The 230,686-nt window shown below is 53.0% G+C and carries 218 protein-coding genes and 22 pseudogenes (2 of these 240 only partly in view); 137 read left to right on the top strand and 103 right to left on the bottom strand.

What is annotated here, in order from left to right; translation table 11 throughout:
* Window positions 1-254, bottom strand: the beginning of a protein-coding gene (locus JMJ04_RS29915; RefSeq protein ID WP_236038504.1) for a hypothetical protein. 1,087 nt of this gene lie to the left of the window's left edge; the window shows 254 of its 1,341 coding nt (coding positions 1-254); its start codon is at window positions 252-254; its stop codon lies beyond the left edge, outside the window.
* A gap of 420 nt (window positions 255-674) precedes the next feature.
* Here JMJ04_RS29915 and JMJ04_RS29910 point away from each other — a divergent pair, with 420 nt between their 5' ends.
* Together JMJ04_RS29910 and JMJ04_RS29905 are read left to right on the top strand one after the other, a co-directional pair.
* Entirely contained in the window at window positions 675-1,217 is a 543-nt protein-coding gene (locus JMJ04_RS29910; protein ID WP_201374031.1) for a Tn3 family transposase, read from the top strand.
* Window positions 1,218-1,562: 345 nt separating this feature from the next.
* Window positions 1,563-2,801, top strand: coding sequence for an IS110 family RNA-guided transposase (locus JMJ04_RS29905; protein WP_201371172.1), 1,239 nt, complete (start codon window positions 1,563-1,565; stop codon window positions 2,799-2,801).
* A 297-nt stretch (window positions 2,802-3,098) separates the two neighbouring features.
* Here the strand turns inward: JMJ04_RS29905 and JMJ04_RS29900 are convergent, their stop codons facing one another.
* The 5 genes from JMJ04_RS29900 to JMJ04_RS29880 all read right to left on the bottom strand — a co-directional run bounded on the left by JMJ04_RS29900 (window position 3,099) and on the right by JMJ04_RS29880 (window position 9,217).
* A complete protein-coding gene (locus tag JMJ04_RS29900; RefSeq protein WP_201374030.1) occupies window positions 3,099-3,512 on the bottom strand; it encodes a hypothetical protein in 414 nt (137 codons plus the stop codon).
* Window positions 3,513-3,534: 22 nt separating this feature from the next.
* Window positions 3,535-3,939, bottom strand: coding sequence for a PPOX class F420-dependent oxidoreductase (locus JMJ04_RS29895; RefSeq protein WP_201374029.1), 405 nt, complete (start codon window positions 3,937-3,939; stop codon window positions 3,535-3,537).
* Between the two features lie 33 nt (window positions 3,940-3,972).
* On the bottom strand, window positions 3,973-5,586 hold the full coding sequence (locus JMJ04_RS29890; protein WP_201374028.1) for an amidase: 1,614 nt from the start codon (window positions 5,584-5,586) through the stop codon (window positions 3,973-3,975).
* Window positions 5,587-5,637: 51 nt separating this feature from the next.
* Window positions 5,638-5,856: a hypothetical protein gene (locus JMJ04_RS29885; RefSeq protein WP_201374027.1), complete on the bottom strand. Its 219-nt coding sequence runs from the start codon at window positions 5,854-5,856 to the stop codon at window positions 5,638-5,640.
* Window positions 5,857-6,043: 187 nt separating this feature from the next.
* Window positions 6,044-9,217 carry a winged helix-turn-helix domain-containing protein gene (locus tag JMJ04_RS29880; RefSeq protein ID WP_201374026.1) on the bottom strand — a complete coding sequence of 1,058 codons (3,174 nt, stop codon included), beginning with the start codon at window positions 9,215-9,217 and terminating at the stop codon, window positions 6,044-6,046.
* Between the two features lie 770 nt (window positions 9,218-9,987).
* On the opposite strand from JMJ04_RS29880, the gene JMJ04_RS29875 reads away from it, so the two are divergent.
* From JMJ04_RS29875 to JMJ04_RS29860, 4 genes are all read left to right on the top strand, one after another.
* On the top strand, window positions 9,988-10,536 hold the full coding sequence (locus tag JMJ04_RS29875; protein ID WP_201374025.1) for an IS110 family transposase: 549 nt from the start codon (window positions 9,988-9,990) through the stop codon (window positions 10,534-10,536).
* Window positions 10,520-10,708: a hypothetical protein gene (locus tag JMJ04_RS29870; protein ID WP_201374024.1), complete on the top strand. Its 189-nt coding sequence runs from the start codon at window positions 10,520-10,522 to the stop codon at window positions 10,706-10,708. The genes JMJ04_RS29875 and JMJ04_RS29870 overlap by 17 nt, the downstream gene beginning before the upstream one ends.
* 31 nt (window positions 10,709-10,739) lie before the next feature.
* Window positions 10,740-11,057: a transposase gene (locus JMJ04_RS29865; protein ID WP_201374023.1), complete on the top strand. Its 318-nt coding sequence runs from the start codon at window positions 10,740-10,742 to the stop codon at window positions 11,055-11,057.
* A gap of 748 nt (window positions 11,058-11,805) precedes the next feature.
* The gene (locus JMJ04_RS29860) at window positions 11,806-12,972 is read left to right on the top strand and encodes an outer membrane protein assembly factor BamB family protein (RefSeq protein WP_201374022.1); all 1,167 of its coding nucleotides are present in this window, start codon (window positions 11,806-11,808) and stop codon (window positions 12,970-12,972) included.
* 464 nt (window positions 12,973-13,436) lie between these two features.
* Here JMJ04_RS29860 and JMJ04_RS29855 read toward each other — a convergent pair whose 3' ends face one another.
* Both JMJ04_RS29855 and JMJ04_RS29850 read right to left on the bottom strand, forming a co-directional pair.
* Entirely contained in the window at window positions 13,437-14,345 is a 909-nt protein-coding gene (locus JMJ04_RS29855; protein ID WP_201374021.1) for an alpha/beta hydrolase, read from the bottom strand.
* A gap of 163 nt (window positions 14,346-14,508) precedes the next feature.
* Window positions 14,509-14,811 carry a putative quinol monooxygenase gene (locus JMJ04_RS29850; protein ID WP_201374020.1) on the bottom strand — a complete coding sequence of 101 codons (303 nt, stop codon included), beginning with the start codon at window positions 14,809-14,811 and terminating at the stop codon, window positions 14,509-14,511.
* A 295-nt stretch (window positions 14,812-15,106) separates the two neighbouring features.
* On the opposite strand from JMJ04_RS29850, the gene JMJ04_RS29845 reads away from it, so the two are divergent.
* The 3 genes from JMJ04_RS29845 to JMJ04_RS29835 all read left to right on the top strand — a co-directional run bounded on the left by JMJ04_RS29845 (window position 15,107) and on the right by JMJ04_RS29835 (window position 17,034).
* Window positions 15,107-16,027, top strand: a complete 921-nt coding sequence (locus tag JMJ04_RS29845) for an MmyB family transcriptional regulator (RefSeq protein ID WP_201374019.1) — start codon at window positions 15,107-15,109, stop codon at window positions 16,025-16,027.
* A gap of 57 nt (window positions 16,028-16,084) precedes the next feature.
* Entirely contained in the window at window positions 16,085-16,459 is a 375-nt protein-coding gene (locus tag JMJ04_RS29840) for an ISAs1 family transposase (protein WP_268887387.1), read from the top strand.
* A 188-nt stretch (window positions 16,460-16,647) separates the two neighbouring features.
* Window positions 16,648-17,034, top strand: coding sequence for a PPOX class F420-dependent oxidoreductase (locus tag JMJ04_RS29835; RefSeq protein WP_201372516.1), 387 nt, complete (start codon window positions 16,648-16,650; stop codon window positions 17,032-17,034).
* A gap of 357 nt (window positions 17,035-17,391) precedes the next feature.
* Here JMJ04_RS29835 and JMJ04_RS29825 read toward each other — a convergent pair whose 3' ends face one another.
* Window positions 17,392-18,264 carry an LLM class flavin-dependent oxidoreductase gene (locus JMJ04_RS29825; protein WP_201374018.1) on the bottom strand — a complete coding sequence of 291 codons (873 nt, stop codon included), beginning with the start codon at window positions 18,262-18,264 and terminating at the stop codon, window positions 17,392-17,394.
* On the opposite strand from JMJ04_RS29825, the gene JMJ04_RS29820 reads away from it, so the two are divergent.
* The 3 genes from JMJ04_RS29820 (at window position 18,265) to JMJ04_RS29810 (ending at window position 21,784) form a co-directional block, all read left to right on the top strand.
* Window positions 18,265-18,504: a hypothetical protein gene (locus JMJ04_RS29820; protein WP_201374017.1), complete on the top strand. Its 240-nt coding sequence runs from the start codon at window positions 18,265-18,267 to the stop codon at window positions 18,502-18,504.
* 636 nt (window positions 18,505-19,140) lie between these two features.
* A protein-coding gene (locus tag JMJ04_RS29815) for an IS3 family transposase (protein WP_420799497.1) occupies window positions 19,141-20,260 on the top strand; the annotation gives its coding sequence in 2 pieces (ribosomal slippage) (window positions 19,141-19,415 and window positions 19,414-20,260; 1,122 coding nt in all).
* A gap of 360 nt (window positions 20,261-20,620) precedes the next feature.
* A complete protein-coding gene (locus JMJ04_RS29810) occupies window positions 20,621-21,784 on the top strand; it encodes an RNA-guided endonuclease InsQ/TnpB family protein (RefSeq protein ID WP_201374016.1) in 1,164 nt (387 codons plus the stop codon).
* Window positions 21,785-21,927: 143 nt separating this feature from the next.
* Here the strand turns inward: JMJ04_RS29810 and JMJ04_RS29805 are convergent, their stop codons facing one another.
* From JMJ04_RS29805 to JMJ04_RS29795, 3 genes are read right to left on the bottom strand one after another with little or no spacing between them, the layout of a single operon-like run.
* A complete protein-coding gene (locus tag JMJ04_RS29805; RefSeq protein WP_201374015.1) occupies window positions 21,928-22,200 on the bottom strand; it encodes a hypothetical protein in 273 nt (90 codons plus the stop codon).
* Window positions 22,201-22,205: 5 nt separating this feature from the next.
* Complete coding sequence (locus tag JMJ04_RS29800; protein WP_201374014.1) at window positions 22,206-22,628, bottom strand: hypothetical protein; 423 nt, start codon at window positions 22,626-22,628, stop codon at window positions 22,206-22,208.
* Window positions 22,625-23,476 carry an IS4/Tn5 family transposase DNA-binding protein gene (locus tag JMJ04_RS29795; RefSeq protein ID WP_201374013.1) on the bottom strand — a complete coding sequence of 284 codons (852 nt, stop codon included), beginning with the start codon at window positions 23,474-23,476 and terminating at the stop codon, window positions 22,625-22,627. The genes JMJ04_RS29800 and JMJ04_RS29795 overlap by 4 nt, the downstream gene beginning before the upstream one ends.
* 280 nt (window positions 23,477-23,756) lie before the next feature.
* Between JMJ04_RS29795 and JMJ04_RS29790 the strand changes: the two genes are divergently transcribed.
* Complete coding sequence (locus JMJ04_RS29790; protein ID WP_476630025.1) at window positions 23,757-24,995, top strand: IS110 family RNA-guided transposase; 1,239 nt, start codon at window positions 23,757-23,759, stop codon at window positions 24,993-24,995.
* A gap of 158 nt (window positions 24,996-25,153) precedes the next feature.
* Here JMJ04_RS29790 and JMJ04_RS29785 read toward each other — a convergent pair whose 3' ends face one another.
* Window positions 25,154-27,436, bottom strand: a complete 2,283-nt coding sequence (locus JMJ04_RS29785) for an FHA domain-containing protein (protein ID WP_201374012.1) — start codon at window positions 27,434-27,436, stop codon at window positions 25,154-25,156.
* Between the two features lie 668 nt (window positions 27,437-28,104).
* On the opposite strand from JMJ04_RS29785, the gene JMJ04_RS29780 reads away from it, so the two are divergent.
* Complete coding sequence (locus JMJ04_RS29780; RefSeq protein WP_201374011.1) at window positions 28,105-28,545, top strand: LexA family protein; 441 nt, start codon at window positions 28,105-28,107, stop codon at window positions 28,543-28,545.
* Window positions 28,542-28,730, top strand: a pseudogene (locus JMJ04_RS29775) (Y-family DNA polymerase); the annotation flags it as partial. The gene JMJ04_RS29780 and the pseudogene JMJ04_RS29775, both read left to right, overlap by 4 nt.
* Window positions 28,731-28,778: 48 nt before the next feature.
* Here JMJ04_RS29775 and JMJ04_RS47065 read toward each other — a convergent pair.
* The 5 genes from JMJ04_RS47065 to JMJ04_RS29755 all read right to left on the bottom strand — a co-directional run bounded on the left by JMJ04_RS47065 (window position 28,779) and on the right by JMJ04_RS29755 (window position 31,984).
* The gene (locus tag JMJ04_RS47065; RefSeq protein ID WP_236038502.1) at window positions 28,779-29,240 is read right to left on the bottom strand and encodes an alpha/beta hydrolase; all 462 of its coding nucleotides are present in this window, start codon (window positions 29,238-29,240) and stop codon (window positions 28,779-28,781) included.
* Complete coding sequence (locus tag JMJ04_RS47060; protein ID WP_236038500.1) at window positions 29,240-30,058, bottom strand: enterochelin esterase domain-containing protein; 819 nt, start codon at window positions 30,056-30,058, stop codon at window positions 29,240-29,242. Before JMJ04_RS47060 ends, JMJ04_RS47065 begins: the two co-directional genes overlap by 1 nt.
* A gap of 673 nt (window positions 30,059-30,731) precedes the next feature.
* Entirely contained in the window at window positions 30,732-30,920 is a 189-nt protein-coding gene (locus JMJ04_RS29765) for a hypothetical protein (RefSeq protein WP_201374009.1), read from the bottom strand.
* Window positions 30,921-30,949: 29 nt separating this feature from the next.
* On the bottom strand, window positions 30,950-31,396 hold the full coding sequence (locus tag JMJ04_RS29760; protein WP_201374008.1) for a tyrosine-type recombinase/integrase: 447 nt from the start codon (window positions 31,394-31,396) through the stop codon (window positions 30,950-30,952).
* On the bottom strand, window positions 31,397-31,984 hold the full coding sequence (locus tag JMJ04_RS29755) for a hypothetical protein (RefSeq protein WP_201374007.1): 588 nt from the start codon (window positions 31,982-31,984) through the stop codon (window positions 31,397-31,399).
* Between the two features lie 352 nt (window positions 31,985-32,336).
* Between JMJ04_RS29755 and JMJ04_RS29750 the strand changes: the two genes are divergently transcribed.
* From JMJ04_RS29750 to JMJ04_RS29720, 7 genes and pseudogenes are all read left to right on the top strand, one after another.
* Window positions 32,337-33,023, top strand: coding sequence for an AraC family transcriptional regulator (locus JMJ04_RS29750; protein ID WP_007921495.1), 687 nt, complete (start codon window positions 32,337-32,339; stop codon window positions 33,021-33,023).
* 204 nt (window positions 33,024-33,227) lie between these two features.
* A pseudogene (locus JMJ04_RS49005) lies at window positions 33,228-34,426 on the top strand (RNA-guided endonuclease TnpB family protein).
* Between the two features lie 372 nt (window positions 34,427-34,798).
* The gene (locus JMJ04_RS29740; protein WP_201374006.1) at window positions 34,799-36,583 is read left to right on the top strand and encodes a reverse transcriptase/maturase family protein; all 1,785 of its coding nucleotides are present in this window, start codon (window positions 34,799-34,801) and stop codon (window positions 36,581-36,583) included.
* A 374-nt stretch (window positions 36,584-36,957) separates the two neighbouring features.
* Window positions 36,958-37,545: a dihydrofolate reductase family protein gene (locus JMJ04_RS29735; RefSeq protein WP_007921493.1), complete on the top strand. Its 588-nt coding sequence runs from the start codon at window positions 36,958-36,960 to the stop codon at window positions 37,543-37,545.
* A 111-nt stretch (window positions 37,546-37,656) separates the two neighbouring features.
* Window positions 37,657-38,073, top strand: a complete 417-nt coding sequence (locus JMJ04_RS29730) for a hypothetical protein (protein WP_201374005.1) — start codon at window positions 37,657-37,659, stop codon at window positions 38,071-38,073.
* Window positions 38,073-38,588, top strand: a complete 516-nt coding sequence (locus tag JMJ04_RS29725) for a hypothetical protein (protein WP_201374004.1) — start codon at window positions 38,073-38,075, stop codon at window positions 38,586-38,588. The genes JMJ04_RS29730 and JMJ04_RS29725 overlap by 1 nt, the downstream gene beginning before the upstream one ends.
* Before the next feature lie 25 nt (window positions 38,589-38,613).
* Window positions 38,614-39,444, top strand: a pseudogene (locus JMJ04_RS29720) (ISAzo13 family transposase).
* Between the two features lie 321 nt (window positions 39,445-39,765).
* Here the strand turns inward: JMJ04_RS29720 and JMJ04_RS29715 are convergent.
* Both JMJ04_RS29715 and JMJ04_RS49000 read right to left on the bottom strand, forming a co-directional pair.
* A complete protein-coding gene (locus tag JMJ04_RS29715; protein WP_201374002.1) occupies window positions 39,766-39,981 on the bottom strand; it encodes a hypothetical protein in 216 nt (71 codons plus the stop codon).
* Window positions 39,982-40,267: 286 nt separating this feature from the next.
* Window positions 40,268-41,391 (bottom strand): IS630 family transposase gene (locus tag JMJ04_RS49000; RefSeq protein WP_420799516.1). Its coding sequence is split into 2 segments (ribosomal slippage): window positions 40,268-40,977 and window positions 40,977-41,391, totalling 1,125 coding nucleotides; the frame shifts between segments, so codons are not numbered across the junction.
* A 2,742-nt stretch (window positions 41,392-44,133) separates the two neighbouring features.
* Between JMJ04_RS49000 and JMJ04_RS29700 the strand changes: the two genes are divergently transcribed.
* On the top strand, window positions 44,134-44,670 hold the full coding sequence (locus JMJ04_RS29700) for a hypothetical protein (protein WP_201374001.1): 537 nt from the start codon (window positions 44,134-44,136) through the stop codon (window positions 44,668-44,670).
* A gap of 375 nt (window positions 44,671-45,045) precedes the next feature.
* Here JMJ04_RS29700 and JMJ04_RS29695 read toward each other — a convergent pair whose 3' ends face one another.
* The 5 genes from JMJ04_RS29695 to JMJ04_RS47035 all read right to left on the bottom strand — a co-directional run bounded on the left by JMJ04_RS29695 (window position 45,046) and on the right by JMJ04_RS47035 (window position 47,511).
* A complete protein-coding gene (locus JMJ04_RS29695) occupies window positions 45,046-45,531 on the bottom strand; it encodes an RNA ligase (RefSeq protein WP_201374000.1) in 486 nt (161 codons plus the stop codon).
* A gap of 66 nt (window positions 45,532-45,597) precedes the next feature.
* A complete protein-coding gene (locus tag JMJ04_RS29690) occupies window positions 45,598-45,801 on the bottom strand; it encodes a helix-turn-helix domain-containing protein (protein ID WP_201373999.1) in 204 nt (67 codons plus the stop codon).
* A 9-nt stretch (window positions 45,802-45,810) separates the two neighbouring features.
* Complete coding sequence (locus JMJ04_RS29685; RefSeq protein ID WP_201373998.1) at window positions 45,811-46,287, bottom strand: DUF2975 domain-containing protein; 477 nt, start codon at window positions 46,285-46,287, stop codon at window positions 45,811-45,813.
* Window positions 46,288-46,528: 241 nt separating this feature from the next.
* A complete protein-coding gene (locus tag JMJ04_RS47040) occupies window positions 46,529-47,161 on the bottom strand; it encodes an IS630 family transposase (protein WP_420799515.1) in 633 nt (210 codons plus the stop codon).
* The gene (locus JMJ04_RS47035; protein ID WP_236038494.1) at window positions 47,050-47,511 is read right to left on the bottom strand and encodes an IS630 transposase-related protein; all 462 of its coding nucleotides are present in this window, start codon (window positions 47,509-47,511) and stop codon (window positions 47,050-47,052) included. Before JMJ04_RS47035 ends, JMJ04_RS47040 begins: the two co-directional genes overlap by 112 nt.
* Before the next feature lie 739 nt (window positions 47,512-48,250).
* On the opposite strand from JMJ04_RS47035, the gene JMJ04_RS48995 reads away from it, so the two are divergent.
* Window positions 48,251-48,556 carry a DUF5372 family protein gene (locus tag JMJ04_RS48995; RefSeq protein ID WP_201374515.1) on the top strand — a complete coding sequence of 102 codons (306 nt, stop codon included), beginning with the start codon at window positions 48,251-48,253 and terminating at the stop codon, window positions 48,554-48,556.
* 1 nt (window position 48,557) lies between these two features.
* Window positions 48,558-48,761, top strand: a pseudogene (locus JMJ04_RS48990) (recombinase family protein); the annotation flags it as partial.
* 70 nt (window positions 48,762-48,831) lie between these two features.
* On the opposite strand, the gene JMJ04_RS29670 reads toward JMJ04_RS48990, so the two are convergent.
* Together JMJ04_RS29670 and JMJ04_RS48985 are read right to left on the bottom strand one after the other, a co-directional pair.
* On the bottom strand, window positions 48,832-49,560 hold the full coding sequence (locus tag JMJ04_RS29670) for a class I SAM-dependent methyltransferase (RefSeq protein WP_201373997.1): 729 nt from the start codon (window positions 49,558-49,560) through the stop codon (window positions 48,832-48,834).
* 340 nt (window positions 49,561-49,900) lie between these two features.
* Window positions 49,901-51,238: pseudogene (locus JMJ04_RS48985) on the bottom strand (ISL3 family transposase).
* A gap of 406 nt (window positions 51,239-51,644) precedes the next feature.
* Between JMJ04_RS48985 and JMJ04_RS29655 the strand changes: the two are divergent.
* Window positions 51,645-53,066: an IS110 family RNA-guided transposase gene (locus JMJ04_RS29655; protein ID WP_201373996.1), complete on the top strand. Its 1,422-nt coding sequence runs from the start codon at window positions 51,645-51,647 to the stop codon at window positions 53,064-53,066.
* A gap of 211 nt (window positions 53,067-53,277) precedes the next feature.
* Here JMJ04_RS29655 and JMJ04_RS29650 read toward each other — a convergent pair whose 3' ends face one another.
* A complete protein-coding gene (locus JMJ04_RS29650) occupies window positions 53,278-53,982 on the bottom strand; it encodes an N-acyl homoserine lactonase family protein (RefSeq protein WP_201373995.1) in 705 nt (234 codons plus the stop codon).
* A 91-nt stretch (window positions 53,983-54,073) separates the two neighbouring features.
* Window positions 54,074-54,205, bottom strand: coding sequence for a hypothetical protein (locus JMJ04_RS48190; RefSeq protein ID WP_268887386.1), 132 nt, complete (start codon window positions 54,203-54,205; stop codon window positions 54,074-54,076).
* A gap of 291 nt (window positions 54,206-54,496) precedes the next feature.
* Here JMJ04_RS48190 and JMJ04_RS47015 point away from each other — a divergent pair, with 291 nt between their 5' ends.
* Window positions 54,497-54,973, top strand: a complete 477-nt coding sequence (locus JMJ04_RS47015; RefSeq protein ID WP_201369692.1) for an IS5 family transposase — start codon at window positions 54,497-54,499, stop codon at window positions 54,971-54,973.
* A complete protein-coding gene (locus JMJ04_RS29645; RefSeq protein ID WP_236038367.1) occupies window positions 54,939-55,373 on the top strand; it encodes a transposase in 435 nt (144 codons plus the stop codon). Before JMJ04_RS47015 ends, JMJ04_RS29645 begins: the two co-directional genes overlap by 35 nt.
* A gap of 47 nt (window positions 55,374-55,420) precedes the next feature.
* Here the strand turns inward: JMJ04_RS29645 and JMJ04_RS29640 are convergent, their stop codons facing one another.
* Window positions 55,421-55,609, bottom strand: coding sequence for a hypothetical protein (locus tag JMJ04_RS29640; RefSeq protein ID WP_201373993.1), 189 nt, complete (start codon window positions 55,607-55,609; stop codon window positions 55,421-55,423).
* Between the two features lie 12 nt (window positions 55,610-55,621).
* A complete protein-coding gene (locus JMJ04_RS29635; protein ID WP_201373992.1) occupies window positions 55,622-55,837 on the bottom strand; it encodes a hypothetical protein in 216 nt (71 codons plus the stop codon).
* 1,238 nt (window positions 55,838-57,075) lie between these two features.
* On the opposite strand from JMJ04_RS29635, the gene JMJ04_RS48185 reads away from it, so the two are divergent.
* The 5 genes and pseudogenes from JMJ04_RS48185 to JMJ04_RS29615 all read left to right on the top strand — a co-directional run bounded on the left by JMJ04_RS48185 (window position 57,076) and on the right by JMJ04_RS29615 (window position 60,568).
* Window positions 57,076-57,207: a hypothetical protein gene (locus JMJ04_RS48185; protein WP_268887385.1), complete on the top strand. Its 132-nt coding sequence runs from the start codon at window positions 57,076-57,078 to the stop codon at window positions 57,205-57,207.
* 128 nt (window positions 57,208-57,335) lie between these two features.
* The gene (locus tag JMJ04_RS29630) at window positions 57,336-57,827 is read left to right on the top strand and encodes a DUF2867 domain-containing protein (RefSeq protein WP_201373991.1); all 492 of its coding nucleotides are present in this window, start codon (window positions 57,336-57,338) and stop codon (window positions 57,825-57,827) included.
* Window positions 57,828-58,255: 428 nt separating this feature from the next.
* Window positions 58,256-58,957 (top strand): annotated as a pseudogene (locus JMJ04_RS29625) (ISL3 family transposase); the annotation flags it as partial.
* Window positions 58,958-59,808: 851 nt separating this feature from the next.
* On the top strand, window positions 59,809-60,060 hold the full coding sequence (locus JMJ04_RS29620; RefSeq protein WP_201373990.1) for a helix-turn-helix domain-containing protein: 252 nt from the start codon (window positions 59,809-59,811) through the stop codon (window positions 60,058-60,060).
* A 49-nt stretch (window positions 60,061-60,109) separates the two neighbouring features.
* On the top strand, window positions 60,110-60,568 hold the full coding sequence (locus tag JMJ04_RS29615; protein ID WP_420799532.1) for a transposase: 459 nt from the start codon (window positions 60,110-60,112) through the stop codon (window positions 60,566-60,568).
* Window positions 60,569-61,753: 1,185 nt separating this feature from the next.
* Here the strand turns inward: JMJ04_RS29615 and JMJ04_RS29610 are convergent.
* Window positions 61,754-63,643, bottom strand: coding sequence for a baseplate J/gp47 family protein (locus JMJ04_RS29610; protein ID WP_201373988.1), 1,890 nt, complete (start codon window positions 63,641-63,643; stop codon window positions 61,754-61,756).
* 276 nt (window positions 63,644-63,919) lie between these two features.
* Here JMJ04_RS29610 and JMJ04_RS29605 point away from each other — a divergent pair, with 276 nt between their 5' ends.
* The 6 genes from JMJ04_RS29605 to JMJ04_RS29580 all read left to right on the top strand — a co-directional run bounded on the left by JMJ04_RS29605 (window position 63,920) and on the right by JMJ04_RS29580 (window position 68,031).
* On the top strand, window positions 63,920-64,171 hold the full coding sequence (locus JMJ04_RS29605) for a hypothetical protein (RefSeq protein WP_201373987.1): 252 nt from the start codon (window positions 63,920-63,922) through the stop codon (window positions 64,169-64,171).
* Window positions 64,172-64,651: 480 nt separating this feature from the next.
* Window positions 64,652-65,569, top strand: coding sequence for an aldo/keto reductase (locus JMJ04_RS29600; RefSeq protein WP_420799531.1), 918 nt, complete (start codon window positions 64,652-64,654; stop codon window positions 65,567-65,569).
* Window positions 65,570-65,726: 157 nt separating this feature from the next.
* Entirely contained in the window at window positions 65,727-66,131 is a 405-nt protein-coding gene (locus tag JMJ04_RS29595; RefSeq protein WP_201373985.1) for an MFS transporter, read from the top strand.
* A gap of 178 nt (window positions 66,132-66,309) precedes the next feature.
* A complete protein-coding gene (locus JMJ04_RS29590) occupies window positions 66,310-66,741 on the top strand; it encodes a hypothetical protein (protein WP_201373984.1) in 432 nt (143 codons plus the stop codon).
* 76 nt (window positions 66,742-66,817) lie between these two features.
* Window positions 66,818-67,651 (top strand): alpha/beta hydrolase, encoded by an 834-nt coding sequence (locus JMJ04_RS29585; RefSeq protein WP_201373983.1) that lies wholly within the window; start codon window positions 66,818-66,820, stop codon window positions 67,649-67,651.
* 179 nt (window positions 67,652-67,830) lie between these two features.
* On the top strand, window positions 67,831-68,031 hold the full coding sequence (locus tag JMJ04_RS29580) for a hypothetical protein (RefSeq protein ID WP_201373982.1): 201 nt from the start codon (window positions 67,831-67,833) through the stop codon (window positions 68,029-68,031).
* A gap of 400 nt (window positions 68,032-68,431) precedes the next feature.
* On the opposite strand, the pseudogene JMJ04_RS29575 reads toward JMJ04_RS29580, so the two are convergent.
* The 3 genes and pseudogenes from JMJ04_RS29575 to JMJ04_RS29565 all read right to left on the bottom strand — a co-directional run.
* Window positions 68,432-68,923, bottom strand: a pseudogene (locus JMJ04_RS29575) (IS200/IS605 family accessory protein TnpB-related protein); the annotation flags it as partial.
* A 186-nt stretch (window positions 68,924-69,109) separates the two neighbouring features.
* Entirely contained in the window at window positions 69,110-69,865 is a 756-nt protein-coding gene (locus tag JMJ04_RS29570; protein ID WP_201373981.1) for an alpha/beta fold hydrolase, read from the bottom strand.
* A 570-nt stretch (window positions 69,866-70,435) separates the two neighbouring features.
* Complete coding sequence (locus tag JMJ04_RS29565; protein WP_201373980.1) at window positions 70,436-70,636, bottom strand: hypothetical protein; 201 nt, start codon at window positions 70,634-70,636, stop codon at window positions 70,436-70,438.
* Between JMJ04_RS29565 and ltrA the strand changes: the two genes are divergently transcribed.
* The 8 genes and pseudogenes from ltrA to JMJ04_RS29530 all read left to right on the top strand — a co-directional run bounded on the left by ltrA (window position 70,630) and on the right by JMJ04_RS29530 (window position 78,640).
* On the top strand, window positions 70,630-72,429 hold the full coding sequence (gene ltrA / locus JMJ04_RS29560) for a group II intron reverse transcriptase/maturase (protein ID WP_201373979.1): 1,800 nt from the start codon (window positions 70,630-70,632) through the stop codon (window positions 72,427-72,429). The two genes, JMJ04_RS29565 and ltrA, sit on opposite strands and share 7 nt — an antisense overlap.
* A 327-nt stretch (window positions 72,430-72,756) precedes the next feature.
* The gene (locus tag JMJ04_RS29555) at window positions 72,757-73,365 is read left to right on the top strand and encodes an IS607 family transposase (RefSeq protein ID WP_201373339.1); all 609 of its coding nucleotides are present in this window, start codon (window positions 72,757-72,759) and stop codon (window positions 73,363-73,365) included.
* A complete protein-coding gene (locus JMJ04_RS29550; RefSeq protein ID WP_236038489.1) occupies window positions 73,334-74,791 on the top strand; it encodes an RNA-guided endonuclease InsQ/TnpB family protein in 1,458 nt (485 codons plus the stop codon). Before JMJ04_RS29555 ends, JMJ04_RS29550 begins: the two co-directional genes overlap by 32 nt.
* A gap of 481 nt (window positions 74,792-75,272) precedes the next feature.
* Window positions 75,273-76,088: pseudogene (locus JMJ04_RS48980) on the top strand (reverse transcriptase N-terminal domain-containing protein); the annotation flags it as partial.
* A 78-nt stretch (window positions 76,089-76,166) separates the two neighbouring features.
* Window positions 76,167-76,523, top strand: coding sequence for an HNH endonuclease (locus tag JMJ04_RS48975; RefSeq protein ID WP_420799530.1), 357 nt, complete (start codon window positions 76,167-76,169; stop codon window positions 76,521-76,523).
* Between the two features lie 970 nt (window positions 76,524-77,493).
* Window positions 77,494-77,637: a hypothetical protein gene (locus JMJ04_RS29540; RefSeq protein ID WP_201373977.1), complete on the top strand. Its 144-nt coding sequence runs from the start codon at window positions 77,494-77,496 to the stop codon at window positions 77,635-77,637.
* A 42-nt stretch (window positions 77,638-77,679) separates the two neighbouring features.
* Entirely contained in the window at window positions 77,680-78,213 is a 534-nt protein-coding gene (locus tag JMJ04_RS29535) for a beta-propeller fold lactonase family protein (RefSeq protein ID WP_201373976.1), read from the top strand.
* Between the two features lie 79 nt (window positions 78,214-78,292).
* Window positions 78,293-78,640, top strand: coding sequence for a zinc ribbon domain-containing protein (locus JMJ04_RS29530; RefSeq protein WP_268887384.1), 348 nt, complete (start codon window positions 78,293-78,295; stop codon window positions 78,638-78,640).
* Window positions 78,641-78,794: 154 nt separating this feature from the next.
* Here JMJ04_RS29530 and JMJ04_RS29525 read toward each other — a convergent pair whose 3' ends face one another.
* Entirely contained in the window at window positions 78,795-79,334 is a 540-nt protein-coding gene (locus JMJ04_RS29525) for an NUDIX domain-containing protein (protein ID WP_201373974.1), read from the bottom strand.
* Between the two features lie 10 nt (window positions 79,335-79,344).
* Window positions 79,345-79,644, bottom strand: coding sequence for a hypothetical protein (locus JMJ04_RS29520; protein ID WP_201373973.1), 300 nt, complete (start codon window positions 79,642-79,644; stop codon window positions 79,345-79,347).
* Window positions 79,645-79,705: 61 nt separating this feature from the next.
* On the opposite strand from JMJ04_RS29520, the gene JMJ04_RS29515 reads away from it, so the two are divergent.
* The 11 genes and pseudogenes from JMJ04_RS29515 to JMJ04_RS29475 all read left to right on the top strand — a co-directional run bounded on the left by JMJ04_RS29515 (window position 79,706) and on the right by JMJ04_RS29475 (window position 86,226).
* The gene (locus tag JMJ04_RS29515; RefSeq protein ID WP_236038487.1) at window positions 79,706-80,095 is read left to right on the top strand and encodes a phospholipase D-like domain-containing protein; all 390 of its coding nucleotides are present in this window, start codon (window positions 79,706-79,708) and stop codon (window positions 80,093-80,095) included.
* Between the two features lie 108 nt (window positions 80,096-80,203).
* On the top strand, window positions 80,204-80,728 hold the full coding sequence (locus tag JMJ04_RS47010; protein ID WP_236038484.1) for a hypothetical protein: 525 nt from the start codon (window positions 80,204-80,206) through the stop codon (window positions 80,726-80,728).
* A gap of 46 nt (window positions 80,729-80,774) precedes the next feature.
* Window positions 80,775-81,137, top strand: a complete 363-nt coding sequence (locus JMJ04_RS47005) for a hypothetical protein (RefSeq protein WP_236038483.1) — start codon at window positions 80,775-80,777, stop codon at window positions 81,135-81,137.
* A 245-nt stretch (window positions 81,138-81,382) separates the two neighbouring features.
* Entirely contained in the window at window positions 81,383-82,699 is a 1,317-nt protein-coding gene (locus JMJ04_RS29505) for an MFS transporter (RefSeq protein WP_201373972.1), read from the top strand.
* Between the two features lie 66 nt (window positions 82,700-82,765).
* A complete protein-coding gene (locus JMJ04_RS29500; RefSeq protein ID WP_201373971.1) occupies window positions 82,766-83,659 on the top strand; it encodes a WYL domain-containing protein in 894 nt (297 codons plus the stop codon).
* Window positions 83,660-83,762: 103 nt separating this feature from the next.
* Complete coding sequence (locus tag JMJ04_RS29495; protein WP_201373970.1) at window positions 83,763-83,999, top strand: hypothetical protein; 237 nt, start codon at window positions 83,763-83,765, stop codon at window positions 83,997-83,999.
* A gap of 39 nt (window positions 84,000-84,038) precedes the next feature.
* The gene (locus JMJ04_RS29490) at window positions 84,039-84,506 is read left to right on the top strand and encodes a response regulator transcription factor (protein ID WP_236038482.1); all 468 of its coding nucleotides are present in this window, start codon (window positions 84,039-84,041) and stop codon (window positions 84,504-84,506) included.
* A gap of 38 nt (window positions 84,507-84,544) precedes the next feature.
* Window positions 84,545-84,634: a hypothetical protein gene (locus tag JMJ04_RS48970; protein ID WP_307811756.1), complete on the top strand. Its 90-nt coding sequence runs from the start codon at window positions 84,545-84,547 to the stop codon at window positions 84,632-84,634.
* 11 nt (window positions 84,635-84,645) lie between these two features.
* Window positions 84,646-85,269: a phosphotransferase-like protein gene (locus JMJ04_RS29485; protein WP_201373969.1), complete on the top strand. Its 624-nt coding sequence runs from the start codon at window positions 84,646-84,648 to the stop codon at window positions 85,267-85,269.
* Window positions 85,270-85,333: 64 nt separating this feature from the next.
* Window positions 85,334-85,504 (top strand): annotated as a pseudogene (locus tag JMJ04_RS48180) (LysR family transcriptional regulator); the annotation flags it as partial.
* Between the two features lie 50 nt (window positions 85,505-85,554).
* Window positions 85,555-86,226 (top strand): LysR substrate-binding domain-containing protein, encoded by a 672-nt coding sequence (locus JMJ04_RS29475; protein ID WP_307811781.1) that lies wholly within the window; start codon window positions 85,555-85,557, stop codon window positions 86,224-86,226.
* Window positions 86,227-86,398: 172 nt separating this feature from the next.
* On the opposite strand, the gene JMJ04_RS29470 is transcribed toward JMJ04_RS29475, so the two are convergent.
* A complete protein-coding gene (locus JMJ04_RS29470) occupies window positions 86,399-87,046 on the bottom strand; it encodes a TetR/AcrR family transcriptional regulator (RefSeq protein ID WP_201373966.1) in 648 nt (215 codons plus the stop codon).
* 142 nt (window positions 87,047-87,188) lie between these two features.
* Here JMJ04_RS29470 and JMJ04_RS29465 point away from each other — a divergent pair, with 142 nt between their 5' ends.
* The 4 genes from JMJ04_RS29465 to JMJ04_RS46985 all read left to right on the top strand — a co-directional run bounded on the left by JMJ04_RS29465 (window position 87,189) and on the right by JMJ04_RS46985 (window position 89,472).
* The gene (locus tag JMJ04_RS29465) at window positions 87,189-87,692 is read left to right on the top strand and encodes a pyridoxamine 5'-phosphate oxidase family protein (RefSeq protein ID WP_201373965.1); all 504 of its coding nucleotides are present in this window, start codon (window positions 87,189-87,191) and stop codon (window positions 87,690-87,692) included.
* 300 nt (window positions 87,693-87,992) lie between these two features.
* On the top strand, window positions 87,993-88,196 hold the full coding sequence (locus JMJ04_RS29460; protein ID WP_236038481.1) for a hypothetical protein: 204 nt from the start codon (window positions 87,993-87,995) through the stop codon (window positions 88,194-88,196).
* Between the two features lie 71 nt (window positions 88,197-88,267).
* Entirely contained in the window at window positions 88,268-88,741 is a 474-nt protein-coding gene (locus tag JMJ04_RS46990) for a helix-turn-helix domain-containing protein (RefSeq protein ID WP_236038480.1), read from the top strand.
* Between the two features lie 143 nt (window positions 88,742-88,884).
* Window positions 88,885-89,472: a transposase gene (locus JMJ04_RS46985; RefSeq protein ID WP_236038479.1), complete on the top strand. Its 588-nt coding sequence runs from the start codon at window positions 88,885-88,887 to the stop codon at window positions 89,470-89,472.
* On the opposite strand, the gene JMJ04_RS29450 is transcribed toward JMJ04_RS46985, so the two are convergent.
* Both JMJ04_RS29450 and JMJ04_RS29445 read right to left on the bottom strand, forming a co-directional pair.
* Entirely contained in the window at window positions 89,469-89,681 is a 213-nt protein-coding gene (locus JMJ04_RS29450) for a helix-turn-helix domain-containing protein (RefSeq protein ID WP_201373964.1), read from the bottom strand. The genes JMJ04_RS46985 and JMJ04_RS29450 overlap by 4 nt on opposite strands.
* Window positions 89,682-90,028: 347 nt before the next feature.
* Window positions 90,029-91,039 carry a helix-turn-helix domain-containing protein gene (locus tag JMJ04_RS29445; RefSeq protein WP_201373963.1) on the bottom strand — a complete coding sequence of 337 codons (1,011 nt, stop codon included), beginning with the start codon at window positions 91,037-91,039 and terminating at the stop codon, window positions 90,029-90,031.
* Between the two features lie 186 nt (window positions 91,040-91,225).
* On the opposite strand from JMJ04_RS29445, the gene JMJ04_RS29440 reads away from it, so the two are divergent.
* Window positions 91,226-92,449, top strand: a complete 1,224-nt coding sequence (locus JMJ04_RS29440) for an MDR family MFS transporter (RefSeq protein WP_201373962.1) — start codon at window positions 91,226-91,228, stop codon at window positions 92,447-92,449.
* Window positions 92,450-92,688: 239 nt separating this feature from the next.
* Here the strand turns inward: JMJ04_RS29440 and JMJ04_RS29435 are convergent.
* The 3 genes and pseudogenes from JMJ04_RS29435 to JMJ04_RS29430 form a co-directional block, all read right to left on the bottom strand.
* Window positions 92,689-93,330: pseudogene (locus JMJ04_RS29435) on the bottom strand (transposase); the annotation flags it as partial.
* Window positions 93,331-93,372: 42 nt separating this feature from the next.
* Window positions 93,373-93,609, bottom strand: a pseudogene (locus JMJ04_RS49500) (transposase); the annotation flags it as partial.
* Complete coding sequence (locus JMJ04_RS29430) at window positions 93,576-95,213, bottom strand: zinc ribbon domain-containing protein (protein WP_201373960.1); 1,638 nt, start codon at window positions 95,211-95,213, stop codon at window positions 93,576-93,578. The pseudogene JMJ04_RS49500 and the gene JMJ04_RS29430, both read right to left, overlap by 34 nt.
* Before the next feature lie 841 nt (window positions 95,214-96,054).
* Between JMJ04_RS29430 and JMJ04_RS29425 the strand changes: the two genes are divergently transcribed.
* Window positions 96,055-97,026: a GNAT family N-acetyltransferase gene (locus tag JMJ04_RS29425; RefSeq protein WP_201373959.1), complete on the top strand. Its 972-nt coding sequence runs from the start codon at window positions 96,055-96,057 to the stop codon at window positions 97,024-97,026.
* Between the two features lie 212 nt (window positions 97,027-97,238).
* Here JMJ04_RS29425 and JMJ04_RS29420 read toward each other — a convergent pair whose 3' ends face one another.
* Window positions 97,239-97,790 carry a CGNR zinc finger domain-containing protein gene (locus tag JMJ04_RS29420; protein ID WP_201373958.1) on the bottom strand — a complete coding sequence of 184 codons (552 nt, stop codon included), beginning with the start codon at window positions 97,788-97,790 and terminating at the stop codon, window positions 97,239-97,241.
* 66 nt (window positions 97,791-97,856) lie between these two features.
* Between JMJ04_RS29420 and JMJ04_RS29415 the strand changes: the two genes are divergently transcribed.
* The 6 genes and pseudogenes from JMJ04_RS29415 (at window position 97,857) to JMJ04_RS29395 (ending at window position 101,329) form a co-directional block, all read left to right on the top strand.
* Complete coding sequence (locus JMJ04_RS29415) at window positions 97,857-98,135, top strand: hypothetical protein (protein WP_201373957.1); 279 nt, start codon at window positions 97,857-97,859, stop codon at window positions 98,133-98,135.
* A pseudogene (locus JMJ04_RS29410) lies at window positions 98,125-98,435 on the top strand (AzlD family protein). The gene JMJ04_RS29415 and the pseudogene JMJ04_RS29410 overlap by 11 nt, the downstream one beginning before the upstream one ends.
* A gap of 27 nt (window positions 98,436-98,462) precedes the next feature.
* On the top strand, window positions 98,463-99,773 hold the full coding sequence (locus JMJ04_RS29405; protein ID WP_201373955.1) for an MFS transporter: 1,311 nt from the start codon (window positions 98,463-98,465) through the stop codon (window positions 99,771-99,773).
* Between the two features lie 373 nt (window positions 99,774-100,146).
* Entirely contained in the window at window positions 100,147-100,545 is a 399-nt protein-coding gene (locus JMJ04_RS29400; RefSeq protein WP_201373954.1) for a nuclear transport factor 2 family protein, read from the top strand.
* 256 nt (window positions 100,546-100,801) lie between these two features.
* Window positions 100,802-100,873 (top strand): annotated as a pseudogene (locus JMJ04_RS48965) (hypothetical protein); the annotation flags it as partial.
* 3 nt (window positions 100,874-100,876) lie between these two features.
* The gene (locus tag JMJ04_RS29395) at window positions 100,877-101,329 is read left to right on the top strand and encodes an IS30 family transposase (protein ID WP_201373953.1); all 453 of its coding nucleotides are present in this window, start codon (window positions 100,877-100,879) and stop codon (window positions 101,327-101,329) included.
* 370 nt (window positions 101,330-101,699) lie between these two features.
* Here JMJ04_RS29395 and JMJ04_RS29390 read toward each other — a convergent pair whose 3' ends face one another.
* Complete coding sequence (locus JMJ04_RS29390) at window positions 101,700-102,224, bottom strand: GNAT family N-acetyltransferase (RefSeq protein WP_201373952.1); 525 nt, start codon at window positions 102,222-102,224, stop codon at window positions 101,700-101,702.
* A gap of 436 nt (window positions 102,225-102,660) precedes the next feature.
* On the opposite strand from JMJ04_RS29390, the gene JMJ04_RS29385 reads away from it, so the two are divergent.
* The 4 genes from JMJ04_RS29385 to JMJ04_RS29370 all read left to right on the top strand — a co-directional run bounded on the left by JMJ04_RS29385 (window position 102,661) and on the right by JMJ04_RS29370 (window position 104,980).
* Window positions 102,661-102,969, top strand: a complete 309-nt coding sequence (locus JMJ04_RS29385) for a hypothetical protein (RefSeq protein ID WP_201373951.1) — start codon at window positions 102,661-102,663, stop codon at window positions 102,967-102,969.
* 55 nt (window positions 102,970-103,024) lie between these two features.
* Window positions 103,025-103,525, top strand: coding sequence for a protein-tyrosine phosphatase family protein (locus JMJ04_RS29380; protein ID WP_201373950.1), 501 nt, complete (start codon window positions 103,025-103,027; stop codon window positions 103,523-103,525).
* 61 nt (window positions 103,526-103,586) lie between these two features.
* Entirely contained in the window at window positions 103,587-104,378 is a 792-nt protein-coding gene (locus JMJ04_RS29375) for an alpha/beta hydrolase family protein (protein WP_201373949.1), read from the top strand.
* A 335-nt stretch (window positions 104,379-104,713) separates the two neighbouring features.
* Window positions 104,714-104,980 (top strand): hypothetical protein, encoded by a 267-nt coding sequence (locus tag JMJ04_RS29370; RefSeq protein WP_201373948.1) that lies wholly within the window; start codon window positions 104,714-104,716, stop codon window positions 104,978-104,980.
* A 123-nt stretch (window positions 104,981-105,103) separates the two neighbouring features.
* On the opposite strand, the gene JMJ04_RS29365 is transcribed toward JMJ04_RS29370, so the two are convergent.
* The gene (locus JMJ04_RS29365) at window positions 105,104-106,405 is read right to left on the bottom strand and encodes an NAD(P)/FAD-dependent oxidoreductase (RefSeq protein WP_201373947.1); all 1,302 of its coding nucleotides are present in this window, start codon (window positions 106,403-106,405) and stop codon (window positions 105,104-105,106) included.
* Between the two features lie 76 nt (window positions 106,406-106,481).
* Here JMJ04_RS29365 and JMJ04_RS29360 point away from each other — a divergent pair, with 76 nt between their 5' ends.
* From JMJ04_RS29360 to JMJ04_RS29335, 6 genes are all read left to right on the top strand, one after another.
* Window positions 106,482-107,072, top strand: coding sequence for a TetR/AcrR family transcriptional regulator (locus tag JMJ04_RS29360; protein ID WP_201373946.1), 591 nt, complete (start codon window positions 106,482-106,484; stop codon window positions 107,070-107,072).
* Between the two features lie 43 nt (window positions 107,073-107,115).
* Entirely contained in the window at window positions 107,116-107,454 is a 339-nt protein-coding gene (locus JMJ04_RS29355) for an AAA family ATPase (RefSeq protein ID WP_201373945.1), read from the top strand.
* Window positions 107,455-107,545: 91 nt separating this feature from the next.
* On the top strand, window positions 107,546-108,676 hold the full coding sequence (locus JMJ04_RS29350; RefSeq protein ID WP_236038477.1) for an IS630 family transposase: 1,131 nt from the start codon (window positions 107,546-107,548) through the stop codon (window positions 108,674-108,676).
* Window positions 108,677-108,698: 22 nt separating this feature from the next.
* Window positions 108,699-109,220 carry a DUF488 domain-containing protein gene (locus JMJ04_RS29345; RefSeq protein WP_201373944.1) on the top strand — a complete coding sequence of 174 codons (522 nt, stop codon included), beginning with the start codon at window positions 108,699-108,701 and terminating at the stop codon, window positions 109,218-109,220.
* Window positions 109,221-109,767: 547 nt separating this feature from the next.
* Entirely contained in the window at window positions 109,768-110,601 is an 834-nt protein-coding gene (locus JMJ04_RS29340) for an AraC family transcriptional regulator (RefSeq protein WP_201373943.1), read from the top strand.
* A gap of 98 nt (window positions 110,602-110,699) precedes the next feature.
* Window positions 110,700-111,284 carry a dihydrofolate reductase family protein gene (locus JMJ04_RS29335; protein WP_201373942.1) on the top strand — a complete coding sequence of 195 codons (585 nt, stop codon included), beginning with the start codon at window positions 110,700-110,702 and terminating at the stop codon, window positions 111,282-111,284.
* Window positions 111,285-111,719: 435 nt separating this feature from the next.
* Here JMJ04_RS29335 and rpoB read toward each other — a convergent pair whose 3' ends face one another.
* On the bottom strand, window positions 111,720-115,211 hold the full coding sequence (gene rpoB / locus JMJ04_RS29330; protein ID WP_201373941.1) for a DNA-directed RNA polymerase subunit beta: 3,492 nt from the start codon (window positions 115,209-115,211) through the stop codon (window positions 111,720-111,722).
* A gap of 333 nt (window positions 115,212-115,544) precedes the next feature.
* On the opposite strand from rpoB, the gene JMJ04_RS29325 reads away from it, so the two are divergent.
* Window positions 115,545-115,859, top strand: coding sequence for a DDE-type integrase/transposase/recombinase (locus tag JMJ04_RS29325; protein WP_307811779.1), 315 nt, complete (start codon window positions 115,545-115,547; stop codon window positions 115,857-115,859).
* Window positions 115,860-115,973: 114 nt separating this feature from the next.
* Window positions 115,974-116,366: pseudogene (locus JMJ04_RS29320) on the top strand (zinc-binding dehydrogenase); the annotation flags it as partial.
* Window positions 116,367-116,946: 580 nt separating this feature from the next.
* On the opposite strand, the gene JMJ04_RS29315 reads toward JMJ04_RS29320, so the two are convergent.
* On the bottom strand, window positions 116,947-117,225 hold the full coding sequence (locus tag JMJ04_RS29315; protein WP_201373940.1) for a hypothetical protein: 279 nt from the start codon (window positions 117,223-117,225) through the stop codon (window positions 116,947-116,949).
* A 234-nt stretch (window positions 117,226-117,459) separates the two neighbouring features.
* Between JMJ04_RS29315 and JMJ04_RS48960 the strand changes: the two are divergent.
* Window positions 117,460-117,747: pseudogene (locus JMJ04_RS48960) on the top strand (pyridoxamine 5'-phosphate oxidase family protein); the annotation flags it as partial.
* Between the two features lie 55 nt (window positions 117,748-117,802).
* Here the strand turns inward: JMJ04_RS48960 and JMJ04_RS29310 are convergent.
* On the bottom strand, window positions 117,803-119,104 hold the full coding sequence (locus JMJ04_RS29310) for an IS4 family transposase (RefSeq protein ID WP_236038473.1): 1,302 nt from the start codon (window positions 119,102-119,104) through the stop codon (window positions 117,803-117,805).
* 282 nt (window positions 119,105-119,386) lie between these two features.
* Between JMJ04_RS29310 and JMJ04_RS29305 the strand changes: the two genes are divergently transcribed.
* The 4 genes from JMJ04_RS29305 (at window position 119,387) to JMJ04_RS29290 (ending at window position 123,116) form a co-directional block, all read left to right on the top strand.
* Window positions 119,387-120,421: an aminoglycoside phosphotransferase family protein gene (locus JMJ04_RS29305; protein WP_201373939.1), complete on the top strand. Its 1,035-nt coding sequence runs from the start codon at window positions 119,387-119,389 to the stop codon at window positions 120,419-120,421.
* Between the two features lie 725 nt (window positions 120,422-121,146).
* Entirely contained in the window at window positions 121,147-121,902 is a 756-nt protein-coding gene (locus JMJ04_RS29300; RefSeq protein WP_201373938.1) for a tetratricopeptide repeat protein, read from the top strand.
* Between the two features lie 163 nt (window positions 121,903-122,065).
* Complete coding sequence (locus JMJ04_RS29295) at window positions 122,066-122,260, top strand: hypothetical protein (RefSeq protein ID WP_201373937.1); 195 nt, start codon at window positions 122,066-122,068, stop codon at window positions 122,258-122,260.
* A gap of 247 nt (window positions 122,261-122,507) precedes the next feature.
* Window positions 122,508-123,116: a GNAT family N-acetyltransferase gene (locus JMJ04_RS29290; RefSeq protein WP_201373936.1), complete on the top strand. Its 609-nt coding sequence runs from the start codon at window positions 122,508-122,510 to the stop codon at window positions 123,114-123,116.
* 609 nt (window positions 123,117-123,725) lie between these two features.
* Here the strand turns inward: JMJ04_RS29290 and JMJ04_RS29285 are convergent.
* Together JMJ04_RS29285 and JMJ04_RS29280 are read right to left on the bottom strand one after the other, a co-directional pair.
* Window positions 123,726-124,124: a DUF4268 domain-containing protein gene (locus tag JMJ04_RS29285; RefSeq protein WP_201373935.1), complete on the bottom strand. Its 399-nt coding sequence runs from the start codon at window positions 124,122-124,124 to the stop codon at window positions 123,726-123,728.
* The gene (locus tag JMJ04_RS29280) at window positions 124,114-124,833 is read right to left on the bottom strand and encodes a Type 1 glutamine amidotransferase-like domain-containing protein (protein WP_201373934.1); all 720 of its coding nucleotides are present in this window, start codon (window positions 124,831-124,833) and stop codon (window positions 124,114-124,116) included. The genes JMJ04_RS29285 and JMJ04_RS29280 overlap by 11 nt, the downstream gene beginning before the upstream one ends.
* A 706-nt stretch (window positions 124,834-125,539) precedes the next feature.
* Here JMJ04_RS29280 and JMJ04_RS48175 point away from each other — a divergent pair.
* Together JMJ04_RS48175 and JMJ04_RS29275 are read left to right on the top strand one after the other, a co-directional pair.
* On the top strand, window positions 125,540-125,935 hold the full coding sequence (locus tag JMJ04_RS48175) for a DNA glycosylase AlkZ-like family protein (protein WP_268887383.1): 396 nt from the start codon (window positions 125,540-125,542) through the stop codon (window positions 125,933-125,935).
* Complete coding sequence (locus tag JMJ04_RS29275) at window positions 125,841-126,686, top strand: winged helix DNA-binding domain-containing protein (protein ID WP_307811778.1); 846 nt, start codon at window positions 125,841-125,843, stop codon at window positions 126,684-126,686. Before JMJ04_RS48175 ends, JMJ04_RS29275 begins: the two co-directional genes overlap by 95 nt.
* A gap of 398 nt (window positions 126,687-127,084) precedes the next feature.
* On the opposite strand, the pseudogene JMJ04_RS29270 reads toward JMJ04_RS29275, so the two are convergent.
* From JMJ04_RS29270 to JMJ04_RS29250, 6 genes and pseudogenes are all read right to left on the bottom strand, one after another.
* Window positions 127,085-127,702: pseudogene (locus JMJ04_RS29270) on the bottom strand (ABC transporter ATP-binding protein); the annotation flags it as partial.
* A 19-nt stretch (window positions 127,703-127,721) separates the two neighbouring features.
* On the bottom strand, window positions 127,722-128,591 hold the full coding sequence (locus tag JMJ04_RS29265; RefSeq protein WP_201373932.1) for a pentapeptide repeat-containing protein: 870 nt from the start codon (window positions 128,589-128,591) through the stop codon (window positions 127,722-127,724).
* Between the two features lie 15 nt (window positions 128,592-128,606).
* Complete coding sequence (locus JMJ04_RS29260; RefSeq protein WP_201373931.1) at window positions 128,607-128,936, bottom strand: PadR family transcriptional regulator; 330 nt, start codon at window positions 128,934-128,936, stop codon at window positions 128,607-128,609.
* Between the two features lie 353 nt (window positions 128,937-129,289).
* The gene (locus JMJ04_RS46980; protein WP_236038471.1) at window positions 129,290-129,469 is read right to left on the bottom strand and encodes a hypothetical protein; all 180 of its coding nucleotides are present in this window, start codon (window positions 129,467-129,469) and stop codon (window positions 129,290-129,292) included.
* A 39-nt stretch (window positions 129,470-129,508) separates the two neighbouring features.
* On the bottom strand, window positions 129,509-129,814 hold the full coding sequence (locus JMJ04_RS46975) for a hypothetical protein (RefSeq protein WP_236038470.1): 306 nt from the start codon (window positions 129,812-129,814) through the stop codon (window positions 129,509-129,511).
* 239 nt (window positions 129,815-130,053) lie between these two features.
* A complete protein-coding gene (locus JMJ04_RS29250) occupies window positions 130,054-130,911 on the bottom strand; it encodes a helix-turn-helix transcriptional regulator (RefSeq protein ID WP_201373930.1) in 858 nt (285 codons plus the stop codon).
* 348 nt (window positions 130,912-131,259) lie between these two features.
* Here JMJ04_RS29250 and JMJ04_RS29245 point away from each other — a divergent pair, with 348 nt between their 5' ends.
* The 4 genes from JMJ04_RS29245 (at window position 131,260) to JMJ04_RS29230 (ending at window position 134,951) form a co-directional block, all read left to right on the top strand.
* Entirely contained in the window at window positions 131,260-132,264 is a 1,005-nt protein-coding gene (locus JMJ04_RS29245) for an LLM class flavin-dependent oxidoreductase (protein ID WP_236038469.1), read from the top strand.
* A gap of 183 nt (window positions 132,265-132,447) precedes the next feature.
* On the top strand, window positions 132,448-132,660 hold the full coding sequence (locus JMJ04_RS29240; protein WP_201373929.1) for a hypothetical protein: 213 nt from the start codon (window positions 132,448-132,450) through the stop codon (window positions 132,658-132,660).
* Window positions 132,661-132,810: 150 nt separating this feature from the next.
* Complete coding sequence (locus JMJ04_RS29235) at window positions 132,811-133,764, top strand: transposase (RefSeq protein ID WP_307811754.1); 954 nt, start codon at window positions 132,811-132,813, stop codon at window positions 133,762-133,764.
* Window positions 133,765-134,567: 803 nt separating this feature from the next.
* Window positions 134,568-134,951: a hypothetical protein gene (locus JMJ04_RS29230; protein WP_236038468.1), complete on the top strand. Its 384-nt coding sequence runs from the start codon at window positions 134,568-134,570 to the stop codon at window positions 134,949-134,951.
* Window positions 134,952-135,069: 118 nt separating this feature from the next.
* Here JMJ04_RS29230 and JMJ04_RS29225 read toward each other — a convergent pair whose 3' ends face one another.
* The 3 genes and pseudogenes from JMJ04_RS29225 to JMJ04_RS29215 all read right to left on the bottom strand — a co-directional run bounded on the left by JMJ04_RS29225 (window position 135,070) and on the right by JMJ04_RS29215 (window position 137,642).
* Entirely contained in the window at window positions 135,070-135,705 is a 636-nt protein-coding gene (locus JMJ04_RS29225) for a dihydrofolate reductase family protein (RefSeq protein ID WP_201373927.1), read from the bottom strand.
* 163 nt (window positions 135,706-135,868) lie between these two features.
* Complete coding sequence (locus tag JMJ04_RS29220) at window positions 135,869-137,032, bottom strand: RNA-guided endonuclease InsQ/TnpB family protein (RefSeq protein ID WP_201373926.1); 1,164 nt, start codon at window positions 137,030-137,032, stop codon at window positions 135,869-135,871.
* Window positions 136,992-137,642 (bottom strand): annotated as a pseudogene (locus JMJ04_RS29215) (IS607 family transposase). Before JMJ04_RS29215 ends, JMJ04_RS29220 begins: the two are co-directional and overlap by 41 nt.
* Before the next feature lie 89 nt (window positions 137,643-137,731).
* On the opposite strand from JMJ04_RS29215, the gene JMJ04_RS29210 reads away from it, so the two are divergent.
* Window positions 137,732-138,136 (top strand): hypothetical protein, encoded by a 405-nt coding sequence (locus JMJ04_RS29210; RefSeq protein ID WP_201373925.1) that lies wholly within the window; start codon window positions 137,732-137,734, stop codon window positions 138,134-138,136.
* Window positions 138,137-139,061: 925 nt separating this feature from the next.
* Here JMJ04_RS29210 and JMJ04_RS29205 read toward each other — a convergent pair.
* The 11 genes from JMJ04_RS29205 to JMJ04_RS29165 form a co-directional block, all read right to left on the bottom strand.
* The gene (locus JMJ04_RS29205) at window positions 139,062-139,811 is read right to left on the bottom strand and encodes a phosphotransferase enzyme family protein (RefSeq protein ID WP_201373924.1); all 750 of its coding nucleotides are present in this window, start codon (window positions 139,809-139,811) and stop codon (window positions 139,062-139,064) included.
* Window positions 139,812-139,868: 57 nt separating this feature from the next.
* Window positions 139,869-140,081 (bottom strand): hypothetical protein, encoded by a 213-nt coding sequence (locus tag JMJ04_RS29200; protein ID WP_201373923.1) that lies wholly within the window; start codon window positions 140,079-140,081, stop codon window positions 139,869-139,871.
* Between the two features lie 368 nt (window positions 140,082-140,449).
* Entirely contained in the window at window positions 140,450-140,581 is a 132-nt protein-coding gene (locus JMJ04_RS46970) for a transposase (RefSeq protein ID WP_236038467.1), read from the bottom strand.
* Between the two features lie 194 nt (window positions 140,582-140,775).
* Window positions 140,776-141,540 carry an ABC transporter permease subunit gene (locus tag JMJ04_RS29195; RefSeq protein ID WP_201373922.1) on the bottom strand — a complete coding sequence of 255 codons (765 nt, stop codon included), beginning with the start codon at window positions 141,538-141,540 and terminating at the stop codon, window positions 140,776-140,778.
* 15 nt (window positions 141,541-141,555) lie between these two features.
* Window positions 141,556-142,503, bottom strand: a complete 948-nt coding sequence (locus JMJ04_RS29190) for an ABC transporter ATP-binding protein (RefSeq protein WP_201373921.1) — start codon at window positions 142,501-142,503, stop codon at window positions 141,556-141,558.
* A gap of 46 nt (window positions 142,504-142,549) precedes the next feature.
* Complete coding sequence (locus tag JMJ04_RS46965) at window positions 142,550-142,867, bottom strand: DUF1254 domain-containing protein (protein WP_236038623.1); 318 nt, start codon at window positions 142,865-142,867, stop codon at window positions 142,550-142,552.
* Complete coding sequence (locus tag JMJ04_RS46960; protein ID WP_236038663.1) at window positions 142,864-143,223, bottom strand: hypothetical protein; 360 nt, start codon at window positions 143,221-143,223, stop codon at window positions 142,864-142,866. Before JMJ04_RS46960 ends, JMJ04_RS46965 begins: the two co-directional genes overlap by 4 nt.
* Window positions 143,223-144,374 (bottom strand): DUF1214 domain-containing protein, encoded by a 1,152-nt coding sequence (locus tag JMJ04_RS29180; protein WP_201373919.1) that lies wholly within the window; start codon window positions 144,372-144,374, stop codon window positions 143,223-143,225. The genes JMJ04_RS46960 and JMJ04_RS29180 overlap by 1 nt, the downstream gene beginning before the upstream one ends.
* A gap of 142 nt (window positions 144,375-144,516) precedes the next feature.
* On the bottom strand, window positions 144,517-147,192 hold the full coding sequence (locus JMJ04_RS29175) for a winged helix-turn-helix domain-containing protein (RefSeq protein WP_201373918.1): 2,676 nt from the start codon (window positions 147,190-147,192) through the stop codon (window positions 144,517-144,519).
* The gene (locus tag JMJ04_RS29170) at window positions 147,138-147,614 is read right to left on the bottom strand and encodes a hypothetical protein (RefSeq protein ID WP_201373917.1); all 477 of its coding nucleotides are present in this window, start codon (window positions 147,612-147,614) and stop codon (window positions 147,138-147,140) included. Before JMJ04_RS29170 ends, JMJ04_RS29175 begins: the two co-directional genes overlap by 55 nt.
* Window positions 147,615-147,785: 171 nt before the next feature.
* The gene (locus tag JMJ04_RS29165) at window positions 147,786-148,379 is read right to left on the bottom strand and encodes a hypothetical protein (protein ID WP_201373916.1); all 594 of its coding nucleotides are present in this window, start codon (window positions 148,377-148,379) and stop codon (window positions 147,786-147,788) included.
* Window positions 148,380-148,799: 420 nt separating this feature from the next.
* Between JMJ04_RS29165 and JMJ04_RS29160 the strand changes: the two genes are divergently transcribed.
* Window positions 148,800-149,150: a hypothetical protein gene (locus JMJ04_RS29160; protein WP_201373915.1), complete on the top strand. Its 351-nt coding sequence runs from the start codon at window positions 148,800-148,802 to the stop codon at window positions 149,148-149,150.
* A gap of 283 nt (window positions 149,151-149,433) precedes the next feature.
* Window positions 149,434-149,676, top strand: coding sequence for a histidine phosphatase family protein (locus JMJ04_RS29155; RefSeq protein WP_201373914.1), 243 nt, complete (start codon window positions 149,434-149,436; stop codon window positions 149,674-149,676).
* A gap of 428 nt (window positions 149,677-150,104) precedes the next feature.
* Here the strand turns inward: JMJ04_RS29155 and JMJ04_RS46955 are convergent.
* A pseudogene (locus tag JMJ04_RS46955) lies at window positions 150,105-150,569 on the bottom strand (transposase); the annotation flags it as partial.
* A 208-nt stretch (window positions 150,570-150,777) separates the two neighbouring features.
* Between JMJ04_RS46955 and JMJ04_RS29145 the strand changes: the two are divergent.
* Both JMJ04_RS29145 and JMJ04_RS29140 read left to right on the top strand, forming a co-directional pair.
* Window positions 150,778-151,368, top strand: a complete 591-nt coding sequence (locus JMJ04_RS29145; protein WP_201373912.1) for a GNAT family N-acetyltransferase — start codon at window positions 150,778-150,780, stop codon at window positions 151,366-151,368.
* 42 nt (window positions 151,369-151,410) lie between these two features.
* Window positions 151,411-152,412 (top strand): glycoside hydrolase family 18 protein, encoded by a 1,002-nt coding sequence (locus JMJ04_RS29140; RefSeq protein WP_201373911.1) that lies wholly within the window; start codon window positions 151,411-151,413, stop codon window positions 152,410-152,412.
* Window positions 152,413-152,439: 27 nt separating this feature from the next.
* On the opposite strand, the gene JMJ04_RS29135 is transcribed toward JMJ04_RS29140, so the two are convergent.
* Both JMJ04_RS29135 and JMJ04_RS29130 read right to left on the bottom strand, forming a co-directional pair.
* Window positions 152,440-155,289 (bottom strand): membrane dipeptidase, encoded by a 2,850-nt coding sequence (locus JMJ04_RS29135; protein WP_201373910.1) that lies wholly within the window; start codon window positions 155,287-155,289, stop codon window positions 152,440-152,442.
* 159 nt (window positions 155,290-155,448) lie between these two features.
* A complete protein-coding gene (locus JMJ04_RS29130; protein WP_201373909.1) occupies window positions 155,449-155,868 on the bottom strand; it encodes a TetR/AcrR family transcriptional regulator in 420 nt (139 codons plus the stop codon).
* 456 nt (window positions 155,869-156,324) lie between these two features.
* Between JMJ04_RS29130 and JMJ04_RS29125 the strand changes: the two genes are divergently transcribed.
* Window positions 156,325-157,068, top strand: coding sequence for an N-acyl homoserine lactonase family protein (locus JMJ04_RS29125; RefSeq protein ID WP_236038466.1), 744 nt, complete (start codon window positions 156,325-156,327; stop codon window positions 157,066-157,068).
* Between the two features lie 1,194 nt (window positions 157,069-158,262).
* Window positions 158,263-158,451, top strand: a complete 189-nt coding sequence (locus JMJ04_RS29120) for a hypothetical protein (RefSeq protein WP_201373908.1) — start codon at window positions 158,263-158,265, stop codon at window positions 158,449-158,451.
* On the opposite strand, the gene JMJ04_RS29115 is transcribed toward JMJ04_RS29120, so the two are convergent.
* Complete coding sequence (locus JMJ04_RS29115; protein ID WP_201373907.1) at window positions 158,448-161,147, bottom strand: helix-turn-helix domain-containing protein; 2,700 nt, start codon at window positions 161,145-161,147, stop codon at window positions 158,448-158,450. The two genes, JMJ04_RS29120 and JMJ04_RS29115, sit on opposite strands and share 4 nt — an antisense overlap.
* A gap of 237 nt (window positions 161,148-161,384) precedes the next feature.
* Window positions 161,385-161,672 (bottom strand): hypothetical protein, encoded by a 288-nt coding sequence (locus tag JMJ04_RS29110; RefSeq protein ID WP_236038465.1) that lies wholly within the window; start codon window positions 161,670-161,672, stop codon window positions 161,385-161,387.
* Between the two features lie 70 nt (window positions 161,673-161,742).
* Here JMJ04_RS29110 and JMJ04_RS29105 point away from each other — a divergent pair, with 70 nt between their 5' ends.
* The 8 genes and pseudogenes from JMJ04_RS29105 (at window position 161,743) to JMJ04_RS29075 (ending at window position 166,751) form a co-directional block, all read left to right on the top strand.
* Window positions 161,743-162,249, top strand: a complete 507-nt coding sequence (locus tag JMJ04_RS29105) for a DinB family protein (protein ID WP_201373906.1) — start codon at window positions 161,743-161,745, stop codon at window positions 162,247-162,249.
* A gap of 153 nt (window positions 162,250-162,402) precedes the next feature.
* Window positions 162,403-162,645 (top strand): annotated as a pseudogene (locus tag JMJ04_RS46950) (IS6 family transposase); the annotation flags it as partial.
* Window positions 162,633-162,896, top strand: a complete 264-nt coding sequence (locus tag JMJ04_RS29100; RefSeq protein WP_201373905.1) for an ABC-2 family transporter permease — start codon at window positions 162,633-162,635, stop codon at window positions 162,894-162,896. The pseudogene JMJ04_RS46950 and the gene JMJ04_RS29100, both read left to right, overlap by 13 nt.
* A gap of 45 nt (window positions 162,897-162,941) precedes the next feature.
* On the top strand, window positions 162,942-163,571 hold the full coding sequence (locus tag JMJ04_RS29095; RefSeq protein WP_201373904.1) for an ABC transporter permease: 630 nt from the start codon (window positions 162,942-162,944) through the stop codon (window positions 163,569-163,571).
* A 76-nt stretch (window positions 163,572-163,647) separates the two neighbouring features.
* Window positions 163,648-164,190, top strand: a complete 543-nt coding sequence (locus JMJ04_RS29090) for a response regulator transcription factor (protein ID WP_201373903.1) — start codon at window positions 163,648-163,650, stop codon at window positions 164,188-164,190.
* A complete protein-coding gene (locus JMJ04_RS48955) occupies window positions 164,180-164,377 on the top strand; it encodes a winged helix-turn-helix domain-containing protein (RefSeq protein WP_420799513.1) in 198 nt (65 codons plus the stop codon). The genes JMJ04_RS29090 and JMJ04_RS48955 overlap by 11 nt, the downstream gene beginning before the upstream one ends.
* Window positions 164,323-165,465, top strand: coding sequence for a HAMP domain-containing sensor histidine kinase (locus JMJ04_RS29080; protein ID WP_201373902.1), 1,143 nt, complete (start codon window positions 164,323-164,325; stop codon window positions 165,463-165,465). The genes JMJ04_RS48955 and JMJ04_RS29080 overlap by 55 nt, the downstream gene beginning before the upstream one ends.
* Window positions 165,466-165,722: 257 nt before the next feature.
* Window positions 165,723-166,751, top strand: a complete 1,029-nt coding sequence (locus tag JMJ04_RS29075) for an RNA polymerase subunit sigma-70 (protein WP_201373901.1) — start codon at window positions 165,723-165,725, stop codon at window positions 166,749-166,751.
* Window positions 166,752-166,828: 77 nt separating this feature from the next.
* Here JMJ04_RS29075 and JMJ04_RS29070 read toward each other — a convergent pair whose 3' ends face one another.
* Window positions 166,829-167,371 (bottom strand): dihydrofolate reductase family protein, encoded by a 543-nt coding sequence (locus tag JMJ04_RS29070; RefSeq protein ID WP_201373900.1) that lies wholly within the window; start codon window positions 167,369-167,371, stop codon window positions 166,829-166,831.
* 69 nt (window positions 167,372-167,440) lie between these two features.
* Window positions 167,441-167,569 carry a hypothetical protein gene (locus JMJ04_RS48170; RefSeq protein ID WP_268887382.1) on the bottom strand — a complete coding sequence of 43 codons (129 nt, stop codon included), beginning with the start codon at window positions 167,567-167,569 and terminating at the stop codon, window positions 167,441-167,443.
* Window positions 167,570-168,025: 456 nt separating this feature from the next.
* On the opposite strand from JMJ04_RS48170, the gene JMJ04_RS29065 reads away from it, so the two are divergent.
* The 5 genes and pseudogenes from JMJ04_RS29065 (at window position 168,026) to JMJ04_RS29045 (ending at window position 170,746) form a co-directional block, all read left to right on the top strand.
* Window positions 168,026-168,439 (top strand): nucleotide triphosphate diphosphatase NUDT15, encoded by a 414-nt coding sequence (locus JMJ04_RS29065; protein WP_201373899.1) that lies wholly within the window; start codon window positions 168,026-168,028, stop codon window positions 168,437-168,439.
* 149 nt (window positions 168,440-168,588) lie between these two features.
* A complete protein-coding gene (locus tag JMJ04_RS48950) occupies window positions 168,589-168,807 on the top strand; it encodes a helix-turn-helix domain-containing protein (protein WP_201374542.1) in 219 nt (72 codons plus the stop codon).
* 66 nt (window positions 168,808-168,873) lie between these two features.
* A pseudogene (locus JMJ04_RS48945) lies at window positions 168,874-169,042 on the top strand (transposase); the annotation flags it as partial.
* Window positions 169,043-169,197: 155 nt separating this feature from the next.
* Window positions 169,198-169,551, top strand: a pseudogene (locus tag JMJ04_RS29050) (DDE-type integrase/transposase/recombinase); the annotation flags it as partial.
* 286 nt (window positions 169,552-169,837) lie between these two features.
* Window positions 169,838-170,746 carry a PhzF family phenazine biosynthesis protein gene (locus JMJ04_RS29045; RefSeq protein WP_201373898.1) on the top strand — a complete coding sequence of 303 codons (909 nt, stop codon included), beginning with the start codon at window positions 169,838-169,840 and terminating at the stop codon, window positions 170,744-170,746.
* A 147-nt stretch (window positions 170,747-170,893) separates the two neighbouring features.
* On the opposite strand, the gene JMJ04_RS29040 is transcribed toward JMJ04_RS29045, so the two are convergent.
* Together JMJ04_RS29040 and JMJ04_RS46940 are read right to left on the bottom strand one after the other, a co-directional pair.
* Complete coding sequence (locus JMJ04_RS29040) at window positions 170,894-171,082, bottom strand: hypothetical protein (RefSeq protein ID WP_201373897.1); 189 nt, start codon at window positions 171,080-171,082, stop codon at window positions 170,894-170,896.
* Window positions 171,083-171,794: 712 nt separating this feature from the next.
* Window positions 171,795-171,938, bottom strand: coding sequence for a hypothetical protein (locus JMJ04_RS46940; protein WP_236038464.1), 144 nt, complete (start codon window positions 171,936-171,938; stop codon window positions 171,795-171,797).
* A gap of 37 nt (window positions 171,939-171,975) precedes the next feature.
* Between JMJ04_RS46940 and JMJ04_RS46935 the strand changes: the two genes are divergently transcribed.
* Window positions 171,976-172,599, top strand: a complete 624-nt coding sequence (locus JMJ04_RS46935; protein ID WP_236038463.1) for a hypothetical protein — start codon at window positions 171,976-171,978, stop codon at window positions 172,597-172,599.
* A gap of 100 nt (window positions 172,600-172,699) precedes the next feature.
* On the opposite strand, the gene JMJ04_RS29025 is transcribed toward JMJ04_RS46935, so the two are convergent.
* The 3 genes from JMJ04_RS29025 to JMJ04_RS29015 all read right to left on the bottom strand — a co-directional run bounded on the left by JMJ04_RS29025 (window position 172,700) and on the right by JMJ04_RS29015 (window position 174,066).
* Window positions 172,700-173,146 (bottom strand): YybH family protein, encoded by a 447-nt coding sequence (locus JMJ04_RS29025; protein ID WP_201373896.1) that lies wholly within the window; start codon window positions 173,144-173,146, stop codon window positions 172,700-172,702.
* A gap of 171 nt (window positions 173,147-173,317) precedes the next feature.
* Window positions 173,318-173,566, bottom strand: a complete 249-nt coding sequence (locus JMJ04_RS29020; RefSeq protein WP_201373895.1) for a hypothetical protein — start codon at window positions 173,564-173,566, stop codon at window positions 173,318-173,320.
* Complete coding sequence (locus JMJ04_RS29015; RefSeq protein WP_201373894.1) at window positions 173,533-174,066, bottom strand: MFS transporter; 534 nt, start codon at window positions 174,064-174,066, stop codon at window positions 173,533-173,535. Before JMJ04_RS29015 ends, JMJ04_RS29020 begins: the two co-directional genes overlap by 34 nt.
* Before the next feature lie 564 nt (window positions 174,067-174,630).
* On the opposite strand from JMJ04_RS29015, the gene JMJ04_RS29010 reads away from it, so the two are divergent.
* The 4 genes from JMJ04_RS29010 to JMJ04_RS28995 all read left to right on the top strand — a co-directional run bounded on the left by JMJ04_RS29010 (window position 174,631) and on the right by JMJ04_RS28995 (window position 178,561).
* On the top strand, window positions 174,631-174,918 hold the full coding sequence (locus tag JMJ04_RS29010; RefSeq protein WP_201373893.1) for a MerR family DNA-binding transcriptional regulator: 288 nt from the start codon (window positions 174,631-174,633) through the stop codon (window positions 174,916-174,918).
* Between the two features lie 13 nt (window positions 174,919-174,931).
* Window positions 174,932-175,276, top strand: coding sequence for a helix-turn-helix domain-containing protein (locus JMJ04_RS29005; RefSeq protein WP_201373892.1), 345 nt, complete (start codon window positions 174,932-174,934; stop codon window positions 175,274-175,276).
* Between the two features lie 1,429 nt (window positions 175,277-176,705).
* A protein-coding gene (locus JMJ04_RS29000; RefSeq protein ID WP_201373891.1) for an IS630 family transposase occupies window positions 176,706-177,814 on the top strand; the annotation gives its coding sequence in 2 pieces (ribosomal slippage) (window positions 176,706-177,120 and window positions 177,120-177,814; 1,110 coding nt in all).
* 36 nt (window positions 177,815-177,850) lie between these two features.
* Window positions 177,851-178,561, top strand: coding sequence for an HAD family hydrolase (locus JMJ04_RS28995; RefSeq protein ID WP_201373890.1), 711 nt, complete (start codon window positions 177,851-177,853; stop codon window positions 178,559-178,561).
* Window positions 178,562-178,637: 76 nt separating this feature from the next.
* On the opposite strand, the gene JMJ04_RS28990 is transcribed toward JMJ04_RS28995, so the two are convergent.
* The 8 genes from JMJ04_RS28990 to JMJ04_RS28955 all read right to left on the bottom strand — a co-directional run bounded on the left by JMJ04_RS28990 (window position 178,638) and on the right by JMJ04_RS28955 (window position 204,351).
* On the bottom strand, window positions 178,638-179,864 hold the full coding sequence (locus JMJ04_RS28990; protein ID WP_201373889.1) for an MFS transporter: 1,227 nt from the start codon (window positions 179,862-179,864) through the stop codon (window positions 178,638-178,640).
* Window positions 179,865-179,913: 49 nt separating this feature from the next.
* Entirely contained in the window at window positions 179,914-181,020 is a 1,107-nt protein-coding gene (locus JMJ04_RS28985; protein WP_201373888.1) for a hypothetical protein, read from the bottom strand.
* Between the two features lie 66 nt (window positions 181,021-181,086).
* On the bottom strand, window positions 181,087-182,400 hold the full coding sequence (locus tag JMJ04_RS28980; RefSeq protein WP_201373887.1) for a D-arabinono-1,4-lactone oxidase: 1,314 nt from the start codon (window positions 182,398-182,400) through the stop codon (window positions 181,087-181,089).
* Window positions 182,397-183,335, bottom strand: coding sequence for a class I fructose-bisphosphate aldolase (locus tag JMJ04_RS28975; RefSeq protein WP_201373886.1), 939 nt, complete (start codon window positions 183,333-183,335; stop codon window positions 182,397-182,399). Before JMJ04_RS28975 ends, JMJ04_RS28980 begins: the two co-directional genes overlap by 4 nt.
* A gap of 57 nt (window positions 183,336-183,392) precedes the next feature.
* Window positions 183,393-190,718: an amino acid adenylation domain-containing protein gene (locus JMJ04_RS28970; RefSeq protein ID WP_201373885.1), complete on the bottom strand. Its 7,326-nt coding sequence runs from the start codon at window positions 190,716-190,718 to the stop codon at window positions 183,393-183,395.
* Window positions 190,715-193,849: a non-ribosomal peptide synthetase gene (locus JMJ04_RS28965; RefSeq protein ID WP_201373884.1), complete on the bottom strand. Its 3,135-nt coding sequence runs from the start codon at window positions 193,847-193,849 to the stop codon at window positions 190,715-190,717. The genes JMJ04_RS28970 and JMJ04_RS28965 overlap by 4 nt, the downstream gene beginning before the upstream one ends.
* Before the next feature lie 28 nt (window positions 193,850-193,877).
* Window positions 193,878-203,567 (bottom strand): non-ribosomal peptide synthetase/type I polyketide synthase, encoded by a 9,690-nt coding sequence (locus JMJ04_RS28960; protein WP_201373883.1) that lies wholly within the window; start codon window positions 203,565-203,567, stop codon window positions 193,878-193,880.
* Between the two features lie 556 nt (window positions 203,568-204,123).
* Window positions 204,124-204,351 carry a hypothetical protein gene (locus JMJ04_RS28955; protein WP_201373882.1) on the bottom strand — a complete coding sequence of 76 codons (228 nt, stop codon included), beginning with the start codon at window positions 204,349-204,351 and terminating at the stop codon, window positions 204,124-204,126.
* Between the two features lie 553 nt (window positions 204,352-204,904).
* Between JMJ04_RS28955 and JMJ04_RS28950 the strand changes: the two genes are divergently transcribed.
* The 5 genes from JMJ04_RS28950 (at window position 204,905) to JMJ04_RS28935 (ending at window position 209,934) form a co-directional block, all read left to right on the top strand.
* On the top strand, window positions 204,905-208,030 hold the full coding sequence (locus tag JMJ04_RS28950; protein WP_201373881.1) for a winged helix-turn-helix domain-containing protein: 3,126 nt from the start codon (window positions 204,905-204,907) through the stop codon (window positions 208,028-208,030).
* Between the two features lie 209 nt (window positions 208,031-208,239).
* Window positions 208,240-208,365, top strand: a complete 126-nt coding sequence (locus tag JMJ04_RS48165) for a hypothetical protein (protein WP_268887381.1) — start codon at window positions 208,240-208,242, stop codon at window positions 208,363-208,365.
* 175 nt (window positions 208,366-208,540) lie between these two features.
* Complete coding sequence (locus tag JMJ04_RS28945; protein ID WP_236038454.1) at window positions 208,541-208,984, top strand: DoxX family protein; 444 nt, start codon at window positions 208,541-208,543, stop codon at window positions 208,982-208,984.
* Between the two features lie 107 nt (window positions 208,985-209,091).
* Window positions 209,092-209,550, top strand: coding sequence for a carboxymuconolactone decarboxylase family protein (locus JMJ04_RS28940; RefSeq protein WP_201373880.1), 459 nt, complete (start codon window positions 209,092-209,094; stop codon window positions 209,548-209,550).
* Window positions 209,551-209,634: 84 nt separating this feature from the next.
* Window positions 209,635-209,934 carry a hypothetical protein gene (locus JMJ04_RS28935; protein WP_201373879.1) on the top strand — a complete coding sequence of 100 codons (300 nt, stop codon included), beginning with the start codon at window positions 209,635-209,637 and terminating at the stop codon, window positions 209,932-209,934.
* 952 nt (window positions 209,935-210,886) lie between these two features.
* Here the strand turns inward: JMJ04_RS28935 and JMJ04_RS28930 are convergent.
* Window positions 210,887-211,414 (bottom strand): SMI1/KNR4 family protein, encoded by a 528-nt coding sequence (locus JMJ04_RS28930; protein WP_201373878.1) that lies wholly within the window; start codon window positions 211,412-211,414, stop codon window positions 210,887-210,889.
* Window positions 211,415-211,776: 362 nt separating this feature from the next.
* Between JMJ04_RS28930 and JMJ04_RS48940 the strand changes: the two genes are divergently transcribed.
* Window positions 211,777-212,043 (top strand): histidine phosphatase family protein, encoded by a 267-nt coding sequence (locus tag JMJ04_RS48940; protein WP_201373877.1) that lies wholly within the window; start codon window positions 211,777-211,779, stop codon window positions 212,041-212,043.
* On the opposite strand, the gene JMJ04_RS28920 is transcribed toward JMJ04_RS48940, so the two are convergent.
* A complete protein-coding gene (locus tag JMJ04_RS28920) occupies window positions 211,997-212,380 on the bottom strand; it encodes a transposase (protein ID WP_236038452.1) in 384 nt (127 codons plus the stop codon). The genes JMJ04_RS48940 and JMJ04_RS28920 overlap by 47 nt on opposite strands.
* A 549-nt stretch (window positions 212,381-212,929) precedes the next feature.
* On the opposite strand from JMJ04_RS28920, the gene JMJ04_RS28915 reads away from it, so the two are divergent.
* On the top strand, window positions 212,930-214,411 hold the full coding sequence (locus JMJ04_RS28915) for a diacylglycerol/lipid kinase family protein (RefSeq protein WP_201373876.1): 1,482 nt from the start codon (window positions 212,930-212,932) through the stop codon (window positions 214,409-214,411).
* Between the two features lie 308 nt (window positions 214,412-214,719).
* Here JMJ04_RS28915 and JMJ04_RS28910 read toward each other — a convergent pair whose 3' ends face one another.
* The 4 genes from JMJ04_RS28910 to JMJ04_RS28895 all read right to left on the bottom strand — a co-directional run bounded on the left by JMJ04_RS28910 (window position 214,720) and on the right by JMJ04_RS28895 (window position 216,306).
* Window positions 214,720-214,971 (bottom strand): SMI1/KNR4 family protein, encoded by a 252-nt coding sequence (locus JMJ04_RS28910; RefSeq protein ID WP_236038621.1) that lies wholly within the window; start codon window positions 214,969-214,971, stop codon window positions 214,720-214,722.
* Window positions 214,958-215,161, bottom strand: a complete 204-nt coding sequence (locus tag JMJ04_RS28905; protein WP_201374541.1) for a hypothetical protein — start codon at window positions 215,159-215,161, stop codon at window positions 214,958-214,960. Before JMJ04_RS28905 ends, JMJ04_RS28910 begins: the two co-directional genes overlap by 14 nt.
* A gap of 24 nt (window positions 215,162-215,185) precedes the next feature.
* Window positions 215,186-215,419 carry a hypothetical protein gene (locus JMJ04_RS28900; RefSeq protein WP_201373874.1) on the bottom strand — a complete coding sequence of 78 codons (234 nt, stop codon included), beginning with the start codon at window positions 215,417-215,419 and terminating at the stop codon, window positions 215,186-215,188.
* A 305-nt stretch (window positions 215,420-215,724) separates the two neighbouring features.
* Complete coding sequence (locus JMJ04_RS28895) at window positions 215,725-216,306, bottom strand: TetR/AcrR family transcriptional regulator (RefSeq protein ID WP_201373873.1); 582 nt, start codon at window positions 216,304-216,306, stop codon at window positions 215,725-215,727.
* 291 nt (window positions 216,307-216,597) lie between these two features.
* Between JMJ04_RS28895 and JMJ04_RS28890 the strand changes: the two genes are divergently transcribed.
* The 10 genes and pseudogenes from JMJ04_RS28890 to JMJ04_RS48155 all read left to right on the top strand — a co-directional run bounded on the left by JMJ04_RS28890 (window position 216,598) and on the right by JMJ04_RS48155 (window position 223,890).
* Entirely contained in the window at window positions 216,598-217,278 is a 681-nt protein-coding gene (locus JMJ04_RS28890) for a DUF998 domain-containing protein (RefSeq protein ID WP_201373872.1), read from the top strand.
* 1,084 nt (window positions 217,279-218,362) lie between these two features.
* On the top strand, window positions 218,363-219,307 hold the full coding sequence (locus tag JMJ04_RS28885) for a phosphotransferase family protein (protein WP_201373871.1): 945 nt from the start codon (window positions 218,363-218,365) through the stop codon (window positions 219,305-219,307).
* 509 nt (window positions 219,308-219,816) lie between these two features.
* A complete protein-coding gene (locus JMJ04_RS28880) occupies window positions 219,817-220,305 on the top strand; it encodes a DUF1579 family protein (protein ID WP_201373870.1) in 489 nt (162 codons plus the stop codon).
* A 207-nt stretch (window positions 220,306-220,512) separates the two neighbouring features.
* Complete coding sequence (locus tag JMJ04_RS28875) at window positions 220,513-220,737, top strand: hypothetical protein (protein ID WP_201373869.1); 225 nt, start codon at window positions 220,513-220,515, stop codon at window positions 220,735-220,737.
* 609 nt (window positions 220,738-221,346) lie between these two features.
* A complete protein-coding gene (locus tag JMJ04_RS28870; protein WP_201373868.1) occupies window positions 221,347-222,063 on the top strand; it encodes an alpha/beta hydrolase in 717 nt (238 codons plus the stop codon).
* Window positions 222,064-222,399: 336 nt separating this feature from the next.
* Window positions 222,400-222,636 carry a hypothetical protein gene (locus JMJ04_RS28865; RefSeq protein WP_201373867.1) on the top strand — a complete coding sequence of 79 codons (237 nt, stop codon included), beginning with the start codon at window positions 222,400-222,402 and terminating at the stop codon, window positions 222,634-222,636.
* Between the two features lie 62 nt (window positions 222,637-222,698).
* Window positions 222,699-222,971: a hypothetical protein gene (locus tag JMJ04_RS28860; RefSeq protein ID WP_201373866.1), complete on the top strand. Its 273-nt coding sequence runs from the start codon at window positions 222,699-222,701 to the stop codon at window positions 222,969-222,971.
* Complete coding sequence (locus JMJ04_RS28855; RefSeq protein ID WP_201373865.1) at window positions 222,959-223,159, top strand: alpha/beta fold hydrolase; 201 nt, start codon at window positions 222,959-222,961, stop codon at window positions 223,157-223,159. The genes JMJ04_RS28860 and JMJ04_RS28855 overlap by 13 nt, the downstream gene beginning before the upstream one ends.
* Window positions 223,101-223,328: pseudogene (locus JMJ04_RS48935) on the top strand (ABC transporter permease); the annotation flags it as partial. The gene JMJ04_RS28855 and the pseudogene JMJ04_RS48935, both read left to right, overlap by 59 nt.
* A gap of 109 nt (window positions 223,329-223,437) precedes the next feature.
* Window positions 223,438-223,890, top strand: coding sequence for an ABC transporter permease (locus tag JMJ04_RS48155; RefSeq protein ID WP_201373864.1), 453 nt, complete (start codon window positions 223,438-223,440; stop codon window positions 223,888-223,890).
* An 80-nt stretch (window positions 223,891-223,970) separates the two neighbouring features.
* Here JMJ04_RS48155 and JMJ04_RS28840 read toward each other — a convergent pair whose 3' ends face one another.
* Entirely contained in the window at window positions 223,971-224,762 is a 792-nt protein-coding gene (locus JMJ04_RS28840) for a phytanoyl-CoA dioxygenase family protein (protein WP_201373863.1), read from the bottom strand.
* 110 nt (window positions 224,763-224,872) lie between these two features.
* On the opposite strand from JMJ04_RS28840, the gene JMJ04_RS28835 reads away from it, so the two are divergent.
* Both JMJ04_RS28835 and JMJ04_RS28830 read left to right on the top strand, forming a co-directional pair.
* Window positions 224,873-225,679 carry a helix-turn-helix transcriptional regulator gene (locus tag JMJ04_RS28835; protein WP_201373862.1) on the top strand — a complete coding sequence of 269 codons (807 nt, stop codon included), beginning with the start codon at window positions 224,873-224,875 and terminating at the stop codon, window positions 225,677-225,679.
* 147 nt (window positions 225,680-225,826) lie between these two features.
* Complete coding sequence (locus JMJ04_RS28830) at window positions 225,827-226,831, top strand: hypothetical protein (protein ID WP_201373861.1); 1,005 nt, start codon at window positions 225,827-225,829, stop codon at window positions 226,829-226,831.
* 177 nt (window positions 226,832-227,008) lie between these two features.
* Here the strand turns inward: JMJ04_RS28830 and iscB are convergent, their stop codons facing one another.
* From iscB to JMJ04_RS28805, 5 genes are all read right to left on the bottom strand, one after another.
* Entirely contained in the window at window positions 227,009-228,205 is a 1,197-nt protein-coding gene (iscB, locus tag JMJ04_RS28825; RefSeq protein WP_201373860.1) for an RNA-guided endonuclease IscB, read from the bottom strand.
* A gap of 305 nt (window positions 228,206-228,510) precedes the next feature.
* Window positions 228,511-229,314, bottom strand: coding sequence for a class I SAM-dependent methyltransferase (locus tag JMJ04_RS28820; protein ID WP_201373859.1), 804 nt, complete (start codon window positions 229,312-229,314; stop codon window positions 228,511-228,513).
* A gap of 19 nt (window positions 229,315-229,333) precedes the next feature.
* Window positions 229,334-229,759 carry a DUF4260 domain-containing protein gene (locus JMJ04_RS28815; RefSeq protein ID WP_201373858.1) on the bottom strand — a complete coding sequence of 142 codons (426 nt, stop codon included), beginning with the start codon at window positions 229,757-229,759 and terminating at the stop codon, window positions 229,334-229,336.
* A gap of 19 nt (window positions 229,760-229,778) precedes the next feature.
* Window positions 229,779-230,120 (bottom strand): YrdB family protein, encoded by a 342-nt coding sequence (locus tag JMJ04_RS28810; protein ID WP_201373857.1) that lies wholly within the window; start codon window positions 230,118-230,120, stop codon window positions 229,779-229,781.
* 42 nt (window positions 230,121-230,162) lie between these two features.
* Window positions 230,163-230,686 carry the 3' portion of a TetR/AcrR family transcriptional regulator gene (locus JMJ04_RS28805; protein ID WP_201373856.1) on the bottom strand. 55 nt of this gene lie beyond the right edge of the window, so the window shows 524 of its 579 coding nt (coding positions 56-579); its start codon lies beyond the right edge, outside the window; it ends in the stop codon at window positions 230,163-230,165.

Below are 230,686 nucleotides of genomic sequence, written 5' to 3'. Positions count from 1 at the left end.
GGAGCGACACGTTCAAAGAACGCCAATAACGTTCGTTCTCCACTCATTGCATACCCGAACAGAAGCGCGAAAAAATCAATTGGTTCATAGCTGCCGAAGCGTCCACGTACCAATTGGATGTGATGCGCAAAGGCTTCTAGGAGTCCTTTCGTGGTGAGATGCTGGGACACAATGACGACTTCGGCGAACCATGCAGGGATAGAAGGGCGATCCACAGGAGAGGTTTGAACTTCTATGCTCGCGTTCGGTATCATACCCAAAGAGACCTCCTCATGAGAGTGTGTTTTGTTGTTCTCTCATTAAAGGTCTCTTTCTCGTTCCACTGCTAGCTTGCTGTCAGCTCGTTGCGTATCCAGTGGGCAGATCCGAAGAGCAAGCAGGTTTTAAGGTGAAGAGTGAGCAATCAGCGCGAAGCATGAGTAGTGATGGGGGAATGTCTGAAAAAACCGCTCCCCATCTGGTATACTTCTCCTGAACGTTGTAAATTGCGTCTTCAGTCTCAGACTGACTGTTGGACGCTCCATAGATCGCTCTGACAGGCGAGATGCCAAAGCCCCAAAGCTCTCTTGTTGGCGAACGAGAGACAGAACAGGGCACACGAAGAACAACAAAGGCAAGGAGTCATGATCTCTTGGTGATCTCCTTACTCATCTTTGACCCAGGAGGAAATTTCAATGGGAGATGATCTTGCGGAAAGATTGGATGTTTCATCTCTGACCGATGCTCTTGCCACGACATTTCGTTCGCTGCCTCAGGTCCTCGCTGTTGTCCTGGCTGGTTCTCGTACAAGCGGGAAAGCTGATAGCCGCTCGGACGTGGATCTCTACGTCTATGCGGACAGCCCCCCTTCTCTTGAAAAAGGGGAAGCATTGCACGCGCTTGCTCGTCAGCTCTTCTTTGGCCGCTTGGGGGAACTGCGTGATCGAGCCCTGGAGGACCAGATCCACCGGGCTTCCTGTCTGCATCTGCTCGTTGCAGCCGTCGCAGCCTGGAACACGATTTATTTGACCGAAGCCTTTGCTACATTGCGCAAAGGTGGTGAGGACATTGCAGAAGCAACACTTGCTCACATTGCCCCATTGGGCTGGGAACATATTAATCTGATTGGGAATTATCATTTTGCGCCGCAGCCGGGACGCTCGTTAGAAAACCTCCGGCCTTTGCGTGTAGTAGAGTCAAAAGAAGAAAAAGAAGCCACCTCCTGGGTGGCTTCTTAAAGCTCCACAGTGCGTGTCAAATACGTTCGCAGCCTGTTGAAAAAGCCTCCAATGGATGAGCATATCCTACGATATCACTACCATTTATGCTCGAAGCAGCATGCCCCGTGCCGGGACACCACCAGGGATGAAAGAGGATATACTGGAGAGATCGCGGCCAGGTGAGAACGGACGCCCAGTTATGAACATGAGCGTGAGCCCGAAGCTGTCTCCAGGTACCCGTTTGCACCGCCAGTTGTCGCTCTTTTCCAGAAGCACGTAGAGGAATCTAACCTCACAGGCCGGGTACTTCCTGGTCGCTGATCGCTAACCATTGACCACAGCGTATCAGAAGGAGGAACCCTGATGGAAGTCCTGTATCGAAGCTGTTGCGGGATTGATGTCCACAAACAATTTCTGGTGGCATGTTTGCTCGCTGTCGATGAGAAAGGACAGCAACACAAAGAGCTGCGGCGCTTTTCGACGATGACGAGTGAATTACTCTCGTGCGTTGACTGGCTGAAAACAGCGCGGTGCCAGGCCATCGCGATGGAGTCAACCGGGGTGTATTGGAAGTCCCCTTTCAACCTCATGGAAGGGCACTTTGAGCAGGTCATGATTGTCAATGCCGAACATCTCAAACGCGTTCCAGGTCGCAAAACCGATAAAAAGGATGCGGAGTGGATCGCCGAACTCTTGCAGTTTGGGCTCCTCAAACCCAGCTTTATCCCGTCACCCCAACAACGAGAGCTTCGTGATCTGACCCGTCTGCGCACAACTCTGATCGCCGAGCGAACCCGGCTGGTGAATCGGCTCCACAAAACGCTGGAAGATACCAATCTGAAGCTCTCGTCCGTGTTGACGGATATCATGGGGAAATCAGGACAGCAGATTCTCTCGGCTCTCCTTCGCGGAGAGGAAGATCCAGCCGTGTTAGCAGATCTGGCTCTGGGACGTGCGATGAGCAAACGTGACGCGCTGGCACAAGCGCTGCGTGGACGCCTGAGGGACCATCACCGCCTCCTCTTGCAGGAACTGCTCTCCCTGATCGAGCGACATGATCGGGGAATTTCGCGCCTGGACAGGGAGATTGAGGAGCGCTTGCGCCCTCAGGAGGCGTTGATTCAGCGGCTCGATGCTATTCCTGGATGTAGCCGTCGAATCATCGAAGTTCTCCTGGCTGAGATAGGCTCGGATGTGTCTCCTTTTCCGGATGCCGCTCACCTCGCCTCCTGGGTGGGCATTTGTCCTGGCAATAACGAGAGTGGAGGCAAACGCAAAAGTGGACGCATTCGCAAAGGCAATCGCTGGATTAAAGCGATGCTGGTTCAAGCCGCCAATGCCGCCGCTCGAACCAAGCACAGCTATCTCTCGGCACAGTATCATCAGATTGCTGCTCGTCGTGGCAACAAACGTGCTGTCGTGGCGGTGGCTCACAGCATTCTGGTGATCTACTATCACATGCTCACGACTGGTGAGCCCTATCAGGAAAGAGGAGCAAACTACTTTTCGGAATTAGATCGCAAGCATGCTGAGCGACGGGCAACCAGGCAGCTTGAACGGTTGGGATATCAGGTGACGCTGACCCCTACTCAGATCGCTTAATCCTGCTTCCAGCATACGAGCTTGCGGATGAGGTTCTCTTGGGTCACTTGACCCACAGGGGGGTGTTTTTGTCTCTTTCTCCAGCTCTTTCAGAGGAATTGTGTGCTCCAAGGGTAAAATGATGAGATTATCTAGACTTTTTCAACAGGCTGGTTCGTTTAGTGAGATTCCAGATGAAACTCCACATTACATCTGGAATTGCCTCATCACGGGCATAACCAGTTCTGCGCGTTTTCGCAAAAAGGATGCAATGCACTCCCAACACACATGCAGATAGCTGCGTTGGGAGTGCATTCATTATCTCACGGCCTGGGGGGCAGACATCTGAGGTGCATCTTTTCCCTCGGCCTGCTTGAGCTTGAGATAGCGCGCACTCATGATACCAACAAACCCCATCGCACCTGCGCTTACCAGCAAGTGCGCCACCCGAACGAGCCAGTGCCAATCGCCAATGAGAAGCAGAAATTGATTCATCCCAAAGAGAGGTATGATCATCGCGTAGATGATGCCCAGTGCTCCAGCTACCCTCATTCCTCTGGTCAAGAGCAATACGATACTCAAGGCAAGCAGAGCCAACGTGACAACAAGACCGAACCACATATGTGCAGAAAGAAAGCTTATATTGGCAAACCAGTGCAAAAGTCCCAACACCAGCGCTCCTGCGCCCGCAATGTTACTTATCCAGTGGATGATGTGAACTGTTGTTTTCATCAAAAAATCCTTTTCATTGCTTCTATTGCCAGGTGATTTTCTTTGTGACAAACTGCCCATCTTGAAAGGCCAGTGCATCAACGCCCCAGCTCCAGGAGACTTTCGGCGTAATGACTATGTAGGTGCCGGGACCTCGATACCCTTGCTCAAGGGTGACAATCTCAGCCTCCCCATGAACCTTGATCGCACGTGGCACCAGTGGCTCAAGTGATGGCAGGTCATCAATGATGAGCGAGACCAGGGTGTGTCCGGAGGCGACATTTTTATACTTGCGTGAGCGCTCTAAGGCATAGCCGCTAATGTAGAAGCGCTCCCCATCAAATCCAAAGCCTACCGCGTCAACGTCAGGTTGACCATTTACCGCCACGGTTGCAAACCTCGCCAATGTCTGGCTTTGAAGAAATGCACGTTCCTTTTCCGAAAACATAAACTTCTCTTTCTTTTCAAAAAAAAACACTATCTATGATAGTAGAGCATCTCCCGAAACGGGTATGCATGGACCTGTATGCTCTTCCAGTGCGGCCATCAGCGCTAAGACGATATCCTCTCTCCAGGAGCGAGCTACCACCTGCACGCCTACTGGCAGACCTGCGCTGCCCATCTCAACGGTACGGGCTACACGCTCAACGCTATCTTTCCCAACGCTGCGCTCGCTCTCCTCACCTGGGTACACGTGGGTAACGGGTGCCACGCCAGCAGGCAGACCTAGCAAATTGTAGAGGATGGCATAGCTGCCAGCATTGGTCGGATTTAAGGTGCCACTACTGCCATGTGTCAGGGCTGGAAGCGCATGGGGTGGGCAGAGAAGAGCATCAAAATGGTCAGCATTAAGCGCAGCAAGGAAGCGCTCGCGATACTGATTGCGCTCTTCTACCAGATGCCAGTACGGATCGACCGACAACGCTCCACGAATAGACTGCAACGAAGACGCCATGTGAGCCTGTCCACTTCGCCTGAGCAGACCTACCAATGGCGCACGAACGATCCCAGGCAGGCTGCTCACCCGCATATTGAAGCTGATACGGCGATCACGGGGATCTCCTGCGAGATTGCGCTTATAGGTCGCAAAACCATCCGCACCCACCAGTCCAACATAGAGCCGGACCGCTTCCGCCACATTGGGCGGGTTCCAGGACTCAACGATAGCACCACGTGCGCGCAAGACCTGCGCCGCCTCCTCCACCGCACGACGTACAGCCGGAGCTACCGAAAAAACGCCATTATCGGTATACATGCCGATACGCAGACCTATAAGAGAGACGGTGGTGGGATCGGGCCAGGGAACAGGCGGCACTAATGGATCAACAGCGTTCAAGCCAGGAGCCGTTAGAATGTTCATTGCCAGGCGCAGATCCTCAACGCTGCGGGCAATGGGAGCAGGCTGAGCGATAATGCCTTCCTGCCCACCAACGTAGGCATGGGGGGCGGTATCGTGATGGGTCAATCTTCTGGCTGTGGGAAGCAAGCTATACAGACCACAGAAATGTGCGGGCACACGAATACTGCCACCGAAATCGCCTCCCAGGCCAAGAGGAGAGCCGCCAGCAGCAAGAATGGCGGCCTCACCCCCACTGCTTCCGCCAGGGGTACGGGCCAGGTTCCAGGGATTATTCGTCCGGCCATAGACCGGGTTATCAGATTCGTGATACATCAGCAGTTGGGAGACATTCGTCTTTCCTAGAATAATAGCTCCGGCCTGACGAAGCCGCTTCACGAGGGGACCTTCCTGCTCCATGAGCCGAGATTTCTGATGCAGAATACCAACCGTTGTTGGGGTTCCAGAGACCATAAATTGCTCTTTGAGGGTGATGGGCACGCCATGGAGAGGGCCAACGAGTGTTCCTTGCGCAAGCAGGCTATCAGCTTTGCGTGCCTCGGCACGCGCCTGTTCAAAGAGTGATACGACGACGGCGTTCAGACGTGGATTGACCGCTTCGATACGGCGAATATGCGCTTCAATGACCTCCTGCGAGGAAAGGCGACCCTCAGCAATATGGCAAGCAAGCTCCGATGCACTCAGACTGGTGAGGACGGCATCTTCATGGGAAGACAGTGTAGAGGAAGAGGGTGTCATGATATATGCTCCTTTCGAGATTACTTTGGTGGAATGGATGTGTAGGCTTCTTCAGGGCTGACTCGAAACGTCCTGGTCTTCCCGTTTCAGTGCCAGCAGGGGTAAAGCCAGGTCACGTACTTTGATCAGCACTCCATGCAAAGCGGCCTCATCTGCCAGAGGGCCACGCAGCACTGTGTGGTCTTCTTGATACGTGATCGTCAAGTCCTCAAACCAGGCAGACCAATGCTGATCAAGATGTCCCTGGACATGCAATTCGTAGATGGTCATCGCAGTGCGCTCCTTCGCCGTGCTATCTCTGTCGCGGCGTGTTTTCGTGATCTGTGCTGAGTATAGAGTAGGGAGTGGTTGGGAGGCAGGAGACTAAAGTGGATAATGAGGGTTGGTTTTGTGGTAGAGCGCAGGCAGGGCTGAGCCGCTGCCTCTACTATACCGCCCCACCTGCTGCGAGGCTATGCTAGAGGAGGTGAAGTGTTTGAGCGCGAATGACTGCCTGGGTACGGTTCTGCGCCCCTAGTTTCCCGGTAATGTTCGAGACGTACTTTTTGACGGTGCCCAGACTCACGACGAGGCGACGAGCAATCTCGCCATTGGATGCTCCCGAAGCTAAGAGTTGCAACACCTCGCGTTCGCGCCGTGTGAGGGGTTCGGCAAGTTCTCCCAGGTACGGAGGTTGTGAGTCGAGAGCCGTTGCCCCGAAGGAGGAAAGCAGCGTGGCAACGTAGTCAGGCGCAATGCCACGTTCCTGAGCCTGACGCAATAAGGTGAGTAGCGGTGTCCCCTCGTCAATGAAGAGGCGAATATAACCCTCTCCCGCGGCCTGTGCAAGGGCACGTCCCAGTGCGGTGAGGGCGCCTGATTGATCTCGCCTTGCATGGAGAGCCAACGCCTTCAGGATGAGGATTTCCAACACACTGCCCATGCGTGCTTTCGCCTCCGCGTCTTCGAGGAGGCGAGAGAGCAAGCGCAGAACATTGCCCAGCAGCGGCCCTGTCGGGTCGTTGCGTCCCTCTTCAATGCGGATTCGGGCCAGGATCAGGTATTCCATCTCACGTGGGTAGCTTACCTCGTCTTCGGTAGATAGGCCAGATGCATTCGCCCAGGCAACGGCACGCTCCAGATCGCTCTGTGCTAACAGGAGCTGCGCCCGTACTGCTGTTGCCAGCGCTCTGAGAGGGGATGGGAAGCAATCATGCTCAGTCAATTGAACCAGTTCTTCTATGGTAGCACGAGATTGACTGAACTCTCCTCGTGCCTGCTGTAAGCGAGCCTGCGTTGCGTATCCAAGCAGGGCGGTAATGGGTTCAAGAAAGATTCCCATCCTCATCGCCTCCATCCCTTTTGCCAGGATGCGCTCAGCCGCTTCCAACTGGTTGTGTTCGCGCAGAAGATGACTCCAATTGAGATAATAAAAGGCACTGGCACCTGAGGCGCGAAACTCCTCGGCCACCGGCAGCAGTTGTTCATAGATGGCAAGAGCCTCGCTGAGCCGACCTTGTAGCCCTCTCAAGCGTGCCAGTTGATGCGTGATGCGTAAACGTCCAAGAGGACCGATGGTAGGCACCAGCGCCATTGCAGTCAACACAGACTGTTCGTTTGGAGAGGTGACATCTCCGCTGAGTTGATAGGCACGAGCCACGTACATGAGCGCCCCGGCACGCAGAGGAGCCGCACCTCGCGTCTGTGGCAACAGGGAGAGCGCCCGACGTGCCATTGTGACGCTGCCCGCCAGATCATTGGAGGAGAGGCTGCTCAGTTCCGTACGACAGTACGCTATCCCACCTAGAATCATCTGTACATGTTCGTCAGGGTGGTCGAAAGATCGGCTGACTTCAGCATCACGCAGGCACGCCTCAGCCTGCTCAAATTGTCTGGCAAAGATGAGTCCGATCGCACGAATAAGAGAGAGCATTGGGCGCGTACGGATCATCTCTTCGGGAAGTCTCCTCATCCAGTTGAGAACGGTCTGATACTGACCGTTCAGCTCGATAGCTATGGCATCACGTTCAAGCAAGCGAGCCATACGCTCATCATCGTGAGCAGCCAGCGCATGGTGTACGGCCTCGATCACGAATGCATGCTCCTCGTACCAGATGCTGGCGCGGCGATGCAATTCAGGTACCATATTGGGCATCGTGAGCTTGAGGCGATTGGTGAGGGCCTCGGCAAAGAGGTGATGATAGCGGTACCACTCTCGCTTCTCGTCCAGTGAGACCACAAACAGGTTCGCTCGCTCCAGCGTTTCCAGTATCGCCTGACTTGCAGGCTCACCCGTGACGGCATCACAGAGCGGAGCAGAGAGGCGCTCAAGAATCGCCGTGTGTAGGAGGAACGACTGTATCGAAGCAGGTTGCCGTAAGAGTACTTCTTCGCTGAGATAGTCAAGCACGAAACGATGACTGCCGTTGAAGGCTGAGAGAAAGGCAGAGGGATCAGGATGCCCCGCCAGCGCAAGAGCAGCCAGTTGGAGGCCTGCGATCCATCCCTCGGTGCGGTTCTGGAGGGTCGTGATGGACTCTTCGGAGAGCGAGAGGTCCATCGTAGACTGGAGAAATGAACTGCTTTCTTCCAGGGAGAAGCGAAGGGCAGCAGCACGCACTTCCAGGATATGCCCATGCGCCCGGAGGCGGGAGAGCGGCAAGGGGGGGTCTGCTCTCGTAGCAAGGATGAGATGCAGCCTAGTGGGCAGATGCTCGACGAGCGTGGCAAGGGCACGATGAATGGACGGAGCTTCGATGACGTGGTAATCATCGAGCACAAGGGTAATATCCTCTCTTGCGTAGTGCGTCAGGTCATTGACCAGCAAGGTCATCACTGTTTCTGGTGACAGAGGTTCCCCTGTTTGGAGCAGGGCGAGGGCGTTCGCACCCAGGCGCCGATTAACGGTCTGCAAGGCAGCGATCAGGGAGGAGAGAAAACAGGTAGAATCATTGTCTTGCGCCTCCAGGGAAAGCCAGGCGACAGACATGGGCGGGAGATGCTTATGGTCGGCAAGCCATTGGGCAAGCAGGGTCGTTTTGCCGAAGCCAGCGGGTGCAGAAATGAGGGTGAGTCCGCGTTCCCTCCCCTGTTGGAGTTGCTCAACGAGACGGGTGCGCGACACCAACCGGACTCTTGGACGCGGCACCTGAAGCCTGGTAGAGAACAAGAGCGCGGGCTGTGTAGGCAACTCGGAAGGCAGGAGACGATTGGCCTCCGTTTCCACAGCTTGCATGGTTGATCCATCTACGCTCACGCCGCTTGCCCATGGGTTCTGTTCCCGTTCATCGGAGAGCGTCTCGCCAGAAACGTCATCAGGTGGGAAGGTCACATCACCACTGAGCTGAGCTGCCATCTCCTCCAGATGTATGAGCGTGAGGTCTGCTGTCCGTCCCAGATATCTCTTCATCAGCTTGGGACCGACGCGGTTGTAAGCGTACCAATACCCATGGCCCCATTGCCTGGACTCCTTCCGCACCGTCAGTTGTCCCTGCCTCCCGCGAAAGGCGAAGGAGGCAATCGTATCGAGCCAGGTAAACCACCCAGGTTCCCCAGGGGTGATCGTGAGGATGGGTCTCTCTCTCTGGTCGTGCAGTTCATAGTTCTCATGTTCGACATGCCAGGTCAGATGGTATGGGGCGGCTTTTGGCATACTCTCCTCATTGGTTTTTGTTACCCAAGGTCTTCTCTTTTCCTAGGAGTATACGCATTGGGTAACAAAAATGCAAGAGATTGTTGCGGCACAAAAAAGATCCTTTCTGTCAGAGGAAACGGATAGGTTTTTTTCGCCCTGTTGAGCAACGTTCCTCTTCCGACTTTGTGTTCCTCCTATCTATATATGACACAGACGTAGCGGAAGATGGAGAAGGAAGGACCTGGTTCCCCGCACAGTCTATCCGACCTCTTCCCTTCCCGAGAAACATCCGGAACATCTTCCTTCACATATCACAAAATCGACCGTTTTTCGGCACAAACTGTTCAGTTTTTCCAGGGGAGCTGCGCATCACCTCCGCAAGCGCGAAATGGACGCTTGACGAATCTCAAAACTTATATCAAAAACCAAAATGTCAAAACTATCGATCTTAGATGAGTAAGTGACACTTACAGCAGAGGTTCTATGAAGCTTGGCTATATCGGGGTGCTGACATTTTTCCGTACTGTTTTTGGCGCTAAGGCTGGCAAGAGCGCAAATGGGCCGGAATGTTTCCCGCTCATATAATAGGGACAGTGTTCCAGGATGGCAGCGAGATTGTTTTCCCGCCTGCGACATTGATCGCGTGGCGCGAGAGTAATCCCTGCCATTCTCGGCACGGCGGTAACCTGAACCGTCTCATGTGGCTCTGACCACGTATCATGAGCGTAGATGACAGCCTGCCAGGAACGAACAATACCATCGAGTCGAGCATACGAAAGGAGTGGACCATGCAAGCATGTGAACAGGTTGTTGAGTATCAGCTTTTCGTCGGCGTGGATATTGCAGCTCTTACCGCGACCGTTGCCTGGCAAGCTCCAAAGCAGAAGCCAAGCAAACCCATTATCATTGAACAGACTCCCGAAGGGTTCTCTTCTTTGCATCAGCGACTTCTCAGGACGGGAGCCAAGCCCGATCACATGCTTGTCGTCATGGAAGCCACAGGGATCTACTGGTTGGCTCTGGCGGCTTTCCTGGCGCGCCTTGGATACGCGGTCAGTATTGTAAACCCTGCCCAAGCGCATCATTTTGCCAAGGCTCTCCTCAAACGTGCGAAAACGGATGCCATCGATGCTCAAACGCTCACCCAGCTCGCGGCCCTCCTTCAGCCAGACGCATGGACGCCTCCTCCCGCGATCTACGAGGAGTTGGAGCAGCGGCTGACCCAAAGGGAAAGTTTGCTCGTGATGCGTGGTCGGGTGCGCAATCAACGCGCATGCTCTCCAACACAATCCGGTCGTGGTTCCCCACGTCCGCCAACGAATGGAGGCCCTGGATGAGACCCTCACCGCCCAGATTGCCCAGATCGAAGCAGAACTGGCCACCGTGTTGCCATCAGCGCAGGAGGAGGAACCCCTTCCTGGAGAAGACAACACGCATGCCCGGGAGTGGGCAAAGAATATTGCCAGGCTTCAAACAATTCCAGGTATTGGGCTCATCACGGCCACATGAATAGTGGTTGCTACCATGAATTTTACACTCTGTGCCGACGCCTCGAAGGCAGCCCGCCTATGCGGGTTTAGCTCCTCTGCCGAGAGCATCAGGAACCAGTGTCCATCAACGTCCCTGTATCGGCCATAGCGGGAATGGGCGTCTGCGAACAGCACTCTCCCTCGCAACATTGTCGGCAGCCCGCTTCAATCCTGTTATCAAGACCTTCTATGATCGGCTGAGAGCAGGAGGGAAGCCAGCAAAAGTTGCCCGTTGTGCAGCTGCACGCAAACGCTTGCATCTGGCTTTTGCACTTGTCACTTATCAGAAAGACTTTGATCCGCTCTATCGGCAACAGGATGCCGCCTAAACACTCGAGCACATCCTGGTCGCGTTCTCCAATACCCGAGCCTTTTTGCCTTTTGACAAGCTGAACTATTTCTCCCCTTGACAATCAATACCGTATCTAAGGCGTGTCAAAATGTCATTTATCAGAATAAAAGAGCCGTTTCTCAAGAAACGTGCCACGCAATGAGGCGCTTTTAGAGGATGGTGGTAGTAAAAGCTAAGAGTAGTCATATTTTCGGGTGAAGAGTGATCAAGCGGCACGAAGAGTGATCAGTTTAGCTATTGCCGGAGGAAAACCCGCTTGAGAGGCGGGTCGTCTTAGACCGTTTCTGTAAATTCGCACGTGAATTTGCCTGTTATAGGTAGTCTTCAGTAGCAAGCTGTCCTAGCAGTCTGTCGGAGAGAAGCTAGTGCCTCTGGCTTGGGGGTTGCCTCGAAGTTGGAAGCGAAATTTGGAGTAGCCTGCTGAACCAGGCTGTAGAGAGCTACGATAGCTCTCTCTGCCTGGATAGAAAGTAGTCGGTCTTACCGCTTTTCCCTCTCCATGCAAACACCATCGACTGCCTTCTCCTTCCTCTTCCTCCTTCTGGTCCCACCTCTGGGCAACCTCTTATCCGGAAGATACCTCTCCATCGCTCTGAAATTGATCAGTGAATGTCCAGGAATGAGGGAAAACAAGAGATAGAGATTGTCTCAGATCCGGCGCATGGGTCATTTGCCCCATGCATTTCGTTGCGTTATCTGTGGTACTAGCAGAAAAAGGGGGCAAAATGGAGACTTTTCTGATCAAGAATGGTCTGCGCAAATCCCAGGCGAAACGCTGGTTTGGGTTTTGTGCGGCTCTGGGGCTGATGTTGGTCGGCAGCCTGGCCTGTGGCCCGGCTTTCAACCGAGGTGTGCCGCCACCTCCCTATGATGCGGCGTTTGGTTCAAGCGGGGACTACCAATCGACAACGCTGGATCGGGCCGCAACCTCAGAGGTTCTCACGATGGTTGTCTCAAATGGGCCGAATATCACGCTTTGCGATTTAAATCCTTTGAATGGACTGCTGCGGGGACATACGGATCTCTCGCTTCACGGCAGCCCCATTGGTTATGCAGATGGTCTGCTCTATGTCAATGAACGAGGAGGGAGCGATGGTCACAGCCTTGCCCTCTGCGCGGTCGATATCTCTCACGGACAGGTACGCTGGTGTCAGTCACAGATTCAGGGAGCGCTTCAGGGAGTATTTGAGCCTTCTTATTTTTCACTCATTCTCGGCGCAAACGGCATTATTTACATGAGTATATTCTTTCGTATTATTTATCCTATTAAACACATAAATACTCCAACAACGCTCACATCTGCCGCTACAGTCACTCCTGGGCCTCTTGCTCCCACTTCTCCTGTAGCTACTGCTTCCCCAGCAGATTCCCGGCCCTACTCGGTCTTGTATGCTTTCAATGAGGCGAATGGAAGGATCGTGTGGCAATATTCTCTGGGTCATCTGTATTTCGAGAATCTCGCTCCTCCGCTGCTTCTGAAACTGGGTCAAGGCATGCTTTATACAGAAGTGCAAGGAAGCGATGATCACACTCGCATTTGCGCGATACGGGCGCGAGATGGCAAGCAGACCTGGTGCCAGGCTTTCGCGCACCCGATTCTGGATGGCATCACCCTAGGTTATGGGACGCTCTATGCGCGAACCTCAGACGACGAATTTTATCTGTCTCCTGGCGATGATACAGACGTGTACGCTCTGGATGCAGCCAATGGCGCGCTGCGCTGGAGCGTTTCCCTGGGTCCATCGACAACGGGGTCCTACGCTCCCTTGATCGAAGTGGCTGGGAACAGGGTGTATGTGAACAGGAGGAGGTGTGAGTGTGACAGCGCCCATCCATCAAGTGATGATGCGGATTACCTCTTTGCATTCAATGCCAGCAGTGGTTCACTATGAAATAGCTCATCTATTTTCTACGCGTTCCTTACTCAACGCCAAGATATGCGAGAAAAACGCCATGTTACGGTTTTTTATACGGTTCCGCAGATGGAAAAGGGAAATTCTTCCACCTGTGTCAAAAATGTTCCAGATTGTTGAAAAAGCCTATTGTAGAGCTTTAAGGGACAGAAAAACGTTACATGTTTCGCTCATTTGACGCCGATTCGCATTTTTTAAACCTCAGCGCTTTAGTTTTTCAACAGGCTGGTTCATTTCCTGTGACAAATATTCTCATATTCAATGGCACGGGCTTTTCCTGGACTGCAACTGCCGTGCCATTGAATGGAGAGCCATCCCTGATCCGCCTGGATGATGAACGCACGATCTTTCTTCGCGCAATACTCATCCAGACGGCAATGATACTCAGGCTTTTCACCTGTGTTCACACAGTCACGGCTTCGGTATCGAACGCGAAAGCAAGGTTATGGCAAGGGCTCAGGGGCGATCATGCTGTTGTGAACCCGGCACTCTTCGACAAAAGCGAGTTCACGCAGGTAAAACGCACGCGCCGCTAAGTGGGCACCAGGTTGATGAACAACGAAGCGTTGGCGACGCACATCCACAAATGGGGCTTGTGGGAAGAGCTGGCTCAGTTCGTCCAGCGCAGATGCAGAGGACTCCCAGACGGTGTCATGCTCTCCAAGGGTCATCTGGACGGGAACGCGCACATCCGCACTAATCTGGCGAAGATGCTCGGGAAAGCGAAGCACCTCACGCAACTCCGCCATCGGCAAAGGAGCTTGACTCTGCTTCAAACGTTCTCGGGCCTCATGAACCCAACTGTTGGCAGGTCCAAGGGACCTGGCGTTCTCGTCGAAAGGAAGCTCGACAAATGGGGCATTAGCCAGCAAGCTTTGAAAGCGTTGGAGGGCACCTGGCAACCAGCGTAATGCCGTCCCATGAGTGCTCACGCCAAGTAAAGGCACATCAGGCTGGCTGGCAGCCAGCCCAAGGACGATGAGTCCCCCGAAGGATTGGCCAAGCAGAACGATTCCTGCCTCGTCGGCTCCATACTGCTCCCAGGCCGCGGTCAGCGCGAGCCGCAGGAGGGCGATCTGGCCGTCAAAGGTGCTCAGATCTTCGGCGATCTGTTGGCTGGCCCCATAGCCCGGTCGATCCAGCGCCAGCACCGCGTACCCAAGAGCGGCCGCCGTATCGAGGAAGCCTGCTTCACCAGGGATGGTGTTATCAAAGATAGCGGCCGAGTTGCTGACCCCATGCAAGGACACAATCAGAGCGCGAGGAGCGCTCGAAGGTTTTGCGTACACTCCCGAGAGGTCACTCTGACCTGCTCGGATCAGAATGGGCTTCTTGGTTGTTAGACTGTTCATCTTTTCAATCGTTTTCATTTTTTCGGAAAGCACGTAGCTTCCAGCCAATTCAGGGCGGTGCTCATAGAACACTTACTGAAACCCCGCCAGGACCGGCGCGCTGGTCCTGGCGGGGTTTCAAACCACAGGTGTTTCCTTCAGCACGCGGCGATCGAAGCCGACTCTACCCAGGAAGCTTGGCCCCCAGGATATCAACCTTCTCCATGACCAGTGATCCTTCGACAAACAGGGCCTTCGCTCTCTCCTGCAACTGCGGCCAGCGGGCATTGTAGTGTGCGAGCCTCCTTTCTTCGTCTGGGAAGGCATCAAAGACGCCGAACGTCGAGGGTTCCAGGCGAATTAAGAAATAGGCGATCGTTTCCGGCTCCTCCTGGGCTGCTGCCAACGCTCCTTTGAGGGCGCGCTCGACATCCGCCTCTTTTCCGGGCTTTGCCTCGAATCGAATGAGAAATCCTGCAGTAACCATGTTGTATCTCCATTTCTTCTTGCATTTGCACGAGATGCCTGAAACCCGCATGAACGTGAGCTTGTCTTTCTCGCAAGAACAGCTCTCGCTCATTGGTAGGTGAAGCTTCTGCTGGTCCTCTTTGAGAGAGCCTCTTCCAGGCAGTCACGCGCATTGGGCCATTTTCTGCTCACAGGGAAGAGTATACTAGGGGAAATGTGTTGTACCAAGTGTAAAACTACACCTGGATTGGCAAGAGATCGTCCCGCCTGTTCGCGGATCGGGTCTCTCCCAGTTCCAACAGCAGGAGAGAGGTATGATGAACATCGAACCTGACGCTTCTCACACGCCAGATGTGCTGCGTGATATCCTGGAGGAGATTGAAGTCCTGAGGATGAAGAGACAGGAAGAGGTAAGGGACCGTCCTCATCCATTCCTCAAACGGTTTACTCAGCAAGAGTTAACCGATGAAGCGTGTCCCACCTATAAAAATTTGCTGGTTGGGCGCTCGCAACGGATTCCCAGCCGCCAGACGTTGATGCAAATCGCTGATTATCTCGAATGTAGCATTGAAAGCCGCAACAACTTGCTCTTGGCTGCTCGTTATCTCCCTGAAAGCCTCGAATTGGAAGGAGACGCGCTAAGGCTCACATTAGAACAGGCCAGGCAGTTGATGGAAACATTCCCCTATCCAGCCATGCTTGTGACGCACACCCTGGCAATCGAAGCTATCAACGAGCCTTTCCAGCGACTCTTTGCGTTTCCTCCACTCATGGCGCTTCCACGAACACAACGGTACGTCCTCCCCGTCTTTTTTCGAGAGGACTTGCCGATCCGAGAACGTTCGACCTTCAATGACCAGGCAGTCAAAGCCTGGCAAGCTGGGGTATCTCGCGGCATTCAGCTCTTTAAGCAAAGCAATAGGCTCTACCAATTTGAACCGTGGTATCATGAATTGGTCAAACAGTTTTGTGCCGTCGCCGATTTTCGTCGGTATTGGGAACGAACGCCTTCACTATTTGATCAGCATGATGTCCCATCAAAGCTGCTTCTGGGGAGAAATGCTACGACGGAAGAATGGTTGCCGATTCAACTCCAGCATATTCGTATTTCGGTCTGCAGCCACATGTATCCTTGCATTATGGCACTTCGCCCTTTGGATGATGCTGCCCGTGCCGTCTTTGCATCCCTGAGCAGTGCTAAGGGGTCTCCTTTCAATGCTGTGAGTAGACGCTAATCCTGGAGAGTAGGGGGCCACGTTCTCTCCCTTCAACCTCGTTGCGCATCCCGTGGGTTGGACTCCCAACAGCAGTGGAAAGGCTGGCAAGCCTTTGGCATGGTTCGAGCCGAACGACGCATCGAGGGAGAGGTTAGCCGAGAAACCCGCTACTTTTTGCTCAGTTTCTCCTCGGCACAGACCTTTGCTTACGCGGTCCGAAGCCATTGGGGGGTTGAAAATAGTCTTCATTGGGTGTTGGATGTGGCGTTTCGGGAAGATGATTGCCGTGTACGACTCGGTCATGCCAACGAAAATCTGGCCGTCTTACGCCACATCAGTTTGAATCTCTTGCGCCAGGAGAAGTCCTCCCGTGTTGGCGTCCATGCCAAGCAGCTTAAAGCCGGCTGGGACCACTCCTATCTTCTCCGCGTTCTTGATGGGGTTCATTAGATGCACTTGCCCTGAGTGCCTTCTCAGGCAAGCGCATCTAAATGGGAGGTGATAAAAGAAGCTCTAAAACTGCGGAGAAGTTGGAGTTTACAGAGCAACGAGAGGAATAAACTATGCAGATTATGGGGTTCTATTACCTGAAAGGCGATCACGCCTTTCAGCCAAAGTAATGTCGAGAGGTTATTTGCATGGCCGATTTGAATAGTCCCAAAGTTCAGAAGATACTCAACTCGAAAGCGTTCGCGCATCTTGCAACAATTGGCGCTAAGGGAGAGCCAAATTCATCAGTGATGTGGTTTTTGTGGGATGAGGAATACATCAAGTTTACCCATACCACTGAACGTCAGAAATACCAGAATCTCAAGCGTGATCCGCGTGTGGCTATCACGATTACTGACCCCGATGACCCCTACACTTATGCCGAGTTTCGTGGGGTGGTTGATAAGATCGAGGAAGATCCCACTGGAGCCTTTTACAATACCCTGGCAGAAAAGTATGGCTCCTCCTCGCGCTATCGTGGCGATCCGCGTGTGGTTTTGTGCGTAAAGGTTGACCGCATCCTGGGGTACGTGTAGGCGGTACAGCTCTCTCGTGTCTGCAACTTCTGCAACTGGCTGGTTGCAGAAGTTGCAGACACGAGTTTTTTTAGATGCAATTGCCCTGACACATACCTATACATCTTTCTCATGCATCTCACCTATCCATCGATCAGGGAAACACAGAAGCACTGCTTCTTGAACAATATGCCCCGTCATGCAGAAGACACGCCCTGACTGGGATCTCGCTCAACCCAGCCTGCGCGAGAACTGGAAGGGCGACAAGACCTTGCATCATCCCTACAAGGCAGCCAGGCAGTAAGCTTATAGAGAAAGAGGATGCCGTCCCTGACTTCATCAGGGGGGCATCCTCTTTCTCTATAAGCTTATTGCAACTTATTCACGGAGTGCGTATTTGTACCAGGTGTCGCGTCCTCGCTGGAGGCCAGTTCGCACATCTTCTGGATCGGTCTCAGGCCAGACGCTTTGCAGGCACCAACTCACGCCCGCGTCCTTGTAGTCGATTAAAAGCGCCTGAGCATCCTCATCATCATATGCGGCAAAGACATTGCTGCTTACGACTATATCCAGTGGTAGATCGGATTCACGGTGCTCATCCATAAAGGCTCGCAACTGGACAACCTCTTCTGGCAAGACTTCTCCAAAGGTTCCATCTTCGCGTTGGGCAAAGGCATTCACACCATCCCAGCGCGCGGCACGGAGCATAGGTCCCTTTCGCGGCCAGGTTCCAGCTATCCAGACTGGAATGCGCGGCTGCTGGAGAGGAGTGGGTAGGAAGGTGATCTCTTGCACCTGGTAATGTTCGCCACTGTAGCTAAACGGCTCTCCGCTCCATAAACCATTCAGGATATCCAGGCTTTCGTCGAGCAATTTGGCACGTGTGCGACTGTCTTGCTCCTCACCAAAATGGGTAAAGCCCTTATCACCCTCGTCGCCAGCACCTACGCCAAGAATCAAGCGGCCACCAGACAGGCGATCCAACGTGGCCGTTTCGCGCGCGACCTTCCAGGGGCGGCGGCGCGTCAGAGCCGTAACCATGGTACCGATGTGAATGCGCTCGGTGTTCAACGCGAGGGCCGTTAGCGCGATCCAAGGGTCACATACCTCCTGGCTATCGGCCTGGTAGTGGAGTGTGTCCCAGAGAAAGATACCATCCCAGCCATCCCTTTCCGCCAGAAACGCCAGGTCAACCAGCGTAGCAATATCACTATATCTGCCGACATTGGGCAACGCCAGACCAAATCGCATATGAAGTTGTTTCCTTTCCGTCCTCTTAAGCGAAAACGTACTGTTATCTGTATCGAATTGCCAGAGCATACAGCAAAAACCAGGGGAGGGATGCAGGGCATCCTCAAGGATGCCCTGCATCCCTCCCCTGGCAATCTCCCACTTAGCCTTGGGAAGATGTTGGTGGCGAAAGGACCACCACTTGCCGATCGACAATCTCCACCCCTGCATGGAGTTGGATTTCGTACGACCGGCTATTGATCATACCCACTACCTGGGCATTATCTCCAGTACTTGAGAGAGGGACCCATTCTCTTCCTTGCTCGGACAGAGATGCCAAATACTCAATCTCCCATGGCAAGGAAATGTGGACTGTCACTCCCTCTTGCCTCTTCATCAACCGCATGAGCCCTCCTTGTTCCATAGCCCCCCTTATTGTACCGCATTCGACGCCTCGCCTGACGCTCCTTTTCCTCGGCACAAATCCACGACTAGCAGCCATGACAAGAATTCAGCCCCAGATCACGCGACGGCTCTGTTCAGTGAGTAAAAGGGAAGAGATGTCAGCGAACCACCGAGGTTTCCACGCCACGTTGAGAGGAAGAACCGCTGGGGATCAACACGTGAATACCTGCATCTCCCTCACATTCCTCAGTCACTGTCGATGGGAAGAGATGTTTTGCAGGTGCTCGCACCGGGCTTGCAAATGCCTTTCCCTCCATTGGCACCAGACGCACGAGAAGCCAGGTCAGAGGACCCACCAGAGGCACCCAGAAACAGGTCAACAGGATGTTAAATCCAAGATGTGCCATAGCGACTTATAATGGGGGCGGAAAACTGGACAGGGAGATGAGATAAAATAGCAGGAGGGAGAGTACATCCACAAGGAGGCAGATTGTGGCAAGTTCGCCGAAGAAGTACAATAGTGACTTTAAAGTGAAAGTGGCCTTAGAAGCCATCAAGGGACAGAAGACCCTCAACGAGATCTCATCTGAGTATGGAGTTCACACCACTCAAATTACGCAATGGAAAAAGCAAGTGCTTGATGAACTGCCACAGATCTTCGCACGCAACGGTCATGAGCGGGCCAAGAGCGAAGAAGCCTTAATCGCCAACTTGTATCAAGAAATCGGTCAGCTCAAAGTCGAGCTCGATTTCCTGAAAAAAAAATCTGGTCTTTCCCGTTGAGCAGAAGCGGCTCCTCATCGAGCCTGAGCATCCTCACTTGTCGATCGTTCGTCAATGTGAGCTGTTGGGGCTGGCCCGTTCAAGTTACTATTATGAGCCTGTCCCTGAGAGCGAGGAAGATCTTCTCTTGATGCGCTTGCTTGATGAACAGTATACCAGGACGCCTTTTTACGGGAAGCGCAAGATGGTCACTTTTCTTGCCGAGCAAGGATATCAGGTAGACCGCAAACGCGTCAGACGACTCATGCAACGAATGGGGCTAGAGACGATCTATCCCAAACCACGGCTGAGCCGACCTGGCGAACCAAGCGTACGTTATCCGTATCTCTTGAGAGGAGTGAGTATCACCAGCCAAGATCACGTCTGGAGTAGCGATATTACCTACATCCGCCTGGCCCGAGGGTTTGTCTACTTGGTGGCCATCATTGATTGGTTTAGCCGCTACGTCCTGGCCTGGGAGCTCTCAACGACGTTGGACACTGGTTTCTGTGTCGATACGCTTGATCGGGCTCTGGGGGCTGGGCAACCCAAGATTTTCAATACTGACCAGGGGGTTCAGTTTACCAGTCACGAGTTTACCACTCGTCTGCTTCGCTCAAACATTCGCATCAGCTGGGATGGGCGAGGACGAGCCTTAGATAACGTGTTCGTAGAACGTTTGTGGCGCAGTGTGAAGTATGAGGAAGTTTACCTCAAAGACTACCAAACGGTTTCAGAGGCGAGGAGTGGACTGACTCACTACTTCCAGTTTTACAATCATGAGCGATATCACCAGTCGCTGGACTACAAAACACCTTTTGTGGTGTATCGCTCCAAACATTCGTCATGACTTTTCCATAATGCTGAGTTTACTCTCAAAATTGGCCCATTTCTGTCTAGACAAACGGTACCACCATACATCCTCAAGAAAGATCATTATCTTCCTCTCTGTCTATTCCTGGTCTTTTCCACAAGCTATCCACATCATGTGTCTCGAAATGTGGATAGCTTGTGGAAAACGGTTTCAAAACAACCTGTCCGCTTCCCGTCCGCGTATAGGTGCAGGGATGAAAGAGAATGCACCTGTTTCCAAAAAGGCGGGAAAAGGGATCAACCGTGGGCAAGACGCTACGCTTTTGGGGTTCTTGACAAACGAGGACACCTGTTCTACACTGAAGAAAACATCAGGCAGGAGAAAGAGCAGAACCGCATGATTCGCGCCCATAAGATCAGACTGCATCCCACCTCAGAACAGGCCAACTCCCTTGCATGCGCCGCAGGGGTGGCCCGCTTCGTGTGGAATTGGGCGCTGGCCGAGTGGAATCGGCAATATGAAGCCGGGGAGAAACCGACAGCCCTCAAGCTCAAGAAGCAATTTAACGCGATCCGACGGGAGCACTTCCCCTGGACCTGGGAGGTGACCAAGAACGCCTCTGACCAGCCCTTTCTCGATCTGGGCAAAGCCTTTACGGCGTTCTTCGAGGGCAAGGCTCGCCGTCCGAAGTTCAAGAGCAAGAAACGCAGCAGGCCGAGCTTCTATCTCGCCAATGACCAATTCGAGATCGGGGATCATCGCCTCTGGGTTCCCAAGCTCGGATGGGTCAATATGGCCGAGAAACTCCGCTTTCAGGGAAAAGTTCTGGGTGCACGCATCACCAGAACAGCCGATTGGTGGTTCGTGAGCATCCAGGTCGAACTCCCTGAGGAGATCCCGGTGGAGAAAGCGGCAGCGGTGGGCATCGATGTCGGACTGAACCGCCTGGCGACCTTGAGTACGGGTGAGCAAGTCGAGAACCAAGCCTTTCTCAAAACCGCGCTCAAGAAGCTGCGCCAGGCCACCAAACGCCTGCATCGCAGAAAACCGGGATCGAGGAATCGGGAAAAAGCGCGCAGGCAGGTGGCACGCCTGCACTACCAGATTGTGTGCTTGCGCCAGGATGTCCTTCAGAAGCTCACCACCAGGCTGGCGGACAGTTATGGAATCATCGGGGTGGAGAATCTGCATCTCAAGGGACTGCTCAAAAACCGACACCTGGCCCGCGCGTTCTCCGACGCCTCGCTGGGCACTCTGGTACGCCTGCTGGAAGCCAAGGTCCCCCAACGGGGTGGACAGGTGATCAAGGTAGACCGTTTCTTTCCTTCCAGTAAGACCTGCCACGGCTGTGGGTGGACCTGGGATCAGATGACCCTCAAAGATCGCATCTTTGTGTGCCAGAATCCCTCCTGCCCGTATGTTCACTTTCCCCAGGATCGCGACCACAATGCTGCACACAATGTCCTGCGGGAAGCCCTGCGCTTGATTGGGCTCGTTGATCAAGCCGTCTCCGGTACTGGCTCGGACGAAGACGGAAACTGGGCTGTGGACGCGGGGTAAGACCAAAAAGACCAGCCGGTCTTGAGGCACCTACGGATGAAGCAGCAACAACGAAAGACGCAGGAAGGCGATGCTTGCATACGTTTTCCTACATTAATCGGAGCAGAAGATCCTCTGTCCTGCGTGCATATCCGCTGCCCTCTCTAGTCGGCAATGACCTTGAACTGTTCAACGTGGGCGATCAGCGTCAGCATCGAGGCAAGAAAGAGGACACCCCCTAGAACCAGAAGCAACCATCGTCCTCTAGACAACCAGCGTGGGTGAGCGAGAGCCAACGGACTGATACACGCAGCCAGACCAAGGTACCAGTAGACCTGCGCCCAGGTGAGCGAATTGAAAATGGTCCGAATCAGCAGAGGATCACTCGCAGGTGGCTCTCCGACATGCGAATGGAAGATCGCTATGCCCAATGCCAACAACATCACCCCACCAATGCTCGCGATATGGCAAACCAGAAGGTGCCCAGCGCCATGGTGGCAGGCGAGTGAGCAGAGCGCTGAGCCAACACCGCAAGCATCAGAGGCTCGATCACCTCAGAAGCTGGGCGTTGTGGCGCTTCACGAGCATAGGCACGCACCTGCAACAAGCGCACGGCAAGTGGAGACAACACCCCCAACAAGCGCATCAGAGCGTCAATCGTTTGCAATTGCCGTTCCTCGATGCGACACCCGCTTTTGAGGCATTGGTGATACTCCTCGACCAGCCAACAATGCCGATACCAGTCCACACGCTCCCATGCTTGTTCGAGCGTCGTGGTGGGAACCGAGGTCAACAAGACCCACTCCAACGGTTTTTCACCTTTGGGAGCGAGTTCTTCCCAGACGCGGATGACCCAGACGGTCAAGGCTTCGTTGCTCGCTTGCGGCTCATTGCGTGGGGCAAGAGGGTCATTTGTCCGAAGGCAAGCTGAACCTGGGTCGAACGCGCTTTGTGTCCATGCCGAGCTGGCACCTCAAGCGGACGGCTCTGCCGACTTGGAAAGGCGCGGGCGCGATCCAGAGAATGCTTGATCTCTTCCTCGTCCGCTTCGGTACGCCGATTCTGAGCCGCTCGCACCAGAAAGTGCGTCTGGTTCGCTTGGCATGCGAGGAAAAACGGGAACATATCCACGCCTCGATCCCCAACATGGACCCAAGTGCTTCCTGGCTCAGGCGTCCCAATGGTACCTACCTGGCGCATCCAGACATCGGTTTCACGCTCTTGCCGTTTGAGCCGTTGGTGGCGTTGTTCCCCTTTGGGTGCTCGAATGCGTGCAAAGGGTTCTTGAGATATGCATCCAAGCACTTCCTTGGTAGGGGGACGTACTGCAAGCACCGTTTGCACGAAGAAACCACGCCCACGTTCATTGCCAATTTGCCCTGTCCCACTGACCTTGTGGCGATGCGACAGATCGATATCTGTGGTATCTTGTACCAGCAACATCACTGGAGAGGATACAGCTTGTTCTCTCGTCTGTTGAACATGCGGCTGCATCAAGGCAGCAAAGGTCACGTCTGGCTCGTTGAGCAAACGATACAAGGCTTTTGTCCCTTTCCAGTCGTGCATTTGAGCAGGCAGCGAACCCAGAGGATTCTCCGCCAGATTGCTGGCAGCCTGGATGGTGCGTCTCGTTCGACGTCTATCGTGCAGTTGGACATTCCCAAAGGTGTGCTCGGCCCAACTCTTGGCGTCTAATACTTCTTGCGTCTTCATCCTTGATTCTATCCCTTCCTAAATGTGGGTAAGCGCTATGACCTCTCTGCCAGAGAAGTGAATGAAAATGGGCTACAATAGCAGTGAGAGCGGTGAGTCAAGGCCAAGATTCACTGGTGCCATCGAGCCCGATGGGTAAGCTGACCTGAGTGTCTCCAGAAGAGAAGTGTGTTGCCCTTTGTAAAAAGGAGCACGTGAAGGAAACTTGTTTGTTCATGTTCACTCCTCATCGTTCTCTGTACACACGATGATCAGTTCAGATGAGAGAAAGGAAGAAGCGATGGAAGTGCTCTATGAACGCTGTTGTGGTTTAGATGTCCATAAGAACACCGTTGTTGCCTGTATCATGCTCACGCCACCAAACGGTCGGGTGCAGAAGACCGTGAGAACTTTTGGGACCACCACCGCAGAGATTGTGGCATTACGAGATTGGATCGATGCGCAACACGTGAGCCATATCGCCATGGAAAGTACCGGCATCTTCTGGCGTCCTCTTTACAATCTTTTAGAAGATGAACACACGATCATCCTTGTGAACGCTCATCATATAAAGTCGGTTCCTGGTCGGAAAACTGATGTGAAGGATAGTGAATGGATTGCTGATCTCTTGCGCCATGGATTGCTCAAGGCCAGTTTCATTCCCCCGAAGCCTTTTCGCGACGTGCGGGATCTCATGCGCTATCGAAAAAGCTTGGTCTATATGCGCACAGAGGAGATCAATCGTTTACAGAAAGTGTTGGAGACAGCGAACATCAAACTTGCATCGGTGGCGACCAATGTCTTAGGAAAAAGCGGGCGGCAGATGATTGAGGCATTGATTGAAGGTGAAGATGACCCTCACGTCCTCACCGAGCTTGCGGTAGGCAAATTACGAATAAAACTCCCACAATTGCAAGAGGCTTTGGAAGGACGAGTCGAGGCACATCATCGTCTCTTACTCAAAGAGATAGTTGCCCACATTGATTTTCTGGAACAGCAGATGGAACACCTGCTTGAAGAAATTGAAGCGAGAATGTACCCATTCAAAGAAGCACTCGACTTGTTGATGAGTATTCCGGGCCTCCAATTGCTAAGTGCGCTCACCATCTTGTCTGAGGTAGGCATCGACCTGAGTGCCTTTCCTTCCGACAAGCACTTCGCCTCCTGGATTGGCGTGTGCCCTGGCAACAAAGAAAGTGCAGGCAAACGGCTGAGCGGACATGCAACAAAAGGCAACGTCTTTCTGAGAGCAGCTTTAGCCGAGGTGTGTTGGTGCCTGAGCCGGATGAAAGGCAATTATCTTTCCACCCAACATCATCGCTTTGCGCGTCGAATGATCAAGCCCAAAGCCGCTGTAGCTACCTCACATAGTCTTGCAGTGATTGTTTATCATGTTCTCAAAAAGAAAAAGCCGTATCAGGACTTAGGGCCAACCTACTTGGATGCGTTAGATGGAGAGAGGGCAAAGAAACAAGCAATACGGCGACTTGATGTTTTAGGCTATGAAGTGGTCTTAACACCTAAGGAGGTGAGTGCCTAACTGCGATCTTTCTTTTCATCTCACCAGAGATGTCCTCCTGTACTCCTCATCAATATGAAGAGCACAGGAGGTTTGTGCCCCTTTTTCCAACGATCCTTTTCCCATTTTCGAAGGAAGAATCAGGGTTCAAACACAGGGGGTTTCCAGAAGCAGAGGTTCTATGACGGTGACCAGAGGTCAGGCAGTTCGCTTGTTCCAAGCAGGCGGAAGGTAACCTTGACCGAACCAAAGCTGACCACATCTCCGTCCTGGAGGACTTCTGGCTTGCGCGGGTTTAGCACCAACTCGCCCAGGCGTGTCTTATTTCGGCTATTCAGATCTTCGAGAGAGAAGCACGTTTGCTCTATGCGAATCTGTGCATGCTGACGCGAGACACTGCTCGATGTATCGAACGGCGTCAGGTCAATTCCTGGCGTGATATTACGTTTGGGATCGGCCCGTCCGATAACGACACACTCCTCTTTGATGGCAATGCGTTGCGCTACCTTTCCATTCTGCTGAATATCCAGAAATGCGTAAATTTTTGCGCTCTCCGGCGCTACTGGCCCAATGCTGAGTTTCGACCTGATGATCGTCTGCTCCCCCTCTGACAGTTCCTGATGTATACTGGACCGGGGCCGGAGAATGGTCTGCTCCCCTTCTACCAATTCCTCATCTAATTTAAGCTTCGCGCTCGCCTGGTTCACCATGGCTGGAAAAGACTTCATGACCGCAAGCAGGCTCGCCACACGCTCAGGACGCTGGAGGGGGTGTTCGGCCTCAAGTTCCGGCAGGACCGAGAGCACCCTCCCATTGCGCACGAATAATCTTCTCCAGTTGGATGGGTCGAGGGGAATGAGAGCATGGCGCTGGCGTCGCGCGGCGCCGATTGCGCTGGCGCGCGCGCTCGTGTCGATACCACTTGCTTTACTAATCTGTTCGATACGTTCGGCGCCGAAGTTGATCGGGGCCGCCTGGCTGTATTCCTGCGCACTCACCTGAAGCCAGGCGTAGGTGTCCTCTTTAATGCGATCAGCAAGTTGGCGAAGGGCATCAGTTGGTAAGGTACCCGCATCCCGAGCCTGCCAGTACTCAAGAACTCGGGCGCTGTGTCCAATCATCCCGGTCATCGCGCCACCACTAGTCAGGAAATGACCATTGCCAAAGGAATCGCCAGCGACCACGCCGTTGACTGCAATTAATGGATCATCGCCAACCCGCTCGACAAGGCTGAATAACGTAGGTCCATAGATCATCTGGACCTTCATCAACTCCTGCCTGGGAATGTCGAGAATCTCTGCGGCTTGCTTGATATAGTAGTCATAGATCAGTTGTTGGTAGGAAGCGAAGAACTCGGGCGAACCAGGGTCCGTTCCCGCTGGAAGGAGTCCCGCCTCGATGGGATCGAAGGTTGTAAAGTCTGGAACCTGAACCAGAACCCATCCGACCTCTGGATCATTCTCATGGCCCACAGCGATCTGCCGCACCCAGTATTCCTTGCCATTCTGGTCGAATGCTGAAGAGATTCTCCGCCGTAGGCGACCACCTACAAGCACCTCCACCAGGCCCGCCAGGAAATCCGCCTGCGCCACGACTGGCCCATACCCATCTCCATGGTCAACCTCGACATCATGTTGCTCAAATCCCAGGCGGTTCGCGTCAGTACTCTTAAATCCCTGGGCGATCATGAACAGTTCGGGAGTACCCAGGTCAATGATCTCACTATTCGGCTCCCTCACACGAACGAACTGCCCCTTGAAGTCGAATTCCTTAAGACTCTCGATGCGAATCCGCTTCCGGCCATCGGGACCATCAATGAAACCCTCACCCTCCTTCGGAACCACACGGTGATGCGTAAACAGTTGGACCCGAGGCTTGCCATTCGTCTCTCGATCCTTCTGTTCGATCATCTCCAGATAGCGACGCAGCAACTTCTGAATGGAGGCAGCCTCGGCCTGGAACGTCGACGGGCCATCGAGCACCTCCACCATCGAAGTGCGGATCTTGCGAGGGTCAGGCTGCTCTGGCGGCTTGGGTGGCTCTAACACCGTAATGACGCGGTTGGGCAGACCATCGCGCCAGCGGTCGTCAATAAATTCGACATTGTGAATGGTTCCTACAATATGCTGGTCCGCGTCAAAGCCATCGATGATCTCATCGGCGACGATATCTCCAGCGGAAGTATGAGGGCTGTAGAAGCACTCAGCGAGGCGAAATAATCGTCCATCCCCCCGACGAGGCAATCTGGCTTCGCCATATCGTTCAAGCATCATCTGGTCAATCAGGCCAAGTTGGTGATAAAAATCTGCACGGATATTCCAATGTACGCCAAGGAAGGGATCACCACGCATCTCAACACCCACTGCGGTCCGCCCCATTGCCACAGTCCACAATATGGCCATCATGTTCGTACCACCCAGACCCAATGCCAGAAAGTCTGGATTGCGTATCACGTCGCTCATAGATCGCGTTACCCTCCTCATAAACATGCATTCGAGTTTATATATGTTACAAATATCTCTTTTAGTCCATTTACGTTGTTACTCATCAGTTTTTGTCCACAACTTTTCAGAGTAGATGTATGGCCCTTTTGAGTGCCTACTTTTGCGCGGAGATCGCTGGAATAGAAAGGATAGGCAATGTGGCTTGAGCATTCTGCCATCCATCCTACCTTCTGCAAATTTGCGAGCCAGAAGAGCAAGGAATCCCATCTCTGGCAGCTTTCATCACCAGTATCCAAGCCAAAGTGCCATTAGTACTTGAGACATTCTATCTGGTATTTCTCGGGAAGGAAAGCAGATGCAGCCAATTTATTTCGCCTGGGGCTGGTAACAAAAAGTCATCCAGGCTTGCGCTATCATTAACGGGCCTGGGTGCTTCACTCACGATCGTACTATAAGCGGGAAAACAGCGTTGGAATGAGAGATTTTCCCATAGGCCAACACCATTTCTGACCACTCTACCAAACGGGTGAAAGAAAAGCAGGATATTTATCGACAGATTACTTGCTTCTTCGCTATACTGGTACTATAAATAACAGAACAAAGGTTCTCTTTTTGAAAAAAGAGAGGATGGGCATCGAGAGTAAGGTCGACTTTTTCAAAACACATCTATTTCTCAGGACAGACCGATGAAATGTTTTTATGTTGGCGAAGTGGGGGCGGGCTTTCCTTCGCCGGGAGAGCGCTGGCGTGAGCAGACGCTCGATCTAAATGACCTGCTCCAGGCGCATCCGGAGGCGACCTTCTTCATGCTGGTACGTGGCGAATCCATGAAGGGAGCGAATATTTTCGACGGAGACCTGGTGGTGGTGGACAGTGCGCTCCGGGCGACTCATGGGAGCATTATCATCGCGCTCGTCAATGGAGGCTTCTCGATCAAAAGGCTACATATCTTCCCTGATGGCAGCATGGAATTGGCCTCTGCACACCCCAGGTTCCCTCCACTGAAGATTACACCTCAAGTATCATTTGAGGTCTGGGGAGTCGTTATTTTTGTGGTGCGTAGTACCCATCCCACGACTCCGCTCAAAAGCAGGCTCCATCGCTTCCTGCGGCGGAGCAACCCATGAAGCCACATGTATTTGCCCTCGTCGATTGTAACAATTTCTATGTGCCATGCGAGCGATTGTTTCGTGCCGAGTTGCAAGATCGCCCCGTCATTGTCCTCTCGAACAATGATAGCTGCGTCGTGGCGCGCAGTAAGGAAGCAAAAGCCCTTGGGATCGCAATGGGACAACCACTGTTCCACCTGTGCATGAGGTGAGAAACTAGGCTCTGTTCATCGTTCCCATACAAAGGTGTGTCAACGATCAATTGCCCCATCCTTCACTTCTATCTCTGGTTCCTTGCCCACAAGTGCTAACAATCCATCTGCTAGTGAGCCGCGATGGGAAACGTGGTGGTGATATCCATTAAACTCGGAATAGTGAACCTCATAGCCCTTGAGAACGAGCACATCTCGCATATGCCGATTACAGCCAACCATATAGATCCATCTCCAATCCTCTTTCAAACCAACCTCCAGATAGAAGCGAAGGGGTAAGCGAGGGCTTGTGATAAATTGCTGAATAATGCTTTCTTGCTGAATATCCTCTTCCGGGTCTTTGTCCCACCAGAACGAGCCAGACTGCGCAAGTACATTTCCAAAGATTTCTGAGGCGCGCAAACCAACAAATGCGGCAGCTAATCCGCCATAACTCAATCCCCCAACAATAGTCTGGGCAGGATCAGCAGTGACATGATAATGCTCATGAACCCACGGCATCAGCTCCTTAGTGAGAAAATCAACAAAGGGTTGGTGACAGGGCAACTCGCGATTCCGTGTCTCATCATCTGGGTTATCAACGAGGACCGTGACCAACGGGGGATCATTCCTTCTCGCACAAGATTGTCCAGAATGGTTGGCGTCGGAATGCAGCCGATGTATGCCCATCCATCAAAGAGGAGCAAGAGACGGTATGGCTCACTCCTCTCTATGTAGTCGGCAGGGGTATAGACCCAGATACGACGTTCATTGTCGAGAATCTGGCTGCGTAAGCGATGGGCATGAAGTTTGCCCTTTGCTCCGTCCGGGTGAGGTACAATCCAGGTTTGAGCAGGGGCATTGGATAACTCAAGAATAGAGAAGACCACCTCTTGCGAATCGGGTTTCTCTTCGTCTTTGTGAGCCACAAACTGCTTGGGATTGAGTGGATCAGGGATAAAATGTGTGCCGAAATCTCCACTTTCCTGATGTGTCAAAGAAGCATTGATGGAGAATGTATAGACCCCGCGCAAGTCTGTTTGGATCCGGTATGTCTTGTACCAGAGATCAGTATTCAACAAGCGTGTCATCTGATGATCCTCTGGGTGGTCTAATCCTGCTGGCCCGCCCCAAATCACGACGTTGTGTGTGTCTCCGCTGTCTCGCCAGAGAAACGTGACCAGAGCATGCTTATCATCTCCTTCAATGGCTTCCATCAGGGGTGCCCCCTGTTGCGTAATTTCTTGCCAAAATGCGAGAAGCGCAGCAGTATTTCCCGAGAGAATCTGCTGCTGTAACGAGGTGATGCGCGGACTGGCCTGTGTTTGTTGAGCTTCCATACAAAACCCTTTCACTGTTCTGCATCGATTGATCATGAAGCAAGTCAGATGCCAGAGACATGAACAGAAAAGCGCATGCGTTGCATGAGAAGACAGGTGAGACAACGTGCAGGAAAAAGGCTCTCGACATGTGGAGGGGAATGAGGATCGTAAGAGATGGGATGCCTTCATCGTGACGTTGCTAACACGCTACTCAGAATGCTGGACAAAGCAAGAGAACTGTTGTCTGGATGCAACAGCATTGCTCTTCAGTCACATTCACTAGCAGGTGTTAGTACTGGTCAGGCATATCCCTCTCCTGGCTGCTGAATACGGATAACTCGCTTTTTCTCCATAGAAGCATACGCTATTTCTGTTTAATTTGCAATGGTTGCCCCGACGCATTCGTTCCTGGAGACGTACGATTTGAGCATCTTTGGCAGCCTCGCTTTTGCCTCTCCTTGGCGCTGGGTACTCCCCTTTCCCCTTGGGTGGAGTGAGATCACGTAATCGCCGAATTTCGGTTGCTAGATCAGCTTGTCGCGGATCATACAAAAACGTTTTCGAGACATGAGCAGCTTGGCACACGGCTGCAAAGGTGATCGATGCGCCTTGTTGTTGTAGTTCTTGCAAAGCCACGAGGACTCGTCTGTGGGCGTTGTGGCTCTTTTCTGCCGCTAAGCGAATGATGGCTTCAGTGTTCCGTTTCATTGATCGCTTTCCTCCCTCCCCAGCTCTTCGGGCGTTTGTCTGCAGGCAATTCGAGTCCTGCAAGCACCTGCTCCATGCCGCGAATTTGGTCCCCAAGGTCGTTTACAGACAATTCCCAGCCTTTTTCCTCAGCAATCTGTTTGCTTTTTCTCAGGTCCTCAAGCGTTGCCACAATGACCAGAGCATGCTCTGGTGTGGTGACTAGTTTGTGGCAAGGGCCGTTGTCCTTCGTAAAGCACATATTCTGCCCATAGGGACATTTAGGGGCCTTAGCGTGATACAAGCATTGCCCCAGGGCAGCGACAGCTTACGGAGGTTGGAAACCACCCAATCCAATTCACTCTCATCTCCTGCAGTAATTTGCTCCCGTAATGCTTGCAGAGCAATTCCTCCAATGGCTCGCCCGGAGAGAACCAGTTCCTTGAATTTACGCTTGAGGGTCTCGTCGTAGATCTGCGTGTAATTGCGCGTCATCTCGGCACTCTGATGGTCGAGGTATGTCATCACATCGGCCAGACCCATACCATTGTTGATCATTTCTGTACCCACTGTGTGACGGAAGGCATGCGGGCAAAAGTGAAACACCTTCCCGTTTGGCCCCAGGATAGGCCTATTATACCCGTCAGGGATGAGAGGCGTAATCTCCATTCAGATACTTCCTTTTCCTTCGCTTATGGAATAAAATATCGCTAAGTTCTTCCGTGATATCAGGTTCTTCTTCTGTGCTATTTTATTTACTGTCACAATCAAAGACACCTCGTGGCAATCATTCTTCAAAGAGAGATTCCTGATTAGTATTTTGTGAGCATTGCATTGGTTATAGCTGGTAGTATATGTGCCCCCGTAGGGTCTCACGGCTTCGTATTCTATGGGGCTTTCTTGCATCTGAAGCATCCATTCTCCTTCAGTCATCACCGCGAGATAGAAGGACCCAGGTTCCTGGAATGGTACGCGTCTTTCGTTTCCGTCGCAGGGCACAGTTTCGCGCAGTGCATGCCCTTGACGACCATCGATCGATCCATCGATCTGGAGGGTCAAGGAGGAGAATGTGCATCTCCAGGTCACAGTCCACTGTTGAGGCAGAGTAAAGCTTCCGAGAAGGCGTGAACCCTGACCGTGCATTGTGTAGATGCTTCGCCATAGGGCGAGGATGGATCGTGATGGCTCGCTCATCTGGAAGAAGATCACCCAGCCAAGGAGAAAAGCGAGAAGAAAAATTGCAAGATGCCGTTTCATAGCAGATCCCCTCCCATTCTACATGCCTTGAGGAACTCAATATATCGATATTGATGCATAAAAGCAACAAATAAGCACTTTTCTCTCGATCAGCCGAAAAACATGTTTCGGAGGTGAGACAGCTTCTCATCATGCAGCGCAGGCAAAGGAAAGTTATGTTCTTCTCAAAAGCTCCAACGTTAGAGATTTCACTTAGGGGATTTCCGAGAATAAATAGACAAAGAGAGGCCGAGATGATATGCCACACTATCTCACACCAGGCGTTCATACACTGTTTCCGTTTTTCTGGGCCTCTGTGAGAATGCCAGCTTAAAGCAAAAAGAAGGCATTGCGCTTTGCAGGGAGGAACCATTTGGAGACGTATTTTGAGGGGAGAGGTTCGGACTCTCCTTCTATTGAGGCAGTCTGGCGTGGCGGAGCCGGGCAAGGGTATACCCCTGTCTGCCCGGCCTCCGGACAATGGCATTTACTCTTTCTCAAGCGGTACGACAGGCTGCATATTTCTGTACAGGGACCGTTGACCAGAGCAACCCCTGTGGCTCAACCCGAAGGGACCGAGTGGTTCGGGGTCACGTTTCCTCTCGGCACTTTTCTGCCCGCACTCTCCATTCAACGCTTGCTGGATGAGCAGGCGTTCCTGCCCCTGGCCTCGCAAACATCCTTTCATCTGGCTGACTCCAGCTGGCCGATCCCTGACTATGAGAATGTTGAGACCTTTATTGAGCGCCTGGTTCGCCAGCATGTACTGGTCTCTGATCCCGTGGTGCAGGCGGTCCTGGCTCATCACCCGGTAGAGATGTCGTTGCGCACCATCAGGCGCCGCTTTGTCCTCGCGACCGGGCTCCCCTACAAGACAATTGAGCAGATCGAGCGCGCCAAACAGGCCACCGCGCTTCTGGGGCAGGGCGTTTCGCTGATCGACGCGGCATATCAGACGGGGTACGCGGACCAGTCCCATCTGACCCGGGCGCTGAAGCATTTCATTGGCTACACTCCCGCCCTCATTGCTCGGACTCAACATGGGCTGACGCTCCGCTAAAGAGTTTTATCAACAAGCGGGAGCCATAGAGACGCGGCTTGCCTGCCGCGTCTCTATGGCTCCCGCTTGTTGATAAAACCTTATCTAACCGCGCCAGAAGACCCCTGTTTTCAAACATGGGGATGAATGGCGCGCTCCTTTCTTGGGGTGGATAGGGCAGTGCAATTGTTGCATTTTTACACTGTAACTGCTATAATGTAGCCTATGAAACAGAAACGCGCTTTCAAGTACCGCGTGTATCCCGCGCCAGAACAACAGCAGATCCTTGCTCAAACCTTTGGGTGATGTCGCTTCGTCTATAACTGAGCATTGCGCAAGAAAACCGACGCCTATTACAACGATCATCAGCGACTCTATTACAAAGAGTTGAGTCTCCTGTTGACTGACTTGAAAAAGCAAGAAGAGACACACTGGTTGAACGCCGTTTCTAGCGTGCCCTTGCAGCAAGCTCTTCGTCATCTGGACAAAGCGTTTCTCAACTTCTTTGAAGGGCGTGCCAAGTACCCCACCTTCCACAAAAAACGCAACAAGCAATCCGCCACCTATACCGCCAACGCTTTTACCTGGCACAATGGAGCTCTCACACTCGCCAAGATGAGCGAACCCCTTGATATACGCTGGTCGCGCCCTCTGCCAAAAGACGCCCCCCTTCGAGTGTGACCATCTCCAAAGACTGTGCTGGCCGCTACTTCCTCAGCATCCTTGTGGAAGACGAGATTGAACACTTGCCTGCCAATGAGCAGGCGATTGGTGCTGATCTTGGTTTAAAGTCCTTTGTGGTCCTCTCGACAGGCGAAGTGGTGGGCAATCCCAGGTTCTTCCACAAGGATGAAAAGAAACTGGGCAAAGCCCAACGTTGTCATGCCAGGAAGAAAAAGGGCTCGAAAAACCGAGACAAGGCACGTCTCAAAGTAGCACGCATGCATGCCCGTATCGCTGATCGCCGCCGTGACTTCCTGCACAAACTGTCGACCCGACTCATACACGAGAACCAAGTGGTGTGTGTCGAGTCGTTGGCAGTCAAGAACATGGTCAAGCACCCAACCCTCAGCAAAGCGATCAGCGATGTGGGATGGAGCGAGTTTGTGTCCCAACTCGAATACAAGGCCAACTGGTATGGTCGCAACGTGGTCAAGATTGACAAATGGTATCCCTCCAGTAAGCGCTGTTTCGATTGCGGTCATCTCCTCGACTCCTTAGCGCTTGATGTTCGTCAATGGGACTGTCCGGAATGTGGTGTCCACCATGACCGCGATATCAATGCTGCCAAGGTGCGCCGTTTCGGTGCGTGTAAAGATCCTCTCTTGAAGAGAGAAAGGTTGAGAACAAGACCTTTAGGACAACCAACCTACTTAGAGGGGAAACCCAAAGAGGAAAGCAGCATGTTGGTAAAGCGGGTATGAGGGAAGATATGTACATCATGGCTCCGCAAGTCCTGTATGCATGGTGAAGCTGAATTGCTGAACCCAAGTTTCCAGTGGTCTAAGCATTGGCCCGTCACACCATATCTAAAGTGACGACACCGGAATACCTACCTTTTCTTGGCGGATAGGAAATGTTCTCTCCGGTGAACGACCAGTAAGGAACTGGTTCAAGGAAATCAAAGGGCACCTCCCCATACTACTACGTCTTTCACGCGCAAATACGGGATCGCCTACAAGCCGAAAGGCTCATGGCGACGGAGTTTTCATAGTACTCAAATGCTCAGAATAATATCTGAGACAAGGGGAAGGAAAACAGGGAACACCGAGAACTAACATAGGGAGGTGCGCGAGATGCGCTCTGCCACAACTATCTTAGGGATCATTCATGAACGAGGCAAACAGAGATTGCCATTGGAACGAGTGTCTAGGCTCCTGTTCAATCGCGATCTGTATCTGATGGCCTACGGCAAAATCTACAGAAATAACGGAGCCACAACGCCAGGGAGCACCCCTGAAACAGTGGATGAGATGTCCTTGCAAAAAATTGATACCATTATCGAAGCTTTACGCTCCGAACGGTACCGATGGGCACCAACGCGACGTGTCTACATTGAGAAAAAGAACTCGACGAAGAAACGTCCGCTCTCGATGCCCACTTGGTCGGACAAACTCTTTCAGGAAGTCATTCGATTGATCCTGGAGAGCTACTTTGAGCCGACCTTCAGCAACTTCTCTCATGGCTTCCGCCCTGGCAGAGGATGCCATACAGCGCTCAGGCAGATAGACGACAACTGGCACGGAGTCAATTGGTTCATTGAGGGAGACATACAAGCGTGCTTTGACAGCCTCTCACATGAATTCCTCATGCAAGCGTTGGCTGAACACATTCACGATGGGCGATTCCTTCGACTCATCCGAGAACTCCTACGAGCGGGGTACTTAGAGGAATGGAGATACAACGCCGCAGTCAGTGGCGCACCCCAGGGCGGGATTGTTAGCCCCATCCTTTCCAATATTTACCTCAGCAAATTCGACGACTACGTTGAAAATACACTCATTCCAATGTATACCAAAGGAGCCAGACGAAAGAAAAACCATGAGTACGATAACCTTCTGTGTCAAGGCTACCGATTACGAAAACGAGGACAATATACTCAGGCGATCAAAGCGCGCAAAGCCGCACAGAGACTCCCCTCAGTAGACCTCTATGACCCTGACTATCGAAGGCTCAAATTTGTACGGTACGCAGACGACTGGCTTCTGGGACTCACTGGTACAAAGAAAGAAGCTGAAGACATCAAAGAGCAGATGAAGACCTTTCTCCGTGAAGAACTCAAGCTCGAATTATCGGACGAGAAAACTCTCATCACTCACGCAAGGACCAAGGCTGCTCGATTTCTCAGCTACCACATTTCAGCTTCACAGGATGACACCCGTCAAACCAAGAAAAAACGGAGTAGCAACGGCCATATTCGGCTACGAGTCCCACCAGATCTCTTGCAAAAGAAATGCCAAAAATATCAGCGAAACAACAAGCCCGTCCACCGAAAAGAATTGAGCAACAACACGGAATACTCCATTGTTGCTCAGTACCAATCGGAATTTCGGGGTTTCGCGGAATATTACCAACTAGCAAATGACCTTCACAGGCTTAACAGCCTGAAATGGATAATGGAACAATCCCTAGCAAAAACGTTGGCAACGAAACTGAAAACGACCGTGAAAAAGGTCCACAAGAAGTACGGAGCCACCTGGACAGGAGACGGAAAACTCTACAGAGGGCTTCAAGTCATTGTCCCACGCGAAGGAAAGAAACCATTAACCGCCAAGTGGGGAGGCATTTCTCTCAAGAGAAAACTACACGCAATCCTCAATGACCACCCCCAACCTTTCTGGCCGAACCGGTCAGAACTAGAAAAGCGCCTCCTAGCTGATGCCTGTGAGTTATGTGGCTCAACAGATCGAGTGGAAGTGCATCATATTCGAGCCCTGAAAGACCTCGAACAGAAAGGAAGACGAGAAAAACCTTTGTGGGCAAAAGTGATGTCGGCCCGCAAACGGAAAACTCTTGTCGTATGTTGGTCGTGTCACAGAAATATCCATGCCGGGCGCTCTGTGACGATGCTTCAGACATGAAGTGGGTGTGACTGGAGAGCCGGGTGCATCGAAAGATGCAAGCCCTGGTTCGGAGAGGGACGGGCAGAAAAGGCCTGGAGACAGAACCTCGCTGGCCGTCTACTCTACAACATTGTGGCCGTGGGGCTCACGGTCCTTAACACCTGTGGAGAGTCTGTAAGACCTGGACGGGCTTTGTCTCGTTCTGGCAAGACTCAGACCCTAGAGGCGACTCTAGGAATCCCCTGGCTTGAGCCATGGGGAGGATGTCAATGGATGGCCATTTTCTTCAAGACGCTCCTCCTCTGTTAGAGCATACTCGTGTTGCTGACTCTTCATGTGAAGAAAGCGGCTACACTGGTTAAATCAGAGTTGAACGATAAAAGGAGCATGCTATGAGAAAAATCATTTCTCTGATCCATCTTTCGCTGAATGGCTTTACCTCGGGTCCCAACGACGAACTGGATTGGATTGCGTATGATCACGAATTGGAGCAGGATGCCCATTCCTTGCACGTGCTCACAGACGCCGTGATCTGGGGGCGCAGAACGTATGAAGGCATGGCCAGCTACTGGCTCACAGTGCCGGGCAATCCCGCCAGCACTCCAGCCGAACTCGAACACGCGCGCTTTCTGGACGCTGCCACCAAGATTGTGGTCTCGCGCACATTGGAGCGCGTTGCATGGAACAATGCACAGAATACCGTGCTGATCAAGGATCACATCGCCGAAGAAATTAATGCCATCAAACAGCAGCCAGGCAAGGATATCTGGTTCCTCGGCAGTCCCATGCTGGCGCGCACGTTTATGGAACTGGATCTGATTGACGAATATCGCATCAATATCAATCCAACGATCCTTGGCGAGGGCAAGGCCCTCTTTGCCGGCGTCACCCGTTCATTCCCGCTCAAACTGCTGGCCTCAAAGACCTTTCAGAGTGGAGTTGTGGCCCTGCGCTACGAACCGGATCGCTCGGCAAAGTAGCAGAAGGCAGACGCGGCATATATGAACGCTTGGTGTGAGTTAGAAAACGCTTGAAAAAAGGTATCCAGGCTCTAAAGTAAGCTGAAATCAAGAACCTTCAAGGAGCTTACAATGGAACACCTGGATACCTTTCTAACTGTACTCTACGTCATGGTCGATGACCTGTGCAAGCAGCATAGTTTGTCGATGCCCAGACACCCTGGGCCAGCCCCTAAGCTGGGCTTGAGTGAACTCCTCACCCTGGCATTGTTTGGACAATGGGCGCGATTTCCCAGCGAACAGGCCTTTTATCGCTTTGCGCAGCGTCATTTGAAAGCCGCCTTTCCGATGCTTCCCGACCACAACCAATTTGTGCGAGGTGAGCATGCTTGTGCGCAGTTGATCGAACAGATCGCTTGCCTGCTCGCCTCGCTCCGACTGGGCCAATCCGAAGAGCTATATCAGATCCTGGATGCCACCGGTGTCCCGGCTCGTTGCATCAAACGGCGAGGAGGAGGCTGGTTGGCCGGCGTTGCTGACAAAGGCTGATGCAGCCGCATCAGCTCGTACATGGGTTTCCACGTCCTGATGGCCATACCCCCACAGGCTTTTTGACCGGCTTTGGCTTCTCCCAGGCGAGCGTGCATGACACTCGCTTGGCCGAGACCTTTCTCGGTCTGCGGGCTCATCCCTCTGCTCGCTTATCAAGCCCTGGGCAAGCCTTTCCAACCTACGCCGCTGATCGCGGCTTCGCCAGCGAACCGCTGCAACTGCATTGGCTTCACGACGCTCATGCGGCTGTACTGACTCAATCGCACAATCGCAAGCCAGTCACTGAGCCCTCTCCCCGCTGGCGGCGCTGGATGCACGGCGTTCGCCAGGTGATCGAAAGTGTTTCCGGCAAGTTGCACTTGGCTTTTCGCCTGGCAACCGATCGACTTCATACGGTGCCCGGCTTTCGCGCTCGCCTTGCTGCCAAAGTGGGCTCCAACAACTTTTGTTGTTGGCTCAATCTTCTGCTGGGACGCCCGCCACTGGCTTTTGCCGACTTACTTGATTTCTAACTCACACCAAGCGTATGCTGATGGCATGAAGACGGGATCGAAACAACACATCTATCAAGAGATGCGAGCCTTACTCAACGAAAAGTAGTGGAGGCAATATCTTGCCATGGAAGCACAACAGAGAGGAAGCGTGGCAGAGGGTGCCATGGAAGCAGGAGCGTCAAGAAATACGGTAAAGCGAGGGCTGCACGAGTTGGAAACAGGAGAGTGCTACCGGCCTGGAGAGCGCCTTCGTCAAACTGGTGGAGGAAGAAAGAAAGCCGTGGAGCAAGATGCGACGTTGCAAGCAGATCTGGAAAGCCTGCTCGATCCCAAAGGTGATCCGATGAGTCTGGTGCGATGGACGACCAAGTCCCTGGCACAGTTGGTCAAGGCATTGGAAGCTCTGGGGCACCAAATCAAGAAATCAGCCTTGGCAGAATTGCTTCACGATCTGTGCTTCTCCTTACGTGCCAATAAAAAGAACATCGAAGGGGTCTCTCATCCTGATCGAGATGCTCAATTTCATCACATCAAAGGGCAATGCCAGGCGTTTGAACAGCAGGGCAACTCGATCATTTCTGCCGATTGCAAGAAAAAGGAGTTGATCGGGAATTTCAAGAACAATGACTCAACATGGCAAGCCAAGGGAGCGCAAACGGAAGTCAATGTCTATGACTTTTTGCCCCTCGCTGATGGCAAAGCCATTCCTTATGGGGGTTACGACCTGGTCCATAATCAGGGCTTCGTCAACGTTGGCCTGGACCATGACACAGCGGAATTTGCCAGCACGTTCTTTCAGCAAAGCCTGGAACGAGGCACTGCGTCAATCTGCTTTTCTCTGTTTTTTGGTAATCTGCTCCTCCACCTGGATTAGCCTTGTCTGGAGATCTTCTGCTGTCGTCAGTGCAACATGCAGAGTGAGTTTACCCAGTTTTTGTGGCGTGTTCGATATGAAGTACTCCATCATTTCTTCCCTTAAATTCGCACAAAAACAGGAAAGGCCCATACTGTATGCCCTATTGCCTCCTTGCTTGCTAATCGCTTTTCCCATCTAGACGCTCCCGACATCTAGATTGTTTCCCGCCAATATGTGATGCTAAGGACATCCGTGCAGATAACAATCAAGGTTTTGGCGCTGTTCAGGTTTCCTCGGCAAAAGAAGAGATATTCTTCCTTCTTCTCTTCAGGTACTCTTCTAAAGCGGGTCAATCCCACTCAAAAACAACCTGGGAGCAAAAGCTAAAAACGAGAGAATGCCCATTTGAATGGCTGTAGCGTGTAATGTGAGCGCGGCAGTAATGGGAAGGGCAAACACAGTTACTTGCGAGCCAAATGCAGAGATAGTTTCCCCTGTCCAGAATTTGAGAAAATCCTTGTGATGCCATAGTCCTTGTGGCAAGCGAAATCGCATAGAAAACTCCTTGAAAAGAACTTAGAGAGACCACCTACAGAAAACTGAACAGTGTGATACAATGCAGCATTGGTAGTAAAACACTCAATAAGTGAAGCGACAGCATCAGGTGGCATTTGATTACGGCAAAATAGGCCAACCGAATTGTTGCATAGCAACGCGCAAGTTTGCTCTGGTGATTCTAGATGATGTCGTCTAACCAGGCACACAACATATAACATTTCAAACTGACGAAGTAACTCTCATCCCAGTAGGGAACAATGTAAATTTCAAGACATCCTAGTAGTCAGTCCAGTTTGTTATTGATAACAGGATAGAGATCATGAAGCTTGTCACGAGCATCGTTGCAGGTAAAGCGCCAGGAAATGGTACAACGCTGAGCATTTCGCTCGGACTCCAAAGTCGCAATGCGTTGACGTAGCTCAGACAGACTTTGCACCCGACGCGAAAGACAGCCACGGGTAAAAATCCCAATCTCAATTTCAGCCATGTTAAGCCAGCTAGCATGTTTGGGCGTGTAATGGAATTCGATCCGTTGCAAGAGGCGTCTGGCCTCAGCGGGCTCAAACGTCTCATAGAGAGCCGCAGCGGTATGTGTGTTGAGATTATCCTGCACCAGACGAATGTACTCAGCGTGCGGATAGGCCTCATCAACGAGCCAGCGGATGCAATGAGCATAATCCCGTTTGGTCCTCTGTTGGGTCATCTCAACGTGACGCCAGCCTGCAAGCGGCTCCACAAAGAAAAACAGGTTGGCTGTGCCCAAGCGTTCGTATTCATAATCGATGCGTTCCACTTGCCCTGGTTTGGCTGGCACAGAAGGTCGCACATCGGCCTCTGGAGCCACCAACTTCTCATCGAAGCAGACAGTGGGAGAGTGTGGATCGTCCTCGACCTCTATGAGGAAGAGGACATCTTCCATCGTCGCGACAAACTCGGCTCCTACTGTTGGGATGCACCAGTGCTCGTGTTGCCAAGGTTTAAGTTCGTTTTTTTCAGGAGCTGGCGAATGGTTTCTGGCGAGATGGATTCGGCAAATCCCAGCTCGACAACCTTGCCAGCCAACAATCGCAACGTCCAATGGTCATGCCCATCAGGAGTGGGACTGCATGCAATGGCAATCAGATGAGCCGCTTGGCTTCCTGTGAGAGCCTGACGACGGCGCTGCTGCCGCTTGTCCTGCAAGACCGCTTCGAGTCCGCCTTGCAGATACAATTGCCGAACTCGAATGGAGGTATTGCGGCTGATCTGGAAGGTCTCGCAAATCTGCTGATCGGTCCAGCCATCGGCCGCTTTGAGCAAGGCGTGGGCTCGGGTAAACGTTCTGGCATTGGCTTTGCCTGCATGGATGAACGTTTGCAGCGAGGCACGATCTGTCTCAGTCAACGTGACAGGGATGGGATGTTTCATGGCAAGCTCCTGGGTTTTTCATGAGTATCTCACCCTTGTCAATTGCTAAATGGATTTACTACTAGTTTCTCTTTCCTTTACCTATTCATAAGTCTGGCCAGGCGGATACCTAGCCCCTAGATAGGCCCTCTTTTCGGCTGTGTTGCAAAAAAGAATGCTGATTTGATACAGTGGAGAAAAAACAAAAGAGCCTCCCGCAAGGTCTCGATTTTTGCCGCTTGTAATGCTACATTATGATGGAGGCGATCGAAATGACGCTCCTCCCGTATATTCTCGCATGGAGTTGAAGCGGCAGAAAACAGTTTGCAGGAAAACAATGATGAAATCTCGTTTTGCAAAAGGATGTTTCCTTGCTTTTCTCATCATTTTGTGGCTCACTGGATGCGGAGGAACAGGGCAGACTGAACGGACAACTAGTTCGAATATTTTACACGCCAGTGGAACAGGACAGACTGAAGAGACAACTGGCCTGAATGTTCTGTATGTCTTTCGCACTAACCCGTTACCAATACCAGGTGTTCATCACTTACCCCCTCTCAATAGAGTTATCGCAACGCAACACAAGTACAAAGTCTTTATGATGCTGCTCATGCTCTGAAAAAGATTCCACCAGGAGCAATGTTGGACTGCCCTGCCGATTTTGGCCTAGAATACCATTTGGATTTTTTGCGTGGTACCACATTTGTCCAACATATGGATTTGAGCGCAACAGGATGTGGGTTCCTTAACATCACTCCTTGCGATGGGCGTTTCACAACGCCTTCATTCCGTGCATTGCTCGCTAAGATACTCAACATTTCATCACTTCGCCCATCAGAGAATTAAAGTGAACTTTTATTGTTTTGATTTGCGAGGGCGTGTAAGATCCATTCATTGTGGCAAAGGGACGTCGAAAGAATGCTGTACCAGACAGAGAGAATGAAAAGGCCCTTACAGCGGGTGCTGTAAGGGCTGAATATAACGCAAACAAAAGCTTGTCAAATGCCAAGAATGTTGCTGTCATGCCAGAATTCCTGAGCAGGAGGAGCCTCATGAGAGAGTATCAGGTAGCGATCAGGCGAACGATAGAGAGACCGTGGACCAATATGGAACCGTTGCGTCTGGGAGGTGTCCCAAAGGGCCTTGGTACGCCAAATTTCTCCTGTACAGTTTCCTGTAAGGAAGAACCGTATCTTGAGGAAGAGCCGTACCTCCTCCTCTGCTTGTATGGAAGCTAATCGTATTTTGCTGATGCGCGGATCTGGCACCAATGGCTCGTCGTTGGCTTCGGAAGCTACATTTATTTTCTCTCACTGGAGAAGCCTTCTCAGCAGATTGTCTTTGGCATTGGATATTTTTGTACCCTCTATCCAGCTGGTGAGTATCTGCTTACCACTTCCATAAGCAATGTTTTGTGTTTTGATCAAGATCCTCAGCTTCTCTGGACGTCAGAAGGGGTAAGCGCGGATGGGGTGAGCATTTCTTCTGTCCAAGATGATCGCATTCTCGGCCTGGCTGAATGCCCCCCTTGTTACGATTCACTTGGACGAGGACCATTTCTCCTTTCCCTTCATATGGGAGAGGTCATTGAATAATCTGCTCGTTGCAAGTGCTTTATGAGTCGAAAGAACGCTATTCCCAACTGAGTGATAGAGCCAGCCCTTACGGCTGGTGCTATAAGGGCTGGTTCTACCTCCATTCCTCTGCATCGATGAGGTTTGCAGGTTTGTTTCCCCTCGGTCTGAGGTGTTATGAGCACACAAAAATACCCTCTTGCGCCGCTTCTCATGCTTTGTGAAAGGGTATTGAGTTCTTTATTGCTCACATTGTGTTATAGCTGTCAGCGCCGATAAAGTTCTGCGCCGATTTAGAACGGTCTGACTCAATGGCCCATCATTGAAGCGAAAAACGATGGAAGAGGAGAGGCTCTCCTCTTGCCATATGATGACCAATTAGTATATTGCAATGGCTACACCCAGTTGACGAAAGGCGTCCATGGAGATGTGGGTGATCCTCCTCTTGGGCTAGATAAGATCCTTGCTGTCCGATCTGCAAAAATTGATGTTTCATGTATGTACTGTTGCCACGACCCTTCGTGAATATGGCGATGGTTTTTGCAGCCTCTTTTTCTGCGAAGGGTGCATGCAAATCGCCTCTCAGGCCATGGGGTGGAATTAACACGTGTATCCTCTTTCTGGAGCGTCACATCAAGCCTCCTTGAAGGAAACCACTGTACAATTGCTCACAAGCTTCTTTCTGGAGAGATCAATGATGGTTCCTGCCGCTCCCAAGCTTCACCCGTGCAGATAACAATCAAGGTTTTGTTCGGTTCGTGATTTCTCTGCTAAAGATGAATACACTTACAGGGTTTCTGGCCGCAAGACGTTTCTGCACATCAAGAATGGGATGTGTAAAGTACGGTGAGAAATTGCACCAGAGCCCAAATAGAAACCGTATTTTACAGGATGGAAGGTCATGCTTCTGCTCAAGGGAAGTAAGCCAGCCTCACTTGAAAAGGCGCAAAGGATGCTGAGGTTCGAGACTTTGACAAGTGTGGTGTTTTTCATAGACAGAGAGACAAATATACTTTTATACTGAGTGGTAACGTTGCGTTGTCATGATGGAACGAGAAAACGATGGATACGCTCCTCTGATGAAAGGAAAAAGGAATGATTCTCCCCCCCTAGCAACTGCCTTGCCTGTAAGCGCAATGACCATGTTCAGAAAGTCCCGGCTATTCATCGCAATAGCTCCTTCACGAGGATGGAAACCCAGGTCACTACCTCTACTTCTGTCACCTATGATTCCGCAGGAAATCCTACCTACAACTCTGTCCCCCAGACGACAACCGTTCCAGTCACTCATCAGACGAGACTTGGGGCTTTACTCTTGCCTCCTCGGCGGAAAACGATTCCTCTTCCTGTCGGCGAGAAGATCATCCTCTGGCTTTGTCCTCTCCTTGCCATCGCTCTCTATCTCTCTCAATGGCTTTTCCCATCCTTTATGGCTGGCCTCCTTCCTGCTGATTCCAGCGTTGCTAGTATACTCCTGGTCATCTTGAGCATATGCAGTCTCTCTATCGGTCTACCAGTGCTCCTTGGGGTTTTGACTCATCGTGTATTTTTCCGTCAAGCGAACAAGCGCCGCCGTGAGCTACAACAGCAGGAGCAGGAGCGCTGGCAATATCTTATGCGCCAATGGGAGCAATTCTGCTACTGCCATCGGTGCGATTGCGTCTTCTCTGCGAGTACCGAGCAAATCGCTGCACCTGAGCAAATACAGCAACTCTATCGTCAGTAGTTGCCTGCACGGTTTACCATCCTCTTGCCATCTAAACTCCCAGAGCCTTGACCAGAGCATCCTTTGCGCCTTTTCAAGTGGGACTGGTTTGCTTCCCTTGAGCAGAAACATGGCCTTCCATCCCATTTTAGATGTGCAACGTCTTGTGGCCAGAAACCCTGACTTTATTCTTCTCTTCACTTCAGGTACTCTTCTAAAGCGGATCAACGTCACTCTTTCTAATAGCTCATCAAAAGACTGATCATTCCTGAGTGAATCCCAAATTGTTCAAGCGTTCACACCTGTTACTAACCGATGTAGTCTCACATGTTCATCAGACTTTACGTTGTACTTTTGACCAGACAAGAGGTGAGTAACGAAACCTTCTTGGTTATTTCATTGCAGCTCCTTAAGCTTGTGAACGTCAGTGATGCCATCGTAGAGCCTCACAATTGAAAATGCTGAACCTACTAACTTCTGAACATCATTGTATGAATATTCTCTGCCTGTCTTTGTCTCTATAATAGCTAACAGAATAATATCCTCCATCCCTTTATAATCAACGACAATGCGGTTAGCTAGATAGATAATCTCAAAGAGGTAAGTAAAATCTGGATAAAAGTATGCACTTCCATATCTCTCTTGAAATATCTTTGTTCCTACAAGCGCCTGGTTACTGGTAAAGCTGCCTCTTGTTGCTAGTCGTGGTTCACCATCCAACCAATACAAAATACCAAGTGAACCGTCGAGCTTTTCTGTAACTTCAAAGTCTTCTGCTGGAAGCTGCTCACCATTGGCGATTGCTTCATCGAGGTTGAAGAACTCGGGGAATGGTCGAGCGACTATATTGTGCTGCCGGACAGCGATTTTCACTATAGCCACAGCATTCAGAACCCTGTCAAATGACATTTATATAGGTGTAATTATACACCGCTTTAAGCCAGTTCGTTATTTCCTATATTCCAGAATGTCTCCAGGTTGGCAATCTAAGGCTTTACAAATCGCTTCCAAAGTTGAAAAGCGGATAGCTTTTGCCTTACCATTTTTCAGTATCGAAAGATTAGCCATGGTTATACCTACCTTTTCAGTAAGTTCTGTGACGCTCATTTTCCGCTTAGCCAGCATTACATCGATATTTATTATTATTGCCATAATTTAGCCTCATACTGTTAAGTCATTCTCTGATTTTATGTCTACCGCATTTTGTAGAAGCTTTTGAAAAACGGTAGCAGCGGTTGCAATAACAGTGGCTGCGAAAGATGCAAGAATTCCAAGTGCCGTCGGACCTGCTGGATCATCACCATGTGCAAAGAAACGGATATAAAACTCTGCTAATGCAATAAAACCGATAAGACTGAGGGAAACAAATTTCATATTCTTGAGTGTATTAACAGCACCTTGGGAAAAGGCTTTATCAGCATCAATGAGGTTTAATAATTTGAATGCCTGGTACAATCCAACAAAAAATGGAATTGAAGCCATATACCCATAGATAATAAACGGATCTGTATAAATACTGATGAGATCTAAGTTAGTAGCTCTTCCTTCAGTTTGAGGAAACCAAATCATGCCAGCAAGCGCGCCGATTGCGATAAGTAAAATAACAACTTTCAAGAATAATGTTGAACTTCGTTTCATAATTAATACCTCAATTAGTGCTAGATAATCATATCTTAGCACATGATTTATCGTTTGTCAATACATTATTATCGTTATTTGTTAATACACTGCGTATTTTCAAAAAGGTAGCCCAATCATTTTTTTGGCAAGAGAACATTCGCCTCAATCTTCAGTGATATTTTCTACCTTTATTTTTGATTTCCAGATGCCTTGAGCCCATAGCTGCGGTTCTATCATTCCGTATTTCCTACAGCGAGGATCAAAAGGCTTGAGCCTCAAACTGCTGTGATTCTGTAAAGGTGGGTTCCCCATCACGTGCCAGATACCCACAGTGCGTAAACCAGCCACGAGCATCCTGAGCCGTGATCACCTCCAGAGCTTGAGCAATCGCCTGGTACAGAGCTTCCCGTGTGCGAGCGCCTCTGCGCCGTAAGCAGGTTTTCAGCTTGGAGAATGCCTGCTCAATGGGCGAGAGATCTGGCGAGTAGGATGGCAAGTACAGCAAACGACATCCTCTGGCTTCGATTGCCTGACGAACATACCTGCCCTGGTGCGTGCTCAAATTGTCCATGACGACCGTTTGCCCATCGTGTAAGCTGGGAGCCAGAACCTGCTCGATGTACACTTCAAAGGCACAGGCATCCTCCGCGCCATCAAGTATGAACGCCTCACCCATCCCCTGTAAAGACAGCGAAGCGATCAAGGTGGTATTGGTTCCGTAGTTGCGGGGAACGTTGCCCACTGCCCGCACGCCTTTGGGAGCGCGGGCATACAAGGAGGTTAGAGCCAGATGGGTGGAGCATTCATCGACAAACACCCATTGGTCGTGCTGTTGTTGACCGGCCTGGACTCGCCAGGCTGCTCGCGCCTCCTCATCCCGCTCGGAGGCCACCAACGTCTTTTTTTTCGTGTCCAGCCCAGGCTCCTGATGGCACGGCCCATCGTCGCAGGACTGACTTGCTGGTCATGCGTGGCTTCCCAGATCTGGCAGTGTTCGGGAAGGGTCGCCTCCCGGTGGGCTTCCAATTGGCTCCATAACTCCGCTCGTAAGGCATCTCCTTTGGCTGCTGGACGACCGGGAATCGATTTTGGCGCCAGATCACCCGTTTCTCGTTGTTGGTTCACGTAGCGTTTGATGGTGGCGCGCGAAACCCCAAACAGATGGATGATTTCCTCGCGGGACCGGCCTTCCTCGACGGCGCGCACCACTCGTTCTCTCAGGTCTGTTGAATAGGCTCTCATGTATCTAGTCTACTCTTCGGTTCAAAACTTATGCGTACCGCTGTAGGGAAATCTTTTATTCGAACGCTAGCTACAAGTTCCGAAGTTTGAGGGTGTGAATCATGAGGGCAGCGTCGCGATGCTGCCCGTCTTGGCTGGCCGTCAAGGATAAGACTGCGACACTGGAGAGTTTCATTATTCTAGACTCTAAGATACTCAAAAACGAACGGATAATCTGTTGATGCCTGCTACCTGGCGGATTTTTATCTGCCAGGTAGCAGTAATGATAGTGGAAAAGGCAGGTGCAGACTTCTTCATCAACGTGTTTCGACGATTTGAGCCGCCTTTTTGTTCCTACGCTTCATTCGGTGAAATGTGAGCAAGATCTGAAAAGAGCCAGTAATAATCGCAACAATTGAAGCGAAGAGGCCAGCAGCGGTGGCCAAGAATGATATAATATCCAAGGAATCTTTCCTTTCAGTGCAACTGAGCAATGACCTACTTGAACGAGGAAGCTTCTGGGCTTCCATTCTTATGTTCCACCCCTAGTGATTGATAGATCAGGTTGCACTTACCTGGACATCGACTCCTTGAGCAAAAGTAACCCAGGCACCCAGAAGAAGAAAAAGCCTGTTTAATAGTGCTTACAAAGCATGAATGACACGCTGACGCAATAATGCAAAGCCTGCTCTGCCATAGCCCATCCTTTTGATGAGCTTGAGCTTATTCACTTTGCCCTCAACTAGGCCATTTAAACGAACTGTCAACTACACCTAATAACACGAATGGTGAACATTGCTTTACCATTACTCATCCCTTCCATCCTCTCAGCGGGCACAGCTTCCCCCTGCTCTCGCAGAACCGCGCCTGGGGAGAGGAGCGTGTCTTCTTTGCTGATCCGCAGACCCATCAGATCCGCTCGCTGCCCCTGGCCTGGACACCTCTTGCTCCTCCTGATCCTTTTCTGGTTGTTGCCACTGGAAAAATGGTACTTCGTTTTGAAGACATAGGACCTCTCAACCAGCTGCTCAACGTTCTCCCGGCACACCAGAAGGAGGATCAGTAAGATGATGCAGCAGGTCACCGCTCACCACCTTCGTCGTCTGGCATGTTTGTACGTGCGGCAAAGTACGCTCCAGCAAGTCTTTGAGAACACTGAAAGTACCGCTCCCCAATATGCGCTCCGTGAACGTGCGCTAGCACTTGGTTGGAACGAGGAGCGCATATTGGTGATCGACCAAGGTCTGGGCTATTCAGGCGCCTCAACAGAACCATGTATGGCAGAGCCGGATTGCCTTTGCTTCGGCAACGCGTGCTCCATGCCCTCTAACGAAAGGGACATCATGCTCCCTTTCGTTTGCGTAAGCGGAAGGCGATAAAGGCAGGCTGCTCCATCAGCTCACGATAGGTCTCAGGATCGATCTCTACCGCTGTTGGTTCGGGTTGCGGCTCAAGCAGTTGGTCGATGAAGAAACCTGCCTGAGAAAACTCATCGCAAAGGGTGGTCAAGGAAACCCGCCAAAAAGGCATCTGGAAGGCTTCGGATGAGCTGTTGTACCACGTGTCTTGGACCAGTTCGGTCGCAAAATACGATCCACCATGTCGCTTCCAATCCGCAAAGGGATGCGACGTGGACACGATCAAGCAACCGTCAGTCGTCAGGACGCGTGCCATCTCACGGAGTGCTGCTACGCGTGCCGTCACGTAATGAATCATCAGTGGGGCCACAGCGATGTCAAAAGACGCATCTGCAGCGAAAGGAAGCGGCTGGGAGATGTCATGCTGATAGAACCTTCCTCGTTCACCAACGCGCTGCCTGGCTCGTTCGACCATCTCACCGCTGATATCGAAGCCAACGACCTGTGCCCCATGCTCGATGAGCCAAGCCGCATACAACCCAGGTCCACACCCAATATCCAAGACCCGTTTGCCCTGGACGGGTGGAAGCAGACTCAGTACCGCTGGACGATCATAGTGAGCGTTATACACACTCTGAGTCGCGTGACTCTCGAAGTCCTGAGCTATAGAGTCGTAGATGGAGGAGACAGATGTGATGTCGGGGGTACTCATAGATCCTTCTTTCTATTCTTGTGTCATGCCTCTGAAAAGCAACGCTTTACTCTACAATTTTGAAGGAGTTCATGCAAGTGACACGCTTTTGTTCACATCCTTCTTTTCATCCGAAAGAAGAACAAGCAGGCGGACGGATTCACCAACGCTGTGTATGAACCATAACGTGTCCTGTGGTCTACTTCTCGAAAATAAGGCTCATTTTCACAGAAGTTGAGGGACTACTGGTCGCGGATATGGGTCAAAACGGACAGAATATGGATCTGTCCCGCTTTTGCTGATGCCAACCGATGGGCAGAGCTGCATATCCCTGCTTGTAAGCAAATCTTTGAGAGGTATCCTACAGAGCGTGGAGCACCCGTTGACGCAGGAGCGGAAAGGATGCTCGACCGTAGCCCATTCTCGCGCATGAGCTTCAACTTGTTCACTTTTCCTTCGACGATTCCATTGTTCGCAGGCAAAGTCAAACCAGCTTTCACCGCTTCTTTGTCTCGTATGACCCCGGCTACAAAACCCTGCAATTCACGAATTTGACTGTCTTTGACGCGGCCAAGCCAATCGTCAAGCTGCTCTCCGGTACGAGTGCGAAGCATCTGCGCAAACTGTCTGAAAAGGGCCGAGTACACTGCTTGTTTTGCCCTTCTGGAAAGGACCGAACGAGCCGCCTGTAGACAGAGTTGTACTGATGTAAGTAATCAACAGCTACGAGTTCCCGGTGCAACGCTGTGGGATGTTTTTGAGCGCATCACGCGCCAACATACTCTTGGCTCCTGTACTCCCTGCCACGCTTCACCATGCCCGCAGGTCTTGCGGCGCGTCGAGCTACACGCTTTCGCTCGTCACCGCTTTTCCTGATATACTGCTTTCCCCTTTGTGTTTCCACGCCAGGTAGATCAGATGACCTCTAGAATATCTCTTCAATTCTAGGCCGATGTTCGGTGATACCGCACTACGTTAGACGGCGCACGAGGAGGTGGAAACGATCTGCGGTTTGTGTGGCTGCTGGGACTGCTTTCCTGGCAGCGGCAGCGTAGTCTCCTCCTCGATCGCGACTCACGAGCTCAATTTCTGGGTGGGTTGCCATCCAGGCGGCTGAAGTATCAGCCGTGCGATCTGTGAGGAGGTCGAGTACCTGATGCGTTTGCAGATCCACAAGAATCGTCCCGAATGTGCGTCCACGTCGAAATGAGAAATCATCGATGCAAGGGATGAAACCTTCCCAATTGGCTCTGGAGGCAGCGCCATAATACGTCGAAGAATGGTCGTTTTGCTGGTCTGGATACTCAGGCGATCGGTCACGCGCACACCAAGCCTGCCCCCAGTAGCCAGACCAAGCGTCTGTACGATCTGGAAGAGACGTGCCGTCACACGTGCCCAGGGTGCCATAAAAGGAGTCAAACGCTCTGCGAAGACTTTCCTCTGACAAGTGGGCTCTTTGCAAAAACATTTACGCACGAGAACGCGCAAACGCACGAATTGACCTCCGCAAGGGAGGTCAGCGACCTGGCGGGTATACCGACTATGCACATGTACAGCGGGGGTGCCGCAGAGCGGACAACAGGGGGTTTTCTGGGTTGCGCACAGCAGTAATGGTGAGCCCCCCATCGGTTATCTCAATCTCTCTCACTTCTATGCTACTGGGCAAGGCGAGTGCTGGCTTCACTTCTCTGCTTTTCACACTATCCTTCTACAAAAAGAGGTTTATTCTTGTAGAACGATCTATTGATGCAACGATGGCAATCCAGCATCACCAAAAGCGGGACAGATCCATGTTTGAGGGCAAAAGTCGCTCACATGGTAGGTCATTTCATACAATATTTGATGATAAGCTATCGCTACCTGTTTGTTGATTGTTTTCCATATTTCAGGTACTCTTGCAAATGGAGAGGCACTGAGGAGTAGCTCCCCTCAGAAGAGGACTCGGAGAACCTTCAGGTCATTTTGAGGCACAACCTTTCGGTGGTAATTGGGGGGCGTGCGCGAAATCCTTCATACGCATTTGAAGGCCAGTACAACTTTTCGTATGTAACTGGGCAGGCCACGTCCACGGGTCTTTGCCTCTCTACCCACCAGGAGATATGACAATGACCAGCAGCAAACAGAGACGCGAAGTCCAGGGCCAGCCCACTCTCTCGAATGAGGCCCTTTACATTGGTATTGATATCGGCAAATTCAAGCATGTTGCTGGCTTCCTCTCGAAAACACTTTTAGAACGCCATAAACATTTTGATCATTGTCCTGCCTTCACCTTTGAGCAATCGCGAGAAGGGTTCCGGGCTTTTGTAGAGCGTATCCAAGCCTATTGTCCTCTTGAGCAGTGTTTCATTCTCATGGAACAAACGGGCCATTATCATCAATCGCTCCTCCAGTATTTGTTAGAGCTGGATCTTCCGGTTTTTGTTATCCATATTCAACGCCGTCAGGAGGGCATGGTCAAAACCGATAAACGCGATGCGTTAGGGTTAGCAAACCAGCTCTACACCCAACTTGAACTCGGTGCACAGGTTGCCAACACGCTTCAGGCAATTCGTCGGGCACTTCCTCCCTCTGAGGCCGCAGCCCAACTCAAAGGATTGGTGCGCCACCGCTATGAACTGGTGAACGAAGCCACTCAGCGGAAAAACAAGCTGACAGCCATTTGTGACGAACTTTTTCCCGAATTCACCCAAGTCTTTAAAGACCCGAATGCTGCTCTTGCCTTAGATCTGCGTGAGCATTTTCCTACGCCAAGCGCTATAGCTGCCGCGACTTCAGTAGAACTTCGAACAGTGCGAAGGAGAAATCATCCCTCCGAAGCCCAGTTCGTACAGATCCAGCAGCTCGCCAGGCAGAGTATTGGAACGAAAGACACCGCCCGACAAGACAGCCTGATTGTCGAACAAACCTTGTTGATTCAAGAACTTCGACACCTTCAAAACCATCTGGAGCAACTTGAAGAGAAAATCGGCCAGATCGTTGAGAAAAGTCGCGAGGGCCAGATTCTGACCTCCATCCCTCCCATTGGTCCGCTCTTTGCAGCGTCGATCATCGCGACTATCGGCTCTATTGGCAATTTTGAAGATGCAGCTCATCTCAAATCCTATTTTGGCTGGGCACCAATCAGAACGCAAACAGGTGTGTCTTTTGATCGCACTCGCCTCACAAGGGCGGGATCACGTGAGATGAAGAAAGTGATGTTCCTTGTGGCCTGGAAAGCGATCCAGATGGACACCGAATGGGCAAAGCTCTACAAGCGTTTGGTTCCTCGACTCTGTTTCTATGATGAGAGAATGCAAGCCTACAAAGGAAAAGGGAAGGCTTTGGGCCATATCATTGGCCGCTTAATTACACTGATCTTTGCGCTCCTCAAGAAGGATTACGAACTCCTCAACAAGCTTTCGCCTGGCGCGGAACCTCCTCCACTGACCCTTTATGACCCTGAACTGCATCACCGTCACCGGACAGGGCACTATTCCCCACTCCGCAAGGAAGGTCCAAAGAATCGGATTGTTCAGCACTCCTCGTGAAGATGGTTATCTCTGTTACATAGGTATTGAGCACGTTAGAGCGTTTTTCGGGTATTTGCTCCTCACTTCTCATACGCATTACCACCTCCGCCGCTTCGCAGGGGCAAGACATGTCTTGCCCTCTTATGAAACCATAACACTACCACTTACCATATAACCATTACCACTTTCTCGATCGGTACTCCGAACCGGGAAAAGGGTGCTTGCATCCTCACTCGTAATACTCCGGCAGCTTTTTCAGCCCTTCCCACTGCTCCTTGTCATGACCGAAAATCACAAGCCCGATATGCTCCCGTTCGACCAGATCAAGCAGTTTAATCGTACTGGCGCGGATCGCTTCAGCGTCCGGGTTGCTACCGTCGTCCTGCTCGTCACGGGTAAAGCCCTCGCCGAAGGGTACAGCGTCAATTGGCAATAAAATCGCCCCCGTTTTGAGCAGCCGCACCAGCACCGATTGATGTCCCGGCACATGCCCGCTCGTCTCAATCAGCTCCAGCCCCGGCAGCAGTTCCGTGTCCCCGTCCACCAGCCGGATGCGCTCGATTGGCTGATCCCATTGGGGTCGATTGGCAGCAAAACGTGGGTTGCTCGCCGCATCCAAATGATGCACACGCTGAACAACATATTGCGCCTTCGTGAATGTCGCGTGTCTTCCGGCATGGTCGATATCATAATGCGTCGAAATGACTGTATCAATATCGTCCGGTTTTAAGCCAATGCTCGCCAACTGCTCGATAACGTCCTGCCCATTCTCGAACTCCGATTCTCCTTCAGGCATAATCTCCGGTAGACCACTATCAATCAGAATATTCTTGCCGTCACCCGTTTGCACCAGATAGCACACAATCGGAATCTGGTATTCCGGCATGGACCCAACCTGCATCAGATAAAGACGCTTCATGGCATTCTGGCTCATAAACTCCTCCTCGGAATTGAAACATATATTCTATCATATCAATCGTGTTGGCATTCGTATCGGCCCGGCGTTAGCTTTCTGCTAACACAATCTAACAGCTCACGTTGGCCCGTTCATAGAGCGGGCCGAAGCTGATCGCCTCTTCCTGCTCATGTGCGAGAATCGCCAGGATGGGCTTTACAAAGGAGAGCGGCAAAGCCTGAATTGATGCGGCCCCGATCATAGCATGCTTGCTAGTTATCGGGTACATTAGATTTCGTCAGCAGAAAGCTAACGCCGGGTCTGTCAGTCTTGCGCACAAAGGTCTTCCGCTCCCTCATTGCATGCAAGACATTCTACTGTCAAACCTGCGCAAAAACTTCTCCTAACTTGCTCTTTTGGTCATGCAGCATTACCGCCTCGCATTCCAAAACAGTTTCTCAGATAGTGTTTGAAAGTGGTCATCTCGCCGAGAGGAAGAAGAAAGGGGTTGATGTAACGAGTCGAAGAAGCAGAAAGAAAGTGCAGAAGGCGTATGAAGGTGACACTGGGGAGGAAAGCCTATCCCTCCGATCTGACGGATGAGCAGTGGGAACTGTTGGAACCCCTGATCCCTCAACCATCCCTGCAGGGCCGCAAGCCGTTTGTCTCGCGGCGCGAGGTCGTCAATGCAATTTTGTACGTTTTGCGCAGTGGATGTCCCTGGCGCATGCTGCCCCATGAATTTCCCGCGTGGCAAAGCGTCTATTACAATTTTCACCGCTGGGAGCGCGAAGGCGTTTGGGATCGTATTCTGCAAACCCTACGCATGCGGATGCGCACCAGGCAAGGCCGAGAGGAAGAGCCAAGTGCGGCGATCATCGACAGTCAATCCATCAAAACGAGTGCGGTTCGGGGTCCTGAAAAGGGCTACGACGTCGGAAAAAAAAACGTGGGGCCGCAAGCGTCATGCATTCGTCGATACGCAGGGCAATCTGTTGGCTGTGAAGGTGACAGGAGCCCAGGCCTCTGATCACCAGGGCGGCACTGCCCTGCTCGAGCCACTCAAGAATGCGCTTCCCCGTCTGCAGCTCATTTGGGGCGATAGTCATTACGGCGGAACCTTTCTGACCTGGGTGAAAGAAACGCTGGGCTGGACGATTGAGACCATCCATGCAGTCACGCTCCCCAAACGAGGCCTGCTCGTGCCCGAAGGGGAGGAGGTGGACTGGGACGCATTGTTTCCCACAGGCTTGCGGCCTCAGCCCAAGCGATGGATCATTGAGCGCAGTTTCTCCTGGATCGTGCGCTGGAGGAGGCTTTGCCGCGATCACGAGGGGCTCCCACAGAGCAGTGAGGCCTTTATCAAGCTCTCTGCCAGCTACCGTATGCTCACCACGCTCGTGCCAGCTTTCCCATCGCGACCGTTTTAAAACACTATCTCAGTCTGGACCACTTATGAAATTGACCCATATCATGTCTAAGCTCTTTTGACCCATATTGTGTCCGAGGCGGCTAAAACTTTTGGCAAATCACAGAAGGGGTCATGTGCGCCCCAGTAGTTCTGGTGAGTGAAGAGGCTGAGATCAGCGAAGAAGACCTGGACAAGAATGGCTGCTGGAAACAGCCAGGCGTCGATTACATACAGTATCCGTATCCCTTTATACATATAGCTCCTCCTTTACAAACCTGACGGGCTTGATACTCTGTGAGATGTTGCCGAGAGCATCTGTTCTTTCTCGATCTGTATTCGTTTGTATCCCAGACGAAGTTGTACCGTTGCTATGTTTGCGTTGGTTGGATGATACGTTACTGCTATCATCTCCTCACCACCAGAGAGTGGCAGATTCACAACCTCACTTCCGATGTTTTCCGTCGCCCCGGTCACTAGGGTCATAGCAAACTCCTTTCATCTGTAGAGAGGGCTCTATGGTGCTTGAATATCAATACAGTTCATGCTCATACCGTAAGGAGAGACATGGTTGTGGCAACCATATAATTGTCATCACACAGAAAGAGGATTGAACTCTCCTTTTTGAGACAGCTTTTCTGAATGTGCCTTACTTGCGTCGTGATTGGATGGAGAAACCCTCTCTGATGGGTTTATTGAGCCAAGAAAAAGAGGTGAGAGAAACAAGAGAAAAAGGTGCTTCACACACTGGTTCGGTAGGACCCCACTAAGAAACGTCATGCGCTGCTGGCGCGGCGCACCACTCCGCATGAAAACGCCAATACAAGAGCTTTGTAGGCGTTTTCAGAATATATTGTTGGCGTTGGATTCAGCCAATCAAGACTTCACCATATACAGCTTCACTTACTAACCTCTGGCTCCTGAGGCTGGAGCTTCACCAGCATTTGACACAGCATGCTATTTTCCCCCATGCCTTTCGGATGAAGGTAAGATGCTGCGTTACTCACATTGCCTGAGTGAGGCTGTGCTCTCGCACAGCAGAAGATCAAACGCCTCTTTGGGCGCACTTCCCGACATGCTACACTCCTCCTTGGCTTTCGCCGCTAAGTAAGTTGGGTGACCCAGAAGTTATACTCTCTCAATGGACGCGCAATAGGTCTCCCATTCGAATAATCAGATGGGCACCTGTCCCAAATCAGGCACCTCAACCCTCTTTCTGTGTGACGATCTCGTGATGGTCATCACGACACTCTCTCGGCAGAGCAAAGAGCATGAGAAATGTTGATATTCAACCGTCGTAGAGGTACCACTACACACAAAAGGAGAGGATAATTGCATGACAAAAGAGGACACGAAGAATCTCATCCTTCACATGTACAATGCATTTAATACCAGGAATCTGGCTGCTGTAGACGAGATTTTTGCCCCGGACTTTTATAGTCACCCTCTGAAAACAGGAATTGAGGGTGCAAAAAATCCTATGCGGCAAGATTTCAAGCATTTCCAAACATCCAGGTCGTTATCGAGGAGTTACTGGTTGACGGAGAGAAGGATGCCAGTCGGACCAGTATACATGGAGTTCCAGCCACGGCTGATGGTACTCTGCCGATGATCATAGAAATTATTCGCATCCAGAATCGGCGGGTTGCTGAAATATGGGCATTAACAAATATGAAGTAATATAAACACATAAAGAAGTTTTCCAGTAAAAAGCCAAAATAGGCATGAACAGAGTCACCTCGTTGCTGCTGCTCGCCCTGGTGGACTTGGCCGCGCGCCGGTCATTCTGCAAATGGCTCTGGCAGGAATACACGCCGTTCCGCTGGTATCAGCACTGTATCCGGCGAATACGATGATCCTCTTCGGGGTGAACCTCTACCTGATCTGGCAGATCTGCCAGACCTGGCAAACAACGCCGAAGAAGAGCTAAAAATATACCCATCGAATAGATGCGGTTTAGATACAAGATAGAGGGAAATGCAACATGGGCAGGCCGACTAACTCGACACGCGCGTATCGCGTTGCAGCAGATCTGGAGAACTGGGCCACCGACAACTCGCCAGACTATAGAGATGCGTTCGAGGTGCAGGTCTTGAGTACCGATACACGTACACCCGAGCTGTGGGCGCGCGCCGTCTTCGAGCGTGCCCCACGGCTGGTGCGTTGGTTCCTTCTGCTGGGGTGGCGGTGGGTACTGGGCCTTCAGCTTGGGCCACGGTCGTCGTTGGATCACGTTCTCGGCTGGCGGATCACCTCAAAGGAAACTGACGCGATCCACCTCGAACTGCGCTCGACGCTCATGACTGCCCAACTGATCTTGCGCGTTGCAAGCTCAACGGCCGTCTTGACCACACACGTGTCCTACACACAACGCCTGGCACACCCGCTTTGGACGGCTGTCGGCCTAATCCATCGGCAGATGGTCCCCTATCTCCTTGGGCGTGCTGCGTCTTGCCCACGGCGTGCAACCAGTTAAGCATCGACTGATCCCATCGGTGAGCCTGTCCGCTCAGTTTCTAGGCAAAATCAGATCGGCACCTGCCACAAAAAGGGCGACTCAACCCTCTTTCTTTGGAGCGTACTATCGAGTTCTTGCATCAACAGTTTGATTAAGCACTTGAGGAGGGGCATAAGATAGGCTCATCATATCTCAGCTCCCCTCCCATAGTACATCGTGTCCTTACACGACCCTCCTGTCCACCACCAATATTCTCATAGTGTAAATTGACACATAAAATCGCCATTTTCTTCTACTGACGCATATCTCCCCGTTTTGGCTTTTAGGCTCTTGTCCACTTTCGGGGCTTAGTACTCGCTTGCTTGAAAACGCATTGACGCAAGGTGATGTAGTCTCTTCCATGAGAAGCTTCTGAAGGTTGTCTCATTATCGAGAATGAGGTTGTGATGGAAGAGACATCCTTGTTTTCCCTCCCAGATGGGATGTTGATCGAGCAGTTCCAGATCAGTGAAAAGAGTCTGGTTATCACCGTCGTTGCTACTTCTCTTACATCGTGCTGTCCGCAATGCTTTGAAGCGTCCTCATCAGTCCATTGTCACTACCAGCGAACCTTGAGTGATATCTCTTGTATGGGACGGCGAGTCCAACTGCTCCTGACCGTTCGGAAGTTCTCCTGCCGGAATCCTTTCTGTTCGCGCAAAGTCTTTGCAGAGCGTCTCCCTACGTTTGTCGAGCCCTGGGCCAGGACCACCATCCGGTTCTGCCAGCAGATCACGTCTATTGGTCTCTCCACCTGTGGCAATGGTGGCGCTAGACTCGCCGCTCATGTGGGAATACAGACCTCTCGTCAGACCATTCTGCGCCGCATCATGAACATTCCTGATGGCTTGACGGGCTCAGTGCTCTTTTTAGGCATAGACGACTTCTCGTTTCGGCGTGGCTACCGCTTCGGAACGATCCTGGTGAACCTAGAGAGCAGGCGTGTGATTGATCTTTTACCAGATTGCGAAGCAGAAACCTCAGCACAATGGATGCGTCAACACCCAGATATTACCGTTGTCAGCCGTGATCGTAGGAGTGAGTACGCCAAAGCAACCTCCCAAGGGGCTCCCCAGGCCACGCAATGTGCGGATCGTTTTCATGTGATAGTGCGCCGCATAGGCGCGTATTCAATTCCTTTCGGAGAAAGGAGAGGTTGAGAGCAAATGACCTCTGGGGCGGTGGCTTACCTGGCGGGAAACCTTAAGGGGACAGTAGCATGCCACAAAGCCGAGCTTGCCTGAAGGCGTTTACGGCAAGGCCCGATTGCCCCGCACATCATGGTGAAGCTGCATTGCCGAACCTAGCCTACCAGCGGCGGTAAGGAACGCCCGTTGATAGATAACGCCTGTTGCAACGTTCCCGCGCATACACATCAGTTCAGCACGGATGTGAAATACACTGGGATTGAGGAGACCAGTGGAACGCTCTCGTGCGAGAAGCGATGGGAAATGATCCCATTGAAGGAGGCGAAAGGGCACCTACCATGCGCTAGAGACGTCGAATACGTGAGAATGCGGGATACTCCTCCCTGTGCGAGCAGAAGGAGTACAGAGCCATCGTAGTACTCGCGGGAGTCACGACCCGTCTTGGAGCGTCGGAAAGCGACGTACAGGGGGAAGGGTGGCAGGGAGTACAGGAGAAGAGGGGATGTTGGCGCGTGATGCGCTAATGAACATTCCCCAGAGGCTTCTGGAAACTGGAAAGCCCGTTGCCATGAAAGTGGCCCGGCGGGTTTGGGAAGGGGCCGTTGGAAAAGGGCTGGCGTTAGTCAGTACCTCGCTAGCGGCCTACTTCAAAAAATTTAACAGAAGCAACACAACTGCTCTTAGCACGCTGTCATGCAGAAATTCTGGAGGCATCCAAAACGAAAGAAGCTGGGGTTCGTGAACGCAAGAACCATGTAATCTCCATTGAAGAATGGCGGCCTCCAGAGCCAGCACATGTAGAGAAAGCACGGTTGGCTCGAAGATCTGGACGCCTTGCACGCTATCAACAGGTGGCGGAGCTGCACGAGCAGGGAGTGAAGCCACGGGAGATTGCCCCACTTGTTGGTCTTTCTGACCGTACCGTTCGAGGCTGGCTGAAACGAGGAACCTTCCCAGAAGTCAGGAAACAGCGCAAGAGACAGAGTCACTTTGACGCGTTTGCCCCCCTACGTTCTTTCTCGCTGGCAGCATGGCGAGAGAAATGGCTTGGTCCTGTGGCGTGAAATCTAGGAACAAGGCTACAGCGGATCAGATCGCAGTGTCTATCGCTATCTGAAAACCCTCAAGCTGTCAGAGGTCAAGGCAGAGGTACCTCTTCATCGTCTCAAGAAATTCTCTGCCAACACGGCTGTCTGGCTGTTTGTGCGTAATCCCAGAACGCTGGATGAAATCGAACAGGAGGATCTTGCTGCCTTCTGTCAGGTCAGCCCTACCCTCAACAAAGCCTACTATCTTATACAAGATTTCCTTTTCATGGTTCATCAACGAGAAGGAGATCGTCTAGATACTTGGCTCTCCCAAGTAGCAGAGAGCCAATTGCCAGAACTTCAGTCGTTTGCTTGTGGGATAGAAAAAGACAAAGACGCGGTGAAGGCCAGTCTTACATGGTCGATCAACAATGGAGTAGTCGTCCTCACTCAAGTTCTTTTGCAATCGAGATTGCACCACATACAAATATCAAATGTCCATGCTTACACATACAAGCATCCTTTTATCTGGGGAAAGCGTTGACGACATCCTCTCCCGAGGAGGCTTGGCATTGCCAGCTTGCCCAAGATGACAAAAATTTAGCGGATGCACCAGTAAATCACCTTTTCCACTCCGTTACATCATAGATACCATTATCCCTTTTTTGTAGCATTCTCATTTTTCATATTTTACAGTACCAAAAAATCTTACCTCCTCCGTTCTATTAAATAGATAAGCTTCTTCATAACATAGATGCTAAATGTGGCTAGGAACTCTTCTGGACGATAAACCAATTTGCTGATCAATGATTGAGTGTTTTTTGGCTAGATCTTTCTATTTGGGGCAAATGTTTGAATTTTCGCGCAAACCCACCCAAGATTGAATGCTCATTGCCATTGGACCTTGCCGAATCACCTTATGGCACGATTCGGCAAGGTCCAATGGCAATGAGCATTGACCTGGATATATGGAAAAGGAGTTCTGACTGTTGAAACAATCCCTAAAATCGGAAATCGTCCTGGTGTTCTTGGACAGTCTGTAAAAGATCAGATAGTTTTTCCGTATAGAGCGATATATGCCCGCAGGCGGTACATACTAGAGCTGGAACTCTCAAATCGAGGTTACGCTGATACGTATCAAGTTGTGCTCTCAGATGAAGATTGCGGACTGTCTTGCCTGCTACGCGGCGTCCTCCGCATTCTGCGGCAAGGGCGAAGTGTGGGTGGTTGCGGAAAAGGATTCATTCCTGTTTTTCTCCTGATTTTGGGTTTGGGTTCTTCGGTTAAAACGGTGGGAACAGGGAATGCTTGTAGAGATGTTGCCACTCATCGCAAGCCCCATTTTTGCTTTCACCACCACTATCAAGGTGAAGGATGAGCAGCTTTTATCAAACCGAGCGTAAAACCCCTGCCTTCAGGCTTTACACTTACACACAAGTTTGAACGTTTATAGAAGATCCGCAAGACCATGCGAGAGAGCTGAGGCGCAATGTGGGCAGTTCATGAAGCACTCCCTCTCCGATGAGTCGTTGTTCTTTTTAGCATACCTCGCAAACAATCACCACGACAAGCCTTCTTCCGAATTCTGACAGAACCCTATGAAACACCTTTTCAGGCCCATTCGTTCGTTTTGCACTGGGTACTCGTACTACATTCTTCTCGGCCCTCAGCCCGTTTGCTGGCAGCTTGTGTGCACGGCAGGTGGCACACGAGGGCGGTACCCCAACCCCTACGGGCCAACCTGAATGATCATCTTGTGCTCGTCGAAGGGCAGCACATTGCCGGGACTATCGGTGACTGTAATGCGGACCTGGGTAATCCCGGGCCGGTGCAGCAGCAGATCCTGCGCCAAGGCCGCATTGAGGCCCGCGATCAAACGCGCCATCTCCTGCCGGCTCGCTGCATCAAACTGTGCCACCCACTGCCCCTGCGCCTCGATGTGCAGCGAGATCATGCCCTCTGGATTCTGAATCACAGCATTGATCAATGTCGTTTTCAGCGGGCTGGTCAGGGCATAGTTGTTGTGAAAGGTCTGCGTGGCATCACTTTTGAGCAGGTTGGCCGCCATGGCATAGGCATCATCGCGATTGAATACTTCAGCTATGCAGGTCATCGTCGTGGAGACGGTCACGCTATTGGAGCGCTCGCCCGCGCTATGGCTGGCGCTCGAACTGGCACTGCATTTCGCCTTTCCGGCCTGCTGTTCCCCGCTCTGAATCTTCCCTTGTATCGCCTGCTGTCCCTCGCTGGTCATTTCGGCTGCCAGGTTGCTGGCGGCCATATCAATATCACTCTGCTGCACATACGAGTAGGGCCGGGCATCCTGTCCGTCACTGAAGGCATTATGATTGGTCAGCGTAATGCCAGCGTGGCAGCAGGTTGTCTCTTTAAAATCCAGGGCCGAGATATTGCCTTGCGCGCCGGGAATGAGCGCGTGGGCGATACTGCTCATGCTGCCTTCGGTGGGCGGATTGGCTGCGGGAATGGTAATCGTTTCGTCGGTGGCGACCTGAATGCCTTTCTTATCGGCAAAGATCGTTCCGGCGGGAATGTTCTGTGAATAGGGTAGGGCATTATAAAAGGTCAGCAAGCCCAGGGCATTGGTGGCCTGAGTCATGCCGCGTCCGGAAGTTTGCACCGTTTTTGTGTGGGGTGACGTGGTCACGCTGATAAAGTGCGCGGCTACCTGGTGCAGCGCCGGGTCAGGCACCCAGGTCGTCGCCGAAATAGCATAGACATTTTTAAATGTTCTCTTCTCAGGCGTGATGGTCACACTGGCGGAACTGCCGGGGAAGAGTCGGGCCAGCGGGCCGAATCCGGCAAAAACGCTCAACATGGAGCCGCCGATCAGCAGGAAGAGCGCCAGCAGCATAGCAACCAGTAGCGCACGTGTGCGCCTATGCTTGCGTCGTGGCGGTGGGGCTGGGACCAGGCTGACCACCACATCTATTGGAGTGAGCATCTGGCTGGGAACGCTGAGCGGCGTGACGGCCTCATCCACCACTATCGGTCTGGCCTCCATTGGCTGTAGTGGTACTGGTAGATCCTCTTTCTCCTTCTTCTTCTGTGCGACCTTGTCTCGTGGCGCTGGCTTCTTAGGCGGAGCGGCAGGACGTTCAAATGGCTGAGCCGGCGACTGGTCAGCGGAGGCTGGCGCCGGAGTAGAGGTGCGTGCTGGCTTCTTAGGTGGAGATAAAGGTGTCTCGTTTGGTGGAGATAAAGGTATCTCAGTCGTCTTTTTTTCAGCAGAGGCCGGAGGCTGATCTTCGCTAATAAATGTTTTAGCATAGCTGGCATAGTTTTCTAGCGAGAGAAAGACCGGGAATTGCTGGCGTTGTGCTAATCTGGCAATCGTAGTGTTAGATGAGGCCACAATCACAAGTTGGGTCTTCAGCCCCTGTAGCAGGTTTCTCAGGTCTGTGAAGTCGGTTGTACGCCGGAATGCGGCGTTATCGTCAGGCATGACCAGTACAGTATGTCTGCGTCCCAGTTTATCCTGAGCAAGAATCGCGGTCAGAATACTTTGCCGGTCATCCGACGCGGCCACGTGAAGAATTCCAACGCTGGCGCTGCGTGGATCGTCGGGTCCAAATAGTTCCGTGCCATTCTTCTGTCGCATAATGCGTTCCTTTCCTGCTGCTTCGGGAGGGTTTTTCAGTTTTCCGACCTCTCCAACGCAAGCTCGCTAACGTGCCTGCTCCTCACCCAGGCTTTATTGTATAACGAGCAACGCTAGCAAGGTTTCTCTCTTTTCCTTTCGTGTATGACTTTCCTCTCCTTTTCCCATCCTTATGAGCTATTTCATTGTAACCTCTCTCTCACCCGGGGTAAAATCGTATCCCGGAGATTGCCATTTACTCCTGTTTGTGGAGGAGGGGGTACAGGTGGAGGCTGTGTGGGTACGGGTTTTGGCGCTGGCGGGGGCTGTGTTGGAATTGGTGCCGGTGTCGGTGTTGGCATCGGAGTGAATGATGGAGTCGGAGTCGGCGAAGGAAGAGGAGTTGGTGAGGGCGAAGGTTTTCGCGTTGGGCTGATGGTAACGGTTGCTCTTATCTGGGTTCTCTTCTTCACTGGTGTCGCATGCTGCCCTGTCCATGCAATTTTCTGGCCAGCCATTGGTGTCACAGATGGCAGCCTCGATCCATAGCAGCAATTCCTCCACAGCAGGCACACATCGATAAGACAAAGACCCCAAAAACAAGCAGTAGTTTGGCCAGCAGTTTCTGCGCTTTGAACCATTACCAGAGACCTTTGCGTGGGTGATATCACAGTATTGCATGCCAAAGGGTAAAAGGCTAAGCGATTGACGAATAGCTGGAAACCAGCCGACAAAAGATCCCTACGATCCTCAATGCTAAGTTCAGGAACAATTTGTGAACCTGCAAGAGCAATCTCATACCACTCCAATCCTGCTCACAAAGCCATATACGAGTCGCGTATGTAGCCAAAAAGCGAAGCAGCCCCCAATTGGGAAATACCTATGGCAGTCTCCTCGCGTTGAATCGCGCTCTATCACCTTCAGATGCTCAATGGAAAGATCAACTTAAAACCAACATGCCGTTTCGCGCCAATAAGAGTTCTGATTAGCAATCTATACATATAAGGAGAAAAGAACATAATGACAAATATGATTTCGGTCAATGCGGCAACCAGTGGCCAGTTCAATATCGGCGGCGACCTTCAAATCAATCGCATTGGCTTTGGTGCTATACGTATCACAGGCGAGGGCATCGGGGGCGAGCCAAAGGATCGTGCGGAAGCACTGCGTACCCTGAAGCGACTGCCAGAGCTTGGCGTAAACTTCGTTGATACCGCCGATAGTTATGGCCCTTATGTTAGCGAGAATCTGATCCACGAGGCGCTCTCTCCCTATTCAGGTCTGGTGATCGCTACCAAAGCTGGCCTGACGCGGCATGGTCCTGATATCTGGCGACCGTTGGGGCGGCCTGAATATTTACGTCAGTCCGTGCTGATGAGTATGCGGCGTCTGGGCGTCGAACGCATTGATCTGTGGCAATTACACCGTATCGACCCAAAGGTGCCACGCGATGAGCAGTTTGATGCTATCAAGCAGATGCAGCAAGAGGGCCTGATTCGCCATGTGGGCCTTAGCGAGGTCACAGTTGAGCAAATTGAAGCCGCGCAGAAGTTCTTCCAGGTTGTAACGGTTCAGAATCTCTACAATCTAGTGATGCGCCAGAGCGAGGATGTGCTTGAGTATTGCCAACGCGCCAATATCGGGTTTATTCCCTGGTTTCCGCTGGCTGCGGGGAGCCTGACACAGCCAGGCTCCCCACTCGATGCTCTCGCGAAAGAGAAACATACGACCCTCAGTGGTATCGCCCTCCCATGGATACTGAAGCGTAGCCCCATCATGTTGCCAATCCCTGGCACCAGCCAGCTGAAGCACCTGGAGGAGAATATAGCAGCTACCAACATTGAACTCAGCGATGAAGAGTTTCAGCAGCTCAACGAACTGGGTCAGCGCGAGTGGCAGAGACATCAGATTGATAAACCTCAATACCTGAAGGATCTGGAAAAGTAGGCAATATGCACACCAAACGGCGCGTTGTAGGGCCCATGCTTGCATGGACTCTCTCCACCGGGCGATACGTTCTCACGGCGCGAATAAGGCCACGTCAGCATGGACTCTACAAGATCTCCTGCGTAAAGCAGTTTTTCATATAAGAAAGAGTTTTCCTATGTCACAAGCGCAAGCTCATCGTTCGATAGCAGAGGAACAGGCGTCTCCCACGCGCATTAATCCTCGCATCATCCTGCTTTCGCTGGGCATGTTTGCCCTGGGCACTGATGCCTTTGTCGTAGCGGGCGTGCTCCCCACAATCGTGAAAGAGATTGAAGTGAGCGCGGGACTGGTGGGCCAATTGATAACCGTCTTCGCTTTGACCTATGGGCTGGGAGCGCCTCTCCTGGCGGCACTAACAGGACGTTGGCCGCGTAACCGAGTCCTGATAGGCGCACTTGGCCTGTTCTGTCTCGCCAATCTTGCTTCGGCGCTCTCCCCATCGTTTCAGCTCCTACTACTTACAGTTCACCTAAACAATGACAACAGGGTTTCAGGCCAACAGCGCGAAATACACATCTAAAACAAGACCAGATAGTACCTCCACACCTTGAAGGTTTTCCTCTCTCTGCGAGTTGACCGGTTCATTTCACCACTCGTCGCCCGATCTCTTGACAGAGATATCTCAGATATCTTATCCTATTAGGGATATCTGAGATATCTCTGAAAGTGAGCCGAAATATCAGGAGAAGGAGAACCCCATGCCAGATATTCTCATTCGTGATGTCCCATCCGAGGTGGCAGATGCCCTCACTGAGCGAGCGCGGGCCGCTGGGATGGATCGCCAGGAATGGTTACGCCAGCATTTCGCACAACTTGTCCAGCTTCCCATCGTCAAAGTCAGTTACACCTTGCGGTTTTTCGGACCCCAGGACGAGGTGTACGGATACATCAAGCGGTCCCCCGATGGAAGGATCGGATTGCAACTCCGGCCGGTCGCGCTTCTGACAGGCGAGCAGCGATTAGCTTTCCGGCAGGCGGGCGAGTCTGTCCGCCGTAATGATCCCGGAGACCGTGAGAAAGCCTTTAAGGTGCTCAGTGGGGCCTTTGAAGAGGTCTATGAAATTCCTTATTGGGATAATCAGGCACGGACATTTGCCAGCCCTCAATCATCTCCTGAAGAGGCGCATTGAGTTTGACCAGGGCCGAGAAGACGGTTTTTGACTTCCACCTATCTCCACCCACAGCAAAAACGAAAGGAAGTGTTTGATGAATGCCACAAAGATTGACACCCTGTGTGTGCCTGGAGCAAGCCTCTACTACGAGGTGCGCGGAAGAGGCCCAGTGCTGCTCTTGATCGGTGCCGGTGCTGCTGATGCTGCAAGCTTCAACGGCATCGTCACCCATCTCGCCGACCACTACACCGTCGTCAGCTACGACCGTCGGGGGTACTCACGCAGTCCGCTTGACGACTCGGAAGAAGAGCAGCGCATTGAGACACACAGCGATGATGCTCACCACCTGCTCGCCATCCTGAGTACCGAACCAGCGTATGTGTTTGGCAGCAGCGGCGGTGCCAAAATCGGACTCGACTTGGTGATCCGGCATCCCGAGCAGGTACACACGCTGGTCGCCCATGAGCCTCCCGTTATGGAACTGCTGCCCGAGGCCGAGCGCCCCGTCATGGAATTGCCGCCTGATGCCGGGCGTCCCCGCACGCCGCTCGACAATCTCCAGAAATTCAGAGAAATCCTCGGCGTCAGCTATGAGGATCGCGAACCGGACGCTGAATTGCCTTACGAATCGCCCGAGACGAAAGCCCGGCTCGCTGCGAACAGGGCGTTCCTCGTCACGCACGAAGCCACGATGTATCCCCGCTACACGCTCGATATCGCCGCGCTCTCTGCCACACTAACGCGGATCGTGATCGCCGCCGGACAGGCTTCGCGAGGGCGCTTTCCTCACCGGGTCGCTACCCTGTTGGCAGAGCGTCTGGAAACAGCTGTCGTGGAGTTCCCCAGCCATCATGCTGGTTACGTGAGCCACCCAAGAGCATTCGCCGAGCAGTTGCGCAACGTGCTCGGCGAGGAAGCTGGAACGTAAGGCGTGGTCTTACGCCTACACATCTGGACGCCAACGCCACCTAAGCCCGGAGCAATCTGATTGGCGAGTGGCTCCAGGTGAGGGCTTGCTGGGCTGACACTTGCTTCTCCTGTACAGGAGAAGCATCCTCTCGAAGAGTGGTTGAGAATACATGGATGTTTTGCAAAGGAAGAAAGCGTATGGAAGAACAGGAAGAGAGAGGCTATGAACAGACTCAGGTGGCAAAAGCTCATCTGGTCCTGCTCATGCAAGCGGGATATTCCTGGCACAAGGCTGCTGTAACAGCAAGGCTTCGGATCAGTCAATCAACTGCCTACCGCTTGGTGATCGCAAGTGTGAGCGCTATTGCCAGGAACAGCGCAAATTGTTACGTGCCTTAGAAGATCTCATCACCAGTGAACGAATGATGTATGAGTTGGATAACAGCAAAACCAGGTGATGACTGTCTTCAAAGTAGTTTTGGTGAATTTGGTAATGTGGACACGTGATCGATATTTTCCAGCATCATATGAACACGCGACCTGGAAGCGCTTGGCTCCCTTTTTCCATCTGCCAGGGGTGGTGAAACAGGTACAGGACACCGTGGAGGTGTTGCTTCGGCCTTTCAATGACAGACTGTACAATCAGGATTTAGAGGTGCTTTGTGAGCAGGTCAATGCTATCGCTCCACACTTGCCTGACGGGCGTCGTCTGCATTTTCAGTGCAGGTCAATGAGATGGTGCGTCCCATTCTAGATGTGCAAAAACGCCGAGTGACCTAAAACCCTGGACAAGCATTGCTCAGTATGTGGGAGCACCCACTGGACGGACTGCCACGCCCTCGATCCCTTGCCCGAAGGATTTAGGGATTGCTTTTCGGATAATGTTCAAACTTCCATTGACATCGGCATTGATACGCCTGCCAGTACTACTACGAAACAAGCCACGTTTGATACGTTTGCCCAGGTAGTGCTCCTGATGACAGATGGGTTCAAGATCAAGAAAGCTACACTTACTGGTGTGGCTTTCTTCTTGGACAATCACGCGTATTCCAACCAGTTCTGCTTTATATTTGAACATGCCAATGAAGCGAGCGAAAGGGATTTGCACAAACTGTTGATTGTTGCGCCTTCCAATGTTGATTTCCTGCTTCCAGCCGTCATTCTTCCCGATCACCACTGTTCCTATGCCTTCCTTGATCAGGTGCTCGATAATACGATGGCTTTGGGTGTGCAAGTAATGATCAATTTTACGTGTACGCTTATTGGTTAGCCGGTCGCTGCAATTAGTGCTGTGGACACTCGGCCCTGATGAATGGCTGCTCTTTCTGAAACTGCCTGACTATGCGCCACGTACTAGGCGGAAGACAGTCGATGTTGATATCATCCAGCTTCCACTTCCAGACATTGATGAGAGCCAGCAGCAAGCAACTTCATCTTCCTGACGAGCAAGGAAAGACATACAAGAGATACATCCTCTTTAGCCGCGCAAGAATGACAGGACAGGTTCCAAAAGAATTTCGCGCTCGGTGATCTCCTGCTGGTGATCAAGATTCTCGAAGAAGCGGAGTTGAACACCAGCCTGTTCGATCTCCTGGCGGCTCTCTTTCAGTGGAGTAGCGACGCGTTCGTCCGCTTCGCCAACATAGACGAGCAGCGGGCAGTGTACATTTTGAGGATGAGCAATAGGCCAGTGAACGAGAGCACGCCAGCAGGCAATTTGTGCCGGTAGGTTCATCTGGCTCAGATAGGCATCTTCCTCTGCATCGAAACCCAGCTCTGCCAGTGTGCCTTTGGCTTTGGCTTCCAGGTAGCTTTCAAACCAGTTTACAATCTCATCAATGCGCTCTTGAGGATACACACGTCCAAAGAAACTTCCGGCGATAACCGCGCGCTCGACTTGCGAGGAGCGTGTCGCCAGTTGAAGTGCTGTCGATCCACCGAATGAGTGACCCCAGACCTTGTAGCGCCTCACCTCGCAGGCTTGCAAGACTGCCTCAACATCGCCGAGAACTCGCTCGATACTGTAGGCTGCGGGATCGGTCGGCATGTCGCTTTCACCTATCCCGCGTCGATCCATCGTAATGACCGTGAATTCCTGGCTCAACGGCTCGACATAGCCCAGCTTGTGCCAGATGTGACGCGTCGCTTCAAAACCTTGCAAGAGTAGTAGTGCTGGCCCGTGACCCAGTCTCTCGTAAGCAATTCGCACCCCATCAGGGGATGTGGTAAACATACGTATTTTATCTCTTTCATTCGTTATGAAAATTCTCTTCTTAAACCTCAACTATCTTATCACTTCATGTCAATGTATTTCCTTGATGGCAGGCTGCCCCATACGTAGCAATGTCAAACATTGTGTCACATGTGCTACCATCTTCTCCGACATGTCTTTTGCTCTGACGTATTTGCTCACTTTGCACTGACCACATACGTCAAGCATGTTACGGCGAGTGCGATCCGTTAGTCCGAGTGTGACCCGATAACTGACGTTCTGATGTAGGGCACAATTCCCTACCCGCGAGGTGAGCGCGGACAGCATCCCTCCGCCGGTGCGACTGGACATCAATCAAGCGAAGCGAGGGAGGATACGGAAGAGAAGCAGAAGCCTCATCTGAAACTCTTCTAGCTAGTTGCTATGACCAGGAGACGAATGTACGCCTGAACCATCGTTAACGGGACCAAGCCTACGGAGGATAACAGGCTTGACCAAAACGGTACTGGCCGCGATGAACCCATCGCAGTGCATGAAGCATTTCGGCTGTTTTCATGCTCACTCACGACAAGCCCGGTGGATAGTACAGGTCTAAAGCAACGCAAAACAGAATGTTGGAACGGGATAACTCTCATCATCGCTCTCATTGGCGGTCGATCCAATGAGCAGGTGTCCAGACCGCAAGCGAGATGAGAGCAGGATTGCCGAAAAAGCAAATGCCTGGGGTAATGCCCAGGATAGGCTGACGTCGGCACGATGATATGGAAGGAAGAGGTACCAGTCGGATGGCAAAAAGGAAAGCACCCCAGGTCAAGCCACCGCTTGATCCTGAGAGTGAGGCTTGGAACAAGATCCCCTGGCGTAAGCTAGAGCAACATTGTTTTCGCATCCAAAAGCGCATCTTCCGAGCCAGTCAACGTGGCAACACCAGAGCAGTCCACAAACTCCAAAAATTGCTGATGAAATCCCAAGCAGCCAGGCTGCTCGCCGTTCGCCGGGTGACACAGGATAACCAGGGCAAGAAGACTGCGGGCATCGACGGAATAAAATCCGTCAGGCCAGCCGGACGCCTTGTCATAGCAAACCACATCCACCCGAAAAACTGGAAAGCGACATCTCCACCGGTACGCCGAGTGTGGATACCGAAGCCTGGGAAGGCCGAGAAGCGTCCTTTGGGTATTCCCGTCATGGAAGAAAGGGCACGGCAACATCTTGCCAAACTCGCCCTGGAGCCAGAATGGGAAGCCCGCTTTGAACCCAATTCCTACGGGTTTCGCCCAGGGCGCTCTTGCCATGATGCAGTCGAGGCCATCTTCAACTCGATTAAGCAAAAGGACAAATATGTCCTGGATGCCGATCTGAAAGGGGCCTTCGACAACATTAACCATCAAGCCTTACTGAAAAAGCTCAACACCTATCCGGCCATGAAACGCGCCATTCAGGCATGGCTCGAAGCAGGAGCCATCGACACGGGAGTCTTTGAGGAAACGAAAAGCGGTACTCCTCAAGGGGGCACGATTTCGCCACTCCTCATGAATGTGGCGCTTCACGGCATGGAAACAACCGTCATGGATGCATTCCGCACGAAAGAAGGAAAAACCCAATTCGTTCGGTATGCGGATGATCTGGTGGTCTTTCATACAACGGAAGAAGGGGTAAAAAGAGCGCAAGCAGTACTGGAAATATGGTTAACCGACATGGGACTGGAATTGAAACCGAGTAAAACCAAAATAACTCATACCTTGAAGCCCTATCAAGGGACGGTCGGATTCGAGTTCTTGGGGTTCGCCATCCGGCAATTTCCAGTGGGCAAAACGCACACAGGGAAAAATACCTGGGGAAAACCACTTGGTTTCAAAACGATCATTTCGCCGAGCAAGGGAGCAATCGAACGCCATATGCAGGAAATCGGCAAAAGCATCAGGAAATTACGGTCAACATCGCAACAAGACCTTATCCTGACGCTCAACCCGATCATTCGAGGATGGGCCAACTACTATCGAACGGTAGTAGCAGCAAAAACATTCTCCCTCTGTGACCATCTGGTCTATCAGCAATTAAGGAGATGGGCCTACCGTCGCCACCCGACCAAGGGCAGGCAATGGATCATCAGAAAATACTGGAGCATGGAACCTGGCGCAAGCTGGGTCTTTAGGGACCAGCAGGAGCATGTGCTCACAAAGCACAACGCCAGACCGATCCAACGTCATACCAAAGTTCGGGGAACGGCAAGCCCATATGATGGCGATTTCCTGTATTGGAGTACGCGACTCAAACGACACCCAATGCTGAGTGGAACGATGGGTAGATTACTTCAGAAACAACAGGGAAAATGCCGATGGTGTGGACTCCTTTTCAAAGATGAAGATCAAATAGAAATCGACCATATTACGCCAAAAAGCGAAGGTGGCGGGGAAGAGTTGAGTAACAAATTTGCTCTTCATCGGCATTGCCATGACCAACGGCACGCTCGACGCGCCGCGACAAGTATCCGTGACAAGGACCGTATGATCGAGGAGCCGGATGACGCTAACGTGTCACGTCCGGTTCTGGAGCCGAGCATGAGGAGTGATCCTCATGCTTAGGGTAACAACTTACTCATTGGGTGAGGGGATGGCTGGCAAAGGTGAACTGCAACACAACTGATCTGTTGGTGTGAGGTGCAAGTCCTCACCTGGTGTATGGGCACCAGAAAGTGACATCCCCGTGGTAGCGACTGGACATCAATCCACGAAGCGAGATGTGAGGCGAGAAAACTGCAAGTCCGAGGCAGGAGAAGCCTGAAACGTGCTGTCATGGTGAAATACTCTCTCACCAGAGCGTGAATTGAAGGTATCCATTTTGTATAAGCAACCATCACAAAGTATCATCATCTCTTGCATATCTCAAGCAGATAGAGTAAACTTGGATGTATGAAGTTATCGAGTTATGCCAAGAAGATTGGGATCAGTTATAACAGCGCCTGGCGTATGTGGAAACGCGGCCAGATTCCCGGCTATCAATTGCCCACCGGCACCGTGATCATTGATCCGCCGGAGCTTCGCTCGGTTCCGGTCCACGCCGTCGCTGTGTATGCTCGTGTTTCAAGCAGCGAAAACAAAGACAACCTGGAAAGGCAAGCCGAGCGGCTGGTGACCTGGTGCAATGCCCAAGGCTGGTCGGTCAGCAAAGTCGTCAAAGAGTGCGGCAGTGGCATCAACGATCAGCGGCCCAAGTTTCTGGCGCTGCTGGCAGATCCCAAAATCGGGCAGATCGTGGTTGAACACAAAGATCGCGCTTCTCGCTTTGGCGTGGCCTATATTCAGACCTTGTTGGCTATGCAAGGACGGAAACTGGTCATCGTCAACACAGCTGATACCGCCGAAGATGATCTCATGGGCGATTTTATCAGCATCATTACCTCGTTTTGCGCTCGTCTTTATGGTCGCAGACGAGCCAAACGCAAGACGGAACAAGTGCTAGCGGCTTTGCAGCAGAATGGACCCGCCCGTGAGCAAGAAGCCCCAAAAAGCCTCGCTTGATGAGAAAAAAAAGCGCAAGCGCAAAAAGAAGACGAAGCAGACCATCACTCGAGCGGTGACCCATATCCCTCTCATTGAGGCCAATCCTGGCAAACTTGAGGCGCTCGATCAGCTTGTGGCGGTTTACTTGCCGCTGTGCCAACAGTACACCACCCTGTTTTGCGAGGCCGAGACAAGCCCGGACAAGTACCAAGAAACCGTCTTCAAAACCGATCTTTCCGACCGCTTGCATCGAGTGGCGATACAGCAAGCCGCAGGCATTGCCAAAAGCTTTCGCACTAATCGAGCGAACGCCTATCAGGCGTACCTGGAAGATGTGGCTGATTACGCTCAGGCCAAGGCCAAAGCTCAGGCGGAAGGCCGGATGCCCGCCTTCAAACGCCGCGAACCGACCTGGACCGAATGGGATCTCCCTGTGCTGCGTGTGCCAGTCATCCAAGCCAATGTCAACGTGGTGGTGGTCGAGAAGTCGGAGGACTCCACGTTCGACTACTGGCTGCGCGTGTCCACCTTAGATTTCGGGAATCCGCTTCGAGTCCCAGTCAAACTCGCCTCCTATCACAAACGAGCACTCGAAGGCCGCACGCTCAATGCATCCACAACACTTCACAAGCGCAATGGAGTCTGGTGGCTGACGCTCTCCTTTGACGAGGACGTTCCTCTTCAAACCAAGCCTGACGCCCCTACAGTAGGCGTCGATGTGGGCATTGCCCATTTCCTCACGACCTCCACCAATAAAGAGTATGGCAGTTTTCATGGCAAGATGGCCCGACAGCACAAGCACGATCGGGAAAAGCGTCGCCGCAAGGCGAAACTGCGAGCCTGTCTGGAAAAGAAAGGCGTCCCAAAGGGCAAGCTTCCTTCGACACGTTCTGAAACGTCGCAACGCTTGAGCCGTCACGTCAAGCAAGAGATCAACCGGGCGGTCAATGAGTTGGTCAAAGATCATCCAGATGCCAGACTCATTTATGAGGACCTCAATGTGGCCTCGATGCGCTTCAAAGCAAGGGTGATGAACAGTTATCTGTATGCTTCTCACCTGGGGCATATCCCAGAGCAGCTGGCCTGGGCCGCCGCCAAACAGGGCATGGCAGCCCACACGGTCCGAGCCGCCTATTCCTCTCAGGAATGCCCCCGCTGCCATTATGTCGATCGCGCTAATCGGCCGAACCAGAAAACCTTCAAGTGCCTGGTCTGTGGTTACGCAGACCAGGCCGACCGCAAAGCCGCACAGACGCTCGCGGGACGCTGGGGGGATCGGAAACTGGCGGCATGTCGCTCGACCTCGGAGGTCAAGGCGCTCCTCATGACGCGGCATGAAGCGTGGAAACAGCAGAATCAGCAGAGGATCCAGGATGCCGGGCCTCCCGTCCAGTTGAGCTTCTGGGATCCCCCAGAGATGTTCCTGGAATCATCTCACGAGTGAACATCTCTCAGTAGAGAGGGGTGCATAGGATGCTCGTAGTGCATCCTCCCGCCTAGTCCGCTGTTTGGTAAACAGGCGTAGGTTAAAGTGAGAAGGATAATCATTGCAATAGATGGTTATCCTTTGATCAACTATGACTGACCCATCGTCAACATGAACAAGCTTAGACGGACTGACAAGCTTGACCAAAATGGTAACTGCGCCTTCTCCATGAACCACATGGAACGTCGTAGGACGATTTCGTCGTTGTCCTACCCCATGACGAACAGCGCACGGTGGACAATACCCACCTGCAACAGCGGACAACAACAGATCGGAACGGAGTAACCCTGTGCAGTACTCTTGACGGTGGTCGATACGTCAAGTAGGTTCCAACCAATGTCACACAGGGAGAGATGGTCTAAGAAGCAAACGCCTCTCTGTAATGGGGAGGATAGGCTGACGTAGACCCTGCTGTATGGAGAATAGAGAGATGAGTAGAATGAGAGAGAGGAAAACGTCATCAACTCGGGAAACTGAGGAGATGAGCGTGGCTTGGAACAAGCTTCCCTGGCGCAAGCTAGAGCAGCATTGCTTCCGCATTCCAAAACGCATCTATCGAGCCAAACAGCGTGGGAAGACACGAAAAGTAGAAAAGCTGCAAAAGCTCTTGATGAAATCGGAAGCCGCACGATTGTTAGCAGTACGGCGGGTCACCCAGGGCAACCAGGGCAAGAAAACCGCAGGAGTCGATGGAGTCAAATCGGTCCCTCCTCAAGAACTCTTTGCTCTGGCCCAATACATTCACCCGAAGAACTGGAAACACAGCAAACGACCATTACCAGTGCGGCGCGTCTGGATACCCAAGCCAGGCAAACCAAACGAGCGGAGACCATTAGGCATTCCTGTCATGATGGAGCGCTCGAAACAAGCACTGGTGAAGCTGGCATTGGAGCCAGCCTGGGAGGCTGTGTTTGAACCGAACAGTTACGGTTTCCGACCAGGGAGATCATGCCATGATGCCATCGGGGCAATCTTCCTGGCGATCAAAAGCAAACCGAAGTTTGTCTTCGATGCCGACATAAAGGGCTGTTTCGACAACATCTCTCACAACGCGTTACTAGAGAAACTCCATGCATTTCCTCACCTGAGCCGTCTGATGATTCGAGACCTCAACCCCATCATCCGAGGATGGTGTCTCTACCATCGTTGGGTGATATGCACGGAGGCATTCAATACCTGCGATCATATCACCTTTCTTCAACTCAAGCGATGGGGAACTACACGACACCCGAAGAAAAGCAAACAATGGGTGAGAGAAAAGTACTTCATCAGAATTGAGGAACGAAACCGCTTTGGAACATACTTCAACGATGAAGAAGGAAACCGCAAACCAATGTATGTCGTGAGTCATGGGGACACACACCATCAAGACTATGCCTTGGTAAAAGGAACTTCAAGCCCATATGACGGTGATCTCCTTTACCGGGTAAAACGGCTCAAACAGCATCCACTCGTGAACAATGAAAAGGCAAAGCTCCTCCAAATGCAGAAGGGACAATGCCCACGGTGTGGACTCTACTTTCGCGATGGTGATCTACTCGAAATCGATCACATTGTCCCAATCGCTCTTGGCGGAAAGGACAATAGGGGCAACAAATGGGTCTATCACCGTCATTGCCACAATGAAAAAACTGCTGAAGATTTGGTGAACATTGTCAAACAGAAAGCGGTTGGTATCCATCACAAGTGACCATACACTGAGGAGCCGGGTGATTGGAAACGATCATGCCCGGTTCTGGATTGGCGGAAGGAGCAATCCTTTCGCCGACCATACTGGTGTCATACAGTCCCCGTACCGTTTTAGCACGCATGGTCATTTTACAAAATTTTTGTATTTTTGGGCATCAACTTCTTTTCCAGTGAGAACTATTCGTATTTTTCACGTCTCCCCCTTAGAAACAATTGCTAGCCAAACGTATGCAAAATACAGAAAAGGAGCCACTCATCAAGACATGGCCCCCTTCCCGTCTCCTGGCAGATACGGTTATGGATGTCTCATTCCAGGCTATACCCGAAATGAGACTTCTTCATCACTTATCCTTCTTCTTTCTCTGCTGCTTTTCCTGCTCTCGCCTCCTTCGCTCCTTCTCGGCAGCCAACTTAGCAGCGGCAGTAGCGGCAGCGATAGCGGCATGAAGAACAGCACTCATCCCTTTCACCTCCCCTCATCTTCCACTTCACTGAGAGAGTTCCGAGAAACTGCGCGTTGCGTTTCTCGAAGATGGTCCATATCCCATTTTTGAGCCATAGAGACAAACTGTCCCTCTATCACTTGGTTCAGCGAGCTTCTTCAAGAAGAAGCGCGATCCAAGTGATAGAGAACCTCCTCTCTTCATCACACAACTGATTCAGTCAGATGCTGAAAAAGGGAGTAAAAAACGATACATTCAATATAACTGATACCATATTGCTTCAGCAAGGGGTAAATAGGGAAAAAACTGTGCCATCCAATTCTCTTCTCTCATCGATCTCGGCACGCGTAGCGAGCGTTCGAGAGAAGGCGTTTGGGCTGCAAACGGCTTGCTCATAACAAGAGGCATCGTCTATGACACCACCAGAGTTGCGGCAAGGGTGCCCTCGGCTTGAGCCGTAGGGAGGAATTGCCGCGAATGCCACATGCAAGAATTGACTATACTACGGTTTAGTGGTAAAATAAGCGCATGCAGATACAACGAACCATTCCCATTGTGATCGAGCCTGACAGCGACCTTGAGCACACTATTGATGTGTTTCGGGAGGTGCAACATGCCCTCTCTGAACCGTGTTTCAATGGTGGCAAACCTCTTGGTGCTCTCGCATTGTAACGGGCGTGTTACCATCAGGTGAAAGGTTCGCTCTCAGCACAAATGACGATCTCCGCTATTCGTCTTGTCTCCGCTGCCTATGCCAGCGCCAAAGCCAACGAGAAACCTGTACAACACCATTTTCTCTTCAAGAAGGCTCGTGCTTTGTTCCTGGTTGGAAAGCGTGGGCGTGACGCTGACTTTCGCAAAGATGGCACCCTCTCTCTCTGGACTGTAGCAGGACGGAAACACCTCACGTATACTCTCCCTCAAGACTTTGAGGCAACCTTTATGAAAGCCCGTGAGATTGATAGCCTCACCGTTATTAAGCGCCATGGCAAGCTCATCGGGCGTGTGACGCTTACCCTTGACGCCCTAGAGCCTCAAGGTATTCTCCCAGTAGGCATTGACCTCAATGAGACCAATGCCCTTGTCGCCGTTGACCCTGATGGGCATACCTTCTTTGTGAGTGGAAAGACGTCAAAGTCAAAAACCGATGCACCGCCAAGATGCGCGCTCGTCTCCAGCGCAAACATGCGGCCCGTAAGGCAGAGAAGAAGGATACACGCAGTATTCGGCGCCTTCTCAAACGGTTAGGTCGCACACAACGCAATCGTACCCGCACCTTTGCCCAACAAACAGCAAAGCAACTGATCACCGTTGCCCCCAGAATGCCGTGCTCGTCTTTGAGGATTTGCAGATGCCCAAACCAGAGAAGGGCAAGCTCAAAGGCAAGGCCCTTCGACGTCGAATGAGCCTCTGGCAACGACGCCTTATTCGTACCTGTGTCGAGAATAAAGCCCAGGAATGTGGGCTGAGTATCACACAAGTCAACCCCGCCTACACGAGTAAGAATTGTTCTCGTTGTGGCTTGCGTGGGGGGCGCAAACGTCATGCCTTCTCCTGCCCTCACTGTGATCACACGGACCATGCTGATGTGAATGCGGCGGTAAACATTCGCAACCGCTATACTGCCTTTCGGGGTAGTAGGCTGCTGTCAATCAGCCCTGAAGCCCAGTCCTAGAATGTGGGCAAGCCTCTGCATTTATGCATGGGGTTATTGACAAATATATGCCCCTTTACAGTTCCTCGGCACCCACTTGGTGGAACTCCCCATGAGAGGTGCTAGAGTCCTACACAGGCGTCTCGTGGGAAGATCCAATTATTTTGAGATAAATCTATCTAATAATATCTCGTGCTATTTGAACAAGGCACGGATGAAAGTGATCAGCATTCTCTATCACATGCAAAGGATAGACCCATTGAGAATCTGCGTACTCTTCATTAAGCTGAACACTCGTTTTTTCTTCATCAGTGAGATTGACGGCTGTTGTGATTGAGAACATATGGCATCCGTTCGTTGTTGGCTCCCATGCTCTTGTATCCCAGATCTGACTATAGTAGCCGATGATGTTTCGGAGGCGGTCTTCGGGAATATCAAGGTGCAATTCTCGTCGCAAATTCCGCCGTAATGCCTGCTCAATACGTTCACCTTTGCGCATCCGTCCTCCTATAACCCACCAGTCGGGATGGGGTTCCCATGCCCGCTTGGCAATCAACCACATCCCTTGATGCAAGAGAGCAGCATCAGCACAACAAATTACGAGCGCATCCAATGCTGCTGCATAGGTTGAATCTGGCAGGAACGTTCCTGGTTTTTGTTGTTCTCCCGTCACATATTGACGATTCGGATACTTTCTGACAGGTTGGCGATACATTGTTTCTCCCTTATGAATGAATCATCACACCTAACCGAATGACCTCGATGTTTTTGCTATCGAGCTGGCTCAGTTGTCCTTGTAATCCGGCAATGCGCGTGATGTGGATACGGGACTTTATTTGCTTCATTCTGGCGAACGCATCTTGTGCTGGAGTGGCTGCGGCATCAATCAATCCCAGATTGGCGTAGGCTTGCGCCCAAAGATAATCAGTATAGGCATTTTGCCGTGTCATGTCCCCTTCTTCTGGAAGGTCCATCAGGTCTGTAAGTTCCTGGAGAGCTTCGCGGGGCCAACCTGCTTCCAGCATTGCGGCTACTTTTGTATTACGATAGGTTCGCTCGGTGATTCTAGTGGAGGTCCGCCTTACCGTGCACACCCACCTTCATGCTCGCTGCTTTCTCTTCTACGCCGACCAGGATAGCGCGCCCATCGCACCACAGACTGCCATCGTCGGCTCATCCGATCTGACCCGAGCAGGGCTCCTCACCAACGCCGAACTCAACGTTGTGCATCGCGCCCGCCTCGCTCACGAGGACATCGCACTCAAGCGTCTCCGAGGCCTCTTAGAACGAGAGGAACGCACCCTCCTACTGCAATGTTCCCAGGAGCAACGTCTGCTCGCTTCCCGACTCCCTACCCTCTTGCTTCCTGACTATGGCGCGCCCATCAAGCAACACGGCCAAGCCGGTGAAGCGCGAGAGGAAACACAACCACCACACAAGAAGCATAGCGCTGCCCCCCTCTCAGGCCCCTCGTGAGGAAACATGGGCAGAGCATGACTATATGCAGCCCCAACGAGATTGATGCAAAGAGAGATACGCTTGTTGTTTTGTCAGGTTGAGAGAAGTGAAGAAGAGGAAGGGAAGATGTTTCACGCCTCCCATCGTATTTATGCAGGAGCCAGCACACATGGTCTCCTGCTGCTTGATCCACTGGCCTCCGCTGAGCAAGCGCGTGTGATCACGCAATATCACATGCTCGCCTCAGCTCTCAAGGAACCCTTACCGGAGCTGGAAGAGCTGGCCTTCACCACGTCCACCTCGCCTCACCTCATCCTGGATCTTGGGTGTGGGCCAGGAGGGACATGGGCCTGTGATGTGGCCTTTGACGATCATTTCTGCCTGGTCTTTGGCGTTTCGGCCCTTGCCCCTCCATCCGGCAGGCTAATACCATTCGCCAGATGCAGGCTCAGGCACGCATCCAATTTCTCCAGATGGACTTTGCCAGGGAGTTGTGCTGCCCTGCCAACTTCTTCACGCTCATCAACGGTTGCTTCTTACGCACCTTTCTCACACCGGCTGGCTGGCCCGGCTGCTCCGAGAGTGTTGGCGTGTCCTGCGCCCCGGAGGGCTCCTCCGCCTCACGGAATGCATCGCCGCCTTCTCAAATAGCCCCGCCTGTGAAACGCTGACTCATTACTACGAGCAGGCCCTTGCCGTGCGCACACAGACTCTCCTAGCTCAGCACGAAGAACGCCAGGAGGGCTCAGAGCTTGCCAGTATACCTTTGCAACACACACGCCTCTTCGAACACCTGCACGACATTGGGTACTGTGGCGTTGAAGAACAACGGATGATGCTCGACTTTTCGGCTGGGATCCTCTATCAAGCCAGTATGCGCACCAATGCCGAATCCTTCTTTTACCAGCTTGCCCCAGTGTTCTACCAGACCACCGACCTGACCCCGACGAGTTTTGAAGAGATCTTTGAACAAATGCGAGCAGAGATGAGCGCTCCCACCTTCAAGGGGTTCTGGACCCTCTCTCGTATGCATGCCTATAAACCAGGAGGCGTGCAATGAGCCTGCAACAGAGCATTCACCTTCCATCACCACAAGGCCTGCTCTTCTTTGAAAAGAACGAGCACCCGGCACATGACAAGCCGTCCCACCTCCTCAGCGACTTCAAGAAATGTTCCTCCATTGGAAACTCCTGTCCTTTTGTTCAGCTTCTCTCCTGTCTCATCGGCCAATGAGATCAGCTGTTTTCCATGCTATGCTACATAGCACTACAGTCCCATGGTTCCTATTGGAGGAGAGCACATCGTATGTCACAGGAACACCAGTTCTCGCGTCCTCTCCAGATGGATGATTCTCCTGCACCTATGCAGGTTCCTGGAAAGGCTGGAAGGCCGCCACGCCTCGCACCTCTCTGGTACAATCGCGACTATCTCTTGCTTTGGAGCGGGCAATTGCTTTCCAACATCGGTACCCAGATCTCACAACTGGCTTTTCCGCTGTTGGTCCTGGCTCTTACGTTTTCTCCAATTCAGGCAGGCATCGTGGCTGCACTGCGTAGCCTCCCTTTTGCCGTGCTTTGCCTGCCTGCTGGCGCGCTGATCGATCGCTGGGACCGCCGCAAAGTGATGCTGCTCTGTGATACTGGGCGTGCTCTCGCTCTCTTGAGCATTCCCGTGGCTCTCTGGGTGGGCCGCCTGAGTTTTCTTCAGCTGGGTCTCGTTGCACTGATAGAGGGCACGCTCTTTACTTTTTTCTCGCTCGCCGAGGCTGCTTGTCTCCCCCGTGTGGTCTCGCAAGAATACCTTCCCACGGCCGTTGCCCAGAATGAGGCGATCGGTTCCATTTCCTGGCTGATTGGTCCGCTGCTGGGAGGGCTTCTCTACGGTCTGGGGCGTGCCCTGCCTTTCTTCCTGGATGCCCTCTCTTATGTCTGCTCGGTCCTGGGCCTCTTGTTCATGCAGACGAAGTTTCAAGAGGAGCGTGTCCAGACACCGAGCCGGATGTGGAAGGAAATCGGGGAAGGGCTAATCTGGCTCTGGAACACCCCAGTGTTGCGTTTCCTGGCTCTTCTCTCTTTTTGTCTCGTCACCCCTGTGTATGGGTATGCCCTGATCCTGATCGTCTTGGCCCAGGGGTTGCACGCCACCTCACTTGTGATTGGGGCCATTTTTGCCAGCATTGGTCTGGGCAGTCTGGCAGGTTCTTTCCTGGCAACCCCATTGCAGAAGCGTTTCTCTTTCGGCTCCTTGATGATCTGTTCATCCTGGATTTGGGCTGTCTCCTGGCTTGCATTTGCTCTTGCCCCAAATCCGCTGATCCTGGGTGGTGCAGTGGCAGTCAGTTTTATTATCGCGCCTATTTTTGAGACCACCCAACTTAACTATCGTCTGGTCGTCACGCCCGATCAAATGCTCGGACGAGTCAGCAGCATCTTTCGCCTGGTCACCTTTGGCAGTCAGCCGCTCGGCGTGCTCATCACTGGGGTCCTGATCCAGTGGATTGGCCCGGTCTGGACAGTGATAGTACTGTTTTTCCCCCAGGGCATTGCCGCTCTGGCTGCGACACTCTACCGGCCATTGAGAGAAGCGCCGTTGTTGAACAATATAGCGCAGGAGAAGGAATAAGATACTTTATATAAAAAATGGACCCAATTCACACTATCATGTATTTTCCTCTTTGAAGCATATTGCATGGTATTTTTGCCACAATATGCGTTCATTTTCAGGAGAGCTGGTCAAATCGCAAGCGATCTATTTACAACATTGCGTGCCGAGACGTTTTCCGCTCGTTTGGATGTCACGGAGCGGACATTTGATCCCTACGGCGTCGTGTATCACGAGGGGCTCTGGTACACCATCGGCTACTGCCACTTACGACAAGAGCAGCGCCTCTTTCGCCTGGACCGCATTGCGCTTGTCGAGCCTCTCGATGAAACGTTTCCCTTTCCAGAAGACTTTTCTGCCCTCTCTGTGGTGCAGCATGCGCTGGCTTCCGTTCCGAGCATATGGCAGGTCGAAGTCTGCCTTCAGACCACGGTAGAGGAGGCGCAGCGCCAATTGAGCCTGTCATCCGCCTATTTTGAAAAAACGCAAGAGGGGGTACTGGTACGTGGTGAGGTGGAGGATCTCCGATGGGCGGCTCGTCGGCTTGCTGGTCTGGAGATCCCTTTCCTGATTCATCGCCCCCTTGAATTACGAACCGTTGTACGCCAGCATGCTCTCACCATAGCCAGCTACGCCGAGCAGACCAGGGAGAAAGATGTTCCCAAAGAGGCCGACCATGCCCAGAAAACGGGGAGATCGGAGCAGATCAACAGTCAAAAGGCCAACAAGAGAGGGCGTACACCCAGGGGACGGAAAAGTGCTGCTGGGCGCAAAACACACGCAAAAAGCGGAGTCGTTCGCCAACCCCGTCAACTCTCTCTCGACGTGAGAACGATTGCCTGCCTGGACAGGATGCAGGTCAACAATAGTGAGTTGTTCGAGCGCCTTTTACAGCTCTACCCGCCTTTTGTTGAAGCTTGGACGAAAGCTGGGTACACGCTTTCGGAACTGAGTGAGGTCGGAACCAAAATTTCATCATGATGAAATGGAGTGCAGAAAGGAGAGAGCGAAGAAGCATGGGATTCCTGTCTCTTCGCTCTCTCCTTTCTGCCATCTCGTTGCGCATCCCGTGGGATGCTACCCTATGCCTGCCACAAAGTTCAAACTCACACTCGAAATCGACGACCTCTATGGTGGATTAGCCACGCTCTCAGATGGGACTCAGGAAGCAACCATCATCGCTTCTTTCCCAGACGAACTCGGGACGTTAGTCGGTCCTATGCATTTATTATTGTGGGGAGCCAGTGATTCCAGGTGCTCCTGGATGTACGACCTGGAGAATACCGCTGGCTCTTTTCACGCCAGGATGAAACGCTCTTGATTCACGTTCTTTGGTTTAAAGAGTATCTGAGTCGGTAGGATGAGCAAGGGGAGGCGATTCTGCGGATGGGGTGTAACTTGCTCACGTGAGATCCAACAGATTCGTCAGATCACGCCTCGCACACCGCTGGTGATCTGTTCTGAAGCTGAGGAGGAAGCGCACATTGTCAGCATGCTCGATGCCGGTGCCAACGATTATGTCTTCTTTTCCTGCAGCAAACAGGAACTGCGTGCCCGCTTGCACGGGCATACCAGGCGCTATCGTGCGTCTCTGGCGTCCTCATGTAATGCTTCAAGACAAGTTGGCCCTTGCTCTGTGCTGGAAAGCGAGGATCAGCAGATTCGCTTACAGTGCGCAGAGCGATGTATAGTCGTTCATGGGCAGATGCTGCGTCTGACGCCTATCGAATGCACCTTGCTGTTCACCCTCATGCGCGAGGGGGACAAAGTGCTCTCCCATCACTCGTTATTACATGCCGTCTGGGGTAGAGGGTATACGAGGATGTAGATTACATTCGTGTCTATCTGCATACCCTGCGCCTCAAGTTGGAGGATGATCCCAGGCAACCTAACTATCTCGAAACCATCACTGGCGTGGGATATCGATTCCGTCAGCCATGTATTCCTATTGATTGAAAGAGAGAAACATGGAACCAACAAACCAGCACCACCATCAACCAGAGCGCGCCCAGAGAGATGTCGTCAGCGGGACGACTCGCTCTCTGATCCCCACACAGAAGAGGATCATCGTCGTGACTGGCATCCAGGCTGCCGGAAAATCGACTGTCTCAAACTTACTTGCCCAGCGCTTTGTACGAGGCGTGCATGTCGAAGCCGATATTTTGCAGCACATGATTGTCTCAGGAAGCCAGGGAGCACAAGAACCAGGCCCGCTCACGGGAGAAGAAGCTCGACAGTATCGGCTGCGCCTCAAACACATGTGTCTCATTGGAAAATCGTTCTTGGAGGCAGGCTTCACCGTGGTGCTCGACGATATTATCACCGGTGAAGATTGGCCTGAGGTGCAGACGCATTTACAAGGAACCACTTACTCCTTGATTGTCCTGGCTCCGCGCGTCGAGGTGGTTGCGCAGATTCGCGACAAGAGCCGTGCCAAGCGTCCCCTTGGCAAAGCGTGGGCTCTCTATCTCGATCAGGTTCTCAGGACGACGATGGAGGGCGGCGGTCACTGGATTGATACATCCGAGCAAACACCTGATGAAACAGTTGATCAGATTCTCCGTCAAATCTGGCCTGAACAGGAAATCTAACCAAGCCTCCTAATTATGCATGAATCCATAGACCCGGAGCTATCGTTGTGAAAGGAAAGAGCCGATGGACCTGCTTCAATTACGCTATTTTCGCGTGGTGGCACGCAGAGAGCATATGACGAAAGCGGCTGAGGAACTCTGCATTGCTCAGCCTTCGCTCAGTAAAACGATTCGGCGTCTGGAGAAAGAGATCGGTGTTCCCCTTTTTGATCGGCAAGAAAGATCTCTTCAGCTCAATCAGTTCGGCAAAGCGTTCCTTGAGCACATTGAGGCCATGTTCTCTGAATTGGAAGAGGGGCAGCGCAAAGTTCAAGATATGGCCGGGCTCGAACAGGGAGTGGTTTCGTTGATTGCGGCTTCACTCCCCTGGATTCCCGACCTGTTATACTGCTTCCAGATCTTACACCTTCCATTTACTTTCGCTTATCCCAATGTCCATTTGCTGAAATACCCCAGCGGCTCGAAACGGGTGCCTATGATTTCGGCTTCTTATCCACTCCGCTCGTCAAACCTTGCATCCAATGGAGATCCTTGCTCAGCGAAGAAATTCTCCTGGTCGTTCCCAGCACACATCGACTTGCCGGGCAGAAGCACATCCCTTTGCGCGAAATAGCCCACGAAGCCGTGGTGATTGAGAAGGTTGGCAGTGGTCTGCGCGACCTGATCGATACATTTTGCCAACAAGCAGGCATTACTCTTTCCATCCCTTACGAAATAGATGAGCCTGCAACCCTCTATGATTTCGTCAAAGCTGGACTTGGTGTGGGGTTCACGCCAGCACTGATGAAGAAACAGGCCAATGAGCAAGTCTTGTCATGTATTCATCTGACGAATCCCACCTGTGAGCGTACTCTTGGCATTGCCTGGCGGGAGAAGCATTATCTCTCTCAGGCAGCCCTGGCCTTCCGCCAGTTTGTCATGGACTACTTTGCCGACCTGGAGCAAGGCATCTCCTAGTGGGTCAGCTAGCAATTAGCTTGGCTATGAGGAGAGGAAAATGAAGCACGAACAGGGAGGCAGGAATGATGACAAAGGACCCTTGCGACGCGCCCCAGAAGCTGTCTGCACGCCCACGCCCGCGAAAAGAGCCGCCTGAACTCCCTTCCCACAACAAGGAAGATACAAGCTGTTACTCGGTGGACAAAGGTTTGTTCACCCCCGAAAGCATGAGATCTACTATCTGTTCGGGGAAGGTCTCATCAACCGCTTCATTGACCACAAATAAGCGCATATACACAATGCCACTGAGCGTTTCTAAGAGCAACTGGCAATCCACCTGTGGAGATAATTCCCCTCGCGCGATGGCACGGTCAAAGAGGATCTGAAGGTGAGCGCGCCGCTGGCGCCAGTGCTCCTGCCGGAGAGCACAGAGTTCAGGGTGGTGAAGCGTTGCCACGGCCATTTGAAAAATGGCCTGTCCCACGATCGATTGTAGAACGAGCCGGAGAGACTGCACCACCGCGATCAGATCAGAGCGCAGGGCTCCGGTGTCCGGAGCCGGAATCTCCTGGGCAACCCGGCGATCGAGTGCATCCAGGACCAGTTGTTCTTTCGTTTTCCAGCGGCGGTACAGGGAGGTTTCGTGGACCCCGGCGCGCTCGGCAATGGTCGCCATGCTGAGCAGCTCGTATCCTCCTTCCTCTAATAAAAGCTGGAAGGTCGCTTCAAAGACTGCGGCTTGCACGCGGGCACTGCGACCACCTGGTCGGCGGCGCACCGCATCTCTGTTGTTGACTGCCGACATGGCGAGCGTCTCGATAGGGCGAGGTGTCTTCATACAATGAAGTATATCTTATCCGAGATGATAACGCAAGAACGCTTGCATTAACAGCACTTTTCGGCTATGCTTAATGCAGTCCTTCCTGCGTTTGAGAAAGCACATCGATTGATTGATTAGAACAAAGCGAAAGGAATAGCCCATGTCCTCTCAACACCGCGATCTCTCCACTCCAGATCGCGGACGCCTGCCGCATCATCGCGAGATGCCTTTTCAGCCTCCCAATCCCTCCACCCCCACCGGCGAGAAGATCGTTCGTCGTCTCCGCGAGGAACTGTTCATCTGGCTCATCACCGTTGATGCAACCGGGACGCCGCACACGTCGCCGCTCGGGTTTCTGTGGGATGAGGTGCAATCCACCTTTCTTCTCTACGCCCCGCAGGAGGATCGTGATCGGCTGGAGCAGATCCAGCAGAACCCAAAGGTGGGCTTGCATTTCAATCTGGATATGCGTGGTGCCGACTCCTTTATCCTGACGGGCGAGGCGAAGGTGAGCATGGATGACCCCTCCTCCGATCAGGTTCCCGCCTGGGTGGAGAAATACCAGGCATTTTTCTCACAGATGGGATTAACCATCCAACAAGCGGCAGTAGTTGTCCCGGTTGCCTTGCGCGTTCATCCTCTGACCATGATGGCCTCCTTTTAGGCTACACAGGAGGAATGATTCTTGCCTTCCCTGCCTCGTGCCCGGCAGAGAAGGAGGATCACCGAGCCAGAGCATAAGGACTGGAGGTTGAGCAAGACAAATGAATTGACCATTTCGTCTTCCTCGATCTCCACTGCCTGGAGAAAGGAGACAAGCATGGGGACGCACAAAAACATCCGCGGCGAGCCTTCACGCCGCCTGAGGAGCAGGAATTGCACCGAATAGTAAAAGCAACGAGTGAGCGAATGGATGTCGTGAAACGAGCACGAGCGCTCCTGTGCGTCCAAGCAGGACGGCCTTGTGCGCCGCGCCCTCTCTGGTCAGCATTTCCAGACTGCCCAACAGGTGATTGACTCCTTAGAGCAGATAGTGGACGGATGGAATCAGAATCCAACGCCTTTTGTCTGGAACGGCAAGCGGCGAAGACGGCGCGAACGGGCTCGTCTTCGCCGACTCGGCGGTTCGGGCGCCGCTTTTTTGCATGGCTACTCAATTGCTAGCTGACCCACTAGTACAGGAAGACAGAAATCCCTCGATGGTAGAATAGGGCTAACAGAGTCAAGGAGAACAGAAAAATGCGAGGCCCAAAACCTGCCGTAGTGGAATTGAGCGAGAGAGAGCAAGTGGAATTGGAAGCTTTAGTATGTCGGCACGGCACCCCTCAGCAGATCGCCCAACGAGGGCGCATGATCTTGTTGACCGCTCAGGGCCAAAACAACGGACAGATTGCCAGAGAACTGAGGGTGAGTGTGGATACAGTGCGGTGTTGGCGCATGCGTTGGATTGGTTGGCAGAGGCTCACGCTCGATGACTTCTCCATTATCGAACGACTCAGTGATACTCCCCGACCGGGGCGACCCTCTCAAATTACAGCGGAGCAATTCTGTCAGATGATGACCCTGGCTTGCGAGCAACCCAAAGAACGTCCCATTAGTCACTGGACCGGGCGAGGAATTGCCGAGGAAATGATGCAACGTGGAATTATCAAATATATCTCGCCGCGACACGCCTCTCGCTTGCTCAAAAAGGGGACCTCAAACCTCATCTGATCCGTTATTGGCTGACTCCCCCAGCAGATCCGAAGCGAGAAGAAATCATCCGAGCCATCTGTCGAGTCTGTCACGACGCACTATCTTTGCACCAACAGGGGGAACGGGCCGTAAGCACCGATGAGTTAGCGGGCGTTCAAGCGTTGGAACGCAAACATCCTGAATTACCCTTGGCACCTGGCTATATTCAACGGCGGGAATTCGAGTACGAGCGACATGGCACTCGCTGCTTCATTCTGAGCCGCGATGTCGTGACAGGAAAACTGGTGGCTCCTTTTTGTGGACCCACACGCACTGAAGAGGATTTCCTGGCGCATGCCCAGGCTGTCGTCGCCACTAACCCACAAGTCACCCGTTGGCATTTTGTCTGTGATAACCTCAACATCCATCAATCGGAAGCCTTGGTGCGTTGGGTCGCTCATCTGGAAGGAATTGGGCAGGAGACATTAGGCAAAAAAGGTGAATACGGGATCCTTGCCTTGATGCCCCGCCGAGCCGCCTTCCTCTCTGATCCCTCCCATAAAGTGGTCTTTCATTACACCCCAAATCACAGTTCGTGGCTCAATCAAATCGAAATCTGGTTGAGTATTCTCGTTCGCAAAGTGCTTAGACGTGGCTCTTTTGTGTCTGTTGATGAATTGGAAGCCAATGTTCTGGCTTTCATTGCCAACTACAATCAAACCGCCAAACCTTTCAAGTGGATCTATCAAGGCAAGGCGTTGACCATCTAACCGCCGAAGGATTTCTGTCTTCCTGTACTAGCACCATTGGTTACTAGATACTCATGCGAATCAGGAACACCTTCTCCTCGCTCCCACAACCCCACGGAATTGACATGAACCCCTAGCTTCTTTGCCAATTTCGCTTGTGTCATCCCCCATTCACGTCGTCTAAAGAAACGCAGAACCGATCCAAAGGATTCTCCATCAGGTTCGTTCATCTGTTGAATCCTCTTTTCGCCCCTTTTTACAGAATGTCAAAATCCACAACGCTATTGTGGGCACCTAATTTTATGCTTAGGGCAGATCGATCACACACCCAACCGAAATAGCAGCCAGCGACGAAAGCTCATTTCGACAATACCGGTATTATCGCTGCATTCTTTAAGGGACTCAAGAATAATTAATGATCCCAGATAGCTGACAGGTTTCATTAACTCTACCTGAACCTATTTTGAGTTTCTTATGGAAGCATGGTGCTGAAAGTTGTGGTTGATTGCGGCGCGAATGGTGCATGCAAGCAATTTCAGGTATTTGCGCCTCACCTCCCATACACCTTATGAGTGTGTCAGATCCGCTTTTCATGTCTTTTATCACCAGGGTCGCACTCTATGCGCCTCTCCCCTTGTTTTTGCTGAAAAGTATGACGATATGCCTGTGGTGAAATACGCAGAAAACGCTGGAAGTGCAAGCGCAACGTCGCTGCTGAATGAAAACCACAGCACGTAGCAATCTGCTCAACGGGCTTGTTGGTCGTTTCCAGAAGACGCTGAGCCAGCACAATGCGCTGCTGAAGTATCCATTGATAGGGAGTCATCCCCAGAGTCGCGCTGAAACGGCGCGCGAAGGTTCGCTGGCTCATTGCGGCCTGGGCTGCCAGTTGCTCGATGGTAAACTCTCTGTCGAGGTGGGCCGCGATCCACGCCAGGGTCGCGCCAAAGGGGTCGTTCTCATCCAGGTCGGGAAAGGGCGTCTCGATATATTGTGCCTGTCCACCCTCGCGATGGAGAGGCACAACCATCCGCCGTGCGACAGCCGCGGCAATTTCAGCTCCGTAATCCTGGCGCACAATATAGAGAGACAGGTCGATAGCCGCTGCCGTTCCTGCAGCCGTCAACACCTGGCTATCATCGACATAGAGCACGCGGGGATTGACCTGGACTTTCGGATAGCGCGCAGCCAGTTCCGCAGCCCAGGCCCAGTGGGTCGTGGCCCGGCGCCCATCCAGCAACCCTGCGGCAGCCAGGAGGAAGGCTCCTGTGCAAAATGAGATCACACGTGTGCCACGCTGATAAGCCGTGCGCAAAGCCTCCAGCAAATCGTCTGGCGCGGCCGTGGTACGAAAACGAGGAGAACTGGGCACAATGATCGTGTCTGCCTCCGCAAGATGCTCTAGATGGTAGGGAGCGTTCAGGAGAAGGCTGGTAGAAGTCCGAACTGGCCCTGGTTCTGTGGCACAAATGAGCAACCGATACCAGGGTACCTTCAATTCAGCGCGTTCAACCCCAAAAATTTCCGTAGCTACTCCCAATTGAAAAAGATTCACCGCGTCGTACGCAATGATCGCAATTGTATACATGGCAATTTCTGCATGCTTTCTGTCTCTTCTGCTGCTGGTAGGTCTGCTCTGTTGCTGGCAAAATCTTAACACATCGATTGTTTTTTGCCAAACAATGAGCAACTTGAGCAGACGTGGGATCACAACGGGGCTCGCCTCCAGTGCGATTGCTGCGCTGCACATCTCTGAAAGGATTCCATTTTGGACATGTCCACAAAGCGGCTTGCCACTTTTTTGCAGAACCAGCGCTTCTCGCGCCCTTTCTGGTTCCTGGTCACTGGCTCCTTCATCAACAAAGCTGGCAATTTTATCATGCCTTTCTTTACGTTGTATCTGGTCTCTTTTCACCATCTGTCTACCAGTGCAGCGACGCTCATCATCTCACTGATGGGCCTTGGCTCGCTGGGTGCAGGGGTCTGTGGGGGTATACTGGCTGATAGAATTGGACGACGCGTAACGCTGCTCTTCAGTCTGGTCGCGACAGCTACCCTGATGCTGGCCCTCGGCTTCGCCCAGACGCTACCCCTGATTATTCTGCTCGCCATCCTCTACCAGTTCTTCAATGAGCTCTTTCGCCCTGTGACCTCGGCGGCCATAGCGGACCTGGTGCCACCAGAAGAGCATACGCGAGCATATGCCCTGCGCTATTGGGCAAACAACATTGGCAACGCGATTGGACCGCTCATCGCCGGGCTGATTGCCCCCATCTCCTATCTCCTCCTCTTTCTGGGAGACGCGCTCACAACCTGCAGCTTTAGCCTGCTGATCTGGTTCGGGGTACCTGAAACGGGTCAGAGTAACCGTTCGCATGTCAAAAAACAGCTGGAGAGGAAAGCGCCCACAAAGCTCCCTCTGCGTCAGGCTTTTACCGATCCCTGGCTTTGGTCCTACGCGTTGCTGGCGCTCCTATTCGACTGTGTCTATGTACAATCGACGACTACGCTGCCGCTTGACATGTACGCACATGGAATGAGTACGCTGGCTTTCGGTACGGTAATGGCGGTAAACGCGGTTCAGATCGTTTTCGTTAGCCTGCCGCTGACCACACTTTTTCGGCGCGTCAATCGGCACCTTTCGCTGGCTATAGCCGCGCTGATGTTGGGCACGGGCATGGGCCTCTATATCTGGCTACATACGTATGCTGGCTATATCCTGGGAGTGCTGTTCTGGACCGTTGGAGAAATTCTCTCCTACCCGATTGCACTGGCGCTGATCGCGGAACTCTCTCCGCCCCTCCTGCGCGGCTCGTATCAGGGAATCTACAGCAGCATTCGCGCGCTGTCTTCGCTTCTCGCTCCCGCGCTGGGCGGCCTGATCCTTGAACAGTTAGGCCCAACCGCTTTGTGGAGCAGTTGTTTTGTGGTCAGCGCACTCATCGCTTGCGGCTATCTGATCCTGAACAAGCTGCGCCAGCCCCAACACATCAAGTGAGGCTGCGTCGCAAAAAACGCTGAGAGGAAAAGAAGAGATGTGAGCTCCATCAAATGGAGATGATGGACTAGAATGTACAAAGCTTGAGGAGGCAGTCAGATGGAATTAGCCGAGGAAGTGAAAGAGTTGCTGAGAGAGACAGAAAAAGCGCTCAAAGGCAGTGCCCGCCGCTTGTTTATGGCACGGACCGTACGAGCATGAGGAGAGGGAGGACAACGTCTAGAGCTTCGGTCGAGAAATCACGCAGCCTCCTGAACCTCAGCAGCTTTTTGCTGGAAACGAGCCAGGACATGTAAATTGTGAACGACAGCGCAGCGGCGCAAATCGAACGGCTTCTTACGCACACCGCAATAGCGTGCGCGTCGGCCTTGCCATCGCCCAACATGAGCCAGGCTATGTTCCACCGCGACCCGTTCACGTAACTGGGCACGTCCTTGTGGCGTCTGTTGACGCGCTCGCAATTCAATGAGCCAGGCTTCATCAGGGTGAATACTGACGCTACGTCCTTTGGCGCTGGTGGTGCATTGGGCTTTTAGGGGACACTGAGCGCACACGTCTTTGGGAAAATGCACCACCCCACCGGGTGCAAAGGGCATTTCTTGCTCGGCGGGGTACCGAATGATCTGCCGGTCCCAATCGAGGGTAAACATCTGTTTGTGAAAGCGTTTGCCCTCGCGCACGGGCCAGGCTTTGCAATAGACCTCCAACTCCTTACTGCGCTCGCGCACCAGATGGCTACTCAAATAGGCACGGTCGATGTGGAGTTCCTTCAGCGTCACCTGTTGCCGCTCTAAATCTGCGCTGATCGCTTCAGTGACGCTCGCTTCTGGCGTATTCGCAGGGGTGATGCCCACCGCGCGGATCAAACCGGTATCCAGGTCGCCGAATGGAGCGTGTTCGCAATCCAGACAATCGAGCACCAACTGCCAGCGTCGATCCATCACGGTCGCCTCAATAACTTCATCGTCAGAAACCCCAGTGTACGCTTCCACAATGAGCGCCAGGGCCAGCATCGCCGGAGCGACAGGTGGGCGCTCTCGCTCTGCCGGACGGTACAGACTAGCCAACTCTTCCTGGAAGGCTTCATCAAACAGTTCATGACGATGGTGACCTGAAGCTCCCCGCGCTAAAGCGCTGGGGGTTCCAGGGATTCGTTCCACGCTTCCAGTCCTTCCCACTGATGCAGGAACGCTGGCTCTTGTGGTGGTTCCCCTGGACTTTTGGGCAGACGCGCTCCGGCTCTGGGGATGCCAAAGCTTCGGGGCAAGGACTGCCCCTCTCTCGCGCGTTGTGCTATACGCTCGTGTGCTGCCCGCAGGCGCGCCTCCGCACCCTCCCAATACGCTTGGTACCGGGCACACGAGGGAGTGGGTTCTGCTGGATCGAGATAGGCGGCAAGGAAGGCCGAATACAGGTCGCGTTGCACCGGTCCTACGCCGCATTCGCAGTGATGCCAGCGCTGAGAAAGCGGCTTCTTGACCCGTCTGCCACAGCCGTGGCACCATTGGCTCAGGGCCGTCGTGCGTGTGGGAACCTCGACCAGGGTGCCGCCCGTGCTTGCAACGGTGCGTCTCAGGAGTTCGACAAACATCCCTGGTGCTCGCAGTCCCACGCTCTTGCCGAAACGTTTCTGCCATGCCTTGTAGGAGACCTTTTCGAGGATGATGATCCTGCCCAGCGCGACCACCTCGTGCACCTTGCGGCTGTGCAGGCTCTTGCGGTGCGCCGCCAGCTTGCGCTCTTTGGTCGCCTTGCGCCGCCGGGTCGCCTGGTAGCGCTTGCTGTTCTTCCAGGGCAGACGCTTCTTCCCCTGCTTCTTGATGCGCCCCTTCTCGTCGTAGTGCTCAGGATTGCCCGCTCGCCGCTGCCGATCCATCTGCCGCTGCAAACGGCGAATGGCACAGGCCTCAGGAGCCAGTTCCGCGCAGAACACCTGCAAGCTCGCCTCCCCTTGCTGGGGAACGAGCGCCAGGGCCGAGGGTCCCAGGTCAGCCCCAACGATGGCCTGGCCAATCGTGTGCTTGGGTTTGTGGTGAGGCTTGCCCTCCAGGGCCAGCTGCACGACGTAGCGAGAGCCCTGTGCATCGGCTCCGGCCGCTCTGGGGCTGCTGGCAGGGCGTTGGATGAGGCGGGCGTACTTGATGCGGTGCCTCAAGCCATGGGTCACCACCTCATCCTTCCAATTGATGAGGGCGGGCACCTGGTCTCCGTTCCAGAGCAGATAGCCGGCGTTGCCTTCAGAGGCGGGCTGCAGGACAAAGCGGAGACTGGTATCGTTGCGCTTGTTCTCGATGCTGGAGAGGCCACGTCCTCGGCTCTTGAAACGCACGCGTTTCGCTTTCCCCAGGCAGACGCGGTTGAGAGCACGATAGGCGCGAGTGGCCAGGGTTTGGGCGAGCACGGCCTCGATGTGCTCGGCAATCCAGCCGACGCGCAGCCTCTTGACGGCTTCATGTAGCGCGGCTTCGGAGAAGCCATGCGCCTTGCGCAAGGCGGAGAAGGCTGCCGCTCGTTCCGCTTTGTGGGTGCGAGGAAGGGCGCGGGCCTCTTGCCAGGCGGGGTCAGACCGCATGCGGCGCAGGCGCTGTTGTCCTTGGGAGAGGATGGCGTTGTAGAGCTGACGAGCGGCTTCCAGATGAGCGCGCAGGCGGGCGGCTTGCCCTGCATCGACGGCCAGGGGCAGTTCCAGCAGAAAGGTGGAGGTCACAGGTCGCTTCTCCTGCTGTTCCTTCTGTTTGTGTTGTCCCTGACACTTCTTCGGCATTCTTGCCCCTTCTTCGAACATACACGTGATCTCGATCCACTGACGTCTATTGTACCAGAGGAACGGGAAGAACGCAAGTTCCAGGTATCTGACCCTGCTCTCTTTCCTCTCATCCAGCAGAGGCGGCGATTCATCCCCGGCATCAATGACCGGGCCTTTCTCGCCGCGTTCTCTGTAAAAACACAAACAGTTTGGCTTTGCGAATCTTAGTAACAATGTGTTCTTCTTGTTGCGTGAGCGTCACAGGTGGCTTCCACATAGCTGGTTGCATCCATTTCCTCCAGATCCGTTCTCTTGTCCCAACCATCTTGCGCGTGGGATGGTTGCGTCGGTGAAAGCGTGTGTATCCTATTTGACGTTTACCCCAACCGTATGGTACTGTATTTCCATGAACACTGTCTACTTAAGGGGGGAGATGCCTCCCCCTGGATGGATGATCCATCGGAACTGTAACCGCAAAACAAGCACCTCTGCCGCATAAGTCCCAGCACAAGATTGGCTTATGCGGCAGAAAAGGGTGCCATGCTTCCTCATGACCTCAGTTGAGATCTCAACTGGGTATGGTTTGTTGAGCACGCTTTTCTCCCTCTCGTTTCTTTCTCTCCTTGTCGCTGGGTGGCATACCATCTCTTTGCTCGCTCACCTGGCTTGATGAAGTTTGCTTCTTCCCTACTTTTGCCGATGTTACCGCAATGAGGTGGTATCTATCTGCGCACTTGTTATCCAGGTGAAACGATGTATTGATGGCAAATGCGGCAACCCCTGACCGGGAGAAATCCCGCCGATCAGGCACAGGAAGCATTCAATAACACAGCAATGAGAAAAATAAGGAGACAGACACATGAACACAGCACAGAAGCTTGCGCGTCCTGGCGGACCAGCTCTTGTAGAAGCCATGAAATTTGTCACCATCTGTCGAGCACTGGACCCACAGAACGATTATCCGCACATTGGCGACCTCCAATGGTGGTGCCGAGATGGTTCGCTTGATGATCAGCAGAACTGGCATTTTTGGTATCAAGAAAATGGTGAGGCGCTTGCTCTCGGGATCATTGCCGGGGATGAGATCGTCTGCTTGCTTCATCCCGACTTCCGTACGCACGAGCGCTATCGTATGGTACACCAGTGGGCAGTGCAGCGGGTAAAAGAGCGCGCTGGGCAGCAGGGCAAGAACCAGTATGAGATATGGGAACAAACCTGGGGTTTAGCCTCCGGCGACGATCTGGAGATGGTGAGTTTTCTTGAACGTGAAGGATATGAGCGCCAAGAAATGTACTATCATTGCTACCGCCGACCGCTGATCGAGCCTGTGCCAGCCCCCGTTTTGCCCACAGGATTCACGCTTCGCCCGGTTGCTGGAGAGGCTGAGGCAGAGATGCGAGCTGCGCTGCAACGTGATGCTTTTTTCCCAAAGGGGAGCAAGACCTACGAGGAGGGAACCTTGCGACAATTGGCAGTGATGCAGATGCCCCAATACGATCCTCAGCTCGATCTGATGATCATGGCCCCTGATGGCACGCCAGCAGCGGGTTGCATTTGCTGGGTGGACCCGGTAAATCGCGTGGGCCTGTTTGAACCGGTGGGAACGCGCCCGCAATTTCGTCGTCAAGGATTGGCAACGGCGCTGATGCTTGGCGGGTTACAGCGCTTACGCGAACGGGAGATGCAGGCGGCACTGGTGACAGGCGCTCATCCCGGGAAGGAGGAGAAGAGTACGGAGTTTACTTCCTCGCGTTTCGTTTATGAAGCCGTCGGCTTTCAATTGCTGTGTCGGACTTACCTGTATCACAAGGTTTTTGCCACGACCATCTAAACATCTTTCCATACCTTGTTTTGCAGAAAAAGGGATGGAAGAGAGCCTGCCAGCTCCCTCTTCCATCCCTCGGTCAAATCTGGAGATATTCTCATCACAGAGGATTACCCAACTCTATTTCTCGACCGAAGCTCTAGCTGTGCTCCGACTTGTATATATGTATCGGCAGATGAGTATTGACATGCCGGAAGTGAAGATAGAAGTACTATGCTCTAGGCAAGGCGATGGCGTTCACGAAAGTGCCGCACACGCATCATATTGGCGCAGTCGTCGTCACACCAGCGGCGACGCTTACTGTTACTTTCATCGTAATAGGTCCAGCGGCAATTGGGGTTACTACATTGCTTGACGCGTGTAAGATCGTACTTCGCCAGTAGTGTGGCAAAGGAGGCCGCGATCTGACCTAAAAGCCACGTCCAGTCAGAGGCGCAGGGAACGCGTTGTAGCGTAAAATCTTCTCCGCGCGTGAGGAGGAGATGCGAGGGGGCATGTTCCAGGTATATATTGAGCTCATCAAGGTCGTGCTTCGCGATCTCGCGCTCTCCTATAATGTCCCCCGTGATCCGTTGCAGGAGCGTGCGCAACTTTTGTAATGCTCCAATAACCTCCGGCGTAGGCTGCTCTAGCCCCTCAATATTCCACCATTCTTGTAGTAGTGACTCCCAACCCGGCTTGAGCAGTTTGAGCAGACGATCCTCGTCCTTGGCTATTCCACGATAGTCATGCCAATCGGTGTTGATAAGTACTTGCCAGGATATATCCATTACCATTTCTCCATCTGATTTGTAACTATACTTGCTATTATATCGCATGTAATGGTATCATTTACAATGATACCATTACATATAAAGCAATTGGAAAGGTCAGGGAAGCGGGATACGGCCTTCCTGCTCGGTAGTGGCGTGATGATGGTTCCGGCGTGGATGTTCTCTACGGCGGTTTTTGTGGCCTTGCTAGCGGGCTTCTGGAAAGGGAAGGGTGATCTCCTACCCTGGGGTATTGCGGCTGTCGTGGCAGTTGCCTCCGCGCACCTGCTTCCTGGCAAGTGGTATATCTTGCTGGGTGCACTCGCCGGAAGCATCGTGGGAGGATTACGCAATGCAGATTAGTCTGATCTCGTTTCTCACCATTCTAGGGATGGGAGTGGTTACTTATCTGACACGTATTGGTGGGATATGGCTTATGACGTACGTGCTTTTGTCTGGACGGCTAGAGAGGCGCATGAACGCTCTACCGGAGCGATCTTTGTTGCCCTGGTTGCGCCAGCGGTGTTTACGACGAGTATAGCGGACATGGGCGCAGCTCTGGTGACGCTCCTTGTCGCTGTGAAGACGCGCAATGTCCTGCTAGCTATGGTGGTTGGACGGATCTCTGTTCTGGGACTTCGCTGGCTACAAGGAAACATTTGATACAGAACTTGAAAAGGAATAATACATATGCGATTACGATTTGGCGCCCTCTGGCGACAACCCGACTTCTTAAAACTTTGGACGGGTGAATCAATTTCGCTCTTCGGCTCCCAGGTGACGACCCTCGCCTTGCCGCTGGTAGCAATCATCACCTTACATGCGACTCCGTGGCAGGTCGCGATGGTCAGTACTGCGATCTGGGCACCATACCTCTTCTTCACGATATTCGCGGGCTGGTGGGCGGACAATCATCGCCGTCGCCCCCTGCTCATCGCTGCCAACCTGGGGCAGGCCGCGCTCCTGGTATTGCTACCAGGGCTAGCATTTTTTCATCTGCTACGGATTGAATATGTGTACATCATTGCCTTTTTGATAGGCATGTTCGCGGTCTTCTTTAATACCGCATACAAGCCCTATCTATTAACCTTGATCGGGCGCGAGCACTTACTTGAGGGCAATAGTAAATTGCAGGTTAGCGCTGCCGTCGCGCAGATTGGTGGTCCAGGAACGGGTGGGCTCCTCGTGCAACTGGTGACCGCGCCCTTCGCGCTTTTGATAGATGCTGGATCGTTCGTTGTGTCCGCGCTTGGTCTGCTCCTCATTCGGAAGCGCGAGCCCGCGCCAGAGGTGGCACCTGCATCTGAACCAGCCTGGCGTCAGATAGTTGCGGGATTGATTTTAGTGTTTCGCAATCCCATATTACGTGTGCTGGTCCTGGCGTCCATGACGTATAACTTCTTCGGTGTCGGCTTTGAGACGCTCTTTGTCGTCTATGCCACACGCGACCTGCTGATCTCGCCTGCCCTTCTAGGAACCATTCTGGCGATGGGCAGTATTGGAGCACTCTTCGGGGCGCTGATCGCTGATCCCCTGGCGAAGAAGATAGGACTAGGGCCTGCTCTGATCCTGATGACGTTTCTGGAATGTGTTGTTATGCTTTTCATACCCTTTATCGGCGGCTCATTTGTGTTCAAGGTTGCGTGCCTGGTGGGGGTCTTCCTGGTGAATGGCATGGGGCTAGCAAGCACGAACATCTACTATCCAAGTCTACGGCAGGCGATCACTGATGATGCCTTCCTGGGGCGTGTCAACGCCAGTATTTTCTGGCTAATATTAGGGGCAGTGCCCATTGGCAGCGCTATCGCAGGTGGTTTGCAGGGCTTGATAGGTTTGCGCTGGACGCTAGTGTGTGAGGCCGTTGGTTTGCTTTTCTCTGTTGCCTGGGTATTAGGTCCACGTATACGTACACTACATACCCTGCCCACTATCGCAAGCAAGGAGGTATCAGAGGAGACTCTACCAACTGCCCAGCCGGAGATACTACCAATTGAGGCGTAGGAATTCCTACGCCTCGTGGTCGGGGAAGAATTGTTACGCTACAATTGTTTTCCTATAAGGCTGAAGTACTGCGAGGGATCAAGCCCGCTTCATCTATTTCCAGTCATGAGAAGATATGAGCCGCCTCATTCAAAGGCCTGGGTTTACTTCCAAAGAAACCCATTTTGACACATATCCTCGCCATTTTCTTTCTTTGACGCATATCTCCCCGTTTTGGCGAAGTTACGTGTCAAAAGACAGCAGGTTTTTGGACACTGCAGAATAGGGAACGAGATGCTATGATACTGATGCATGAGGGAAATAGACGAGAAACTGAACAAACAAATGAGTAAAAAAGGCCATGAAGATCTTTCATGAGGAAGGAGAAAAGGCCATGAAGATGAATGCTGAGATGGTGCAGCGCTGGCTCAACACATACACCCATGCTTGGACGACCTATGATCCAGACGAGATCGCTGCATTGTTTACCGACGACGCTGAGTATCGTTGGCATCCCTGGGACGAGGGGGAGGATGTGGCTCGCGGTCGCTCCCAAATCGTTGCGGCCTGGCTAGAGAACCGTGACGCAGCGGGGACGTACCATGGTGAGTATCGACCGTTGCTGGTCGAGGACCGCATGGCGATTGCTGTCGGATTGTCCTCTTATTATACGGATCAGACTCAGAAAACGCTCAAGCGGGCGTATCACAATCTGTGGGTGCTGCACTTCACTGATGAGGGGCAGTGTCGCTCGTTCACTGAGTGGTATATGCAAGCACCAGACAAGTCGTAATCTGATGGCTGCTTGTAGTAGTTTTTTTTGCATATCCCCCCGAAACGAGTACACTGTTTCGGGGGGATATGCAAAAACCCCCATGAAGGGCTTTTTTTCAACAGGCTGCAAAGTTATATGGTACGACCGCTCTTTTCATTAGACGGATTGTAATATGAAGTGCGACATCTAGGGAAAAAAAGGCTCATGGACTATTCGTGTACAATGAGTTCACCATAAACCATTGCGACAAAGGATCACTCCATGAGGTACGCCCATCGCGGACACATTTGAACAAGGCAAAATAGACGTCCTCTTTCAACAAGGTCTCTCAAATCGAAAAATTGCCGCGTTGCTTGGTCGATATCACTCGACCATTGCACGAGAACGACAACGAAATGATGAAACGTATCAAGCTGATCGTGCTCAGCAAGCCTACCAAGAGCGCCGAGAGCATTGTCGTCCTAAAGACAAACAGTGCTTGGAGCTTCTGGCTCGGATTGAGCAGGGCTTGCTGCGTACCTGGTCACCAGAGCAGATTGCAGCGACCCTGGGAGGCATCTGTTTTAAAACGATCTACCGCTGGCTTTCCCAAGGCCATCTTCTTGATGGGCGTTTGCAGGTTCTGCGCCACAAAGGCAAGCGGCAGCGCCCCCAAGAGAAGCGAGGTCGTTTCAACGTCGGCACCTCAATTCGTCAGCGTCCCAAAGAGGTTCACAAGCGGCTTGAAGCAGGCCATTGGGAACTGGATACCGTCGTTTCGGGCCGTGGCACGTCCAAAGGATGTGTGGCGACCATTCATTGAACGTAAAACCCGCTATTATGTAGCCGTCTCGATGGTTGACCGGTGCGCTCTCTCCATGCAAGCGGCCTTTGGAACCCTATGTTCCTCTTTGCCCAAAAGAGCGATGAAGAGTGCCACCGCCGATCGAGGTAAAGAGTTTGCATGCTATCGCCAGCTGGAGGAGGAACATAGGATGACGGTGTACTCTTCACGGATCTGTAAAGAGCTTGGAAGCGCTGCTGATGGGCTTTCATTTTCAATGGAAACGGTCTGTGCTCAAGCTTGCTTTGTAAAATGTGGGTAAAAGACAGGGCTTTAGCCATGGGGAGGATGTCAATAAAGTCCTGCTCTAGAGCTTTCTAGGGCATACCCCTGGCGTGTCGCACAGAGCTTACTCGCCACGCAACTTGCTATACAACACCTGGTCGTGCCAGTCACCATTGCGCCACTGGGCTTTACGCAGAACGGCTTCGCGCGTAAAGCCCGCCTTTTCCAATGCGCGTTGCTCCGGTCTATTCGTAATGTCCGTTATCGTTTCCACGCGGATGATGGGAAAGGTCGCGAACAGGTAGTCCGTCAAGAGGCGTTGCGCCTCGACGCCGTAGCCCTTCCCCTGGTGATCGGGGTGCAGGCCAATGCCAATCATGTAGACTCTATTTCCCTCGCCAGGGCCATGGCTCGTCGTATGATAGCTGAGGCGACCAATAAGTGTGCCATCCAATGTGGTCGCGGCCAAACGCCCCAAGCGATTGCTAATCATCCCATCCTCGTCGAAGTCGCGCTCCATATTACCATATCCATGCATGCCGAAGTTGTTGAATTCACCCACGAAGTGGGGATCATGGCTCCAGGCTTCCAGTGTGTCCAGGTCCTCCCGCTTGAAGGGGCGCAAGATAATCTTTTCTCCTCGTAACATATCGTACTTTCCTTCCCTGGCTGTACTAGGCCATCGAGTACTAATGGACCGGATTACAACACTAGCGTTTTCCAACGGAATCTGATGCCCTTTTCCTGGAAAAGCATCATTGCCGTGTTTCAAGAACACTGCCGTCCCACATTCTACCACTCCACTAAACTGGGGAACGATCACTTGAGCTTACCCCGTTTTTGTGGAGTGTTCGACATGAAGCACCTCATCATTTCTTCTCTTCTACTCACATAAAAACATTATTCCTAATTGCCTTCTTGCTTGCTAATTGCTTTTCTCATCTAGCTGCTCACGCCATCTAGATTGTTGCCCGCAAATATGTGATACTAAGGAAGAGCACTCCTTGCAGTAGAAAGAAGACCGCTTTGATTGAAAGCAGGCATCCTCCTTAGCACGAATGTTTCGTGCAGAATGGAGGAGTCGCTTGAAATTTCCGTATCTTCCCCCTTACTTTCGCCGTATCCGTAGCGTCGGCATGATTCGCCAATGGTATGGAGCCAAAGCCGAGAGACGAGCCTGGGATGACGTACAGTATTCTCCACCCCCGCACATGAAGCGTCCCGACCAGACGCTCTTTATTGGTTCATGGGATGACATAGAGATCGCGTATCGCCGCTTTGATCGTCATGCGTGGATTCGCAGAGAGGTGCTCGATAGCCGAAAAAAGCTGAAGCGCCTTCATCGGTGGCGCGAGGCTCGTCAGCAGCGAGCACGCGAGAAGCGTTGGGGGTAACCCAAGCATTTTGTCATAGGCTTCAATCACGTCTCATCTGAGAGGGAGATCCAGCATGCGCGCACAATTGTATTCTCTTCATGAACTGCCTGTCGGGTGCATCAGCATTATAGCCCGTCCACGCGGTGGCGACTGGCTGATGGATGAAATTACCGCCCTACGCGAGGCAGGCGTCCATGTGCTGGTTTCCCTGCTCACGCCCTTGGAGGTCGATGAGTTCGAGCTTGCAGAAGAAGCTGCCTTCTGCCAAACCCAGGACATACCCTTCTTTTCCTTCCCCATCATCGATCGGAGCGTGCCACCCCTCAATGATCGCACCCTGGCCCTCATACAACAGCTTGATGAACAGCGCATGCAGGGCAAGCACATCGCTCTCCACTGTCGGCAAGGGCTTGGACGGGCCGCTTTGATGGCGGCAAGTCTGCTCGTGCTCGCTGGCTGGTCTCCTGAGAAGGCATTCGAGCACTTGAGCAGGACCAGAGGCTACCCAGTGCCGGAGACCGAGGAGCAACGAGCCTGGGTCGCGTCTCTCGCGACCAGGTACCTTGTTGAGTAGTTGAGGTGCAACTCTATACATCATCAGCTTCCATACTGCTTGTATGACGAAAGGATGAGCTATGTCTGAAACAGTTGCTTTTATGCTCCCAGGTATGGAGCGAGTTCAAGTCCGCAGAGACCTTGCCTATAAGCCAGGAGAGGGTGCTCCCTGGTTGCTGGACCTCTATTTGCCAGGGGACTATCAGGAGGGGGATACGCCGCGCCCGGCAGTGATCTCCATTCATGGTGAGGCCCAGATCAATACGCCAACGGATATGAAGGAGAGGGGGCAGTATACCTCCTGGGCACGGCTCGTCGCGGCCTGTGGGCTGATCGGGGTGACGTTTAACCATCGCGCCTCGCAGGAATGCACGCGGCTACAAGACCCCGCTGAAGATATTGATGACGTGGTGCGTTATCTGCGAACACAGGTACGCGAGGTGGATGCCAAGCGCCTGGGCATCTGGGTCTGCTCGGCGGGCGGCGATTATGGCTTGCGTGCTGCCTACCGCATGCATACATCCTCTGTGCGCTGCGTTGTTGCGTATTATGCGATGGTGAACCCGCTGGTGTACCGCGAGATGTTGCCTGCGACTATTGATGAAGCCATACTGCGCGAGTTCTCACCGGAAGCATACCTCAACGAGCATGCCGAGACACTTTCCCCTCTGTTACTCGTCCGAGCCGGGCGCGATGCAGGCATGAACCGCGCCATCGATCCTTTTATTCAGCGTGCCATCGCGCAAAACCTACCCCTGGAACTGATCAATCACCCCGAGGGGCAGCACGCCTTCGATGTGCGGGAGGACACACCCAGGCTGCGCGCCATCGTTCAGCGCACGCTCGACTTCCTCACCCTGCATCTCTCCTGAACTGCATGGGGTCAGAAACGACAGCAAAGGGAAGAAGGCTGCAAATATACTGCCCAACGGCGCAGTATGTGCGTTATCTCCTATTCTTACAGTTGACATCCTCCCCATGGCTAAAGTCAGGGATTGCTAGAGTCGCCTCTAGGGTTTCCTGCTTCAAAAACGCGCAAATCCCGCAACAAGAGTGCCGCCTGCTGCTCGATAAAGTTGGCCTCCCCAGCGCGCCGCCAGCCTCGGAATCCACCAAAGAGCGTCTCCGGCTCGCGTCACGCGATGTAAGCACCTTCTGGATGATGACGTCTATCAGTATTAAATATGTTCTGCGCGGGGATCTCATCATGGGAGATCGTTTCATATTTGGCAATGCTTACTTGCTGCAGGACGTGAAACAGCGCGTTGCAGGAGAAACGTTGCACTGGCAGCGTATGAACATGCCCTTTGCCACGACGCGAGCGGAGCAGGTGGCACTGATCAGGCAGTTTTGCACGGAGATGGAGGAGGAGATGAGGAAGCCCGTGGCCCAGGGTGGGCAAGTCCCCGATGATCCGATGTCGATCATCGAGGTAGAGCAACTCTCTGGGATCTCAACATATTTTCCCCTCTAGATCCCGCTAGGAGCAGGGGCGTTCTTACCGGAATTGAGAAGGGTTTTTATGTCGGGACCCCCTGATGGCGAGGCCTCTTTTTGAGTGGGAAGAGTGCCATTTACTGTGATGAAAAAGTGACCACTATTTGTGATGAGTGGCACCCTTTCTTCCAGAAGGCAGAAGTATTCCTGATCGTTCTCCCTTCTGGCGTGGCTGAAACACGGTGTTCAGCACCATCTTCGTCAGTCCTTGCACGCCGAGGATCTGGAAGAGGTTCTGTAGCCGAAAAAACGTGGCTGGCTGCACAACACCGGTGAGTACTCCGAAAAACTGGCTGGCTGCCGTGGGATGACGTGGGAGAGCTTGCAGGAGTTCCCTCTGCCCAACCGTCAAAGGCTTCATCTGTGCTGTCTCCAGGGTAAACTCATAGAACGGCCTGGAGGCAGCGTTGCGGCGCTGCTCGTAGTGCGCGAGGGCCGCTGCAAGAGGTCGCCGTCCCGCAAAGCCATCGTCGAGCGCGGCCGCGAGCAATTCAGCATCGCGGAAAGCATCACTGATCCCCATCGCCGTAATCGGGTCTTTCTGGTACCCAGCATCGCCTACCAAAGCCCACCCCGGTCCAAAGGGTTTGCGATAAAAGTTTGCCATCTCTGCCGATCCACGAAACCGTTCTGCCCGCTGCCCTTGACGTACTCGCGCAGCGAGAGCAGGCACCAGGTCAAGCGTCTCCAGAAAATTCCTTTCGATATCGGCCCGGAACACGGAAAACTCGGCGGCAGGCCAGGCAGTATAGATCAAAGTGAGATGATCGTTCGTGGGCCAGAGGCTGATGAAGCGCTTACCTCGCAGATAGATTTCTCCGCCTTGCGTGGGCACGTCGGACCAGTAGGAGTAATAGCCGCAGGTCAGTGACGGATGTTCGTGGTAAGTAGGTGCGGCTACTGTTCTGGCAATCAGCGAGTACCTCCCATCAGCTCCAATGACAATACGGGCACACTCGATCACACTTTCACCCGTTTTCGTTCGCCCCCGTATGCCAACGACTCGCCCATTTTCCCACAACAGTTCCTGGACTGTAAATTCCTGGCGCACCTCAACTCCTGCCTCTGCCGCCTCCGCGAGCAAAATGGTGTCGAGAACATACCGGCGCGGGCTGTATACCGCGTTCACTCCATCCAGAAAAGGGTACTGCCCCACTACTGCTAGCTCTTCCATATCGAAACGGACCTGGGCCGCCTTGCCAGGATCAGTGGCGATCACCTTGTCAAGCAGCCCCCAGCGCTTGAGGGCAGCGCCGCCGGGTAGTTGAATCAAATGGGTCGAAAGCGTATCGCTGGGAAAGCTGGCTCGATCCACCAGCAGCACCCGATAACTTCTGCGCGCAATTAAAAGCGCAGTCGCTGAACCTGCGACCCGCGCACCCACAATGATGGCATCATACATTGAACACCTCCAACGTGCATGCGCTTTACACTGTGTAAAGTTGACGTCGTGTAAAGCGTATGGCAAAATACTCGATATGTCAAGTACTCATAGCGAGACGCGGGAACGCATCTTACTCGCAACCTGGAAACTTATGGAGCAAAGCCGGGGGCAAGGTGTACGCCTGGAAGATGTCGCGCGCGAGGCCCGGGTTTCCCGTCAGGCCGTTTATCTGCATTTTCATTCTCGCACTGATCTGTTAATCGCCACCGCCCGATATCTGGACGAACGGCTGGAACTTCCCAGGCGCATCCAGCAAGCGTGCCAAACAAGCAATGGTGTGCTGGGAATCGAGGCATATGTGGCATTTTGGGCCGCGTATGTTCCTGAGATCTATGGACTTGGGAAAGCGTTGTTAATGGCTCGTGAAACTGATGAAGCGGCAGCAGCTGCCTGGGCAGATCGGATGGGGGCACTCTATGAGGGGTGTCTGTTTGTCGTCCAGACGCTTGCCAGCCAGGGGACACTTGATCCTGCCTGGACCATTGAGGCTGCGGCAGACTTCTTCTGGACTGCTCTTTCGGTTTCAACCTGGGAAACCCTTACCAGAGAGCGTGGATGGTCCCAGGATCAGTACCGTGCACGCATGCAGTGGGTCATCAAGCGTGCACTCCTCCGAGAACCTTAGCGTTGTGGGCCGTCGAGAGAGCAGCACACCGCAAGGAGCAGCCATGAAGAATCACAAACACATGAGGATTATCGGCTTAAGCGGTCAGAGTGGTTCTGGCAAGACCTCTCTTGTCAGAGCGCTCACTATCGCTCTACAGGGCGACGTTATATCCTTTGGCTCCTCTGTCCGGGCAGAGGCACAGCGCCGCGGGAAAGAGGACAACCGTAGTGCATTACAAGATCTTGGGGAAGCATTGATACAGGAGTATGGAGTTGACGCATTTGTGCAACGTGTCCTACCGGTACTTTGTGGACTCGGGGAATCGCGTCTGATAGTGGATGTCTATTCTGAGCAATTTGAGCACAGATTGCTCTCACGTGGTGGGTTTAAAACGGGGTAAAATCCCAATGCAACAAAGTACCGGTAGTGCTCTGTTCCTCATTGGGACTATGCTAAAACGAGGAGAAGGTCATTGAGAGAAGAGCAGAGCCATGCCCAAACACGTCAGCGCGCGAGCCGCGCAAGATGAACAAGAAGAACGCCAGGTGCGCAAACTGGCCGGAAGCCACCATGCTCCTGCTGATTGGAAGTTTCATGCTCAGATGGTCGTGGAGAACTGGGCAGGCAAGACGCCAGACGAGATTGCCGTCGATCTGGATTGCCATCCCCAGACGGTGCGCCTCCACCTGAACCGCTTCAATGCGGAGGGGATCAACGGTTTAGGGATGCGGGAAGGAGCGGGACGCAAGCCCCGGCTGACCGAACTGGAGCGCAGTAAGATTCTGGCCCTGGCGAAGCAACCGCCGCCCGGGAGGTTGGAGCGCTATGCAGATGGAAGCCTGGAGGCTCGCGAGGAAGAAGGATCGGCACAATGGAGCCTGGATGCCCTCACCGAAGCCGCCCATGCCGCAGGGATCCAGGTAGAGCGCAATCAGATCCGACGCATGTACCTGCACGAAGGCAAGCGCTGGCGTCGCACCCACAGTTGGGGAGAGAGCGATGACAAGGATGCGCGCCTCAAAAGAACGGTGGTCGTCATCCACTATACCCAGCCGCCCAAAGGATCGACGACCATCGGCACCGATGAACTCGGACCGGTGATTCCAGGCACCTTTGCGCCGGTGCCAGGCTGGTCGGCCGATGGCCATCGCATCAAAGCTCCGTTGGAGTATAGTCGTGGGGATGACAAGGTGTGGATCTATGGAGCCCTACGGGTCCGCGATGGCAAGGAGATCACCCGCTGTACGGCTGCGCGTAACTCCAAGAACTCCATTGAGCTCCTCAAGGACATTGAGACCGACAACCCAACTGGCGATCTTTTCCTTATCACAGACAATCTCAGTAGTCATAACAGCCTGGAAATCCTCACCTGGCTCGCAGACCATCCGCGCATCCAGCGCATTTTCATTCGCAGAGGAGCCTGTTGGCTCAACATGCAGGAGGGGTGGTGGCGCCTGTTCCGCCGCGATGCCTTCGCTGGCCAGAGTTTTGCCAATGCCAGTGAGATCGAGCGATGCAGGTCTCCACTGCGCAACTCAACCACCGAGCCAAGCCGTGGATGTGGGGACGACCTCCCAAAACGCGGCGCCAACCTACGCCGCCTCTTTTGTTATCGTCTTTGAGGAAAAGAGCAGTAGGCATACTATGCGAACGCTGTATACCATTGGTCATTCAACAAGAACATTCGAGCAGTTTTTAGCCTTGCTGAGTGCGTATGCGATCAACCTCGTCGTGGATGTACGGATCGCTCCTACTTCCGCTCGCTCGCCTCAGTTCAATGGCGAGACGCTTGCCAAGGCATTAAAGGTGGCTCATATTGGTTACGTCCACCTGGGCGTATTAGGAGGCCATCGGCGCCCCACGAAAGATTCACCCAATCAAGGCTGGCACAATACATCCTTTCGGGGCTACGCCGACTACATGGCGACAGATACGTTTCGGGCGGGCCTGCAAAAACTGCAAGAATGTGCGACGAAATGCACAGCAGCCATTATGTGCGCTGAGGCCGTGCCCTGGCGCTGCCATCGCTCGCTGATCGCGGATGCATTGACCGTCCAGGACTGGCAGGTCTATGAGATTCAGAGCCAGAAAACAGCGAAACTGCACAGATTGACACCTTTTCTTCGCGTGCACGAGGGGCTGTTGCTCTATCCCGCCACTCTTTGACCGATGAAATTCCTTGCCAATGACAAGATAAACCGAGTAGAATACGCCTCATGATGAAATGGTCCAGCTTTGATGCTCCAAAAGATGGAACGAGGTAAGGTATGCCCTTACAGCCCAATGGCGGAAAACTCCTCAGGCCTGTCGAAACCGAGGCTGATGTTTGCGCATTATTTGAAAAAGCTCTCGCGCTCTCTCAAATATCTGGTTTCCTCACAAGGGATCGTTATCGAGCTGATATTGAGGATCATTTCTACTACATTGGAGCCATTTGCCCACAGCATTTTCGTCCACTGCAACAGGAAGTAGTCAACCTGAGCTTGTCCCGTTTTCAGAAAGTGTTGAAAGTGAGACGCAATACATTTCTTCCTACATACTCTACTAGAGGCTGTTGTGAACTTTTGACGAAGAAGGGGAGATAAAGAGCAAGCCAGAGAGGAGATAGTAAGCCTCATTTCTCGCCGTTACCAGCTTTGCAGGCAAGCAAAAGAAGAATTGAGAAAGAACCATCGGCTAATGTGTCTTTTTATGAAACGAAAGAATGTGTTGTATGCACTCGATCCACTTTGCCATTCTCCCACCTCCAGCCATCCTCAAAAACGAGGTAGAGTGCGTAAGGATCGCCAACTATCGTGGCGAAGAAGCCGTGACCATTAAAGTCTCTCCTACTGGTGCGCCAGGAATGGTCTTTCATCACAATAAGGGGCACACTGCTCTTGAACACATCGTCACCCATTCGGGACGCAGCTTTTGCCCACCTCCCCTCTTTCTCTCTGGACCCGTGATCGAGCCCAGCGTCATGACATACAAAAAAACAGCTTTCACAACGGTGCATGTGATTTTCAAGCCTTCCGCCCTCAAAACCCTCTTTGGGATCAATGCCTCGCAACTTGCTCCCGGATGGATAGGCCCGCAGGAGTGCGGGGCTCTCGATTTAACAAGCCAATTGATGGAAGCCCGCAGCGGGCAGGAACAGATGGCGCTTCTCTCCACCTTCTTGGTGGCTCTGCTCAAGCAGGAGAAACCGCGAGATATGCTCGTGGAAGAAAGCCTCCGTTTGATCCACGCGCACATTGGTTCGCTGCATGTCAAAGACTTGCTGAACACGTTTCATCTCTCTGAACGCCAGTTTGAAAGGCGCTTCACCCAGGCGGTGGGCCTGACCCCCCAGGCGTATCTTCGGGTAAAGCGCTTTAATGCAGCGATCCACCTCATCAAAACCAGGCGCTTTGCACGGCTGACCGATGTGGCAGTTGCTCTTAACTTCACTGACCAGTCTCATTTGATTCACGACATTAAAGCCTTTTCTGGCATGACTCCTACACGCCTTGCTCAACAGGTCGATGACTTCTATCATGAGCGAGCAGGCTATGCTTTTGTCTGATGATGACGGTTTTTTACAAGCGCTCAAAGGAAAGGCAAGGTATACTCCAACAAACGAGAGAAACACCATGGTTTCTCGACAGAAGGAGGAAAGAGTTCATGAGCAAAGTAATTGTCTTCACGAATCTGACCCTCGATGGGGTCATGCAGGCCCCGGCGAGGCCAGACGAGGATCGCCGGGGCGGTTTCGAGCACGGCGGCTGGGGAGCGCCCTACAACGCGATGGCGCTGGCGGGGGATAGCATGCCCACTATCCCTGCCCTGCTACTGGGCAGGCGCACCTACGAGGACTTCTACTCCGTCTGGCCCAAGCGAACGGACAGCCCTTTCTCGGCAAGGCTCGACAACATGCCGAAGTACGTCGCGTCCACCACGCTCTCTGAACCGCTCCCGTGGATCAACTCCACGCTGCTCAAAGGCGACGCCGCAGAGACTGTGGCCAGGCTCAAGCGGGAGTCAGGCACGGATCTGGTGATCATGGGCAGCGGAGAGTTGGTCCAGTCACTCATGCAGGCAAACCTCGTCGATACGTACGTGCTCCTTATTCACCCGCTGGTGCTGGGATCGGGACGCCGCCTCTTCCCGGAAGGCGGTGCAGCAGCCACGCTCCAGCTTGTCGGCACCAGGACGACGAGCACAGGCGTTGTGATCGCAACCTACCAGTTGGCCAAAGAAAACCGCTAAAGGAGCCGCTCCTTGCAAAGCTTTCCTTGATGCAGCTTCACTCCTCTCCTCTGAGAAGATGCGTGCGATCCACTCCTTTTTCTGTAAGGAGCGGATCGCAGTGAAGTAAGCTCATCCTGAACAAATTCGATGGGGAGCAACCTTTTCTGTCAGCAGAGTAGGGGTGAGTTTTTCCTTTGTTGGCTCTATTTCTTTTCCCTGTTTTGCTGCCCACTTCATTGTCCAATGTCCGCCCACGAAGCAAAATGATTTACAAAATCCCACAATGAAACCGGTGGGAGCAGTAGAATTCTCCTGGTCGATAGAGAGAAACTGTTTGAGGGAGGACGATAGCTCGTGCGTGCCTCTCAAGCGCGAAGTGGAGAAAACAAAGCAAGCTCACAAGCCACCAGGATACTTGTACTCCTTCACCAGTTTCATTGTGGGATTTACAAATTACTGGTCTCCTTCGAAACCGGACAGATTAATACCCAGTTCCGGCATCACATCATTCGAGGTGTCTTCAACGAACTGAATCTTCTGCTCGTCTTCATTCAACACTTCGACATTGATGCCCAGGCTTTGCAATTCCTTGACCAGGACTTTGAAGGATTCTGGAACCCCTGGTTCCATTATATTCTCGCCCTTGACGATGGCCTCATACGTTTTTACGCGACCCACAACGTCGTCCGACTTGACAGTCAGGATCTCTTGCAGGATATTCGCTGCACCGTAGGCCTCAAGCGCCCATACCTCCATCTCACCGAAGCGCTGTCCACCGAACTGCGCCTTACCACCCAGCGGCTGCTGCGTGATCAAGCTGTACGGTCCTGTCGAGCGAGCATGAATTTTATCTTCAACCAGGTGGTGCAGTTTCAACATATAGGTATAGCCAACGGTCACTGGATGATCGAATGGATCACCAGTACGCCCATCATAGAGCTGGACCTTGCCCGTCTCAGGCAAGCCCGCGCGCCGCAACATCTCTTCGATGTCTTCCTCGGTCGCGCCGTCAAAGACCGGGGTGGCGATCTTGAAGCCAAGAACGCTGGCAGCCCAGCCCAGGTGCGTCTCCATGATCTGGCCGATATTCATACGGTGAGGCACGCCCAGCGGGTTCAGGATGATATCCACCGGCGTTCCATCAGGCAGGAAGGGCATATCCTCAATCGGCAGCACGCGCGAGATCACACCCTTATTTCCGTGGCGTCCCGCCATCTTATCGCCTGCGCCGATCTTACGCTTCTGCGCGATGCTGACGCGAACCAGCTGGTTGACGCCTGGCGAGAGCTCATCGCCCGCCTCGCGGGAGAAGACCTTGACCTCGACAACCTTACCACGCTCACCATGAGGCACACGCAGTGAGGTGTCTTTGACTTCACGAGCCTTCTCACCAAAGATAGCGCGTAGCAGTTTCTCTTCAGCGGTCAGCTCCGTCTCGCCCTTCGGCGTGATCTTACCGACCAGGATATCCTGTGGGCCAACCTCGGCGCCCACATAGATGATGCCACGCTCATCCAGGTTGCGCAGACCTTCTTCACCCACGTTCGGAATGTCGCGTGTGATCTCTTCGGGACCAAGCTTGGTATCGCGGGCATCCACCTCGTATTTCTCGATGTGGATCGAGGTAAAGAGGTCTTCACGCACGATACGCTCACTAATCAGGATGGCGTCCTCAAAGTTGCCACCCTCCCAGCTCATAAAGGCAACCAGGATGTTCTGACCCAGCGCCAGCTCGCCCAGCTCGGTTGAGGAGCTATCGGCAACCACCTGGCCCTTGGTGACATAGTCGCCCTTCTTCACAATGGGACGCTGGTTAATGCAGGTACCACTGTTGGAGCGCACAAACTTACGCAAGGTGTGCGAGTAGAGCTGAGCATGCTCATCCATAATCTCGATCTTGCGCGCCGTGGAGGAGACAACCTCGCCACTCGCCTGGGCCACAATGACCTGACCCGAGTCGACGGCCACCTGGCGCTCGATACCCGTGCCACAAATGGGCGACTGTGGTCGCAACAGAGGCACAGCCTGGCGCTGCATGTTCGCGCCCATCAGCGCGCGGTTGACATCGTCATGCTCCAGGAAGGGAATCAGCGCGGTCGCGACGCTCACCGTCTGACGAGGCGAGACGTCCATATAATCGATGCTCTCCGAGGGAACCTCGGTAAACTCACCCTGGTAGCGGGCCAGCACACGGTTATCAGCGAATTCGTTGATATCTGTCAAAGCAGCATTCGCCTGGGCGATATAGAAGTTCTCTTCGTCATCGGCGGTCTGATAATCAACCTCATCGGTCACATACGGCTTGACACTCAAGGGTGTATCACCTAAGAATGCCAGCTTCTTGAACAGTTCCTCATCAACACGCACCGGGTTATTGCGCTTGAAGAGCACCTCGCCATCTTCGGTAACGATATCTTCGCGTCGGCCATAATAGCCACGCAGATCACGACCAAGCAAACGCTCGTCATTTGCCGCCAGACGCTTCACGACGCGACGGTATGGCGTCTCAATGAAGCCATAAGGATTGATCTGGCCATAGGTCGCCAGGTTACCAATCAGACCAATGTTTGGACCTTCAGGGGTCTCAATCGGGCAGATACGACCATAGTGCGACTCGTGGACATCACGGACATCAAAGCCTGCGCGGTCGCGCGAGAGACCACCGGGACCCAGAGCCGAGAGACGACGCTTGACGCCAATCTCCGCCAGGGCATTGGTCTGTTCCATAAACTGCGAGAGCTGGCTGCCGCCAAAGAACTCCTTTATCGCCGCAACCACCGGGCGAATATTGATGAGCGCGTTCGGGGTGGCCTGCCCAGGCTCCTGAATGCTCATGCGCTCTTTGACCACGCGCTCCATACGCAGCAGGCCAACGCGGAACTGGCTCTGAATCAGCTCACCTACGCAGCGCACGCGGCGGTTGCCCAGGTGGTCGATGTCATCCTTGCGTCCACGCCCATTATTGAGCGAGACCAGGCGCCGGATGATCGCCACCAGGTCGTCCTGCGTCAGGATGCGCTGGCTCTGCGGGATCGAGAGGTCCAGCTTGCGATTCAACTTATAGCGACCAACGTTGCCCAGATCGTAACGGCGTGGATTGAAAAAGAGGTTCTTCACCAGGGAGCGCGCGTTGTCCAGAGTGGCGGGATCGCCGGGACGCAGCTTCTTATACAGCTCCAGGAGGGCCTCTTCCTCCTTCTTCACGGGATCGCGGTCCAGGGTCGCCTGAATATAGCGGACGGTCTCACCATTCTCGACCCCGGCGAAGGCGTCGAGAATGCCCTGATCGGTCGAGAGATCCAGGTCTTCCACATGCCAGTGCTCTTTGGCCAGGCGCGAGATGGCGCGCAGCAGCGTCGTAATGGGTAGCTTCCGTTTGCGGTCGATCTTGACGGTTAGCAGATTCTTGTTGCTGGTCTCAAACTCCAGCCAGGCCCCACGTCCAGGAATCAACTTTGCGGCAAAGAGTTTTTTACCAGTCGTCGCGTCCTCGTCCATCGTGAAGTAGACACCAGGTGAACGCACCAGCTGGCTCACCACCACGCGCTCGGCGCCATTGATAATGAAGGTGCCAGCCTTGGTCATCAACGGGAAGTCACCCATAAAGATGTCCTTCTCGATGATTTCACCTGTCTCTTTATTAATCAGGCGAGCCTTGACGTTGAGGGGAGCGGCAAATGTGGTGTCGCGGTCGCGGCACTCGTCCTCGTCATATTTTGGCTTGCCAAAGGGTTCAGGAGGGACAATAAATTCCAGGCTGAGGTTTTTGCCGGTAAAGTCTTCAATAGGAGAAATTTCTTCGAAAAGTTCGCGCAGACCTTCTTTCTTGAACCATTCAAAAGAGTCGAGCTGGATCTGAATCAGCCCTGGCATGGGCCGTATATCTGGGATACGCGCAAAGGAGACGCGTTCCGGTAATAGAACAGATTTCTCGCTTGCCGCCATAACATCTTTTCTCCTTTTTCATCTCTCGATGACGCCTTTCGCATACGACGAGGGTCTGACACACGCCTGATGAAGCAGGTGCTGATTTCAGCACACACACAAGAGGTCTCACTGCCTCAAGGGAGCGCTTTCACCGGGGAGTGCGCAAGACGAGCGTCGCTTCCGCCTGAGTATAGGGGAAAGAACGCCAAAAAAAATCGTCCAAAAAGGCAGTGTGCGAGTAGACAGGAGGTGATACAATAAAAGTGGGAAAGGACGGCTCGTTTTTGAGCTTCGGAAACCATGCTGTTTCTTACTCTCGCGGAGGTATTGTCAACTTGCTGAGCGTCTCCAATTTCTGGTAGAACCGACAAACGAGCCAGTTATGCTGTTGCCAAGCAGGACATCATGCGAAGTGTCGAGCATCGCCAGCATAAGGGGCTCAATAATTGCGCGGAACGTTCGCACCAATCAACCAGGCAACGTGAGCGAACCATGCGGTGCTTCAAATCACCGGGACACGCGCAACGCTTCCTCTCTGCTTTTGGGCCAATCACCGATCATTTTCGGCCCAAACGACATCGTCTCAACGCCTCGGTCTATCGTGCCCTTATGCAGAAGCGCTTCCAGGTTTGGAACGAGGTAACCGGCAGAAAAGCAGCAGCTTAACAAAGACCTCCCCCTCAATCTTCTCCCTCTTCCTTTCCTCTCATCATTCTTTTTAGAAAAGCTCTTCTATTCTCTCGCTAAGTTGACAATACCCTGTGAGGCGGGGCTGATGAGGTAATTGTGGGAGACGATCTCGAACCCGCGCGTGCCTATGGCCCTTACGACTTGATTATCGATTCGGTCGGTGGAAAAACCCTGGAGAGCGCACTCTCTCTGCTGGCACCAGGAGCAACGTGCGTCATGCTCGGTTGGTCGGCATCTCCAGAGGCAAAGGCAACAATAGATCTCAGAAATTTAATCATGACCGGGGGAATGCCCCTCACGACCCTCGACGGGCAAGTATTCAATAATCATGCTCGCTATCTGGCCAGGCTCGCACAAATGGTAGCCGAGCAGCAATTGCGAACGTCAATCGAGGTTGAGGCTTCCTGGCACGACATTGGTGATATCGCACAACGCCTGCTGCAAAGGCAATTCACCGGCAAAGCTGTTCTGCATTTGGCATAGATCATACATTTCTGCGAGGCCCTCATCTTGAATGGTTCTCAATGCTGAGAGCATATCTTCCTCCATATAGAACCATGTTCTCAGAGACAGGCCCAGAATACCAGGATAGGTGTAAAACTCTCTTACGAGGATCTCGCTTCTGATAGAATTTTACACCTATCCTGGGCTTACCTCAGTAATGCATTTTTCCACTCAACAATACCTCAATTTACAGAATGATGATGGAAGAAACGAGATTTTAAGCGGTTTCTCCAGGCTCTCAATGATCGATTCCTATGATTGACACCGATTTCCTATGTTTCAGCTCAAAAATCGTCGAACATTCACGCTATTCACTAGCTAGCTTCGCGTGTGACTATTGGCCAACGGTCACACATCAGGCGCCTGGCTATGAGTGTGACACGGAGCTGGCCGTCCCATCGCGATAACTCTCGATGACATGATGTCTTTTTTGCACTCGTCGAACGTCCCCCGGGCGTGTGGGTGATACCCCAAAAGGATCCACTTTTTTCGCGTTCGCGGCGTTCGCGTCTTGTGCGGCCTCTCGAAACCAACGATACATTGTTGCACGAGAGATACTTTACTCTTCACAAATTTCATTGACAGGTCTGCCAGAGGAGTACATTTGCTGCGCGTAAGCAACTTTTGTCGGGTTCAGCGTCTTGATTTTTTGCCCGTTCGTGCGAGCTAATGCCCACACCATTCCCCCCTCGGGGTATCGCTTTTTGGTGCGAAGCACCGTGCGATGCCCGATCTTCAAATCGTGGGCAATATCTTTGTCGAGCTGTCGCTGTGGCTGGCTAGCATCAACGAAGAAAGATGAAAGATGCAGCATCAGGAAATACGGCAAATTTGCCACATAAAATGGCGCGTCTCTTTTATACTTGCTCTCATTGAGAAGCTGGTACTTTCATGTGAAATCCTCAAGTATAATTGAAAGCTTTTGCTCTCCTTCTTCAAGATCCATCTTCGTGATGCTCCTCATCATATACCTTCTGGTAATCTCATAACCGTTCTCGTCGCCCAAACCCTCAATCGTTGCGTTAGTGTTCTATGATAGAAGCATCAACCTCTATTGAAGCGCAATACAAACATGAGGAAGGAATTCATGCGTGGTTTTATTCCCTGGAGGAAAGTGGATGTACGGCTTCAGGCACAACGCTCCATTTGGATCAGCACAACGCGACCAGATGGACGTCCCCATGCTGTACCCGTTTGGTTTATTTGGGATGGCACGAGCATCTACTTTAGTACTCGACGTGATATGCAAAAAGCAAAAAATCTTGCTCAGCAGCCCTGGATTGTTGTCCACGCAGGGGATGGAGATGATGTGATTCTTTTAGAAGGCCGTGTGGAAATAGTCACTTCCCAGGAGGAACAGAACCATATCAACATCGGTTATGGGGATAAATATGTGGCTCCCCATACGCACCAACTTAAGGACTCAAAGCCCAGTTGGTCGATCTCCGCTGGAGGAGTTGGGCGGAATTGGGATGCTTTTTGCGCTTGTTCATTTGGCACCCTAAACGCATGCGACGTTGGATGGCTTGTAGGGCAGAGAGAAACGAGCGCTCCCCTGCAAAAGCTTCCAGCAGCGAACTGGCGGTATCGCGGACCACCTGTGCCAGTTTGACCAAACTGCGCTGCTCATCTTGCCAGGCGAACAGGAGAATGAGCCAGTGTTGCAGGAGCAGTCCAATGAGCTTGGCATACAGTTCACAGAGCACGCGCCAGGGATTCGTGGTGCGCCATTCATCAATCCGCCCGTATTGCTTCCATAACTTGTAAAGCATTTCCATTTGCCATCGTTCCCGCACCAGGACGAGAGCCTCCTGCAAGTTCAGAAGATTCGCAGGGACATCGGTGAGCAAGATGGTCCAGTCGGCCAGTTTCCAGGCTCGCTCCCGCACGGGTTGAGCGCGTCGCTTGGCATCAGCCTCCAAGTTGGCGCGTCGTCGCGAAGCTCCGTCTTGGGGAACTCGCAAGATGAGCAGACGCATCAGATGCCGATGCTCTTTGCCCACACGAACCCAGCGTTCGTGGGTCTGTCCGACCTGCTGTGGGAGCAGCGCATCCAGTTCCAGCGGTTTGCCTTCCGGCGTCCAGTAGTTGGTTCTGGCCTGGGCACGAGTGAGCGTGTAACTGCCAGCCGCTCGTCGAGCAGCAATCGCTCCCCAATCCAGATACCCCAGATCGGCGATATACAGACTTCCCACCGGCAAGCCATCATCTTTGAACGGACTGGATCGATCAATGATCCGTCCGTGCGTGAGCCTTGGGCCTTGCACCTGTCCCCGTTTGAGTTCCCAACGAACATGCAATTTCACCGCAGCTTGCCCCTTTCCAGGAGATCCCCCGCATCCCTGCCACTGCTCTGCCAATTCCTCTGGGAGGGCGATACTGCTACTATCCTCCAGCACGACTGACTGAAAGCGACACAGGAGCTCCAACGGGACATCCTGGCTGGCTTCAACGACCACACTGGCCATCTCCTCAAACACCGCATGCAAGAAGTGGGCACAGGGCTCCGTAAAGCGTTTGTGCAGCGCGGTATCTGTCACTTCCACCTTGCGGATGGTCGCCATGGATGCGAGCCGCTCCAGACTGGCATCCGGATGGCTCAGCCAGCCAAAAACCAGCGTTTGCAGCAGGTCGGCTCCACTGAATTTTCTCTGCCGTTCAATACAGCCCGTTTCGCGGGCCAGGACATTCGCTCGTTCTTCCAGGATGTGCTTCAAAGACTGCTCGACGTGTGCTACATTTGCCAGGTCTGTGCTCCTTCTGCTCTCGATATCAGGTTTCTCTTTCTGACATCATCGCAGATGGAGCCTCTTTTTGCCTCTGCCTTGCTTAAGTTGGTGCGTATGGGGATAAATATGTGGCTCCCCGTAATGGAGCCAGAGCCACTCTCTTCCATGAGGACTGCGATCTGTACCGAGTACACGTGAGGCATGTCATGGCCTGGGAATATGGCAATGTTGGCACACGTACCGACTGGAAATTCTGAGAGAGAAGAAGCTATGAAATATCCTAACAGCAGCAATGAGATGAAGCAACAGCAGTGGGCACACCGTCAAGAAATCAAGCATTACTTAAAAAAGATGCATCGATCTCCTGAGCATCTCCAAGCGTATCAGATCCTTCAAGGGGGGGTCTCTGGCGCTGCTACCTATCGATTGCAGATGACGGGCGAAGAGCTCATCTTAAAACTCACCCGCACGGACAGTGAACGAATTGTGCAAGAACGTGCACAACGGGAACTCTCCTGTTACCAGATCTTGGTTCCTCGCCTTCCGCTCTGTGTCCCTCATATGCTCGCTCATGTTCGTGATGCTCAGGCAATTGCGCTGTTGCTCAGAGCCTATGAACCATCTGCTCACCCAATTGAGTGGCAGGAGTGGCAATATCTCAAGGTTGCCGAGCAACTAGGACAGTTGCATGCCTCTTTTTGGAAGAACACAGAGCAGATAGCCCAGTTCTCCTGGTTGCATAGACAGCAGTGGACACTTTCCGCGCGCCAAATGCAAGACGCAGCACAACAGTGGAAAGCTCTGCAGGATGATCCGCTCTTTCAACCACTGATACCGAGACAACGGTATCAGTGGCTCATTCGTCTTCTCCCCTTGATGGAAGGCATGCAGAGCCTCCTTACCTCCTTTCCCTTGACAGTGTGTCATGGTGATTGCCACATCGATAATCTCTTGAGAGACGAACAAGGACAATTGATCTGGGCAGATTGGCAAGAAGTGGGTGTGGGGCTTGGACCTGGCGATCTGTCCTTCTTCTTTCAAAGAGCGTGGCAGGCAGGAGGAACAGTGCCATTTGAGGAGATGATTACTATCTATCATCAGCAGTTGGAAGCGGAAACGAAGGAACAGATTCCATTCGCTCTGCTTCATCAGGTGCTTGATGCTTTTGAATTACGGTCATGGCTTCTTGATTGGCCTTCCTACCTGATGTATGTATCGCCCCAGTGGCTTGCGGGGCTCTTCAATCGCATCGATCTGCTTGCAAGCCGACTCCATCTCGTTGCGCAGGAGAGAACAAATAAGTAATTGCTCTCCTGCTTCTCTCTGGAGGTACCTCTTCTCGTCTGGTTTGCTATTTTTGCCAGATAAAATGGCGGATTGGCAGATATCTTGTCGCATCTTTGGAAAAACAGTGGCGAAACAGAAGGTGCTAATGCTGATGCAAGAGTCCGAGGCTGCCTCGCCACTTTATATGGCACAGCCTGCTTGGCTGCAGCTAGAAAAATCGTCGGCAATTTATTTGCCAATTGTCATTTCTTACCATAAAATGGCGCATCTCTCTCAGAAGCCCCTTATGGAGCGACATGATTTTATGCAAGTATAAAATGGCGCAAAGCTAAAAAGGGATGAGCGGAAAGGCAAAACACGTCTTCAAAACAGTTGCTCTTCTCGCCTCTTTACCCCACTTCATCAGCAAAAGAATCCGCTCTACAAGCTGCGCGGCTTTTTAGTACCTGTATTTTTCAGCCCCAAAGAGCCGAAGACTGGTGCTCCTGATCGTCCTTCCCCCCCAACAGTCTCCAGCGCGCCCTGATTGATCAACCCAACCTCACGAATTATAATGGCTTCATAGAGATTCGGCCCGCTTTTTGGTGGATGTAGCAAGCATGAGACGTGCCGCCAACCTAGCGAAAACACCCTGTTTGAAACGTTTTTTTGCTAGGGGAGAGCGTCTCCTTGCAGGAACCCACCTTGCTCTAGCGAGCGCTCTTGAGATCATTGGGTGGTTCTCCCTGGAAAGGAATAGACACATGGAATCTCCACAGCCGCAGACCAAAGAACAATGGGTGCAGGAAGGCAATGTTCACGCCGCCTTCCACGAGTACCAGCAGGCTATCGCCGCCTATGAGCAGGCTCTTCGTCTCGATCCCAGCTATGCCCGGGCCTACCACAACCGCGGGGCAGCCTATGCTGATCTCAAAGACTACCAGCAGGCTATCGCCGACTTTGATCAGGCCCTTCGCCTCGCTCCCGACTCCACGGCCACCTACTACAACCGAGGCACTGCGTATGTCGACCTCAACGAGTACCAGCAGGCTATCGCCGATTTTGACCAAACCCTCCGCCTCGATCCCAGTAATGCCCACGCCTACTACAACCGAGGTTGTGTGTACGATGCCCTCAACGAGTACCAGCAGGCTATCGCCGACTTTGATCAAACCCTCCGCCTTGATCCCAGCTCTGCCGACGCCTACTACAACCGAGGCAACGCGCACGCTGCCCTCCATGAGTGCCAGCAGGCTATCGCCGACTTTGACCAAGCCCTTCGTCTTGATCCCAGCAATGCCCACATCTACCACAACCGAGGCGCGGTGTACGCGACGCTCCAGGACTACCAGCAGGCCTTGGCCGACTTTGACCAGGCCCTAGCCCTTGATCCGACCCATGCGCGCGCCCACTATCACCGAGGGCGTGCGCTTCAACACCTCGGCAGACAGGCTGAGGCACACCACGCTTTTCAACAAGCCGAATCCCTTGGGTATGAAGAAGCAAGAGAGGTCCTGTAGTCAGCCGTGCAGGAGGAAGGCCAAGAGCCTGGAATGCCAGTGATCTCCCAGCACGCCCACTCGGTGGGCGTACCAGAGGCGAAGAGCGAACGGAGGCAATAAGCGCTTCGGTTTTAGCGCTCAACTGAAGGCGTTGGCTCCAGATATGTAAGGAAAAATCGTCATGCGCATGACGATTTTTCCTTACATTGTGCTGGAAGCGCGTGTTTCTCTCCCTCAAGAGCAAATATACCTGAGATGGGTGAAAAATACGACCATTTTCAGGCATTTCTTGGCGTCTTTTCCAGATAACTTGGCGAAAGAGACGAGGAATCTGACGAAAAAGAGAAGCGGCGAGCGGCAAAGGAGTTTCTTCTGATGCCACGCCACATCAGCTTGATACCCCAAAGCCTATTACTCATACGTGAGCCCCCCACACCCATTTAACGTGAATCAATTCGCTATTGAAGATAATTGTCGTTTTGGCAGTTGTAATTGGCGTTGTGAGCTGGAGGTAGTTGACATTCAACAACAGGCACATTGACCTCCATCAAAGTGATGAGATAATATAGGACACGGCTTCTTTAGGCAAAGCACAGAAATTTTCTCAAGAAAGCAATTCTGCCATGGGACAAAATCACCCCGTTCCCCTCAAGGATATTCGCTGTGAGAACGTGACCGATGAGGTTCTTGCTTCCTATGCGGAAAAAGGGTACATGCTGACGTTTGCGGAAGAGGTCATGCGCTATGATCTCTCCCGAGCACTTTCCCAGATCGCTCTACCGTTCAAAGTCTCCTATTTCAGTTGGGCACCTGAGCGAACGCATGATTTTTTTACGGTCTATGACGCCTCGTTTCGGGAGCGACCGGGCTTCCCTGGATGGAGTGAAACAGAATGGGTCCATTGGACCTCCGGCGACCCGGCGTTCCGCCCCGACATGTCCGTTCTTGCTGTGGTTCAGGATCAGGTAGTGGGATTTGTCACCAATGCCGAAGACGAAGAGATGCCAGCGCAACATGGCTATCTGATTCAGATTGGGGTTCATCCTGAGTGGCGAGGACAGGGACTGGGTGCCGCACTGATTACCCATGCTCTGCAAACATGGCGAAAAGCAGGCAAAAAGGCTGTGATCCTCCATGTGAATGTCAATAATCCTGGCGCTATTCGTCTCTATCAGCAGCTCGGATTTGTGGTCGTGCGGCGCAGGGGAAAATTTGCTCAGCAGATGAGGTAATTCATGGAATAGCCGTCCTCACAAGATCCTTCGCGCAAGCACTTCAGCCTGTTCATAACCAAAATACCCACAGGCTCGCTGTCCCACCTCGCTCGCGGTCAAGAGCCAAGCAGGTTCGATAATCATTTGCTTACAATGAAACCACTTCGTCCCGATTCGGTTCAGCCAGGAGTTACTTCCAGTTCGCCGTGTACATGATTAGGGTTCTCATTCCAAACAAATCTTGGTTTTGCTGAAGCTTGTGCTGTCAGAATAGCTGGCCTGATCATTTACTGGTTTGCTTATGCCTCTATATCGATCAACACAAATTGAACACAAGCCTGCGCAACTATCTCATTGAGATGGAACATTCTGGTCGCACGACCCTTGATCTACAAAGATATGGAGGAGGGCTGGAAGCTTGTGCAGATACGAAAGAATTCCTCTTATGCTGAGTTCATTCCAATACTTGCTGCCAGAAGCAAGGCCTTACAGGAGATCAACAAGCGCTCCAATAATAATCGAGAAGATACCGAAGAAACGTGAAGCATAGATGTATCACCCTATAAAATGCCAACCAATCAAAGGAATGTGTGTAGTTATAAAGTGTCGAGAGTAGCATACGAGAATTCAATCCTCTTCGAGCCACCGTTGGAGGTAAGGCACAACCGCTTGCTCCAAACACACCATGGCATCAATCATCCGCGATTGGATCAATGGCCAGGTTCTGCGATCCAGATCACGTAAGCCTGGGCAGGCGATCGTCCAGGCAAGTGCAGGGTATGGCCAGGAATGCTCCGCATTCTGCGCCTCTTGCAACCAGAGCAATGATCCGCCAAAAGCCTCGTTAATCTGCTTCCGCCGACGAACAAGGCTCTTGTAGATCTGCTCGCCATCACTGCGCAGGAGTGCGAACTCAACAAGCGCATTGGGAGTATCATACTCCAGACGATATTCGAATCTGGCTTGACGGGCAGCGGTAGAGGCAGCATTGAACCATCCGAAACTGCCCCGAAACTTAGGACACAAACCGTTTCCAATGGCCTTCGGAGACGACTTCGACAACGCCATCGATCACGGTGAGGGCGGTCTGATCGTCAATAAGATACACTGGCACATCTACTCCAGCGGCCCATCTTTCCAGGTTAGCCAGGGAAGCCTCCGGCATAGAGGGGTGATCCAGGTGCGGATACAACGTAAAATCAACCAGTCCCAGCGCTCTGTTGCTGCCGGTTTGAAGATCCGCCTGGTCGAGCATCACCGACACACGCCAGTGATGCGGATCGAGCGGATCGATGCCATCGTATTGCTCCCCGGAGATCGGGGTGACCACCATACTCCCGCCGCTCACCCCCACATAGACCGTCTCGCGCGCTAGCTCCGGCAAGAGGTCTGCCAGTCCCGATTGCCGCATCCAGTAGCACAAGTAAAAGGGATCGCCGCCGCCAACCAGCAGGGCGTCAGTCTCCTGGACCAGAGGAACCCAATGGTCTTCTTTGATACTGGGCAGAGCGGTGAGCTCCAGCACTCCCAACGACTTCCACCCCAATTCGCACAAGGGGCTGGCTGCTACTCCGCGGATCAGCTGATAGGCCATGGCAGCACCGCCAGGATAGGCGTACACCGCGGTGGGAATGCACAGGGCGCTGGACTCTGCGATAGGTTTGCCCAGCAGATCAACCAGGGTGTTACGGATGCTGCCGTTGCTCATGCCACAAGAAGTGAGAAGAAATTTCATGATGCCTCTCCTTGCTGATTTCGTGAGAGCCGAAAGGCTCCTCCAGTCCTTCTCTGTGATAGAGAAGCAGAACCACTACGGTTACGAACAATTGTGCTAGGTGAGAAAGCGGTTGTCAACACGGGGTTCCGGTAGTAATCGGACAATTTCCAACGTGCGAGAACCGGCTCCGTATTATCAGCGGTATCAGGGTATTCCGTCACAGATACCCACCTCCGCTCCACAAGGGGCTTTATGCCCTAATGCAGCGTCTTTTTATTCTGAGGATCGGGAAAAGTATCCTGAGAAACGTCACGGATGAAGAGTAAGGCTCGAATTTACAAAAACGGTACACGATCATTAGCTTGTAGAGCGGATTGATCTGCTCCTCCATGGCTGTGCTGCTCAAATTGGCGGGCAAATCTGGCTCATATCGAGGGTCACTTACCAGATGCGCCTCAAAAAGAGAGGCAAGAACTTACAAATCATTATATAGACGGCGAATTTGATCTACTGGCGAGCAATACAAAAACCCTTTTGGTCTTTTTGGAGGTGATGCATATGCTTCGCTCTCCACTTGTGCTTCTCCACCCAAGGATTGTCGCAAAAATCTTGACGGCACGAAAGTAGCAAGCAAGGAATTGCGCTGTGAATGAGGGCCGATTGTGTCTCCCTTTTGAAATATACTTTGCTTGTACGTAGAAAGCAAGGCGTAAGGGAGAGACTGATGGGTGAACGCATCCTCACGCTGCGAGAGCTCAATCGCGCCACTCTGGCGAGGCAGCTTTTGCTGGAGCGGGCGAGTATCACGCCCCTGGCTGCAATCAGGCAGGTGGCAGGCTTGCAGGGCCAGCTCGCTAACCCACCATATATAGGGCTATGGAGTCGCTTGCAGGCCTTCCAGAGAGCAGATCTAACACGTTTGCTGGAGCGGCGCGAGGTAGTGAGGGCGTCGATGATGCGCCGCACCCTGCACCTGACAACTACCGAGGATTATGTCAATTTCCGGCCTGCGCTGGTCATTCTGCATGCGCGCCAACTGGAGCGTTTTTTTTGGTCAGCCCCTCGCCAGCGGTCTCACAAGAGAGCGTCTGCTGGCCGAGATGCAGGGCTTTCTGCGTGAGAAGCCACGCACCAATGTCGAACTGCGCACGCACCTGGCCGAGCTAGTACCGCAAATGGATGAGCGCCTGCTTTACGCTGTGCGCGCAACTCTCTCACTGATCCAGGTCTTCCCCGGTGGCGCCTGGGGTGTAGGTGGTAGCCCGGCCTATGCCGAGGCTCAGGCCTGGTTAGGGCGCTCATTTGTTCCTCCCGCAGAAGGCCTGCGTGCGCTCATTCGCAGCTACCTCGCCGCCTTTGGCCCAGCCAGCACCAAGGATCTGCACATCTGGTCTGGCCTCAGTCGCCTCCAGTCAGCAGTCGAGATGCTGCGCCCAGAGCTCACGACCTTCCGTGACGAGCAGGGTCGCGAACTCTTCGACCTACCCGGCGCGCTCCTGCCATCTGCGCATACTCCTGCCCCCGTACGTTTTATCCCCGATTTCGACAATCTTATGCTGGCCTACAACGACCGCCAGCGCATCATTCCTGAGCACTACCGCTCCTCTGTCATCCCTGGCAGATCCCTTGTCCTGCCAACCTTTCTCGTCGATGGCTTCGTTAGTGGCATCTGGTACATCGAGCGCACTCCGACTATAGCCAGACTCATTCTCCAGCCCTTTGAGCCTCTTCCGTTAAGCATATCACAGGAATTGCAGGCAGAAGGCCAACGCCTGCTAGCCTGGGCCGCAGAGAAGATTGACACGTTTGAGATTGTGGTCAGCACGTACGATGGAAACGGCGGCAAACAGAATATGTGGGGACGCTTATAAGCGGCGCCCAATCAGTTCCATCATCCAGCCAGTCCCACTGGTGGTCATGACACCGTTGATTTCTCCTCAGTAACGACTGACCGCTTCTATATCTGCTTCGATTGTCACCCAGTATGTCCTCTACGTCGTGAGGTTCTAGAAGCATACCATCACCAATGAAAGAGGCTTGGCTTGACTCGATTTCTACATTCATTGCGAATCAGGCCCGCAGTCTATGGTATGGCTTCCCCCACTTTCAAGCCTCTCACAATGGGTCAATGCCAAGTTCTGGCAGAACCCTTAGGCGCAGGCTACTAGAAAAAACAACGTTCATTTGGACGAAGTTTTTCGCTTGGTTCTCCAGTATACTCTCTTTAGGAACACAGCAGCTTTCTGTTTCACGTTGCGCGCAAGAGATGTTCAAGGAGAATGGCAATACGATCAGCCAGCTGTTCTGCCTCATCCAGGTACTGCGTGGTCAAGAAGGCGGTTCTGCCCCCATCAGCAAGCTCCTTCACCACCTTCCACATTTCGATGCGTGCCTCAGGGTCAAGCCCGGTGGTCGGCTCGTCAAGAAAAATGATCGGCGGTGTTCCCACCAGGCTCATGGCGATGTCAAGTCGGCGGCGCATCCCGCCTGAATACGTCGACGCACGGCGAGTGGCGGCATCTGTTAAACCGAAGTGGGTCAGCAACTCGTCGGCCACTTGGCGCGGATTCTTGACGTGTCGGAGCTTGGCGATCATGATCAGATTTTCTTGTCTGGTTAAAATCTCATCCACGGCGGCAAATTGTCCGGTCAGACTCAGTGATTGCCGCACGTGGTCTGGCTGTGACGCCACATCAAAGCCGTTGACGATGGCCGTTCCGCCGTCCTGTTTGAGCAGCGTGGTGAGGATTTTGATCAGCGTGGTCTTGCCCGCGCCGTTGGAGCCAAGCAGGGCAAAAATGCTGCCCTGCTCCACGCTAAAATTCACGCCTTGTAAAACATTGAGCCGCTTGTATGATTTCTGTAGGTCTTGTGCCTGAATTGCAATGCTTTGCCAATATATTTCCTTATGAGAGAACAGTCACCTTCGACAAATCAACCTGTAGACCTTTGAGCGCGGCATATGTGACCTTATCCATCATCGCACCGTCAAAGGAAATGGTTTTCAGGGCACGGTAATATTTCTTCGACCAGAGAGACCTCGAGCGGAAAGACACATTTTTGAGCGTCGCGCCCTGAAACGATGCGTCCTTGAGTCCCGCATCGTCAAACTTGACATCGATAAAGGTCTGCCCATCAAATCGCAGTCCGCTCAGATCCGAAGAGGTGAAGTCCACGCCGAGAAAGCGACAGCGTTCAAAGGTGGTTTTTCCCAGGCTGGTCTTCGTCAATTTGACATCAGTCAGCGTGACACCGATGAAGTGTGCTCCGACCAGCCACGACGTGCTGAAGTTGGTGCGCACAAGGATGGCTTCACGGAAGTTCGCATCCTGAAGGTCAAGGGTGGAGAAGTCGCAATCGGTCAGATTGGCGCCTGCAAAATTGGCTTCACGGACGTCGCTGCTCCGAAACGAGCTCCCAGTGAGGTCGGCGCCCGTAAAGTCCGAGCCGCGCAAGGCACTCGCTTGAAAATTCCCTTGATGCGCGACAACGCCCGCAAAGTCGCTCCGTGTCAGGTTGCTCGCACTCAAGTTGATGGCCACCTGCCGCTCCAGCGAGCGGGAGAGGTTGGCGACCTCCTGGACGGTTTGCTCAATGTCGCCGATACTCTCAATGGTCATATCAAAGGCGGTTTCATCATCCTTGCCCTCGGCTTTGAGCTCACGGAAGCGCTCCTGCAAATCGGAGAGCAGATCAGCCTTTAATTCGGCGGCGCTTTTGACCTCCTCGTAGGGAGCAAACACGCCGTTGACATAGTTGGTTAATTTCTCATTCATACCAACACTATTCCTTTACAAGAGATTCTCCAGCACGCGCTTGGCGTACTCCCAGTTGTTTTTGTTGCGATCGTAGGTTGCTTTCCCTTTTTCCGTAATCCTGAAGTATTTCCTCCTTCCGCCTTGCGATTCATCGCCCCAATACCATTCGATATCCCCGTCCATCTCAAGCCGCCGGACGCTAGAGTACATCGTGGCTTCCTTTAATTCATAATCCCCACCCGAGCGCTCAGCAATCAGCTTGACAATTTCGTAGCCGTAGCGGTCAGCTTCCGATAAGAGCCGTAAAATCATCGTATCGGTATGTCCGCGCAGCAGGTCGGAGGTCAGTTTGTGTTCACTCATCTCATCACCTCGTGTTTGGATTATACGCCATAGTACTATACTTGTCAAGGTATTATTTCAATTGGAATAATTTTGTTTGATAAACCAGCTCTCTGTTCTTTCTTTGACATCCCTGGATTCGTATGGTATAGGGCAAGGGCAAAGACCTGTTGGTAAAACGAGCGCCATTTTGCGGCTTCCGGCTCTGGCAAGACCTCCGTCACTGGAGCCTCGCAGACAACGAGGAAGCCTAGTTCCCATGATGCTGGGACTCTCTGGCTAATCATCGCTGATCATGGAGCATGACCCATCCTGGAGAGAGAAACAGAAGCCCATTTTTGAGCATAAAGAGTGATAGATGCTTGTATTGTCCGCTACTCTGCCCCTAAATAGTCCGTAAGCAAATGACAAAAACGAACCTGTTCATTGCGTGGTGAGGTGGGGATCACATAGCGGATCTCCACCTCATCCATCATGACGACCACGCGATCGACAAGCAATTCTACCAACTGCCGTTTCTGTTCAAAGGTGGCTTGAGAAAGGCCGCGATTCATACGTTGGCAAAATTCGTTGATTGAACAAGTGATGCTGGCTCATTCCATGTGCTGCTGGACACTCGCTTCAATCTGGCTTGCTTGCGTCTCCACTGCTGCCAGCCGCTGTTCCACGTCCTGTCGCCGCCGTTTGTATTCTCCCAGAGGAAATACATCGGCCAGATAGGCCTCAGTCAGTCGTTCCAATTGCCCGCATAGTGTGTTACGTGCTTTGCGGACCTGTGTCCGGCGAGCTTGAAGTTCTTGCGGAAGCCACGCGCCAGCTTGTGCTCGCTGCAACGCCTGGTCAATGATGACTGGGTGCTGCAGAACCTCACAGAGGTCCTGCCAGACAAGTGCATCCAACTGCTCAACTGGAATGAAACGTGCATGACAGCATTCCTCTCGTCGAGACGTATAGACCCCTGCTTTCCTCGGCAGACATAGTAGGCATGCCCAGAACTCGTCCGAGCCAAACAGGAAAGGTGACAGATACCACAACTGACCAAGGCGCGCAACAGGTACTGATGATATTCTTCCTTCTTCTCTTCAGGTGCTCTTCTAAAGCGGGTCAATCCCAACCTACCTCCTCTTATCGTGCACGGTTACGCTCGAAGTATTGGTTCAGAACGCAGAAGCGTTCTGAGCTTGGCGGCTGTATCGACTTGCGGCAGCGGAGTATAGACAACAATCTGTAAATTGGGTTGGGAAGGCACAGCGAGGATAGTGGGCTGAAATGCCAGCCGCCCCACCAGTGGGTGCTGAATTTCGTCGAGACCCTGACAGGACAGGAGAATCTCATGCTCAGGCCACCAGGCTCGAAACTCCGGGCTAGAGGCGTGCAAATCGGCGATTAATTCTCGCAGCCAGGGATCTTCCGGGTGCTGATCATAGTTCGCATGTAAGAGCGCAATACTGCGCCGGGCCGCCCGCTCCCAATAGACGAGCATATCTCGTGAAGAGGGGTGCATCAAGACGAACCAGGTCGAGTTGCGTTCCCATTCAGAGCGGCTAGCGATGTCGCCAAAGATCTGTTTGGCGCTCTCGTTGCACGCTATGAGCGTCATATGCCGCCGATCAAGCAATCTGGCCGGATAGACAATGCCATCGAGAATAGTTTGGTAAGTCGCGCGCTGAATATCTCTAGCTTGATGTGGAGCGGTGGATGACGAAACAGCGTCTCGCGCCAGGAGAAACAAGTGGCGGCGCTCCTCCTCATTGAGTTGCAAAGTGGATGCGAGGCGGTCCAGAACTTGATCAGAAACGCGAATGTCTCTGCCCTGTTCGAGCCACGTATACCAATCGACGCCCACGCCGATCAGTTGGGCAAGCTCTTCGCGCGTAAGTCCGCGCGCTCGTCGCCTCGGATACGTTGGAAGGCCAAACTCTTCTGGACGCAGACGCGCGCGACGGCTTTTGAGGAAATCGCTTAACCCCGCGTGGCGCTTTACGGTTTTGGTCATGGGTTCTTGCAGCTTTCTCAGATACGCTTGTCGAGAGGTTGCTATGGATTCTTTCAATCTAGGAGTGAATACACCCCTGGTTAACGCAAGGGGCTGGCTCCATAATAGCACCTGACCATATGAAGAGTCCAGATGTTCCATGATGTTCGGGGCTTTCCCATTCTTCCTTGCATGAAGGCTCGGCTCGCTGCGCGGACCTTTGGTAAGGGGTTGTGGGCGCGCCTTTCGCGCCCACAACCCCTTACCCTCCAGAATGTCGAAGATACGAAGGTTCCCTCTGAGGGAATGATGTTTTGTAGCTATGCACAGGGCATCATGGAACATTGAGGACCGACAGGGAAAGGAAGTATGATGGAACAGAAAGAAGCACTATGCCAGCCAGCGCATGCTACGGAGTCGCGTGCGCTTCGTGATCGCGTTGGCATGTATATCCAGGCCAGAGATACTGTAGACACCATCGCTAAGATCCGCGAGGCGGAGGCGGCTGGCGTCCAGCAAGTCTGGATGGCGACAGAATACGCTGGTCGCGCCGATGTCCTGACGGCCTTTGCCGCCGCCGCCGCTCGAACCGAGCGCATTCGGCTAGGAAGCGCTGTCATTCCCACTTATCCGCGTCATCCGCTTGTGATGGCGCAGCAGGCCCTTGCCGTGCATGATGTCGCCCCTGGACGCTTGCGGTTGGGTGTCGGTTCAAGTCACCGTTTCTATGTGGAGGGCATATACGGTTTGCAGCAGACCTCGCCCCTCTCACATCTCAAAGAATACTTGCAAGTCATGCGTGAGCTGTTGTGGGAGGGAAGCGTGAAGTATGATGGAACATTTTTCCATGCGGCCTATACTCTGCCACGCACGGCGCGAGTGCCGTTGATGATGTCAGCCATGGGGCTAAAGGCCTTCCGACTCGCGGGGGAGATCTCTGATGGCGCAATTACCTCCACAAGCCCGCTCCCGTATCTACGTGATCTGGCGCTACCAGCGCTACGCGCGGGAGCCGAAGCCGTAGGCCACCCGACGCCCCCAGTTGTCGCGTTAGTCTCCGTCGCGCTTAGTACCAATACAGAAGCGGTATTCGTTACGATACGCCAACAGGTACAAAGAATGATCCACATTGACGCCTATGCCCGGATGTTTACGCAAGCTGGCTTTGCGAAGGCCGTGGCAGGCGACGAAGCCGACCTGGATGCCCTGGCCCGTTCCCTGGTAATCAGTGGCGATGAGGCGACCGTGCGCCAGCATATACAAGAATGGCTAGCAAGCGGTTTGGATGAACTGCTGCTTTCACTTGTGCCGATTGTCGATGCCGAGAGCGAACGACAACAGTTGCTCCACCTGATCGGCTCATTGGACGCGTGACCAACAAGGGCGACCTGTATAGTAGCAGGTCGCCCTTCGCAAAGAGCGGGGGGTCATAATTCGTTTTAATTTCTTTATTGACGTTTAGACTATCGCAACCAAAAGGCAGCCCTGGCTTGCCAGAAACTGCCTGATGAAGTAAGGTTCTTTGCACCAAAAAACCAAGCAAAGGACGCTTACGAATTGAACCTTAACACATTCAAACAGCTTCGTCATCAGGTCTACCAGTGCTATGAGCGCAGCGCGGATGCCCTCTTTGAACTGGGGGATGCGTTGAGCAGCGAAGTCACGGCGCGCTCGCTGCCAGAATTATCGCTCTCGCCGTGGTTCCGACGCACTTGGCCAGCGTCTATGAGGCTCTGGAAGATGGCCGAATCGATGAGCAGTGCTGGATGACCGTCTGGGCAACAGCCCTGCTCGCCGAGCACCAAGGCCCGGCCTGGATCAGCATTGATAGCACAGCGATTGCACGTCCGCAAGCCGAGACGAGCCCGGATCGCGGGATGATCTACGTGCCGAATTTGCCTCACGCCACCAAACCGGTGAGTGTGGGCTGGCAGTTCTCGACCGTCATGCTCTTGCCCGAGCAGCCCAGCAGTTGGGGAGCCATTCTCTCCCAGCGTCGGATCACCACCGCCGAGACAGCGGTTGCGGTTGGCGTCCAGCAGTTGGAGGCGCTGCGTCCGTTGTTGCCAGCATCGGCACGACTGCTGGCGGGATCGCTGGTACGTGACCGGACCCTTTCTGCAAGTCTGTCAGCGCTTGCAGATGCCAGCCTTGATGCGCCTCAAGCTCAATCGCAAGCTCTACCGACCAGCGCCCCCGCACCCGCCCGGCAAACGAGGGGCGCCGCGCAAAGATGGAGACCTCTTTCAAGGCAGTCGCCCCGAGACCTGGGGAAAGCCTGATGCCTCGTGGAACGGGACCGATTGGCGCGGCAAACCGCTCTCGGTGCAAGTATGGCAACACTTGCACGTCCAGCAAGCACGGCAGGTTGAGGTGACCGTGTTTCGCGTCTTGCGGGAAGGAGCCAATGGGACCAAACGCGATCCGCGCAAAAGCTGGTTTGTCTGGGTGGGCGAGCAGGAGTTGGCACCTGGCGAAGTGGCGTCGAGCTATCGATACCGCTTCTCCCACGAACACAGCTACCGCTTTCTCAAACAGGACCTGCTGTGGACGAAGGTGCATGTACGTACCCCCAAGCAGTTTGAGCGCTGGAGCCTGGTCGTGGCGAGCGCCATGAACCAGATAGTTCTGACCCGTTCGCTTGGCCAAGCCAGCTACTGTCCTTGGGAGCGGCGTCGCGACCGGGTGACACCGCGACAAGTGCGCCGAGTGATGGCCGGGATTTTGTCGCAGGTTGGCACACCAGCGCGTGTGCCAAAACCGCGCGAAAAATCGCCGGGCCGACCAACTGGAGCCACGGGGATGAAAGCCGCCCGCTTTGACGTGGTACGCAAGCCCAAACCGGTGCCCAAAAAGCCTCGGAAGAGGGCTTGATGACCTTTGAATCGATCTCATATATCTTGTGTGCCGAGCCTTTCTTCTGTTCGTCAAAGGGTTCGGTCGCTTGGTCATAGTCTAACATCAATCCTTCAAGAGATAGCTCAAAAACGCGATGGAGGTCGAGGCTTGCGTGATCTACGCACCCCATCGCTCCTAGCTGTAACTGTAGCAGGTAAATTATCCTAAGATCGTCGGACCATGTCCTCAAAAATGTCCTAACTTTTTTGGGACATTTTTGGGACGTTCCAGGTGGGTTTTGCGAGAGAAAATGTGAAAGCGGGTACCCACTTGCATGAGAAAGATATGATGGATCTCAAAAATGGCCGTTTGATGAGTCTCAAAATCGGCCGCAGCTTGTTGAAAAAGTCCTTCATGGATGAGCATGTCTCACAATAGCCCTGCCTATTACGCTCAAATCTTGCATGTAGCAGATAAAGTGATGAGATTACTTGGAGTTTTTCAACAGGCTGGGCCGTTTTCTGCGACACATAGCTGTGTTTTTCTCTAGGCGGAGCGCGTGGCTTTCGCAAGCGTAAACTTCGCCCTTGACGTATCTCATAATCAATTTCTCAAAAGGTCGAGCCATCGACGGGAATCCTGAGACAAAAGGAAGAGGTAATGAAAATCGGCTATGTTCGTGTGTCCAAACACGAGCAGAACGAGGCACTCCAGCAAGACTTTGCTCTCCAGCCTGATGGGACGTTACGGTGTCCTGCTGAACAGACGTTGCTCCCGCATGAGCAACGCCGAGAAGCAGACGGGAGCCTGCGCGTGGTGTATGGAGCCAGCATCCGCAGTTGTCGTACCTGTCCCTGCGCGAACAATGCCAGTGGCAGGGCAGCACTACCAAGAAGCCGCGTCAAGTCAGCGTGCTGTTGCACCCACTGGCTGTCGGAAATGCACCGCTTCTCTGGAAGGATTGGAGTCGGCGACAGCATCGACGAGCCTGTATGCATCTCGTGCATCACCAACGGATTGAGGTGAGCCTGCCACCTCCCGTCACCGCTTTGCCCAACACAGCGGAGGTGATCCTTTCTCGCGCCCGGCGTGCCCACTCTCGCCTCTCGTGGGCCGAGCGGTTCGCTCGCAATGCGCGCCCGGAAACGTCTGGACAAGTCACGTTCAAGTTGTTCGGCTTCCCAGCAGACTTTGCCGCCTCACTCGGTTTCGCGACAGCTTAACTTCGCCTTGATCGCCGATAGGCTCCCTCTTCTCGGACAGGCTGGCTTCTCCGAGCGAAGGCATCTTGCTCTCTTTGTTCGCTACAGGTGAACTGGCGCGTTGCGCATCGCATGGGATTTACGACTTCATCTGACCCACCTGATAACAAGCAAGGATGTTACCCGAGCCTTGCCAAGTGTGTGTGGCGATCAGCTTGAGAGACATCGACGGGCGGCACGTGAACAGCGGTGTCCCCTCGCCCGCGATCACTGGAAAAATCGTGAGATGCAGTTCATCGACCAGACCATGCAGGAGCAGATCATTCCATAGCATACGGCTTGACAACATCAGGATATCTCTTCTGCCCAACTGCTGTGTCAGGGCGGCAACCTCTTGGTATAGATCTGCCCCTCTGACGATGCGTGTCGTCTCCTCCCAGGGCGCTAAATCCTCACGGGTGACGGTATCCGAGACCACGATTTTCTCGACAGACTCTATCAGCCCCGCGAATTCACGTCTGATCGCGGTGGCATTGGGGGCCTGCGGCACCCCCGTCCAATACGCCTTGTAGCCTGAAAAGGACGTGCGACCACTCAGTATCAGGGTATCGGCGGCACGCAGCCGTTCGGTATTGTAGTAATCGAAGTGCTCGTCTCCTGAGTAGTCTTTGTGCAAATAGTCGAAGAGTGCGTCGAGATTGCGATCCTTCCCTTCGTAATAGCCATCAAGTGATACTAAGTTGCTCACAATGAGTTTCCGCACGATATCCTTCATTCACCGTTCCTGAAGTTCTAAACCCTCTCAATCAGGGGTTAATCATTCATTCTTCTTCATCTGCTCCGATTTTCCTATGCAAACGTATGCAAGCACACGTTCACACCGAATTTCGTTGTTCCTGTTTCATCCGTAGGTGCCTCCGGGCCGAAGCCCTTTGGTCTTACCCCGCGTCCGCAGGCAAGTTTGCGTCTTCGTCCGAGCCAGTACCGGAGACGGCTTGATCCATGAGCCCGATCAAGCGCAGGGCTTCCCGTAACACATTCTGACCTGCGTTGTAATCTCGATCCTGCGGAAACTGATCATACGGACAAGCAGGATTCTGACACACAAAGATGCGATCCTTGAGCCTCATCGCTTCCCACGTCCAACCGCAGCAATGACAGGCCTTACTGGAAGGAAAGAAACGGCCCACCTTGATTATTTGTCCCCCACGTTGCGCCACTTTTTCCTCAAGCAGACGCCTGAGGGCGCCCAGCGAGGCATCGGCGAACGAGCGAGCGAGACGGCGATTCTTGAGCAGTCCCTTGAGGTGCAGATCTTCCACCCCGATGATCCCGTAACTGTCGACCAGCTTGGTTGTGAGCTTCTGAAGGACATCCTGGCGCAGGCAGGTGATGCGATAATGCAGGCGGGCAACCTGTTGGCGCGCTTTCTCCCGATTCTTTGATCCCAGTTTTCGGCGATGCAGCCGTTTGTTGGCCTGACGCAATTTCTTGAGCGCGGTTTTGAGGAAGGCTTGGTTTTCGACTTCCTCTCCTGTACTCAAGGTGGCCAGGCGGTTGAGCCCCACATCGATACCCACGGCGGCTGGTTTGTTCACCGGGATGGTATCAGGGATCTCAACCTGGAGGGAAACAAACCACCAATCCGCTGTTTTGGTGATGCGTGCCCCTTTCACGCGGCCCACAAACCGCAGCTTCTCCGCCATATTGACCCATCCGAGCTTGGGAACCCAGAGGCGATGATCCCCCAACGCGAATTGATCGTTGGCAAGGTAAAAGGAGGGTTTGCTTGTTTTCTTGCTCTTGAACGTGGGGCGTTTGGCTTTCCCTTCAAAAAACGCGGTGTAGGCTTTTCCCAGATCGAGAAAGGGCTGATCTGAGGCATTCTTCCTCACCTCCCATGTCCAGGGGAAGTGCACCCGCCGAATCGCGTTGAATTGCTTCTTGAGTTTCAAGGCGGTGGGTTTTTCTCCGGCCTCATATTGCCGATTCCACTCAGCCAGCGCCCAATTCCAGACAAACCGGCTCGTTCCTGCGGCTCTTGCAAAGTAATGGGCTTGCTCAGGTGTGGGATGGAGTCTGATCTTGTGGGTCTTGATCATCCTTGATATCCTTTCCCAGAGCTGCTGCTCGAATCAGGTTTCTGTGCGAACGCAGGCCATGAAGCCGCGCAGAAAACACCGTCACGATGGCAATCAAATCCCGCACGAGTTCTTCTTCGGGCGAGAAGGTTTGGCCATTCACCACCGTGATCTGAGTTCCATGCCGTTGGCAAAACTGCTCAAACCAGTCATAGCCAAAGCGCACGAACCGATCCTCATAGCCGATAATGAGCCGCGCCACCTAGCCTAATTCAATGTGCTCGATGACCTGATTGAAGCCTTTGCGTTTGTAGTTCAGCGCGGAGCCAATGTCTTCGATCCACTGATCGACGTTGATCCCATGTTCCAGGCAGTAGGCACGCAGAGCTTCTTTTTGGAGAGCCAGGTCTTTTTTCTGCGAGGGGGAAGACACACGAGCATACGCGATCACCAGTCCCTTCTCGGAGGAAATCAGCCCACGATACTGCAAGTATTGTTCATGCGTGTAGTAGCGCCGATTCGTCGGACTCCGAAACGCGGGTAAAATCCCCTTGCGATCCCATTTTTGCAAGGTATTGACTGATTTTCCAATCAGTTTTCCAAATTGTTTTGGTGAATATGTATGCTCCATACATACATATTCACCATATCTTCCTCTCTTTTTCAATACCGTTGAAGGCTCTTTCAATGCGGTTGCCCCACAGGTTTTCCTATAAGAGAGTGGCATCTCGTTGCGCAATCCGTGGGAGTTACGATGGGATCTATCTTTCCGCGCTCGCCGCTGGCGTCACCATGTGCGCCATCATCGGCTATACCCTGGTACAACGTGCAGTCCTTGTGATCCCTGGCCTCATCGTTGTCGCGCTCCTGGTCGCTTTTGGCGGTTTTGGTGAGCTGCTCGTCCATCACGCCACCCTGTTTCTGGTAGACCTCATCGTTTTCCTGGCCCTGGTCCTGCACACGCTGCTCCTCAACCCGGTCAGCCATGCACTCTACATGCAAGGACAAATCGGGGGAACACATTTCAACTTCTCGCTCATCGCCATGGGTCTGGCGCTCTTCACCCTAATGGCTTGCGCCTTGAGTCTGGGATATGTGCTTCGTTTGCCATCACAGCAGTCTTGAGGGGATCCTTCAGAGACAAAAGAGACATGCGCGAAAGCGGCTCCAGATTGGACACCTCTGAGCTTGGCAAGCGGTTTCCTCTAACGCATCTGGGCCGTCCTTTTTCATGGAGCGGCCTGATGCACCTCCCGGTGATGTTCTCGTGTCTGCGCCGATTTAGAGGGGTCTAACTCAATGGCCCATCATTGAAGCGAAAAAACGATGGAAGAGGAGAGGCTCTTCTCTTGCCATATGATGACCAATTAGTATATTGCAATGGCTACACCCAGTTGACGAAAGGCGTCCATGGAGATGTGGGTGGTCCTCCTCTTGAGCTAGATAAGATCCTTGCTGTCCGATCTGCAAAAATTGATGTTTCATGTATGTACTGTTGCCACGACCCTTTGTGAATATGGCGATGGGTTTCGCAGCCTCTTTTTCTGCGAAGGGTGCATGCAAATCGCCTCTCAGGCCATGGGGTGGAATTAACACGTGTATCCTCTTTCTGGAGCGTCACATCAAGCCTCCTTGGAGGAAACCACTGTACAATTGCTCACAAGCTTCTTTCTGGAGAGATCAATGATGGTTCCTGCCGCTCCCAAGCTTCACCCGTGCAGATAACAATCAAGGTTTTGTTCGGTTCGTGATTTCTCTGCAAAAAAAGAACCTCTAAAGCGGGTCAACGTCAAGTAGTCACTATATTTAATCAGGCAGTGAATTTGCCAGAGCGAGAAGTTGCTTCCTATCGTTCTCGCCTCTTCTGCCGCCACGGATTTCCTGTTCGCAAGAACAAGCCCATCATCGCTGGTATTTTCCCAAGAAACATGCTCATTCAGCGCGTACATCGCTGTCAGAGGACAACAATTTGAAGAAAGATGATTCCCTGAAAATGTGCGCGAATTGTCACCGACTTGTGAGAAGAGAGATGATGCTGCTTGGGTTCCGGCTATCTTCGCATTGCTTCTGGATGTGCTAGGAGCCACTCACTCAGTCGAAGAAAGGGGAGCCGACTCAGTAACTGGCTAACAGGATCATTGGAAAATCCATCAAGGGCCGCTGCAAAGAGCGGCACGGCAGCCGTGTAAGGAACCAGAGCTCTTCTCTCCTCCTCGGTAAGACGCCAGTATGCAGCATCCTCATAGGCTTCAACCAGCCATGTGACACTTTCCCAGGCAAATTCCGCCGGAGTTTGATGCAGATCGAGAGCAAGCACCATAAACGCCAGAGCGTAGGCCAAACCGTGAACCCGTGGCCGGTACGCCAGAAAACCGAAGTCGAAGTAAATCGTTTGGCCCTGGTTGTCCTGGCAGACGTTTCCCAGACGGACATCTCCATGAATAAATTGCTGTGGCAGTCGTGATGCTGGGAGCCATTGCTGGCGCAGTTGATTCACCAGCCAACGTAAGAGCAGGGCAACCGAAGTCGCCTCATCATCGCTCTGAACAGCCGCCTGGGTAACGGAGAGCCAGCGTCGTAGCGTATCTGGTGGCCCATAGGTTGCCGCGAGAGATCGAGGAACGCTTCCCTCATATGCCGCCAATACTCGGTGTAATGTCCCCATAGACTCAAAGAGCCAGAGGTAGGAATTGAATGTCGGTTCAGGCTTCTGGTGGGGAATGTATCGCTCTAGTTCTGCCCATCTTCGTCCGCAGCGAATAACGGTCGAGCCGCGCCAGGGCAAGGCAACAGGAACCATACACCCATGCTTCAAGAGCATATGCCGCACTTGCTGGACAGCCATCAGCCGTTGGCGCTAGACAAATGGCTGGTGAACACGAAGGACGCTCTCATCTGCATCAAGCTTCACATTGAGACTCATTGTTCCCCCGAGATCGGTAGCACATGAATCTGGGCTGATAGCAGCGACAAGACGCTGTACATCTGGATTGTTGAGAGAGGGGCGGTCAGGGTCAGAAGGATTGTCCTGTATCCACATCAGCAGGCGTGGATGTTGCTGCGGGTCCATTAGGAATTACCTCTTTGTCTAATCAGTGTTTGAGGGAAGCGTATCATACATGCAAAGAAATGAGCAAATCTTCAAAAAAGGAACGTCATTTTCGGAGAAATGGACAATCATGGCCTCTTAGGCCCGCCGGAGAAATTTACAACGCTAAGCCCTCAACAAGCCCAGGAGTGTGAGATATCCACAAGCGCTTTGGCCTTTCGTCGGCCTCGTGAGAACAGCGGAGATGTTGTCCGTAAGAGGCGCTGTTGCCCGTTCCGCTTTTTGGTGGTCTGCAAATCCAGGTGATGTGAGCCATGCAGGTTGATATGGGCCGAGATAATCGGTAAGAGGTGTTCCAGATCACTGTCCTGGACTGGATACCCGCTGGCTTACAGGTGATTGAGTGCCACATCCATGTAGCGCGTATTCCAGACGGCAATACTATTCCGGAGGTCAGTGCTCCACCACTCTCCCCCCATGGCCTGTTCACCACGTCTGCGCGTGCGAGAAACCAGCGTCATGTCGAGATACTTTCGGGACGGGTCATTTCGCACAACGTTCCTGGCTCGCAGGGATGTCCGGTTTGGAGCATTTGAACGGTCCAGACGAAACACGAGGCGTCGTGGAGCGGCCTGCGCAAGCGCCGGCATAGGACATGGAAAGGGTCAGCCTATCCAATCTTGCTCCTGGGTATGCTGACCCCTGTCACACGTCCCTACTTCCAGCGGGTCAGAATGGTTTCGCGCTGAAACAGTTGGGCAGATCCCCAGGTCAAGAGGATTGCGAGCGGGATCAGGATCACAGTAGTAATGACCGCCACGAGGACAGTGAGTTCAAACTGGCCGGAGAGTTCGCCGAGAATGATCCCCAGGATTGGCACCACCGCCCATATCGAGAGTTGTTGCGCCGTGCGGGTATCGTTGACCCGCGACGAAATGGCCGTCATGACGGCCACTGCGATCAGCCCTAAGAGCGGTGTACTGGCGAGGAAGAGGATGAGCCAGCCTCCGGTGACCACGTGGGAGACGACATTCGCATCGGTCAAGATCGCTAATTCAGCGATGAACAGGCCCCCACTCACCCAGGTGACCAGCACTGCCGGCAACAACGCGGCCAGCATTTTGCCCGCCAACAATTGCCATCGGCGCACCGGCGTTGCCAACAGCGGTTCCAGCGTGCGACTGTTCTTCTCGCCAATGATGCTGTAGGCCGCAATCGTACTGGGCACGAGCATCGATAGCAGGATAAAGATGTTGGAGAACTCCGTTCCCACCAGTCCCTGCGTGTACTCGTGGAGGGTCAACCCCTGAAGGGATGGGACGTGCAGCGAACTGGCTCTCGACCCATTGCCGCCCAGTTGCAGGAAAAAGAGGGGAAGCACGATAAACAGCAGCGGAGGCAGCAGAATACTGAACAGGAGAATACGCTGCTGAACGATCTCAAGAAACTCTTTGCGCAGAATGACCAAGACTTTGTGCATATTTGAAGCTCCTTCTTACTTCGTGGCGACAGCCGCCGCTTTGCGCTCACTCTCCACCAGTTCCAGGTACACCTCCTCGAGGGAATGTGAGGTTGGTTCTAGCGCGCGGATGGGGGCGCCTGCCTCCACGAGGGCGCGCACCAACGCAGGATTCTGCTCATCGGGATATGCGAGACTGACGGAGAGGGTACTCTCGGAGGCTGTTGCATCCTGAACAAAGGACAGGGTACGAACGGTTTCAAGCCAGCGCGCTGCGTCTCCGACGACATGCACCTGGGTGCCCGATCCAAACATGCCAGCACGTAACTGCGCTGGGGTGCCCAGGCGCAGGAGCTGCGTGCGAAACACCCCAATGAGATCGCAGAGTTCATCAGCCTCGGGCAGATTATGCGTGGTGAGAAAGATGGTCCTCCCCTCGGCCCGTAATGCCTTGATGAAGTCGCGCACCACCCGAGCGGCTTCTGGATCAAGGCCAGCCGTTGGCTCATCCAGAAAGATCACTTGTGGTTCATGCAGCAAAGCGCGGGCAATCGCCAGTTTCTGCCGCATGCCTTTCGAGAAGCCACCGACCTTGTCGTTGCGGCGCTCCCAGAGGTCGAGCAGATGCAGATAATGTTCGACCGTGCTTCTGGCGCGCGAAGCTGGGAGATCATACATCTCCGCAAAAAACAGCAAGTTCTGCCAGGCGCTGAGGCGGTCATACAAGCCCGGCGTCTCGGTGAGGATGCCGACGGCTTGCCGAATGGCTTCGTTGTGCTCGCCCAGGCGATGTCCCGCCACCGTAGCGCTGCCGCGCGTGGGGGCAATCAAGGCCGAGAGCAGACGCACGGTGGTCGTTTTGCCCGCGCCATTCGGCCCCAGGAAACCAAAGACGGTTCCCTCTGGAATGGCAAGTGTCAGGTTGTCCACAGCCACCAGGCTGCCGAAGGCACGGGTTAATTGGTTGGTTTCGATCGCGTTCATCAGTTCATCCTTCACTCTTTCAAAAAGGCGGGCCACTAGCGTGCTATTAGCTGGGTTGCCACTGGCTTAGCGGTGTGAGCTGGATCTGCTTCGCCAGCCCATAGGCCGTGGCGAGGTCGCTGTCACTTTCCACGAGCGTGCGTCCGATCAGCAACACCTTGTTGTCCGGTGAGACGATCTGCTTCACCCCATCCGGCACCTTTCCCTGCCAGCCCGGTCCGCTTATGAGATAGTTACCGGCCTGAGTACCCGTGGTGCGTCGGCCAACATAGGCGAAGTCTGTTCCCCACGAGTCCGTCAACTGGACGCTGTAATAGCGGCCAGCCATGTCCGGCACGTGCAACACCTCCGGCCCCGTGCTCAGATCGAGCCAGCCCCCAGTGTAGAGCGTGTCGTGGTTCCCGGTGCTCCCAGGGCGTTGGACTGCGAGGGGGAAGCAAGGGTGGGCATCGTATAGAGCGTATTGATGGGAATGCCAGAGGAACTGCCTGGGCTTATGCCGTGCTGGACGACCGCGTTCTCCAACCCGTTGTAGATGAGACGCGTATAGAGGTAGGGGTAAGCGAAGGCGCCGACTCCCCACACGACCAGGGCGGTCACGGCGAAGGTGAGCAGGGGGACCTTCCACCAGCTTCTCGTCCGAGTCTGCGAGGTCTGCGAGAAGCTGAACGCAGCCGCGCTCTCCTGGTTGTTCGGTTCCTGGTTTCCCATGTTCGCCATTAGTGCACCTCCACGATAGGCGGCACGTGGTACGCGCCACTGAGGATAGCCGCGCCGGGCTGATAGACCCGGAGCCAGAGCTTGAAGTACCCGCCGGGGGCCGGAAGCCAGTTTGCTTCGTGCCCCGCCGGGGCGGCCTGCTGGATGTAGATGTCAATGGAGCCATCGGTGTTGGGCACCAGGCCTGACCGGTCACCGACGCTGTAGCGGTTGCTCGGATTGGCCACCATCTGGCCCTGCGTGTTGGTCATGGTCAGCGACCAGAAGGCCTGGTTGGGCGGCGTCCCTCCCGGTGGGAAGTACAGGCGGTAGTCATGCCCTCCAGTGAGCGTCTGACCCGCCCCATCCACCGTCGCCGTCCAGTACACCGCCTCTTGCGGCAGGTTGACCATAGGGAGGGTCTGGGCGCAGGCGGCTTGCAGAAGGATGCCATTGCTGGCCTTGCCACATTGCAAGCTGATATTCCAGCCATTGGTCGTCGTTTGCATGGCATTGGCCTGGGCGTTAATGAGAAGACCGGCCGTGAGAATGGCCAGCACTGCTCCCGTGAGAATCCCCAGCACCGCGAACGCGAGGTTCAGGAGGGAAGCCCAGGCTCGATATCTGGCCGGTGAACGAGGCAAGGGAGGGGACGGTGGGGTCCATCCCGGATCGACAACGGGGGTGGATGTGGCTGGCCTGGCAAGACGCCGTCCAACCAGACCTCCCAGAGCGCCGAGGCCCACTCCCAGACCGAGCTCTAAGGCGATGGTCACGATCAGGCTGAGAGCGATGAGGACGACGACGATCGCGTGTAATACACCTGGCGAGAGACTCCCGCCACGCTGCCCGGCTCGATTGAGGGCCTGCGTGACCTGCCCATTGGTCGCGATTTGCACAATGGCAAAGATCACCGCGATCAGGCCACCGATCAGACCCGCGACCAGTCCAACCAGCGCGCCGGTCGTAACCCTGCCGGTCTGGCGAGCGGCGAACAGGCCGATCACGAAAAACGCGACCAGCCACACGAGAACGTCAATGATTGTCTTGAGCGATCCAGGGGAGAGCAGCGAGATGATGATCTGGATCGCGCCCAGCACGGCCCCACAGATCGCTCCCCATTTCCAGATGAACGCGGCGCCTCCCCGGCGCGCCATACCTTGTTCTTGCATAGGAATTCCTTTCCCCCATGTCTATTGCTGGTTGCAACAGGAGATATAACATATTGTTATGCACCTTCTGTTGAGGAATCTACCGCAAAACAGCCAGGCTGTCTTCCCTCGAAAGAGGTATTTCGTGGGGATCATGTCCTCCTCACGAGGAAGGGAGGATGTGCAACGCACGCGCACGGACCACGGCCTGGGTGCGATTGGTGGCGCCCAGTTTCGCCAGGAGATGCTTGACATGGAGTTTGACGGTGTACAGGCTGAGCACCAGGTGCTCGGCGATCTGCTGGTTGGAGAGGCCCTCGGCCACCAGTTGCAAGACGTCCCACTCCCGTGCACTCAGCGGCTCATAGAGCGTCGAGCGTGGTGCTGGTTGCGTCGCGGCATCGGGCTGGGCCTGCCAGACGGGCACGATCGCCGCCTGGATGCGCTGAAGGTAGTCAGGCGAGGCAGTGGTAAAGGAGGCAATCAACGCGAGCAGGTGCGCCATCACCTCGCCTTCATCGGCAAATAGGCGCAGATACCCTTCTGGCTCGGCTTGAGCGAGGATGGGTCCCAGGGTGGCTAGCGCCTGCCTGGACTTGCCCTGGGCGTGCAGCGCTAGCGCGCGCAGCATCTGGATCTCGATGAGCCGACCATGAGCGCCTGTCCCGACAGAGATCTCCAGCAGATGGTCCAACAGAATCTGTGCTTGAGAGAGCGCCAGGGCATTCGGGTGGCCTCGTCCACGTGCGATCAAAACCCGCGCCAACGTGACATAGCCCGCATAGCGACCCTTCCCCAGGGGGCTCGTGAGCGGATCGTCAGAATGTAACCCGCAGGTCGAGGCCCACTGCAAGGCAGGATCAAGCTGCCCGCAGCGCAGGGCAAGGCGGACCGGAAGCAAGATCAACACGTCTTTGCTCGCCTGGGGAACTGGAAACTGCGCCACGTCAAACGCTTCGCTCTCCAGGAGCTGCCTGGCCCGCTCACTGTTGCCTTGCGCCAGGGCCACACGCGCCAGGACTCCGAGCCCGAGCAGTGTCAGCCAAGGGCTGGGGCGAGCAAGATCCAGGTGTGGAACCAGTTCGAGGGATTGCTGCGCAAAGGACTCCGCTTCTTGCAAGCGATTCCACTCATACAACAGGACTCCATAGCGCTGATGCGCCATGGAGAGAGCCAGGGACGGGAGATGGTGGTGCCAGGCGAGCGTGCGGAACAAGTCCTCATAGAGCCTCCCCAGTTCGCGTAATCGCCCCAGCTCCTCGTACAGCTCATCGAGACTGGCAATGACCACGAAATTGGGGCTGGGTCCGCCAGCAGGCAAGGCTTGCCGCAAGGTCTGCTCCGAGGCCAGGAGATCCCCACTGACGTGATAGGCAGCCCCAAGGAGCACGCGCTGGCGCCAGAGGGTAAACCGACTCCAGGTTGTCTCAGGTCCCGTGAGCGAACGCGTCATCTCCGCAGCGCGGGAAAGCGCCTGCGGGATATCCCCTCGGGCCAGCGCCTGCGTTGCCTGTTGCAGCGCCAGCTCTCGTTGCAATTCTGCCTGTGCCTCGGGATCGTCCTTTTCATGCGTCTTGAGCAGCGCTGTGAGGTGCTTGATGACCCCTTCTGGGTCAGGCGGCTGCGACGTGCGTAGGGGCTGGGTCCAGATCAAGGCAAGGGAGAGATACACCGAGGCCGCGATGACCTCCTGCGGAAGCCGATCCAGCCAGCGGCTCAGGCGCACAAGCTTTCCCTGTTCCACGAAAGATGGCACCAACTCCGCCAGCAGGTGTGCTGCGTGAGGCAGGTCTGAAGCTCGATACGCATACTCACAGGCCTCCTCTGCCCACCCATGCTGTTCATACCAGCGACTGGCTCGACGACACAGTTCCGGCACCAGCGCTGGCTCCTGTTGCTGGAGCAGGGTGCGCAGCGTTTCGGCGAAGAGCGGATGGTAGCGATACCAGGTATCGGTGTCATCGAGTGCACTGACAAAGAGATTTGCCTGGAGCAGGCTTGCCAGCTTCTGCTGTCCACCACTCTCTGCGGTCACGCTCTCGCAAAGCGGCCCGGTGAGGCGCTCCAGCACGCTTGTTTGGAGCAAAAAGCGCTGCATCTCAGGAGGTTGCTGGAACAAGATTTCTTCACGCACGTAGTCCAGGAGGAAGCGAGGGGCCATGCCTATTTTCCGGAGCACTTCTGTAGCGTCGTTGTGCCCGCGCAGGGCGAGTGTGAGCAATTGAATCCCGGCAATCCAGCCCTCGGTCCGCTCTTCGAGCAGACGGATCGCCTCGGAGCCGAGCGAGAGTCCCATCGCCTGCGCAAACACCTTGACTTCCGCGGACAGAAACTCCAGCTCCTGACTGCGCAGTTCAGCGATCTGATTACACGCCCGCAAGCGTGCGAGCCTTGGCGGATCTACCCGCGTGCTGATCAGCAGGTGCAGACGCGAGGGGAGGTGGTTCAACAGAAAGAGCAAGAGGGCCTGACTTGCCTCGGTCGTGAGCGCGTGAACGTCATCCAGGATTAAGACAGTGTCGTGCTGGAGTACACGCTCAAGGTCGTTAAGGAGGCGAGTCAGCACCTGTTCGTGCTCGGGGGGATGCCAGGGGCGCTCAGTCTGAGCCGCGATGTCCAGGCGCGCATCGACGCGCGCCAGAGCCGCGGTGAGCGAGGAGAGGAAGCGCGCCGGGTCGTTCTCTGCCTCCTCGCAGGAAAGCCAGGCCACCGGCTTCATAGCCGTGGCAGCCCATTCGGCCAGCAGCGTGGTTTTGCCAGAGCCAGCAGGAGCCGAGACCAGCGTCACTGGTCCTCGCAGACCCTGCTCCAAGAGCGTGAGCAGGCGGGGGCGCGCCACATGCTGCATTGGCAGACGCGGGGAGTGATGGTGCTCTGGAGGATCACCTTCGATGTTCGTCCTCGAGGTGAGATGGGAACCGGCACAAGAGGTGGCGTATCCTCAGCCTCTCCCGCTAAGCGGCGGGCCGCCTCCCACAGTTTCGTGAACGTGAGATTGCTGGAGACGCCCAGGTAACAGCGCGCGAGTCGTCCGCGCTTGCGACGATAGGCTCGCCAGTACCACCCACCCCGCCGATTGCCAGCCCGCGCCTTGTGCGCGGTAAAGGTTCCCTCTTCACAGGTAAAGGTGAAAGTGGTGGCCATTTCCAGCCAGGCATACCAGGACGGGGTATCGAGCAGTACGACCAGGTGCTGGCCCTGCTGCTCGTATACCAAACAGCCGTTGCAAACCGTTCCAATGGGTGATGATGCCTTCTCCATGTGACAACCCTCCGCGAGAAAGGTGGGAGATGTTAGGGATGCTCTGAGCAGTTCCCTAACATCAAGTATAGCAGGGTGGGGATGAAACCTCAAGGCCCACGACGCCATCAGTCTGTTCCACCATCCTCCGCGCAGGCCACCTGGAAACTCCTTTTCACCTCCTCGGCGCGTTCACGCACCATGTGGAGACTGGGGCAGCTCGCGCTGCATCTGGCAGAACGATCGCGCGCTCACTATCGGTCTGGTCGTCCTGCGTGAGCGGGTGAACGAGGCATCGCCTCGTTTGCTCGATGAACACCTCCTCGCGTTCACTGTTCGACCCTCGTATTGCATTTGCGGCTCGCGCAGATGAAAGTGTGATTTTACCCCCCATGTAGGCCGCTTTTGTGAAGCATATCCGGCTCTTCGACTCGTTTGGTGATGAGGAACGGATGCGATAAAATGGGGTTTGACAAAGGCGGTTGGGGCATCATCTGGCACCTGTTTTCGTCCCAGGCCGCGTATGAGATCCAGGGCCTCAACCAGCGGTTGCAGGGAGGACAAGGCATGAAAGGTAAACGTTTCCAGCAAGGCCGGGGAGTATTTACGGATCTGGGAGTACGAATCATAGAGTAAATCCAGATAATCCGGATCACGCGGACGAGCAAGCGTTCCGGCCTCTTCGACAGAGGCGACAAATCGTTCCCAGGGAACAACCGCTTCCAATGCCTGATAGGGGTCAGTGGCCTGCTCTTTGGCAGCAATCAGCGCTTTGCCAACGCTCACATAGAGGCGGACCTTTTCATTGATCGCCTGACCTTGTTGCTCAAAATGGGCGCGCTGCTTCTGTTGCCCTTGTTTAACTGGAATGGTCTCGATTCAGGAGGCGTGATAACAATGGGTATTTGCTATCGGTCACACTTTCTCCTTCCAACATGTCATATGAGTGTGTACCTCTGATGAAATCTGGCGAGCGAAAGGGAACGACAGACATATGATAAAGAGCGAGAGTCAACCGAGCGACGGTGAGGAACAAAACAGAACTGTGTGGGCAGGGTATGCATCTCTAGGGTGGGTCATTGTCTTTATTGTGTTTCATGTGTATTGGGCGTTTGGGGGCAGTTTGGCTTAGGGGATGCTCCCGCCCTGCTCCCTGCCTTCCCTCACAGTGTGGGGGCATGGCTATTCACTATCATAGTATTAGGCATGTTTGTGTTGGGAATCATTGTTCCCCTGGCTATAGTTCAATCCTGGGAGCGTGTCTTACCCCGGTGGATGCTCCTTACTGCCTGCCGGATTGGTTCTATCGTGTTGGTAGTGCGGGCCGTGGCGTCGATGATAGATGATTTTTGCCGCTTTACAGGCATCCTTCCAAATGGTATTACCGGAATGACGTACGCCCAGATCACGGGCGATAGCCAGGTTTCAGCATATACGCTGTGGTCGGGCCGAGGCATCGATGTCTATTTTCTCCTCGGTGGCATCCTGTACGGCATAGCGGCATGGCATTACGGACAACAAAAACGTCGCGCGAAAAGATTCTCGCTTGATCGCTGACCGCCCCCTCGACAGTGCCTACCCATAACAGCGACCCCCAAAACCAGGGGAAGCGGGATTGGTTTTCCCGCTTCCCCTGCGCATCCGTAGAACGTGTTACTGTCGTTTGACACATAACCTGGAACTCCCCACGCGATGCGCACCAATGTGTCTACTTGTCAAGCCTTCCCATCCAGCGCCTCGCCTTGACGTTCTTATGATACTTGTGCATAGTATCCGCTGTGGATATAGCCATAACAGATATTCTTGTGCGAGTGACGAAAAAGACGGAAGGAATCAAAAAGTGACGCACCGCTACTTCATACGACATGGCGACTACACAGAATGTTTGCGAGATCGTCTGGCCAACACGGGCGAAATCAAGGCCGATGTGCTCATTGCCAGCCCGATGAAACGGGCCAAAGCCTCAGCAGAGCTTCTAGCGCCAGCACTGGGCTTGCCCATTGTCTTCGAGAAAGACCTGGAAGAGTGGGTATGCGATGATGGTACGCTCACGCCTTCGGAATTTTCCGCCCGCTGGAACTAGGTTCCTGACACGCAAAAACCGTTCTTCCGCTTCATGGCTGGGTACGACGTTCTGATGCGTGCCGCGAAATGTCTGTAGAAAGGCCGTCGCATCGGGTTGTGCACGGAGAGCGAGCGATAACAACTGCACGCCAGCAACGCAGGGAGTGTCGTCCCAATATTGGCCCCCAGCATCGCTGCTAGAGAACCGGTCAAGAAATCAAGCAGCGTCCTGAAGATCAGCTTGAAATAGCTGAGAACGAGCCAGGACATGCAAGTTGTGGACGACGGCACAGCGGCGTAGATCAAAGAGATTCTTGCGTCTGCCACGATAGCGGGCTCGTCGTCCTTACCACCGGCCAACATGGGCCAGAGTATGCTCAACCGCCACCCGTTCACAAAGCTGAGCGCGTCCTTGTGGGGTCTGCTGACGCTCTCGCAACTCGATGAGTTACTATCCAGAGCAGCGCGTAAAGCTCGTGGACCAAACGCTTGCGTTTTCGTGGCGATCTCAATGGTTCGTTCGATGAGCCGTCGATCCATCTGTCCCTCAATGAGCCGTTTCCGAAATGTCACCAAGGCTCCTTTGCTGAAAGCAGCCTCATCTGTATCGATGCAGTCGAGCACCAACTGCCAGCACCGATCCATGACGGTCGCCTCGATCACTTCATCGTCGGACACTCCCGTGTACGCTTGCAGAATGAGGGCCAGGGCCAACAACGCTGGAGCAACCAGCGGATGTCCTCGGCCTGCTGGACGATACAGGTGAGCCAATTCTTGTTGAAACGCTTCATGAAAGAGTTCATGTCGGTGTTGACGCAAAAAGACAAACAACTTGGCCTTCCGAATCCTTTTCACAATCTGCTCTTCTTGTGCTGATAATTCAACTGATGGTTGCCAAAGCGGTGGCTGCATCTTCCTGTTCCTGCCTTTCAAGTCCGTTTTGCTTGAGCTAACCATCTCTGGCCTCGTCTGTCAATCTCATCATTTCCATGCCGTGACTGGTTGGCGCCTCTCTTTCTCTTTGGCTGGCTTCTTCTTGTGCCGATTGGTTCTTTTTGTTCTGTGAGGATGTGTGTTACATTGGGCCGAGATGAAGATTTTCATGACAGGAGATAGATTCATGATGAAGATTGAGCCAGTAACACTGGAAGGACACCTTGTACGTCTGGAGCCGTTGCAGATGGAACATGCCAGTGAGTTGTACGAAGCCAGTCGAGATCCAGGCTTGTGGACCTACAAACCGGTTTCACAACCTCGTTCCCTCACCGAAATGGAGCAACTCATCGCGTCTGTTCTCCAAAGCCAGCAAACAGGGGCGTGCCTCCCTTTTGCTATTCGCAGTCTCGAACGAGGTTGTGCTATAGGGGAAACACGCTATCACAGTTTTCTGCTTCAGGATTATGGAGTGGAAATTGGCTGGACCTGGCTGACGCCTTCAGTTCAGCGCACTGGGGTCAATACCGAATGCAAGTATCTGCTCCTGTCCCACGCTTTCGAGGTCTGGGGGGCCATTCGTGTCCAATTGAGAACGCACCATCTCAATACCAATTCACAGCGGGCTATTGAGCGCTTAGGAGCGGTCAGAGAGGGCGTCTTGCGTAATCATCTCATTATGCCTGATGGCTCCTATCGCCATTCGGTCTACTACAGCATTATTCAGAGCGAGTGGCCTGCTGTCAAAGCACGACTCGAAACCATGATGCAACGCTAGAGAAACACGTTCTTCTCCCAGCCCCCAACGCATACAGAACAAGTGTCACATCCCTCTTCCCTCCCCGCGCACGTCTTTGCCCCCTATCTTGAAATCACAACGCCATATATGGCTCCCAACCTGGAGGCACTGGCCAAGCAAACACGGAGTCCGTACTTTACGCTTGGCTTTCTTATGGGCGGCGGGAACTGTCATGCTATCTGGGGAACAACAGGCATTGCTGCGACAGCAGGCTTTCTACATCAGGAGATTGAAGCGCTGCGGAGAGGACCAGCCCCGGGAGATGTGATTCTTGCCTTTGGGGGAGGAAGCGACACCGAGCTTGCGCAACACTGCAGTGATTCAGAGCTTGAGGCACAGTACCAGTCTGTTCTCGATGCCTATCATGCCACCGCCATCGATCTGGATATCGAGGGAGAGGCCCTCTTTGCTCATAACGATTCCATCGAGAAGCGCAATCACGCCCTGGCAGCCCTCCAACGCAACCCTCGTAATAAAGGCGTCGCGATCTCCTATACGCTCCCTGTCGGGCCCTACGGGCTGGATGATCCCACCTTTCCTGATAAGGAAACCTTCACCCAGGTCAAACACCTCCTTACAGATACTCGAAATCAACATCTGCACCTTGCCACCGTCAACTTCATGACCATGGACTATGGGGACTACCCACTCCACCGCGACATGGGGCAGGATGCCCTGCGTGCAGCAACGTCAGTTCACGTATTGCTGCAAACCCTCTTCTTCTCGTCAACGGATCCAGAAGCAGCACAACACGCCTGGGCAATGCTCGGCATTACCCCGATGATTGGGCGCAATGACGCGCTTACCGTGCTGGCCTTTGGGCAGGAGCACCACCTCGCCCGGCTCTCCATGTGGTCGCTCACGCGTGACAGAGCTTGCAGCAATCAGGCAGAGTTCGAACACCATAAAGAGACTCCTGATTCGCAGGCCTCCACAGTGTGCAGTGATAATGTGAGCCCGCCCTGGCAACAGCCATCACCGTATGCCTTTCTCATGTGTTTTCGGGTCTTTACCCGTCTGTGAGACTACATAGCATAGGAGGCAAACCAATTATATTTGGATTTGCTGTTTCTGCTGCTCACACTTCTCCCACATAACAATATAGTCATTGGCAGAGCGGAACAGCGGTATCAGGTCAGTATCGGTAAGGCCGACATTTTTGAGGTCCTGAAGCATATCTGGCAGCATACCGTAGTGCGCTACCCCATCAATATTAATATCGAAGTCGCGTTGACCAGCATAACTGCGCGTTAGTGGCGTGTTATTGCCCTGCATGGCCTGCCAGCGCTGCCAGATGGCCAGCACTTTGGGATAGAGATCTCGCACCTGTCGCGCATCAGAAGATGAGGGTTGTTGCCCTGTTTTCACCAGGAAGGCCGTCTTCTCCTCAAAGGGAGAATTCAGGTCGAGTGGATCGGGTAAGATATCTAACTGGCTCTTACTGGTAGCAAAAAATCCTTTAGCGAAATTGAGGGCTGGCCTGGTGGCGTCAGGGATAGTGTCATTCGTCCAGGGATTTAAGCCAGCGTTATAGAGGCCCATGGCCTGCCAGATGTCCTGATCGGTCGTGTTGTACACATCGCCCAGGAGGACACCCTCAAAGCGATAGTGGCGAGGCGAGATGATTGGCGCATTGTAGTGCACGCCGTTGCTTTGCGCAGCGACCTGTTGCGCTCGTAAGGGTTTACGGATAGTATCGGGTCCGTAGCCACTGATATTATAATCGAGGTTGTAACCGGCGTTCATGCCAAAGCGCGGGGCTGGGAAGCGTGCAAAACCGTTGACATCCGTTCCAATGGCTACCCCCTGACCACCCATGTGGGTGATGGCGTAGAGGTAGGATTGCGCCCAGGTCTTGGTTGAACCAGCACAATCGTTGTTGACCTTAGCTGTCAGCGAGGGGATGACGTCACTCACCGGGCGAATATCGTCCTGGTTGGTGATCGGGGCGATGACACCTCCCAGGTTCCGAATGCGCTGGATGGTGGCCGCTGTCTTTAACCCTTCGTGCGCGTATTTATGGCTATTATTTGTCTCTGTTCCACGTTGCCAGGACAGTTCGCGGAAGCCTGTATGTCCCAGAACTACCGGATAATTGTAGAGCTCAGCCAGGCCCAGGACTCCATCGACACTCTTTTGCGACATGTGGTCCACATCAATGATTATGCCCAGGCTCATCATGGCCTGGATCATATAGTTTCCGTGGGTGGTGAGGCCGGCTCTATTGACGTGTCCGCCAGGAATTTTGGAGTAGTCCGGTGGATTATACACCCCCAGGTCTCTCTCGATAGTTACTGCCGCCTCTGTATCCTCGCCCAGGCGAAACTGTACGCCTGTGGCTGAACCATCTTCCACCTCATAATACTTTCCACGCAGATAATGATTGTCTACATTAAAGAGCTCCATGTACATCTGCGTTCCGCCAAAGGCATTGTTTGCCACATGGATGGGGAAGAGATGACGCACACCCAGATCATGGTACACATGCTGAAGGTAGGCCAGCACATCCGCGTCCACACACGTGTTGGAATCTCCAAAGCCGCCCAGTGTGTCTACTTCGATGCCGAGCACGATGACGAGCTTGTTTTCCCCAATAATCCGACGCGCATCAGCGGGAGTGTAGGCAATCTCCATCCAATCACTATGGCGGGAGGCCAGAGCTTTGAGCGCGGCAATCTGTACCTCTACCATGGTGATGTCGTCATATGCCCTGGGCGCGTTAAATGCATTCGCCAGCGCCTCGTTATTGACGGCGTGCGCGACAATCAGGCGGAGTCCGCCCTGATAGGAACGCTTGAGCCAATCAATGTACATCTGCTGATGAATGATCGTGGTGAATTTTGGCCACCCGTCGAAGAGCGGGAAACCACCAACTCCATGCCCAATATCTATGCCGTAGCCTTTCTGCTCAGCCGCAGCCATCAATGGGCCAGTGTTAGAGACAATGCCTGTTCCATCTGCCCCATGCAGCGGTGAACACCAGGCCAGGGCCTGATCGATAGGACCATCTGGCTGACCCCAGAAAATGGCGCTCCCAAAGGCCAGGTTTGCGGCTGGATGGGTATGGATATCCGCCCACCCCCACAGGGGCGTGTTCACTGCTCCCCCATTGACTGCCACCTGGGGAGCCTCAGCGAGAAAATGGATATCAGAGATGTTGATATGACCCAGGGTAGAGTTATCAATGATGCGCACACGTATTGGTTCACCAGCGAGCCAGCCCACATTCAGCACTTCCTGGCGCATGATCTCTGTTCCATGACCGGTGGCCTGATAAATACGGTAGAATTTGCCCTGACCAGGTACGGTCACCAACGGATATGAGCTAGTTTGCGTTGCGAAGGTCCCCACATTGGTTGCCGTTACCCTGACGAGCAGTTCGAGACGATGGGTCTTCAGGTCTGTATGACCACTTATTTGGAAACTGAACCATGGGTAGTTCGCATCAATAGCGAACTCATGCGATGTGAGGCTGCCAGTATGCTCATTCTCGGTGCTCAGCCAGTAGTTGCTGAGATTCCCCACAGGATAGGGACCATCCCAATAATCCCCTCCTAGAGGGACCAGGCCAGGCTTCACCTGGCTGGTGCTAAACTTATCACCGAAAATAGGTTGCTGGGCAAAGGCTCGTCCTTCTGCTTTCCAGAAAGAAAGGTCTCGTGACACAATAGATACGTGTGTATGCGATCCCAGGGGACGAGCGAGCACAGCGTTCCAGGGCGCGGTAACCAGGCCTAGCAAGCCTGCTCCTACGCCTGCCAGAAAAGTACGGCGCGAGAACCATTGTTGAAAAGAGGAACGAGCATTTGAAGGGTCTCGGGGGTCTTCCAGGCATTGCAAGCAAGCAAGCTCGCCAGGAGAGATGTGCTTTCCACAGGTTGCGCATCTTTCTTCTTGCATTGTTCTGCTCCTTCGCAAAGAGCTGTACTACTGTGTACCGCATTACAGAAAACACGCAGCAAAATATATCGATATTCTTCGATGCACTCGAAGTGAAGAGCAAGCGTACTTATAGCACCTTTATCTCCTCAGCCGCATATGCTGTTTTTGCCGTCCTGGTCAGCGCAAACTGAAAAGAGAGGCGTAAAAGAAAGCAGTGCAGAGCAGTGAATCGTAGCTCAGGGAGCTGGGTTTCGGCAAATAAAACACGGACGAGATCGGCCTGGGATAGCATAGCCCAGACGGCTCTGGGAAGCCCAACGGCGAGTTGCTCAGGGCCAGGGGAAGATGAGCAATGGTGATATCGATAGCCTGACCGATAGAAGTGGAAAAAGCTTCAACCACTGCCCTCAGTAGTGCTTCTTTGGTAGGCAAATAGAAATAACAGTTGCTTATCGAGATATCAGCTTCTCGCACAATCTGTTGCATCGTCGTGGCTTTATAACCCTGACGCACAAAAAGATCACGTGTAGCAGTAATCAGAACTTGCCGCATTTGTTGACGCCGCTGCTCACTGCGCTCGGTGCTGCGATAAGACATTTCTCGTTCCAACTACTATAGAATACTCTACTATATCTCATACAGGAAGTATAGTAGAGTATTCTATGGTAGTCAAGAGGAATACGTTTCTTAATGTGGTCTATTTAAACACATCTCAAACATAGAATGCCATTGCAATACTTTTTGCTCGTTAGATGTGGAGATTGAAACAAAACTAGTGGTAATAAGCACGACGAGTGAGCAGGTTTTCGGGGGACGGATGAGCAATCAGTGCGACGAGTGGGCACCAGGACAGATGTGCCTGGGAAAACCGCTTCCTATCTGATATACTTCTTCTAGACGGTGTAAATTGTGTCCTTTGTCGCGCGGCTGATTGAGCCGCCCGTTCTGCTCGCTTCCCCCGCTCCTGTTGGAGGCTGGCTCATGGTGCTAGTCCCTGGTCTCGGGCATCGATCTGTTCTCGCATTGCGGATCGCTCCTTCGCCAAAGATGAGTATGCAAAATAGGAATACGAAGAAAGGTCTAAACACGACAATGGCTGGTTCAACGCTAGAGCGTTTGTATTTCATATTAGTGGTACCTGATCCTGATTGGCCGGTTGGCTGCTATCTTGTGCAGACAAAAGATGGAAAGAATGTGCTCGTCGATAGTGGCTTGCCTTTCAGTCATGAGGAATCTGATGGTCAGCCTCCTATTTGGGGGAGGAATGTGGTTGAGCAACTTGCCGAGATAGGTCTAGAGCCTGAAGACATTGATACAGTTGTCTGTACCCATTATGATCGAGACCATATAGGCTATCATAGCGAGTTCACCAATGCAGAGTTTGTGGTGCAGCGAAAACACCATGAGGCGGCTCTTCATGGGCTAGAGCGTTTCGCCCGTAGTCGGATTCATTGGGATCTTCCTGGGAGAAAATACCGTCTGATTGATGGAGATGTTGAATTGTTTCCAGGATTGCATATAGTTGATACGAGCGGTCACGTGCCGGGTCATCAGTCAGTCCTGATCCATTTACCACAGACAGGTGCAGTGTTGTTAGCAATCGATGCTGTCACGAGAAAAGAGTTCTGGCGTGTAGATCGGGAGACAGGGCCAATGGATATGGATAGGGATGGGACCATCGCGAGCACACGAAAGCTGATATACCTGGCAGAACGGGAGAAGGTGACATTGGTCGTTTGTGGACATGATAGCGATGGGTGGAAGGCATTGAAAAAGTTGCCAGAGTATTACGGCTAGAGAAGTGGGTGATCCTTCGGTCTCGCCCTATAGCGCTTTTTTCATGAGTGTTGGCTGTCTCCATGATGGTTCTCCTCCAGATTTGAAACGTCATGCTCTCTTGGCGCACCACTGCCAATGAGGTTTTGAGGTGACCTGAGAATATGCTGTGAGGAAACTCTTGAACCCTGCTTTGTCCAGTAGCGAAAGGAGACATGACGTGCCAGAGGGAGTTGGGTATCTCGATGCCTTGGCACGTCGAGAGAAAAGATCTATGTACAACTTTCCCCACTGATATCCTGGATAGGGAGCGGCTTCTCATATGGTGAATGGTTGTACTGCTCAAGATTCCGCCTGTCATTCTTCACGCCAGGTGCTCAAGAGTCACCCGAAAACCTGCCCACTCCTCGCACTTACTAACAGCTAGCCTTGCGTTCCTGGTAAATTGGGTGAATCTTCGGACAGACGAGCAACTATCCCCTCCCGAAGCGGACTGAGCTTAACAGTAGATGGAAGATTGTACTGCATCTTTCTCTTGAAAATCCCACGAGTTGCGCAACGAGGTGCTGATCTGACAAGGTGACTTCAGTAGTACTGCTGCGGTTCATATGCCCTCAAGTACTGCTGGATCGCGAGAATTTGCTGAACAACACTCAGGGGAGGACGTACAACAAGGATGACTCCATATCGCTGATCGGCTGCTCGATCTGATACGAGGCTTTTCAACAGCAGATCCGGATGAGCGCCTGAAGTTCTCAGCGCCTGCTCGCCCAGGGTACGAGCGTGTCTGATTCTGGTTTCAAAAACAGATCGATCGTGAGGAAGAGTGTGGTCCATCGAGATCAACTTCTTTCATGAGAACACCGCTTGAGAGAGGAGAAGAGACTTCTTTTCGATTTTTTAGCAAGAAAACTCCGTCCAGAAAACCGGCGTTGGAAGCCGCGAGCGCTTCACAGGTCAGTATCTCGTAGAAGAGAGAGCCAGGTAAGCTTGTCAATGAGAAATGGCAGGTGTTTTCTTTTTCAGGTATTGTTGAGAGTAGTATACACGTCTTCATTCACTTGAACAAGGCATGATTTCCTTCACCCGGAGCCTGGATGCGTCTGGCTCCCCGCTTGTCAAACCGAGAAAGGCGGCGAAGGCTGATGGGATGCCAAACACCTGAATGGTGATCTGGGAAGCTCCCGGAATCCGCGCATTGCGAGCGAAGCGCTCTTGCCAACTGAGTCGGGAATGCGCTCGCTGCGCCCGGGAGAGAGGCGCAGACTTAACAGCGAGGCCAGGAGAAGTGGGAGCTTTGACCTCGACCGTGACGTGTTGCTGACGCACCAACTGGATGCAGGCTCTCCGGTGGACCCGACGACTCCAGTCGTGCCAGAGGAGTGGTGCATTCCCAACGGTTAATTTGCAGATAGGTCCTGGTCCAAGGTCTCTTCTCCACAATGTTGAGAAAACACGCCTTTTTTCCGCTGCTCTTGATCCTGTACGAGCTGAATATAGAGCGCTTGCGTGGCCATCGTTTTCGGATGGCCTTCTCCTAGAGACTGCGAGCGAATCTCCAAGGCCCGTTCAACAAGGGAAAACGCCTCGTACAGTTCGCCCTGCTTCTGAAAAAAGATACCTAGATCATGCAATGTTTCTGCTGTCTCAGGATGGGTTGGTCCCAGAACCTGCTCTTGAATATGCAATGCTTGTCGATAGAGTGGTTCTGCTTCCACATACTTCCCCTGATGACAGTAGAGGTTCGCCAACCCAGTGAGTACCTGAGGCATCAAGCCATGCTCCGCTCCTTGGCTCTGTTCGCTGATACGTAACGCTCGCCGATAGAGCGACTCCGCCTCCGCATATTTGCTCTGGTACCGATAAAGTTCAGCCAGATTATGAAGGGCTTGGGCCGCCAAGAGATGCTCATGACCCAAAGCCTGCTCCCAGATATGTAACGCTCTCTGAAAGAGTGGTTCCGCTTCCACATACTTGCCCTGATCTCGGTAGAGCAGTGCCAGGTCGTGCAACGTTTGTGCTGTCTCAGGATGATGCAACCCAAGATGTTGCTCTCGGAGAGAGAGCGCTCGCTGAAAGAGTGGTCCCGACTCCACAGACTTGCCCTGATATCGGTAGAGTTCAGCCAGATTGTGAAGGGCTTGAGCCACTACAGGATGCTCGGGTCCTAGGGACTGCTCCCAAATATGTAATGCTCGCAGAAAGAGCGGCCCCGCCTCTGTATACTTGCCTTGAGACGCATAGAGCGTCGCCAGATTGTTGAGCGGAAGAGCAAGCTGCAGATGATCAGGATCCAGGACTTGCTCGTATACATGTAATGAGCGCAGACAGAGAGGTTCTGCCTCCACATATTTGCCCTGATCTCGGTAGAGATTGGCCAGATTAGTGAGCACTCCAGCCACCTGCAAATGCTCACTTCCCGGAACTTGCTCTAAAATAGACAACGCTCGCTGATAGAGTGGTTCTGCTTCCCCGTATTTGCCCTCTCGCCAATAGAGGACCGCTAGATTATTTAGCGAGGTAACTACCTGGGGATGGGCTGGCCCCAGAACCTGCTCCCGAATATGGAACGCTCGCTGGTAGAGTGGCTCTGCTTCTCCATATTGTCCACGCTCACGTAAATACTGTGCTACCTTGGACGCTAAGGAAGCCAGGGCAAGGGAGCGTTCAGCGGCTTCCACTCGGTGCAAACAGAGGAGCGCATGCGGCAACAGCCGCTCACATTGTTTCCAGATGGAGTACTCCGTTATTGCTGATATTTCAGGGAATATAACGTCAAGAGCGTGAAGAACTCGCAGGTTCCACTCTTCTCGCTCTGCCTCTGTCAGAGAATCCAGGAGAATCGCCTGCACGAGCCGATGGATCGAAAATGCCTGTGCTTCTGCCTGACGCGAGAGCAGGGAATAAGAACACGCAGCCGCAACCACCTGATTCCAGTCCAGCGCTTCGCGACTCACAGCTTTCAGTGTTTCTCCGAGATACTCAGCCTCCTGGCGAAAGAGCTCTTCGGGAATAGCATCCGGCTGCAGCAGCGCACAGACGCGTAAAAGATCCAATACTGCCGGGTGACGTTCAGCTGTCGCCATGATAGCCAGGGTGAATGTGGTGGAAACGGATGCAGGGTGATCCTGCACCCCCTCTCCTCGCCGCTGGAGCAGAAGAGTTCGTCGGGTAGAAAAGAGTTCCAGGTAAGCAGGCAGTCCACACTGCGTTTCTTCCAGGTAGGCTCCTGCTTGATCAAGCGCCAGAGGCAATCCTCCCATGACTGTGAACAGTTCCGTCGCCGCCTCATACTGGGAAGGCGATCGCGCAGCTAGTTGGCGTATCTGTTCGCTGGTGGCTTCCGCCTCCAGCACTTTGGCACGACGTAACAGCAACAGCATCCCTTCCTCGTGTTCCATGGGCGAGAGATGAATGCTTCGTCCACGTGTTCCCAGAGTCTGCAAGCGTGTCGTCAGGAGGGTCGCCCCGTGTCGTACAGCTGGAAGAACGTGATCTAACACGTTCAGGTCTTCTACATTATCACAGATGAGTAGCCATTGATCATGCAGCGTCAGCCAGTTTCGGACTGCCATGATAACACGTTGCCGATCCTTGTCGTCCTGTTCTGGCAATTGGAGCACCTCGGCAAAGTGCCGTACATCGAAGGCAATGCTCTCGGCGGTCTCCGCCCTGACCCAGAAGATCGCGCGATACTCCCGAGCAGACCGATAGGCATACTCTAGCGCGATCTGCGTCTTGCCGACGCCCCCCAGTCCATGAAGCGCGTATACCTGGGTGTACGCAGCCTCCTGATTGATGGAGAGAGAGGTGTGGAGTACCGCGAGGATGTCATCTCGACCAGTGAAGAAGGGGTTGCGTGGATAGGGAACACACCACAGAGGAGTGAGAGGGGCCTGGGTCTCCTGATCTCCAAACAACTCTTCAAGACGTAGTCCGAAAAAGCGACTGAGTTGGAGCCGGACAGAGGCTTGGGGAAGCGCCTGTCCTTGCTCCCAACGGCGGATACTCCTGGCAGAGAGGGCAAGCGCCTCAGCTAAAGCCTCTTGCGACAAATGACGGCGCAATCGTTCCTGACGCAAACGATTCCCAAAACGCATGGAGATAATTCATCCCTCCTGAATTGCTTGCAGGTAGCGATCTATATACAGCAACACAAATACAGTATAAACGAAGAGAATCGGCATGTAAAGCGCTTGGGGCAAAGTGGGCTGAGAATGTCCGGTAGCTATCCTGGTAGGAGATTTCCTTTCATTGTACACTTCTAAGAATTCGTAATTTGATAAGCGCAAGTATACAATGTTTTTCTTGATCCTAATAAGGATCAGGTAGTGACTCTATTTAGGAGTGGTGTAGAGAGAAGTGGTCAAGAACGCAATCCAGGACCAGGGATGGTCGGTGAGTCTCAAGGCCATGGCAGGAGTGCGTGGCTGATAGCGTCGCAACTCCGCAGGCATTGGGAGACGTAATGCGCGATGAGGGTGTATCCAGTTGTGTTCAAAAAGCTGCAGGTGGACCAGGGCATCCCAGGTAGCGTCCCGTTTGGCAAAGGCATGGGTCTTGCGGGTGAGGGTATTGAGCCGATCGCGGAGCATGCCGTTGACCCGGTTTTTTATCAGAACCACGGAAAGCGGGCAGTTTATGCCCGCTTTCCGTGGTAATCTAAGAGAAAAGAAGCAAAAAGGAGCCCATTCTATGGCTGAAGACAACTTTACGCTCACGACATACTACACTATCTGGAAAGAGTATCAGGAGCACATCAAAGGGGCGATTGCTCCGCTCACGGCTGAACAGCTTGCGCTGCGTGCCACGCCTCACCTGCGCTCCGTTGGCGAGAACGCCATGCACATCATCGGTGCCCGTATCGGCTGGTTCATCATAACCCTGGGAGAAGAGTTTGGCGAGGAGATGAGTGCGTACCTGAAGCGAAACGAGGTTGCGCTGCGACAGGGGACACCCATCCTAACCGCAGCCGAACTGGCTCAGGGTCTCGACCACACCTGGCAACTCATGGCGAATTGCCTGGCTCGCTGGAGTCCCGCCGACATGCAACAAACCTTCCCCGATGAGTTGGACGGCAAACAGATCTACCTGTCGCGCGCCTGGGTCGTCGGGCATGTGATGGAGCATGATATGCATCACGGCGGCGAACTCTCGCTCACGCTCGGCATGCACGGGGTTCCAGCTGATTTCCCTGGCTAGAGCCTCTGCATGGAGAGGTGCGTGAATGCCACTTTGCTCTAGAGTAAGGGGTGTGAGCGGGGAAATCAGCTGGATGCCCGATTTCCCCGCTCTCGCTCCAGGCGAGGTATTGTCAACTTGCTAACAAACGAAAATTTCTGACATACTGATGGGATGAAACCATCATCTGTTTCCCCTTACAAAGGGTTCCGCTTCCCACCTGAGATTATTGGTCACTGCGTGTGGCTGTATTTTCGCTTCTCGCTCAGTTTCCGTGATCTCGAAGAGATCATGGCTGAACGTGGAATCAGCATGACCTATGAAACAATTCGCCAGTGGTGCCTCAAATTCGGTCAGCAGTCTGCCAATATACTCAAGTATCGCTCTGGTAAGCTGGGAAACAAGTGGCATCTCGATTGGGAGTGCGGCCCAATGGTATTCCGCTGCAAGCACATGATCCGCTCTGGCAGATGCCAGTCCTGCCGATAGTAGGCATCGCGCTGGTTGGCTATGTGCTCTTCGCCATCGTGGGCGCGTTCTGGTTCGTGCGCAAGGAGGTGAACTACGTGCATTGGCTTCCGAATGGCTCAAGCAGCGGCACACGCCTGCCCTGTGGCTCACGCTGCTCTTCCCGCTTGTCTGTATGTTGGGCATGGGCTGGTATCTGACAGTCTCGTACCGCCTGGACTGGAACAACATGCTTCAGTTTACCTTTGGCGCATGGCTCTCTCTGGCCCGCCGGGGGTGTAGCCCTTCAGGCCGCACTCGCCGCCAATCTAGATATGCAAGAGAACAACTGGCAAGCGTTGCTGGTCCGTCCAGTCGCGCCCGCGATGCTGCTGGGAGCTAAGTTTCTCGTCCAGGCGGCGCACCTGCTCATCCATACGCTGATCCTGAGCGTCGTGCTGGTCCTAGCAGGCGTCTTGTTGCATGTTCAGGGCGCGGTGCCGTGGAACGTGATCCTGCTGCTTGGTCTGGGGACTGCACTCTTTACCTTGCCATTGCAAGTCCTCTACATGTGGGCTGCGACCGCGAAGGGAATGGGAATGGCGATTGGCCTGGGGGCTGTTGGTCTGCTGCTCGGTCCTTTGCTGGGTGCTACCTCCATGGGAGAGAGTGTCTGGGTCTACATCCCCTGGGCCTGGCCGTTGCGCCTGTACATGCTGCTGACAGCAATATGGAGCGAGTTTCATGGGGATTTCACCACGCCCTCTGTTCAGCCCGGTCTGCATCTGATATATGCGGTGTTCGTTGCAACGCTCTTCCTGTTGCTGGCGATCGTGCTCGCAAGCCTCCTCTGGTTCGAGCGACGCGAGCAAGGAAATGTGATACACTCTGCGTAATAGGCTCACATGACACTATGGAACGCCGGATATATGCGCGCCCGCATGTCTGGCTTTTCCAATGAACGGGAAGGCTATGACTACAATACTGCTGGTCGAAGATGAAAAGAGTATCCTTCAGTTTGTGCGAGATGCGTTGGAGGATGCCAGCTATACGGTATTGAGCGCGGAAGATGGCCTGAACGCGCTCAAGCTCGCGAGGGAGAAGCAGATTGACCTGGTCCTGCTTGACATCGGACTCCCAGGGCTGGATGGCTTTAGCGTCTGTCGTGTGCTGCGCGAGGATCTCCACATCCCTATCCTGATCATCAGTGCGAGGCAGAGCGACGCTGATAAGGTGCAGGGCTTTGGTGTGGGTGCGGATGACTACATTATGAAGCCGTTTAGCATCCGTGAGTTGCTCGCGCGAGTGCAGGCGCATCTCAGGCGAGAGCAGCGCTACAGGCAGCCGAAGAGGCGGATGGCGCTGCTCAAGAGCGGAGGGCTGAGCATTGACATGGAGCGGCACGAGGTCTCCTCTGGGACCACCTCTCTTGCCTTGAGTCGCAAGGAGTTCGAGGTACTTCTGCCTCCTGGCTCGCCATGCGGGGCAGGTCTTCGCGCGCGATGTGATCTTTGATCGAGTCTGGCAGGACGACACGGAGAGTTACCTGGAGACCGTAACCGAGCATATCAAGCGCATCCGGAGTAAATTGGCAAGAGTCGATGTACTCCGTGTGTACATCAAGACGATTTGGGGAGTGGGCTATAAATGGGAACCGAGCGTCACACAGATATCAAGAAGCTCTTCTTCTTCTACGTACTAAGCGCGCTGGGCATCATCCTCTTGCTCTCGGTCTATGTCGAGGTGCTTCTGGTCCTACAGCTTGTCCGCGTGGCGTACGACTATAGAGAGGATTTAGCGTGGTATGTCAGTCTTCTGCGGAGTATGCTTTTCCTGGCTCCTATCCTGATCTCGCTTGTTACTCTCCTGGTGACGACCGTCTTGTTTGGGCGACGGCTGGCAAGCTGGTATGGTCCGCCGTTGCGCGAACTCAAGGCTGCTGTAAAGAAGATCAAGCGGCAAGACCTCAACTTCGCCATCTCCTACAACAGACCCGACGAGCTTGGCGACCTCTGCCGGGCTTTCAACGAGCTTAGCAATCAGCTACAGTCCTCGTTGCTACAGGAGTGGACTAGGGAGGAGGAGGCGCGCGAGATGGTTGCTACCCTCTCGCATGATCTGCGTACGCCCGTGACCATTCTTCAGGGACACATTGAGAGCCTGGCGAGCGCGCGACCAGAGAAGCGTGCGCAACGCTTGGAACGTTATCTGCCCGCGCTGGAAGAGGGCGTACAGCAACTTAATCAGCTTCTCAGCTTGATGCTGACCGCCGTCTCCCTTGAACAGAGCGGCTTCACCCTTCAGCCGCGTCCGATTGACCCGGAGGACGAATTGGCACGCAAGGCCGAGAGCTATACCTTGCGCTGCGCCGAATATGGTATCACCTTCCATTACCATGTGGACAAGCTGCCAGGGCTAGAAGGTAGGGCTGGACTGGATATGCAGCGCATTGGGCAAGTGCTGGACAACCTCTTCGAGAATGCGTTGCGCTTCACGCCCGCGGGGGGAATGATCTCGCTCGCTTGGGCCTGGAATAGAAGTGTGCTCGGCTTCTGTCTGGGCGATAGCGGGCCGGGCATTAATGTGCAGGACCTGCCGCATATCTTCGACAAGTACTATCATCGCTCAGCCGGAGAGGTAGAGCGAGAGGGCACGCCCAAGAAGTCAACGGGTTTGGGTCTCTACATCTGTAAGGAACTGGTGGCGCGACATGGTGGGAGCATCGCTGCGCGCAACCTCCCCGAAGGCGGGTGCGAGCTTTCCTTCTGGGTTGTGCCTTTCAACGCGTAAGGCGAGAGTGACACTCTGCGGGATATTGTCAACTTGGATTTTTTACCTGATGAGCTTTCCCCTCTGAACCCTCATTTCAGACCTTTGAGGGAACACCTCGTTGCGTAACCTGTGGGAAGAACCAGAAAGTGCGTGAAAATGGTCGCACTTTTGGCCCATTTCAGGTATACTTGCTCTCTCCAGCATCGATGCTCCAATCGCCAGTCGGGCATCCTGAACGAGATAACGCGGATCTCCCGAGAGGAAGAGGTATTGTCATGGAGACACCAACCCAAATCGCTCTGGTGCTCGCCGCTCAAACGGGTGATCAGAAGGCGTTCGAGACCCTGGTGGGCGTATATCGGCGTGAACTGCTCGTACATTGTTATCGGATGCTCGGCTCGCTCTCCGACGCCGAAGATCTGGTGCAAGAGACCCTGCTGCGAGCATGGGAGAAACGTGCGACGCTCACCAGCCCGGAATCCTACCGTGCCTGGTTGTACCGCATCGCCACCAATCTCTGCCTCAATCGGCTCGCGCGCGCTCCTCGACGGCTCTTGCCATCAGAAACCCATCCACCGAGCGATCCCAGCAGTCCTGCACCACCACGGCTGCGGGAGCCGATCTGGCTGGAGCCGTTTCCCGATGATCTGCTCGCAGATCCCGGGGCTGATCCCGAAGATCGTGCGGAGAGGAGCGAACGAATCACCCTGGCCTTTCTGATGGCGCTGCAGCACTTAACGCCAGTGCAACGGGCTATTTTGCTCTTGCGTGAGGTGCTGGAGTGGGAGGCCTCCGAAGTCGCCGAATGGCTCAACCTCTCGGTTCCCGCTGTCAATTCCGCCTTGCAGCGTGCTCGACGTGCTTTGCGCCAGCGCAACGTCGGAAGCGAGGCGGAGATGATTCTGCCTCGCCCCCAGTTACAAGAGCTTCTTGACCGCTATGTGACCCTCTGGGAGCAAGCAGACATCCCCGGTCTCGTGGCGCTGCTGCGAGAGGATGCTTGGTTCACCATGCCGCCGCTTCCCGCATGGGTCCAGGGAAGAGCGGCTATCGCCACACTGTTCCAGACGAGTCTGTTTCCTCCCTGCCGACAATGGCATCTGCTTCCAACGCGCGCCAATGGCTGTCCAGCGTTCGGCCTCTATCGGCGGGAGGCTGGGGCAGACGACTCTCAGCTTTTTGGCATGGTGGTTCTGGATGTGGAGGGCACCCAGATTGTCAGCATGGTCGCGTTCCTAGAGTTGTCCAGCCTCTCATTCTTTGCCCTGCCGCCCACCCTGCCACACGTACTCAAAGGTGAATGAGTGCGGCTCGAACATCCCTCGTTCACTACAATACTGACGTTCCACTCCTGATGGAGATGCGCAAAGCCGAAAAACCATCAGGAGTGTGGTTCATAGGTAAGCTTGACAATGCCTTTCGAGAAGCTCTTTGTCGTAACAAGCTTCAATGTGGCGGTTTCGCCCTGCCGGAAGAGCTGCTTCCCCTGCCCGAGAACAAACGGAAAGATCGAGAGACCGAGGGCGTCGAGCAAGTGGTGCTTGAGCAACGTCTCTGCGAGAAGACCATGCCCATAGATGAGAAGATTACGTCCTTCTTGCTGCTTGAGTTTGGTTACTTCAGCGACCACATCACCTCGAACGATGGTTGAGTTGTTCCAGTCGGCTTTTTCCAACGTCGACGAGAAGACATACTTTGGCATGGCATTGATCCTGTCAGCCCACGGGTCGGTGCGTCTCGGCCAAATCTTGGCAAAGCCCTCGTACGTCGTGCGGCCCATCAACAACGCGCCGCAAGAGAGCGCTTGGTCCAATCCGTCCTGCATATACGCCTCGTCGTCGCGGTATTCAGAAAATCTTGAGATGGCTGCTCCGGCGTAGACGCCGTCTAACGAGACGAGAGTATATTCGATAATGTTGCGCATAAGATAGTGTCCTTTCCTCTTCAAATTCAATATGCGAGAGGGGTCAATCCCCTTTCACCTCTAGGACACTCAATTAATCCCAAACTCATCGCGAATGATCAGCAAATTTGGGAAGAGGGCGGTAGCCGCATCGATGAGCGCAAAAAGGTGAGAGGAGAAGAGGATTTTCCGCAGATTGGTATTGATGGCAGAGGGCACCAATCACGCATCTCTCTTTTCAGTTTTGCGCCACTTTATGCTTACATGGACTCGTACTGCTCCAGAAGCCGCTTTCGGGAGAGGCGCGCCATTTTATGAGAGAAACATTGGTCGTTTTATCGAATCTCACTAGCGATGAATACATGAGGTAAAATGCCATGCCAGTTTATACGAGAGACCAATTTGTTGAAAGCGCTTCCCGGGCCAATATGGACAAGTTATCTGGGAGAAATGCGCCATGAATTAGAATAACCTCGTCTCAAAACATAGTACAGAAAAACTGAAGGAGTTTTCTTTGTTACATGCCGTTTTGAGGCGAGCAATTGCGTCACAGTGGCGATAATATGGTCTGCACTTGTTTTTAGCACAAGAATTAAGTATTCTTAGCTCGTAGGGCCTGTACAGGCGATTGACGAGGGCAAACATATTAAAAAACAGATGGTGGAGGAAAAGCTTATGGCAGAACGACCCTCAGTAGGTATTGGCGTGATTATCAGAAAGGGTGATCATGTCCTTCTCATGAAGCGCCAAAACTCTCATGGAGATGGAACCTGGTCCATGCCTGGAGGCCATTTAGAGTACGGTGAATCACCAGAGGAGTGCGCCATTCGTGAAGCTGAAGAAGAGGTTGGGGTGCTGATTACCAACCTTACCTTTCGCACGATCACCAACGATATCTTTGAGGAGGAAGGAAAGCATTACGTGACCATTTGGATGGAGGGAACGTATGCTTCTGGAGAAGCACGGGTCAAATCTGCTCGTGAGATGTCAGAAGTCGGATGGTTCTCCTGGAGTGACTTACCAACCCCACGGTTTCTCCCGCTAGAGCATTTGCTCTCCCAAGGATATATTCTCGGCAAAGAAGACTGAGAACGTATTGTTTTTTTCAAAGACCACAAGATTAGTTTTTTCCGTCAGGGCAAAGGAGCCGACTGAGTGGCGACGGTCAATACCAAGCGTTGCGCATTCTGGATGTTAACTCAAGTAGCATAAGAGTGTTTGAGAAGCTTGCTCAGCATATGCCATATTCTGAGAGAGCGAAGAGATCAAAAAGTGGCGCTTTTCTTGCCTCTTTTGCAGTCCCCGATGGGCATGACCATTGGACGCTGCGCTTGTTGGCAGGCAAAGCCGTCGAACTGGAATTTGTCGAATCCATCTCGCCAGAAACCATTCGCCAGCTCCTGAAAAAAACGAACTCAAACCCTGGCAACACGGTGCGCCGCTTTGGCGGTGGTTGATGAGCGCACCAGACGGTGCTGGAACTGATGGAATCCACACGCTGAGTATATCCGCCTCGTGCAGGTAATCTCAATACCCATACTCCAGCGGCTCTCTACGAAGCCTTTGAGCCTGCAGAGGCCAGGCGCATTTTGCAGCGGGTTGAGTTTCATTCCACACCCAAACATGGCAGTTGGCTCAACATGGCAGAAATTGAGATCAGTATCTTTGCTCGTGGTTGCCTCTCACGTCGTGTGCGAAGTCTGACAGAGTTGCGCCAGCGCATGGCGGCATTGGAGGCAGAGCGCAATGCTCTGCGTTGTACCATTTCCTGGCAATTTACTTGCAACCATGCTCGGGTAAAGCTTCAAGATCTCTATCCTGTTATCAATAACAATCTGGACTAACTAGTAGTGGATTCGCACCTAAGTGAGAAACGGAACATGGGGACCGCTCAGCGGTTTTTCAAGCAGGCTCTCGCCGTTGTTGGCCATACGCCGGAACGAGTGATAACGCATGGCCATACCTCCTATCCACGAGCGGGGTGTGAAACCTTGGGCAAACACGTGCAGCATCGGACGAACACATACCTCAACAATCGCTTGGAGCAAGATCATCGGGGAATCAAGCAACGGTATTCTCCCATGCATGGTTTCGGAAACGTTGACGCCGCTGCCCGTGTCTGCTGGGCCTTTGATGAATGACGAAACGACCTTCATCCTCACAAGACCATGAGAAAACCAGCCTCACCCTCAGAACAGTGACAGGCTTTCCTCGATCGTCTTCTGGCCTCAAAGCTATCAATACACGTACGCTTCTAGCGAGAGGCAACGATATCTCAGCGTTTGGATTATCTCTGATGAACTTCCGTGTGCTCAGTTCTGACTCTACCGATCGTCAGTACTTACAGAAATGGGAGGAAGTGGCAATGACAATTGGCTCTGCTCACACCAGACCTGATTCTTGATTTCTGGCGATGCAGCAAAAGTCTGAATGGTATGAGCGGCCTCACATGAATTGAACGCTCACAGAGAGAAAGAAGGAAACACGATGAGTACCTATCATTATTACCTGGTTGATGTCTTTGCCGATCGCGCCTTTGGCGGCAATCCGCTGGCGGTCTTTACCGATGCGCGCGGCCTTTCTTCCGAAACGATGCAGGCGGTAGCGAAAGAATTGAATCTGTCGGAGACAGCCTTTGTACTGCCTCCGCAAAAGCCGGAGAACGACTTTCAGCTGCGCATCTTTACGCCTGCGGTCGAGTTGCCCATGGCTGGTCATCCAACGGTGGGCACTGCTTTCATGCTGGCGCGCAAGGGGCTGGTACAGATCAACGCACCCACGACAAACCTGATTTTTGAAGAGGGCGTCGGCGAGATCGCCATGACACTTCACATGCTGGCAAACCAGAGCCTGGCGATTCAGATGCACCAGCCATTGCCCAGCTTTGGCGAACGCTTCGCGGACCGTGCGGCAATCGCCGAATTGCTCTCCCTGAGCCTGGAGGATATTGATGCGGCGCTGCCGCTGGAGGTCGTTTCGTGCGGCGTGCCATTCCTCTTTGTGCCGATCACAAGCCTGGCCGCGATGCGCGCCATCCAGTTTCGCCGCGATGTGTGGGAGCGCGTGCTACGGGACTTCGCGACGCCTCATGTTTTTGCCTTTACCCAGGAAGTAGAGACGCCAGGCGCGACAATCCACAGCCGCATGTTCGCCCCGGCAATGGGCATTGCGGAAGATCCAGCCACAGGTGCCGCGAGCGGTCCTCTGGGCTGCTATCTGGTGCGCCATAAGCTGGTGGAAAGCGCTGCCTCGGTCGAGATCGTTAGTGAACAGGGCCTGGAAATGGGCCGCCCCAGTTTCCTCCAGATCACCATTGACTCGACTGGCGACGAGATCACCGGCGTCTCCATCGGCGGGCAGTGCCATTTTATGGGCGAAGGAGCGCTCGAATTCTAAGAAAGAAGCGAGCACCTCTCATGGATGAAGAGGAAACCTTTTGATCCACAGAAATACGGGACAGGGAGCTCCGGTCTTTGCAAGCCGGGGAGGAATGGCCGTTCCTTACGGGCTGGTTGGGGTTGGGGCAGCGTGCCGTGTCCCAACCTAGGCGTAGCCAGTGCTGCGTCCGATAAGCCGACAAAAGCGGTGAGGCACATCGGTGACCTTGCTGTGCGCCGTCGTGATGGCGAAGTACCCGCTGGCTTTCAGCGCCACACGTCCCACATGGGTACCTCGGCAGCCAAAGCGCTCGGGGACCACGGCTCGCACCAGATCCCCCCGTTTGATACCCAAAGTAGCGCTTGCGGTGGCTGACCGGGAATCCCAGCGCATTGACGTTGCACAGCCGTCGATGCCCGCGCCCCGTCGCCCGCACGAGCAGGGGCACGACGTCCCTCGTGTGCAGGCGCTCAGGGGTGGAGGCTCCCACAACTGCCGCGTCGAGCCAATGCGTCTTGGGGAGGGCCAGTCTGCTTCGGTTGTACTTGGTCAGGCCTCCAGACCCCGTTTCCACGGGCAGGCCGGTCGCCTTGTCTGTGCCCAAACGGCTTTCAGATTGGGCCTCTGCGTGTACCCGGCATTTGCCCAGATGAACTCGTGTGTACGGAAGTTCTCTCATATCCATTCTGACCATAGTGACAACGATCAATGCAGAAAGGACAATCACCCCTCACTATGAACACCATCCAGCCACCCAACATGGCACGCCCTCTGCTACTTGACAACTAATACGCCACACTCAACGAAACCTTACACCACCTTCTGGCTCAGCACGCTGGCCGAGCCCTTGATATCTGCACCACACAGCCTCACCCTTGCAGGTTGGACACTTGTGCGTGAAGGTCTCCAACAGGTAGGAAACCTTCACCTCCTCTTTTATCCTGAGGCCCTCGCCGCCACTACGGATGAGCCTCTAGAGGACATGCACGCCACGCTCACACATCATTCGTCAGGTAACGAGCGCTCCAAAGATCCCCAGGAGGAACCACTCGCGCAGATCGAAGCCCTAATCGCCTTCTTGCAGCAGAACCACGTCCAGGTCCGTCTTGCTGTGCGCCCCCTCCTTCATGCCCGCTGCTTTCTCTTCTACGCCGACCAGGATAGCGCGCATCGTCCCACAGACTGCGATCGTCGGCTCATCCGATCTCACCCGCGCAGGGCTCCTCACCAACGCCGAACTCAACGTTGTGCATCGCGCTCATCTCACCCACGAGAATATCGCGCTCAAACGATTACGAGGCCTCTTAGGGCGTGAAGAACGTACCCTCCTACTGCAATGCAGCCAGGAGCAGCGTCTGCCCGCCGCCAGGCTCCCTACCCTCTTGCTCCTGGAACACCTCACTACCTGGTTTACCCACCACTGGGAACACGCCACCGACGGCAAACACCGTCTCATCGCCCATCTACAAGCGCACAAAGCGCAGTACTATGACGCGCCCATTAAGCAACACGGCCAAGCCGGTGAAGCGCGAGAGGAAACACAACCACCACACAAGAAGCATAGCGCTGCCCCTCTCAGGCCCCCTCGTGAGGAAACATGGGCCTGCGATGTGACCTTTGACGATCCCTTCTGCCTGGTCTTTGGTATCTCGGCCCTTGCCCCTTACGTCCGGCAAGCCACGACCTTTTGCCAGATGCAGGTCCAGACGCGTATCCAAGTGCCGCTGTTCCATGAGGACATGGGATACCCATCCTCTCTTGCGCCAGAGGGAAGACTCTATCCCTTCGCCAATCTCGTAAATTCAGAATTTGCTAGAAAAGTAGCCATTGAAAACTGTTCTCGCTTTCTTAATGAAATTGCCAGTTTTTGAATCCTGGTACCGAAAGGCCCATTTCTTCGGCAGAAAAATGAGCCAGACGACACGAACGAATGATATTACCGGGCTGTTGCCGAAACATCCCAGGAAATGGCTATGGCTTGAGGTCGAGCACCGCTTTGCCCGTCTCCAAATCGATAGGCACCGAAGCCTGCATGTGCGCGATCAGCCATTTGCCGTTGATCTTCTGAAAGCAAGCAGTCCAACGCAGCCAGTTACCGATCTTCTGCCCATTGCTCATGGTTGCGCTCAGCCGGTTGAAGCTGTGGGCGAAGGCAACATCATCGCCCACTGTGATGGACAGATCAACAATTTCATAGTCGATCGGACCCGGGAACGACGAGAACGCCTCTCCCCAATGTTTCCTGTATGCATCTGCTCCCACGTATTGCAGCGGGGGCACGATGTCGAATGACACGAGCTCGGGCGCGTACATGGACATAATCCCATCGAGGTCCTTCGCGCGAATCGCCTCGACTCCACCCTCTATGACCCTTTTGATTTCGGCTTCACTGTTTTTCTTGTTTTCTTCGACTGCCATAATTTTCTCCTTTGTCTATGTGGTTCAAGCGCTATGACACTGAGGTATCACGCGCATAACCTTCTGGTCATGCGCTCTCACGTCTTGAAGTCACTCCTATGACGAAACGCAATGAAGGAATGTGACGGCTGGATCATCACCGCAGAACAAGCGATAGTGGTCATTCCGTTCCTATCTTTCTCCATGTTCTTCCTTTCCACGCGTGAGTGATGTGAACACCCCAAGAGCAGCAATGGTCGCGCAGGTGAGAAATGTAGCTCGTAAGCCTTGCAAAAAGATCTGTACCAGAACTACTACGACGGGCGAGAGATGATTGGACCGCAAAAGCAGAGAGCCCGCAGTCGCACCACCACTCCCTGCAAAAATGGCACCAGCCAGTGCGACACTCACACTCTGACCGATGATACGACTGGTTGCCATGACCCGGCCGCACTGCCTTGCTGTTTGAGAGGAGCACTTTTCAACAAGGCACTGTTATTGGGTGCCTGGAATAGAGCCCGGCCCACACCAATCACGACGAGCCGCCAGATGATTGCCCACATTGAACTTCGCGCATCAAGCTGACAGAGGAGGATCAGCCCGATGCAAGCAACAACTAATCCTCCTGTGGCTAGCCCACGCGTGCCGATGCGATCAGAAAGTCTGCCTGCCAGGGGAGCAACCATTGCCAGGGTGATCGGGAGCGGCGTCAACAGGAACCCTGCCTGCTCAAGCGAGAAGCCGTGCAACTCCTCCAGGTAGAAAGGCAACAGCACATTGACAGAGAACAGGGCCAGAAGACTCAAGAGGAGACTGATGTTGGCCGAAAGAAAGACCCTGTGCCGCAAGAGTGAGAAATCAATGATAGGTGAGATGGTACGCTGCTCGACGAGCACTAGCACGCTCAACGCGAGTATACTCGTCCCACCGGCCCCAATCACCAGTGGCGAATTCCAGCCCCATTTGCTGGCCGAAAGAGAGTGCCATCATCAGAGGAAAATTTATCTGAAGCGGAAATAGTGCGCCGGGCTTTAGATGCGTACCTGGCATGGGATGACCCGACCTATCACCCCGACCCAATCCGCCCAAAAACAAGGAAGAGCGATTCATCTCCAGCTTAAAAGACCGGAGCTTTCTCGCTCGCTTCCTGTAATAGCAGAGGGTCAGTATAGAGCAGGGGAAGTCGTTGTTTGGGATCAGGAAAGCTACAGGCCTCTTGTAAAAAAACTACGGCGGGAATCTTTTCAGGAAGAGTTTCCCACAAAAGTCACCAGTTTCCCATTGAAAGTGTGCCTGATTCCCATCACGACCGCTTGCTCGCGGAAGCTGCGCGAATTCCTGACGCGAGAGGGCGCAGGCCCCGGGAATCGAACACGCTCTCAAATTGAGGACGGTTTACCAGCCTCTATTGAAATGCAGTGCAACATTGGTTAACGTATAGAGGGTTTCCTCGGCTAGCAGCCAGTTAAAAAGATTTCCTCGTAGAAGGTCGTAGGATTGGATGTATGGGAACAACGTTTTTTCGCACGAGCGACCTGGCGAAAGAGCTAGGAGTCCACGTGAACACAATTCGGCTCTATGAAGCCTCCGGGTTCCTGGCCCCAATTCCGCGCGGAACGAATGGCGATCTGGGCATGGCGATGGAGTTTGCTTATCAGTATCTTGCTCAGGTGCGTGTCGAACGCACCTATGCCGAATCCGCGCTTGAGTTTCTTGAGCGTTGGGCAGCGGGACGCACAATGGACGCCTCACCACATCCCATGCATATTCGCCAAGCGGGCCCTCCATCTTAATGTATCCGTTGATATGCTGCGCAATTGGGAGCGCAACGGCCTGCTCACCGTCCCGCGTGACACGACCAACCACTACCGTCTCTATGGAGGTGCCGAGTTTGGACGGTTGCGGGTTATTCGCATGCTTGTCAAGTGTGGTTTCAGCCTCATGGCGATTCTGCGCATGTTGCAACAATTCGATAGCGGTAACACGAAGAGCCTGCGTGAATCGCTGCGTATTCCGCCTGAAGAAAATGCCGATAAATTTATTGTCGCTGCTGCTGATCACTGGCTTGCGAGCCTGCTAGAGCTGGAGCAACGCGCCCAGGAAATTATTGAGCAAATTGGACGCATGATCGAGATATTCCCAGCAGGATAAGAGGCTCCTACCCCCTCAAACTCTCCACCTATACACCACCCTTTTAAAATAAAATTACTATTTAGCAGCAAAACGTTTTCTAGTTTAAAGGAGAGCATCTATCCATGATTTATAGGAAAACGTGAGATTACTCAACAAAAATATATTATGCTTATAGCAAATTATTGTTCAGGTATTTGGAAAAGCAGAAGAGGGTATTTTATGTATTCAGAGAGGGAGCCGGATATGCAAGGGATGTCAGGGAGCCAGGGGTCAACACAGAATGAGCGCATTATTCCGCCAGTAAAACCAGAAGGTTCTGGCTTTCCCCTTTTTAGGTTTACCTTGCTTATCATGGTCTTGGGGGTTTTCCTGGTAGCAGGATATATTGTCTATAGAGTACTTCTTCCTCCTGAACCGCTTTTTTACGTTCTGGTTGACTCATTACATAGAGTGTGAGAGCTGTCCCTAGAGCCTTTTTGAGTGCTCTTTTAGTTGGATCACCCTGCAGTTTAGAGATCATCTCTTGAGTGCCATCATTAGTGAGTGTTCCTATTATGGTATCTGCTATTTGGGTCAAGATGAACGTAGAAATTGGGTCCACGCATCTACCTGCCTTCCTTACTCTCATTCATATGAGTATTCGGCAATAATGGTTTGACTCGTGTAGGAAGAGGATGGAATAGAGACCACCATTTTGGTCATGTTTTTTATCTGTTTCTGTTCTTTGCCTGTTTTTTCTGACATTAAAAGTATAGCATGTTGATAGCATCGAGCGGAAGAGATTGGGATATGTTTGAGAAAACAGACGAAAATGTGAGTTTTCGCCTGTTTTTGATCCCTAAATAGCTGAGTTGATGTGAACGTTCCCAAAGTGTTCCTTGTATGGGATTAGGTACAAGGCTGGGCAGCTTCGAATGTCTCGATGCAAAAATGAGAGTACTCCAGAGCAGCCTTTTTCAGATGAACTGCGTCAGAAGATTATTCGCCAGTTGCCGGGAGAATTGGAGAATGATCTCCATATCTGGATTGCTTCGAAACGACACGGCACTCTCTACTCCTTCCTCCATGCTCAGACTCTCTTACATCAGGAAGCGCAGGTAGATCTTCTCTGTGCATTCAAATGGAGATATAATTGGCAAACGAAACTCTATGAGGGTTTTGGTGAACTCGGAGCACTGTTCATGCTGCTCGAACAAAGGGGGATCATACGTTTATCTCTTCCGTTGACGCTGGATGTGGACGCGAAAGGGTTGGCTGGAGCAGGATGGTCCGAACAGAATCAAGGTGTTTACCGGAGAAAAGCGGAAGGCCGTTTGTAACATCCTGAGAGCGTGTGAATACCATCGTCCTCGTTTGCATCTCTAAAAGCTACCTGAACTGACCACTAGTGTTTAGTTCGGTTAGGTTCTAGGAAGGTGGTATACTGAGCAAAAACGGAGGGAACCCCATGCCACGACAGCCAGCCGTCAGCTTGACCCAAGAGGAACGCACCACGTTAGAAGCATTTGTGCATCGAGGAAGTGCCAACGCCCGTACCATCACGCGCGCCCGTCTTCTGCTCAAATCTGCCGAAGGCTGGAGCACTGCCCAACTGGCCGAGGCGTTCGATGTGTGTGAAGCCACGGTGACCAACGTCCGGGGACGCTTCGCACGAGGAGGTGTGGAGGCCGTCTTGCATGATAAGGTGCAGCAGCACCGGCGCAGCGCCCTCTCGGGGTTGCAGACGGCCCATCTGATCGCCGTGGCTTGTAGCCCGGCCCCCGATGGGCATGATCACTGGACGGTGCGCTTGCTGGCCGACAAGGCGGTGGAACTCGGCTTTGTGGAGACGATTTCGCTCGATACCATTCACCGCCTGCTCAAAAAAATGAACTCAAGCCCTGGCGGCACGAACACTGGTGGCTGCCCGCTGTCGGAGGGGAATTTGTAGCCGCTATGGAAGACGTGCTCGACCTCTACGCAGAACCCTATGATCCGTTGTATCCGACCGTGTGTTTTGATGAGAAACCGGTGGTCTTGCACGCCGAGATGCGTCCTCCTGTGCCAGCCGCTCCAGGGCAGCCGGAGCGCATTGACTGCGAGTACCAACGGCGAGGCACGGCCAATCTGTTCTTCTTGGTTGAGCCACTACGAGGCTGGCGGCAGGTCCATGTGACCGCCCAGCGGACCAAGCAGGACTATGCTGAGCAAATGCGCTGGCTGGTGGACGTGGCCTATCCGTCTGCCGAGTATGTGCGCGTGGTCCAAGACAACTTGAATACGCACACACCCGGAGCGCTGTATGAGACCTTTCCGGCTCCGGAAGCCCGTCGCATCCTGCGTCGCCTGGAGTTCCACTCCACGCCCAAGCATGCCAGTTGCCTCAATATGGCCGCGATTGAAATCGGGGTGTTCCAGCGCTCCTGCTTGCAGCGCCGCATCGCCGATGAGCAACAGCTTCGCCAGCAGGTCACAGCTCTGCAAGAGGAACGCAATGCCAAGCACTGCACCATCTCGTGGCGCTTTACTGCCAGTGACGCTCGCCAGAAATTACAACGGCTTTACCCTACAAGCTAACCGAACTAGACACTAGTATGCTGAAAAGGAAAAAACGTGTCGCTACAAGTTGTCTTTTTTGATTTATATGAAACATTAATTACCGAATATACTTCTCCCAGGCAATCTCTCGCTTCGACAGCCGCTCTACTGGGTGTGGATACCCAATCTCTGGATCGGGAATGGCGAGCACGCCATTATTCACGTATGGTTGGGCACTATCCTGATGTTGCCAGTGTCTTGCGTGAGATTTGCCATGCACTGGACCATACGATTGATGAGCGCGTGATTTGTGCTCTCGAACAGGAGAGACAGGCTACGAAAGCTCTGCCCTTTAAACATATTGACCATGCTCTCTTAGAGGGGCTCCGTGAAATACGGAAAACGGGAGTAATGCTAGGAGTAATCAGCAATTGTGCTCCTGAGGAAGCCATGGGATGGAGTACTTCACCGCTGGCACCGTTCTTTGATGACTATGTATTTTCGTATCAGGTTGGATACGCCAAGCCGGATCCTCACATCTATCGCCTTGCCTGTAAGCGCATGGCGATAGAACCGGAGCAGGCTATCTTCATCGGCGATGGTGGAAGTGGCGAACTAGAGGGTGCAGCCCGGTTGGGCATGTGTGCCTATCGTGCGGCATGGTTCTGTGATTTATGGCCGGATGAGTGGCCTTCGTATTATCCTGATATGACTGGCTATCCTTTATTACGCTCCTTTGGGGATGCATGCTCATTGGTCAAAGAAAAATATACAGCAGAATGCTGAGTGCAATTCCAGATCTGGTCGGTCTTCTTTGGCCAGATCTGGCTGTTTGGTGTGTCCTGGCATCTATCACCTGTGTTCAGGTTGATTGTTGGGGAACATTGGTGACAGGAGCGAATAGAGCAATCACAAAACAGAGAAAAACGACCATTGCCAATCCAATTTGTAGGCCAAATCTATCGGATACAAAGCCAATGATTGGTGGACCGATAAGCAGACCGCAATAGCCACAGGTTGTGACAGCGGCAAGCGTAGCTCCAGTTGATTGCTGAGAAACATGGCTAGCTGCGCTTAAAATAAGCGGGAAGATGATGGAGAGCCCCAGCCCAATGAATGCGAAGCCTAGCAGAACTGTCGGGGTCCACGGTACGATGACTCCTAAGCCGAGTCCGATGCCTGCAAAGAGAGCGGCGATTCGCACCAAGACACCAGGACCTAGACGCATAGCCATATAATCACCGGTAAAGCGCCCAAATGCCATGAATAAGGAAAATACCGCATAACCTGTGGCCGCTAATCCAGCACCTGAATGGACGATTTCGGTGAGATAGACAACGCTCCAGTTTCCCATTGCACCTTCGCTGAGTAAGGCACAGAAGGCAAGGATACCCAGCAACAGTAAGATGTGGGATGGGAAAGTCAATCTAAATTTCCAGACAGATTTTTCACGGCGTGTGACTGCCTCGGGCTGCCTGTTTTCCTGGACTGGTGGTGTGGATAAGAGCCAGCGGGTAATTGCAAGGACACTGATTGCCCCAATAGTAGCTACGATGAGGAAATGGAGTAAAGGGCTCAGTCCCTGTGAAGCAACAAAGCCTCCAACAAAGGCGCCAAATAGGCTTCCCGCACTGTAACAGGCATGGAATGAGTTGAAAATAGGTTTTCCATATGCCTGCTCTACACTGGCTCCTTGCATATTCATTGTGACATCCATGGCGCCATTACTTGCTCCGCAAAATACAAGGTTGAGCATTAAAAGCGGGAGGCTTGGTTCTAAGGCAAGAAGAGGTAGAACTATGCATAGGCAGAGTGCTGCCAGCACTGTGATGGTTTTACTACCAATAGAAGCTGAGACTCGACCAGCTATATTCATAGCAACCAGTCCTCCCAGTGAAGCCCCCAACAACGCGATCCCTAATTGTCCCGCCGATAAGGTGATGCGGGCCTGGATATCGGGAATACGCGTTGCCCAGGTAGCCAGGAGCGTCCCATTGATAAAGAAAAGGACAATGACCGCGATTCTTGCCTGACGAAGTCTTTGTTGGTTCTCCTGAGAGAGGGTTATAGGTGTTGCAATATCTTTCATGCGACGTTTGCTCCAGATGGAAATAAGACACATCAGAAATTACCAGGCGTTAGTGTCGACTGATAAATGCGTTATATTTTGTCAGCAATTCATGGGCTCGGTTTTCTACCTCAGATAGAGGCAAACGTTTACAATCATACCCAAGCATGTTTTGCAGGACTGCGGCATGTTTTTCCGAAAAATGGACAGTACCATCATCTGCTATAGATTCGATACCATTCATCCTGAGTCCATCTTGATTGATGCGAATGGCCTCTTCACGTGTGAGTCCTGGTGGCAAAATGACTTCGATTCCCTGTGCTTTTCTCTGTATGGGATACGTTCCTGGAAGGCCATCGGGCCCGGGTGCATGTGTAATGGCCGAATTTTCAGTAGTAAGCGTCTCAAGGATCGTTGCTGCTGTGGCGGCTGTAAGCAATTGGGTATATTCATGCTTTAGTGTCAGTGGTAATGTGCGAAATAGTGCCGGGATATCGAGCTGTGACGTAATATCCTCGCCTCTGGAGAATGCTGTGAGATGGAATGGAACCCCTCCTGTTGTCCCTGATCGGAGCATTTGCGATACGTCAGCGTGTGCAAAGAAAAAGATCTGTATGTGCTCTACTGATTGGTGGAGTTGAGTAGCGATCGCTTGCCGTAGTGGTGAGATGGTATTGGCAAGATTCCCAATTCCGCTCGTTGGTGCCAGTCCAACCTTAGCGAGGACCGGGTGTAAATTATCTGGAGCAGCCGCATTGAGCACGATTATTTTTCTTCTTGTTTGTTGTACTGCCTGCATAAGTTTATAGAGGGGTGCAAGCGTTATTGGCATCCAGGCTCCCTGCGCTTTCTGTAACTGCTGACTAAGAGCATCGGGGATCTGTCTAGAAACGCTCGTTGCAGAAAGCATTGCCATTGATGAAAAGATTACATCAGGCTGGAATGCGGAAATGATATGACTCATTTGATCAATATTCCAGACATCCATGGAGGTAGTATCGACATGGATTGATTTGCCGAGATGGAGAGCGGCACTGTGCGTCCAACGGCAGCGCTCCTGAATATAAGCTTGATTGCGTCCTGCTACTAAAAATTGATCGCCAGGTTTGGCACGTAGCACAAACAAGTCAAACACTTGTGAACTCAAGTTTCCAAGACCGGCAAAGAGAATCTTCACCAAATAATCTCCTTTATATGACCGCAGCGCCTTTTTTTATAGAGATACCTTCAAAAACAGGTACTGCTATTGTGCTAAAAGCTGTTTGAGATAGCTATTGAGAAATATGCCATTCGGGTCCAGGTTAGTGCGGATGCGTTGAAAGTCCTGCCAGCGAGGATAGAGTTGAGCCAATTGTTCTGCTTGCTGCGTATGGAATTTACCCCAATGTGGTCGTCCCTGGTAATGTTTAAAAATGTCTTCGACGGCCGCAAAGAAAGGGCGATAGGGCATAGCGTGATACATATGAACTGCGATATACGCGGTTTCACGTTGATACGCCGGGCTGAGCCAGATATCGTCTGCGCGCCCAAAGCGACATTGCACTGGGCCATGGACTTTGAATTGGTTGCGCTCGATGCATTGTGCAATGTCCCGCATGGCTTGCCTGGCACATTCAGCTGGTAAGGCGTATTCCATCTCGTGGAGTGGAGATCCCGGCGTAAAAGTGAGGACGCGATGGCTATAGTCGATTTTTTCGACGTCGATAAGCGCTTTTTCGAGCAGCCCGCAGATAGGCGTACAGAGTGCTGGTATGTGTCGGCAGGTTTCTGAGAACGACCAGTAGAGTAGACGTCTAAAGGTGGGATTACGCAAATGCCGGTTCGACATTTGTATCATTTGAGGTGCGGTTGCCGTTGTATCCTGAAAAAATTTTGCATGAACCCATGGCGTATGAGGATACCAGTAGAAACCAAAGTGTTTATATTCCTGCTGGTACTGCTCTAGATTATCAAGACAATCATCCAGGCGCATACGACGGCCCTGATAGTGGAGATAGTGAGCTGGAACCACGCGCAGCTTTACTTTGATAATGATGCCTAACGTACCCAATGAGACCAATGCTGCCTGAAATATTTCAGGCTGTTGGTCAGGAGAGCAGACTAACTGCTCTCCTGTAGCTGTTATCAGCGTGAGTTCTACTACTTGCGTTGAGAGGTTGCCGAAGCGGATACCTGTACCGTGTGTTCCCGTGCTGATTGCGCCCGCAATGCTTTGCACCACAATATCTCCAAGGTTCTCCTGTGCCAGTTGATAGTGAAGCAGTTCCTCTCCCAGGCGTGCCAGAATGGTGCCACCCATGACGGTCGCTGTGTGCTGTTCGCCATCAATGGCACTGATCCCCTGGATGCGCTGTAACGAAATGATGACATCGCTGGTGGGCACCAGCGGGACCATAGAATGGCCGGACCCGGCAACGCGTATATGATGACCCTGATAATTATGCGCTTTCACCAGTTTTGTCAGCGCATCAATATTGTCAGGACTGGCTATGACCTGTGGTGTACATTGCACAGTGCCAGACCAGTTTTTCCATTGGAATGGTTTTATCTGTCTCATAGAGGATACTCATGTTTTTCTTCATCTGCATAAATGTCGATAAGCCGGTTTATCAGCTTTTGTGCATCCTCTTTTTTGCGCTGGAACGAGTTGCGGCCAATGATGGAGCCGAACCCACCGCCAGCGCGAATCACCCGTGCCTGTGCCAGCAATTGCTCTTCGTCGTTAAACGGCCCACCGGAGAAGATAACCAGGCGACGTCCATTGAAGGCGGCCTGGACGATATGTCGAATGCGATCGGCGGGATCCTCAACCGGGATCTGATACTGCTGATACGTCTCTTTGGCGGCAGTTTGTTCGACCCGTGAGGTTGGAAAGAGAACTTTGATGATATGGGCTCCGATCTGGGCAGCGATATGGGTGGTATAGGCCGTTGTGTCAACTGATCTCCACTCTTCTCGTTCGAGGTTAATGCCAAAGGGATAAGACCAGACGACAACAGCCAGACCAGCCGCTTTGGCCTGGGCGGCGAATTCACTGAGCTGCTCATACATCTCTGAGCGCAGGGTTGAGCCAGTGTAGATTGTAAAACCAATACCGACACAGCCCAGCCGAAGTGCGCTTTCAACTGTCGAGGTAATCGTGCTTTTAAATTCATTTCCGCTCTGGAGAGAATCCATACTATTACACTTCAAAATCAAGGGGATCTCCCCACAGTAGTCAGAGACACCTGCTTCTAAAAAGCCGATTGGGGCAGCATACGCGCTGAATCCGGCGTCTATTGCAAATTGGAAATGATATCGTGGGTCATAGGCCTCTGGATTGGGGGCAAAACTGCGTACTGGTCCTATTTCAAAACCCTGATCAACCGGGAGAATAAGAAGTTTCCCTGTTCCTCCAAGTTTGCCGTGGTTCAGGATGCGAGCAAGATTGGTACGAACACCAGGGTTTTCATTGGCATACCAGTTCAGTATTTCACGAACGCGTTCTTTCATAGTCATGACTCCTTTTTTGTCGTGATGAGTGTTGATAGATGTTCCGTCAATGCCGCGTTATGCATCTGCATGATCCAGGCTTGCGCTCAATAACTGAGCAAGTGTCTGGCTGTTTGGGTGCTGCATCATCGTATAATGCGTCCCCTGAACAGTAGAGAGAGAGAATTCTGGTAGCGTTAGCTGTTGCCAGCTTGAGGCTGCTGTACCCGGTGTTCCTTCAGGAAGGTGGCTTGCCTGAAAGAAGAGAAGCTTGCCGAAATAGGGACGTGGTGTATAGTGCTGAAAAGCTCCTTTGTTTTGCTGAAATGTAGAGAAGAGTCGTAGCAGAGAAGCTGTATCTAACTCGGGAGGGAAGATCCCAGCACGTTGTGCCTGCTCGAGTATCGAGCGCACCTGTTCTTGTGGATGGGTGTGATGATGATTGAGATGGGCTGCTGATACATGTTTTCCCGAGAGACCCTCTAGATCATGCAAGAACTCGCTCACAATGCTTTGCTCATCGGAGAAATGTCCTGGTGCGTAACTATCGAAGAGCGTCAATGTACGTACTGTGTGTCCCTGTTGTTGAAGCTGCTGGGCCATCTCAAAGGCAATGACACCACCTAGTGACCATCCTCCCAGGTGATAAGGGCCGGTTGGCTGTACCGCGTACATTGCTTTAATATACCGCGCGGCAAGATCTTGCAGGCGAGGCTGTGTTGTTTGCCAGGAATCCGGGTCGGGTGATTGGAGTGCATAGAATGGTCTATCTTGATCTCCATCACGGGCGATATCAAGATAGCAGAAAACTTCACCTCCAATTGGATGGACGCAAAAGAATGGATATTTTTCTCCAGATGTGCGCATGGGAACCAGGATAGAGCGAGGCTGCTGCGTATCTTGTTGATGAATAAGGCTGGCTAAATGTTCAATCGTCGCATGTTGAAAAAGCGTGGAGAGTGGAAATTGCTGTTGGAATGCATGCTGAATGTGTGCCATCAGGCGTATCGCGAGGAGCGAATGCCCTCCTAGCTCAAAAAAATTGTCGGTGATACCAATGGTCTGGTGTGGGAGGAGTTCTTCCCAGATACGGACAAGTTGTAACTCGATAGTATCGCGTGGCGGAGTATAGTTTTGCTGGGACCCATGTGGAGCATGGGTGGGGAGAGGAAGGGCCGCTAGATCTAATTTATCATTTGGTGTGTGAGGAAATGCGGATAAGTGTATAAATGCCGATGGGAGCATATATTGAGGCAACTGTTGGTATAGAAATTGTCGTAATTCCATTGATGAGGGAACCTGGTTCATCTGTGTCGTGAAATACGCGAGCAGCAGCGTTTCATCATCGGGCTGTTTGTGTGAGATGACAACACACTCATGGATAGCTGGATGACGATGCAGTACTGCCTCGATCTCACCAAGTTCGATACGGAAGCCACGAATCTTCACCTGGTGGTCGAGACGACTCAGAAACTCCAATGCGCCATTTTCGCGATAGCGTACCAGATCACCCGTTTTGTAGAGCCGTGCCCCAGGTTTGTCAGAAAATGGATGAGGAATGAAGCGTTCGGCTGTTAGCATTGCCTGGTTACGATATCCACGAGCGATGCCAACTCCCCCCAGATAGAGTTCACCAGCCACCCCAATGGGAACCGGTTGGAGTTGTGCATTGAGCACATATGTCTGAGCGTGGTTGATCGCCGGCCCGATGAGTGGTGGCTGATTTTGATCTGGTGTATAGTGCGCTCCAGTCGCCCAGACCGTAGCTTCAGTGGGTCCATAGGCATTATAGAGTCGGTGCGTTTTAGCTACCTGGTCAGCCAATCCTTTGGGCAGGGCCTCTCCTGCTGAGATAAACATATGCAGGCCAGAGAGTACGTTGCAGTCCAGGGTTGCTAGCACTGATGGCGGCAGCGTTGCATGGGTGATGACGTACTGGGTGAGGAAATGTTGGAGGTCGCTACCCGGCAGCAAGGCCTCACGTGCCCCTAGAACCAGAGTAGCACCAGCCGTTAAGGCCAGTGAAATCTCAAAGACCGAGGCATCGAAGCTCAGAGAGGCAAATTGCAAGATACGGTCCTGGGGCTGGATGGCAAAGATTTCCTGCTGCGCCTGAGCCAGATAGAAGAGCCCCTGGTGTTCAATTTGTACTCCTTTGGGTTGACCAGTCGAACCGGACGTATAGATCATATATGCCAGCGAGTGGGCTGGGATGGTCAGTGAGAGATTCTCTGGCGCTTCATTGCTGAGTTCAAGCCAGATTCCATCAAGGGCAATGTATGCACAGGAGGATGCTGGGAGGCGAGGGAGAAGATGTTGTTGGGTGAGCAGAAGAGAGATCTGAGCATCATGCAACATGAAAGAGAGGCGGTCCGATGGGTAGGATGGGTCGAGTGGCAGGTAGGCACCACCGGATTTGAGGACGGCAAGGAGCGCGATGAGCATGTCTGGAGAACGTTCGACAGCGATCCCGACCAGTGTTTCTGGACCCCCTCCCTGCCTTCGCACATAGTGGGCGAGTTGATTGGCTTGTGCGTTAAGGTGTTGATACGTAAGCTGTTGATCACCAAAGATGAGAGCTATGGCATCAGGCGTTTGCTCAGCGCGTTGCTCAAAGAGGACGTGCAGGGTGGAGGGCATAGGCACGGGCAATTGAGGAGACTGCCAGCCCTGGATGAGTTGGCGTCGCTCCTGTTCAGGTAGGATCTCCAGACGACTGATGGGACAGGCTGGGTGCGCGAGAATATCGCTGACCAGCACCTCATAGGAGCGGGCCAGGCGCTCAATCGTAGCTGCTTCAAAGAGATCGGTCCGATATTCCAGGGTGGCCTGCAACGTGCCCGCTTCCTCTTCAATGATCAGGCTAAGATCAAATTTGGTGGCGTGAACCTCGATGGGAAGTCGCCGGGTGCTGATCTCAGCAAGCGAGATCGGGGCAGCAGCCTGGGGCTGGAAGAGAAACATCACCTGAAAGAGCGGCGAGTGACTGAGCATGCGTTGAGGATGGAGGGCTTCGACCACCTGCTCAAACGGGAGATCCTGATGCTCATAGGCTTGCAGGGTGACGCTTTTGACCTGCTGGAGCAGGGTCTGGAATGAGGGATCCGCCGAGAGATCAAGGCGTAGCGCCAGGGTATTGACGAAGAAGCCGATCAGGTGCGCGACTTCTGGCCGGGTGCGGTTGGCAATGGGGGTGCCGACGACCAGGTCCTGCTGTCCACTATAGCGCTGCAGCAGGACCAGGAAGGTGCTCAGGAAGAACATGAAGGGCGTGCAGTCACACTGGCGGCAGAGCTCGGCGAGGGAAGGATGCAGGCGCGTGGGCAGCGTGAACGCGTATTGAGCCCCTTCCGTCTGCTGAACAGGAGGGCGCGGATGATCAATGGGCAGTTCCAGCAGAGCAGGGGCATCGACGAGCTGCTGTTTCCAGTAGGCGAGCTGCTGCTGCATGAGGGGAGTCTGCAGCCATTGGCGTTGCCAGAGCGCATAATCAGCATACTGCACGGAGAGGGTCGGTAGGAGCGCCGTGGTGCCGGTCAGGTGGGCATGGTAGAGCAACCCAAGCTCCTGTAGCAGCAAATCCATCGACCAGCCGTCAGAGGCGATATGGTGCATGGTGAGGATCAGGTGATGCTCGTGTGGGGAGAGGCGCAAGACATGCAGGCGGATGGGGAACTGCTCTGCGAGCAGGAAGGGAGCGTGGGCATCTTGCTGGCGAAGCGCGTGGGCGGTGGCCTCGCGCAGTGGTGAAGGGAGAGCAGAGAGATCAATGCAGGAGAGCAGATGCGGTGGCAGGGAAGCAAGCGGAGCGATGACCTGGATGGGATCTCCATCGAGGGAAGCGAAGGTCGTGTGCAAGACCTCGTGGCGCAGGATCAGGTCCTGGAGGCTGTGAGCCAGTGCAGAGAGGTGCAAGGGTCCCTGACAACTGAAGGCCAGGGTCATATTATAGCTGGCGTCAAGGGGACTGAACTGATCGAGGAACCAGAGGCGTTGTTGGCCAAAGGAGAGAGGCAAGGGGTGATCACGAGGAACCGGAGCGAGCGTGGGCAGGAGCGAAGCCTGCTCCTGATACCGGGTGTGGGAAAGCAGTTGGGCGAGTGCCGTGATAGTAGGAGCAGCAAAGAAGTGACGCAGAGAGAGATCGACGGAGAAGAGTGCTCGGATGCGAGAGATAACCCTGGTCACGAGCAGCGAGTGGCCGCCCAGGGAAAAGAAGTTGGCGCTAACGCTGATCTGTTGCTGGGGGAGAGCCAGGACATCGGCCCAGATGGAAGCAAGCGTCAGCTCGATGGGAGAACGAGGAGCGACAAATGCATCATCGTGGATCTGGGTGCTTAGATCGGGAGCCGGAAGTTGACGACGATCGAGCTTGCCATTGGGAGAGAGAGGGAGATGATCCAGGAACACAAATGCTGATGGAACCATATACTCTGGGAGAGATTGTTGCAGGAATTGACGCATACTTTCCGCTTTTATTGTCTCTTCTCCTGCCGTCGTCATATACGCGATCAGGCGTTTGTCATCTGTACGATCCTCGCGTACGATGGCAACTGCTTCTCGTATGGTAGGATGTTGCCTGATGACCGCTTCAATCTCGCCGAGCTCGATACGGAAGCCGCGCAGCTTGATCTGGTGATCTGTGCGTCCAAGATATATCAGCGCTCCATCGGATCTGCGGCATCCCAGGTCGCCAGTGCGATACAATCGTGTTCCAGCATGTCCACTGACTATATCCGGCACAAAACGCTCAGCTGTCAATTCTGGACGTTGCCAGTAGCCACGTGCCAGACCGGCACCACCAATATATATCTCGCCGGTTACGCCGATAGGCACTGGTTGTAGAAAGGTATCGAGGATATAGACTTGCATCTGATCGATTGGATATCCGATAGCGGTCGCCTGGTCTGAAGACTCATTCCCGATCTGATAACTTGTGGCATCTGCTGCAACCTCTGATGAGCCATACAGGTTGAATAAGTGAGCAGCCGGTAAGCACTGGCGAAAGCGTTGTATGAGATCCACAGGAAGCGCTTCGCCACTACTTGTCCAATGCGTAAGTCGGTGGAGCTGTGTCTGAAGAACGGCATCCTCCTCCTGGAGTAAAACGCGTAAGAGCGAGGGCACCAGGACAATCCGGCTGACGGCATACTGCGCTAATTGTTCTCGTAAACGAGGTGGATCCTTGACAACTTCATCGGTTAGGATGACAAGCGGCACTCCTTGTAGGAGGGGTCCAAAGATCTCTGACACCGCATCAACGAAGCTCAGGTTCGTTTTCTGGCAGCAGATGTCCTGCGCAGTGAAAGGCATGGTTCGCCACATCCACTGTAAGCGATTGACTATTGCGCCATGAGTACCCAGGACACCTTTAGGCTTTCCCGTTGATCCCGACGTGTAAATGACATAGGCCAGATTCGCATCACTGAGGGTCAGAGAGGGGGAGCCTGGCTCTGTCTGTGTAATCTGTTCCCATTGCTGATCGAGCGCAATCATAGTAGGCCCTTGCGCTGGTAGGAGTGTACGTAACGTGCTCTGGGTCAGGACGAGCGTTACCTGGCTATCGGCGAGCATAAAGGCAATCCGCTCAGAAGGATGCGTCGGATCAATCGGAACATACGCCCCTCCTGCTTTAAGGATGCCTAATAATGCTACCAACATGGTCACGGATCGTTGCAGACATACACCAACTAAGCTCTCTGGCCCAATCTTTCTTGCTCGGAGATAACCAGCAAGCAGATCAGCATACCTGTTCAGTGTTTGGTAGCTGATCTGCTCTTCATTGCAGATTGCGGCTATGGCATCAGGTGTTTGTTCAGCGCGCTGCTCAAAGAGGACGTGCAGGGTGGAGGGCATAGGCGCGGGCAATTGAGGAGACTGCCAGCCCTGGATGAGTTGGCGTCGCTCCTGTTCAGGTAGGATCTCCAGGCGACTGATGGGACAGGCTGGGTGCGCGAGAATATCGCTGACCAGCACCTCATAGGAGCAGGCCAGGCGCTCAATCGTAGCTGCTTCAAAGAGATCGGTCCGATATTCCAGGGTGGCCTGCAACGTGCCCGCTTCCTCTTCAATGATCAGGCTGAGGTCAAATTTGGTGGCGTGAACCTCGATGGGAAGTCGCCGGGTGCTGATCTCAGCAAGCGAGATCGGGGCAGCAGCCTGGGGCTGGAAGAGAAACATCACCTGAAAGAGCGGCGAGTGACTGAGCATGCGTTGAGGATGGAGGGCTTCGACCACCTGCTCAAACGGGAGATCCTGATGCTCATAGGCTTGCAGGGTGACGCTTTTGACCTGCTGGAGCAGGGTCTGGAATGAGGGATCCGCCGAGAGATCAAGGCGTAGCGCCAGGGTATTGACGAAGAAGCCGATCAGGTGCGCGACTTCTGGCCGGGTGCGGTTGGCAATGGGGGTGCCGACGACCAGGTCCTGCTGTCCACTATAGCGCTGCAGCAGGACCAGGAAGGTGCTCAGGAAGAACATGAAGGGCGTGCAGTCACACTGGCGGCAGAGCTCGGCGAGGGAAGGATGCAGGCGCGTGGGCAGCGTGAACGCGTATTGAGCCCCTTCCGTCTGCTGAACAGGAGGGCGCGGATGATCAATGGGCAGTTCCAGCAGAGCAGGGGCATCGACGAGCTGCTGTTTCCAGTAGGCGAGCTGCTGCTGCATGAGGGGAGTCTGCAGCCATTGGCGTTGCCAGAGCGCATAATCAGCATACTGCACGGAGAGGGTCGGTAGGAGCGCCGTGGTGCCGGTCAGGTGGGCATGGTAGAGCAACCCAAGCTCCTGTAGCAGCAAATCCATCGACCAGCCGTCAGAGGCGATATGGTGCATGGTGAGGATCAGGTGATGCTCGTGTGGGGAGAGGCGCAAGACATGCAGGCGGATGGGGAACTGCTCTGCGAGCAGGAAGGGAGCGTGGGCATCTTGCTGGCGAAGCGCGTGGGCGGTGGCCTCGCGCAGTGGTGAAGGGAGAGCAGAGAGATCAATGCAGGAGAGCAGATGCGGTGGCAGGGAAGCAAGCGGAGCGATGACCTGGATGGGATCTCCATCGAGGGAAGCGAAGGTCGTGTGCAAGACCTCGTGGCGCAGGATCAGGTCCTGGAGGCTGTGAGCCAGTGCAGAGAGGTGCAAGGGTCCCTGACAACTGAAGGCCAGGGTCATATTATAGCTGGCGTCAAGGGGACTGAACTGATCGAGGAACCAGAGGCGTTGTTGGCCAAAGGAGAGAGGCAAGGGGTGATCACGAGGAACCGGAGCGAGCGTGGGCAGGAGCGAAGCCTGCTCCTGATACCGGGTGTGGGAAAGCAGTTGGGCGAGTGCCGTGATAGTAGGAGCAGCAAAGAAGTGACGCAGAGAGAGATCGACGGAGAAGAGTGCTCGGATGCGAGAGATAACCCTGGTCACGAGCAGCGAGTGGCCGCCCAGGGAAAAGAAGTTGGCGCTAACGCTGATCTGTTGCTGGGGAGAGCCAGGACATCGGCCCAGATGGAAGCAAGCGTCAGCTCGATGGGAGAACGAGGAGCGACAAATGCATCATCGTGGATCTGGGTGCTTAGATCGGGAGCCGGAAGTTGACGACGATCGAGCTTGCCATTGGGAGAGAGAGGGAGATGATCCAGGAACACAAATGCTGATGGAACCATATACTCTGGGAGCTGTGTACTCAGTACGCGGTGTATCACAGCGGAATCTGTATTTTCTCCTACCAGATAGGCAACCAGTTGTTGATGATCGGGTACATCCTCGCGTAGCACGACCACTGCCTGACGAATTGAGGGTAATTGCTGTAATATCGCCTCAATCTCGCCGAGCTCGATACGGAAGCCGCGTAATTTTACCTGCTGATCTTTGCGTCCCAGGAATACAATAGCCCCATCAGATTGATAGCGCACAAGATCTCCCGTACGATAGAGACGTGCGCCCGGTTTTTGACTGAAAGGATGGGGGATAAAGCGTTCAGCCGTCAGTTCAGGACGATTGAGGTAGCCATAACCCAGCCCGTTTCCCCCCACATACAACTCTCCGACGGCACCGATGGGAACAGGTCTGAGCCAGTCATCAAGTATATAGAGCTGCGTATTGTTGATCGGTCGTCCAATGGGGGGATCAACAAGTTGCGCATAGTTAACATAGGTAAATGCGACTGCGTCACTGCATTCAGTCGGACCGTAGTAATTCACCAGAGCCGTCTGTTGTAATGGTCCCTGGAAAAGAGGTTGTAGCCGTGAGATATGGATAGGCTCACCACCTAGAACGACTGCCCGTAGAGACATCAGTGATGTCAATGGGGTCTCCTCAAGCAATGGATAGAACATACTGGGAGTGCAGTTGAGAAGCGTAATGGCTTGCTCTGCAATCGTGCGTCGAATGGCGGCCGGATCATAATAGTGAGAGGGTAAAAGATGGACCGTTCCTCCGGTGAGTAAGGGGGCAAACAAATTTTTCTGGGTCAGGTCAAAGCTAAAAGAGGTGACAATCAGGATATGGTCATGGGATGAAATATGTATAGCGCTGACAAACCATTGGAGCAGATTGATAAAGTTCTGATGTGCGATGACTGCTCCTTTTGGTCTACCCGTGGAGCCTGAGGTATAGATCATATAGATTGGATGCTCAGGACAGCTCAGATTGATCAGATTATCATGAGGCGTTTGCCAATCTATATCTGGTACAAGTATCGGCGTCGTAGTTGTAGGCAGGCGGTGCTGAAGTGAAGATTGCGTCAGGAGTAGTTGGAGCTGTGCATCTTCTATCATATACGTTAAACGCTCCTCTGGATAGGCCGCATCCAGAGGAACATAGGCTCCTCCTGCTTTGAGAATAGCGAGCATTGATACTGCCAGTTCCAGTGACCGTTCCATGCTGACCCCAACCAGCGCTCCTGGCCCGATACCCATGGTACGCAAAGAGTGGGCTAGGAGATTGGCTGCATTATTGAGTTCTCGATATGTTTTGCCTTCTCCCTCAAACACCAGAGCTATCGCCTCGGGCGTCCGTGCGACCTGCTGTTCAATGAGTTCATGGAGACAGAAAGCCAGAGGAGACTGGAGCGTCGTAACATTCCATTCATTCAGAAGTTGGAGCTGTTCCTGTTCTGGCAAGATATTGAGCTGGCTGATGGGCCGATCTGGATGGGCAACGATATCGTCTAGCAAGGTCTGGTAATAGGATCCCAGGCGTTGCATCGTTGCTGCTTCAAAGAGGTCGGTGCGGTATTCCAGAAATGCCTGAAAAGCATCAGGCTCTTCCACGATAATTAGACTCAGATCGAACTTGGTTGTATTCGTATTGATCTGCATGCGCTGTGACCTGATATCGGTGAGCGCGAGGTTTGTTGTGGGCTGTGTCTGGAGAACGAACATCACTTGAAAAAGCGGGGAGTGATTGAGCATGCGTTGCGGTTGCAGCGTTTCGACGAGCTGATCAAAGGGCAGGTCTTGATGTTCATAGGCTTCCAGCGTGATCGTTTTGACCTGCTGGAGGAGCGATTGAAATGATGGATCAGCCGAGAGGTCGAGACGCAGAGCCAGGGTATTGACGAAGAAGCCGATCAAGTTAGCGACTTCCGGGCGATTGCGGTTGGCAACAGGAGTGCCGATGACCAGGTCATGCTGCCTGCTATAGCGATGCAGGAGCACCTGGAAGGCCGCTAAAAAGAGCATAAAGGGTGTACAGCCGTGCTGACGAGCGAAGTGTTGAAGGGCCTGGACTCGATGGAGAGGAATAGAGAACTGGTGGAGGGCTCCCTGTCCCTGCTGTTGAGATGGAAGAGGGTGGTCGTAGGGAAGTTCCAGGAGGGCAGGAGCGTCGGCGAGCTGGTGTTTCCAGTAGTCGAGCTGCTGCTGCAAGGCGGGGCCCTGGAGCCATTGGCGTTGCCAGAGAGCGTAATCAGCGTACTGCACAGGGAGGTCAGGCATGGATGCAGCATGCCCATTTACCTGAGCAGTATAGAGCAGACTGAGCTCATGCATAAAAATATCCATCGACCAGCCGTCGGAGGCGATATGGTGCATGGCAAATAATAGCTGATGCTTTTGCGGCGCCAGGCGTAAGATGCGTACTCGTAAAAGCGGCCCATGAGATAAATCGAAAGGGGCATGGCTTTCTTGTTGGGTAAGCTGCGCGATGGCCTGTTCACAGTCCTGCGTAGAGAGAGATTGAAGATCAATGAGCAGAAAAGGAAGAGGTAGTGTCGCGTGAATCTGTTGTAGAAGCTCATTTTCGTGTTGCTGAAAGGTGGTTCGTAGCGTCTCGTGACGTTGCACGATCTGATGAAGACTGATATTGAGCGCTTCCAGATTCAGTGGTCCGGTAAGTTGCACACCTTCAACAATATTGTATGAGGCGGGATCGGCTGTGAGTTGATTGAGGAACCATAAGCGCTGCTGCGCAAAGGAGGCAGCAGTGAGCGCGGAGCGATCCTTACGGACAGGAATTTGCTCAGACAGGTTCGTTTTTCCTTTTTGCAACCTCTGGAGTAGCAATGCTCGTTTTTGCGGAGAGAGATTGAGAATACGTGCTGTTGAATCGTTCACGATATGTCAGGCTCCTTTGGATCTTTTTCTACTCCTGGGCGAGAAATGCCTCGACCTCTTCATCGGTGAGGGCATCAAGTTCAGCTAGAAGCTGTTCAGTCTCGCTATCGTCAATGTGTGCCGTGAGGGATTGGATCACGTGTTCTGCCACTCCGGCGACAGTCGGTGTTTCCAGGAGTGAGCGCAAAGAAAGTTCTGCATGAAGCAATTCTTGTATCCGGGTCAGTACGCGGGTCGCCAGCAACGAATGGCCGCCTAGCTCTAAAAAGTTATCGTAGACGCCAATAGGCTCAATACCCAGCAATGTCTGCCAGATTTCTACAATAGTTTGTTCTATCTCATTGCGAGGTGCCACATAGGCAGTCTGTAGCTCTGGTCTCGTATGGGATGTGTCAATTGATCTGGGCGCTGGCTGCGGAAGTAAGGGTTGGCGCTTCTGCCTGATCCATTGTGTGACACGTTCCTCGAGGTTTCCTGTTGAGACAATCACTTGTGTCAGGAAGTCAGTCGAGAGAATGCGTAGCCATGCGTCGATCCCTTCATCAGGAGTCAAGGCAAGATGTGCCAGGCGTGTGTCAAGCAGCGTTTTATTGGTAGATTCCTGCTCAAATTGCCATCCATCCCAGTTGACGCTAATCCAGCGGGTCGAGGTCTGAGCTGTCTGCTGCGATACGAATGCATCGAGGAAGAGATTGACCGCGGTATAGGCTGCAAAGCCCAGGCCACCTAAGATGGACGAAAGCGATGAGTTGAGGAGACAGAAGTCCACATTTCTGTCACGCAGTAGACGCTCTAGCACCAGTACTCCATGAATTTTTGCTTCCATCTGTGCATCATAGATATGGGTGTTTGTATCGTGAATAGTATAGAAGATTTGCTCTGGACGGGCTCCGGCAGCATAAATGACACCATGTATCGTACCAAATTGGTCTTCAGCCTGCGCCAGAGCCGAACGCATCTGCTCTTCGTTGGCTGCGTCCGCTGAGAGTGTAAGTATCTCTGCCCCATAGCTTTCCAGGCGTTGTAACGTCTGAATTTTTCGTATCTCGCTCTCAGGCATATCATGATTGGAGAGGCAGGACTCCCATTGAGCTCTTTCGGGCAAAGGACTGCGTCCAATCAGAACAATTCTAGCGTGCTTTTGCCGGACAAGATATTCTGCCATCGCCAGTCCAATCTGACCCAGGCCGCCGATGATGAGATAGGTGCCTTTCTCGCGCAGGCATACATGGTCTGTTATTGCGGTATCAAGGTGCGTTGGCTCGTATAACTGAACCCAGCGCTGATCTCCTCGATAGGCCACAATAGGATCAGTCGTCGGCGCTAGCAGCTCTGCATGGAGTTGCGCCTGTTGCCTTTGTAGCTGTCTGCTCTGGGGTACAGATTGATCAAGATCGATATACGTGCAGGTGAGGAAAGGATACTCTTGTGGTATAACTTTACAGATACCACCAAGTGTCGCCTTCTCTGGCACAATAGACTCGGAGCCTGTGACAGTTTGTGTTGCATTTGAAATGACCGTGATATGTATCGGTATTGTTTGTTGTGCCTGGTCAATGGCTTGAATGGTGTAGAGCAGGCTCAAGAATCCACGCTCCTGAATACTGTGTATGCGCATACTATGTGGATCAAGCGGTTCGGCCTCGAATGCATAGGTCATAGACCAGGCATGCACAATATTGTGCGGCCAGCGATCAGTCAACTGGAGCTCGTGGAATAGTGCATCGTAATCGGAGCGTGAACGAGGGTCCAGCAGATACAAGGCATCGCCTTGCCTGGTAAAGCGCTCTCCTACACGAATTTCTATGACCTGTTGTTGGTTCTCCCGTAGGGCTTGCACCATGCTCTGCGTGCTTGTTTCCGGATCGCTAAATACTACCCAGCATGTTGATGGTATGCTCGTTTGCTTATGCGCATAGTCCAGGTAGAGCGGGGCACGTTTCCAGGTGGGAATGTAGAACCAGTCGGACAGCGCGGCTTTTTGCGTACTCGCGCTGTGCGTATTTTGTTGTTCCTTTTCTCGTGGCGCAGACTCAATCCAATAGCGCTGACGTTCAAAAGGATACGTTGGTAGCGGAACTCGTCGCTGGTGCTGGTGGGTGTGGAAGATCGACCAATCGATAGAGACGCCACGGAGCCATAATCGACCCAGCGTTGTGTAATGGGTAAGCAGTTCAGATTCTGTCGTTTGCGCTGCTGGAAGTGAAGGCAATACCAGCGCGTGACTCATCAAGCTATGCTGCCTGACCAATGAAGTGAGTGTATGTCCTGGACCGACTTCCAGCAGGAGCGGTAAGGGTTCCTGGAAGAGCGTTTGTACCCCCTGAGCAAATTGGACACACTGCCGGGTGTGTTGTACCCAGTACATTGGATCCGTCGCTTGTTCTGGCGTAATCCAGGTGCCGGTAAGATTAGAGATATACGGTATCTCTGGTGACTGCAATTGAATCTGGCGTAGCCGTGAGGCGAATGCATCGAGCATCGGTTCCATCATTGGCGAATGAAAAGCATGGGAGTTTTTCAGGCGTTGATAGGCAATGCCTTGTTGGGACAGACGTCGTATGAGGGTGTCGATCCTGGCAATTGGACCAGCAAGGACACATTTTTGGGGAGCATTAATCGCGGCCAGTGAAATATGCTCATCCAAAAATGCTTGAGCCTCTTCGGCAGAAAGAGCGATAGAGACCATTGCTCCTGGTGGTAATTGTTGCATGAGCTGACCACGGTCGGCTACGAGCAGCAAGGCATCCTCAAGTGAGAGAACCTGAGCAAGGCAAGCTGCCACATATTCGCCAAGGCTATGACCAAGCATTGCCTGTGGTGTAATGCCATGGGAATACCAGAGTTGTGCCAGGGAATACTCGACCGTAAAGAGTATGGGTTGCGTAAGCCATGTTTCATCAAGGTTTCTGGGCGTTTCCGTGTCTGGATATTCAGCAGGATACAGAAGTGACCGTATGTCCAGTCCTAATCGAGGGCGAAGGATCTCCGCACATTGATCAATCGAGACGCGAAATACAGGTTCGTGCTGATACAACTGAGCTGTCATAGAGGCATATTGTGAGCCCTGACCGGGAAAGATCCAGACCAGTGATGGTGTGCTCTCGTTCCAATGATCGGTGTAGACACGCTCTGGAGTGTGTATTGAGAGGGTCTGGAGTGTGTCATTGCGCTGTTGACAGAGCAGTATACGTCGGTGGGCGAAAGCCTGTCGACCTACGTGTAGTGTGTAGGCGATATCATTGAGTGACAAGAATGGATGTTCCTGGATGTAGGTCAGGAGACGTGTTGTCATTGACTCCAGCGCAGCTATGCTTCTGGCTGAAAGCGTCAATACTTGCCAGGAATTGTCTGATGGTGTTTTTGTAGGCGCTAATGGTTCCTGTTCTGGGGGGGCGTTTTCCAGAATGACATGAGCATTCGTGCCTCCGATGCCGAACGAACTCACCGCAGCTCTGCGCAGATGGGTGGTTGATTGCCAGGGGGCCAATAAGGTATTGACGTAAAAAGGACTCTCTGCAAAATCAATCAGTGGATTGGGGGTTTCAAAGTGCAAACTGGCCGGAATCTCTCTGTGTTTGAGTATCAGAATGGTTTTGATGAATCCCGCAATACCTGCAGCAGCATCCAGATGCCCGATGTTCGTCTTCACTGAGCCAAGCGCACATCCGTTCTTTTTTGTCATAACAGAGCCATACGCCTGTTTTAATGCTGCAAATTCTATGGAGTCTCCCAGCGGCGTCCCGGTACCGTGTGTCTCAATATAGCCGATGGTGTCAGGATCTATTGCCGCTTGCTGTAGCGCCTTCGTAATCACATGCACCTGTCCTTGCAAGCCAGGAGCCGTATAACTCACCTTGGCGGCTCCATCGTTGTTGATCGCAGAGCCTCGGATGACTGCATGAATTGTGTCACCATCCTGGAGAGCAGCAGATAGCCGTTTGAGCACAACGACACCCAGTCCATCGCCACCGACACTTCCCTGTGCCTGAGCATCAAATGCCCGGCAATGTCCATCGGGGGAGGCAATCCCCCCTTCCTGATACCAGTATCCTGTGGTTTGTGGAATACGAATAGAACACCCACCGGCCAGGGCCAGTGAACTCTCGTTATTGCGTAGGCTCTGACACGCCAGGTGGACCGCCACCAGTGATGTTGAGCAAGCAGTTTGAATCGTGATCGCTGGCCCGCGAAGGTTGAGCTTATAGGATGTACGGGTGGCCAGAAAATCCTTTTCATTGCCTAATTGAATCTGGAAGTTATCGGAGAAATGTTCCGACTGCGCGTGAGTTTCAGGATAGAACGGAAGATAGCTACTTGAACTGACGCCAGCGAAAAGTCCAACCGATCCCCGATAGTCTGTGTTCCCGTAGCCTGCATGCTCAAGGGCCTCCCAGGCGCATTCCAGAAAAAGACGCTGCTGTGGATCTATTGTCTCGGCCTCCCTGGGGCTGTAGCCAAAGAAAGAAGCATCAAAAAGATCAATGTCATCTATGAACGCGTTCACTTTGACATACAGGGGAGATTGCAGTATCTGAGCATCAATGCCAGCGTTTTTCAGTTCTTCATCGGTAAAAAAGGAAATGCTTTCAACCCCATTGCGCAGATTTTGCCAGAACTCAGCAATATTTTTAGCGCCCGGAAAGCGACCGGCGAGACCGATAATCGCAATCGGCTCATTGCTGCTATCCTGTGGTTCTCGCGTTGCCAGTGTTTCAGGCGTCTCTCTCAAGGAAGAAGATTGTTGAGGTGCCGTTTGTTGCGAAGAAGAAAGAAACGTAGCCAGAGCATTGATGGTTGGATATGCGAAAAGGTCGAGCACCGAAACATCCAGCTTGAAGCGCTGCTGCAGTTCTCTTTGAACGCGTATAATCAGCAGGGAATGACCACCAAGATCGAAAAAGTTATCATGAGGCCCGACTTGCTCTCGATGTAATACTTCTTGCCAGAGGTGTATGAGTTTTTGCTCAAGAGTCGTCAACGAGGGTGCCTGCGTCGCGGGAGGGCTTGTGATCGTGAGTGATGGATCTGGGAGTGCCAGACGATCTATCTTACCGCTTATTGTGAGTGGGAAGGCGGGTAGCGAAACGAAATGAGCCGGAACCATATAGGCAGGGAGTTGGTGTTTGAGTGCCTGACGCAGTGTCTCTATCCAATCTGGTGGGGTGCTGGTTATTACCACATATGCCACTAAGGCGGGCATGTTGTCGTTATCTTCTTTCGCCAGAACGAGACATTCCCGGACCAGGGGATGCGTTAAGAGTGTGGCTTCAATCTCTGCTGGCTCGATGCGAAAACCACGGAGTTTGATTTGATGGTCAATTCGGCCAAGGAATTTGATACTTCCATTGGCTTGATAACATGCCAGGTCACCAGTGTAATACAGACGAGCGTTGGGATGATCACTAAAGGGATCAGGCAGGAACCGCTCGGCCGTGAGGTCTGGACGATTGAGATAGCCACGAGCGAGCCCGACACCTGCAATAGCGATTTCCCCTGGTTTGCCGACTGGAGCGATTTGACCCTGAGTATCGAGTATATATAGGTGTGTGTTGGCAATGGGATGGCCAATCGGAACATAGTCAAGCTCGGATGTCTGGCTGCATTCCCAGAAGGTCACGTCTATGGCAGCTTCAGTGGGACCATAAAGATTGTGAAGCTTTGTCGACGGGAGGCAGTGGAAAAAACGCCGTTGATGATGTGTTGACAATGCTTCGCCGCTACAAAAGACGTGCCGTAATGATACGCAGCGGTCCATACCCGGCGTGTCCAGGCAGGCCTGTAGCATAGAAGGAACGAAATGGACTATGGTAATGCATTGCTGGGTAATGAGATGAAAAAGAGCCAGGCAATCACGTTGTGTGCCGGGTGGTGCGATGACCAGGCGTGCTCCAGAGAGTAAGGGCCAGAAGAGTTCCCAGACAGACACATCAAAGCTAAAAGGCGTTTTCTGTAAAACCTGATCTGTTGAGGTAAGTGCATAGGTCTCTTGCATCCAGTTCAGGCGGTTACACAGGCCACGGTGCGTATTCATCACACCTTTTGGCTGTCCCGTAGACCCGGACGTGTAGATCGTATAGATGAGATTATCAGGATGGGTCATCACATCTGGATTGGTAATTGCATAGGTAGAGATTGTCTCCCAGGCATCCTCCAGGTAGATTGCTGTGATTGTTGTGTCAGGCAGAGATAGCTGTACATTCTTTTGTAAGAGCAGTACCGGTGCGTGGATCTCCTGCATCATCCATTGCAAGCGTGCAGCGGGATAGTCCGGGTCCAGCGGAACATAGGCACCGCCGGCCTTCATGATTCCCAGTAAGCCAAGTATCATATCGAGAGAACGTGTCATACATATACCTACAAGGACATCAGGTCCGACTCCGAATGAGCGTAAGTAATGTGCGATTTGATTTGCACGCTCATTGAGAGCACGATAGGTCAGAGTCGTATGCTCAAACTGAACTGCAATTGCGTCGGGTGTCAGTTCCACCTGCGCTTCTATAATCTGATGAAGGCATTGATTATTGGGAGAGGAGGAGATTTGTGTTGTCTGCCATGTGGAGAATGCCTGATTTTCTTCAACCGTTAAAAAAGAGAGCATCGCAAGAGGATTGGTTGGGTGTACCACGACTGTGTTCAGAAGACATTGAAAATGAGCCACCATATAGGTGATGGTTGATGTATCAAATAGATCAACCGCATAGCGGAACACGCCAGAAATTCCATGGGGTGTTTCTATCATCTCTAATTGGAGATCGCATTGTATGGTTTCAGTGTGAACTTCCAGTTGCCGCACTTCAAGCTCTGGTATGGTTGACTCATCAAGGTGAAGGGTCTGATTCTGGAAAAGGAACATGATCTGAAAAAGTGGGTTGTGACTTAAACTACGTTGAGGTTGCAGCAATTCTACAAGCTGTTCAAAGGGCAGATCTTGATGAGCATAGGCCTCCAGGATGACATTGCGGACATGGTGTAAAAAATCCAGAAAAGGCATATCGGCTGCCGGATGGGTGCGTATTACCAGTGTGTTAGCGAAGAATCCTAGTAAAGATTCAAGTTCAGTTCTAAAACGATGAGCAATTGGCGTTCCTACCGCAATATCACGCTGGTCACTGTAGCGATAGAGTAGGGTCTGAAATGCTGCCAGTAAGACCATAAATACGGTGACCTGTTCACGTTGTGCGAGCGCGCGTACATGCTGTGAAGTCTGTGGAGAAAGAAGAAATGGTAGACTGGCGCCCTGAAAGGACGGGATCGGAGGGCGTGAACGCTCACCTGGAAGTGTCAGGACTGGGGGGAGTCCCTGGAGTTGTTGTTTCCAATAGGAGCTTTGTTCTGTGAATTTCGCCTGTTGATGGTGTGCTTGTTGCCAGTGTGCGACGTCTGCATACTGTACGGAAAGCTCCGGCAAATGTGGTTCTTTGTTTTGTACAAAACTACTATAGAAAGAAGTAAACTCGTGAAGGAAAATATCTATTGACCAATCATCAGTGATGATATGGTGCATTGTCAGGAGAAGTATGTGCTCGTGGTCATCCAGCCGGAGGAGCATGACGCGTAATAATGGGCCATGTGCTAGATCAAAGGGTCTGTGAATTTCCTGAGTAATGATCTGTTGCACCTGCTGCTTTTTTTCTGTACCATCATGGGTGCTAAGCTCAATCATGAGAGGTATGATTGGTCGATAAGGTGCTATGGACTGGAACGCTTGCCCTCGGTCATCAGGAAAAACCGTTCGTAAGATCTCATGTCGTTGTATGATGTGATTGATACTCTTATTGAGCACGGCGAGTTGCAGTGAACCACGTAAATGGAGTGCAACAGGGACGATATATGCTGGCCTGGCAACTTCTAATTGGTCCAGAAACCATAAACGTTGCTGTGTAAAGGATAGCGGGGCTGTGTGTGTGTGCGGGCGTTTTGTAATAGGCGGCAGTGATACTTGTGTTTTGTTATGCAGTGCTTCCTCGATATATCTTGCCATTTTGGCAATGGTTGGCAACGCAAAGAATATTTGCAAGGGCACTTCGATCTGGAAAAGATCATATATTCTGGCCGTCATTTGTGCCGCGATTAATGAGTGGCCGCCGATAGTAAAAAACGAATCGTGTACTCCAATGTGTGCAATACCCAATAACCGTGTCCATAGCGCCAGTAAATTTTTTTCAATAGAAGTACGTGGCCCTTCCAGGTCTGTTTCGGGTGATTGATCTAAGGTCGTAGGTTGTATGAGCACATGTCGATCAATTTTCCCATTTGGTGTGAGAGGGAAGGCTTGTAGAAAGGTAAAGCGAGAAGGAAGCATATAGTCTGGTAACCGTTGTTGAAGATACGCTCGTAGCGCATCTTTATCTGAAGCATTCTCAGGATGAGGAATAACATAGGCGGTTAAGGACTGGTAGCCAGATGCATCTTTTTGCGCAACCACAAGACTTTGCTGAACAGAGGGATGGGTATTGAGAAGCAACTGAATCTCATCTGGTTCAATGCGGAAACCGCGAATCTTCACCTGATGATCGAGGCGACCCAGAAACTCCAGTGCCCCATCTGCGTGAACGCGTACCAGATCGCCCGTTTTGTAGAGCCGGGTCCCAGCTTCCTTGCTGAACGGATCGGGGATGAAGCGTTCGGCCGTTAATGCCGCCTGGTTGCGATAGCCACGAGCGATGCCGGGTCCCCCCAGATAGAGTTCACCGGAAGCTCCGATAGAAACCGGTTGAAGTTGCTCATTGAGCACATGCGTCTGAACATGGTTGATCGCCGGCCCAATGAGTGGTGGCTGGTCCTGAGCGGATGTGTAGGATGTATAATAAGCCCCCGTAGCCCAGACGGTCGCCTCCGTAGGGCCATAGGCATTGTAGAGACGATGTGTTTTCACCAGCTGGTTTGCCAGTCCTCTGGAGAGCAATTCCCCAGCCGAAATGACTGTGTGCAGGCAAGGGAGCTGATCGCTGGTGAGGGAGGCTAGAACTGACGGGGGAAGCGTTGCATGCGTGATCGCGTACTGCTCAAGAACGTCTTGGAGATTCTTGCCCGGTAGCAAAGCCTCACGCGTCGCCAGTACGAGGGTCGCGCCAGCCATCAAGGCCAGACATATCTCGAAGACTGAGGCATCGAAGCTCAGAGAGGCAAATTGTAGAATGCGGTCCTGGGGCTGGATAGCAAAAATCTCCTGCTGCGTAGAGGCGAGAGCATAGAGGCCACCATGTGTGATTTGCACCCCTTTGGGCTGGCCAGTTGAGCCGGATGTATAGATGATATAGGCCAGATTGTGTGGAGAGATCGTCAACGAGAGATCCTCTGAAGACTCATCGGCGATAGCAGGCCAGATGAGGTCCAGTGAAAGCAGAGGCAAAGATGAGACAGGAAGTTGAGCTGTGAGGTGTTGATGCGTGAGCAAGAGAGAAATGTGAGCATCATGCAACATAAAAGAGAGTCGCTCTGAAGGATAAGTAGGATCAAGAGGAACATAGGCTGCGCCCGTTTTGAGGACAGCGAGGAGCGCAATGAGCATATCTGGAGAGCGCTCGATGGCAATGCCAACTAGTGACTCAGGACCGATCCCTTGCCGTTGTAGATAGTGCGCTAATCGGTTGGCTTGTTTATTTAATCCTACATATGTTAATGAAATATCCTCGAATGTAACGGCAATAGCGTCTGGCCGAAATAGCACTTGTTGCTTGAAAAGCAGCAGAACTGACATTTGTAACGTATCCATGTATACAAAGGACTCCTTGAAGCTGAACCAATGTTTTCACATTCGCTAGGTTCTATTTATAATTTTTATGGAAAAATCAAGGCCCGGCAAAGTCATTGATACTTGTATGTTGTAATGCCCCCACGAACGATAATTTCAGCCCGATTGTTCCAGGATCAAGGTTTGTAAACATAGAGTATTCTCCTCTCAGAAAATACTCATGCCATAATTATGTATACAAAGTGCTATTTATAATAATACCATATACGAATAGAAAAATCTTCTTGTAAAATGCTTAATTACATGATCATAGGAAATTGTGTGCCAAACAGATTGAAGCGGCACCAGAAGATGGTTGGTAATGAAAGTGATCTTGCCCCAATTTGTGAGAGTTCCCCCTTGGCTCTCCGTCCTTCAGGGGGAACTGATGAGCTTGAGCAAACAGGTTCAACCGTCTTACGTATCACCTTAGGGATGAACCTCTTCCAATGCGACGAGGTGTCAAGTTTCATCTAATGTCTTCAGGTCGAAGTCGGCAACGCAACGAACTTTAACATAGTTAAGCGTCAGTGACCCCTCAACATGAGCGACCCCCTGTCTGCTGCTCGAAGTTGGCGCGGCTAAGATCCGTAGCGCTTTTATCGACTCTTACACCAGGGTCGGTGCCGCCATGCGTATCCGTAAATTTAATGAAGACATAACCCATGTCCTCCACGCGCTTCTTGAATTCTTCCAGGGATGGTTTCGGGCCACCAACTATGACAGGATGATCTCCCTGCGCGAGACATTGTACGAGATCGTCCATTGTTTCACTCCTTCACACTGAACATACTGTAGAGCAAGTTTACCTGAGCTATATAGTGGCTTCACGCGCCTCGACAAAAAGAGGCTGAAGCAATACAGTTTAACTTCAGCCTCTTCCCTCCTGACCACCAAATCCCGGTTACATTGTGACCACTTCCCACTACTACATAATTCGCAACGTTCGCGATAGTGCCAAGGGGCAGCAGGAGGGAGCCAGTTACCTCCCTCCCGCTTTGGTTTATACGGCGATACCGAACAGTTCGGCCAGTTCAACCATCGCTCGCATTAGGTAGTGAGTAACTTCGGGCTGCATCAAACGACTCAGGTACATTTAACCACTCACCAACTGTCGAACAATATGCAGTTTTTCTTCTGGGCTAAACTATATGTGTCAAGAAGCGGTCGATTTTGAGCAATTCACCCGATCGTCATTGCGCTTTCTTGGGAGATCATGCGTGAGAACATGCACATGCTTGTAGACCCGCCTTGCTTTTGCTATACTCGTTCGTGTTGGGGAGTTGGGGAGAAATCTGTTGTGGACAAGAAAGGAACCCATGCCAAAGCCACCGACCCATGCACTCATCTGGTCTACCAAGAAGCGATGCTATATTTTGCATACCCCTGATCATCCACCACAGCCAATTATCCCTGGAAACGAGGAAATATGGCGCGTCTGGTTGACCACCCATTCCTCCTTTTCCTTCCAGGGGCAACATGGTCGCCTGAACGTGCTCAAAGAGTTCCGGGCTCGTGGGACTGGCTACTGGTATGCGTACCACACTAACTCTGGGAGCCGCAGGAAGTGCTATCTTGGACCAAGTGTGAGTGTGACCCTCGCGCGTTTAGAGGAGGTGGCTGAGGCGCTCCAGGAGATCAAGCGGGAGCACACAACGCAGGCTGGCAACGAGACTCCTTCCAACATGGTCGAGCCTGAACGCGAGCTCAATGATCAAAGCCGGATGATGGTGATGACCAGGCTCTTCCCTCCACGTCTGCCTGCCACCCTCGTCGTACGGGAGCGGCTCCTCTCAGTTATGGATACCGCTCTGTCCCGCCCTCTGACCTTGCTCTCCGCTTCCGCTGGCTGGGGCAAGACCACGCTGCTCTCGGCGTGGGCGCATCGGCATCCCCAATCAGTCGCCTGGCTGTCTCTGGAGGAGTTGGACAATGACCCGACGCGGTTTTGGATCTCGCTGATCGTCGCACTGCGCAGATGGTGGCCAGAGATTGGGGAGCGTGCGCTTGCCCTGCTGCCAGGAAGGTCTCTTTCTGCTGGCGTCACCATGCTCCTCAGCGAGTTGGTTGACAGGAGTGCGCAGCCCTCGCCCATCGTGCTGATCCTGGATGACTATCATGTGATTGATGAGCCGACCATCCATGCCTCCCTGAGCATCTTCCTGAAGCATCTGCCATCCCATGTGCATCTGATACTCTCCAGTCGCGTGGACCCGGATCTTCCTCTCTCTCGTTTCCGGGTGCGCGGACAACTCTTCGAGCTCCGCGACACGGATCTGCGCTTTACACGGGAAGAAGCCCAGCACTTTCTCATTGAGCGGATGGGACTCGCGCTCGAAGATCGCGATGTTGCCCTTCTGGAAGCGCACACAGAGGGCTGGATTGCCAGCTTGCAATTGGCAGCGCTCTTCCTACAGAAACAGACTGATCCCTCTGCCGGAGTGCGGATGCTCAGGGGCAACCAGCGCTTCCTCCTCGACTATCTGCGTGAAGAGATCCTAGCCAGCCTGTCGCAAGACGTGCAAGACTTCTTGCTAGAGACGAGTGGGCTCAACCCTTTGAGTACCTCGCTCTGCGATGCCGTCAGGGGCCGAGAGGATAGTGATCACTTGCTCGAACAGGTGGAACGAGCCAATCTGTTTCTTCAACCCCTCTCCGAGAGTCGGCAGTGGTATCGTTATCATGCTCTGTGGGCACAGGGCATGCAGCATGAAGCCAGGCTGCGCCTGGGGGCAGCCGCTCTGCATTCGCTCAGCCAGAAAGCGAGTCTGTGGTATGAGCAACAGCGGATGCTCCCGGAAGCCATTGAAGCGGCACTGGCTGGGGAAGATTTTGGTCGCGTCGCATTGCTGATCGAGCGTTTTGTGGCTCCTAACAGCTTTCGTAATGAGTTTTATCTGCTGCGCTCCTGGTTGGAACAATTGCCAGAAGAGGTTGTGCGAGCCCAACCGGAACTTTGTTCCCTCTCTGTGCTCGCCATGATGTTTACGACCGATCGGCGTTCGCCCGCCATCCAGGCACGTTCTGAGCAGTTCCTCTTGTGGGCAGAGCAGGGTTTTGAAGCCAAAGGACAGTGGGAACACCTGGGGGACGCTCTAGAACTCCACGCCGAGCTTGCCTTCTATCAAGAAGATTTCCCGCGGGCGCTCGTGTTAGCGTACCAGGCGCGCCCGCTCCTTTCCAAGGCTAGCTTCCTCTCTCCCGACAATGTGTTGGCGGACGCGTTAGAAGCGTTTCTGACAGGTGAAGTGGAGAGAGCCTGGCCGTACATCCTGGAAAGTCTCGAAAGATCGAAGCGCATCGATTCTCTTGTGAACGTGTTCGCTACGCTCCTCTATTTGGGAAATGTCTGCCTGGAAAAAGGCGAGATGCAGAAAGCGTCCCGCTACTACCATCAAGCCCTGTCATCCATTGATCAAGACCAGGAGATGTCCCGGCAGCAATTTCTGGCGACTGGGGACATGGATCCTTTCTTTACCTCATGGGCTTATCATAGCCTTGCTCAGATTTCCTATGAGCAAAATGACATCAGCAAGGCGCAGCACTATCTCTCGCAAGCACTCGCTTTGAGAGAAAAGCCAGAGGAAAGCATCCACGTTTTTACGTCGGGTTCGCTCATCCAGACTCGCCTTTTGCAAGCATGTGGAGAGACCGCACAGGCTCAGGAGTTGCTCTTGAGATGGGAGAGGAGCGCTCGCTTTTCCTGGCCTTTGAGCATGATACGTGTCTTCCTGGCGCGGGTGCAACTGGCACAGGGAAATTTGCTCGCAGTGGAGCAATGGGCTCAACACACTTTTGATCCCCGAATACCCAAACAGGAGCAAGACTTGCCATTGTTATACCAGCAGGAAGAAGCGCTGCTCCTGGCACGCTTGCAGATCGCGCAAAAGAGGGGAGAGGCTGCGTTGAACGAGTTGGCTCCCTGGAAAGAGAAAGCCCAGGCTCAAGGGCGCAAACGGAGCGTTCTGGAAATCCAGATACTCGTCTCCCTGGCTCATTTTGTCTCTCAAGAATCCACCCGGGCCAGATCCGCTCTGCGTGAGGCGTTAGAACTGGCACAGCCGGAAAACTATCAACGCCTCTTTCTGGATGAAGGGCCGGAGATGGAGCATCTGCTGAAAATGCTGCTGCCAGAGCTACGTGAGGCATCGCTGAGGGCCTCTGTGCAAAACCTTCTGCGTGCATTTGCCCAGGATCCAGGTTCCCAACCTGCAGAAGAGGCACCACATTCCAGTAAGGATGCCTTATTCCCAGAGCCGCTCAGCAATCAGGAGCAGCGGGTCCTGCGCCTGCTGGTCGCTGGTCGATCCAATCCAGAGATAGCCCGCCAACTGGTGATCTCGGTCAATACCGTGAAAACCCATGTCCAAAGTCTCTATCGGAAGCTGGACGTCAACAATCGTGTCGAAGCCAGCGAGGTGGCGCGGCGCTTGCTTTTGCTCTGACCCTCCCCTCTTTTCCTCTCACCCACTCACAACCATCCATCTGGATGATGTCAACTCATCCACTGCCACGGTATACTCCCAACAGTCTCAACGAAAGGAGGAAGACACTGCGTATACGATGTCGCATCTGGATCAAAGAGCACCTGGACCCATCCTGGCAAGAGTAGTTTGAGGATCTCCAACTGCTCCCCGAAGCATCTGGCAGAACGATGCTGTATGGAGTACTGGTCGATCAAGCGGCCCTCTATCACGTTCTGCTCAAGATTCGCAGTCTCGGCTTAGTCCTGGTCGCCCTTGATACAGATGAGCTTCCATCGGTTCAGGAGGAGCAGTGAGCTGTGTCTGTCACATTTTTTCTTTGCATTCCGTCAGAGAAGTGAAGGAACAAACCTCAACCGATGGTCGCGAGACGAAAAACACAAGGCGAAGCATGCCGTCTACACGACAGAAGGACCTGATTGTCTCATGAGGTAAAGAGAACGAAAGCAATCGGTGAAAGGAAAGAGAAAAATGTCAACAATACAGATGAAAGAGCGCATAACAATACATACGAAAGTGATCGTCTATTGGGCAACCACCGCCATCATCACGCTCGAACTGCTCGCAGGTGGTCTCTCGGATCTGGTGCATGGGGGAACGATGCTGGTGGCTGGCGAGCCAGTTGCTGATGTCATCACGCGCCTTGGCTACCCGCTCTACTTGCTCACGATTATCGGGGTGTGGAAGCTGCTTGCCGTCATCACCTTACTGGTGCCACGTTTTCCTCGACTCAAGGAATGGGCCTATGCGGGCGAAATCATTGTCATGACGGGGGCGGCGGCATCCAACGCATTCAGCGGCGAAGACACAAGCATGGTCATCATGCCCCTCATTTTCGTCGTGCTCGCGCTCATTTCGTGGGCACTTCGACCACAAAGCCGGACCCTCGGAGTCCTCTTTCCTGCGAGAAGCTAAGTGGCACATCCAGCCAGCCCATCCCAATAGGTGCTTGATCTCGGTTGGGCATTTTGAGAGACAATGGAAATTCTTTTCGAGCCTTGATACTAGAAGGAGAGTTGAATATGCCAGCACGAATGAAGAATCCAGCGATGGTCCTTCCTGACGCCATGAAGGGCATTCAGAACCTGTACAAGGCCATGCACCAGGGAGGCGTGCCACAGCGGACATTGGAGCTTGTCCATCTGCGAACGAGCCAGATCAATGGTTGTAGCGCCTGCGTCGACGCGGGTGTACGCACCGCCAGAAAGGTAGGCGAGACCGATGAGCGGCTCTTCGCTGTGGCGGCCTGGCGGGAGACGCCGTACTTCACTGATGTCGAGCGCGCAGCCCTGGCACTTGCTGAGGCTGCCACCCGACTCGCCGACCGGGCCGATGCGGTCTCCGACGAGATCTGGAACGAGGCAGCAAAGCACTTTGACGAAAAGGGACTGTCCGCCATTATCCTCATGATCGCTACCACCAACCTGTTCAATCGCCTCAATGCGACCATCAAAGAGCAGGCGGGCGCGTCCTGGAGCTAAACGACCTCAACCCCGCCAGTGATGACCGGGATGAAACAGACAACTCAAGACAAAACAATACGAAAAGTGAAAGGGAAAAATCCCATGAGCGTCCTCATGATCCGTGCGAAAGTGAAACCAACACAGGTGTCAGAAGTTGAAGCGGGCATCAAGAGCCTATTTGGAGCGCTTGAGCAAGCGCAGCCCGAGGGCATTCGTTACGCGTCCTGCCGACTCGCAGATGAAGTGACCTATCTGGTGTTCCTGGAAATTGACGAGGGGATAGACAACCCGCTGCCGACTTTCCCGGAGTTTCACGCCTTCCAGGAGGCCCTCAAGACATCATTGGCCGAGCCGCCAACCACCGAACAGTTGACGGTGAGAGGATCATACCGTCTCTTCTAACCTGTACATGATGAGCATCTCAGGACTGAGCCCAACGCTCACCATGGAATTTCTTCATCAGGCCTCTCCAAATTACTACGGTGAAAGGTAGGAATTTGGAGAGCTCTTTCCATACACATGAAGTTAAGCACAGATGCACCTCCCATCAGTGCCCATGCCTTTTGCGCGAAGATCAGAAGCACGAAGAAACGAACCACCTGGACGAGATGGGTTTTAAAGTCTGGACTCTGCGGAGTCGGATGAGGCGCAAGCGTTCTGCTTCTCAGACGAGTCCACGGGGCCTTGTACATTGAGGTATCCGTTCCTGGAAGCGGTCACAATGACCCTTCCTCAACCTGACCGGGAGGTCAACGATGTCGCAGTACACGGACGAGCAGGTCAAGGTTCTCACTCCGGAGGAGATTCGGACGATGGACCTCGACGATATCGAGTCGATTTGCCTCAACAAATAGTTCCTGCTCTTCTCGAGGGACCAGTTCGATGCGCGCTGATGGAGCGTATTGATGATGAGTTCGACGCGCAGAGCAAGAGTCTGAAGGCTCTCCGCACCAGAATCCGCTAGTCAGACTGAGACTTCGCCTTCGAGATCGGATCGCCATCCATCGCACCAGGTACCAGGCGGACCCGGAAGATTTCCGGGTCCGCCCGCTTTTTCATAGAAATTGCACCTCTCATATTCCCTTCAATATTTCACTCCGCAACAGACCTCGCCACCGCCCCCTTTCCGTATCTGGGCACTCACCCTGACCGATGCAGACCTCACCTGGCACGCGCGCATGTTTGCCGGGTGGGGCAAAGAGGAAAGCAGGGCTGCTTCCGGCGAGATTCCCCAGGGAAGCAACCCACGGGGTTTCAACCGCTTGTACCCGGGCTTTCTGCCTTACTCCTCTGGCGGCAGGGACTTCGCCTGCCCAGGAGCCGCGTCGCTGAGAGGGACTCTGGGAAACCCCATTCAAAACTCTTCCTGCACCATCTCCCAGAAGGAGGGCCAGCGCTGTGCCCCGAGGATCTTGCTTCCCAAAATCCAGGCTTCCCATTCCCCTTCAGGCGTGACCACCTCAGGATTGAGCAGGTAGACATACCCATCCTGTTGCTCGCTGATCTGCAAAGCTGTTTGCAAGTAGGCAGAGTGAAAATACGACGGGTCCTGCTGCTTGCCATAGACGCGGTGGTCAGCCTCAGATAGATCGAACATTTCCCACTCCCAATCCTCGATCCAGTCTCGCGCATAGTCTGGCTCCTTGACTTGGAACAGATCAACCTGCTCGATAGGCAAGAGGGGCTCGGTTAAGCCGCAGGGCCAGCCATTGGTGAGTTGCAAGAACTTCCGGTAGGAGGGCGGCAATCTTCGCCCCAGGCGCTGTTCAGCCGCAAGGAGTTGCGCTTCGGTGGTGCCAGGGGAGCCTATCCAGCCTGATTGGATGGCTGCATCGCGAGTCTGGTCGAGGAAATGGTCGATGACGTCCAATGGGTCTCTCATCTGTCCCTCCTGTTCATATAGAGGTGTTTGGCTCGTTGTGGTTCAAGCGCCCCCATTGGGCACGCTTGTGATCGGGTGAGAGAAACATGTTCCTGCCGTTTCCGTCTCTTTCTCTCTCCCTTCGAGAAACGGAAACGGCGTTGTCTCTCACTGCCTGACGCAGTATGAGGACTTGCTGACTCTGGGGGTCAGGTGGGGTCTGCATCGGCCAGGGTGAGTGCCCAGATACGGAAAGGGGGCGGTGGCGAGGTTTGCTCCGCAATAACATTACTCTCATGAGATCCATGAATACCCCAAGTTCTTTGCAAAGCTCCAGGAGGTGAGTGTAAGCCTTTGACAAGCTGTCTCCGTGCCATGTTTGTGTGCCTGCTACTTACAAAAAACTTGCCGCACCCCACAGTGGGGAGAGTCTGACAGGCTTTCATCTGCGGACGTGTCGTGCCCTGGATCGCATCTTGCGTGAGTATGCTGGTCAATCTATTGTGGTGGTTTGTCACGGGGGAACGGTCAATGTCAGTTTCATCTATTTCCTGGGCCTCTCCCTGCTCAAATACCCACCCATTCTTGAGGCGATGCTTACCGTCACAACTCACGCACATCCTGAGGAGGGATCCACACAGCAGGAATGAGACCTGCGGCTAGGAGGCGGGCGAGATGCAACGTATCGCGCGCATCAGTCTTCACCCGAGCAGTGGTAATCAGTTTCACGAGGTTCGGATGAGCGACCGTGACTGAAGAAACCAGAGGACAAAGCTGATCACAGAGATGCCAGGCGTTTGTTGTGCCTTCTAATACCACCGCATCGGTCGAGCACAGATGCTGCTGGCTCCAGGAGGAGAAATCATCCGGATCTACTCGGCGAGGGGAAAGCACCACCTGTTGAGAGGGATTGACTGCTCCGACAACGACAGAGTGCTTATGCACATCCAGGGCTACGAAACGTTCTCCACAAACAGATGCAAGCATACATTTTCTCCTTTTTCAGGCAACGAGTAAGGACGAGAGTACGCCGTTTGGGGTTCGCAGTGTTCAGACACCCATTCGGGCTGCGATCTTTCACGCTTCGAGCCCGAGCGGATTCGACGGGTGGCCAAACATCCTATCGGGCTTGAGATTCCACCGTGCAAACGGGCCACCCCTGACGCCGCGTACTGATCGAGCGTCCCCGTCAGCTTTACCTGTCAAGGATACCGAAACGACGCACTCTCTGCAACTGACATGCTAAGATCCTAGTCCTACCTCTTGATCGCTGTGCGACCGCCGTCAGCGGTGATGATCGTACCAGTGAAGTAGCTTGCGTGTGGGAGGCAAGAAATCCTACAACATTGGCAATCTTCTCAATGTTCATTGCATGCTTGAGCAGTGTGGTGCATCCGAGGGCTTCAGTGTGCTCGGATGCTTAAAGAAGAGGCCAGAGATCGCTTCAAATAGTCCGGCCCATTTGAAACTGAGCACGTCTCTAGCCCGTATCCCTTTCAAGGATCTGTTATTGCTTTACATAAGGGGAAAAAAAACATGGGAAACAAAAACGCTTGTATCATCGTTGATCTTAGATCAGGGGAGCACCTGGTACACGTCCCTGAGATAGCAACCGTTCTATCAGCTGCAGGCTGGAAAACTGACGTAGCCCTGAAGGAATATGGAGGCGAGACGATGCAACTGGCACAGAAGGCTGCCAAAGAGAAATATGCGCTCGTGATCGGCTACGGCGGCGATGGAACCTTAAATGCCCTTCTCAATGGCACCATGTATGCCCAGGGGAAAGGTGCCGTCGCAGATATACCAGGAGGCACCTTCAACGTATGGGCAAAGGCAATAGAGATGCCGGATGATCCCGTGAAAGCCGCCCTGACCCTTGTAGATAGCGAACCACGCAGCCTTGATCTCGGCCATATCGAGGCAACCAGTCTGACCTCTGCCAATAATTCCAAAGACGTCTGGCAACCAGCCCCCAATGGAAAAAAGTCGAAAAAGTCAAAAGAATCAACAAAAACCAGGCACTATTTCTTGCTAAACGTTGGCATCGGCTTGGATGCCGCAATAATGGCACATATATCCAAACCTCTAAAGTATCGAGTTGGTCCGCTGGCCTTCGACCTCGCTGCTGCAAAAGAGTTCCCCAGACAGCGCCCGTTTCCCGTCGAACTTCAGCAAACAGATGACAAGGGCAATGTCACCGCTCACTGGCGTGGAGATGTCTGGGAAGCGTATGTAAGCAAGGTGCCTCTCTTCGCGGGAGCGGTCAACATAGAACCGGGTTCGCGCGCCGATGATGGATTGCTCTACGTCACTTTGATTACCGCCAATAGTCCACTAAAGACGATCGGACAGGCCGTTTCATTACTCACGCAGCACAAGCCAGATAGAAATGTCACAACCTATTTCCGCGGCACGCATTTTTCGCTGCGAATCCCCGCCTCTATCGATATCCATGTAGATGGGAGTGCTGTCAAACCCGAAGAACTCCTATCAAAAGCGGAACAGCGTGCCTTGCAACAAACCAACGATCCAGAACAGATGCTGGTCGATTATCACTTCGATGCCAGGCCAAAGGCGCTGCACGTTGCCGTTCCACGCACCTATGCAGGCCCACTGTTTGAGAAAACATCGCAGAAAGGAAACACCTCACCCCAGGAACAACTCCTGCTCGCTGAACAACAGCCAGCGAATGCGCCACAGCAATCGCACCCGCAAAGCGAGGAGCAACCCCCAATTTTGCAGAAAGCAGCCTATAACATAGAAGTTATTGGAAGCATTGCACCTCAAGGGAAACAGCCAACCACCATCGTCGCTGGCAAGTTCAAAAAACAGGATACGGACGAGGTCCAGGTTCTCGCGGTGCGCGTAAACAAGCGAACGCAGGTGCTCAACAAGGCAGGGGAGCACGTACCGTCTGCAAGGCTCCTAGCACTACAGGAGGGCCAGACAATCCTGGCCGAAGGGAAGAAGACTAAACGCGGCGTCATCAAAGCTACGCGCGTGAGGTTAGCCGACTGAGGTAATCTCTGTGAGTCAGGAACCCACCATTCAAGAGGGAAAATGCATACGATCTCTACAGCGGCTGGCAGAAGAGTTGAGCACATGGGTGAAGATCTGGATCAAAAGCTCTTCCCATTGAAGCAGGACGCTCTAAAAAGCAGGAACACTGAAAGGCTGTTTGGGCTTTATGACCAGATCAATGTTCCCTCTTCGTAACAATACTCGCCTGCCTCCAGATCGTCCGCAAAAGTGGAGAGAAACGCTTGCCAGCTTGAGGCAAGCCAGCGGTGAAAGGTGCCGTTTTCGGCGTCACTGTCGATGATTTGTCACATTTGCCCATGAGGAGTAGGAGTCAAATCGAGGCAAAACACGTCTCCGTCCGCTTCCAGCAGCGGAATCCAGTTGATATTCCATGTTTCTACGCGAACTCGTATGGGTTGGCCGTCCCAGGTGAGCCAATCATCTGTGATCTTGACTTTCGCCCCCTGTGCATACTTTTTCATCATTTTCCACAGATGCACCATCTCTTGCAAGGAGCAGAGCCGTCGTAAGCATTGATCGGGATCACCTAGCCACATCCTCCCATTGTGAATGCGGTACGAGGCATTCACATCTTCGGGAAATACCACCCTTTTTGCGGATCAGCTCACCGGGAACAATCCCGCGCTGGTTCCAGCGTTCAATCACCTTGTCATACACGGTTGCAAAGATGGTGGCCGAGTCGATGTCCTCTGCCATCTCCTGATCCCAGGCGGCATAAGTGGTCATGTACCCGGCTATGGCAGCTTCCGCTCATTCCTTATTGATCACCCGCCGCGGCTCTCGTACCAGTGGACCCAGGTGGTCTAGTTCCCTATCGCCGTAGCGGTCAAAAGCGCGCTGTATCTTTTCCCAGGTGGGATGAGTTAGCCAGCGCGTTCTATTTTTCATCTGGCCTGGTCGAACCATGCGCAACCACTCTTCTGTGCAGTAGGCCCACAGGCACTTGATGTTGCGTAGCGTGTCATATACATCATCCAGGCCCATCTCCCTAAGCACTTCACTTTCCAAAGGGAACTCAACACGCCAGACCTCTTCACCAGGTTCCCAGCTGCGCTTCTCCCAGACGATTTCAAACCATTTCTTGTCTGAGTGCTTAATCAGGGTTTCACGGTATTTTGAACATCTTCTGCGCAACAAGAATGCAACAGGTTAACAGGGTCTCACACCACTACAATGCTCGCGCATCTAGACCAAGAATACGCGTGAATATTCCTTGTGGATGAGGAGACAACGCTTGCTGATCTGCGAGGCCTCGCAAGAGAGGCTCAGGCATGCTTGCCGATTTTCGCTCACTTTTCCTTGAACATGGCCCACACGCCGGGCAGCGCCAGTTGTTGGAAGATGCTTTCCATCTGTTCTGGTGGGTAGGGCATATCAGCAACGACCCACCATTTGAGCAAGGTGAGCAAGGCCCCGGCCAGGTACTGGGAGACCACCGGCAGGGGGATCGGCGGCGAACGTTTTTCTGCGCAGAGGGTGGAAAGAGCAGGTTCAATCGCTTGGCAGAGTGCCGCCTGCAAAGCTTCCCACAAGAACTCGCCCGCACGGCTTCGCATCAGTGCCCGAAATGGCTGATTCTCAGAGTGGTACACATGCTCAAACAGTTCCAGACTGGGCAGGACCCGTTGTCTTGCTACTGCATGGGCGAGCTGGCGAGTGAGCCGCTCCAGCTCCTGCTCTATGATACTGTTGAGGACATCCTCTTTATCGAAATAATGGGCATAGAAGGTGGTACGGCCAATGTTTGCCCGATCCAAAATATCCTGCACCAGAATCTCATCATAGGGTTTTTCTACCACGAGTTCCGCAAAGGCAGAGTTCACCAGGCGATAGGTACGTTGGGAACGACGATCTGTTTTCTGTTGTTTCACGGATGTCACCTCTTTCTTTGACGAACAATCAGGGTCAGGTGTTCGGTAGAGAACGGGTTCCCTGGTGTGTGCTTGCCAGGGAGAACCCTCCCTTGTATTCTCTCTAGAGAATACCATATTCGGTAGCAAACCTGCTGTTCCTTAAACTGGAACAGAGAAGGAGAAAGAAGGAAAATAGAAAATGAAAAGCAAACACCACACACTTGATCAGGAGGAGCCTGTTCACCAAAGCAATCATGAAAAGAACACGCGATCATGACTCCCTCATCTTACGTCCAAGGAGAAAAACACATGGGAACCTCAGCACAAAGTACTGGAGAGCAGTCAGCGGCGATGAGACTGCTGCTGGCTTGCGGTGCCATTGCTCCGCTGCTCAACAGTGTTGTCATTCTCATCCTTGGGGCCATACGCCCTGGCTACAACGCCTGGATAGTCCCCGACAGCAACCTCGAACTGGGGGATGGTGGGTGGATACAAATCATCAACTACATCGTCACCGGAGCGCTCCTGCTCGCTTTTGCCATCGGGCTCAGGCGTGTCCTGCGTACAGGACGTGGTTCGACCTGGGGACCCATCCTGCTCGGCATCTATGGCCTCACCTTCATCGTCACCGGGCCTATCCTTCCCGACCCGGCGCTAGGTTACCCACCAGGAGCGTCGAGCGCGCTAACCATTCACGGAGCCATTCATATCCTCTTTGGTCTACTTCAGTTCACTTCGCTGATTGCGGCTTGCTTCGTGCTGGCACGGCGCGATGCGGCGCTTGAAAGGCGCGGCTGGTCCTGGTATTCGGTTGCCACTGGTCTGCTGATCGCCGCCTCTTATGTCGCCTTCGTCCTCACCGCCAAATTGTTAGACGGGGGACCAACAGGACTCATTGAACGGATTGGCATCATTGGCGGCGGCACGTGGATCGCTCTGCTGGCGATCCGCCTGATGAGCAAGAAGGTCCCACGGGTGTCTGTCGAATAAATGGGTCTGTCAGAACTCAGAGAGAGGCTTGTCCTGGGGTTCTGTCAGAATTGGCCATGAGTATGAACGGACCGGAAAACAACGCGAAGGCCCGTTCGTACTCATGAGCCTGAACTGACTCTCGTCGAGGAACAAACAGATCAGGCCTATTGTCGGCTCCTGCAACAGGAATGACAGGAATGATGGAAACGAGAGAAGCGAAGGCGATGTCACTTGTGATGGCACCAGATCAACGTCAAGCCCGGAGATCAGCGAGGCTTGAGCTTGTTCGACAGGTGAAGCTTAGTTGGATAACCGGAAAGATCAGGTAATGTCTGTATGCAAGGTGGCATTAGCGAATCTGGCGATGTGGGTGCGTGATCGGCACTTTCCAGCATCATATGCGCAGGGAGTGCGCCACACTTTTTTGCGTCGAGCCTGTTTAGGGCACAATCTGCTACTTATGCGGCTTGTTGCCAAGCCTCAGCCTCGCGCAAAAAACACATGTTGCACCCGGCGCGAAAGTGCGTTTGGCAAGGAATGTTCCCCTCGAATTGGAAGCGCGATGTCTCTTCGAGACAGCCATGATGATGAAAATGAACCTCTTGAGGCTGTTCTACCTCGGCTATTGCAAGTGATTTTCGGAGGAAAGCCCTGTTCACCCGATAGACCATCTTGAAAACCAGTTACCAATAGTGTATAGTTGTGCTGTAAAACCACTTGAATAGTAAAGAAAGGCATCTCTCCCAATGACGTGGACATTATCTTGCTAGCCTCTCCAACGGCTGCATTCCTTCCCTGCCTCTAGTTTCATCGAAAGCAGTTTCCCAGGCCTTCTCCTATCGTTTGTATGGCCTGGATGTATGCTGAGTACTCGCTTCATCGATAGAGTGGGTGCGTAACTGTCTGGCTGGGAATGGGACATGCTGCCAGTGGCGGACGTTGAGCAAGAGATGTGTTTCCGGGTCATTGCGCAACCTTTTCCCATTTTCCCAATCCCTCTCGCAATGCGCCTCCTTTTCCTCACGTCCGGCACATCTTTCCCCATTGATACACCTTTTGTTGGGTCACGCCATAGATGGCGTGTTGAAAACGGAGGATCTTTATGCCAGACCTCAGACCAGTTGTTGACCGTGAACAAGTGCTTACAGCTCTCAGTCAGTACTTCTCCGCGCCGATTACCGGCCTTATGCCTGTGGAGGGTGGACAGGTAATGCGCACCTTCGCTTTTCGTATGGGCGAGCAAGACTATATCGTACGCTTCAATCACGATAATATGCTGACTTCCAATCTGCCGAAAGAGGTGTATATCGCGCATAAACTGGCATCATCACCGGTTCCCATGCCGCCAGTCCTGTACACGGGACGCCTGGATGAACTCCACTTCGTGATCTCACCCAAGGTGCCGGGCCAGATGGTAGAAAGCCTGACCGGGCAAGAAGTTGAGCAACTCATGCCGGAGATTATGCGGATTCTAGACGCTATTCATCATGTTGATGTAAGCGAGACGCAAGGCTATGGTGTCTTCGATTATCAAGGGATGAGTGCAGTCGCTAGCTGGCGGGGATCGCTGGCGATCATCGCGAAAGAGGAAGACGAGCGCGACTACTTTGGGAAATGGTACCACCTGTTCAGGGATACCTTTCTAGAGCGCGATCTGTTCAAGGAGATCTACCGGGAGATGCAAGACCTGCTCGGCTTTTGCCCCACCGAGCGTTCCCTTGTACATGGAAACTATAGCCTGCGCAATATCCTCACGGACCATGGAGCAATCACCGCGGTTCTGGATTGGGTTGATGCGAAGTATGGCGATTTCGTCTTCGATATCGCCGGGCTGGACTTCTGGTATCCCTGGCTGCGTGTGCGTGAGCGGTTCCAGCTGTACTACCAGGATCAGCAGGTCGTTGTCCCTGCATATGGACAGCGTATGCTCTGTTATCAGTACTATATCTTCCTGAGCGCAATTCGCTTCTATGCCAAGGCGGGAGATGAGCAGGCCTATCGCTGGGTGAAGCAACGTCTTCAGGAACTACAGGCTTTCCAATTCTAAGGGATATTCCTTGCTCAGGGGGTAAGGGGATGCGAGTGGGCCAAGGTTGGGACCCAGGGGAGATTTGGGAAGCCCTGCACACAATAACACAATAGAGGTGCAACACAACTTTTGCAAAGCTTCAAGGAAGATGCGTGTCAGATTTTGGCGGGCTGTCTTCCTGTCATGCTTGTGTGCTCACTACTTGCAAAAAAGTGTGTCGCACCCGTCACGACCTGGGGTGTGGCAAGTTTTTTTGCGCAACTCTGAAAAGATGAGTGCGAGACATCACACCATATGATGGGTGGTCAGTCAAATAGAGCAAAAACTGGAACAGGAATGTGCACCCCGCATCGATGCGCGGAGAGGCCTCCTTTCAGCAGTGAACTGACAGGACAAGCTAACTTCGACATGATGCGAGCCCTCTGCTGATGAGAGCAAAACAGAAGAAGTTTTTCGGTTTTTCCTCCCCTATACTAGGGCTATCTGTACAATAGCTGCCCCCTCTGAAAGTAAAAGGAGAAAACCGGATGACAGATGAATTTACTCATGCACAAGAGAAGACACCTCCGTCTCAGCCAAACCCTGCACTCAAATCCCTTGAAGGATTGGTTGGCGATTGGACAATGGAACTTTCCAATGCATCTTTTCTTCCTCACCCATCCGATACAGCAAAAGGATCAATCTCTTTCGAATGGATGCAGGACGGAGCTTTTTTGCTGATGCGCATGGGCGACAAACCACCAAGCGCGCCCGCTGCCCTTTGGCTCATCGGTCGAGATGAATCGGCCCCAAACTATACCGTGCTCTACTATGACTCGCGAAGCGTTTCGAGGATCTATGAGATGAGCTTCTCGGAAGGTGTGTGGAAGATGTGGAGAGAAGCCCCAGGATTCTGGCAGCGCTATGAGGGCACAGTAAACCAGAACGGCAAAACGATCACTGCCTGCTGGGAGAAATCACGTGATGGTTCCACGTGGGAGCACGACTTCGATGTCACGTATACGAAGCTCAGCTAGACAATTTTCTGTGTGATTCGCCTTCCCCATCTTGTGAGAAATGATAGGATGAGGGAGGCTGATGCGTCAATCGTACTCAGGTTGACGGAATCTTGCACGGTTTTGCCCATTTGGACTGAATGCCCCTTTTCAACAATCCTCTGCCCATAGGCCTTCTGGGCGCGCAAAAAAACTTGCCGCACCCATGCGCAGGCCACCTGGAAACGTTTGCTCCCCATTTTTCAGCTTCCCTGCACCATCACGCACTCCGCTCAGATGGTGCAAGTTGAACTGCGTCCCTTCAACGATCGTGCGCTCAATCGAGATCTGGCCATCTTGTGTGAACGGGTCAACCAGGCATCGCCGCATCTGCCTGATGGACGCCGACTCTCGTTCACCATCAGTTCAGCGTGTTGCATTCTTGCCGCGCAGAAGAATGCCAAAATACCGTGAGTCCCTGGTGATGGGTGGGATGCGATTCTTCCCAATGCGTCAGGAAATATGATGAGTTTTCTAGATGAGTGTGGGGACCCGTTTCCCAATACTTTGGGCCTGACATTCTTTTAGAGCGGGCTTTTGAAGATGGGTAAAGCATTCACCTAAGTGGACACAGCCCTTATTAGTAAATGGCGCGGATGTTGAGCAGCACAACTATTGGTTACTTGAGAAACCGCCTCTGGAGCGGATCGTTGTGCACCGTTTTTGTAAATTCACGGCAAAATGGTTCGTCTCATGTTGAGGGAGGGCCAGGATAGGTGGAAAAATAGCTCATAGTGATAGACCACGTCCACGTATCCTACTCCTCCCTCGTGTATAGTAATAGTAAATGGTTCATAATGTAATCCAGCAGATAAGAGCTCGACGCAGAGTGAGTGGATGTGTCCTGCATGCGGATCAACGCCTGACTGGGGTGAGCGGGAGGGCAAGGTCAAGTGACTCCCTCCCACCTCTACGATGGTTTTCCCTATGATAGCATGTGTGCTGACCAATAAAAGGGAATATCGTATGTGAAGGAGGCGACCAGCGGACCAGTCCTCATCTCATGAAGGAATGGAAATCATCATGGCTGGAGTATCTCATCCGGCGGAAATAACAATCGCCCTTGTCCACGGTGCCTTCGTGGACGGGTCCGGTTGGGAGGGCGTCTATAAGATCCTGAAGAAGGACGGCTGCCCTGTCGCCATCGTCCAGAATCCAACGATCTCGCTGGCCGACGATGTCGCCGCAACCAAACGCATTGTTCACGCGCAGACCGGCCCGGTGATTCTCGTCGGCCACTCCTACGCAGGAGCGGTGATCACCGAAGCTGGCAACGATCCACAGGTCGTGGGGCTTGTGTATATCGCAGCCTTTGCCCCCGACACGGGCGAGTCCGTGTCCACACTTCTCAAAGATGCCCAGCCTGGCACGCCTGCATCCTCAATACTGCCACCCCAGGATGGCTACCTGTACCAAGACAAGGCCCGGTTCCCTGCCTCGTTTGGGGCTGACATGGACGAAGAAAAGGCCGTCTTCATGGCCGATTCGCAGGTCCCGTGGGGCGAGGAGGCGCTAAACGGCATGATCAGCGAGCCAGCGTGGAAGAGCCGGCCGAGCTGGTACCTGGTCGCCACAGATGACAAGATGATCCCACCGCCAGTCCAGCGTTTCATGTCCAAGCGCGCAGGTTCGACCGTCGTCGAGGTAGCGGGCAGTCACGCAATCTACATCTCGCAGCCACATGCGGTGGCTGAGCTCATCAAAAAAGCCGTGCAAGGAGTTAAGGGGTCGGTGATCTAAGCTGCCATCGAATTTACAATCTGGGTGTGCAACAGGTCGCTTCTGGCGCGACTTCACTTTGAAAGAGCCGGTTGATTCCTAGCATTCGCACCGAATTCCCGTGTTTCGGCTCAAATATCGTCGAACATTCACGCTAAGACTTGTAACATCTAAGAGGGAACTGCCGTGGTAAAGAGAAGCTACTACCTTCCCGGAGCGAGCTCGTCAAGCCTACCACAGACGTCAAGGTCAAGACAAGCGCGCCCCATACCGTCCCACAGCCACCTGCGCGACCTTGACGTTCCGTGGTCTGTCAATCAGTAGCTCGCCCGGAGGGGACGCAAGGAAGATTCTTTTATGTTCTCGTCTCATCTTGAATTAACCCGTAAGCCCGTCACGGGATGCCAGGTCTTGCTTTGCGTACCGGGGACCTATTGTTCGCCCGAAGTCTTTGACCTGTTGGATGAAACACTCTTTCCAGACCTGCAACTCCTGCCTATATCCTGGATGACCTCTCCCGGCCCGTGGGACATTCCAACACTTGGAAGGCGTGTCGCCGCGCTTCTTCGTGAACTGGACCTTGCCCCGCTCTGATCGCGGGACATTCAACCGGAGGCCCTATCGCGCTGGTCGCTGCGCTCACCGAACCTTCGCTCGTGAGCGGTCTGCTACTGATCGATACCGGAGCCAATACCCATGGGCATGGGGATATAACGAGCATCATCAAGGCCATAGAGGCGGGCGGAGGGACGGAGTTTCACGAGCGTCTCTTGCGCCGTAGCTTCTATTACCAGCCGGAGCAGGCATTGATGCAACGTCTCCTCGCCTATGCTGGTCGTGTATCGCGTGAAGCGGCCCTGCAAGTGCTCACCAGCCAGTCTGTGGTCGACCGGCAGGTGACCTGCCAAAGCTTGCGATGCCCACCGTAGTCGTGCATGGGACACATGACCAGGCGCGAACGATTGCTCACGCCGAGTTCCTGGTAGAACACCTGCAGCACGCTGAATTACGTCTGCTGGACTCAGGCCACACGCCGATGGTGGAGGTGCCAGCCGCGTATGAGCAGGCCGTGCAGCGCCTCCTTATCAACAAGTGCTCACAGAAGCCAGGAACGTGAGATCATCGCAGGATATGTCCTCGCCTTTGTCGGTGCGATCGTGATCGTTGTCTCTGTCTCGATCTATGCCAATATCGTGGCGGGTGGGGTCGCGGAAGAGAAAAGCAGTCGCATTATGGAAATTCTGGCGAATGCCGCGACCCCATTCCAGTTGCTGGCCGGCAAGATCGTGGGCATCGGGGCGGTGTGCCTGGCGCAGATGGGCTGTCTGGTGGTGGTCGGCATTGGTACGCTCCTGCAGCAAAACCCCTCTGCAGACCGCGCTGTTCGGGGCAAACGTGGGAGGATTCACCCAGTATCTCACTGGTGTGCTCATCCCGTTTTACCTTCTATTCCTAATCTATATTCTCCTGGCGTTCTTCCTGTATACAACCCTGTTTGCTGGACTGGGCGCAATGGTCAAACGGCAGGAGGAGGTACAAAACGCGACCATGCTCCCTGCGATGCTGATCTTCAGTGGATGGATTCTGGTTTATCTCGTGGTAGCGTCTCCCAATGCGGCCTGGACGAAGATACTGTCGTATATCCCTTTCTGGACGCCGATGTTGATGCTGGTACGACTGGCTCTGGGCACGGTCGCCTGGTGGGAGATCGTCGTAACGATCTCGCTGATGCTAGGTACTATTCTCGCCTGCACCTGGTTTGCCTCGCGCCTGTATCGCCTGGGGGTCTTGATGCACGGGCAGTGGCCTGGCTTGGGACAACTGGTGAAACGGCTAAGGATGGAGTAAGCCCTCAAGCCATCTGCATCAAAAGTGCTGATGAGCCGAATTTGGGGGGACTCATGTATAGCAGCTTAGTAGGCAGCTTACTATGCCCCTTGCAAGTCCTTCTTGCCTTCAAAGATCAATGTATAGCGTTCACCAGTGCTAGCCTGGGTACGCGCGTCCATATAGCAGACGCTAAATGCACGGCGCGCGATATCGGTCGCGTTGGTATCCGAGCGATGCAGTAGCCAGTTGTGTAGCAGGACTGCTTCACCTGCTTTCAGCTCGAGATACATTCCCTTGCCGGAAACGGTTGCCTGCTCGGCCTGCTCCTCAGTAAGATGTCCCGAGGTATCCTCGGGGTTGAGCAGGCCCCAGGTATGGCTGCCGGGAATGATCTCAACACAGCCATTGGCGATAGTGGCAGGATCAAGCGCCGTCCAAATGGTGATCATAGGGTCTCGATCCAAGTAGGACCAGCGATCCTGGTGCCAAGGCAAGAGCGTTCCCTGGTGGGCAGGCTTGTTCATAAACATGGCTCGAAAGGCTGACACCGGGACCTGATTCCCATACACTCTCTCGCAAATCTCCCGAAACAGCGGACGCTGCATATACTCCATAAAGAGTGGGTCATGTTCCAGGTCCTGGATCTTACGATAGGCCAGCGTCGCGCCCTTAAAGCCCTTTGACTGTACGCCTGCATTTTTGTACTGCCCATCGGGGCTATCTAGCTGCATCATTAAATGCGCATAATCAATATCGGCTTTTCCCAACATAATGTCGTCAATACGTCGCTGTAAGGCCTCTAACTCGTCATCACTCAGCACCTGCCCCAAAAATAGATAACCATCACGCTCATAGCGCTGCCATTGTTCGTGAGATAATATGGTTGACATGATGTTTTCTCTCCTCCAGACATTCAAATCATCGATCTTTTTTGAGTATACTAGAGGAGAAGAGGAGAATAAATGGAGTTTGTGGCAAAGTTTTGTAGGATCTGATCATCATGAAGGATGCGGAATTACAGATACTGACGGGCAGTATGGTATTACAAGCCACGCACAAAGTGGCTAAACACCTGGACGGCTACTACACAATCCAATTTATGGCAACGGGCGGAGTAGAACTGTTCTACGATGATCAACACTATAGCATAGAAGGGGCCTGGTTCTGGCCCGCCTATCCGGGGCCGTACATCCGCTTTCACCGTGCCCCAAGCTATGCCAGTTGGGAACACCGCCACATCGCCTTTCGTGGTCCCCTGGTGCAGCAGTGGATGACAGAAGGACTCTTTCCCACCAGCCCACAGCCAGCCGAGCCAGGCAAAGATTATCGTGCTGTCTTTGATCGATTGCTGGCTGAGATCAAACGTACTGACCACTGGGGTATGCGCCGAGCCATCCATTTACTAGAGGGATTATTGATTGACCTGGCAGAGGAGCGCGCGCAATGTATGGTACAGCCTCCCTGGATACAGGAAATCCTCGATCTCTTCACGCATGGAGACCCAGACTTTGCTCCTGACTATGAATGCCTGGCACAAAGCTATAATATGAGCGTGAGCAGCCTCCGTCGTCGGTTCCGCCAGGCAACTGGTACCGCGATTCATGCGTATGTCCTCCAATGCCGAGTTGCCAGGGCCAAAACACTGCTAATAGAGACAAATCTGCCTATGAAGCGCATTGCTCAGCAATTGGGCTACAGCGATGTCTACTATTTCTCACGGCAGTTTCACGATCTGGTGGGCGTCACTCCAACTATCTATCGTGAGAGCCAACATCTTACAGGGAATCCTCGGTTCCCCTGGCCATAAGAAAATTTGAGCATCACCATATATAGAGTGGAATAATAGAGAAAAAAGTACTTTTCGGCCTTTTCTCCTATTCAAGCAACCAGCAATATAGGATAATACATAGATGGGTTTTTATTTTATTTGAGATAACTGAGGGATAGAACATTTATGCAATGCCGTATTTGTAGCGCCGAGGTGCCACAGGGCACACCTTCTTGCCCGGTGTGCCATGCCTCCACGCAGGAGCAAACTATAGCGAATGTTACAGGTGAGGTGGCGAGCGGGTCCGCGCCTTATATAGAGTATGCCTCGTATGCCGCACCACCAGCCTATATCACACCGGGCAATCCACCCTATCTATCCTATCCTGGAGCTTACCCACCGCCAGGGTCTCCATTGCCGTATGCGCCTCTCCCATATCCTCCCCTTATGCCTCAGCCTAAGCCAAAGAATACACGCAAAATACTGACAATTGTGCTCCTCTCCGTGCTCGCGGGCGTGATCATCCTGAGCAGCTGCGGTCTGCTTACGTTCAACGGCGTAACCTGGCTTCGCAGTAGCCTTGACAGCGCCGCGCAACAGAATCAGGCTCACGCGGATGCGCTCTACCAGCAGGTAACAAGCCAGACACCAACCACAAGCAGTTCTCTATCAACCCTTGGAGAGAGCTACTGGTTAAACTACGATAGCGCCGATGGAAATGTCTCTTGTCGTTATAAGGACAATGGATATCACGTCACAATAAATAATACCAATCACTATTACTATTGCTCAGATACAGATGTACATACGAATTTCGCGGTTCAGGTCGATGTCACCATACTTAGCGGATATGCTGGAGGTATTGTGCTACGCATTAATACGCTTGATCCTTCTTACTACGCATTTTTCATAGGTCAGGATGGATCTTACAAGATTATGAAGCGAAATGGAGATCATTCAAGCTATATTGGGCAGAATGCATATGACTCTAGCATCGAGACTGGATATAATCAAAAAAATGTCGTGATGATTATTGCCCAAGGCAGTCAGCTCTATTTTTATGCTAATGGACAATTCCTCACTAGTATCACTGATAGCGACTACACCAAAGGTGCGCTCGGTTTGGCCGCATTTGAACAAGAGCTGATCACAGACGTTAGCTACTCCAACATCAAGATCTGGAACTTGTAAAGGCCCTTACATTGCGTAAGAATTTACAGGATCTAGATTTTATCCAATTGTGGCAAGAAAACCACGAAGTCTTTAGCTTCGTGGATGAATTGCCACATTCACCCCTGATTAATTGGCAGTGGATGAGATATGCGGCATAGGCGCTTGACACATCATCCATGAAGATCGTGCCCTCACTCACTTCATCTTCTCAAACTTCGGAATTGGCTTGAGATTGACCTTGTTCCCATCAATGTCCATCAGAATGGCATAGCCAGTAGACATTCGCCCTTTAATAAGGTACTCCTGTCCCTGATAGCGCACCATATCAAATTTCCGAAAGCCGCCAATTTTCCCCGTGAGAATGCGTTGTTCGCTGTGTCGCCCTTTGGTTTGCTGGTAATCTCCATCGGGGATGCATCGCTTCTTGAGAACCACCGTGGTCTGAAACGTGGGCATGGCCCCTCGCGTGGTAATCATGACCGCATCAAAGCAATGCTCCTTGGGCAAGCCTGCTATCTGACGGTGTTCTTTGGTCACAAATCCCCACGTTTCCTCTGCCTGAACCTGTTTCAACAATTGAAGACGAATGCTATTCATCTGTGTGGCATGGTTCAAGTTTCCTTTCTTCTTACCAGTGCGCTTGAGCGTCACGGTTCCGGCATGCAGCCCATCGTGACAGGTTTTGCAGAGGGTGAGTAAATTGGCTTCTTCATCACTGCCGTTCTGACTGCGAAAAACGATATGATGGACTTCTAACCGCTTGTCTTTCGATTTTCCTGCACAGTGTTGACAGGTATAGCTATCGCGTGTTAGCACATAGGCTTTGGTATTGGCAAAACCATAGTTGATGCCCTTCTGGTAGAGCCACTTGTGCTTTAAAACGTTAGGATTTTTAAGGGCATGGGGATCAAACGTTCCTGTTTCCAGCACGATATAGCGAATGGGCAGGATGGATTGCACAAAATGGATTTCCCGCAGGTGTGCGTCAATTTTACTACGCATCGTGGGAGAGAAGCGATCTGTTTTGATGGAGTTCTTGCGATTACGCCATCGTGCTTTTCTATATCTGGTCTTTCGGTTGCGCCGGTTCCGGCGATACTTTACACGCTCTTTCATGGTGGTGGCAATATCATTGCGAACCTGCACTTCTGACAAATACACCACCTGCCCCTGCGTATCGGTCACCGCTGAACCAATCACGGCACTGCCCGTATCTACCCCAAGGGTCAATGGTTGGGTAGAGGTCGTTGCTGGCTGAACCAACAACTTGATCGTAAAGGGCGTTCTCCTTTTGACTTTGGCCTTGCCATCTTTAAGTAGTAATCGTGCAATAGCACACAAACATGGCATCAATGGCGTGCCATCTGGTGCCAATACATAAACAACGTTCATCGAAAATTCCTTTTCAGAAAAATGCTCTGCCAGGTGGCAGGTGATGCGTATCCCTGTACTGCGACCATACAGGGAATCCGACTTCATCTCGACAAGGTTCAGAAGGCTTGTTGGGCCTGAATCACCGGGACTTACCTCATCCCTACTTAAACTCAGGCGATAGAGCAACCGTCTGATGCGCCAAGTGTTGGTATCATGACCTTCCAAACATAGCTCACCTTTCGGTGGCTGAGTCTGGTGAACTCAGGCTTCCTCTTCCGAAGAAGCCGCTCAGTCTTTAGCTGAGCGGTAGTTCACAGTATTTTCTATTTAATCCCGAGTCTGACTTTGTAGCTGAAGTACCAGGGAAGGGCCTCGGAACCGATATAGCGTTGCGCGGCCTCCCTGAGTCGCGTCAGGCCGATCTCCTCTTCAGTGATTGTATTCAACTTGAACTCATGGCTGTACCTATTGGTCATGATCATGCCCATAAAGCGCTCGGCATTGCCATGCTCGATGTGATGAAGCAGGAGCTCGCGTGTGAAGCGGAAGTGGCCGCTCGCGCGCATGCGCTCCAGGTGCTTCTCCTTGGGCCAGCGCTGGAGATTCTGTTCAAGTTCGCGCTCACGCAAGAGGGCATCGAAGCGCGCATCGACCTCCTGGTACGCTAGCTCAACTTCCCAGCCAAGTGCGGGCGGCCAGGAGTAATCATAGGCGGCAAAGAGGCCACCGGGGCGCAGGATGCGCGCAACCTCCGCCAGGGTCGAGGTTGGCTCCATCCAGTGAAAAGATTGAGAGCAAGTCACGATGTCGACGCTCCTATCGGGCAGGCCGGTTTGCTGAGAGGTCCCCTCCTGGAACCCAATGTGCTTAACATGAGGATGTTTCGCGGCATTGTGTATGGCCTGGTTCCGCATATCGGCGTTGGGTTCAATGCCAATCACACGCTGTGCGCGCTCACCCCAGATCAAAGTTGAGAGGCCAGTGCCGCTACCCAGGTCTACCACCAGGGCAGGCTGAGGAGTGTTGATTAATTGTGTAAGGATATCAACCAGCACTGGTGGCGGACTGGGGCGCACCTGATCATAGAGCGCGGCTTCCCCTGTCCAGATCTCACTCGTATCACTCATGCTCTTTCTCCCTTCATAGCTATACATGGGCCAGGTGCGTATCTTTAAATTCAGTCATGTACTTGAGGCCAAAACCGAGGGCGCGATCCAGGCCGATATGGGCGAACCAGATCAGCGCCAGTAGAAAGGCCAGTTCTTTGCCACCGAGCAGACCATACGCGGCCAGTACTCCCGGTAACAGATAGGTATGCATAAGATTATAGCAGCGCGCGCCCAGCCTGTTCTCCGCCAGGTAGCCCAGGGCCGAGAGATCAGGAGTGAGCAACAGCAAACCAAACAACCACCAATTGCCTCCATGGAGCGTGTAGAGCACAAGCGAAGCCAGCAGCACGATTGCGCCCTCAAGATGCAGAAGCACACGCGGACTCAGGAGATCCAGAGAATTTGTCTTCGTTTTTCCCTGCTGACCATTTTCTTGCGTTTGCACATTCAGCGTCTCTTCCATGAGTGTCTCCCTTTCTTCACTACTGTGCCCAGACATAGGCTAGAATAGTATTGATGATAAAGATCACGGCGAAGGTAATGCTGAGTTCACGGCGCCCGGCGACGAAGAGTGCGGCAACTCCCAGGCCGAAGAGGGCCAGCTTGAGCAACAGGTGCCAGGGTTCGGGCAGCGGCCAGTTCGCCCTTGGGGCCTCAAAACAGCCCCAGATGATGGCGACAAGCACAGGGACACCCAGCCCAAGCCCAAACCTGGCGATCGTTCCCCAGTTTGTCGTGAAGCCCCAATAGCAAAATGAAGCCAGAAGAGCGAGTTCTAAGAAAAATGCAAGTCCCAGATTGATATTCTTTATAAGTGCTAACATGTAGATGAGTCCTTTCACATTCTTTTGCCTGGTTTACAAGCTTTATTTTCCACTGCCCTGACGTGTATGCAGATCGTGTAAAAGTAGATCAAGCAAACGTTTAAACGTTTCGTCCACATCCAGAGGGAGACCAAAGCCGCCTGCGGTCTCCAAAGTAACGCAACCATGGACGAGGCTGCGCACCATACGGACTGCGTGCAGAGCGTCCTCCTGGCTCAGCGTGTAGGCTCCCAGCGCTCGCAAGGCGATCTCTACTACCCTGCGACCGGCTTCCTGCCACTCGGCATCGCCTGGTTCGGGAGCGCGAGCGGTCGCTTCATAGAGGCCAGGACGCGTCCTGCCAAAGTCGCGCAGAGTATGGGCGAGCGCGACCACTGCATCATCCCCCGCCTTCCCCATTACCGCCTGCCCCAGTTGCTCTGTCATTTCCTGTAATCCCCATAGTGCCAGGGCCCGCTGCAAGCCTGCCAGGCCAGTAAAATAGTGATAGAGCGTTGGTGTGCGCACACCCAGGTGTGCGGCCAGCATCGCCATAGTCACCATGTGTAGTCCATGCTCATCCGCCA

It is taken from the genome of Ktedonobacter robiniae (assembly GCF_016587375.1).
Taxonomy (GTDB): Bacteria; Chloroflexota; Ktedonobacteria; order Ktedonobacterales; family Ktedonobacteraceae; genus Ktedonobacter; species Ktedonobacter robiniae.
Note: the sequence above shows the minus strand (reverse complement) of the source record. Positions and strands in the feature narration are given on the sequence as shown.

Bases quoted from the DNA above. Each gene is read 5' to 3' on its own strand.
- JMJ04_RS29910 (WP_201374031.1), top strand. From the start codon at position 675: ATGGGAGATGATCTTGCGGAAAGATTGGATGTTTCATCTCTGACCGAT.
- JMJ04_RS29905 (WP_201371172.1), top strand. From the start codon at position 1,563: ATGGAAGTCCTGTATCGAAGCTGTTGCGGGATTGATGTCCACAAACAA.
- JMJ04_RS29900 (WP_201374030.1), bottom strand. From the start codon at position 3,512: ATGAAAACAACAGTTCACATCATCCACTGGATAAGTAACATTGCGGGC.
- JMJ04_RS29895 (WP_201374029.1), bottom strand. From the start codon at position 3,939: ATGTTTTCGGAAAAGGAACGTGCATTTCTTCAAAGCCAGACATTGGCG.
- JMJ04_RS29890 (WP_201374028.1), bottom strand. From the start codon at position 5,586: ATGACACCCTCTTCCTCTACACTGTCTTCCCATGAAGATGCCGTCCTC.
- JMJ04_RS29885 (WP_201374027.1), bottom strand. From the start codon at position 5,856: ATGACCATCTACGAATTGCATGTCCAGGGACATCTTGATCAGCATTGG.
- JMJ04_RS29880 (WP_201374026.1), bottom strand. From the start codon at position 9,217: ATGCCAAAAGCCGCCCCATACCATCTGACCTGGCATGTCGAACATGAG.
- JMJ04_RS29875 (WP_201374025.1), top strand. From the start codon at position 9,988: ATGCAAGCATGTGAACAGGTTGTTGAGTATCAGCTTTTCGTCGGCGTG.
- JMJ04_RS29870 (WP_201374024.1), top strand. From the start codon at position 10,520: ATGGAGGCCCTGGATGAGACCCTCACCGCCCAGATTGCCCAGATCGAA.
- JMJ04_RS29860 (WP_201374022.1), top strand. From the start codon at position 11,806: ATGGAGACTTTTCTGATCAAGAATGGTCTGCGCAAATCCCAGGCGAAA.
- JMJ04_RS29855 (WP_201374021.1), bottom strand. From the start codon at position 14,345: ATGAACAGTCTAACAACCAAGAAGCCCATTCTGATCCGAGCAGGTCAG.
- JMJ04_RS29850 (WP_201374020.1), bottom strand. From the start codon at position 14,811: ATGGTTACTGCAGGATTTCTCATTCGATTCGAGGCAAAGCCCGGAAAA.
- JMJ04_RS29845 (WP_201374019.1), top strand. From the start codon at position 15,107: ATGATGAACATCGAACCTGACGCTTCTCACACGCCAGATGTGCTGCGT.
- JMJ04_RS29835 (WP_201372516.1), top strand. From the start codon at position 16,648: ATGGCCGATTTGAATAGTCCCAAAGTTCAGAAGATACTCAACTCGAAA.
- JMJ04_RS29825 (WP_201374018.1), bottom strand. From the start codon at position 18,264: ATGCGATTTGGTCTGGCGTTGCCCAATGTCGGCAGATATAGTGATATT.
- JMJ04_RS29820 (WP_201374017.1), top strand. From the start codon at position 18,265: ATGAAGTTGTTTCCTTTCCGTCCTCTTAAGCGAAAACGTACTGTTATC.
- JMJ04_RS29810 (WP_201374016.1), top strand. From the start codon at position 20,621: ATGATTCGCGCCCATAAGATCAGACTGCATCCCACCTCAGAACAGGCC.
- JMJ04_RS29795 (WP_201374013.1), bottom strand. From the start codon at position 23,476: ATGAAGACGCAAGAAGTATTAGACGCCAAGAGTTGGGCCGAGCACACC.
- JMJ04_RS29790 (WP_476630025.1), top strand. From the start codon at position 23,757: ATGGAAGTGCTCTATGAACGCTGTTGTGGTTTAGATGTCCATAAGAAC.
- JMJ04_RS29785 (WP_201374012.1), bottom strand. From the start codon at position 27,436: ATGAGCGACGTGATACGCAATCCAGACTTTCTGGCATTGGGTCTGGGT.
- JMJ04_RS29780 (WP_201374011.1), top strand. From the start codon at position 28,105: ATGAAATGTTTTTATGTTGGCGAAGTGGGGGCGGGCTTTCCTTCGCCG.
- JMJ04_RS47065 (WP_236038502.1), bottom strand. From the start codon at position 29,240: ATGCCGTGGGTTCATGAGCATTATCATGTCACTGCTGATCCTGCCCAG.
- JMJ04_RS47060 (WP_236038500.1), bottom strand. From the start codon at position 30,058: ATGGAAGCTCAACAAACACAGGCCAGTCCGCGCATCACCTCGTTACAG.
- JMJ04_RS29760 (WP_201374008.1), bottom strand. From the start codon at position 31,396: ATGGAGATTACGCCTCTCATCCCTGACGGGTATAATAGGCCTATCCTG.
- JMJ04_RS29755 (WP_201374007.1), bottom strand. From the start codon at position 31,984: ATGAAACGGCATCTTGCAATTTTTCTTCTCGCTTTTCTCCTTGGCTGG.
- JMJ04_RS29740 (WP_201374006.1), top strand. From the start codon at position 34,799: ATGCGCTCTGCCACAACTATCTTAGGGATCATTCATGAACGAGGCAAA.
- JMJ04_RS29735 (WP_007921493.1), top strand. From the start codon at position 36,958: ATGAGAAAAATCATTTCTCTGATCCATCTTTCGCTGAATGGCTTTACC.
- JMJ04_RS29730 (WP_201374005.1), top strand. From the start codon at position 37,657: ATGGAACACCTGGATACCTTTCTAACTGTACTCTACGTCATGGTCGAT.
- JMJ04_RS29725 (WP_201374004.1), top strand. From the start codon at position 38,073: ATGCAGCCGCATCAGCTCGTACATGGGTTTCCACGTCCTGATGGCCAT.
- JMJ04_RS29715 (WP_201374002.1), bottom strand. From the start codon at position 39,981: ATGCGATTTCGCTTGCCACAAGGACTATGGCATCACAAGGATTTTCTC.
- JMJ04_RS29700 (WP_201374001.1), top strand. From the start codon at position 44,134: ATGGAAACCCAGGTCACTACCTCTACTTCTGTCACCTATGATTCCGCA.
- JMJ04_RS29690 (WP_201373999.1), bottom strand. From the start codon at position 45,801: ATGGCAATAATAATAAATATCGATGTAATGCTGGCTAAGCGGAAAATG.
- JMJ04_RS29685 (WP_201373998.1), bottom strand. From the start codon at position 46,287: ATGAAACGAAGTTCAACATTATTCTTGAAAGTTGTTATTTTACTTATC.
- JMJ04_RS47035 (WP_236038494.1), bottom strand. From the start codon at position 47,511: ATGAGAGCCTATTCAACAGACCTGAGAGAACGAGTGGTGCGCGCCGTC.
- JMJ04_RS29670 (WP_201373997.1), bottom strand. From the start codon at position 49,560: ATGAGTACCCCCGACATCACATCTGTCTCCTCCATCTACGACTCTATA.
- JMJ04_RS29655 (WP_201373996.1), top strand. From the start codon at position 51,645: ATGACCAGCAGCAAACAGAGACGCGAAGTCCAGGGCCAGCCCACTCTC.
- JMJ04_RS29650 (WP_201373995.1), bottom strand. From the start codon at position 53,982: ATGAGCCAGAATGCCATGAAGCGTCTTTATCTGATGCAGGTTGGGTCC.
- JMJ04_RS48190 (WP_268887386.1), bottom strand. From the start codon at position 54,205: ATGATCGGGGCCGCATCAATTCAGGCTTTGCCGCTCTCCTTTGTAAAG.
- JMJ04_RS47015 (WP_201369692.1), top strand. From the start codon at position 54,497: ATGAAGGTGACACTGGGGAGGAAAGCCTATCCCTCCGATCTGACGGAT.
- JMJ04_RS29640 (WP_201373993.1), bottom strand. From the start codon at position 55,609: ATGTATAAAGGGATACGGATACTGTATGTAATCGACGCCTGGCTGTTT.
- JMJ04_RS29635 (WP_201373992.1), bottom strand. From the start codon at position 55,837: ATGACCCTAGTGACCGGGGCGACGGAAAACATCGGAAGTGAGGTTGTG.
- JMJ04_RS48185 (WP_268887385.1), top strand. From the start codon at position 57,076: ATGAACAGAGTCACCTCGTTGCTGCTGCTCGCCCTGGTGGACTTGGCC.
- JMJ04_RS29630 (WP_201373991.1), top strand. From the start codon at position 57,336: ATGGGCAGGCCGACTAACTCGACACGCGCGTATCGCGTTGCAGCAGAT.
- JMJ04_RS29610 (WP_201373988.1), bottom strand. From the start codon at position 63,643: ATGCGACAGAAGAATGGCACGGAACTATTTGGACCCGACGATCCACGC.
- JMJ04_RS29600 (WP_420799531.1), top strand. From the start codon at position 64,652: ATGATTTCGGTCAATGCGGCAACCAGTGGCCAGTTCAATATCGGCGGC.
- JMJ04_RS29595 (WP_201373985.1), top strand. From the start codon at position 65,727: ATGTCACAAGCGCAAGCTCATCGTTCGATAGCAGAGGAACAGGCGTCT.
- JMJ04_RS29590 (WP_201373984.1), top strand. From the start codon at position 66,310: ATGCCAGATATTCTCATTCGTGATGTCCCATCCGAGGTGGCAGATGCC.
- JMJ04_RS29585 (WP_201373983.1), top strand. From the start codon at position 66,818: ATGAATGCCACAAAGATTGACACCCTGTGTGTGCCTGGAGCAAGCCTC.
- JMJ04_RS29580 (WP_201373982.1), top strand. From the start codon at position 67,831: ATGGAAGAACAGGAAGAGAGAGGCTATGAACAGACTCAGGTGGCAAAA.
- JMJ04_RS29570 (WP_201373981.1), bottom strand. From the start codon at position 69,865: ATGTTTACCACATCCCCTGATGGGGTGCGAATTGCTTACGAGAGACTG.
- ltrA (WP_201373979.1), top strand. From the start codon at position 70,630: ATGGCAAAAAGGAAAGCACCCCAGGTCAAGCCACCGCTTGATCCTGAG.
- JMJ04_RS29555 (WP_201373339.1), top strand. From the start codon at position 72,757: ATGAAGTTATCGAGTTATGCCAAGAAGATTGGGATCAGTTATAACAGC.
- JMJ04_RS48975 (WP_420799530.1), top strand. From the start codon at position 76,167: ATGTATGTCGTGAGTCATGGGGACACACACCATCAAGACTATGCCTTG.
- JMJ04_RS29540 (WP_201373977.1), top strand. From the start codon at position 77,494: ATGCAGATACAACGAACCATTCCCATTGTGATCGAGCCTGACAGCGAC.
- JMJ04_RS29535 (WP_201373976.1), top strand. From the start codon at position 77,680: ATGACGATCTCCGCTATTCGTCTTGTCTCCGCTGCCTATGCCAGCGCC.
- JMJ04_RS29525 (WP_201373974.1), bottom strand. From the start codon at position 79,334: ATGTATCGCCAACCTGTCAGAAAGTATCCGAATCGTCAATATGTGACG.
- JMJ04_RS29520 (WP_201373973.1), bottom strand. From the start codon at position 79,644: ATGCTGGAAGCAGGTTGGCCCCGCGAAGCTCTCCAGGAACTTACAGAC.
- JMJ04_RS47010 (WP_236038484.1), top strand. From the start codon at position 80,204: ATGTTTCACGCCTCCCATCGTATTTATGCAGGAGCCAGCACACATGGT.
- JMJ04_RS29505 (WP_201373972.1), top strand. From the start codon at position 81,383: ATGTCACAGGAACACCAGTTCTCGCGTCCTCTCCAGATGGATGATTCT.
- JMJ04_RS29500 (WP_201373971.1), top strand. From the start codon at position 82,766: ATGGTATTTTTGCCACAATATGCGTTCATTTTCAGGAGAGCTGGTCAA.
- JMJ04_RS29495 (WP_201373970.1), top strand. From the start codon at position 83,763: ATGCCTGCCACAAAGTTCAAACTCACACTCGAAATCGACGACCTCTAT.
- JMJ04_RS29490 (WP_236038482.1), top strand. From the start codon at position 84,039: ATGAGCAAGGGGAGGCGATTCTGCGGATGGGGTGTAACTTGCTCACGT.
- JMJ04_RS29485 (WP_201373969.1), top strand. From the start codon at position 84,646: ATGGAACCAACAAACCAGCACCACCATCAACCAGAGCGCGCCCAGAGA.
- JMJ04_RS29470 (WP_201373966.1), bottom strand. From the start codon at position 87,046: ATGAAGACACCTCGCCCTATCGAGACGCTCGCCATGTCGGCAGTCAAC.
- JMJ04_RS29465 (WP_201373965.1), top strand. From the start codon at position 87,189: ATGTCCTCTCAACACCGCGATCTCTCCACTCCAGATCGCGGACGCCTG.
- JMJ04_RS46990 (WP_236038480.1), top strand. From the start codon at position 88,268: ATGCGAGGCCCAAAACCTGCCGTAGTGGAATTGAGCGAGAGAGAGCAA.
- JMJ04_RS29450 (WP_201373964.1), bottom strand. From the start codon at position 89,681: ATGAACGAACCTGATGGAGAATCCTTTGGATCGGTTCTGCGTTTCTTT.
- JMJ04_RS29445 (WP_201373963.1), bottom strand. From the start codon at position 91,039: ATGTATACAATTGCGATCATTGCGTACGACGCGGTGAATCTTTTTCAA.
- JMJ04_RS29440 (WP_201373962.1), top strand. From the start codon at position 91,226: ATGTCCACAAAGCGGCTTGCCACTTTTTTGCAGAACCAGCGCTTCTCG.
- JMJ04_RS29430 (WP_201373960.1), bottom strand. From the start codon at position 95,213: ATGCCGAAGAAGTGTCAGGGACAACACAAACAGAAGGAACAGCAGGAG.
- JMJ04_RS29425 (WP_201373959.1), top strand. From the start codon at position 96,055: ATGAACACAGCACAGAAGCTTGCGCGTCCTGGCGGACCAGCTCTTGTA.
- JMJ04_RS29420 (WP_201373958.1), bottom strand. From the start codon at position 97,790: ATGGATATATCCTGGCAAGTACTTATCAACACCGATTGGCATGACTAT.
- JMJ04_RS29415 (WP_201373957.1), top strand. From the start codon at position 97,857: ATGATACCATTACATATAAAGCAATTGGAAAGGTCAGGGAAGCGGGAT.
- JMJ04_RS29405 (WP_201373955.1), top strand. From the start codon at position 98,463: ATGCGATTACGATTTGGCGCCCTCTGGCGACAACCCGACTTCTTAAAA.
- JMJ04_RS29400 (WP_201373954.1), top strand. From the start codon at position 100,147: ATGAAGATGAATGCTGAGATGGTGCAGCGCTGGCTCAACACATACACC.
- JMJ04_RS29390 (WP_201373952.1), bottom strand. From the start codon at position 102,224: ATGTTACGAGGAGAAAAGATTATCTTGCGCCCCTTCAAGCGGGAGGAC.
- JMJ04_RS29380 (WP_201373950.1), top strand. From the start codon at position 103,025: ATGCGCGCACAATTGTATTCTCTTCATGAACTGCCTGTCGGGTGCATC.
- JMJ04_RS29375 (WP_201373949.1), top strand. From the start codon at position 103,587: ATGTCTGAAACAGTTGCTTTTATGCTCCCAGGTATGGAGCGAGTTCAA.
- JMJ04_RS29370 (WP_201373948.1), top strand. From the start codon at position 104,714: ATGGGAGATCGTTTCATATTTGGCAATGCTTACTTGCTGCAGGACGTG.
- JMJ04_RS29365 (WP_201373947.1), bottom strand. From the start codon at position 106,405: ATGTATGATGCCATCATTGTGGGTGCGCGGGTCGCAGGTTCAGCGACT.
- JMJ04_RS29360 (WP_201373946.1), top strand. From the start codon at position 106,482: ATGTCAAGTACTCATAGCGAGACGCGGGAACGCATCTTACTCGCAACC.
- JMJ04_RS29355 (WP_201373945.1), top strand. From the start codon at position 107,116: ATGAAGAATCACAAACACATGAGGATTATCGGCTTAAGCGGTCAGAGT.
- JMJ04_RS29350 (WP_236038477.1), top strand. From the start codon at position 107,546: ATGCCCAAACACGTCAGCGCGCGAGCCGCGCAAGATGAACAAGAAGAA.
- JMJ04_RS29345 (WP_201373944.1), top strand. From the start codon at position 108,699: ATGCGAACGCTGTATACCATTGGTCATTCAACAAGAACATTCGAGCAG.
- JMJ04_RS29340 (WP_201373943.1), top strand. From the start codon at position 109,768: ATGCACTCGATCCACTTTGCCATTCTCCCACCTCCAGCCATCCTCAAA.
- JMJ04_RS29335 (WP_201373942.1), top strand. From the start codon at position 110,700: ATGAGCAAAGTAATTGTCTTCACGAATCTGACCCTCGATGGGGTCATG.
- rpoB (WP_201373941.1), bottom strand. From the start codon at position 115,211: ATGGCGGCAAGCGAGAAATCTGTTCTATTACCGGAACGCGTCTCCTTT.
- JMJ04_RS29305 (WP_201373939.1), top strand. From the start codon at position 119,387: ATGAAATATCCTAACAGCAGCAATGAGATGAAGCAACAGCAGTGGGCA.
- JMJ04_RS29300 (WP_201373938.1), top strand. From the start codon at position 121,147: ATGGAATCTCCACAGCCGCAGACCAAAGAACAATGGGTGCAGGAAGGC.
- JMJ04_RS29295 (WP_201373937.1), top strand. From the start codon at position 122,066: ATGCGCATGACGATTTTTCCTTACATTGTGCTGGAAGCGCGTGTTTCT.
- JMJ04_RS29290 (WP_201373936.1), top strand. From the start codon at position 122,508: ATGGGACAAAATCACCCCGTTCCCCTCAAGGATATTCGCTGTGAGAAC.
- JMJ04_RS29280 (WP_201373934.1), bottom strand. From the start codon at position 124,833: ATGAAATTTCTTCTCACTTCTTGTGGCATGAGCAACGGCAGCATCCGT.
- JMJ04_RS48175 (WP_268887383.1), top strand. From the start codon at position 125,540: ATGGGTGAACGCATCCTCACGCTGCGAGAGCTCAATCGCGCCACTCTG.
- JMJ04_RS29275 (WP_307811778.1), top strand. From the start codon at position 125,841: ATGCGCGCCAACTGGAGCGTTTTTTTTGGTCAGCCCCTCGCCAGCGGT.
- JMJ04_RS29265 (WP_201373932.1), bottom strand. From the start codon at position 128,591: ATGAATGAGAAATTAACCAACTATGTCAACGGCGTGTTTGCTCCCTAC.
- JMJ04_RS29260 (WP_201373931.1), bottom strand. From the start codon at position 128,936: ATGAGTGAACACAAACTGACCTCCGACCTGCTGCGCGGACATACCGAT.
- JMJ04_RS46980 (WP_236038471.1), bottom strand. From the start codon at position 129,469: ATGAATCGCGGCCTTTCTCAAGCCACCTTTGAACAGAAACGGCAGTTG.
- JMJ04_RS29250 (WP_201373930.1), bottom strand. From the start codon at position 130,911: ATGACCAAAACCGTAAAGCGCCACGCGGGGTTAAGCGATTTCCTCAAA.
- JMJ04_RS29245 (WP_236038469.1), top strand. From the start codon at position 131,260: ATGATGGAACAGAAAGAAGCACTATGCCAGCCAGCGCATGCTACGGAG.
- JMJ04_RS29225 (WP_201373927.1), bottom strand. From the start codon at position 135,705: ATGAAGGATATCGTGCGGAAACTCATTGTGAGCAACTTAGTATCACTT.
- JMJ04_RS29220 (WP_201373926.1), bottom strand. From the start codon at position 137,032: ATGATCAAGACCCACAAGATCAGACTCCATCCCACACCTGAGCAAGCC.
- JMJ04_RS29205 (WP_201373924.1), bottom strand. From the start codon at position 139,811: ATGGTTCCTGTTGCCTTGCCCTGGCGCGGCTCGACCGTTATTCGCTGC.
- JMJ04_RS29200 (WP_201373923.1), bottom strand. From the start codon at position 140,081: ATGGACCCGCAGCAACATCCACGCCTGCTGATGTGGATACAGGACAAT.
- JMJ04_RS46970 (WP_236038467.1), bottom strand. From the start codon at position 140,581: ATGACGCTGGTTTCTCGCACGCGCAGACGTGGTGAACAGGCCATGGGG.
- JMJ04_RS29195 (WP_201373922.1), bottom strand. From the start codon at position 141,540: ATGCACAAAGTCTTGGTCATTCTGCGCAAAGAGTTTCTTGAGATCGTT.
- JMJ04_RS29190 (WP_201373921.1), bottom strand. From the start codon at position 142,503: ATGAACGCGATCGAAACCAACCAATTAACCCGTGCCTTCGGCAGCCTG.
- JMJ04_RS46960 (WP_236038663.1), bottom strand. From the start codon at position 143,223: ATGGCGAACATGGGAAACCAGGAACCGAACAACCAGGAGAGCGCGGCT.
- JMJ04_RS29180 (WP_201373919.1), bottom strand. From the start codon at position 144,374: ATGCAAGAACAAGGTATGGCGCGCCGGGGAGGCGCCGCGTTCATCTGG.
- JMJ04_RS29170 (WP_201373917.1), bottom strand. From the start codon at position 147,614: ATGGAGAAGGCATCATCACCCATTGGAACGGTTTGCAACGGCTGTTTG.
- JMJ04_RS29160 (WP_201373915.1), top strand. From the start codon at position 148,800: ATGTTTGTGTTGGGAATCATTGTTCCCCTGGCTATAGTTCAATCCTGG.
- JMJ04_RS29145 (WP_201373912.1), top strand. From the start codon at position 150,778: ATGATGAAGATTGAGCCAGTAACACTGGAAGGACACCTTGTACGTCTG.
- JMJ04_RS29135 (WP_201373910.1), bottom strand. From the start codon at position 155,289: ATGCAAGAAGAAAGATGCGCAACCTGTGGAAAGCACATCTCTCCTGGC.
- JMJ04_RS29130 (WP_201373909.1), bottom strand. From the start codon at position 155,868: ATGTCTTATCGCAGCACCGAGCGCAGTGAGCAGCGGCGTCAACAAATG.
- JMJ04_RS29125 (WP_236038466.1), top strand. From the start codon at position 156,325: ATGCAAAATAGGAATACGAAGAAAGGTCTAAACACGACAATGGCTGGT.
- JMJ04_RS29115 (WP_201373907.1), bottom strand. From the start codon at position 161,147: ATGCGTTTTGGGAATCGTTTGCGTCAGGAACGATTGCGCCGTCATTTG.
- JMJ04_RS29105 (WP_201373906.1), top strand. From the start codon at position 161,743: ATGGCTGAAGACAACTTTACGCTCACGACATACTACACTATCTGGAAA.
- JMJ04_RS29090 (WP_201373903.1), top strand. From the start codon at position 163,648: ATGACTACAATACTGCTGGTCGAAGATGAAAAGAGTATCCTTCAGTTT.
- JMJ04_RS29080 (WP_201373902.1), top strand. From the start codon at position 164,323: ATGGGAACCGAGCGTCACACAGATATCAAGAAGCTCTTCTTCTTCTAC.
- JMJ04_RS29075 (WP_201373901.1), top strand. From the start codon at position 165,723: ATGGAGACACCAACCCAAATCGCTCTGGTGCTCGCCGCTCAAACGGGT.
- JMJ04_RS29070 (WP_201373900.1), bottom strand. From the start codon at position 167,371: ATGCGCAACATTATCGAATATACTCTCGTCTCGTTAGACGGCGTCTAC.
- JMJ04_RS29065 (WP_201373899.1), top strand. From the start codon at position 168,026: ATGGCAGAACGACCCTCAGTAGGTATTGGCGTGATTATCAGAAAGGGT.
- JMJ04_RS48950 (WP_201374542.1), top strand. From the start codon at position 168,589: ATGCCATATTCTGAGAGAGCGAAGAGATCAAAAAGTGGCGCTTTTCTT.
- JMJ04_RS29045 (WP_201373898.1), top strand. From the start codon at position 169,838: ATGAGTACCTATCATTATTACCTGGTTGATGTCTTTGCCGATCGCGCC.
- JMJ04_RS29025 (WP_201373896.1), bottom strand. From the start codon at position 173,146: ATGGCAGTCGAAGAAAACAAGAAAAACAGTGAAGCCGAAATCAAAAGG.
- JMJ04_RS29020 (WP_201373895.1), bottom strand. From the start codon at position 173,566: ATGGCAACCAGTCGTATCATCGGTCAGAGTGTGAGTGTCGCACTGGCT.
- JMJ04_RS29010 (WP_201373893.1), top strand. From the start codon at position 174,631: ATGGGAACAACGTTTTTTCGCACGAGCGACCTGGCGAAAGAGCTAGGA.
- JMJ04_RS29005 (WP_201373892.1), top strand. From the start codon at position 174,932: ATGCTGCGCAATTGGGAGCGCAACGGCCTGCTCACCGTCCCGCGTGAC.
- JMJ04_RS28990 (WP_201373889.1), bottom strand. From the start codon at position 179,864: ATGAAAGATATTGCAACACCTATAACCCTCTCTCAGGAGAACCAACAA.
- JMJ04_RS28980 (WP_201373887.1), bottom strand. From the start codon at position 182,400: ATGAGACAGATAAAACCATTCCAATGGAAAAACTGGTCTGGCACTGTG.
- JMJ04_RS28975 (WP_201373886.1), bottom strand. From the start codon at position 183,335: ATGAAAGAACGCGTTCGTGAAATACTGAACTGGTATGCCAATGAAAAC.
- JMJ04_RS28960 (WP_201373883.1), bottom strand. From the start codon at position 203,567: ATGGATACGTTACAAATGTCAGTTCTGCTGCTTTTCAAGCAACAAGTG.
- JMJ04_RS28955 (WP_201373882.1), bottom strand. From the start codon at position 204,351: ATGGACGATCTCGTACAATGTCTCGCGCAGGGAGATCATCCTGTCATA.
- JMJ04_RS28950 (WP_201373881.1), top strand. From the start codon at position 204,905: ATGCCAAAGCCACCGACCCATGCACTCATCTGGTCTACCAAGAAGCGA.
- JMJ04_RS48165 (WP_268887381.1), top strand. From the start codon at position 208,240: ATGCTGTATGGAGTACTGGTCGATCAAGCGGCCCTCTATCACGTTCTG.
- JMJ04_RS28945 (WP_236038454.1), top strand. From the start codon at position 208,541: ATGTCAACAATACAGATGAAAGAGCGCATAACAATACATACGAAAGTG.
- JMJ04_RS28940 (WP_201373880.1), top strand. From the start codon at position 209,092: ATGCCAGCACGAATGAAGAATCCAGCGATGGTCCTTCCTGACGCCATG.
- JMJ04_RS28935 (WP_201373879.1), top strand. From the start codon at position 209,635: ATGAGCGTCCTCATGATCCGTGCGAAAGTGAAACCAACACAGGTGTCA.
- JMJ04_RS28930 (WP_201373878.1), bottom strand. From the start codon at position 211,414: ATGAGAGACCCATTGGACGTCATCGACCATTTCCTCGACCAGACTCGC.
- JMJ04_RS28920 (WP_236038452.1), bottom strand. From the start codon at position 212,380: ATGCTTGCATCTGTTTGTGGAGAACGTTTCGTAGCCCTGGATGTGCAT.
- JMJ04_RS28915 (WP_201373876.1), top strand. From the start codon at position 212,930: ATGGGAAACAAAAACGCTTGTATCATCGTTGATCTTAGATCAGGGGAG.
- JMJ04_RS28910 (WP_236038621.1), bottom strand. From the start codon at position 214,971: ATGTGGCTAGGTGATCCCGATCAATGCTTACGACGGCTCTGCTCCTTG.
- JMJ04_RS28905 (WP_201374541.1), bottom strand. From the start codon at position 215,161: ATGACCACTTATGCCGCCTGGGATCAGGAGATGGCAGAGGACATCGAC.
- JMJ04_RS28900 (WP_201373874.1), bottom strand. From the start codon at position 215,419: ATGGGCCTGGATGATGTATATGACACGCTACGCAACATCAAGTGCCTG.
- JMJ04_RS28890 (WP_201373872.1), top strand. From the start codon at position 216,598: ATGGGAACCTCAGCACAAAGTACTGGAGAGCAGTCAGCGGCGATGAGA.
- JMJ04_RS28885 (WP_201373871.1), top strand. From the start codon at position 218,363: ATGCCAGACCTCAGACCAGTTGTTGACCGTGAACAAGTGCTTACAGCT.
- JMJ04_RS28880 (WP_201373870.1), top strand. From the start codon at position 219,817: ATGACAGATGAATTTACTCATGCACAAGAGAAGACACCTCCGTCTCAG.
- JMJ04_RS28870 (WP_201373868.1), top strand. From the start codon at position 221,347: ATGGCTGGAGTATCTCATCCGGCGGAAATAACAATCGCCCTTGTCCAC.
- JMJ04_RS28865 (WP_201373867.1), top strand. From the start codon at position 222,400: ATGTTCTCGTCTCATCTTGAATTAACCCGTAAGCCCGTCACGGGATGC.
- JMJ04_RS28855 (WP_201373865.1), top strand. From the start codon at position 222,959: ATGCCCACCGTAGTCGTGCATGGGACACATGACCAGGCGCGAACGATT.
- JMJ04_RS28840 (WP_201373863.1), bottom strand. From the start codon at position 224,762: ATGTCAACCATATTATCTCACGAACAATGGCAGCGCTATGAGCGTGAT.
- JMJ04_RS28835 (WP_201373862.1), top strand. From the start codon at position 224,873: ATGAAGGATGCGGAATTACAGATACTGACGGGCAGTATGGTATTACAA.
- JMJ04_RS28830 (WP_201373861.1), top strand. From the start codon at position 225,827: ATGCAATGCCGTATTTGTAGCGCCGAGGTGCCACAGGGCACACCTTCT.
- iscB (WP_201373860.1), bottom strand. From the start codon at position 228,205: ATGAACGTTGTTTATGTATTGGCACCAGATGGCACGCCATTGATGCCA.
- JMJ04_RS28820 (WP_201373859.1), bottom strand. From the start codon at position 229,314: ATGAGTGATACGAGTGAGATCTGGACAGGGGAAGCCGCGCTCTATGAT.
- JMJ04_RS28815 (WP_201373858.1), bottom strand. From the start codon at position 229,759: ATGGAAGAGACGCTGAATGTGCAAACGCAAGAAAATGGTCAGCAGGGA.
- JMJ04_RS28810 (WP_201373857.1), bottom strand. From the start codon at position 230,120: ATGTTAGCACTTATAAAGAATATCAATCTGGGACTTGCATTTTTCTTA.